The following is a 223566-nucleotide window of genomic DNA, read 5'->3' on the forward strand; positions in this document are numbered from 1 at the left end:
GCGACTTTCCCAACCAGGTCAACAACGTGCTGGGCTTCCCGTTCATCTTCCGCGGCGCGCTCGACGTGCAGGCGACGACTATCAACGAGGAAATGAAAGTCGCCGCCGCCACCGCGATCGCCGAGCTCGCGCGCGAACGTGTGCCGGAAGAGGTTGCGGCGGCCTATGGCAAGAATCACAAGTTCGGGACCGACTACATCATCCCGGCCCCCTTCGACCCGCGGCTGATCGAGGTCGTCTCCTCGGCCGTCGCCAAAGCAGCGATGGATTCGGGCGTGGCGCAGGCGCGGATCGAGGATTTCGACGCCTATCGGATGCAGCTGCGCTCGCGGCTCAACCCGACGACCTCGGTGCTCACCGGCGTCTACAACGAGGCCAAGGCGAACCCGAAGCGCATGGTCTTTGCCGAGGCCGAGGAAGAAGTCGTGCTGCGCGCCGCGATCCAGTTCCGCGATTTCGGCTATGGCAAGCCGATCCTGGTGGGGAGGACCAAAGCGGTTCTCGACAAGCTCCACCAGCTTTCGGTCAGCGATCCGGGCAGTTTCGAGATCCAGAATTCGGCCGACAGCGAGCACGTGCCCGCGATGGTCGATTATCTCTACAAGCGGCTCCAGCGGCGCGGCTATACCGAGCGCGACGTGCGCCGCATGGTTAACCAGGAGCGCAACGTCTTCGCCGCGCTGCTGGTCGCGCTGGGCCACGGCGACGGGATGATTTCGGGGCTCACCCGGACTTTCGCCCAGACGGTGCGCGAGGTGAACATGGTGCTCGACCGCAAGCCGGGCGCGCTGCCTTTCGGCATCCATATGATGATCGGCAAGAACCACACGACCTTCCTCGCCGACACGACGATGAACGAACGGCCGACTGCCGAGGAACTCGCCCATATCGCGCGGGAAACCGCCGCCGTCGCCCGTCGCATGGGCCACGAGCCGCGGGTCGCCTTTCTCTCCTATTCGACCTTCGGCAATCCGTCGGGCCAGTGGCTCGGCAATATCCGCGAGGCCGTCTCGATTCTCGACCGCGAGGATCCGGGCTTCGAATACGAGGGCGAGATGGCCCCCGATGCCGCGCTCAACCCGACGGTGATGAAGCTCTATCCCTTCAGCCGCCTGTCCGCGCCCGCCAACGTGCTGATCATGCCGGGCCTGCAATCGGCCAACCTTTCGGCCAAGATGCTGCGCGAACTGGGCGCGAACACGACCGTCGGCCCGATGCTGATCGGGATGGAGAAGCCAGTGCAGATCGCGCCGATGACCGCGCTTACCCCGGACGTGCTGACGCTCTCGGTCCTGGCGAGCGCGGGCGTCGTCGGCTGAAACGAAAAAGGGCCCGGCCGTTCGGCCGGGCCCTCTTCCAATCGATTCCGCGCGAGATCAGGCGGCGGCAGCCGGGTTCACTTCGCGCTCGGCGATCTTGTTCATGCGACGGTCGCCTTCGCGGGTTTCGTCGAGGCACTTGCCGAGGGTCGCGGCATCGTCCTTGAGGCCAAGACGATTGGCGAAGGCGGCGGCGGTGCCGTATCCGGCGACACCGTAGTGGACCATGCGCTGGTATTGCGTGATGATCGAGGCGTCGCGCACGTCCTCGTCCTCGATATCGGCATTGATCGCGTGGGCGTTGGCTTCGCGCACGAGACCTTCCATGCCCTTGCAGTGTTCGCCGGTCGGGTCGGCATCATGGCCTTCGATAAGGTTCTTGACCTTGTTCATGCCGTCTTCGATGCCTTTGACGCCATCGTCGAGCGCGGACTTGAGGTCGCTTTCGCTCGCCTTGTCACGCATCTTCTTCGTCGCTTCGAGCGACTGGCGATTGGCGCTGTAGATGTCCTGCAGTTGATCGACGTAGAGTTCGCGGAGGGTGGTGATAGCCATATGCTTGCCTTCCTTTCGATTGGTGTTCACCCAATCGACGGTCGAACCCCCGTCCGCGTTCCGAAAAATGCCGCGTTTACCGATGCTTGCGCGCTCGCTGATGGCTCAGCTGCGATGGAGCGTGAAGGCGGCGCCCGTGCCCTGTGTCACAGCCTGCGGAAACGGAAATACCACACCTCGTGGCCGAACTTATCGCGCGCCTTCTGTTCGTAGCGCGTCTCGCACCAGCCCGAGGGGCGGTTCTGCCAGCTCGAAGGGCCATCGACGACCCATTCGAAATGGTCGGTGTGACGCTGCATCACCATCAGGGCATGGCGCAGGTAGACCGCGTGGTCGGTTCCGAAACGCAGCTCGCCTCCGGGCTTCAGCTTGTCCGCGAACAGCGCGACCGGCCCGTCGTTCATCATCCGCCGCTTGGCATGGCGCGCCTTGGGCCAGGGGTCGGGATGGAGCAGGTAGATCATCGTCAGCGCACCGTCGGGCACGCGCTTCAGCACCTCGATCGCGTCGCCATGGTGGAGCCGGACATTGGCGAGCCGCTGCTCCTCGACATGGGTCAGCGCCTGCGCGACCCCGTTCAGAAACGGCTCCGCGCCGATGAAGCCATGGTTCGGCAGCAGGTCCGCGCGGTAGGCGAGGTGCTCGCCTCCGCCGAAGCCGATCTCGAAATGCAGCGGGCAATCCTCACCGAACAGGCGTTCGGCGGTCACGGGGCCGTCCTCGGGCACGGCGATCTGCGGCAGGAGGTTGTCGACGAGCCCCTGCTGGCGCGCGCGCAGCGGCTTTCCCACCGAGCGGCCGTAAAGCCGGCTGAGCGTGGTCGGGTCGCCTTCCTTGTATGCGGTCATGGCCGTTCTCTCGTCACCGGGGCGCGCTAGGGCGAGGGAGGGGCGCTTGTCCAGTCCCCTCGGCGGGGCTTGAGCCCGAAGCCACTCTGCCGCTATCGCGCCGGGCGATGAACGACCTTTTGACCAGTTTCGACGAACAGGCGCTGTGGGTGCAGTCGCTGATCGGCCTCCTGCTGCTCGCGACAGCCGCGCTGGCGGTCAATTTCCTGCTCAAGAAGGTGATCCTGCGCGCCGCCGCGCCCTTCCTCGACAAGCAGACCGACACCTCGGACAAGGCGGCCGCATGGCTGGCGACGGTCATCCCGCTGTTGATCGTCTCGCGCGGGATCGATTTCGTCCCGAATCTGCAGGAAACCGTGCGGCTGGTCATTACCAATGTCGCGCAGGGCCTGATCGTGCTTTCGATCGCTATGGCGATCGTAAAGGCGCTGACCTACGTCAACGAGGTCTACGAGCGTCGCCCGATCTCGAAGAACCGGCCGATCAAGGGCTATCTCCAGGTTCTCAAGATCGTCGTCCTGTGCGGCGCGGCGATCATCGTCATCTCGCTCCTGATCGGCGAATCCCCGCTCATCCTGCTCTCGGGTCTCGGCGCGATGGCGGCAGTGGTGCTGCTGGTTTTCAAGGACACGATCCTCAGCCTTGTCGCCAGTGTCCAGCTTTCGTCGAACGATATGCTGCGCGTTGGCGACTGGATCCAGATGCCGAGCATGAATGCCGATGGCGACGTGATCGACATCGCGCTGCACACGGTGAAGGTCCAGAATTTCGACAAGACGATCACCACGATCCCGACCCACCGGCTTATCTCGGACGCGTTCATCAACTGGCGCGGGATGAAGGACAGTGGCGGGCGGCGCATCAAGCGGGCGGTCCATCTCGATCAGAACACGATCCGCTTCCTGTCGGACGAGGAGATCGAGCGGCTGTCGCGCTTTCGCCTCATCAAGCCGTATCTCGATGCCAAACGCGCCGAGCTTGCCGAATGGAACGCGCGGACGCTCGAGGAGGGCGACGACCTCGTGAACGCGCGGCGGATCACCAATATCGGCACGCTGCGCGCCTATGCGGTCGCCTACATGAAGGACCATCCGCGTGTCAGCGACAAGGGCTTCACCCTGATGGCGCGCCAGCTTGCCCCGACGCCGCAGGGTGTGCCGCTCGAACTCTACTGCTTCGCTGCGACGACCGAATGGCCGGTCTACGAGGCGATCCAGTCGGACATCTTCGATCACATCCTCGCCATCATTCCCGAATTCGGCCTGCGGGTGTTTCAGCAGCCCTCCGGGCTGGACCTTGGCGAGGCGCTGCGCGGGCGGGCCTGAACGCCCGGACCGGGCCGATGCGAAAACACCCGGAGCGTCGCCGCCCCGGGTGCTGTCGCATTTCGAAGATTCCAGGAGGAAATCAGGCCGCTTCGACCTCTTCGCCCGGATCGCGCAGCACGTAGCCGCGGCCCCAGACGGTCTCGATGTAGTTTTCCCCGCCGCACGCGTGGCTGAGCTTCTTGCGCAGCTTGCAGATGAAGACGTCGATGATCTTAAGTTCAGGCTCGTCCATGCCGCCGTAGAGGTGGTTGAGGAACATTTCCTTGGTCAGCGTCGTGCCCTTGCGAAGCGAGAGCAGCTCGAGCATCGCGTATTCCTTGCCCGTCAGGTGGACCCGCGCGCCATCGACTTCGACCGTCTTGGCATCGAGGTTCACGGCGAGCTTGCCGGTGCGGATGATCGACTGGCTGTGGCCCTTCGACCGGCGCACCACGGCGTGGATGCGGGCGACCAGTTCCTCGCGGTGGAACGGCTTGGTCACGTAATCGTCGGCGCCGAATCCGAAGCTGCGGATCTTGCTGTCCATCTCGGCGATGCCCGAAAGGATCAGCACCGGCGTCTGCACCTTGGCGACGCGCAGCTTCTTGAGCACGTCATAGCCGTGCATATCGGGCAGGTTCAGGTCGAGCAGGATGATGTCGTAATCATACAGCTTGCCCAGATCGAGCCCTTCCTCGCCCAGGTCGGTCGAATAGACGTTGAAGCCTTCGGTCGTGAGCATGAGCTCGATCGCCTTGGCCGTGGTCGGTTCGTCCTCGATCAGAAGCACTCGCATTTCCGGTCCCCTGTTTGCCCCGCATGGCGGACATCGTGTGCATGGTAACGCCTCGGCAAGAGGTGTTGCCCTTCATTAACCACACAACATCTGAACGGAAAAGGTTAATTAAGCGTAAAGCCATGTTTTGCCGCGAGTCGCAGGTGTTGATACCTAGGCTTTTCGCGGAGCGCGCCAGGGTCAGAGCCCCGCGATTTTCTTGGCCCTGCGGCGCTCGGCGCTCGATCCTATGCCGATCGCTTCGCGGTATTTCGCCACCGTCCGCCGGGCGAGGTCGAAGCCTTCCTCCTTGAGCAGGTCGGCGAGTTTCTGGTCGGACAGGATCTTCTTCGGGTCTTCCGCCTCGCACAGCGCACGGATCCGGGCCTTGATCGCCTCGGACGAGGCACCTTCTCCGTCGCTGGAGGCGACCCCGCTGGAGAAGAAATACTTGAGCTCGAACGTGCCGCGGTCGCAGGCGAGATACTTGTTGCTGGTCACGCGGCTGACCGTGCTTTCGTGCATCTCGATCTTCTCCGCCACCTCGCGCAGAGTCAGCGGGCGCAGTTCGGAAACCCCGTGGCGAAAGAAACCGTCCTGGCGCCGCACGATCTCGGCGGCGGTTTTGAGGATCGTCTTCTGCCGCTGGTCCAATGCACGGATCAGCCAGTGCGCGTCGGCGAGCTTTTCCTTGAGCCAGCCTTGCGATTCCCGGTCAGCGGCAGAGGTGCTGATCTCTACATAATAGCTGCGATTGACGACGAGGCGCGGCAGGGTGTCCTCGTTGATCGCGATGTCCCAGCCGCCCGTGCCGTTCGCGCTCAGGATGACGTCGGGAACGACCGCATCGACACGCGAGGGCGCAAAGGCGAGGCCGGGCTTGGGATCGTAGCCGCGCAATTCGCGCAGCATGTCGGCGAAGTCCTCCTCGTCGACCTCGCACATCCGCCTGAGGCGCGCGATTTCCCCTCGGGCGAGCAGGTCGAGATTGTCGATCAGCTTCGCCATGCACGGGTCGTAGCGGTCGGCTTCGCGAGCCTGGATGGCAAGGCATTCGGCAAGGCTGCGCGCGCCGACACCCGCCGGGTCGAGCGACTGGACCAGCGCCAGCGCATCCTCGACCGCGCCCCGGTCGGCACCAAGGTCGTAGGCGATAGCATCGAGGTCGAAGCCGAGATAGCCCGCATCGTCGAGCAGTCCGATAATGTGGCGGGCGACAAAGGCCTGCCGCTCGTCCCGCGCCGCGGCTCCGACCTGCGCCAGCAGGTATTCGCCCAGCGTCGTTTCGGCCGCGCCGAGCTGTTCGAGGTCGGGGTAATCCTCGCCGCTCGCCGCGCCGGACGTCGAGAGCGCGCCGCTCCAGTCCCCGCTGTCCCCGTCTCCGGTATCGCGCTCACGGTCGAGCGCGGCGGGGTCGAGGTCGAGCGGCGCATCGCCCTCGCCCTCACCCGCCGCGATCAGACGGTCGCTGTCGAATTCCTCGCGCGGGGCGTCGTCGGGCTCGTCGCGCTCCTCGCTTGCCGTGCCGCCCGCCTCGAGCAGCGGGTTCGCCTCCAGCGCCTCGCCGATATAGGTTTCGAGTTCGAGATTGGATGCCGCCAGCAGCTTGATCGCCTGCTGCAATTGCGGCGTCATCACCAGCGATTGCGATTGCCTCAGGTCTAGCCGCGGACCCAGCGCCATGGCCTATCCCCGCTGCCGGCTCACAGCGTGAAGCTCTCGCCGAGGTAGAGCCGCCGCACGTTCTCGTCCGCGACGAGTTCCTGCGGGCTGCCCGCGAACAGCACCTGCCCCCCGTAGATGATGCAGGCGCGGTCGACGATGTCGAGCGTCTCGCGGACGTTGTGATCGGTGATCAGCACCCCGATCCCGCGGCGCTTGAGATCCTTCACCAGGTCGCGGATGTCGCTGATCGAGAGCGGGTCGATCCCGGCGAAGGGTTCGTCGAGCAGCATGATCGAAGGTTTCGCCGCGAGCGCCCGGGCGATTTCGCAGCGCCGCCGTTCGCCGCCCGACAGCGCCATCGCGGGCGCGTCGCGCAGCCGGGTGAGGCCGAATTCGCCGAGCAGGCGTTCGAGTTCGGCCTTGCGCGTCTCGCGGTCGGGTTCGACCAGTTCGAGCACCGCATTGATGTTCTGCTCGACCGTCATCCCGCGAAAGATGCTGGTTTCCTGCGGCAGGTAGCCGAGACCGAGGATCGCACGGCGATACATGGGCAGGTTGGTTACGTCTTCTCCGTCCATGAGGATGCGGCCCGAATCGGGTTTGACGAGGCCCATGATCGAATAGAAACAGGTCGTCTTGCCCGCCCCGTTCGGCCCGAGCAGGCCGAGCACCTCGCCCTTCGCCACGGTCAGCGAGATGTCGGTCAGCACCGCGCGCTTGTCGTAGCTCTTGGCGATCGAGATGACCTCGAGCCCGCGCTTGCCTTCGCCCGCTTCGTCGGCGGAAGCGCTGCCTGCGGGGGCATCGATCACGGATGACTTGTCCATGGAAGGACGCTCTAGCATTCATGACGGGGCAGGAAAGGGGCAGAATCTCGGAATTGGCAGGATTTTTGCTAGCATTGCGCGGGCGCAATCGCCTGATGGAGCTGCTGCGCTGCCTTCGTGGAACATCGCACCGGGGAAGGGTGAAGCAAATCCGGCGAAATCCGGAGGTTGCGCTGCTTCTGGTGCGTGCAGCGCAACGATGTTTCGGTTTGGTTACCGTCCTTGCAACAAGGCGACGGTTCTGTGATACTCGCACGGCAGATGGAGATTGATCGGGGATCGACCATGACCGAGACTTCGCACGATACGCATCGCCCTGCGGCCCGGATCGCGGGAAGAACGGCGCGACGGCAAGCGGAGGCCCCGCGCGACTGGCGCCGCGCGATGAGCGACCATGTCGCCTATGCGCTGCTGGTCTACACCGGCCTGCAGATCTTCATGACGGTCAAGGCGCTGAACGAAGGCGGCTCGGGCCTGCTGCCCTATGCCGCACTGGTTATCCTCGTTGCGGGCATCATCCCTGCCTGCCGCTGGTTCGAGAAGCGCTGGTCGGACCTTTCTGATGCCCAGGCGATCGATCCCGCGCACGCGGCGGCGTTCCGGCGGGATGCCTCCGCGCTCTGGCTCCTCGCGATCGGCTTGCCCGTTGCCCTGACCATCCTGATCAAGGCCGCCTTCGCCCTGTTCTGAGCGATGGCCGGACAAGCCCGGCCCTTTCGCGCGGTCCGGCTTGCTGTATGCTCCCTCTCCCGATTGTCCGGGGAAAGGTGAGTGAATTGGCGGTCCTGCGTTTCCTGACCATCCTGATTACGGCTTTGCTGGCCGCTCCGCTGGCCGCCGTCCCTTCGGTCACGACGCCCGCAGAGACGCCCGCCGCGAAGGAGCCCGCCGCTGAGATCGCGCAGGAACAGGACGCTGCCGGCGATGCACGGATTGAGGCGCGGATCGAGGGCATCTTCTCCGAACTTCCGCAATTCGGGACCGTCACCGTGACCGTGCGCGAGGGTGTCGTCACTCTGGCCGGAACCCTGCCCGATGCCGAGACCATCGCCCGCGCCGAGGCGATTGCAAGCCGGGTGTCGGGCGTCGCAACGGTCGAGAACCGCATCCGGCGCGACCTCTCGATCGAACGCAACCTGTCGATCATCGGCCAGGCGTCGCAGGTCGCCAGCGATACGCTCGCCCTCCTGCCGCTGCTGGGGATCGCGGCGATCATCGCGGCGCTGGTCGGAGGCTTCGGCTATCTGCTCGCAAGCTTTGGCTTCGTATGGGACCGAATCGCGCCCAACGCCTTCCTTGCCGAGCTCATCCGCACCGCCATCCGCTTCCTGTTCGTCGTCGGCGGCCTCGTGATCGCGCTCGATATGCTCGGCGCTGGCGCGCTGCTGGGCGCGCTGCTTGGCGGGGCGGGCGTGATCGGGATCGCTCTGGGTTTCGCCATGCGCGACACGGTCGAGAACTACGTCGCCTCACTGATGCTGAGCCTGCGCCAGCCTTTCCGTCCCAACGACCACGTGCTGATCGACGACCTCGAAGGCCGCGTGATCCGCCTCACCAGCCGGGCGACGATCCTGATGACGCTGGAAGGTAACCACCTGCGCATTCCCAATTCGCAGGTCTTCAAGGCGGTGATCCTGAATTACACGCGCAACCCGCAGCGGCGCTTCGATTTCGAGCTCGGGATAGATGCCGACGACGATCCGAGAGAGGCGATGACGCTCGGGATCGAGGTGCTTGCCGGCCTCGCCTTCGTCCTCGACACCCCGCCGCCGAGCGCGCGGATCGTCAATGTCGGCGATTCGAACATCGTGATCCAGTTCTTCGGTTGGATCGACCAGCGCGACGCGGACTGGTTCAAATCGCGAAGCCTCGCCATCGCCGCAGTCAAGGATGCGCTCGAGGAAGCCGGTTTCGCGCTGCCCGAGCCGATCTACCGCCTGCGCTTCGACGGGCGCACCGACCCCTTGCCGATCGGCCGTTCGCGCGGCGAAGGGAGGGCGCCGGAACGACCGCGCAAGGGCCGCGCGGCGCTCTCGGAGGCGCAGGACACGAAGCCCGAAAGCGAGATCAGCGAACTTGTCGAAGCCGAGCGCAGCACCGACCCGGCGCAGGAACGCGACCTGCTCGACGAACACCGCCCGGTCGAGTGATCAGCCGCCGTTCTGGGCGCGCTCGATCGCTTCCATGACGATCTTGCGGGCCTCGGCACGGGTTCCCCAATTGCCGACGCGCACCCACTTTTCGGCTTCGAGATCCTTGTAGTGCGTGAAGAAGTGCTCGATCTGCTGGAAGATGATCGAGGGCAGGTCCTTGGTCTCGCCGACATCCGAGTAATAGGGGAAGGTCGTGTCCACGGGCACGCAGACGAGCTTTTCGTCGCCGCCATGCTCGTCCTCGAGATTGAGCACGCCGATCGGGCGCGCGCTGACGACGCAGCCGGGAATGAAAGGCGAGCGCGAGATCACCAGCGCGTCGAGCGGGTCCCCGTCGGGCGAGAGCGTGTGCGGGACGAAGCCGTAATTGGCCGGATAGCGCATCGGCGTGTGCAGGATGCGGTCGACGAACAGCGCGCCCGATTCCTTGTCGAATTCGTATTTCACCGGCTCCCCGCCGGTCGGCACTTCGATGATGACATTGAGGTCGTCGGGGGGATTCTTGCCGGTCGGAATCTTGTCGATGCGCATGAATGCTGTCCTGTCCTGTCTAGCTTTGGCCGCCGGTCCCCCCTCTCTCCCGAGGCCAGCGCTGCGCGCCGATAGCCCGCTCTTCATATTGCGGCAACCGGAAGTCTCGCCTAATCGCGCCCGCAACCAAGGACATTCCTTCGATGAGCAAGAACACCCCCAAGGCCATTCGCGGCACCCAGGACATTTTCGGCGCCGAGGCCGAAGCCTTCGCCTTCGTCGTCGAGACGTTCGAGCGGGTGCGGAAACTCTACCGCTTTAGGCGCGCCGAATTCCCGGTGTTCGAGCGGACCGAGGTCTTCGCGCGCTCGTTGGGCGAGACGACCGACGTGGTGTCGAAGGAGATGTATTCGTTCGAGGACCGCGGCGGGGAATCGCTCACCCTGCGCCCCGAATTCACGGCGGGAATAGCGCGCGCCTTCCTGACCAACGGCTGGCAGCAGCACGCGCCGCTAAAGGTCGCGACCCATGGCCCCCTGTTCCGCTACGAGCGCCCGCAGAAGGGCCGCTATCGCCAGTTCCACCAGATCGACGCCGAGATCATCGGCGCGGCCGAGCCGCAGGCGGATGTCGAACTGCTCGCAATGGCCGACCAGCTCCTGAAAGAGCTCGGCATCGAGGGCGTGACGCTGCACCTCAACACGCTGGGCGATGCGGCGAGCCGCGAGGCGTGGCGTGCGGGGCTGGTCGACTATTTCGGCAAGGTCGAGGGCGAATTGTCCGAGGATTCGCAGAAGCGGCTGCACAAGAACCCGCTGCGCATCCTCGATTCCAAGGACCCGCGCGACCGCGCCTTTCTTGCCGACGCGCCGCGGATCGACGATTACCTGTCGGACGAGGCGCGCGGCTTCTTCGAGGCGGTGACGAGCGGCCTCGATGCGGCGGGCGTGAAGTGGGTGCGCGCGGAAAGCCTCGTGCGCGGGCTCGACTACTATCGCCATACCGCCTTCGAATTCATCCCCGACGAGGGTTCGGCGGCAGCTGAGGCGCTCGGCGCGCAGAGCACCGTGCTGGGGGGTGGCCGCTATGACGGCCTTATGGAGAGCCTCGGCGGCCCAGCGACTCCGGCGGTCGGCTGGGCGGCGGGGATCGAGCGGCTGGCGATGCTGGTGGCGCAAGAGGGCGAAAAGCCAGCAGACGTAATTGTGGTGGTCGAGGACGATACGCTTCTTGCCGATGCCACTGCATCGATTGGAAAGCTGCGTGCGGCAGGTTTCGCCGCGGAAATGGTGGCGACCGGCAGTGTTCGCAAGCGCTTCGATAAGGCGTCGAAAATGGGGGCAAAGAGCCTCGTTTCATTCGTTTCCGCCGAGAGTGTTAGGATCCGCGGCGAGCGTCAGGGCGAAATTGAAGCCTTGCTCGCATGAAAATCCCCCCCGAACGCCTCGACCAGATCGCCAACCGCTTCGCCGAGCTCGAAGCGCGCATGGCGTCCGGCACGCTCGAGGGTGAGGAATTCGTGCGCGCCAGCCGCGACTATGCCGAGCTCGAACCCGTCGCCAAGGCCGCGCGCGAGGTGAAGGCCATGCGCGATGAGATCGCGGGGCTTGAGGAGATGCTCGCCGACCCCGAAATGAAAGCCATGGCAGAAGAGGAACTCGCCGCCCTGCGCGAGGCCCTGCCGGCTCGCGAACGCCAGCTTGCCGTTGCGCTCCTTCCCCGCGATTCGGCGGACGCGAAACCCGCCATGCTTGAAATCCGCGCCGGGACCGGGGGCGATGAAGCGGCGCTCTTTGCGGGCGATCTTTACCGGATGTACGAACGCTTCGCCGCCGAACAGGGCTGGCGGGTCGAGCCGGTCAGCATGAATGCGGCCGAGGTCGGCGGCTTCAAGGAAATCGTCGCCAATGTCTCCGGGCAGGGCGTCTTCGCCAAGCTGAAATTCGAGAGCGGTGTCCACCGCGTCCAGCGCGTGCCCGTCACCGAAAGCGGGGGGCGCATCCACACCTCCGCGGCGACCGTCGCGGTGCTGCCGGAACCCGACGAGGTCGACGTGCAGATTGAGGACAAGGATCTCAAGATCGACATCTACCGCGCAAGCGGCGCGGGCGGGCAGCACGTCAACACGACCGATTCGGCGGTGCGCATCACCCACCTGCCGAGCGGCATCGTCGTCACCCAGCAGGACGAGCGCAGCCAGCACAAGAACCGGGCCAAGGCGATGCAGGTGCTGCGCGCGCGCCTCTATGAAAAGATGCGCGACGAAGCCGAAGGCGCGGAGGCCGAGGCGAGAAAGGCCATGGTCGGCTCGGGCGACCGGTCGGAACGCATCCGCACCTACAACTTCCCGCAAGGGCGCGTGACCGACCACCGCATCGGGCTGACGCTGCACAAGCTCGACGAGGTGCTGGCAGGGCCGGGCCTTGCCGAACTGGTCGACGCGCTGATCGCCGAGGACGAGGCGAAGCGGCTCGCGGCGTTGGCGGAGTGACGATGACCATCGCCGAGGCGCTGCGCGAGGCTGCGGCTCGGCTGGCCGCGACGAGCGACACGGCGCGGCTCGATGCCGAACTGCTGATGGCGCACGCGCTTGGCGTCACTCGCTCGCAAATGCTGCTCCGGCATATGCAGGCTCCTTCACCCTGCCCATTCGAGAGCTTAGTCGCGCGGCGTGCGGGCCATGAGCCGGTCGCCTACATCACCGGCACCTGCGAATTCTACGGGCGCGAATTCCGGGTCGGGCCGGAAGTGCTGATCCCGCGCTCCGACAGCGAGACCGTGATCGAGGCCGCGCTCGATGCGCTCGGCCGGGAAGCCGGGGCGATCGTCGATCTCGGCACCGGATCGGGTGCGCTGCTGCTCACCCTGCTGGCCGAACGGGACGGCTTCACCGGCATCGGCCTCGACCGCAGCGAGGAGGCGCTGCGCATTGCGCGGGACAATGCGCAGCATCTTGGCCTTGCAACGCGGGCGCAGTTCCAAGCGGGCGACTGGACCCGGTCCGATGCGAGCGGCGATGCGTGGTATGCCGGCCTGCCGCTCGCCGACCTCGTCATCGCCAATCCGCCCTATGTCGAGGACGACGCCGATCTCGCGCCCGACGTGCGCGATTTCGAGCCGGCGGGCGCGCTATTCGCCGGTCCCGAGGGGCTCGACGATTACCGCATCATCGTCCCCGCGCTGCCCGCGATGCTCAGGGATGGCGGCGTGGCGGTGCTCGAGATCGGGGCGACGCAGGGGGAGGCGGTGAGAGCGCTCGGCGAAGCGGCGGGATTCGCTGTCGAAATCCGCCTGGACCTTGCGAATCGCCCCCGCGCGGCGATCCTGAGTTGAGGAAAATCCCGCAAGGGCTTGGCAAACCGGCCGCGCATCGCTACCTCACGTATCAGGCAAGCGATCTGCGAAGGGCGCAAATCGCTCAGGCCGAGCTCCAAATCTCGCTTGAAACGGCCGTTAGGGCACGTCCCCGGCCTTTGGCAGCGCGGAGCGCGCGCCCCTCTGGCGGAAAAGCCATGTCGGCGGCGCATAGCAAGGGGTCTGTTGACCGTGTGTGCATCAATGCTTGCGCCAGGTCGCTGATAAGGAAAATTTCCTTGAATAACAATCGCAACAATCGCCGCCGTGGTCGCGGAAACCGCAATTCGGGCGGGGGCAACCAGCTCAACCGGATCGACAGCCGGGCGCGCGGTAATGCGCCGCAGCTGCTCGAGAAGTACAAGAAGCTGGCGCAGGACGCGCAGCACAATGGCGACCGGGTCCAGGCCGAATATTACCTGCAGTTCGCCGATCACTATTTCCGCGTGATCGCGGACAACAAGGCACGCCAGGAAGAGGCGCGGTCGAAGCGCAACGACGATCGCGGTCAGTCCGACGACGATGACGACGGCGACGACGACAACCGCCGCAGCGACGGCAATCGGGGTGAGAGCAAGCGCGGCGGCAATCGCCGTTCGCGCTCCCGCCGCGACGACACCGACAGCGAAAGCACCCCGAACGAGGGCGAGGAAGGTGTCGAGGGCGAAGCGGTCGAGCCGAAGCGCAAGTCGCGCAAGCCCCGCGGCGGCGAAGACGCCAAGGAAAGCCGCTCCCCGTCAAAGCGCAAGCCCCGATCGAAGAAGAGCGAGGACGGCGGCGAAATCGACTCCTCCGTACTCCCGCCCTCGATCGGCGCCGAGGACGCCTCTTCCGGCGGCGACGATAACCTCGAGACGGTCGACTGATCCTTTGCGCGGGCCCGGTCCGCATCGGGCTTGCCGATAATCGATGGACAATCGCGCCAAGGCATTGGTGAAATTCGCGCAGGCACGACCCGGTCTTGTCGCGTTCGCGCTCGGCCTCGTTGCCGCCACGGCCTATCCCCCGCTCCGCCTCTGGCCGGTCGGCCTCGCTTCGCTCGCCGTCCTGGTGTGGCACCTCCAGAGCGCGCCGGATTGGCGCGGAGCCGTGTGGCGCGGATACCTGTTCGGCTGGGCGCATCTGACGCTCGCCAACAACTGGATTGCGACCGCCTTCACCCATCAGGCGAAGATGCCGGAATTCCTCGGCTGGCTCGCCGTCCCGCTGCTGTGCGTCTATCTTGCGGTCTATCCCGCACTCGCGGCGCTCGCGGCGCATCTCGTGGCCCGCCGGATTGCGCCGCGCGGCTGGGGTATTGCGGTTTTCGGCACGCTGTTCGCAGCTGCATGGATCGTCACCGAATGGGTGCGAAGCTGGGCCTTCACCGGCTATCCGTGGCCGCCGCTCGGCCTGATGCTGCTCGGCCACCATGACGCGCCGGGGATTGCGCGGCTCCTGCCGTGGCTGGGCACCTATGCGCTCTCGGGTTTCACGCTCCTGCTCGCTACCTGCCTTGCAGCGACGCTGGCCTATCGTCGCTGGCTTGCGGCGGGGTTCGCCGGCGTTGCCATCCTCGCCGCGATGCTCCTTTCCCCGACGACCAGCGAGCCGCCGCGCGAGGGTATCCGCTATGCCCTGATCCAGCCGCTCATCCCGCAGAGCGAGATCAACGACGGGTCGAAGTTCGAGGAGCAGTTTCAGCGCATCGCCCGCCTCACCATGCCGGGGAACGAGGAATCGCGCCTTGTGCTCTGGCCCGAAAGCGCGATCCCCGACTATCTCGAGGACGGCTATCCGCTGCGCTATTATGCGCGAATGACCGCAGGGGCCGATCCCGAATATGCGCGCGAGCGGATCGGGCGAGTGATCGGAGCGGATTCGACGCTGCTGACGGGCGTCGTCAATCTCGATATCGGCCTGCGCGAGGACGGCAGCCTCGGCGCGGTCAGCGCGCGCAATTCGGTGCTGGCGCTGGGTGGCGATGGCGCGATCGAGGCGCATTATGCCAAGGCGCACCTCGTGCCCTACGGCGAATACCTGCCAATGGCATGGGCGCTCGAACGCCTCGGGCTTTCGCGCCTGACTGCGGGGACGATCGAATATGTCGCGGGGCCGGGGCCGCGCACGCTCGACCTCGGCGACCATGGCAGGGCGGGCATACAGATCTGCTATGAAATCGTCTTTTCCGGCGAGGTCGTCGATCCCGACAATCGCCCCGATTACATTTTCAATCCATCGAACGACGGCTGGTTCGGCGAATGGGGTCCGCCGCAACATCTCGCGCAGGCGCGAATGCGCGCGATCGAGGAGGGGCTGCCGGTGCTCCGCTCGACCACGACCGGCATAAGCGCGGTGATCGACGCGGACGGGATCGTGCGAGGACACATCGGGCGGGGCCAGGCGGGAAGGCTCGACGGGTTCGTGCCCTCGGCCAAGCCCCCGACGCTCTTTTCGCGCCTCGGAAACGCCCTGCCGCTCGGCTGGGCCGCCGTTCTGGCGCTCGCCGCGCTCGTCCTGCCGAGATTGCTTGCGCTGCGCCGCGCGCGGGGCTAGGGGCTTAGCCGCGAATGCCCGGACATAAAGATTTCCTTATATCTGCATAAGGGAACATGGGCCGGGCGACGGCTTGGACAACGAACCCCTGGGGGACTCATGCGCAGCGATTTCATCTTCACTTCCGAAAGCGTTTCCGAAGGCCATCCCGACAAGGTCTCCGACCAGATCTCGGATGCGATCGTCGATCTCATGCTCGCCAAGGATCCCGAATCCCGGGTCGCCTGCGAGACGATGACCACGACCCAGCGCGTCGTCCTGTCGGGCGAAATCCGCTGCAACCCGATGTACGACCCGACCCGCGAGGACTGGAAGTACAACAATTACTGGGCGCCCGGCGCGCGCGACGAGATCGAGGAAGCCGTGCGCCGGACCGTCGCCGAGATCGGCTATGAACAGGACGGGTTCCACTGGGAGACCCTGACCTTCGAAAACCACCTCCACGGCCAGTCCGCCCACATCGCGCAGGGCGTCGACGCGGGCGCGGAAGGTTCGAACAAGGACGAAGGCGCGGGCGACCAGGGTATCATGTTCGGCTTCGCCTGCGACGAGACCCCCGATCTCATGCCCGCGACGCTCGATTACAGCCACAAGATTCTCCAGCAGCTCGCCGAGGACCGCAAGTCGGGCGCCGCGCCCTTCCTCGAGCCCGATGCCAAGAGCCAGGTCACGCTGCGCTATGTCGACGGCAAGCCCGTCGCCTGCACCGCGGTCGTCGTCTCGACCCAGCACGCGCCGGGCTATCACGAGGGCGAAAAGGAAGCCGAGCTCAAGGCCTATGTGAAGAAGGTCGTCTCCGGCATCCTGCCCGAAGGCTTCATCTCCGATGATACGGCGTGGCACATCAACCCGACCGGCGCCTTCGAGATCGGCGGGCCGGACGGCGATGCCGGGCTCACGGGCCGCAAGATCATCGTCGACACCTATGGCGGCGCGGCTCCGCACGGGGGCGGAGCGTTCAGCGGGAAGGACCCGACCAAGGTCGACCGCAGCGCCGCCTACATCACGCGTTACCTCGCCAAGAACGTGGTCGCCGCGGGCCTCGCCTCGCGCTGCACGATCCAGATCGCCTATGCGATCGGCGTGTCCGAGCCGCTCTCGCTCTATGTGGACACCCACGGCACCTGCGCCGACGGCATCACCGACGAGGCGATCGAGAACGCGATCCGTGGCCTTGCCAAGCTCGGCGGCCTGACCCCGCGCGCGATCCGCACGCACCTTGGCCTCAACAAGCCGATCTATCGCAAGAGCGCGGCCTACGGTCATTTCGGTCGCCCGGCCGAAGGCGATCACTTCCCTTGGGAGCGAACCGACCTTGCGGACGACCTCAAGGCCGCGCTTTCCTGATTTCACCGGCGCCGCCGCCTGCTAGGGCCAATGCCCATGGTGGTGGCGCCGCAACCTTCCTCCGGACGAATTGCCGAGCTCGATGCCCTGAGGGGTGTCGCAGTGATCGGCATCGTCTGGCTGAACGTCCTTGTCTTCGCCCTGCCGAGCCAGGCTTATTACAACCCACTCGCCTGGGGCGGGGAAGGCGCCCTCGACCGGCTGGTCTGGGCGGCGAGCTTCGTCTTCGTCGAGGACAAGTTCCGCACGCTCTTCGCCATGCTGTTCGGCGCGGGCTGCCTGATCCTGTTCGACAAGGGGCGGGCACTCCGCGGCGTGGCGCTAGCCTGGCGTGCCCATTACGCGCGCATGGCGGTGCTGTTCGCCATCGGGCTCGTCCATGCGGTGCTGTTCGCGAATAACGACATCCTGCGCGCCTATGCGCTGGCGGGCTGCGCGCTGCCGTTCCTCGCCCCGCTCGCCCCGCGCGCTCTCGTGGCGGTCGCGATCGGCCTTATGACGATCCACGTCGGGTTCGGCTTCGTCGGATTCGGCGGCGCGATCCATGACTGGTTTACCGGTCGCATGGCGAGCGATGCGAGCTTCTTCGTCGAGCGCAATTACGGGACCGACCCGGCGGCGATCGCTTATATGCTCGAGCGCGGACAGGAGGCGCTGGGCGAACGGATCGGGCGGCGGGCCGAAGGCATCCCGGCGCAGCTCGGTGCGGTCGCTCTGTCGCTGCCGCTCAATCTTGCGTCCATCGCGCTCGGGATGGCGCTGTGGCGCAGTGGGATGCTGGCGGGCAAGTGGCGCCTCTTCCGGCTCCAGCGGCTCGCGGCAGCCTGTGCGCTGGGGGCGATTCCCGCGCTCTTGGCGTTGGCGTGGTTCATCGCGGTCAACGGCTTTCCCGGAGCGCTGGCTGGGGCGGGGAGTCTCGTCGTCTCGGCACCTTTCGACACGCTGCTCGGCCTCGCCTATGCCGCACTCGCCATGGCGTTTTTCACGCCCGGAGGCGCTGTCACGCGGCTGCTCACACCGGTGGGTCGGCTCTCGCTGACCAATTACCTGATGACCTCGGTGATCCTCGCGAGCATTTTCGCGCCGTGGGGTCTGGGCCTGTTCGCCGCGGTCAGCCGCGTCGAGGCGCTGGCGATCAGCTTCGTGCCGATCATTGCCATGCTCGCTTGGTCGCCGTTCTGGGCCGCGCGCTTCGGGAAAGGCCCGTTCGAGCGGCTGTGGCGGGGCGCTTCACGCCTTATTGGCTGAATCGTCGTGCTCACCCAGCAGGGGCGAGGGCCGGTCGAGTGCCAGTTCGGCGTGCGAAAAGGTAAAGGGGCTGCGCACCCCGGCCATTCCGCCGAGTTCCACCTTCATCCCGCGCGCCTCTATCTGCGGATCGGCGAAGACTTCGTCCAGTCGGTTGATCGGGCCGGCAGGCACACCTGCGGCATGGCAGGCATCGAGCAGCGCCGCTTTCGTCCATTCCGCCGTCGCCACCGCGATCTCGGCATCGAGCGCCGCCGCGTTCGCGACCCGCTCGCCATTGTGCATGAAGCGAGGATCGTCCGACCAGTCGCTCCGCCCAAGCAGGTCGGCGAGCTTGTGGAACAGCCCGTCATTGGCAGGCGCGAGGATCACGTGGCCGTCCTTCGCCGGGAACACGCCATAGGGCGCGACCTGCGCGTGGGCATTGCCCATGCGCGGTGGGTTCGCGCCGGTGGCAAATTGATAGGTCGCCTGGTTCGAGAGCAGGCCGACAGAGCAATCCATCAGGCTCATGTCGACGTGCTGGCCGCGGCCTGTCCGCTCGCGCATCAGCAGCGCCGCCTGGATGCCGTTCACCGCCCAAACGCCGGTGGCAAGATCGGATATCGAGATGCCCATCTTCACCGGCGTGCCTTCGGGCTCGCCGGTCAGCGACATGAAGCCGCTCATTCCCTGGATCACGAAATCATACCCCGCCTCGTGCGCGCGCGGGCCAGTGTGACCGAAGCCGGTGATGGAGCAGTAGACGAGCCGTTCATTCGAAGGCGCAAGCGAGACGTAGTCGAGGCCGAACTTGGCGAGGCTGCCGGTCTTGAAATTCTCGATCACCACGTCCGCGCCGAGGCACAGCTCGCGCACCTTGGCGAGATCGCGTTCGTCGCGGAAATCGGCGGTGATTCCTCGTTTCCCCCGGTTGCAGGCATGGTAATAGGCCGCCTCGCGCTGCGGCTTTCCGTCCGGTCCTGCGCGCTCGACCCAGGGCGGGCCCCATGCGCGCGTGCCGTCGCCTTCGGGGCTCTCGACCTTGATAACGTCCGCGCCGAGATCGGCGAGGATCTGCCCGGCAAACGGCCCGGCGAGCACCCGCGCCAGCTCGACCACCTTGAGCCCGGCGAGCGGGGCATTCGGATTGCGCGGGCTTTCTAGCCACATGGCTCAGGCGGTCTCCAGCGCGGTTTCGTAATGCGCCGTGGTCTTTTCCGCGACCTCTTGCGCGGTGACGCCGGGCGCGAGTTCGATCAGGCGGAACGGGCTGTTCTTGTCCGGGCGCTGGAACACGCCGAGATTGGTGATGATCATGTCGACCACACCTGCGCCCGTCAGCGGCAGGGTGCATTCGGGGATGAACTTCGGGCTTCCGTCCTTGGCGGTGTGGTCCATGACGACGATGATCTTCTTGACCCCGGCGACGAGATCCATCGCGCCTCCCATGCCCTTGATCATCTTGCCCGGGATCATCCAGTTGGCGATGTCGCCGTTCTCCGCCACTTCCATCGCGCCCAGCACGGTGAGGTCGATATGCCCGCCGCGGATCATCGAAAAGCTCGTCGCGCTGTCGAAATAGGCGCTGTGGGGCAGCTCGCTGATGGTCTGTTTCCCCGCATTGATGAGGTCCGGGTCGACCTCGTCCTCGTAGGGAAACGGCCCGATGCCGAGCATCCCGTTCTCGCTCTGCAGCGTCACCATCATCCCTTCGGGGATGTGATTGGCCACCAGCGTCGGGATGCCGATGCCGAGATTGACGTAATAGCCGTCCTCCAGCTCCTGCGCGGCGCGCGCCGCCATCTGGTCGCGGGTCCAGCCCTTGGGTTCGTCGGTCATTGTGTCGGCCTTTGTTCTGAAAGTGAAAGCGACGGGACGAGAAACCATCCGTCGCCGATCAGGAGTTCGAGGCCGAGCGCGGCCTCGGGGTTGACGAGATAAGCGTAGAGTTCGTCGAAATCCTCGCGTTCGTCGCCCGCGATCGCGACGAGGCAGGTGCGGGCGGCAAGGTCCTCGCGCCGGGTCTGCTTGCGGTCGCCGGGATAGCGCATGAGCAGGAGTGTATCGTCGCCATCGGGGTCGAGTCCGGCCTCGGCGAGCGCCTCACGAAGCGCGCCCGCATGGGCCGCCGACTGGCCGGAGATCCAGGCGATTTCGACCCCCGCCCGGCGCAGGCGCGATAGGCCGACCGACAGGTCCGGATCGGCGGAAACGTCCAGCTCGGCGGGCAGCATCCCGCCTGCTGGGTCGAGGTCGATCAGGACCGACGGCGTTTGGGCAGCGCAGGGCTTGAGCTCGGCGCTTAGCGAAGCGGGCTCAGCAAGAAGGGCAGAGTCCCGCGAGCCGTCGCTCGCTGCCATGGAGGCCGCGGCCTCGGCGAAAGCGAGGAAGTTTGCGAATGGGCCCATGGGGACATTCTCGCGCGGCCGGACGGGATCCGCGACGAGAAACAGATCGGAGGTGGCAGCCTCTGGCATGACGCTCTTAGGCGTGTCGCCCTCTATCGCGAGCGCGGGATCGCGACCGTCCATGCCGCTGCGCAGGACCGCCCCGCCAGCAACGACCGGGATTGCCGCTGCGACGCAGCCCGACAAGATGCCGACCAAGGCAACAAGGGCGGCGGGGACAAGGAGGCGGCGGAACGGCACGGACGCTCCCTCAGGCGGTTTCCCGTTCGCGTACCGTGCGGAACTCGATCTTCTTGTCGTAAGGCGCGCCGAGCACCAGCCGGTTCACGAACACGCCCGGCAGGTGGATCTGGTCGGGATCGAGCGCACCTGCAGGCACGATTTCCTCGACCTCGGCGACGCAGACCCTGCCACAGGTCGCAGCGGGCTGGTTGAAGTTACGCGCGGTCTTGCGGAAGACGAGGTTGCCTGTCTCGTCGGCCTTCCACGCCTTGACGATCGACAGGTCGGCGAAGATCCCGCGCTCGAGAATGTAGGTCGACATCACGCCGTCCGGATCGGGGAATTCCTTGTGCTCCTTGCCTTCCGCGACCTGCGTGCCGACGCCGGTTTTCGTGTAAAAACCGGGGATGCCCGCGCCGCCCGCGCGCATCCGTTCGGCGAGCGTGCCTTGCGGGCAAAACTCGACTTCGAGTTCACCGGAGAGGAACTGCCGCTCGAATTCCTTGTTCTCGCCGACATAGGAGGAGATCATCTTCCTCACCTGGCGGGTGCGCAGCAGCTTGCCGATGCCTTCGTTGTCGATCCCGGCATTGTTGCTGGCGAACGTCAGCCCGGTGACGCCGCTGTCGCGGATCGCGTCGAGCAAGCGTTCCGGGATCCCGCACAGGCCGAAGCCCCCGGCTGCGATCAGCATGTCGTTTTCAAGCACGCCCTCGAGGGCGCTGGCGGCGTCGGGGTAGAGCTTGCTCATGGATGTCCTCGATTGTGTCGGGATCGGTCTGGCGGCTGATTAAAGCCTTGTCCCGCCGCTGTCACGCGCGCCCTGCAGGAGTGTTTGGCAAGCGCGGCAAAGGCAGCGAATCATGCTGCAATGCAAAAGGATTCGCCGCGCGATGCTGCCGAAAATTCGGGCAGATGCCGCCTCCCCGTGCACATAATGTGCAAGATTTGGCACATGAGGCCCTTTGCGGGCATCATGTGGTGCGTAATTTTCATCAAACCATGCGCCATTCGCACTTGCACAAATTGCCGTTCCGGGGCATATCCAAGCTGCCTTTCAGGCATCCTCTCCCAAACTTTTCTAGCCCGGCCTTCGTGCCGGGCTTTTTTCTGTCCGCTTTCAGCAGGTCGGCGCGTGGCTCGCCGTCCGATGGACGAACCGGCGCGCCGCGCGCGCGCTTGCCCCTATTTGCAATGCGCGCGCGGCCTTCCTAGCTAGCTGCGAAAGCCCAGATGCAGCCGGAGGATCGCCCATGGTCGATGCCGAAACCGCCAATAACGCCCGCACCGCGCGACTCCAGGTCGCTCCTGCTCGTCAGGAGGAATCGGGCCAAGGCATAGCGCGTATGCCGCGCTCGGCGTTCCAGGCGCTCGGCATCACCGAGGGCGACGTGGTCGAGATTGCCGGCAAGCGTTCGACTGCCGCGATCGCCATGGCCGCCTATCCCGAGGACGAAACGCTCGACGTGGTGCGCCTCGACGGCCTCCAGCGCGGCAATGCCGAGGCGGCATCCGGCGAGCACGTCGAGATTTCCGCCGCGCGCTCGCGTCCCGCCACTCGAGTAGTGTTCGCCCCGGCCCAGCGCGAAATGCGCCTGCAGGGCCCGACCCAGGCATTGAAGCGCAATTTCTTCCGGAAGCCGCTGGTCGCCGGCGACCTCGTCGCCACGACGGGCCAACAGCCGGTCCAGAATATGCCGTCCGATGTGCGACAGCTCCTGCGCGCGCCCGCTTATGCGCTGACCCAAATTCGCCTTTCGGTCGCTTCGACCAGTCCCAAGGGCATCGTCCATATCGACGAGAACACCGAGGTGGAGCTGCGCACCGAATTCGAGGAGCCCCGCGACGCGCGCGCGGTGGTCAATTACGATGATGTCGGCGGCATGGACGACACGATCCAGCAGCTGCGCGAAATGGTCGAGCTGCCGCTGCGCTATCCCGAGCTGTTCACGCGCCTCGGTGTCGATCCGCCCAAGGGCGTGCTGCTGCATGGCCCGCCCGGCACCGGCAAGACCCGTCTCGCGCAGGCCGTTGCGAATGAAAGCGACGCGGAATTCTTCACCATCAACGGGCCGGAAATCATGGGCTCGGGCTATGGCGAATCGGAAAAGCGCCTGCGCGAAGTGTTCGAGGAAGCGAGCCGCGCCGCGCCGGCAATCGTCTTCATCGACGAAATCGATTCGATCGCGCCCAAGCGCCAGCAAGTGCCGGGCGAGGCGGAAAAGCGCCTCGTCGCCCAGCTGCTCACGCTGATGGACGGGCTCGAGGCGCGCTCAAACCTCGTCGTCATCGCCGCCACCAACCGGCCCGACGCGATCGACGAGGCGCTGCGCCGACCGGGACGCTTCGACCGCGAAATCGTCATCGGCGTGCCTGACGAGCGCGGACGGCGGGAAATCCTCTCGATCCACACCCGCGGGATGCCGCTCGAGGACGCGGTCGACTTGAAGGAACTCGCCCGCGTGACCCACGGCTTCGTCGGGGCGGATATCGCTGCTCTAGCCCGCGAGGCGGCGATCGACGCGGTGCGCCGGATCATGCCGCGATTGGACCTCGACGAGAGGACGATCCCGCCCGACGTGCTGGAAGACCTGTGCGTGACCCGCGCCGATTTCCTTTCGGCGCTGAAACGCATCCAGCCTTCGGCCATGCGCGAGGTCATGGTGCAGGTGCCGAACGTCCAGTGGTCGGACATCGGCGGCGCGAACGAGGCGATCGAGCGGCTCAAGGAAGGGATCGAGCTTCCGCTCAGAAACCCGCAAGCCTTCCGTCGGCTCGGCATTCGCCCGGCCAAGGGTTTCCTGCTCTACGGCCCGCCCGGTACCGGCAAGACCCTGCTCGCCAAGGCCGTGGCGAAAGAGGCCGAGGCCAATTTCATCTCGATGAAAAGTTCGGACCTGCTGTCCAAATGGTACGGCGAAAGCGAGCAGCAGATCGCCCGGATGTTCGCCCGCGCGCGCGCGGTGGCGCCCTGCGTCGTGTTCATCGACGAGATCGACAGCCTGGTCCCCGCCCGCGGCTCCGCGCAGGGCGAGCCGCAGGTGACGGGCCGGGTGGTCAACACGATCCTCGCCGAAATGGACGGTCTCGAGGAATTGCAGTCGGTCGTCGTGATCGGCGCGACCAACCGCCCAACGCTGGTCGACCCCGCCCTGCTGCGGCCCGGTCGGTTCGACGAACTCGTCTTCGTCAGCACCCCCGACAAGGCCGGGCGCGAGCACATCCTGCGCATTCATACGGCCAAAATGCCGCTCGCCGATGATGTCGACCTCGCCACCGTCGCGGCCGAGACCGAGCGGTTCACCGGGGCCGATCTCGAGGACGTGGTGCGCCGCGCCGGGCTCGGCGCGCTGCGCCGGGTGGGGAGCGACGTGCAGGAGGTCGTCGCCGAGGACTTCAAGGCGGCGCTCAAGGAATCGCGCGCAACGGTCACGGCGAAGATGGAAGACGAATACCGCCGGATGCAGGGCGAGCTGAAGAAGCGTGCCGCCGAGGTCCAGCCGATCGGATTCGTCGTCCCGGAAACGCTGGAACCCGTGCGCGACAAGAAGCACGGCTAGGAACCGAGGCTTAGCCGGGCAGGATGTCGACCCCGTCCCTGTCGATCGGCTCGACCCTGCGCCGCGCGATCGCTTCGGGCATTTCGTCGCGGATGAAGGCCATCATCGCCTCGCGTATCTGACAGCGAAGGTCGAAGGCGGTCCCGGCATCCTTCGCGCTCATCAGCAGGCGGACCTCGATGTAGTCGGGTGCGGTGTCGGTCACCTGCACCACCTGCACCCGCTCGTCCCACAGCGGATTGGCGGTGATGAGCTCCTCGTATTTCGCCCGCACCTTCCCGACATCCGCCATCGGGTCGAGATGGAGGAAGACCGTGCCGAGCAGCTGCGAACTGCGTCGGGTCCAGTTCTGGAATGTCTCGTCGAGGAACTTGTGGACCGGGACCACCAGCCGCCGCTCGTCCCAGATGCGCACGATGACGTAGGTCGTGCGGATGTCCTCGATCCGGCCCCATTCGCCCTCTACGATGACGACGTCGTCGATCCGGATCGGCTCGGTCAACGCCATCTGCAGCCCGCCGATCAGCGCCTTGAGCGCCGGTTGCGCCGCCGCGCCGACCGCAAGCGCGGCAAGGCCCGCCGAAGCCATCAGGGTCACGCCGATGTCGCGGATCCCGGGGATCGACAGCAGCATCAGCCCGACGGTGACGAAGATGATGGCGAAGGTCCCGATCCGGCTGAAGATCGCAAGCCGCGTGCGCCGCCTGCGCGCCTCGAGATTGTCCTCGACATCGATATCGGCGCGCAGTTCCAGCGCCTTGACCGTCGCGCGCATGATCGACAGCGCCATCCAGCCGATCAGCAGGGGCAGGACGAAGCCCGCTACCGCCTGCCACACCGTGTCGAGCACCGGCATGGTCCGCGCCGCCAGCACCAGCGCGAGGGCGACGATCGCCCAGCGGCTCGGCCGGACGAGTTCGCCGACGACGATGTTGTCGGCCTCGCTCTCGCTCGCATGGGCGACCCGGCGCAGGATACGAAAGAGAACGCCGTGAACGAGAAGCGCCACGGCGACCGCGATGCCTGCCGCCAGCGCCGCCGCGGCAACGTCGCCCCAGTCGCTCGGCAGCAGCCCGCGCATCCGGTCGATCCACGCATTCATCAGGCCGGACCCTAGAGACTAAAGCGCCGTGCGTCACGGTCAGTGTGCCGCGTCCCACGAAGCGCCGGTGCCGATCTCGACACCGAGCGGGACATCGAGCTTGACCGAAGGCAGCGCCGCCTCGGCCATGACCCGCTCGATCACTGGCGAGGCGGCGGCAACGTCGCTCTCGGGCAGTTCGAAGACCAGTTCGTCGTGGACCTGCAGCAGCATCCGCACATCCGGCAGGCCCGCATCCCTCAGCGCGGGCAGCATCCGCACCATCGCCCGCTTGATGATATCGGCGCTGGTTCCCTGGATCGGCGCGTTGATCGCCGCGCGTTCGGAACCCTGGCGCTCGGCCTGGTTTTTCGAATTGATCCGCGGGAACCACGTCTTGCGGCCGAACAGGGTCTGCGAATAGCCGCGCTCGCGCACGGTTTCCAATGTCTCGGCGATGTAGCGCTGGATGCCGGGGAAGCGCTGGAAATAGGTGTCGATCATGTCCTGCGCCTCGTCCGGATCGACTTCGAGCCGCCCGGCAAGGCCCCAGCGGCTGATTCCGTAGAGGATCGCGAAATTGATCGTCTTGGCCCGCGCGCGGGTGTCGCGGGTGACTTCGCCGAACATCTCGGTCGCGGTGCGGGCGTGGATGTCCTCGCCGTTCGCGAAAGCCTGTTTCAGCGTGTCGACATCGGCCATGTGCGCGGCGAGGCGCAGCTCGATCTGCGAATAGTCGGCCGCGAGCAGGACATTGCCTTCCTCGGGCACGAAAGCCTCGCGGATCTGCCGCCCGATCGCGGTCCTGACCGGGATGTTCTGCAGGTTGGGGTCGGTCGAGCTCAATCGCCCGGTCTGCGCACCCACGAGGCTGTAGCTCGTATGCACGCGCCCCGTCGCCGGATTGATCGCGGCCTGGAGGGCATCCGTGTAGGTCGATTTCAGCTTCGACAGCTGCCGCCATTCGAGCACCAGCCGCGCGATGGGCGCGCCTTCGGCGGCGAGCTTTTCGAGCACCGACACGTCGGTCGAATACTGCCCGCTCTTGCCCTTGCGCCCGCCCTTGTAGCCCAGCTTGTCGAACAGGATCTCGCCCAGCTGCTTGGGGCTGCCAACGGTGAATTCCTGCCCGGCGGCTTCGTGGATTTCCCCCTCGAGCCGCCCGATCTCCTTGGCGAATTCCTCCGACAGTTTCGCCAGCCGTGCGCGGTCGACCTTGATGCCCTCGCGCTCCATCCCCGCGACGACAGGAATCAGCGGTCGGTCGACCCGTTCGTAGATCCGGCTCCCGCCCTCTACCGCAAGCCGGGGCTTGAGCAGCGTGTAGAGCCGCCAAGTGATGTCCGCGTCCTCGGCCGCGTATTCGGTCGCGCGGTCGAGCGGCACCTCGCCGAAAGGGATCGCCTTCTTGCCGGTCCCGCACACGTCCTTGTAGGCGATCGCGGTGTGGGCGAGGTGGCGCTGGCACAGCTCGTCCATGCCGTGCCCGCCGCCGATCCCGTCCTCGGACCGCCCGGCATCGAGCGCGAAGCTGATGATCATCGTGTCCTCGACAGGGCTCACCGTGACACCATGGCGGGCGAGGACGTTGAGATCGTATTTGCCGTTCTGGAAGACCTTGATGACGGCCTCGTCGGCGAGAAGCCGGCCGAGCGCGGCCAGCGCCGCGTCGCGTTCGACCTGCTGCGGTTTCTCGGCGAACATATCGGCTGAGCCGTGGGCGAGCGGGACGTAGCAGGCTTCGTTCGGCCCCACCGCGAGGCTCACCCCGACCAGATCGGCCTGCATCGCATCAAGAGAAGACGTCTCGGTATCGACCGCCACGAGCCGGGCCGCACGTGCTCGTTCGATCCAGCGTTCGAGCGCATCCATCGTCTGGACCGTTTCGTAGGCGCTGCGATCCACGGCGGGCATTTCGGGCGGCGGCTGGCGATTGCCTTCCGCCGTGCCGTCCTCGCCCGCACGCTTCTCGCCTACCGGGTCGAGATTGTTCGGCCTTTCGGGGCTGCCGTGCCCATTTCCCAGCCGCCGCAGGAGTGAGGTGAAGCCGTGTTTTTCGAGGAAGGCGGCGAGCGGTTCGGGCGGCACCTTGGAGAGTTTCATCTCTTCGATCGGCTGGGGGAGGTCGCAGTCCTCCTTGAGCGTGACGAGCACCCGGCTCATCTCGGCGTCGGCGCGGCCTTCTATGAGGCGCTCCTTGAGCTTCGATTTCTTCATCTCCGGCGCGTGGTCGAGCGCGGCGGCAAGCGAGCCGTGTTCGGCGATCAGCTTGCTCGCGGTCTTTGGGCCGATGCCGTAGATGCCGGGGATGTTGTCGACGCTGTCGCCCATCAGCGCAAGCACGTCGCCGACCAGTTCCGGACCGACCCCGAATTTCGCTTCGACCTCGGGAATGTAGAGCCGCTGGCTCTTCATCGTGTCGAGCATATCGATGCGGGCTCCGTCGACTTCGCCGACGAGCTGCATCAGGTCCTTGTCGCTAGAGACGATCGTCACGTCCCAGCCCTTGCGCTGCGCTTCGCGGGAGTAGGAGGCGATGAGGTCGTCCGCTTCCAGCCCGGCTTCCTCGATGCAGGGCAGGCTGAAGGCGCGCGTCGCATCGCGTATGAGCGGGAATTGCGGGCGCAGGTCCTCTGGCGGCTCGGGCCGGTTGGCCTTGTATTCGGGGTAGATCTCGTTGCGGAAGCTCTTGGAATCCTTGTCGAGGATGACCGCGAGATGGGTCGGACCGTCGGCCGCGTCGAGATCCTCGGCGAGCTTCCACAGCATCGTGGTGTAGCCGTAGACCGCGCCCACCGGCGTGCCTTCCGGGTCGGTCAGCGGCGGGAGGCGGTGATAGGCCCGGAAAATATAGGAGGAGCCGTCGACGAGGTAGAGGTGGTTGCGCGTCTGTCCCATGCTGGCCTGCTAGCACCACGCAAAGGCGGGCGTAAGCCGCTTTGCAGAAGGGGGCGCGAGAGGCACCTTTCGCTTGCCTTGCCACATTCTCGCCATTATTGGGGGGCGAGCCGGGATAGGGGTCCGGCTTTCTCGCGGCTCTGCAAGCGCGGCTGCGTGACGTCACTCGCTGAAGAAGGAATGCAAACTCATGCGTAAGTTCGTTCTTGCTGCCGCAGTCGCCACCTCGGCACTCACCCTCGCAGCTTGCGGTGAAACCGCCGAAGCGCCCGACGGGACCGTCGATGAAATGAACGCCGACGCCGATTCGGTCGTCGAGGATGCCACTGCGACCGCCGAGGAAGGCATGGCCGATATGGAAGCGGGCGCCGAAGAGGCCGGCGAAGCGGCCGAGGAAACCGTCGAAGGCGCTGCCGGGGATGCCGCCGAAGAAGCCGATGCGGCGGGCGATGCCGCCTCGCGTATGCTCGACAAGGCGGTCGACAAGGCCATCGAAAAGGGCGAAGCCGCCGCCGACAAGGCGATGGCCGATATGTAATCTTCGCGTTCCCGCCCAAGGCGGGATGCCGGGAATACAAAAAAGGGCGGCGCCGGTCAGGCGTCGCCCTTTTTCACGTGGAACATCGCGGGAACGGTCAGCCGCCCGTGCGCGGTGCGCTGGTCCAGTTGATTCCGTCGTTATCGCGCAGCTTCGCCTTCGCATCGAAGCCGTCGTAGAGCGCCCGCGCGATCGCGGCGATCCGCCGTTCGCGGGCGAGGCGCGAGCCCTGCCCGGTGACGTAGATCGCCACCGCGATAGCGCGCCCGTCGGGATATTCGATGATGCCGATGTCGCTGGAAGTGTTGTTGAGCGAGCCGGTCTTGTGGCTCACCACCGCCTCGTCCGGCATATTGGCGACGATCCGGCGCCTGCCCGTGACTGTCCGGCTCATCGCGCCGAGCAGCACCTGGCGATGCTCGTCGGAAAGGAAATCGCCCCGATAAAGCCCCTGCAGAAGCCGCACCATCGCCTTGGGCGTGGCCGCGTCGCGTGGGTCGATATAGGCTGCCGGGTCGTATTCGCCGTCGTCGCGCACCAGCGTCGCGATGTCGCGGTCGATGCTGAATTCGTTGATCCCCTGTCGCCGGACCCATCCATTGACCTTTTCCGGCCCGCCCACCGCGGCGAGCAGCGCATCGGTCGCAGGGTTGCTCGAACGAGTGATCATGATTTCGATGAGGTCGATCGCCCGCATATGCTTCCCCTCGCGCACGGGCGCTTTGGGCGAGGAGAATTTGGCCGAGCGGATCGGGATCATCAGCGGCCATTCCGAGGTCAGCGAGAATTGGCCCTTTTCGACCATGTCGAGATAAGTGGCGGCAACCGCAATCTTGCTGGTCGAGGCCATCGGGAAAAGCTGGTCGCCCAGCACCGCGATCTGCTCTCCGGTCTGAAGGTCGAGTGCGGCCACTCCGATGCGACCCTTCGATCCGTCTGCAAGCTCCGCGATGCGCTGCTCGAAGGAGCTCTCATAGATCGCCTCGAATGTCTGCGGCGTGCGCAGCTCTGTCCCGAAGGCGTCATCGAAGCGCGAGGCGAGATCGGTGCCCTGCGCGCTGAGCGGCGCGCCGAGCAGCGCAAGCACGCCGAAAAGGATGGCAAGAAGGGAAAATCGCTGCTGTGGGGCCATGGGCTAAGTCTAGGTCCTCGTGGTTGCCGCGGGCTTAATGCCATTGTCTAGGGCGGTGCGATTCCCCGCGGCAAGGGCAAATGGCTGTCCCCTGCGGCGAATGGTGCGCCAGCCGCGACGCGGACCCGGGCGGCGCTGTTCCTTCCCTTTGCAATCCGCGGGCCGTTGGGCGGTTCCCGCGCCACCTTCGTCGAATGGACGGCGCGATCCCGGCGATGCCTCTTGACTGCGTCGCACGGCAAGGCAGTTTGCCCGTCAATCCATCTCATCACGGGGACCTTCATGACCAATATCCGTTTTCGCGCGCGCGCTGCACGCACGACTCTCGCCGCCCTGCTGGTCGGCTCGTCCACTATCGCCTTCGCCCAGAGCGCACCGATCGTTCAGCCCGGCGCGCCGGGTCAGGAAAGTCGCGACCTGTCGGCGGAAGAAGCGGTCAAGCTTGCCGGGTCGAGCTACACGCGCGCCGACGTCAAGTTCATGCAGGACATGATCGTCCACCATGCCCAGGCCGTCGAGATGGCCATGCTGGTCAAGGACCGCACCAACACCGAGGACATCGTCGCCGTTGCCGGCCGGATCGAGGCAAGCCAGGAAGACGAGATGGCCTTCATGCGCGAATGGCTCGAAGCGCGCGGCGAACCGCTCCACATGGCGATGCCGGCGGGCCACGACCACCGCGCGCACCACGCGATGATGGGCATGGCGACGCCCGAACAGATGAAGGCGCTCGCCGCCGCCGAGGGCGCGGAATTCGACCGCCAGTTCCTCACCCTGATGATCGCCCACCACGAAGGCGCGCTCGACATGGTGGACAAGCTGCTCGCCCAGCCCGGCAGCGCCGCCGACCCCGTCCTCTACCGCTTCATCGGCGATGTCGAAAACGACCAGAAAAGCGAGATCGAACGGATGGACGTCCTGCTCGCCGGCCTTTCGCCCGATCCGCGCGCCGGGCTTGCGGCAGGCTTCGACGACGCGGGCGAGGCGATCTCCAACCTGCGCCTCGTCGCCAGCCTGAGGAAGCCCGCCGGCTTCTTCAATCCCGACAACCCGGCCGACCTGCGCCCCGCCATCCCGCCTCGCGAGGATGAAGCGGAGGAGGCCGCCGAGGACGTCGCCGAAGCCGCCGAAGAAGTCGCCGCCGCCGCTGCGGAGGAGGGCGAGGACGAAACCCCGACCCGGATGGAGGACAAGGAAGAGAGCCTCACCCAGTTCGCCGAACGCTCGCCGCTGCTCGATTTCGCGAACACCGACATGGCGTTCTTTGACGACATCATGGTCGCGGGCAACTACCACGGTTTCAACATCTACCGGCTCGGCGAGGACGGCGTGCCTGCGCTCATGTCCTCGGTCGTCTGTCCCGGCGGGCAGGGCGACGTCTCGGTCGTCGGCGACATCCTCGTGATGAGCGTCGAGCAGACCCGCGGGCGGGTCGATTGCGGCCTCCAGGGGGTCGAGGGCGACGTCAGCGAGGACCGCTTCCGCGGCCTTCGCATCTTCGACATTTCCGACCTTCGCCGTCCGCGCCAGGTCGGCGGGGTGCAGACCTGCCGCGGCAGCCACACCCACTCGATCGTCAGCGCGGACGATGAAAAGATCGTCGTCTACAATTCGGGCACCTCGAGCGTGCGCGACAGCGAGGAACTTGCCCGCTGCGTCGACAACCCGGCCTCGACCCGGACCGCCTATTTCAGCATCGACATCATCGAGATCCCGCTCGCCGACCCGTCCAAAGCGCGGATCGTCAGCTCGCCCCGCGTCTTCGCCGATGACGAGACCGGCGAGATCGCGGGCCTGTGGAAAGGCGGCGAAAGCGGCGAGGGCACGCAGTACACACGCCGCACCGACCAGTGCCACGACATCACCGTCTTCCCGTCCAAGAACCTCGCCGCCGGCGCCTGTTCGGGCAACGGCATCCTCATGGACATTTCCGATCCCTATAACCCGAAGCGTATCGACGCGGTCTTCGACAAGGGCTTCGCCTACTGGCACTCGGCGACTTTCAACAATGACGGGACCAAGGTGATCTTCACCGACGAATGGGGCGGGGGCGGTCGCCCGCGCTGCCGTGCTTCGGACCCGCTCGACTGGGGCGCCGACGCGATCTACGACATCGTTGACGGCAAGCTCGAATATCGCAGCCATTACAAGATGCCCGCTCCGCAGACGGACATGGAGAACTGCGTCGCGCACAATGGCTCGATCATCCCCGTGCCGGGCCGCGACATCTTCGTGCAGTCGTGGTACCAGGGCGGTATCAGCGTGGTGGATTTCACCGACAGCGCGAACCCCAAGGAAATCGCCTTCTTCGACCGCGGCCCGATCAGCGACGAGCAGATGGTCGTCGGCGGCTACTGGTCGTCCTATTGGTACAACGGACGCATCTACGGGACCGAGATCACCCGCGGCATCGACGTCTTCGCATTGGAGCCGAGCGAGCACCTGACCGAGGCGGAAATCGCCGCGGCCGAGGCGGCGTCCTATGCCGGGGAGCGCTTCAACCCGCAGACCCAGACCGAAGTGACGTGGTCCGATGCCGCGATCAAGGCGGCCGAGGCGAGCCGCAAGGGCGGCTGACACCTGAACGGCGCGGCGCGTGAGGATCACGCGCCGCGCCGATCGGGGGCGAGAAAGGTGACAAAGGTTACACCCTGTCACCTTTGCGCTCCGCCGATTCCGCCTTTCCGTTCAGTCAGCTGAACGCGAAATGCGCGCTCCGGACAATTGGGGGTGAGCGCCGAGAATCCCCGTTAAGGGGCGCAATCTTGCTCCTCACCATGCCAAAGAGCCGCGCGCGGTCTAGCGGGCAGGGGCGGGGTAGGAAATGCAGCTCTCGGGCCGGATGCGCCCGGTTGGGTCGGCGCGTCCGGGCGCTGCAGCTCAGGCCGCCTCGATCGCCTTTTCGATCTCTTCGGTGGAGACGTTGGTGAGCGTCTTGTCGATCTCGCCGACGAGGCGCTTTTTCAACTCGGTGTGATAATGCTGGCGCATCTCGCCCAGCGTCTTGGGATCGGCGATCACAAGTATGTCGTGCAGGTCGCCGTCGATGGCCTTCGCGTTGAGCCATTCCGCCGCTGCCGCGCCGTGGGCGAGTTCGTTGAGATCGGTCCGGCCGAGCCGCTGGCCGTGATCGTCCTGGTGGCGGATCCCGGCGCTGAAATTGGTCGCGGCGAGCTTGGGATTGTCCTCCGCCGCCAGCTTGGGCTCGAAGATCTGGCCTTCGTTGCGGAACAGGGCGAAGCTTTCTCCGTCGACCACGGCGACATGGGCTTTTGCGGGTAATTTCATGGACTTTCCTCCTCTTTACCCGACCAACGCGCAGGCGCCGCGATCGTTGCGAGGAAGTCAGCCGCCCTTCACCTCGGCAATCCAGTTGTCGACCCGCTTTTCCAGCAGTGAAAGCGGGACCGACCCGCCGCCCAGCACGGTGTCGTGGAAGCCGCGAATGTCGAAATCCTCGCCCAACTCCGCCTCGGCACGGGCGCGCAATTGCTGGATGCGGATCATGCCGATCTTGTAGGAGGTCGCCTGTCCCGGCAGCACGAAATAGCGCTGCACCTCGCTGCGCGCGGCGGCTTTGGGTGTGGGGGAGTTTTCCATCGCATAGGCCACGGCCTTTTCCTCGCTCCAGCCCTTGGCGTGGATGCCGGTGTCGACCACCAGCCGGATCGCGCGCCAGATCTCGCTCGAGAGGCGGCCGAACTCGGAATAGGGATCCTGGTAGCCGCCCATCTCCTTGGCGAGCGCCTCGGCATAGAGCGCCCAGCCTTCGCCGAAGGCCGAAATGAAGCCGCCCTGCGACTGGAAGCTCGGCACGCCTTCGAGTTCCTGCGCGATCGAAACCTGCATATGGTGGCCCGGATTGCCCTCGTGATAGGCGATCGCCTCGAGCTCGGTGATGGGCATGGCGGTCATGTCGGACAGGTGCGCGTAGTAGATGCCGGGGCGCGAGCCGTCGGGCGTGCCGGGGCTGTAGTGCTGCGCGGCGCCGTCCTGTTCGCGGAAGGGTTCGACCCGGCGCACCTCAAGCTTCGCCTTAGGCAGGCGACCGAAGAATTCGGGCAGGCGCGCGGTGATCGCAGCGATGTCGGCGGCGGCGCGGTCGATATACATCTGCGCGCCTTCGTCATTGTCGGGGAAGAAGAACTGCGGGTCGGTGCGGGTGAATTCGAAGAAGTCCTGCAGGTCGCCCTCGAAGCCGACCTGGTCCATGATCGCCAGCATTTCTCCGCGGATGCGGGCGACCTCGGAGAGGCCGAGCTGGTGGATTTCCTCCGCGGAGAGGTCGGTCGTGGTCATCGCCTGGAGGCGGGCGGCGTAGAAGGCTTCGCCGTCCGGAAGGGCGCTGGCCCCGCGCGCCGTTTCGTCGGCGTTGGCACGGTCAGCTTCGAACCAGTCGATGACGCGGGCGTAGGCGGGCCGGAATTCCTCGAGCAGCGCGATGCGCGCCTCTTTGCGCAGCTCGCCCGCTCGCGCCTCGGTGATCGCGCCCGCCTCGGTAAGCGCGGCAAGGTGACGCTCCACGCCTTCCCACATGGCCGAAGGCTCGCCCTCATCGAAGGGCGCTCCGCTCGTCAGGTTCTTCGATTCAAGGATCACCGCGTCATAGGCGAAGCGCGGCGGGCGCGTTCCCGCCGCTGCGTTGCGCTGGGCGAGGGCGAGGAGCTGGTCCATTGCCCGGCCGATCCCGCCGATCCGCGCGATGAAGGCTTCCATGTCGCTTTCGGTCTCGACCGCGTGCTGCGTCAGAAGGAAGGTCGGCAGGCCCGACTGCGCCGAGCCCATCTGGTGAAGGATGTAGTCCTGCTTGCGGAACCTCCAATTGCGCTCGGCCTCTTCCAGCCGGAACCGCCACATATCCCACGAAAGCTTGCCCGCGGGCGTCAGCGCGTCGTAATCGAAAGTCGCTTCCATCTCCGCAGTCGCAGCGCGCATCCATTCGAGCTGTTCGAGTTGGGCCGCCTCGCTGAAATCGTCGATCCTGTCGTAGTCGGTCTTGAGCCCCAGCGCGGTCTGCATCATCGGGCTGAAGGCGAGCTGTTCCTCCCACTTCTCCTCGAACCATGCATTAAGGCATTCGGTCTCGCTGGCGGTGCATTCCACGCCCGGCTCCTGGGCGACCGCGTGCTGCGGCGCGGCGAACACGATTGATGCGAGCAACAGGGCTGCGAGAGTGGTCTTCATGCCGGGTATCCTTCCATCCGTCTGCATCGCTGATGCACCATTCGCGCGCCCTTAGGAAGCGGCGGCTGTCGCGAAACTGAAGCACGCGGCCCACGAAAAAGGGCCCCGGCGCGCGGTTGCGCCGGGGCCCGTCGTTCTTCGCGTCCTTGGGAGCGAGGCTTAGAAGCCCATGCCACCCATGCCGCCCATGCCGCCCATGTCGGGCATTGCGGGGGCCGCCGACTTGTCTTCCGGAACCTCGGTGATCGCCGCTTCGGTGGTGATCAGGAGGCCGGCGACCGAAGCCGCGTCCTGCAGCGCCGTGCGCACGACCTTGGTCGGGTCGATGACGCCGGCCTGGACGAGGTTTTCGTAGGTGTCGGTCGCGGCGTTGAAGCCCTGCGTCTCGTCGCCTTCGCGCAGCAGGTTGCCCGAAACGACCGCGCCGTCATGGCCGGCGTTCGCGGCGATCTGGCGCACGGGGGCGAGGATCGCGCGGCGCACGATGTCGATGCCGCGGGTCTGGTCGTCGTTCTCGCCCTTGAGCCCGTCGAGCACCTTCGAGGCGTAGAGCAGCGCGGTGCCGCCGCCCGGGACGATGCCTTCCTCGACCGCCGCGCGGGTCGCGTGGAGCGCGTCGTCGACGCGGTCCTTGCGCTCCTTCACCTCGACTTCGGACGCACCGCCGACCTTGATCACGGCAACGCCGCCGGCGAGCTTGGCAAGGCGCTCCTGGAGCTTTTCCTTGTCGTAGTCGCTGGTCGTGTTCTCGATCTGGGTCTTGATCTCGGCGACGCGCGCCTTGATGTCGTCCTCGCTGCCGGCACCGTCGACGATGGTGGTGTTGTCCTTGTCGATGGTGACGCGCTTGGCTTCACCGAGCATTCCGAGCGTGACGTTCTCGAGCTTGATGCCGAGATCTTCGCTGATCATCTCGCCCTTAGTCAGGATCGCGATGTCCTGCAGCATGGCCTTGCGGCGATCGCCGAAGCCCGGAGCCTTGACGGCTGCGACCTTGAGGCCGCCGCGCAGCTTGTTGACCACGAGCGTGGCGAGTGCCTCGCCCTCGATGTCCTCGGCGATGATGAGCAGCGGACGACCCGACTGCACCGCCGCTTCGAGGATCGGCAGCATAGACTGGAGGTTCGACAGCTTTTTCTCGTGGATGAGGATATACGGGTTATCCAGTTCCACGGTCATCTTGTCGGGGTTGGTGATGAAGTAGGGCGAGAGATACCCGCGGTCGAACTGCATCCCTTCGACGACGTCGAGCTCGAATTCGAGGCCCTTGGCTTCCTCGACGGTGATGACGCCTTCCTTGCCGACCTTTTCCATGGCCTCGGCGATCTTCTCGCCGACTTCCTTGTCGCCATTGGCCGAGATCACGCCGACCTGGGCGATTTCGGAGGAGCCGGAGACGTCCTTCGAACGCTTCTTGAGGTCTTCGGTGACCTTGGCGACGGCGAGATCGATGCCGCGCTTCAAATCCATCGGGTTCATGCCGGCGGCGACCGACTTCATACCTTCGGTCACGATCGCCTGGCCGAGCACGGTCGCGGTCGTGGTGCCGTCACCGGCGAGGTCGTTGGTCTTGCTGGCGACTTCGCGCAGCATCTGCGCGCCCATGTTCTCGAACTTGTCCTTGAGTTCGATTTCCTTGGCGACGGTGACGCCGTCCTTGGTGATGCGCGGCGCGCCGAAGCTCTTGTCGATCACGACATTGCGGCCCTTGGGGCCGAGCGTCACCTTGACCGCGTTGGCGAGCGTGTCGACGCCCTTGAGGATGCGTTCGCGAGCGTCGCGCGAGAATTTCACGTCCTTGGCAGACATTGGTGTTTCTCCTGGATTGCGTGGTTGATTGGGAAAGGGTCAGGGGCGGCCGGTCAGCCGATGATCCCCATGATGTCGCTTTCCTTCATGATCAGCAGGTCTTCGCCGTCGATCTTGACTTCGGTGCCCGACCACTTGCCGAACAGCACGCGGTCGCCGGCCTTCACATCCATCGGGATGCGGTCGCCGTCGTCGTCGCGCGCGCCGTCGCCGACGGCGATGATCTCGCCCTCGCTCGGCTTTTCCTGCGCGCTGTCGGGGATGATGATGCCGCCTGCGGTCTTCTGGTCGGCTTCGATGCGACGGACCACAACGCGGTCGTGCAGCGGACGAAATGCCATAGGTAATGACCTTTCTGCTTGGGTTGGTGTGTCTGTTGGCACTCTCCCCTCGAGAGTGCCAGCGGCGCGCATTTGGTTGCGCGCCCCTGCAGAGTCAAGCGAGGTTCATGAAAAAAATTCACGTGCGCCGCGGGGCGCCTTCCGGTTCAGGCGGGCCGCCGCGTGAGGCCCAGTTTCTCGCGCCTTCCCCAGCGCGCGATCAGCAGGATCGCGGCGCAGGCGAGGCCGCTCGCAAGGCCGACCCACACGCCCCTTTCGGCGAGCGGGGTGAAGAAGCCGAAGAACACCGCCGCGCCGAACCCGGGAACCCAGTAGCTGAAGATCGCGATCCACATCGGCACGCGCGTGTCCTGCAGCCCGCGCAGCGCTCCGGCCGCGACCGCCTGCACCCCGTCGACCAGCTGGAACGCGGCGGCGAGGACGAGGAACTGCAGCGCGAAGCCCACCAGCGTCGCGTTTTCCGGGTCTGCGGGATCGACGAAGATCATCAGCAGCGGCTCGGGGACGAGGATCATCAGGCTCGCGGTGACGCTCATGAAACCCGCGCCCAGCGCCAGCGCGACCCATCCGCTGCGCGCCATGCCGACCGGGTCGCGCGCGCCGTAGAAATAGCCCACACGGATCGTCGCCGCCTGCCCCACGCCGAAGGGCACCTGGAAGGCGAGCGCGGCGATCTGCAACGCGACTATGTGGCCGGCAAGCGCGGCCGCACCGAAACGGCCCATCAGGAAGGCCGCGGCGCTGAACACGCCCGCCTCGGCGGTGACGGTGAGGGCGATCGGCGTGCCGATCAGCACGATCGTTCGCAGCCGCGCCCAGTCGGGCCGCCAGAAGCGGTAGAAGATGTGAAACCGCGCGAGCGCCGGATTGACGAGGATCACGACGACATAGGCCGCGAGCGTCACCAGCGCGGTGATGATCGTCGCCACCGCCGCCCCGACGAGGCCGAGTTCGGGCGCGCCGAGATTGCCGAAGATGAAGGCGTAGTTGGCAAGCGCGTTGACCGGGATGCCGAAGGCGGTGATCGCGGTCGCGACGATCGGCCATCCCAGCGCCGAGACGTAGTTCCTCAGCACGCCCGCGAGCAGCATCGGCACGAGCGAGAAGATGATCACGAGGTTGTAGCTGTTGGCGAGCGCGATGATCTCTGCCTGCTGGCCCGACATCCGCATGACGGGGTCCAGCAGCAGGCACAGGCCCATGCCGATGACGCCGCTCCACACCGCGAGCCACAGCGCCATGCGGGTCGCGCGCCGCACCGGGCGGAAGGAAGGAGAGCGTGCGCCCAATGCCTCCGCAATGAGCGGCGCGACCGCGCCCGTCAGCGCGGTCATCGCCCACAGCACGAGGCCGAAGACCCCTACCGCGAGGCCCGATGCGGCGAGCTGTTCCTCGCCCAGCCGCGCGATGAAGACGACATCGACGATATAGGTCGCCATCTGCAGCAGGTTGGCGAGCGCGAGCGGCGCGGCGAGCAGGCTCGTCGCGCGCAGTTCGCCTCCCCAGCCGGGCGTTTCGAGATGAGCCATGTGCGCCATGAAGCCGGCCCGGATAGGCGCTTGCCGCGGGCGAGGAAAGGCGAAACCGTCCGGGCAAAGGAAAAGGGCGGCGCCGTCTCCGGCACCGCCCTTCCCTGATCTGCAAAAGCAGTTCGAAGCTTACTTGAGCTCGACGGTACCGCCGGCGGCTTCGATCTTGGACTTGACCTCTTCGGCTTCTTCCTTGTTGACGCCTTCCTTGAGCGGCTTCGGCGCGCCTTCGACGAGCGCCTTGGCTTCGGTAAGGCCGAGACCGGTGATGGCGCGGACTTCCTTGATCACCTGGATCTTCTTGCCACCGTCGCCGGTCAGGATGACGTCGAATTCGTCCTTCTCTTCGGCAGCAGCGGCATCGCCGCCGCCACCAGCGGCGGGGCCAGCCACGGCGACCGCAGCAGCGGCGGAAACGCCCCATTCTTCTTCCAGCGCCTTGGCGAGTTCGGCCGCCTCGAGGACGGTGAGCTTCGACAGTTCTTCAACAAGCTTGGCAATATCGGCCATGATGTTTCACTCCAAATTGTGGCGGGGCGTTCCGTTTGCCCCTGATGTTTCGTCTCTTGCGAACAGCGTCTCTCAGGCGTCTTCGGTGGCCGCATAGGCCCCGAACACACGGGCAAGCTTGTTAGCGGGCGCATTGACGACCTGGGCGATCTTCGTCGCCGGGGCGTTGATGAGGCCAACAATCGTGCCGCGCAGCTCGTCGAGGCTGGGCATCGAGGCGAGCGCCTTGACCCCGGCTTCGTCGAGCACCTGCGTGCCCATCGAACCGCCGACGATTTCGAGCTTTTCGTTCGACTTGGCGAAGTCGACGGCGGCCTTGGCGGCCGCGACCGGGTCCTCGGACCAGGCCAGCGCGGTCGGACCCGAGAGGAATTCCTCGAGCCCGACATAGTCGGTGTCCTTCAGGGCGAGCTTGGCGAGACGGTTCTTCGCAACCTTGTAGGACGCACCCGCTTCACGCATCTTGTTGCGCAGTTCGGTGGACTGAGCCACCGTCATGCCGAGGTTGCGGGTGACAACCACCACGCCGACCTCGTTGAAGACCGCGTTGAGCTCGGCGACCGCTTCGGTTTTCTGCGAACGATCCATGCCATACTCCTTCACTAGTGATCGCGCGGGAATGGCTCCCCGCACAACCGGCTCACATTGGCCCGCACCGAATGCCGGCACGGGCTTAAGGTCCGTTGACAAGGGAAGGAGGCGGCGCATTGCGCCAAAGGCCGCCAACAGAAGTGGAGGCCGGTAAATCTCGTTTCCCCGTCTAGGCTGGAAATTAAGACCGGCAAATTCCGGTCACCAACTGTCTCGGACGGATGCCCGGCGCGAAAAGACCCGCCGGACGTGGCGGGCCTTTATAGGGCGGGGCCGGATTGTCAAGCGATCACTCGACCAGCCGGTCGGCCTCTTTCTCCAGTTCGCGGGCGCGCGCGTCGAGCCGGTCGGAATGCTCCTCGAAGACCTGCGCCTCTTCCTCGGTCTGCGCCCCGGCGGCGCGGCGTTCGGCAAGATCGGCATGGTCCGAAGTCGCTTCGGCCTGTTCGTCGATGATGTCCGATCCGGTCTGCTGCGAACAGGCGCCAAGGCTGGCGGTGCAGGCGAGCGAGGCTAGGAGGGAGGGGACGGCAAGGGTCTTCATCGCATATTCCATTGGCTTACGAATGTCTTGCCGTCCCAACGGGTGCGGCCGGGGCGATGTTCCGCGCTTCAGTCCTCGCCAGTCCCGGCCGGGCTGGCATAGGTCAGCAGGTCGCCCGGCTGGCAGTCGAGCTCCCGGCAGATCGCGGCGAGGGTTGAGAACCGGATCGCCTTGGCCTTGCCGGTCTTGAGGATCGACAGGTTGGCGAGGGTCAGGCCGACGCGCTCGGCGAGCTCGGTCAGCGTCATGCGGCGTTCGTGGAGCAGGTCGTCGAGGCGGACCATGATCGCGTCTCCTTCGGTGGGGTCGGTGGCGGGCGGCATCACACGGTCCCCTCGAGATCTTCGCGCATCGCGGCGCCATGCTTGAACACGCGGGCGAGGATGAACAGCAGGACCACCATCAGGATCCCGGTGAAGTCGATCCCGGCATCGATCGTGATGTCCTGGTGTTCGAACTGGTCGGCCCATTTGGCGAGCAGCAGGCCGAGACCGGCGGCGGGCACGGCGAGCAGCTGGATCGCGAGCAGGAGCCACGCCATCAGGTTCAGCCGCCGTGCGTTGTCGGGCACGAAGGGATCGCCTTCGCCGACTGTCGCAATGATCGCGCGCAGCTTGCCGAGGAAGACGAACAGCATGGCGAGCAGGGCGAGCGCGACGAAAAGCAGGCCGATAACCGGCATCATCGGAAGGCCGGTCGCTGTCTCGCCGATTTCCGCCGCGATCTCGGCATTGATCGCGTCGCGTGCGAACAGGAGAACGGGCAGGGCGATCACCACCGCAGCGGCGCCGATCGCCACGAATATCTGCATGATCACCGCGAGGACCTGCCCTGCGAGCAGCAGGAGGTCGTTGGGTCTGTCTTTCATCATCTGTCTGCTCCCGGCGTCAGGCAAGTTCGGGCATGGGCTGGCCCGCCGGGGCGGCAAGGCTCAGGGCGACGGGCTCCGGGACGACGGTGATCGCCGTGATCGAGCCGAGCGTGAGAAGAAGCGCCGCGCAGGCGGCGAGCGAATGGGAGAGGGTGTTGGTCATATCGATCTCCTTGAAAGGGCATATCGAGTTTCGATAATTCCGATCTAGGAGCGATTCGATTTATTGTCAAACAATAATATTGAAAAGCAATATGCCGCTTATCGTTTTTCGCTGCGATCCGCCATTCCCGGCGCGCGGTGCTTCCGGCATGATGGCCGTGACGACGGCGAAATTTCCTGCTCGGCGCGCCTTGCCCTCGAGCTCGGCTTGACCGTTGCGGGGGCGCTCTTTATATCGCCGCTCGTGCCCGCTTCGAGCAAGGCCGATTCATGCGCGGGGATCGGTTCGAGGAATGGAAGCGGCGGCCACCGATATTCGCGACGCTCAGAACGGCTGCACCCGGCCTCCCGCAAGGGATGAGGCATGGTGCGGCTTCTTTTGCGTCCGCGACGGGCCTGCACCGATGACACCCGCCCGAACCGAGCGAATCACACCCGCGCGCGTCCATGCGTTCGCGCGCCGACAAAGAAGAGGCACATCTCCTCCATGGCAACCAAGGCGAAGGCTCCCACCACGGGCAAGAACCTCTCCCGCAAGGCACAGGGCACCGCGAAAAAGCGGATCCGCAAGATCTTCGGCGACATCCATGAAGTCGTCGATATGCCCAACCTGATCGAGGTCCAGCGCGAGAGCTACGAGTTCTTCCTGCGCTCCGACCCCTCGGTTGGATACGTCTCGGGCCTCGAAAAGACCCTGCGCTCCGTCTTCCCGATCCGCGACTTCGCCGGCACGGCCGAACTCGACTTCGTCCATTACGAACTCGAGGAACCCAAGTACGACACGACCGAATGTCGCCAGCGCGGCATCACCTATGCCGCGCCGATGAAGGTGACGCTGCGCCTGATCGTGTTCGAAGTCGACCAGGAGACCGAGACCCGCTCCGTCCTCGATATCAAGGAGCAGGACGTCTACATGGGCGATATGCCGCTCATGACCGAGAACGGCACCTTCATCATCAACGGCACCGAGCGCGTCATCGTCTCGCAGATGCACCGTTCGCCCGGCGTGCTGTTCGACCATGACCGCGGCAAGACCCATTCCTCGGGCAAGCTGCTGTTCGCCGCGCGGGTCATTCCCTATCGCGGGTCGTGGCTCGATTTCGAATTCGACGCCAAGGACATCGTCAACGTGCGCATCGACAGGAAGCGCAAGCTTCCGGTGACCGCGCTGCTCTATGCGCTCGGCCTCGATAGCGAGGAAATCCTCCATTATTTCTACGACACGGTGACCTGGGAGCGCGCCAAGGACGGCTGGAAGATTCCTTTCGTCGCCGAACAGTGGCGCGGGTCCAAGCCGACTTTCCCGCTGGTCGATGCGAAGACCGGCGAGGAAGTCTTCCCCGCCGGCCAGAAGATTTCCCCGCGCGCCGCGAACAAGGCGGCCAAGGACGGCCTTGCCGAACTGCTCCTCCCGACCGAGGAAATCGTCAGCCGCTACGCCGCACGCGACATGATCGACGAGGCGACGGGCCGCATCTACATCGAGGCGGGCGACGAGGTGACGCTCGAGCACATCGAGACGCTCGATGCCGCCGGGATCGACACGGTCGAACTGCTCGACATCGACGAGATCAACACCGGACCGTGGATCCGCAACACGCTCAAGGCCGACAAGGCCGAGAACCGCGACGAGGGTCTCGAGGCGATCTACAAGGTGATGCGCCCGGGCGAACCGCCGACCAAGGAAACGGCCGAAGCTCTGTTCGAGGGCCTTTTCTTCGATTCCGAACGCTATGACCTGTCGGCCGTGGGCCGGGTGAAGCTCAATATGCGCCTCGGCCTCGACGCCGAAGACACGGTGACGACCCTGCGCAAGGAAGACATCCTCGCCGTGGTCAAGGAGCTTGTCGGCCTCAAGGACGGCAAGGGCGAAGTCGACGACATCGACAACCTCGGTAACCGCCGTGTGCGTTCGGTCGGCGAACTGCTCGAAAACCAGTACCGCGTCGGCCTGCTGCGCATGGAACGCGCGGTGAAGGAGCGTATGAGCTCGGTCGACGTGTCGACCGTGATGCCGAACGACCTCATCAACGCCAAGCCGGCCGTTGCCGCGGTGCGCGAGTTCTTCGGTTCCTCGCAGCTTTCGCAGTTCATGGACCAGACCAACCCGCTTTCCGAAGTCACCCACAAGCGCCGCGTCTCGGCGCTCGGCCCGGGCGGCCTCACGCGTGAGCGCGCAGGCTTCGAAGTGCGCGACGTCCACCCGACGCACTATGGCCGCATCTGCCCGATCGAAACGCCGGAAGGCCCGAACATCGGCCTCATCAACTCGCTGGCAAGCTTTAGCCGGGTGAACAAGTACGGCTTCATCGAAACCCCCTATCGCAAGGTCGTCGACGGCAAGGTGACGAGCGAGGTGATCTACCTCTCCGCGATGGAAGAGCAGAAGCACACCGTCGCGCAGGCATCGGCCGAGCTCAATGAGGACGGCAGCTTCGTCGAGGAACTCGTCTCCGCGCGCCATGCGGGCGACAACCTGATGGCGCCGCGCGACCAGATCACGCTGATGGACGTGAGCCCCAAGCAGCTCGTCTCGGTCGCGGCTTCGCTGATTCCCTTCCTCGAGAACGACGACGCCAACCGCGCGCTGATGGGCTCGAATATGCAGCGCCAGGCGGTGCCGCTGGTCAAGGCCGAAGCGCCGTGGGTCGGCACGGGCATGGAAGAAACCGTGGCGCGCGATTCCGGCGCGGCGATCGCGGCCAAGCGCGGCGGGATCGTCGACCAGGTCGACGCGACCCGTATCGTCATCCGCGCGATCGGCGATGTCGAACCCGGCCAGTCGGGCGTCGACATCTACACGCTGCAGAAGTTCCAGCGTTCGAACCAGAATACCTGCATCAACCAGCGTCCCCTGGTGAAGGTGGGCGAGGTGATCGAGGCCGGCGACATCATCGCCGACGGCCCCTCGACCGATCTCGGCGAACTGGCGCTGGGCAAGAACAGCCTCGTCGCCTTCATGCCGTGGAACGGCTACAACTACGAGGACTCGATCCTGATCTCCGAGCGCATCGTGAAGGACGACGTGTTCACCTCGATCCACATCGAGGAATTCGAGGTCATGGCCCGCGACACCAAGCTCGGGCCGGAGGACATCACCCGCGACATCCCCAATGTCGGTGAGGAAGCGCTGCGCAACCTCGACGAGGCGGGCATCGTCTACATCGGCGCGGAAGTGCACCCGGGCGACATCCTCGTCGGCAAGATCACGCCCAAGGGCGAAAGCCCGATGACGCCGGAGGAAAAGCTCCTGCGCGCGATCTTCGGCGAAAAGGCGAGCGACGTGCGCGACACCTCGCTGCGCCTGCCGCCGGGCGTGGCCGGCACGGTGGTCGAGGTCCGGGTGTTCAACCGCCACGGGATCGAGATCGACGACCGTACCCGTGCGATCCAGAACGAGGAAATCGAACGCCTGCGCAAGGACGCGGCGGACGAGCGCAACATCCTGAACCGGGCGACCTACAACCGCTTGAAGGATATGCTGCTCGGCCAGACCGCCAGCGCGGCTCCCAAGGGCGTGAAGAAGGGCGTCGAGATCACCGAGGAGGTGCTCGAGGAAGTCGATCGCCACGAATGGTTCAAGTTCGCGGTCGCCGACGACAATCGCCAGGCGCAGATCGAAGCGGTGAAGTCGCAATACGACGAAGCCGTGGCGCTGATCGATGCCAAGTTCGAGGACCGCAAGGAAAAGCTCGAACGCGGCGACGAACTCGCCCCGGGCGTGCTCAAGATGGTCAAGGTTTTCGTCGCGGTGAAGCGCAAGCTGCAGCCGGGCGACAAGATGGCCGGTCGTCACGGGAACAAGGGTGTGATTTCGCGCATCCTGCCGGTCGAGGATATGCCGTTCCTCGAGGACGGGACTCCGGTCGACCTCGTGCTCAACCCGCTGGGCGTGCCTTCGCGCATGAACGTCGGGCAGATCTTCGAGACGCATCTCGGCTTCGCCGCGCGCGGGCTGGGGATGCAGATCAGGGACGAGCTCGAGAAGTGGCGCGCGGAGAACCCGAACGCCGAGGAAGACTATGCGAATGCCAAGCCCCCGCAGGCGGTCGTCGACCGGCTGAAGGACGTCTATGGCGAGAGCTATGTCGAGGACATCGAGAGCCGTTCGGTCGAGCAGATCGTCGAACTCGCGGGCAACCTGACCGCAGGCGTTCCGATGGGGACTCCGGTCTTCGACGGCGCGCGCGAGCCGGACGTGGCGGATATGCTGGTGAAGGCCGGGATCGATGCCTCGGGCCAGTCGGTGCTTTATGACGGACGTACGGGCGAAGCGTTCGACCGCAAGGTGACCGTGGGCATCATCTATATGCTGAAGCTCCACCACCTCGTCGACGACAAGATCCACGCGCGTTCGATCGGCCCCTACTCGCTCGTCACCCAGCAGCCGCTGGGCGGCAAGGCGCAGTTCGGCGGCCAGCGCTTCGGGGAGATGGAGGTCTGGGCGCTCCAGGCCTACGGCGCGGCCTATACCTTGCAGGAAATGCTGACGGTGAAGTCCGACGACGTGGTCGGCCGCACCAAGGTCTATGAAGCGATCGTCAAGGGCGACGACACCTTCGAGGCGGGCATTCCGGAGAGCTTCAACGTGCTCGTCAAGGAAATGCGCTCGCTGGGTCTGAATGTCGAACTGAAGTCGCTCTCGGACGACGAGGATGACGACGGCGAGATGCTGGAGGCGGCGGAGTAAGCGATGCGCTTGTTCGGCAAGGAACTCAATGAGAGCGTCACTGTCTCTCGCGCCAGAATTTTGGCGATTGCGACGGTCACGCTCCCATTCATGGGACTTCTCCTCGCCAACCACGCCGATAGCGATTGGTTGAGCATCGCCGGACTTCTCATCGCCGCGATCGGATTGTTTTTAATGGGATGTGCATTTCTCTCGATGAGCCAAAAAGATGGCGAATGGACGAAGAGCGGCACCCAAACCCCCAACGGGAACTAAGTCATGAACGAACTGACAAAATTCACCAACCAGCTCGCGAAGCCGGAAACCTTCGACCAGATCCAGATCGGCATCGCCTCGCCCGAGCGCATCCGGTCCTGGTCCTTCGGCGAGATCAAGAAGCCCGAGACGATCAACTATCGCACGTTCAAGCCCGAGCGTGATGGCCTCTTCTGTGCGCGCATCTTCGGTCCGGTTAAGGACTACGAGTGCCTGTGCGGCAAGTACAAGCGCATGAAGTACAAGGGCGTCGTCTGCGAAAAGTGCGGCGTCGAAGTGACCGTGACCAAGGTCCGCCGCGAGCGCATGGGCCACATCGAACTGGCAGCGCCCGTCGCGCATATCTGGTTCCTGAAGTCGCTGCCGAGCCGCATCGGCCTGCTGCTCGATATGCAGCTCAAGCAGCTCGAGCGTATCCTCTATTTCGAAAGCTACGTCGTGATCGAGCCGGGCCTCACCCCGCTTGAGAAGTACCAGCTTCTGACCGAGGATGAACTGCTCGAAGCGCAGGACGAATATGGCGAGGACGCGTTCAGTGCCGATATCGGCGCCGAGGCCGTCAAGACCATGCTCATGGACCTCGACCTCGAACAGGAGCGCGAGGACCTTCTCGAAGAGCTGGCCACCACCAAGTCGGCGCTCAAGCCCAAGAAGATCATCAAGCGGCTGAAGGTCGTCGAAAGCTTCATCGAATCCGGCAATCGCCCGGAATGGATGATCCTCGAGGTTATCCCGGTCATCCCGCCGGAACTGCGCCCGCTTGTCCCGCTCGACGGTGGCCGCTTCGCGACATCCGATCTCAACGATCTATACCGCCGCGTCATCAACCGCAACAACCGCCTGAAGCGCCTGATTGAACTGCGCGCGCCCGACATCATCGTGCGCAACGAAAAGCGGATGCTGCAGGAAGCGGTCGACGCGCTGTTCGACAATGGCCGCCGCGGCCGCGTCATCACCGGGGCGAACAAGCGCCCGCTGAAGTCGCTGTCCGACATGCTCAAGGGCAAGCAGGGCCGCTTCCGCCAGAACCTGCTCGGCAAGCGCGTCGACTATTCGGGCCGTTCGGTCATCGTGACCGGCCCCGAACTCAAGCTGCACCAGTGCGGCCTGCCCAAGAAGATGGCGCTCGAGCTGTTCAAGCCGTTCATCTACGCCCGCCTCGATGCCAAGGGTCTGTCGATGACCCTCAAGCAGGCGAAGAAGTGGGTCGAGAAGGAGCGCAAGGAAGTCTGGGACATCCTCGACGAGGTCATCCGCGAGCACCCGGTGCTGCTCAACCGCGCGCCGACGCTCCACCGTCTCGGCATCCAGGCATTCGAGCCTGTGCTGATCGAGGGCAAGGCGATCCAGCTTCACCCGCTGGTCTGCTCGGCCTTCAACGCGGACTTCGACGGCGACCAGATGGCGGTCCACGTGCCGCTCAGCCTCGAAGCCCAGCTCGAAGCGCGCGTGCTCATGATGAGCACCAACAACATCCTCTCGCCCGCCAACGGCAAGCCGATCATCGTGCCCTCGCAGGACATGGTGCTGGGCCTCTACTACCTGTCGATGGAGCGACAGGAGAAGACGCCTGAATTCATCGAGGAAGAGGACGGGACGAAGGTCGAGAAGCTGCCGCGCTTCTCCGACATGGCCGAAGTGCACCAGGCGCTCGAGGTCAAGTCGGTTACGCTGCACACCAAGATCATCGCCCGCGTGCCGCAGGCCGACGAGGACGGCAATGTCGTGATGAAGCGTTTCGTCACCACGCCGGGCCGGATGCTGATCGGGGAATGCCTGCCGAAGAGCCACAAGGTGCCCTTCGACATCGTCAACCGCCTGCTGACCAAGCGCGAGATCGGCGACGTCATCGACCAGGTCTATCGCCACACCGGGCAGAAAGACACGGTGCTGTTCGCCGACGCGATCATGAGCCTCGGCTTCCGTCACGCCTTCAAGGCGGGCATCAGCTTCGGCAAGGACGACATGATCATCCCCGAGGCGAAGGAGAAGCTGGTCGAGGAGACCAAGGAACTCGTCGCCGGGTACGAACAGCAGTACCAGGACGGGCTCATCACCCAGCAGGAAAAGTACAACAAGGTGATCGACGCCTGGAGCCGCTGCGGCGACCAGGTTGCCGAGGCAATGATGGAGCGGATCAAGGCCACCCCGATCGACGAGGACGGGCGCGAGGCCGAGATCAACTCGATCTACATGATGAGCCATTCGGGCGCGCGCGGCTCGCCCGCCCAGATGAAGCAGCTTGCCGGGATGCGCGGCCTCATGGCCAAGCCTTCGGGCGAGATCATCGAAAACCCGATCATCTCGAACTTCAAGGAAGGTCTCAACGTCCTTGAATACTTCAACTCGACACACGGGGCGCGCAAGGGGCTTGCCGACACCGCGCTCAAGACGGCGAACTCGGGCTACCTGACGCGTCGTCTCGTCGACGTTTCGCAGGACTGCACGATCGTCGAGACCGACTGCAAGACCGAGAACGCGCTCGAAATGCGCGCGATCGTGCAGGGCGGCTCGGTGATCGCCTCGCTCGGCGAGCGCATCCTCGGCCGCACGGTTGCCGAAGACATCGTCAACGCGGCCACCGGCGAAGTCATCGTCAAGGCCGGCACGCTGATCGACGAGCCGATGGTCAAGGACATCGAGGCCGCCGAAGTGCAGTCGGCCAAGATCCGCTCGCCACTGGTGTGCGAGGCGGAGCAGGGCGTCTGCGCGACCTGCTACGGGCGCGACCTTGCCCGCGGCACGCCGGTGAACATCGGCGAAGCCGTCGGCGTCATCGCGGCGCAGTCGATCGGCGAGCCGGGCACGCAGCTGACCATGCGGACCTTCCACATCGGCGGCGCGGCGCAGCTCAACGAGACCTCGCACCTCGAGGCGATCTCGGACGGGCGCGTCGAACTGCGCGATATGCCGACCATCACCGACAAGAAGGGCCGCATCCTCAGCCTCGCCCGCAATGGCGAGATCGCGGTGATCGACGCCGAGGGGCGCGAGCGCGAGATGCACAAGGTTCCTTACGGGACCGTGCTGCACTTCAAGCATGGCGACCAGGTCAAGGAAGGCGACCGGCTGGCGGAGTGGGATCCGTTCACCCTGCCGATCATCACCGAATATTCGGGCGTCGTGCATTACAAGGATCTCGTCGAAGGGACCACGCTCGAGGAGCAGACCGACGATGCGACCGGCATCGCCCAGCGTGTCGTGACCGAGAACCGGGCCACGGGCCGCAAGAAGAAGGAAGATCTGCGCCCGCGCCTTACCCTTCTCGGCGAAGGCCAGACCGACGACGGCGAGACCGAGGCGCAGCGCTATATGCTGGCCCCTGGCACGACGCTCTCGGTCGAGGACGGCCAGACGGTAGAGGCGGGCGACATCCTTGCCCGTGCGAGCCGCGAGGCTGCCAAGACCCGCGACATCACCGGCGGTCTGCCGCGGGTGGCGGAGCTGTTCGAGGCGCGTCTGCCCAAGGACAACGCGATCATCGCCAAGATTTCGGGCAAGATCGAATTCGTCCGCGAGTACAAGGCCAAGCGCAAGATCGCGATTGTCCCGGAGGAGGGTGATCCGGTGGAATACCTGATCCCCAAGACCAAGGTGATCGACGTGCAGGAAGGCGACTTCGTGAAGAAGGGGGACACCCTCATTTCCGGCTCGCCCAACCCGCACGACATCCTCGAGGTGCTGGGCGTCGAGGCGCTGGCCGAATATCTCGTCAACGAGATTCAGGAAGTCTATCGTCTCCAGGGCGTGAAGATCAACGACAAGCACATCGAGGTGATCGTTCGCCAGATGCTGCAGAAGGTCGAGATCACCGAAGGCGGCGACACCACGCTGCTGCCGGGCGAACAGGTCGACCTCGCCGAAATGCTCGAGATCAACGCCAAGCTTCCCAAGGGCAAGCAGCCGGCGGAAGGCAAGCCGGTCCTGCTCGGCATCACCAAGGCGTCGCTGCAGACCCGCAGCTTCATTTCGGCCGCATCCTTCCAGGAGACGACCCGCGTGCTTACCCAGGCTTCGGTCGAGGGCAAGAAGGACACGCTGATCGGCCTCAAGGAGAACGTGATCGTGGGCCGTCTCATCCCCGCCGGGACCGGCGCAGCGATGAACCGGATGCGCGTCACCGCCTCCAGCCGCGACGCGGCGCTCAAGGCGGCCTGGAAGAAGCAGCAGGAAGCGCTTGCTGCAGCGGGCGCCGTCGAGGAAGAGCCTGAAGCCGATGCGGTTCCCAGCGAGGAAGCGATGAAGGCTGCGATGGGCGGCGGTTCCCCGGAGGCTTCGGCCGAAGAATAAGCTCGGCGTTCCGGACCGCCGGGGCTGCCGGCTCGAACGAAAGACCCCGCCCGAAGCATTGCGCTTCGGGCGGGGTTTTTGTTGACCTTGTTCATTCATCCGCCGTCCAAGGGAGTGAGACAATTTGCGATTGCAAATCACTCGCAAAAATGTCAGGAGTGAGTCGATTGAGATGGAGAAAAGAGTTCATGGCCCAGCACCGCACCCCCACCGCAAGGACACAGGCCCTCATCGATCAGCTCGCCCGGCCCGTCCGGCTCGATGCGCAGGGCCCCTTTGCCGCACGCTTCATCTATTCGCTCCGGCTCATAGCGGCCCATGAACGGGTGCGGCGCGATCCCGTGCCTGAACTCACTTTGCGGCTCGGCGGGGTCGAGATCGCGGCCAAGGCGCTCGCGCTCTCGCAGGCCATTGCCGCTAGCTGGCCCGAAAACGTCCAGGTATCGCGTTTCTGCTGCTGCCACCTCACCCATGACGAGGCCACGATCGCCGCCATGCTCGAAGCGGCGGCGGGTTGCGACCGGGACGGCTTCGTTGCGAGCCTCGCGGGGCTCGTCCGTCCCGAGAGGATCGACCGCCTCTGGGACGGAACGCTGGCGCTGCTTTCCGCCGAAATGCGCGCCGCCTGACTATCCGGTCGGGTAAGAGCGCTCAATCGCTTGCCGCACGCGACACCTCGCTTTACCGCGAGCGGCATGACCACCGCCCGCTTCGCTCCCTCTCCGACCGGCCGCCTGCACGTCGGCAATATCCGCACTGCGCTCCACAACTGGATGCTGGCGAAGCGGGCCGGCGGCAGCTTCATCCTCAGGATCGACGACACCGACGCGCAGCGCAGTCGCGAGGAATTCGTCGACGCGATCCGCGAGGATCTCGCCTGGCTCGGGCTCGACTGGGACCGCGAGGAACGCCAGTCGCAACGGCTCGATCGCTATGAGGCCGCCTTCGACGCGCTAAGGGCGGCAGGGCGGATCTATCCCGCCTACGAGACGGCGCAGGAACTCGAACTGAAGCGCAAGATCCAGCTCGGCCGCGGCCTCCCCCCGGTCTATGACCGCGCGGCGTTGTCGCTGACCGATGACGAGCGCGCCGCGAAAGAAGCGGAGGGGATCGTCCCGCATTGGCGCTTCCGGCTCGATCATGACGAGCCGATTACATGGGAAGACGGCATCCGGGGGACTCAGAAATTCGACCCAGCCCTGCTGTCGGACCCGGTCATCCGCCGCGCCGACGGATCATGGCTTTATATGCTGCCGAGCACGGTGGACGATATCGACATGGGCGTGACGCAGGTCCTGCGCGGGGAGGACCATGTTTCGAATACTGCCGTTCAGATTCAGATGTTTACCGCACTTCATGCTGCAGAATTTGCTGCGCAGCATGATGCAGCAAAAAACGTTCCCGATTTCGCCCACGAAGCGCTCCTGGTGAGCAAGGAAGGCAAGCTCTCCAAGCGGCTTGGCTCGCTCGGCTGTGATGCCTTCCGCGAGCGGGGGATCGAGCCGGAGGCGATCATAGCCCTGCTCGCGCGGCTCGGCACGTCGCTTCCCGTCGAGCCTGTTGCGGACCGCGCGGCATTGATGGAAAGTTTCGACCTGACGACCTTCGGCCGTGCCCCTGCGAAGTTCGACGAGGCCGAGCTCGACCGGATCAACACCGCCATCGTCCACCAGATGCCGTTCGACGCGGTCAAGGAGCGGCTGCCCGCCGGGATGGACGAGACCGGCTGGCACGCCGTTCGCCCAAACGTGAAAACCGTGGCCGAGGCCGAGGAATGGTGGCGGCTCGTCACCGGGCCCATCGACCGGCCGGCTTTCCTCGATGAAGACCGGGCCTATCTCGCCGAGGCGGCACGGACGCTCGAATGGGGCGATGACCCTTGGGGCGCGCTGACCTCCGCGCTGAAGGAGGCGACGGGCCGCAAGGGCAAGGCACTGTTCCTGCCGCTGCGGCAGGCGCTGACCGGCATGGACCATGGCCCCGACATGGGCGAACTGCTCCCCCTCATCGGCGAGGACGAGGCGCGGGCGCGGCTTGAGCTTGCGGCGGGCGCCTAGTCCGCTCTACGGGTAGTCCAAGAAGGCTTTTCGCCGCCCTGTGCTTGACAAGGGGCCTGGCTTTTTCGGCCTCATCCGCGCCTATGACTGACCCCGACAGACGTCTGGTTTCGAGTGCGAAAGCGAAGGAGCACGGGGCGGCGATGAGGGGAGACTGGTTCTCCGGTCCAGATGCCCCCTAACCCCCATGCCGCTCCAGCTCGTCGCCCGACAGCGTCACGATATGCAGCAGGTTGGTCGCCCCCGGCGTTCCGAACGGCACGCCGGCAAGCGCGATCAGCTTCGACCCTGCCTGTCCGAATCCGTGGCGCAGGGCCATGCGGCGGCCCTTGCCGATCATTTCCTCGAAACTGCCGATGTCCTTCGTCGCCACCGCGTGCGCGCCCCATAGAAGGCCGAGCCGACGGGCGGTGCGCATCGAGGGGGTCAGGACCAGCATCGGCGTGGCGGGCCGTTCGCGCGCCACGCGGCGGGCGGTCGCGCCGGAGGAGGTGAAGACGGTGATCGCGCTGATCGGAACGGTGTCGGCGATGGTCATGCAGGCATGGGCGAGCGCATCCGACGTGGTCGCATCGGGCAGCGTCTCGAGGAAGCGCACCCTCTCCACGTAGCCTTCGTCGCGTTCGACCTGGCCCGCGATCCGGTCCATCATCGCGACCGATTCCTCGGGCCATTCGCCCGCCGCGCTTTCAGCGGAAAGCATCACCGCGTCGGCCCCGTCATAGACCGCGTTCGCCACGTCGGAGACTTCCGCGCGTGTCGGCATCGGGCTCTCGATCATCGATTCGAGCATCTGCGTCGCGACGATCACCGGCTTGCCCGCGACCCGGCTCGCGTTGACGATGCGTTTCTGCAGCGGGGGAACTTCGAAGGGTTCGAGTTCGACCCCGAGATCGCCGCGCGCGACCATGATGCCGTCGGACAGCTCGATGATCTCGGAAAGCCGCTTCACCGCCTGCGGCTTCTCGATCTTGGCGCACAGCGCGCCCCCGCGGCCCATCAGCTTGCGCGCCTCGGCGATGTCCTCGGGTCGCTGGACAAAGGAGAGCGCGACCCAGTCCGCCCCTTGCTCCATCGCGAAGGCCAGGTCCTTGCGATCCTTTTCGGTCAGCGCCGGGATCGGCACCTCGGCATCGGGCACGTTGACGCCCTTGCGGTCGGAGATGACCCCGCCGACTTCGGCCGAGCAGCGGATCTCGTTCTCGTCCGCCTCGCGCACGACGAGGCGGATCTTGCCGTCGTTGATGAGCAGGCGCTGGCCGCGTTCGAGGATCCCGAAAAGTTCGGGGTGGGGCAGGCACACCCGGCTCGCATCGCCCGGCGTCGGGTCGCGGTCGAGCGTGAAATGGCTGCCGTGCCGGATCACCGCTTCGCCGCCCTTGAAAGTGCCGACCCGCAGTTTCGGGCCCTGTAGGTCGGCGAGGATCGCGATGGGCCGCGTGAATTCCTTTTCCAGCGCGCGGATCGCCCGGATCGCTTTCGCGTGGTCGTCGTGACTGCCGTGGCTCATGTTGAGGCGGAAGGCATCGGCCCCGGAGCGGAACAGGCGGCGGAGCATTTCGGGCGAACGGCTCGCCGGGCCGATCGTCGCCAGAATCTTGACCTTGCGACCGCGCGGGTCGATCCTTGCCTGATCGCGTTTCGCCATGGGGCACGCCTATGGCACAGCAGTTTTGCAACTCAAGGAAAAGCCACGATGAGCGACGAAATCGACCCGCTGGACGCACTCGACGACGCGGCGGCGGCCGCCGCCTTTCGCCGGCTGGTGCGGCACCTGCGCCACCGCCACGACGCGCAGAACATCGAATTGATGGGGCTTGCGGGCTTCTGCCGCAATTGCCTTGCCGACTGGATCCGCGATGCGGGGTTCGACGGCGACAAGGCGGCCGCGCGCGAACTCATCCACGGAATGCCGATGGACGAATGGAAGGCGACCCGGCAGAGCGAGGCGACGCCCGAACAGATCGCCGCAATGCAGGCGAGCGTGGCGAAGAACGCGCCCGACACGCGCTAGGCGAATTATCCCCGCCCTTTCTCCCGACTTGTGGAAAGCGGCCTTTGCGCGCCTGATTGGCTTTGCCTATCCGGTGGCCTGAAACGATTCTCACCCGAACCGGAGACCTCACGAAAATGGCCGAAGCCACCGACGACCGCCTGCGCCTGCTGATCGAGCGCATCGAACGCCTCGAGGAAGAGAAGAAGGGCATCGCCGACGACATCCGCGATGTCTATGCCGAGGCAAAGGCGGTCGGTTACGACACCAAGATCATGCGCCAGATCATTCGCCTGCGGAAGATGAAGCCGGACGACCGCTCCGAACAGGAGACGATCCTCGAAACCTACAAGGCCGCGCTCGGCATGGGTTGATCTTTCGTCGGGTCGATGCGTGCGGGTCGTCGCTGGGCGGCCCCGCCCGGTCGGCCCCGGCGGAACACCAGCGCGGAGCGCCTCATTGATCCTGCAAACCGCAAAGGAAAGGCAGGATCATGACCCAGCAACAGCAAGGCAGCAGCCAGGCGACCTTCATCGAACCCATCGCCGAGGAACCGGACCTTCCCGGCCACGAAAGCGCGCTCGAGCGCAAGCCCGAATGGCAGCCGCGTTATCCCGGCTCCGGGCGGATGAAGGACAAGGTAGCGATCGTCACCGGCGGTGACAGCGGCATCGGGCGGGCGACCGCGGTGCTCTTCGCGCGCGAAGGCGCGGACATCGCAATCTCCTATCTCGAGGAACACGACGACGCGACAAAGACGAAAGAGCTGTGCGAGGCGGAAGGGGCCGAGGTGCTCACGATCGCGGGCGATCTCGGCGCGCCGGGCGAGGCGCAGAAACTGGTCGATGCGGTGATGGAACGCTTCAGCAGGATCGACAGCGTCATCCAGATCGCGGGTGAGCAGCATCCCGACTACGACGTGACCGACATCACGCCCGAACAATTGCAGCGCACCTTCCAGTCGAACATCTTTTCCATGTTCTACGTTGCGCAGGCCGCCCGTCCGCATCTCAAGGAGGGCGCCACCATCGTCAATTGCACCAGCGTGACGATGTACAAGGGCGCGCCGATCCTGCTCGACTATTCGGCGACGAAGGGCGCGATCACGGCCTTCACCCGCTCGCTTTCCGGCAACCTCGTCGATGACGGCATTCGCGTGAACGCGGTCGCGCCGGGGCCGATCTGGACCCCGCTCAACCCCTGCGGCGGGATGCCGGAAGAGGAGATGGACGACTGGGGCACTGGCGTGCCCATGGGCCGCCCGGGCGAGCCGAACGAGGTCGCGCCCGCCTTCCTGTTCCTCGCCTGCGAGGATTCCTCCTACATGAGCGGACAAGTGCTCCACCCCAATGGCGGAAGCGTGGTGAGCGGCTGACTTGTGGGGCTTCGTGTATTGTGCGAATAACACACACGCCCCAGCCACAAGGAGACAGGATTCATGCCAGGCGAATGGAAGGACGCGCGCGGCGTCATTGTCACGACCACCCCGACGATCGAGGGCAAGCCGATCCAGGATTACAAGGGCATCGTCGTGGGCGAGGTGATCGTCGGCGCGAACCTGTTCCGCGACCTCTTCGCCAATATCCGCGACATCGTCGGCGGGCGTTCGGGCAGCTACGAGCGCATCCTGCAGCAGGCGCGCGACGAAGCGATCGAGGAACTGCAGGCCGAGGCGGCGAGCCGCGGCGCGAATGCCGTGGTCGGGATCGATCTCGATTACGAGGTGATCGGCGACACCGGCTCCATGCTGATGGTGAGCGCGAGCGGGACCGCGGTGAAGGTCTGACCCTTCAGCCCCCCGGCGCGAGCGAGAGCGCGAGCAGCGCCATGCCGACCGCAAAGCCGTTATGCGCCGCGTGGAGCAGGATCGACCAAGCGAGTCCGCACTGCACGCGGACATAGCCTGCCATCGTCCCGAGCACGAATTGCGGGACCAGCAGCGGCAGCAGGATGACGAGCGCGCCTTCCTCGTAATTGACGAGGTGGACCAGCGCGAAGGCGATGGCGCTGGCCCAGAAGAACCAGCCGAAACGGCGTTCGAACATCGGCAGCCGCGGGGCTTTTCGCAGCAGCACAAGCAGCGCGATCGCGAGGACGAGACAGGCGAAGGCCGCGATCGGCCCGGCGAGGCCCTCTCCCGGTCCGGACAGGACGAGCACGCCGACCCCCGCCGCGACCCACAGCAGCGCTACAATCGTTCCCGGTCGGCCCGACAGCCAGCTGCGGAACGCGACTTCCTCCAGCACCGGGGCTATGACCACGAACAGCAGGATTGTCCCCGCATTCAGCTCCAGCGTCGAATTGAGGTTCTGGGGAAATGCGATGCCCGCCGCTTCGGCGGAAATCAGCGCGAGACCGAAGGCGAGGATGAAGGCAAGGTCGAGCAGGTAGAGCCGCCCCACGATCCGCGCCGAAACGGCGGCGCTTGCAAACCGCTCGGGCAGCGCCGGACGCCGCAGGAACGCGAACAGCCGCGCCCATTGCCCACGCAGGCTAGGCGCGAGGATCTCGCCCGCGCGGCCACTTGTGATTTCACCCGTCATGCGGCTAATGGGCCCCCAGAACTCAACACCCGCTCATTCAACACCCGCTGATGAAGAGTCCCCATGGCAGGCCATTCCAAATTCAAGAACATCATGCACCGCAAGGGTGCACAGGACAAGAAACGTTCCAATCTGTTTTCAAAGCTTTCGCGTGAAATCACCGTGGCCGCTAAGATGGGCGCGCCCGATCCCGACATGAACCCGCGCCTGCGCCTTGCGGTGAACAACGCCAAGGCGCAGTCCATGCCCAAGGACAATATCCAGCGCGCGATCGACAAGGCATCGGGCGGGGACGACGAGAATTACGAGGAAGTGCGCTACGAAGGCTACGGCCCCGGCGGCAGTGCGATCATCGTAGAGGCGCTGACCGACAACCGCAACCGCACCGCGACCAACGTGCGCACCTGCTTCGCCAAGAACGGCGGCAATCTCGGCACCGAAGGCTCGGTCCAGCACGGCTTCGAACGGCTCGGCCTCATTGAATACCCCGCTTCGGCAGGCGACGAGGAGAAGGTGCTCGAAGCGGCGATGGAGGCGGGCGCGCTCGATATCGAGAGCGGCGAAGACGGGCACACGATCTGGACCGCGGCGGACGACCTCCACCAGGTCGCGGGCGACCTCGAAAAGGCGCTGGGCGAGGCGGAGAACGTCAAGCTCGCGTGGAAGCCCAACATCACGGTGCAGCTCGACGAGGGCCATGCCGGCACGCTGTTGAAGCTGATCGACGCTCTCGACGATGATGACGACGTGCAGACCGTGTGGGGCAATTACGAGATACCCGACGAGGTGATGGAGAAGCTCGGGGCGTGAGCCGCCTCGAGTGGCTCTTCGCGCTCGCGCTCGGGGCCGCCTTCCTGACGGCTTTCCTGTGGCGGGTCGGCTTGCGCTTCGGACTCGAATGACGGCGGGGCGGGCGTGATCATCCTCGGCCTCGATCCCTCGCTGTCCTGCACCGGGTGGGGCGTGATCCGCAGCGACGGCGCGCGGCTCGTCCACGTGGCGAACGGGCAGGTGCCGAGCGACAGCGCCGCGCCGATGGCCGAACGCCTCGCCGCCCTACAGTGCGCTATCGCCGCCGTGATCGCCGAGCACCGGCCCGACCGCGCGGCCTGCGAGGAGGTCTTCGTCAACAAGAACCCGCAATCGACATTGAAGCTCGCGCAGGCCCGCGGCGCGGTGCTCGCGGCGTGCGGGGCAGCTGGCCTGACGGTGCGCGAACACGCGGCGCGCCGGGTCAAGCAGTCGGTCGTGGGCACGGGCGGGGCGGACAAGGCACAGGTCCAGGCGATGCTGGGGGTGCTGCTGCCCGGTGCGGCGATCGCCGGGGCCGATGCGGCGGATGCGCTCGCGGTCGCCATTGCCGACGCGCACGCAAGATGAGGAGAGAGGAATGACGGTCGAGATTTACGGCATCCCCAATTGCGACACGGTCAAGAAGGCGCGGAAATGGCTCGACGCGCAGGGGATCGACTACACCTTCCATGACTTCAAGAAGGAAGGAGCGGACCCTGCCAAGGTCGAGGCGTGGATCGCAGCCAAGGGCCGGGACACCGTGGTCAACCGGCGTGGGACGACTTTCCGCAAGCTCTCGGACGATGACAAGGCGCTTGCCGAAGACAGTCACACGGCGGTCACCTTGCTCGTCCAGCATCCGAGCATGATCAAGCGCCCCGTCGTGGAACACGCAGGCGGCATCCTCATCGGTTTCAAGGAAGACGAATGGTCGCAAAGCCTCTCCTGACGCTCGGGCTTGCCGCGCTGGCCCTGCTCGCCCCGGCTGCCCACGCGGCTCCGGGCGAAGACATCCTGATCGTCGCCCACCGCGGCGCATCCGGCGAAAGGCCCGAGCACACGCTCGCCGCCTACGAGCGCGCGATCGATCAGGGGGCGGACTATATCGAGCCCGATCTCGTCGTGACGAAGGATCTTGTCCTCGTCGCCCGTCACGAAACGGAGCTGTCCGACACCACCGACGTCGCCAGCCGCCGCGAATTCGAGGATCGCCGGCGCACCAAGGACATCGAGGGCCGCCGCGTCACCGGGTGGTTCGCGGAGGATTTCACCCTCGCCGAATTGCGCACGCTTCGCGTCAAGGAGCGAATGCCGACCGTGCGGCCCGGCAACACCGCCTTCAACGGGCTCTACCAGATCCCAACCTTCGCCGAGATCGTCCAGCTCGTTCGCGCCAAGGAGGCCGAGACGGGCCGCAAGGTCGGGCTATATCCAGAGCTTAAGCACCCGACCCTTCTTCTCGAACAGGAGGGCGTCGACGTCGTCGACCTGCTCGTGCGCGAACTGCGCCAGTTCGGGCTGGACGGTGCGGATGCGCGCGTGTTCGTCCAGATCTTCGAGGTCGGCCCGCTGCAAAGGCTCGACAAGCTGGTCGATGTGCCGCTTATCCTCCTCATCTCTTCCGAAGGGGGCCCCTATGACGAACCGACCATGCGTTGGGGCGAGATCATGACCCCGACCGGCCTTGCCGAGGTCGCGACCTTTGCCGACGGGATCGGACCCTTCATGGGCCACGTGCTGAATTCCGACGGGACGCCCACCGCGCTGGTCGCCGATGCCCATGCGGCGGGGCTGGAAGTTCACCCCTGGACCCTGCGCCGCGAGAATGTCTTCCTGCCCGTCTCGGCCCGCCGCGACGGAGGCGAGGCGACCATAGGCTGCTACGATGCGGTGTGGGATGCGCTGGTGAAGGCCGAGGTCGACGGCGTCTTCACCGATAACCCCGCCGATCTCGTCGCGCTCGCTGAGGGCGACCGTTCGGCGGCGTGTTCGCGCTGAGGCTTCAGCCATTGCGCCGCGCGGCGAGGATATAGTTCAGCGCCTCGTTGTCGGACAGGTGAAGCCCCTTGCCCGCGCCCCACGCAATCCCGCGCCGCTCGGTTACCTCTAGCCCGACCTCTTCGAGCAGTTCCAGCAGCTCCTCGGGCGTGACGAAATCGCTCCATTTATGCGTGCCGCGCGGGACATAGCCGACCGCCTCCGCCGCCCCGACCAGCAGGACGCGCGAGGCGGCGGTGCGGTTGGGGGTGGATAGGACGAGCAGCCCGCCCGGCGCGAGGCGCTGGGTCACGTCGAACAGGAAAGCGCGCTTGTCCGCGACGTGCTCGATTACCTCGAGGCAGGTGACGAGGTCGAAGGTGCCGATGTCGAGCTCCGCCACCTCGCCTGCCATGTAGCGGATGTCGAGCCCTGCGCCTTCGGCATGGGCGCTCGCCGCCGCGACATTCTCCGCCGCGGCATCCACCCCGGTAACGTCCGCGCCCAGCCGCGCGAGCGGTTCGCACACCAGCCCCGCGCCGCAGCCGATGTCGAGCGCCGCCTTGCCAGCGAGCGGCTTCGCGCTGCCTGCCGCGCCCGGCCAGTGCGAATCCATCGCCTGTCGGATGAACTTGAGGCGCACCGGGTTGACCTCGTGGAGCGAGGCCATCGGCCCCTTCGCGTCCCACCAATCGCGCGCAAGCTTTGCGAAGTGTTCCGCTTCCTCGGGTCGGATGGTGGTGCTTGCGCCGCGTGTCGCCATGTCGTTTGCCTTTCCTCGGGCGCTTGCTTAACAGCGCCCCGACGAACCTGCCAGCAGGAGCATGATTACCGTGGCTGACGCGCCCCCGCATTCGAAGCCGACCGCCCATCCGGCGCAGCGCATCGTGATGAAGTTCGGCGGCACGTCGATGGCCGGGACCGAGCGGATCCGACGGGTGGCCGGGCTTGTCCGGGCGCAGGCAGCGGGACACGGTTCGGGCCGCAACGAAGTCGCCGTTGTGGTCAGCGCCATGGCGGGGGAGACCGATCGGCTGGTCAATTTCTGTCGCGAGGCGAACCCGCTCTACGACCCGGCGGAATACGACGTGGTGGTAGCGAGCGGGGAACAGGTGACGAGCGGCCTGCTCGCGCTCACGCTGCAATCGCTGGGCGAGAAGGCGCGCAGCTGGCTCGGCTGGCAGTTGCCGGTGAAGACCGTCGGCGCCCATGCCAAGGCGCGGGTCGAGACGATCGAGGCGCCCGAGATGCTGGAGGCGCTCGAACGCGGCGAGATCGCGGTCATTCCCGGCTTCCAGGGGGTGAGCGAAGAGGGCCGGATTACGACGATGGGTCGGGGCGGCTCGGACACCTCGGCGGTCGCGGTCGCCGCGGCGGTGGGCGCGGACCGCTGCGACATCTACACCGACGTCGACGGCGTCTACACGACCGACCCGCGCATCGTCGCCAAGGCGCGCAAGCTGAAGGCGGTGACCTACGAGGAAATGCTCGAACTCGCGAGCGTCGGGGCGAAGGTACTCCAGACCCGCAGCGTCGGGCTCGCGATGAAGGAAGGTGTGCGGATCCAGGTGCTCTCAAGCTTCATCGGCGACGACGCGCCGCCCGCGGACGACCTGCCCGGCACTCTGATCGTGTCGGACGAGGAAATGGATGAATTGGTGGAGAAGGGCCTGATGGAACGCCAGCTTGTGACGGGAATCGCGCATGACAAGAACGAGGCCAAGGTGATCCTCACCCGCGTGCCCGACACGCCCGGCGCGGTCGCGAACATCTTCGAGCCGCTCGCCGAAGCAAGCATCAATGTCGACATGATCATCCAGAACGTCGGGCGCGACAAGGGCGAGACCGACGTGACCTTCACCGTGCCCCAGGCCGATCTCGCCCGCGCGCAGGCCCTGCTCGAGGATCGGCGCGGAGAAATCGGCTTCAACCGCATCATCACCGACAGCAAGATCGCCAAGATCAGTGTCGTCGGGGTCGGCATGAAGAGCCATGCCGGGGTCGCCAGCACGATGTTCCGCGCCCTGTCGGATCGGGGCATCAACATCCAGGCGATTTCCACGTCGGAGATCAAGGTGAGCGTGATGATCGACGAGGACGAGACCGAACTCGCCGTGCGCGTGCTGCACACCGCCTACGGCCTCGACGCTGACGACTGACTGACAGGACTGGGGCGGCGACCTGCCGTTCGGCAGCCTCGGACTGACCCGTATAAGGAAGGGCACTAACTCCTTCTTAACAAGGTTGGATCGATCACGGCGGCTCATTCGTTGGAGTCGCATAGAATGGCCTTGAAAGCCCATCTCGAACCCTCGCGCCCGGTGGGCAATACCGGGGAGAGCGAAAGCAAGCGGAGCCAGCCGCGCAGGTCCCTTCGCCTGGAAACAAGCGGCGTCGTCCCCGGCGGGCTCGAGGCCAATGTCACGATCCACAACCTGTCGGCGGCCGGGCTCCTTCTCGAAACCGATCTTGACCTTGCCGAGGGCGATTCGCTGGCCATCGACCTGCCGGAGAGTGGGCCTGTCGATGCCGTCATCGTCTGGCAGAGCAATCGCCTGTTCGGTTGCGCTTTCGAAGAAACGCTTCCGCGCGCGGCGCTGGCCGCGGCGCAATTGCGCGGGATGGATCCGCGCATCGACCTGCCTGACGCGACCGGCGCCGTTCCAGGCGCGCTTCCTCTTTCGCAAGGTGAACCTTTCGGTATGAGGCTCAACCGCCTGCGCCGCGAACGCGGGCTGACCCTGGCCGAAGTCGCCGCGGTGCTTGGCGTCAGCAAGCCGACCGTCTGGGCATGGGAGAAGGGCAAGGCGAAACCGCTGCCCGAACGGCTCGATGCGATCGCGGCGGCACTGGGTGTGCCGAGCGAGGAACTTTCCGCACAGCCCGAGCGCGATGCGGGGCTCGCGGTGGTTCAGGAATGTCGCTTACGTATTGCCTCGGCATTCGGGACTTTGCCCCGGAATATCCGCATCATGATCGAACTCGACGGTGCCTCCTAGCGTATCCTACCTATTGGATTCACATCCGCTCCGCGAAATTATGGTAAACGAAATTACTGACTGATTCGTTTTTTAGTTCAGTTAGTTAACCTCTGCCGCCCGGGCGGGTGGCGGGCGTGAAGTCCTTGCGGGAAAAAGGGGAAAGCCCGCAAGCAAAATGTAAGTTTTCCATTACGCAACTTCGCGGTTGTGGGTCGCAAAAAAGCCGGGGGCAATCGGCATGATAGAAAACTGGAGCGACGCGGAAGGTCGCAGTCTGCATGGCCTTCTCGAAGAGGCGGCGGGCGATATTGTTATCAAGCTCGATGCCAGGGGGTTCATCGTCCATGCGTCGGCCAACGCCGCCGATCTCGGCTTCGATCCGGCCGAACTCCTGCTGATGCCGCATATCTGCGAGCTTGCCGACCCGGAGCATATCCAGGCGGTCGACCGCTTCGCCAGCCAGGTGCTGGCGGGAGAGGCGGGCAACAGCTCGTTCGAATTCCCCGTGAGCCTTTGCAGCGAGAAGGATACCTGCCCTTCCGCCGGACAATGCGCCTATGGCGGACACCAGCGCTGGTATCGGCTGACCCTGCGCCCGCTGCACGCCGAGGGCGGGGCGATCCTCGGCGCGATCGGCCTGATGCGTTCGGTCCAGCACCTGCGCACGCTCGAAAGCGAACTTCACGCCCGCGCGACGACCGATGCGCTCACAGGGCTCGCCAATCGCCGCGCCTTCACCGCGAGCCTTGCGCGCTGCATCGAACAACCGCGCGATCGCGCCCGTTCCGGCAAGCCGGCCATTCTTGCCCTCTTTGCGATCGACCGGATGCGCGCGATCTTCATGCAATACGGGCAGGACACGCTCGATGAATTCCTGTGGGGCTTCGCCAAATTCCTCGAGACGATGGTGCGCCCCGGCGACGTGCTAGGCCAGCTCGATGCCGAACGCTTCGGCGTGATCCTGCCCGGGACGACCCAGCGCGAGGCGCAGGACTGGGCCGAGGACGTGCTGCGCACTTTCGCCGCGCTCGCGCTTCCTTCGTCCGCGCGGATGCCCCATGTCGCGGCGAGCGCGGGCCTTGCCGCAGTCGAACATTCGGTCGACCTCACGCTCCGACAGGCCGAGCTCGGGCTCGTCATCGCGCGGGCGGCGGGCGGGATGCAAGTCGGGCGCGCGCTCGATCACCGTCGTGCCCCCGCCCGGTCGACGGAAGCGATGGAACTCGGTGCCAATCGGACGTTTGGAGTTGCCGCGAGCGGGCGCTAAGCGTCCTTTCCATGGCACATATTGCAACGATTCTGCTGCTCGGCTCGGGCGAACTCGGCCGCGAATTCACCATTTCGGCCAAGCGGCTCGGCGCGAAGGTGATCGCCTGCGACGCCTATGAAGGCGCGCCTGCGATGCAGGTCGCCGACGCCTGCGAAGTCTTCCCCATGCTCGACGGCGAAAAGCTGCGCGCGGCGGCCGAGAAGCACCGGCCCGACCTGATCGTGCCCGAGATCGAGGCCATCCGCACCGAAATCCTGGCCGATCTCGAGAAAGAAGGCTTCAACGTCGTCCCCTCGGCCCGGGCCGCGCAGCTTACCATGAACCGCGACGCGATCCGCGACCTTGCCGCAGGCGAGCTCGGCCTTGTCACCTCGCGCTATCGCTACGCCACCACGATGGAGGAGGTCGAGGCGGCCGCCGTGCACGCCGGCTTTCCCTGCGTGATGAAGCCGGTCATGTCCTCCTCGGGCAAGGGCCAGAGCAAGGTCGAAAGCGCAGCGGGCCTGCAGGAAGCCTGGGACTATGCCTGCGCCAATATGCGCGGCGACCGTGCGCGGGTGATCGTCGAGGAATTCATCGCCTTCGATTACGAGATCACGCTGCTCACGGTTCGTCACGGGGGCGGCATCAGCTTCTGCCCGCCCATCGGCCACCGGCAGGAGCGCGGCGACTACCGCGAGAGCTGGCAGCCCGCGGCGATGAGCGCCCGGGCGCTCGCCGATGCGCAGGCGATGGCCGAAAGGATCGTGATGGCGCTCGAGGGCGGTGGCCGGGGCTGGGGGCTCTATGGAGTCGAATTCTTCGTGAGGGGGGATGAGGTGATCTTCTCCGAATTGTCGCCGCGCCCGCACGATACCGGGATGGTGACGCTGGCCTCGCAGGACCTGACCGAATTCGACCTCCATGCCCGCGCTATCCTTGGCCTGCCCGTCCCGGCCGCGATCGCTGCGCGTCCGGCCGCCTCGGCGGTCATCCTCGCCGATCGCGACAGCGAGGATTTCGCCTTCGAAGGGATCGAGGAGGCGCTGGCGGTGGACGAAAGCGCCGATGTGCGGATCTTCGGCAAGCCCACGACCCGGCCCTTTCGACGGATGGGAGTCGCGCTCGCCCGCGGCGAGGACACCGACAGGGCGCGCGCGCTTGCCGAAAGCGCCACCCGCAGAGTGCGGATTGCCTATCGCGGCGGACCTGCCTAAGCGCGCTTCCCATGACGACCCATTCAAAGACCGGCCATCCCAAGACCACCGCGCTGATGCGGCGCGGAACCGAATTCCTCGGCTGCGAGACCGCGATCATGTGCGGTGCGATGAGCTGGGTGTCCGAGCGCAATCTCGTATCGGCCATTTCGAACGCCGGCGGCTTTGGCGTGATCGCCTGCGGTGCGATGACGCCCGACCTGCTCGATGGCGAGATCGCGGCGACGAAGGCGCTCACCGACCGGCCTTTCGGTGTCAATCTCATCACCATGCATCCCGACCTGTTCGACCTCATCGCGGTGTGCGAGAAACACGCCGTGACCCACGTGGTCCTCGCAGGCGGCATCCCGCCCAAGGGCAGCGTCGAGGCGATCAAGGGTGGGGCGAACCCTGCCAAGGTGATCTGCTTCGCGCCGACGCTGGCGCTCGCGAAGAAGCTGCTGCGCTCAGGTGCCGATGCGCTGGTGATCGAGGGCATGGAAGCGGGCGGCCATATCGGCCCCGTTTCGACCAGCGTATTGGCGCAGGAAATGCTTCCGGAATTGTCCGAGGAGCACGTCGTCTTCGTCGCCGGCGGCATTGGGCGCGGACAGGCGATCGCGGGCTATCTCGAAATGGGCGCGGCGGGGGTCCAGCTCGGCACGCGCTTCGCCTGCGCCAGCGAAAGCATCGCGCATCCCGATTTCAAGAAGGCGTTCTTTCGCGCCTCGGCCCGCGATGCGATCGCCAGCGTGCAGGTCGACCCGCGCCTACCCGTCATTCCGGTGCGCGCGCTGCGCAACAAGGGGACCGAGGAATTCACCGCAAAGCAGCGCGAGATCGCGGGCACGCTCGACCGCGGCGAAATCGCCATGGCCGAGGCGCAGTTGCAGGTCGAACACTACTGGGCCGGCGCTCTGCGCCGCGCAGTGATCGACGGGGATGTCGAAAACGGCTCGCTCATGGCGGGTCAGTCGGTCGGCATGGTCAAGGCCGAGGAACCGGTCGCCGACATCATCGCCCAGCTGATGGACGAATGCGAAGAGGCGCTGACTCGCCGCAAGGCGTGATGCGATCCGCGCGATGGAGGGCTCGTTGATCCTGACGCTTTCCTGCGCCGACCGGCCCGGCGTCACTGCAAGGGTCACGGCCTTCCTGTTCGAGCGCGGCTGCAACATCCTCGAAGCGCAGCAATTCAACGATCGCTCCGGCTCGGCGGCGGGCGACCGTTTCTTCATGCGCGTCGCCTTCGATCCCGACGGCACGACGGTGGGCCAGCTGGAAGCGGACTTCGCAGGCTTCGCGCAGGAGCACGCGATGGACTGGAAAATGGTCCGGCAGGATCGCCCCTGTCGGGTCATCATCATGGTCAGCAAGTTCGATCACTGCCTGGTCGACCTGCTCTACCGATGGCGCGCGGGTGAGCTTGCGATCGAGCCCGTCGCCATCGTGTCGAACCACCCGCGCGAGGTCGCCATACGAAGCGATATCGGGGATATCCCGTTTCACTACCTGCCCGTCACGCCCGAGACAAAGGCCGGGCAGGAGGATGCCGTGCGGGCGCTGGCCGCTCAGAATCGTGCGGACCTCGTCGTGCTCGCAAGGTATATGCAGATCTTCTCCGACGCGCAGGCAGCGCATTTCGCGGGGCGCTGCATCAATATCCACCACAGCTTCCTGCCCGGCTTCAAGGGCGCGCGCCCCTACCATCAGGCCCACGAACGCGGGGTCAAGATCATCGGTGCGACAGCGCATTTCGTGACCGGCGATCTCGACGAGGGCCCGATCATCCATCAAGACGTCGAGCGCATCACCCATGCCGACACCCCGTCCGATCTCGTTCGCAAGGGGCGCGACATCGAGCGCCGCGTGCTGGCCGAGGCGGTCCGCCTGTTCGTCGAGGAGCGGGTGCTTATCAACGGCAATCGCACGGTCGTATTCCGACCCTGAAACTATCAAGCGGGCGCATCTTCGAAGAGAGCGGGGTGGTTCGGTCAGTTAAGATATGTCATAAGACTATCGCCGATGACCCGGACTTCTCTTGCTGTCACGCTGCTTCTCACCATCGCGATCACCGCGGGCCTGACGGCGCTCGCCTCGCTTGGCGGGGGCTTCGCTTCGAGCGCGGGGAGAAGCGCGGGCGACGATCTCACCGTGCCGATCCTCATCCACCTTGCGACCGCGCTCGCCGCAGCGTTGCTCGGGCCTTTCATTCTTCTTCGGCGCAAGGGAGATGGGCGGCACAAGGCGCTGGGGCGGACCTGGGCGGGGCTGATGCTGGTAACGGCCGGCACCAGCATCTTCATCCGCTCGCCCGGGGCAGGGATCGCGGGGACCGGGTTCTCCTTCATCCACCTCTTCACCGTCTGGACGCTCGCCGCGCTGCCCGTAGCGGTATGGGGCGCACGCAGCGGCAATATCCGACTCCACCGGGGCGGCATGATCGGGCTCTATGTCGGCCTGCTGGTCGCGGGCGGTTTTACCCTTATCCCCGGCAGGCTGCTCGGCGGGTTGGTCTTCGGCTGGTAGTTCCGAAGGCTTACCGCACTCCGGGCAGGATCCGCAGGTTGCGCGGGATGCACGGACGTCCGTTGAGCGGCGCGTCATAGGCGGATGCGACCGGGGGCAACTGGCCGTTGTTCCAGTAAGTGCTCCAATATCCGCGCCCATTGTTCGCAAGGAAGGGACAATAGATGCCCCGGGGGACTGTGACCGGCGGATTGTAACGCTCGCGCCGGTCGCGCAACCGGGCAATCGCGGTGCGTTTTCTCTCTAGGCACACCGAGCTGTAGCCTTTGAACTTTCCGTCGCGATCATGGACGGCGCACAGCTCGTAATCCCCGTCGCAAAGCGATTGTGCGCCCGCCGGCAAGGCGAGCGCGAGCCCTGCGGCCATGGCAGGCAGGACGTAGGCCAGAAAGCGCATGATGATCTCCCCATTCGCACGAGTGGGAAGCGTAATCGGGCTTTTCTGGCCTCTTCCTGAACCTTGCGGTCCGCCGCGGTTCAGGCGCGAAGCCCGTTCGCCCTAGCGCTGCGCGACGGTCTTGCCGCGTTCGCGTTCCATCTCCCGGTCCTCGTTCGCGCGGTGGATGACATAGGCGCGGATCGCCTCGATCTCCTCCTCGCTCATCGAGTCCGCGAAACCGGCCATGCCGTTGTCCTTGAGCAGGCCGTCATGCACCACGGCCTTCCACGCCCGCCGGTCGCCGAGCGAGCCCGAGCGCCTGAGGTCCGGCAGCACGGTCGAGCCGACGGCGGCCGGAGCATGGCAGACTGCGCAATAGCGGCCGTATTTCGCCTGGCCGAGCGCGATGGTTTCGGCCGAAGCGCGGCTGGGCGGCGGGTCGAGCGGCAGTTCGGCGAGTTCGGGTTCGGGCGGCAGTTTTCCGTCCGCACCGAGCTTGAACACCAGCAGCCGCGAAATGTTGCGCACCGGGGCCTTCTGCTCGATCAGCGCGCCGTCGACCGACAGCGCATAGGCTCCGCCCCATCCGGCGAGCACGGCGACATATTGTTCGCCGTCGACGGTGTAGGTGATAGGCGGCGCGACGACCCCGGTCTGGGCTGGAAAGCTCCATAGCTTTTCGCCGCTCGCCGCATCATAAGCGTTGAATTCGCTCCCCGCTGTCCCCTGGAAGACGAGCCCGCCGCCGGTCGCGAGCAGGCCGCCGTTCCACGGCCCCGGATGCTCGACCGTCCAGCGCGGTTCCTGCTTCACAGGATCCCAGGCGACCAGCATTCCCTTGAGCGTGCCCGCGACTTCGCGGCGAATGCCCATGCCGGGCGGCAGGTCGCCCGCGCCGAGCGTGAATCCGACGTTGAAGCCGCGCGCGCGGTCGGGCTTCCAGTTCGCCTCGGGCGCATACATCATGCCCGCTTCGAAAGCCGGGATGTAAACGAGGTTCTCGGCGGGGTGATAGGCCATCGGATGCCAGTTGTGACCGCCCAGCGCGCCCGGCAGCACGAGCGCGGGCTTGCCGGTCTTGTCGATGCGGGTTTCCGGGTTCTCGATCGGACGGCCCGTCTCGGGGTCGATGCCTTTCGCCCAGTTGAGCGAGACATAGGGCTCGGCGCTGATGAATTCGCCGGTCTTGCGGTCGATGACGTAGAAGAAGCCGTTCTTGGGCGCCTGCATCAGCACCTGCCGCATTTCGCCGCCCATTTCCATGTCGGCAAGGACGATGTGCTGGGTCGCGGTGAAGTCCCACGTCTCGCCCGGCGTCGTCTGGTAATGCCAGACATATTCGCCGGTGTCGGGCCGGATCGCGACAATGCTGGAGAGGTAGAGGTTGTCGCCCTCGCCCGTCCCATCCTCGCCCGGCGAACGATAGGCGCGGTTCCATGGGCTCCCGTTGCCGACGCCGATATAGAGCAGGTCGAGATCGGGGTCGTAGGCCATCGAATCCCACACCGTGCCCCCGCCGCCGATCGCGTCGGAGGAGCCGAGCACGTCCATGTTCCAGGTTTCGGCGGCCTTCTTGAGGTGCGCCGGAGCGTCCTCTCCGTCGTCTCCGCCGGGCACGGTGTAGAAGCGCCACAGCTCCTCGCCGTCCTTCGCGTCATAGGCTGCGACATAGCCGCGCACGCCGAATTCGGCGCCGCCGTTGCCGATGATGACCTTGCCGTCGATCACACGCGGCGCGCCGGTGATGGTGTAGCTCTTCGACTGGTCTACCGTGAACTTTTCCCATTTCACCTCGCCCGTCTCGCGGTCGAGCGCGACCAGCCGCCCGTCGAGCGTGCCGAGGTAGAGCGTGTCGCCCCAGGCGGCGAGCCCGCGATTGACCACGTCGCAGCAAGCCTTGACCGCGGTCTCGCCCGGCACTTGCGGATCATAGTGCCACAGCGCTTCGCCAGTCGCCGCGTCGAAGGCGAAGACCTTGCTCCATGCGCTCGTCACGTAGAGCTTGCCGTCGATCACCAGCGGGGTCGCTTCCTGCCCGCGCGCGGTGTCCATGTCCGCGAACCAGGCAAGACCGAGATCGGCGACATTCCCGGTGTTGACCGCGTCGAGCGGCGAGAAGCGCTGTTCGGAATAGGTCCGCCCGTGGGTGATCCAGTTCGCGCTATCGCCGTCCGCGCCTGTCAGCATCGCGGCGGTGATGCCGCTTTCGCCCGCCACGGCATCACTGAAAATCCCGTCGCATCCCCCAAGCGCCAGCGCGCCGAGCAGCGCCATCGGCGCCGCGACCCATCGCATCGTCTTCATTGATTTCACTCTCCCATTTGCAACCCATCTTGCCGCGCAATCAGGCGGTTGTCCATCGCCCGCTTGCGTGCCACTTGTTGCGCCGGGCGGGCCAAGGAGAGACGATCATGTGCGACGAGGCGAAACTGGGCGAATGGGCGAAGCAGGCGATCAGCCGGCGGCGGTTCGGGGCGTTGACGGGCGCGGCTGCGGTCGCGGCCTGCTCGCCGGGCGAGATCGGTGGCGCAGCCGAGCCCGCTGCCGCCGCGCTCACCGAAAGCGGCGTCACCTTCGAAACCGCCGACGGCACGATGGACGCTTTTTTCGTCCACCCCAGCGAGGGCAGGCACCCCGGCGTGATCTTCTGGCCCGACATCGCTTCCTTGCGCGAATCCAAGCGCAACATGGCGCGGCGTCTCGCGGGCGAGGGCTACGCCGTGCTCGTCCTCAATCCCTATTACCGCGACGTTGCGGGCGAGCAGTTCGCCGATTTCGCGGCTTTCATCGACGAAGGCGGCTTCGGCAAGGTCAAGCCGTGGCGTGAAAAGCTCGATGCCGAAGCGATCGGGCGCGATGCGGCGGCCGCGGTGGCCTGGCTCGACCAGCAGGCGGCCGTCGACACGGGCAAGGGCATCGGCACGCAGGGCTATTGCATGGGCGGTCCCTTCACGATCTGGAGCGCGGCGGCGGTGCCTGGCCGCATCAAGGCGGCGGCGAGCTTCCACGGCGGCGGTCTCGTGCGCGAGGACGATTCCATGAGCCCGCACAGGATGCTCGACGATGTCGAGGCGCGGCTCCTGATTGCAATCGCTGAAGACGACCACGAAAAGGATCCGAGCGCCAAGTTGCTTTTCGCCAAGGCGGCCGGCCTCGCCGCGGTCCCGGCCAAGATCGAGGTCTACGAAGGCGACCACGGTTGGACCGTCCCCGACAGCCCGGCCTATGTCGAGCCCGCCGCGGAAAAGGCGTATGCCGACCTCCTCGAACTGTACGCAAAAGCGCTCTGAGGGGTCCCGTCGCATCCTTACAAGGTCCGTGGGCGCTCCCTGATTAGTCTCGCCCCTGCGGCAATCGCGGACAGGAGGCATACGGGACATGGGCAGGATAGCGCGCGCAATCGGATACCTCGGTCTGGCATGCGCCTTCGCCGGGACTGCGGCAGCGGCGCAGGACGGGGCGGCGCAGACCGAGCCGGATGCACGGGGCAAGGCGATCATTGCCGATTACAAGGCGCTGAGCGTCGCCCGGGCGATCGACGATCGCTGCATGGTGCTCGACTTCGCCAATCGCCGCCTGCTCGAAAACGCGATGATCGGGCACATGATGGACCTGCCGGGCATTGCTGGGACCTCCCCGGTTGAGATGGGAGCCGAGGCCTATTACGCGAACATCTCCGCCATCACCGAAAAGCACGCGAAGCCGATGCGCGAAGTGGCCGCGAACATTCCCTGCGCCAAAGCGGACCAGGCGCTTGCCGAAGCCAAGCTCTTCCTTGCCGCCGACATCATCGCCCATCAGCAGATATCCAGGGACGCCTTTGCCGAGATGGCGGACGAGCAGGAAAAGTCCCTGTTCGCGCAGCTCGTCCGGGCCGTGCAGGGCTCGCTCGCCCAGGCGCCCGAGGGCACGCTCGAGCGCTATGTCGGCGGGCGGATGCGGACCATCGACGCCCAAGGAAAGGATGCGGCGGGCCACGCGCTCTGGTCGCTGCGCCAGTTCGAGACGGCGCGTCTGTTCGGCATCAAGGGCCACGACCTGCGTTGGGACGAGGCGCAGCGCGGCTGGGTCCTGTGGGATATGCAGAGGCGCGCCAAGGTCCCGTCCTACGTCTTCGATGCGCCCGTGCGCGTGCCGCTCTTCGAAAGCGAGGGCGAGGGCTGGGAGCGCAAGACCTTTGCCAACCGCGAGGCGCTGCTCCTGCCGCGCAAGGGCGGGCCTTCCATGGAATTCGTCGCTTTCCCGACCGAGGCCGGCATGGACCTCTCCGGGGCAGAAGCGCTGGTCGGGGTGGGTTCGGGCCAGATGGACATGGCTTTGTTCCTTCCCGTCATCGACTGGACCGAGGGCAGGGCCAAGGCCCTGTCGCGCGAGTGCCCGGCCTCGGCGCACTGCTTCCGCTTCGATTTCAAGGTGACGAATGCGATGGAAAAACGGGTGCGCGAGAACCGGGATGTCTACAGCGCCCAATTCGCGCTGCTCGCTTCTTCCGCCCGTTCTATCGAGAGCATCGCCAAGCTGAAGAAAGCCGCAAGGCTGGGGACCAAGCGGCTTTACAGCCCGTCGCTGCGCGACATGTTCCCCAATGCGTCGCGGGGCGAATAGCGCGCAGCCGGCGCCTCAGGTCGCCTGCTGGTCGCTGCGCACGTTGTCGAGCCCGAAGCGGCCCTGCTTGCGATAGCGCACCATCCACTTGTCGAGGAACAGGCCGAGCGGCCTGGGCTCGATCCCGAGATCGGCATAGGTGCGATGTTCGCCGCTCACGGTGCTGCCGGGCTTGAGCAAGGTCCACTGGTCCTTGCTCATCGGTGTGCCGGGCAGGCTGGCGAACAGGCTCGACAGGGAATCCGACATCGCGACGAAGCGTCGCTTGCGTCCCTGCGCGGCGGCGATGCGGCGGTTGATCTCCATCATCGTCAGCCGCTCCGGCCCGCCCAGTTCGTAGACGTGCCCGCCATGCGTCTCGGGGTGCTCGAGCGCGACGGCGATGGCTTCGGCGACATCGTCGACATAGGTTAGTTGCAGCTCGGCCTCGGGACCGAACACGGGAAGGACGGGCATAAGCTGGATCAGCTGGCCGAACATATTGAGGAAGTTGTCGTCCTTGCCGAAAACGATCGAGGGCCTGAGGATGGTGGCTTCGGGGAATTCCTCGCGCACGCGCTCCTCGCCGATCGCCTTGCCGCGCGCATAGGTGGTGGGTGAAGAGGCATCGACGCCGATCGCGCTCACATGGACGAAGGCGCGCGCGCCGTTCTGCCTGGCGATGCGGGCCATGGTTCCGGGCGCTTCGCCCATCAGTTTCTCGAGATCGCCGCTGAACGCGCCGACCAGGTTCACGACATGGGTCGCTCCGTGGAGGGCGGCGGCGACCGATTCCTCGTTAGTGATATCGCAGCGCGCGAACTGCAACTGGCCGAGATTGGCGAGCGGCTTCAGCGAATGGCTGTGTTCGGGATGGCGGCTGGCGATGCGCAGGCGCGCGCCGCGTTCGAGCAGGCTTTGCGCCACGTAATTCCCGATAAAGCCACTTCCGCCGAATACGGTGACGAGCGAATCGAACAAGGGAGAGGTTCTGGTCATGGTCGCGCTTGTGCTTGGCTTTACCTTGGGTCGGTTTTGGGTGTTGGATTTGGCAACGCGCCATGCGTCAATCCGGTCCGCGGAGCAAGGGGCGAGACGGAAGGGGAAGCCTAGTGAGCTTGTCGTTGACAGGACGACCTCCCACTCGCTATTGGCGCCCCCTACCAAGCGCGGAGGCGATATGGCTTCGCTTCTGATGTGTGCCCAGATGGCGGAATTGGTAGACGCACCGTCTTCAGGTGGCGGCGGGGGCAACCCCGTGGAGGTTCGAGTCCTCTTCTGGGCACCATTTATCTGCCAGTATCCGCGACGCTCTAGTCTGAGCCCGAAGTTTCTACCAGCTAGGGGTAGAGCCTTGGCCCGTTTTGGTGCCCATCGCTGGGCGTGATGGGAACAACCGTATCGGGCGCATGCCCCGATATGAAATGCCGCTTGATCCTGCGCCCATCTCGACCGGGGTCCTGTTCCTGAGGCTCGAGTGAGGCCGGAAGTGGTTGTAGTCTTGCCGCCAGGCTTTCAGCTCCTGGCGGGCATGGGCGCGGCTGGTGGAGATCGTCTCGTTCAAGAGTTCGTCACGCAGGCGTGCGTTGGAAGCGAAGCTGGCCAAAGGCCAACCTCTCGATGAACCCGTTTTGATACGGCTTCCCCGGTGCGATGTAGTGCCACTCGACGTTGCGATCCTTGCTCCAGCGCAGGATCGCCATGCTGGTGAGTTCGGTGCCGTTATCGCTGACGATCGTGTGGGGCCGTGCCATCCGCTCGAAGACAGCCGCATCAAGCTCACGGCCGACCCTTGCGCCGGAGATCGACGTATCGGCGATCAGGCGCACGCACTCCCGGCTGTAGTCATCGACCACGGCAAAGATCCGGAACCTGCGCCCGCAAGCGAAGGCATCAGATACGGATTCGTAGCGAAGCGGAGAAGGGCGCGCAGCGCCCAACTCGAGACTCCAGCGCTGGTTCGGCCCCTGAGGCACCGTCATCGGCGCTCTTCTGCCCAAAGCCCGCTTGCGCCCGCCACGGCGGCGCACCTGCAGCCGCTCCTCGCGATAGAGCCGCCGGAACTTCTCGTGGTTCATGGTCCATCCTTCCCGGCATAGGAGCCAGTGGAGCCGCCGATAGCCGAACCGGCGTCGCTGGCTGGCCAGTTCCCTGATACGCTCGCGCGCCTTGGCATCGTCGGGCCGACGACTGACATAGCGCACCATCGTCCGGTCCACGCCCAGCACCGCGCAGGCACGGCGTTGGCTCACCTCGAATACTTCCTGGAGATGAGCCACAGCCTGCCGCCTGGCGCCGGGCGTCAGAACTAATGGGATGACCCGCCCTGTCCTTCCACGCACATTCAGCGGACTGAGAAGGAGGTAAATATGAGCATTCGCAACCAACCAAGAGACGCAGCCGTTTTCGGTATCGACATCGGCAAGACAGTTTTTCACGTGGTCGGCCTCGATGCTGCCCACGCACCGATCCAGAAGGCGACGTTCAGACGAGAGACCTTGCTGCAGTTCTTCGAGCGTGCATCGCCGGTTCTGGTCGGGATGGAAGCATGTCCGGGCTCGCAGTGGCTGGCTCGCAAGCTGCAGGCCATGGGGCATACGGTCCGGATGGTGCCGGCGCAGTTCGTGAAGCCCTTTGTGAAGTCGAACAAGAACGACATCATTGATGCAGAGGCCATCGCAGAAGCCGTGGCAAGGCCGACGATGCGCTTCGTTGAGATCAGGACTCCGGAGCAGATCGACCTGCAAGCACTCCACCGAGTGCGAGGCCGGATGATCGCTCATCGAACGAGGCTGATCAGCCAGATGCGCGCTTTCTGTCTCGAGTATGGCATCGCGATCCACCAGGGCGCGGGCAAGTTCAAAGCCGAGATACCACGCGTGCTGTCGGATGAGACCAACGAGCTCACCGCTTCGATGCGCCGCATCCTGACAGAGGTACACGGCGAGATGATGGAACTTGAGCAGCGCATCGCAACGATAAACCGCGAGATCGAAGACATCGCAGCGCGCAGTGATACCGCACGCCGTCTGATGACTGTGCCAGGCATCGGCCCCCTGGCCTCGACCGCGCTACTGGCGGCGGCAGGTTCCGGGCGCCAGTTCGCCAAAGCTCGAGATCTCGCTGCCTCCTGCTCCAGCTGACGCAGCCGTCCGGCGTCCGACACTTCCGGTCCGCCATACTTCGACTTCCATTTATAATAAGTCGCCGAGCTGATCCCTTGACGGCGACGAACATCCGCCGTCGGCATCCCAGCTTTCTGCTCCTTCAAAACAGCGATGATCTGCTCCTCGCTGAACCTGCTCCGCTTCATTCGTCCGTCTCCTCCTCAGAGCCGGACTCTACTCACCTTTGGAGGAAATCTAGGGGCTCAGACCAGCGAGCCCCATGGGTTCAGCCCCCATGGTCACGTTCTCGTGCGCGGTCCGGCTATAAGGTGCCGAAGCGAGGGCTCTGAAGGAGGCAACAGGACAGCGGCCTGGTGCTATTTACCGCGCGGGGGCGATCTGTCGTGTGCCATGGTGCGCAGCGGAAAGGCCTTGAAATGGGATCGCGACTGGAGCGATCACACTTACTGAGCGAGTCTCCCTATGGTGCAGGAATGGGAGATTTGGTCGTGCGCCAATCACGCTATCAAGGTCCATGGAGAGAACGCAGCGATCTTTGCCGCCATGCGCTCCGATGAACTGATGGAGGAAGGCGACCTCGCCGCTGCCAAGTTTTTCAGGCGGATCGTGACTGCCATCAATCGTCTATCGGAAGGTTCGATGGGCCGCGTGCATTGAGCCAAAGGCGATATTTGTGCTGATTGCGAACTGTCTGTTGAGGGGACCTGAGTAGCTCCAAGCGGACGTTCAGCTATCGACTTCAGATCTGTCAAAGCCTATGATCATAGCCTGCTGACACGATTGCAACTTATCTAGCGATGGCCTCAAGATATCGCGTCATCGCCTCAAACCCCTCGGCGGTCAGTGCGAGGAGCCTCCGCCTTTGATCATTGGGGTCGGGCTTTGATTGAATCAGTCCATAATTTTCTAGGACCTTCAGCCACCTTAGCGCAGTCGTGTTTGGAGCACCTGAGCCGATGCAAGCGCTCTTGACCGTGACTTCTTCACTGCGCGATTGATGGATGAACATATCCAACAATATGTCCCACGCTGGCTCGCCAAACAGGGCGTCATCGAATTCCTCGGCGCGCTTTCTGCGGTCCTTATAAGCTCTCTCGGCCGCTTCGACGGCAGTCTCAATGCGCCGGAGTCCGGGTGCAGTAGGTTTGGGGCCCAGAATGTCGAACCCGCTGGCAGCCCGGATCTCGTTCAAAACAGCCTCCGCTTTATCGAGTGTGACTGCCAAGTCCTTAATGCTTTTACGTTCCATGAGGCGACCCTTCCACCTATTGAAGCACTAGCAGTTCAGATACTCCATCACTTGTATGGATACCCCTTCAGAAATTCATAAGCCGAGCCAATCTCATGCAAATTGTGCAAAAGGGCTTGCATGCCAATTGACCCAAGCGCCGTGAGATACACTTTGGCGTCGGGGCGTCGAATCTTTGGAGTTCATATGTCACCCACCCCTCGGAGCGAACCGCTGTGCGCAGATATGGAGGCCATACGCGGCAGGCTGCGTGAAGAGCTCCGGCTGTTGGACAAACTCGGTTACACCATGGCAGCAGCCTATCTTTCCCAGGCTGTGGATGCTCTGGAGGAAGAGTGGTTTGAACGCCGAGCCCCTGTCACTGATAGGAACAAGAACGGTCAGTCATAATCATTTCCGACGCGCTCGTATAAAACTATATCCAGCAACACCCGATCTTGCTTTGAGAGAATAACAATTCCGACACGCGGAAATTTGCGGACAGTATTGCGAGGTAGTGAGGTCGGCTTTCCCGTTCCGTTTCGAGGCTCCACGCAGCGCCAAACTGCTGCGCCACTAATGTTGTTTCAATCAACCCTATCGACCGATTACAGCCACTCTCCGCTGGCCTCAGATCGGTTTGAACCTTCGGAGATGGAGCTGGCGCGGGCCCATAGATAGTTTTCCGTAAGGTGGTTCTACGAGATCCCAAACCCATCGTGGTTGATAACGTTGGTTAACACCACGTCACACCGAGGGGCTCGAAAGATGGATCTTGAACTCGAAGGCCAATCCAAAAAACTGTCGCTTCACTATGTCGATCTGGACACACGCGCGCGAGCGCAATTCGCGACGCTTGCGATGGAGATTGGCCACCATTGCGAACTCTATGATAGCCTGAATGAGCTATATGCCTATCCCCCGGAGCACGGTCTGATCGTTATGAGAGACGCGCCGAACGATGCTGGGGGGATTTTGAGCGCACTTGCAAGACTGGAGAAGGCCGGCATCTGGCTTCCGGTCATTGCCGTCGGAGATGCGCCGTCACCTCACAAGATCGTCGATGCCATCAAGGCGGGCGCTCTCGATTATCTGAGCTTGCCATTGGAAGGGAGTCGCCTTGAGCGCTGCCTGGTCCGGACAGCGGATGAGGCCAAGCGGACCTCGAGCTTGCGCCGCAGAAAGATCGAGGTCCAAGAGCTAATTGATCGACTTTCGACGCGCGAAGCTGAGGTTCTCGATCTTCTGGCTTGTGGCCACAGCAACAAGCTTATCGCGCGCGAACTCGGCATTAGCCCGCGGACGGTCGAAATCCACCGAGCGAATATGATGAGCAAACTCGGCGCGAGGCATGCAGCAAGCGCCGTGCGAATCAAGCTCGAATCAGAGCAGGTCCAACTCGCGTCGCTGTAAGGCTGATCTTCAATGGATCGTGTGGCTGACGGGCGCATTCAGGATGCGCGCGTCAGCCATATCCTCGCGGTCGTAAAGCCGCTGCAGCAGATAGGCGACGTGTCCTACGGCAACCCAATCCTCTTCGAATTCGAAGACGGATTTAAGGTCGCTAAGAATCTTGATGTTCTGGCTGTCCATGTCATGATTATACGCCAGATCGGATGCAAATTTCATACGTGATAATGCGCATGTAGAAAACTTGCACGTTGATGGCAGCTCAGTGGGGCACGTTATAACCCGCGATCAACACGAAACACGGAACGGCTACATTCTCTCTGGAACATCAGCCTCCGTCAGTATGGCGATGAATCTCGAGCGACCTTGGATGCTGATGAGTATCCCACCAATTCAATAAATGCCGCCGCCTTAGCCAACTGATCGCCCACGAGATCGAAGCCGGGCCTATTCGCTCTCGCCTACCGCCAGCATGTTTGCAATGGCCTCGCGCAGCGCAGCGGCCTTGTAGGGCTTCCTGAGAATCCGCAGGTCGTTTCGTTCCTCGAGCCCGAGGCTGTCGAAAGCAAAAGCCGGATATCCGGATGTAAACAGCACCTTCAACTGCGGATCGATCTCTCTGGCTTCTTCGGCAAGCTCCTGTCCGTTCATGCCGCCCGGCATAATCACGTCGGTGAACATCAGGTCGAAAGTGTCGCTGCCCCGGATCGCGTCCAGCGCCTCGGGCGCGTTCGCCGCCGAGGTGACGTCGTAGCCCATGCGCTCCAGCAGCTTTTCGACATGGGCACGGACCATCGGCTGATCCTCGACCACGAGAATGCGCTTGCCTTGAAAGGTCTCGTCCATCGCGGCGGAGGCAGGTGCAGCATCGTCGTTCTGCTCCCCTCCGACGCGGCGCAGGTAAAGGTTGACCGCGGTCCCGCGTCCCGGCTCACTGTAGATCGTCACATGCCCACGCGATTGCTTCGCGAAGCCATACACGGTGCTCAACCCCAGCCCGCTGCCCTTGCCGACCTCCTTGGTAGAAAAGAACGGCTCGAACGCGCGCGCAAGCACCTCGGGCGGCATCCCTTCGCCGTTGTCGGTGACCGACAGCACAACATAATCGTCGGGCTCTAGTTCAGAAGGAAACGGCTCCATATCATCCGAGATCGTCTGGTTCTCGCAGCTCAGGACGATGTCGCCGCCTTGCGGCATCGCATCACGCGCATTGAACGCGAGGTTCACCACGGCCTGTTCGAGCGCGTTAGCATCGGCGGCGACGCGCCACGTGCTCTCCGGAACTTTCAGTTCGACCGTGATCGACTCCGGCAGGCCCGATTGCAACAATCGCAGGGTCCTCGGCAGCAATTCTCGCAGGTCGACCGATTGAACCGCAATTTGCGACTGCCGGGAAAAGGCGAGCAGGCGCTCCGTCAAGGTTGCTGCGCTCTCGGATGCCTTCGAAATGAAATCGACCGATTCCTTCTGGTCTTCGTCAAGCGCGGTCTCTTCGAGGTAGTCCGCATTGCCCTGGATGATCATCAGCTGGTTGTTGAAATCGTGTGCTATGCCGCCAGTCAGCTGACCGACCGCCTCGAGCGCGCGCGAGCGCGAGAAGCCCTCAACCTGCCTCTTCTGCCTGCTAATGTTCTGAACGTTACCGAGCATGCGATGGACGCGGCCATCCGGACGCCTGAAAATGGCACCCTTCATCTGCACGTCTATCTCGTGACCGTCGTCCCCGACAACCCGGAAAGCCGCTTCCCAATTTCTCGCCTCGGACTTCAGAGCCGCATGAAAGGACCGCTTCAAGCGTTCGCGGTCATCGGGGACCACCCGCTGAAACCACTGCGTCTGATGCGCCTCACAAGCAGGGATGGAAACTCCAAGCTTGCTGGGCCAGTCTTCGCTCACCCACATGACGTCCTTCTCGAGATCATGATCCCAAAGCACGTCGCTGACGGTGTCGGCGATGACCCGAAAGCGCTCCTCGGATTCGCGAAGCGCGTTCATCGTCTTCAGGCGTTCCGAGATATCTACTGCGGACCCCACGAGGCGTTGCGGTTTACCCGATGCGTCTCGCAATATGTAGGCGCGAACCAAAGCGCGTGCCTGTGAGCCGTCGGCTCGCTCAACGTCGTATTCGAGCGAGAGCGTGTTCTCGTCTGATCGCAGCGTAGCCCAGATCGCTTTCTCGATCCTTTCGCGCTCCTCTTGCGTTACCTGGAAGGTATCGCTCCCGTCGAACCGCAAGTGATTGGGCGGGGGATGCCCGAACACCCGCTGAAATGCATCATTGGCCCAGAACTCGAGCGTTTCAATATTCCAGTCGAAGATGACCTCTTGCGTGGCCTTCGCCGCGAGCTCGAACCGCTGCTTTTGTAGTTCGGCATCCTGTTTCGCTTGATCGAGCTGATCTTCCGCTCTCTTGCGCTCGGTGATGTCACGGGTGACGCCGATGTAGCAATCAAGCGCGCCGTCCGGGGCGAAGATCGGAGTAATCGTGAGATCGTTCCAGAAGGCCTCACCCGACTTGCGGTAATTTAGGATCTCGCCGGCAAATTCGACATGGTCGCGAAGCGCATCCGAGATCGCCCGGATGGTGTCTGGATCGGTCTCGGGTCCCTGCAGAATGTGGCAGGTCGTCCCTATGAAATCGGAGTCCTCGTATCCCGTGATCTCGCAAAAGGCCCGGTTGCAAAAAATGATCCTGCGATCGGGGCCGGCAATCAGGACGCCTTGAGAAATCTGTCCGATCGCTTCTGCGAAGATGGTGTCTTTCATTGGTTTGCGGAGCAGCACTTCGGTCTCGGGGTTTGCGGGCTCTCAGCTCTGGATCAGCTCGTTCGAAAGGTTACAAAAGCCTTCGCAGAAAACTGCCACTGGGACAATGTCACTTTTCCGCCAGAAACCCTGAATTTCTCCGCTTTTGCTACAGTCATGCCGTGAGGTGCGTGCGCGTAGTCCGATCGATAGCCGGTCACGAAAAAGGATCAGATGCAATTGGCTTCAAGAGTTCAGATTCAGCAATAAAGGTCCCGATCTAGAATTCCGGAAATCCTACGCCACGCACAGCAAATGGCCTCCGCAGACGGACGACTGCGGAGGCCATGGGACAGCCGATGTACGTCAGAGATGCGACCCGAACTCAACTCATCGGCAACGTTCATATTACAGACTAATCAGGGCGCGCGATGTCGTGAAATTACTCTAAGGCGCAAGGGTTGCTGTGCATAGAAATCTGTTAAAGCAGGACCCATCCGACGACCATCTGCTTGGGGAGTATGCGTTTCGGGGCCGGTTATCCAGCATGCCTGAAGGGTATTGACGTCGTCCGCGTGCAATGGGGGCGTTGCAGGAGATAATACGGTTAATACCTTAATCCAATGATTTTAAGTTCGAAGATGATCGCAATTTACGCATTTTACCCCGCCAACATCCTCGAATTCAGCACTTCTCTTAATACAAGTATTCACAGCCGCAATCATCGATCCTCCGGTGGACGCCCGCAAAAACCCCTCGCCTTTGAGGCCATGATCTGATTGTGCTTTGCACGCCGTATGCTCCATTCCGTGCATTGGACGGAGAGTTTCGATGCACCCTCGCAGCCTGTTTTCGGTGGCGGAGCACCTGGAGCGGTTGAGGAAGGACGGCGATCCGCTGGAGGTTTTGGCTGAGACGATCGAGTTCGAACGTTTCCGCCCCATCCTGATCCGGGGTCTTGGTTATAGCGTGGCGCCAAGGCGGCCGACGGCCCTTTGACCCGGCGGCTATGTTCAAGGTGCTTCTGGTTCAAACGCAGCATAATCTGTCGGATGCGCGCATGGATCCTTCGGCAAGCTCAGGAGAGCGTTCATGATCAGAGATCGGCTGTCATGGATGCGCTTCTTCGGCTTTGATCTGGGCGGCGCGATGCCGGACGAGAACACCATCCGCCACTATCGCAACCGGCTCACCGAGAGCGGGGTGCTGGAGGCGCTGATGCAGGCCTTCGAGCAGCAACTGCGCGAGGCGGGATACTTGGCAATGGGCGGTCAGATCGTCGATGCAACGCTGGTGCCCGCGCCCAAGCAGCGTAACACCGAGGAAGATAAGGCCGGGATCAAGGCGGGCAAGTCGGCCAAACAGATCTGGCGCGGCAAGCCGAACAAGGCGCACCAAAAGGATGTCGACGCGCGCTGGACCATCAAGATCGGTGGCAAAGTTCGCTATCGTCCTGACGGCACGCCGCTGCCACAGATCGCAACGCCGGTGTTCGGCTACAAGTCGCATATCAGCATCGACCGGCGCTATGGGTTCATCCGCAAGGCAGCGGTGACCTCGGCAGCCGATAGCGACGGACGGCAGTTGCGCCGGGTGATCGACACCGCCAACACCGCCGGCGATGTGTGGGCCGACAGCGCCTATCGCAGCAGCAAGAACGAGGCATGGCTCAAGGCTGACGTGCTCCCCTGATTGTTACCATTCAGAGGTAGAGTCTCGCTTCTTCTGCACTGCTACCCTACGTCGGACCACTCAGGTCTAGAGTTTTCCGCCTTGTGGTCTGAGCCCGAAGTTTCTACCAGCAAGGGGTAGAGCCTTGGGCCGTTTTGATGCCCATCGCTGGGCGTGATGGGGACAACCGCATCGGGCGCATGCCCCCGATACGGTTTGCCGCTTGATCCTGCACCCATCTCGGCCGGGGTCCTGTTCCCGAGGCTCGAGTAGGGCCGGAAGTGGTTGTAGTCGTGCCGCCAGACTTCCAGTTCCTGGCGGGTATGCGCAAGGCTGGTGAGGATCGTCTCGTTCAAGAACTCGTCGCGAAGGCGTGCGTTAAGGCTCTCGATGAACCCATTTGGAGAGCTTGTCCGGCGCGATGTAGTGCCAATCAACGTTGCGATCCTTGCTCCAGCGAAGGATCGCAATGCTGCTAAGTTCGGCTCCGCGATATGAAAGCCTATTATCCAGATCAAGTGCAAGCTCAGATGATCAGGGCACCCATTTCAAGTGGGCGCATACCTTGGTTCGCTGATGCCGCTGGCAGGCACAGGAACATATTTCATTCCAGGAATTGATTCAATTTCCAGGCAGAAAAGAAATGTCGAACCGGCTTAGGTCACGTGGTCGCAGCTACAATTGGAGCCAAGCCGCAAATCCTAGAAGCGCCGAGCCAAGTACGATTACAATTAGCAGATCCACCTCCCACCAGGCACCTCGGTGCGCAGCCTCTGACTTGATTCCGAGCTTCGCCAGAACCCACGAGCGCAGGAATGCAATGACATTTCTCATGACGGTCCGCAATTGCTTCATCCTGGATGAAATTGCCATACTTCATCGCAAGCAGTGTCTTCAGGCCACGGGAGCGTGTGGCAGGAGCTCGCCGATGCAGGAAGCGGAGTGGCTATTGGCGAGGCTCGTGAGCGTCGCGGTTAGCCAAATGTCCGGGTTGATGCCAGCGAGTTTGCAGTTCCATGAGCGTGGCGATCACGGCCCATTTGTTCCAGCCCTCGTCCGAACCGGCGAACAGAGCGTTCTTGCGGCTGAGGGCAAGCGGGCGGATGGCATGTTCGACGGTGTTGGTGCCGCTAGCGCCGCGGTCTCCCGCAACCACGAAATCTTCTGATGACGCACAGAAGCCACGTTCTCTTAACGAAAAATTAGGGATAAAGGCTTACGCCTTCTTCTCATAGCGCTACGGCTTTTCCCGAATGACATTGATCACTCCGGGTTAGCCGAGCGCTTGCTCGGCGCTATGACACCGAGGGATTTGTTGGCTTGGTTCTCCCTTCTGGCGAACGTGAGGGTCTTGTGAAATATCCTGAGGTTCACACGTAGCCGGGTCCCTTACAAAGCCGAGAGCGATGCGAAGAATGCAAGCAGCAGGCTTTGTCACAGTATTAAGCTCAAATCATCCTGGTGGGTGGATCTTCTGAGCAAAAAAGAGCACCCCGGCAACGAGTGCCGGGGTGTTCGTCTATCAGCCCGCGAGGGGCGAAATCAACTTAGTCTGATCAAGCTCATTTGTGATACACGCGTTGCAGTAACGCAGCGTTCCTTTCCGATAAGGAATTCGACGTAGCCGGAGCCGTTCGGATGCAATGACCTGGAACCTACCGCGGGGCCTTGGTCAAGCGCTGCCGCTTGCGACGACCAAAGATGAGTTGTTGTCATCCGGACTGCCAATGCTCGCTCCCGGAGCAGGCTGGCCAAAGAGAAAACCTTGGGCCGCGTCGCATCCAAAGATACGGAGAAAGGCTGCCTGCTTTTCGTTCTCAACTCCTTCGGCGACGACTTCCAGCTCCATCGCGCGAGCCAGATTGATGACAGCGCGCACGATCGCCGCATCATGGGGGTCGTCTGTGATGTCGGCTATAAAACCTTTGTCGATCTTCAGCTTCGTAATGGGTAGCGACTTCAGATGGGTGAGCGAGGCATACCCGGTGCCGAAGTCGTCCAACGCGATGCCGACACCTGCGCTTCGTAGAACGGTGAGGGTTTCAGCGCAGCGCTCGGCTCCTCGCCCGAGCAAGACGCCTTCTGTAACCTCGATCTCAAGCCAAGATGGATCAACGTCTGCGCGCTGCGCCGCACTCAGAACTCGCTCGGCATAATCCCGACGCAGCAGCTCGGCTGCTGAGACGTTGATCGCCACCCGCCTACAGGGAGTGCCCTCTCGTCGCCATTGTAATATCTGTTCGAGCACACGGCGCCGCATCTCGTCCCCGATCCGTGTCGCCAATTCGACGCTCTCGAACGCATGCTCGACCGCAGAGGGCGGCATCAGCTTTTTCCCGACGCTGAGCCTGAGGAGTGCTTCGTAGCCAAGCACTGCCCCGCTCGAAAGCGATACCTGCGGTTGAAAATAAGGAACAACAAACTTGCTCCCAATGGCGAGCTTTGCAAGATCTAGGTGGGCCACACGACGTTCTATGCCTTCCTGGAGTTCACCCGAGAAGAATGCATAGCCGCCTCGTCCTGCTTCTTTTGCGCGATACATTGCTAAATCTGCATTGCGCAGCAAAATGTCGAGGTCAGGCTCTTCGGGCTCGGTTACAACAACGCCGATGCTCGCACTGCAATCCAATTGCCGCCCTTCATAGTCGAAAGGTTCCTTCAAGAGATCACCGATCTCATGGAGGCGAATTTCGCGAGCAGTTTGTGCCCTTCCGCACGCCCCTGCAAAGACGAACTCATCGCCGCCGAGGCGAGCGACAAGTGCATCACTCCCTAGCGCCCTTTCGAGCCGCTGCGATGCCTCTTTGATCAGGGCATCGCCGACAGCATGACCCAGCGTGTCGTTGACCAGCTTTAGATTGTCGAGATCGACCAAGCCGACCATAACAGCGGAACTCTGTTTCTTCGCCTTCGCGAATAGGCACGGAGCCTGCGAGCGAAGCCCATCGATATTGAGCAGGCCGGTAGCTTGATCGTGCGTCGCATTCCAAAGCAAATGTCGCTCAGCGCTGCGCCGTTCGGTCACATCCTGACAAAGCCCGCGCACGCCAATGATCTCGCCACTGGGGTTGCGTTCCGGATGGCCATATCCCCAGACTGTCCGGGCATGATCCCCATCCACGATAATGCGAAATTCATAGGACGTGCTTTCGCCAAACTGCATGATCTTCGTGAAGGTAGCGATCACCGACCTGACATCATCGGGATCGATCGTCGGAACAATCTCCTGCCAAGGGAAGACCGGTCGCGCCGGGTTCATGCCAAACATGGCGAGCATCTCTTGAGAGAATTCGAAGAGGCCGGTGGTTGCGTCCCACGTCCAGCCGCCGAGCTTCGCGAGCCTATGCGCTTCTTCCAAATCCCTTGCACGCTTCTCCAACTCTTGCATCGTGCGTCGGCGATCGGTGATGTCGCGCTGGACTGAAACCCAGTGCGTAAACCAACCCGTCTCATCGGCGAGCGGACGCACGCTAAGCTCCACCCAGAAAGGCGTTCCATCCTTGCGGTAGTTGAGCACCTCTTCCCGAAATGGTGTCCAGGTCTCGAGCTTCCTCCTGATACGATCGAGAGACGCGCGGTCGGTGCCCTTGCCTTGGCAAAGCCGTGGAGATTGACCCAGAACCTCGTTGAGGGAATAGCCTGTCATTCGGCAATATCCCTCGTTAGCATAGACGATGCGAGGATGCGGGCCGTCCAAAGGTTCGGCTTCGGTAATGACGATGGCATCATCGGCTGCGCTAAGAACGGCTGCTAGAAGCCTGGTGTCCAGGAGGTCGAGCGGGAGAGCGCGTTGCCCCTTAATTCTCCCGCGCACGTTCATGACCCGTTTACCTCGTCTCTTGAGTGTGTCTGCACCTAGCCTGTGAGACGCTATTCGAGCGAGAGGATCAAAGCAGTTACCGGACGCTAGGTAATTTCCAGATGAATCAGGCTCAAGCACACCATAGTTTCATCATCGGATGAGTGAGCAAGCTCCGAGCGTCTTCGTGAAATGGAATGGTGAGACCCCCCGCTGTCAGTATCTGGGATATGGATCTGACCCTTACTGTCGGCTTGCGTTTGTCAGGCTTCGTTTGCCCAGCAGAGCTGGAGAAATTGGCATACGCTGCTAAGCTCTACGGCGCTGAAGCAGCGATATCGGGTTTGGGGCCAGTTGTGTCGATATGAAAACGAATAAAGTCTACATCGTTGATGACGATCCCGTGGTTAGGCGGCACCTCAAAAAGTTATGCGATCACGCATCGTTTTTCGCGATAACCTTCAGTTGTGGGAATGACTTCCTTCAATCGCTCAGTGAACTAGAGCCTGGCGTGATTTTGCTCGACATGAGAATGCCTGACATGAGCGGTCTCGAGGTGCTTGAGGCGATGGAAGGTGAGACGCGAGCATTTCCGACCCTGATATTTACCTCACATGCGGATATCTCTCTTGCTGTTCAGGCGGTTCGTTCGGGTGCGTTAGACTTCATGGAAAAGAGCACGCCTGCAACGGAGATTATCGAGCGGATCGAAGGAGCGTTTGACACTGCGAGCGAATGGGAGCGGAGGCGCGATGCCGCTGCTCAGGCATCAGCCGCAATTGCGAAACTCACGCCGCGTGAGAAGGAAGTGGCCGAGCTCATGTCGCATGGTTTCTCGAGTAAGCATATTGCCCGGCAACTCGATCTTAGCCCACGAACCGTTGAAGCTAATCGGGCTCGGATTCTCAAGCGTCTAAAGGTCGCAAGCTCGGCCGAAGCGATACGAATTTTTCTGGTCGCCGAATTAGCTGATATTTGATAGGAAACGCTAATCGGTTCATTCGTAAGGGGAATGCGCGAAGAGGATTGAGGGATCTGCAGCGTCCGATGTCGCTCTTCTTCGTGGTGATTGGGGCATGGAGCGCTGCAGCAAGGTGTCGCTTGTTTGAGCGTTTCGCCTGCTTGAAGGGGCAGTAAAAGTATGCCAGCGTCTACACAGCGTCGCCTTGGCGTCGAGCGGAGCGAGGAGGGGCTTGAGCTGTCGCTCGATGAGATTGTTCGGCACGCGTTTCAACGCTTCCGGCCAGATGCCATAGTGGTAACGCGGCCCGACGACACGGGAGAACAGCGGGCCGTCAGCTATTTTCACTGCATCGATCAAGCAAACGCGGCCACGCAATTGGCCGATCACGCTGCGTCGGTCGCCGAAATTGCTGCACGAAGCGACCAGTCAATAAGGGGCCGGGTCGAGGCTGGTGCCGCACGATCCGGGTTACCAGAGCGGCCCCTTAATGATGTAAATCCGCCATTCTATATGGCTATGCCGATCAAGAGCGCCTCAACAGGTATACTGGGCGTCTTTTGCGTCCTTTCCAGTAAGCGGCAGCGTTGGTCGCAACAGCGGCTTGACGAACTCGAATTCTTTGTGCGTGCCTGTTCAAACTGCATTGATTTGAACAATATTATAGATAAATCAGAAAAAATCACCGATGACAATCCCGATATTTATCGTAAGCTTATAATAGCAGAGAGAAAATTTAATGATTTAGCCCGCAATGTGCCTGGCGCGATATTCGAATATATTATGCGCCCTGGTGTGCCAGATAGAATCGAGTTCATGTCTCCGGGTTGTTTTGACATTTGGGGATATACGTCGGAGGAAATCGAATTTGATCCGACGTTGCTCTGGCAAGCCGTCTTTGACGAGGACCTGCCGGATATGCAGGCCTCCGTCCAGCGTTCCGCCGAGGAGCTTACACGTTGGCAGCATCGCTGGCGCATCCGCACGAAATCTGGGTTGATCAAGTGGCTGCAGTCCTATGGCACGCCATTCCGGCTGGATGACGGGGGAACCTGTTGGAACACCCTGATCCTTGATGTCAGCGTGGAGCAGAATGCGCAGCTCGCCCTCGCGGAAAACACCCGGCTTATACACGAGGCGCAGAAAATTCATTCGATCGGGCGGGTTGCGGGTGGGGTCGCCCATGACTTTAATAACATCCTAGCGGTCATTAGCGGCAATGCCGAAAGCATAGATACCGACAAGCTCTCGCGAGAGGATCGCGAAGCAGTGAAAGAGATTGTTTTAGCATCTAATCGGGGCGCTGAATTGACAAAGCAGCTGCTCGGCTTCGCGCGGCGTTCCGAACTGAAGCCGAAAGCTCTCAATCTCAGCAGCGTGATATCAAGTATCGGGAGTATGCTTCGGCGTGTCTTGCCGGCGAATATTTCGTTAGAAACGGCGCTCACGGCCGGCCTATGGACCGCTAATATTGATCGTGGCTTACTCGAAAACGCGCTACTTAATCTCGTCATCAATGCGCGCGACGCTATGCCGGAAGGAGGGGCGCTCACCATTGAAACTGCAAACGTTCGCATTTCAGATGACTATGTTGAAGCGCGCCAGGAGGAGATACCTCCGGGTCGCTACGTTATGGTGGCTGTGACCGACACCGGCACCGGGATCGCAGAGGAACTGCTTCCACAGCTGTTCGAGCCTTTTGTAACGACCAAGGGTCCTAATGAGGGCACCGGGCTCGGCCTAGCGATGGTCGACGGCTTCGTGCGACAATCTGGAGGCGCCGCACGCATCTATTCCGAACTGGGCCATGGGACTTCGGTGAAGCTCTATTTCCCCGCCACATCCGATATGCCGCATGAAGAGTCGCAGTCGAATCGGAAAGCTTCCGGATCGGCCAGTGCGGCCGTCCGTATTCTCCTCGTTGAAGACCAAGAAGCGGTCCGCCGGATCGTCGAGAAAATGCTCAGTTCGGCGGGATACACTGTCGTCGCTGTCGGTCGCGCCGATGAAGCTTGGGACGTTTTTGAGAAGGCTCCTAGCGAGTTCGACGTCGTCGTCACCGACATCGTAATGCCTGGCAAGCTCCAAGGTCCTCAACTTGTTAAGGCTATACGCGCGATCCGAAGAGACATCCCGGCTCTGTTCATGTCGGGATATCCGCACGAGGCAAATGTGCATGGCAACGGGGTGCGCGACACCGACATTTCGCTCATGAAACCGATCAGGCGCGGCGAACTGCTGACCGCTGTTGATCGCCTTGTGCGTTTGATCTGAAGGGCAGGCATGGATGAGCCCGTCGAACTCGAACTCTTACGGTTCGCCTGTCAAGCGAACCGTAGCGGTGCATGGCGCTTCGAAATTTCCGAGGACCGAGTCACCTGGACTCCGGTGCTTTATGAACTTTTCGGGTTGGACGAGGGCCAAGAGATCAATTTCGATCTCGCAATGTCCTTTTTTGCGTCAGAAAGTCGCAAGCGATTGGTTGCATCCGTCGAAGAATGTGTTCGCACTGGGAAAAGCTACAATGAGGTGCTCGCGGTCCGGGACACGACTGGCAAGCCCTTCTGGGCAAGGGCGCTGGGATTTCCCGAAACGGGTGCGGACGGCACGATCGTAGCGTTGCGCGGCGCGTTCCAGGATATTTCGGAGGAGCGTGAAGCCACAACGGCGCTGAAAGACGCGGAAAGCAACCTTGCCTCGGTTCTCGAACTGATGCCGGACGGCTTCTTCGTGGTCAACGAGGACTGGGAATTCACCTTTCTCAATTCTGCCTCCGAAGCGATGCTTCAGCGCGTCCCTCGCGATCTGATTGGGCAGAACCTCTGGAAGGAATTTCCCGAAGCGCGTGGATCACAGTTCGAGGAAGTCTATCGCCGCACCATGGATACCGGTGTTTCGGAGCTGTTCACCGAATATTTTGGGCCGCTCAAGACATGGTTTCGGGTCGCGACCCACCGAACGCTTAACGGAATGGCCGCTCACTTTCGCGACGTCACTGAGGAATTCGCGCAGCGGGAAAAAGAACAGAAGACCGAGAGACTGGCCTTGCTCGGCCAGCTGGCGGGCGGAGTGAGTCATGATTTCAACAATCTCATGTCCGTAATACTTGGCAATCTCGAAATGCTGCCCCTAGTCCAAGATGAGGGCGAACGCGCTACCCTGATAGAAGAAGCGGTTGAAGCTATCGAGCGTGGGCGCACACTTAACGAGAGTCTTCTGGCTTTCGCCGGGCGTTCGAGCCTTGAGCCTACGAAGGCGAATCTTTCGGCCTTCCTCGACCGAATCAGGCCGATGATCGAGCGAACGCTTCCCTCGCGGATCGCCCTAAGGTTCCGCGTTGATGACAATGTGCCATCTGTCGAGCTGGACGAAGCGATGGCCGAAAGCTGTCTTTTGAACCTCGTGCTCAACGCGCGTGATGCTATCGCGGGAACGGGAGTGATCGAGATCTCGCTCTCGAAAGTTGCCCGGGGCGGCAAAGATTGGGCACGGGTTGCGGTATCTGACACCGGCTGCGGGATTCCTGAAGATCTCCGTGAGCGGATTTTTGAGCCATTTTTCACCACCAAGAGCAAGGCCCTGGGCTCGGGGCTCGGCCTTGCCCGGGTAAAAGGTTTCGTCGAACAGGTCGGCGGGCTCGTGACAATGCAAAGCGAGACGGACCGCGGGTCGGTTTTTGCGATGCACTTTCCCGTCGAGACGTCTGTCGAGACAGGGACGGGAGACAGGCCCGGGGCGCTGAAAGGCGCTCCTATCGCGCTTGTCGTCGACGACGATCCGGCGGTGGCGAAAGTGACAGCTAGAATGTTCACATCCCTCGGACTCTTCACACTGACCGCCTGCGATCCGGAGCACGCAAGGGTCACGCTCAAGGAGCGCGATGATATCGCGGTGCTCATAACCGACGTGATTATGCCAAGGCTCAGCGGGGTCGAATTGGCGAGGGAGGCGAGGCGCTTAAACCCCGCGATCGAAGTCGTCTTCATATCGGGTTATCCGGAAGAGGACCTTATGGTCGACGGGGTCGGCCGCTCTGTGTATTTGCAAAAGCCGGCGAGACGGTGGGAGGCCGAGGCGATCGTGAAGGACTTCGGCCTGAGTCATTAGGGTGCGCATTCTCCGCGCGCGACACAAGTGATCTTCGAGAAATCGACTTCGCGGTAGCTGCGATGGTATGTCTTGCGGCGATTGGGTGTCGGAGCCTTCGATCATCCCACGTCCCTGGGGGAAAAGCGTTCAGAGCTCGACTAAGAGGAATGCGACGACGCTGATGTGAGGGGCTGTAGTCTCGTTTCAGGGCGGTGAAGCCATGCGACAGTAGCGCACCTCAAGCCCAAACAACTCCTGGCATCGACCCGGTTAATCAAGGTTAGCGTATTTCTACGCATTCACCTTACGCTATAATCTTCTTACCGCTTAACAATAATGAACGCGAGGTTAGGAGCTCGTCGGTCAATCTAGGAATAAACGCTTTCGTATCGCCGAAAAATCACAAAATTGCCAAATCACTTAATAGATTTTTCGGATGAAGTAATATATCATCGGAAGAGGTCGTGATGAAGTATGAGAGCTTAGATGATCTTACTGCAGCGATTCAATCTGCGAATGCAGTTAAAATTGATGTAACAATATTAAGTGAAGATCAATGCAAGGCTCGTAAGGCCGAATCGCCATGTGAGGGCGATAGGTCCATAGATGAAATTGCAAAAAAGATTTATCGTGCTCGACGAAAAAGGGACGTGATTTTTGAAGATTACTCGATTTTTGGGGAGCCAGCATGGGACATATTGCTAGACTTATTTGTCAATAATTCGGTCGGTCGAAGTGTCTCAGTTAAGAGCGCCTCGCTTGGATCGGCAGCTCCAGACACGACTGCACTGCGTTGGTTGAGGGTCTTGGAGCGATCCGGGTTGATTCATTTTACTCAGGATCAGTCAGATGGAAGGCGTAAACTGATTAGCCTGACCCAAGAGGGTGACCAACAAATGCGCCGTTACCTGCTGGCTGTCGCGAGCTGACTCCGTTACGTAGCGCCGGCACTCACTGTGGTAGCCAGAAGATGACCGTTGCTGCGATGCAGATGGCAGATATGAACGCCTCGGCGCAGCGGTCGGAACGAGTGTGGATGCGCCGCCAGTCCTTAAGTTTGCCGAAGATATTCTCGATTTTGCTACGATTGCTGTAGAGGGCCATGTCGTGCGGCAGGGGCGCTTTTCGGTTCTCCATGGATGAGAGTCAGGCGGTGATTGCGCGCTCGGCAAAGGTGTGAACTGACCAGTCGGCATCATAGCTGCGGTCGGCGAGCAACGCCGTGGCATTGGTGCAGGCATCCATCATCAACGCCGCTCCTTTTGTAGTCGCTCATCTGCCCTTTGCTGTGCAGCATGATCAATTATCGTCCCTTGCCATCGCAGAGTGCGTGGGGCTAAAGGTTCAAGCTGCCCTCGGTGCACCCGATACGTTTGATTAGGTGCCCTTTTTTCAGGCTTGCCTCCCCGTGCGCCTTGAGATGAGTGGTCTCGAGCATCAGCCGGTTGGGCTTCCACCCTTGTCGGCGAGGTTCGTGAATATCCATTTTCACACGCCTAGGCGGCTCCAGCGGATAAACATATTGTAGACCGTTTTGTGCGGGCCACAACCTGCCGGTGCATCGCGCCAGCGCAAGCCGTTCCTGATCATGAAAATGATGTCGCTAACGACCCGCCGATCATTCATATGCGGGATGCCGTAAAATAGAGGAACATCGGGCTAAACCCGCCCCATCTGCGCCTCGCTCAACAACCACGGCTCGGACATCGGTAGCACACCTCCTCGGTGCCGTTATTGAAGCGGGAGGCATGAGGAGCACTGTCAAGCCATCGCCGCCAGCGCAACGATTTCATGGGGCCTGATCCTACTTAGAAGCGATCCATCGCTATGTGGCGAAAAGCCGAATGGTGATTTCGTGATGCTCGGATATTCATCTATCAGCGATTAGAGCCCGGCATAGTGCCCACCGCTTGCTAACCTTGGACCGCCCGGGTCTGGAATCTTACGCCTTGATGAGGTCGGTGAGCTGATCTTTCCGTCCAAAATGCGTAAATCCACCTAAGCGGGGTCATACTGTTTTGACCGAGGTCTATCTTTCATAGTGACCGAATGACGCGGTCCTTTCCCGGTATCGCCTTGTTCGCCATGGCTTTCCTGCCTGTCGCAGGAGCCGGGGCGGAGCCGGGAGATGCGCGGCGAAGCGAAGCGGGCGGGAATTCCAAACCCCCGCCGGCAAGTGCGACCGCCTCTGCCCGGGTTCTTCCGGGCGAGCGGCTGAACTGGTCCTCGGCCCCGCCCGGAAGGCCCTATACGCATGAGACTTCGGGTCGCGCCGATGTGTCTCATTCCAGAGTTGCGCGCCGGCCCACCGGGGCGGCGAGGGAAGGGAGGTGACATTCTATGTCGATTTCGCATGATGGCCTGAACAACGCGCCGTTTGTCGAGGGGGGCGTTGGCGACAATGACGAACTCGACGAAGCGTTTGATTCGCATGACGAAACATCGGTCCAGCAGGCTGCGGCGAGCCCCGATCGCCGTGCGGACCGGCGCGTGGTGTCCGCCTTCCGCCCCGGCTGCGTGCTCGCCGAGGGTCGCATGCTGCTCGGCATCATCCGCAACCTGTCGGCGGGCGGGGTGATGATTGAGCTCGACGAGCCTCTCGAGCCGGGCACGCGGGTGCGCTATTTCTGGGACGAGACCAACGTCATCGACGCCGTCGTCGCGTGGAGCGAAGGCCGCCGCCACGGGCTCGACAATGCCGAGGCCGCGCGCCCCTTCGACAATCCCTTCCCCTACCGCTCGGTCCGCGTCCCCTGCGCCATGCGCGCCGAGATCTGGGCGCAGGGCAACCGCCACTTCGCCACGCTCGAGAACCTGTCGCTGGGCGGCATGCGGGTGAGCGGCTTTCGCGCCCCGCGCGGCGCGCTGCTCACCGTGCGGCTCGGCGCGGTCGAGCTGGCGGGGGCGAGCGTGCGCTGGTCGCGCGACGGCGAGACCGGCATCCGCTTCGCCAAGCCGCTCACCCGCGACGAGCTTTCACGCATCCTTAGCGGCATGGGCGCTGGCGATAGGGAGGAATCGGAGGTCAACGCGGACGACATAGGCTAGCCGCCGTTATCCTCGTTCCCTGACTCGAAGTCGAGCGATCACCGCACAACGTCTCATTTCCTTGATCCTGCGCCGCGCACTACGAGGCGTATTCAGGAAACCCGTCCTACAGGAACCCGGACACGAGCCTCGCAGCGGGGCGCAGGGCCGGTCAGAAGTCGCTCCAGTCCTCCTCGATGCCGGGTGCATCTGCTGTCACCTGAAGTGCAAGATTGCCTAAAGCGCGTGGTGTCGGCCGCCGTCGCTGGACGTGATGCTTCACTGTTGTCACGCGACGCGCCTCCGTTGCATCGAGATCGACTCCGGCGGGTGATGGATCGACTTCGAAGGCATTGACAGTTGAGTGGAGCTTGTCGGCCTCATGCGCGAGCGAGCTTGCGGCAGCGGTGCATTCCTCGGCCATGGCGGCATTCTGTTGGGTCGATTGGTCCAGCTCGCCCACCGCCGTATCAATCTGCGAGAGGCTCTCGGCCTGCTCTTCTGTCGAGCTGGCGATCGCTTCGATTGAACCGGTCAGTTCAGATACGGCCTCTGCAATGAGGTCAAAAGCCTTTCCGGTGCGCTCGACCAGAGCGACTCCAGAAGAGACCTGCGTGCTAGTGCCGGTGATCAGGGACTTGACCTCCTCAGCCGCCGATGAGCAGCGCTGGGCCAGTGCGCGCACCTCGCTTGCGACAACCGCGAAGCCCTTGCCGCTCTCTCCGGCGCGTGCCGCTTCGACCCCGGCATTCAAGGCAAGTAGGTTGGTTTGAAAGGCAATCGCATCGATAACCCCGATAATATTGGTGATTTCCTCGCTTGATTGCTCAATCTGTCCCATCGCCTCGCCTGCTTCCGCGACGATCTTTGCACCTTCGGCAGCCCTAGCGTTTGTTTCTCTGATGGTTCCGCGCGCTTTGCTTGCAGTCTTGCGAGTCTCGCGCACCCGTGTGGCGACCTGCGTAACGGCCGCAGCCGTCTCCTCCAGATTGGCTGCTTGCTGTTCGGTTCTGCGTGCCAGGTCATCTGAAGCCGTCTGGATCTCGCTTGATCCGGTCGTGATCGTGCCGACACCGTCGATTACGGCGGCGACCGTCTTATGGAGCGCGGCAACGGTTGAATTGAAATCCTTCGCGACCTTGGCGTATTCTGAAGGTAGATTGACCGGATCGATGTTGAGCTTGCCGGTCGCCATCTTCGACAAGGCTTCCCCAAGGACTTCGTTGAGCGAGCTGACCTTGTTGTTGATGTCCAAGAAATAGGAAGACAGCGCGATGTCCACGTCCAGTAGCGAGACCTTCACAAGTGCTGCAACTCGGCGGGCCTCGGCGCGCTTCCAAGGCAAAAGAGACTTCCAACCTGGCGCAATCATCTGTGTGACCAGATCATCGAGAATGCGCGCATAGCTTCCGACATACCATTTTGGCTCGAGGCCAATGCGTGCATGAACGCTGCCGATATGATCGGATCGCTTCAGGAACGTGTCATCAAGCCCGTCGGTAAAAGCGCTTTGCCAATGACGCGCCTGAGCCTTGCGGGCTCGCTCCATCGAGCCGGGATCGGTGAACTTGGCTGCGAGATCGCCGCGTCCGGCTACCTCCCGATAGAACCCATCAAGCGCACCTTCCATGGCGCGCGCGATACTGCGACTGACGCTTTGATATACCGGATCCTTGGCTTTTAGTCCATAATAATCAAGACGTTCGGTTAGTTCTGACGTATTCATTGGATGATGCTCCAGTGGCCTCAATGTGCCGGATCTGGTGCAACGCCCCTGCGCTGGAAAGAATCATCGTTACCCTTACGAACTCGAAGTCCGCAGGCCATTCTGGCATCTGCAGACATTCTGTTTATTCAGTACCTAAAACTTCCGTCCTTTGCGGTTAGGGCTGCACGATCCAATCAGAAAAGTAGCATCCTGAGCCTAAGCCAAAGCCCTCGTTGCCATCCGGGGAATCCCAGATTCAATATTCATCGAGGATCGCCCGCTCCTAGCGCAGCGCTGGTGGTTTGAGCCAAGCACGGTGCCCGCATTCTTCGTCGCGCTATAGATTTCGATGGAGCGGCTACGAATTGGTCAGGCGATACTGAGCGAGGCCCTCGCGTTCGCTGGATGCAAAAACGCCACCTCGCAGGTAAAGATCGAACGTCTTGAGTGGGATAGGTGCATGGAAGAAATATCCCTGCGCGTAATCGCAGTTCATACTCATCAACCAAGAGAGGTGTCGCTCATTCTCCACGCCTTCTGCAATCGTATTGATGCCGAGCCCTTTCGCCAGCTTAAGGACGGCACCTGGGATCGTTTCTCCGGCGTCCTTTGGCTGGATGCAAGCGATCAGGGATTTGTCGACCTTGACATAGTCTGCCGGCAAGCACGTCAGATGTGTAAGGGAGGCATGACCGACACCGAAGTTGTCGAGCATGATCCTGAACCCGAGATCGCTCAGTCGGCGGATATTGTTCTCAACGGTCTCGGCGCCGCGTTCGAACAGCGCAGTTTCCAGTATTTCGAGCGCAAACATGTCTGCACGAAGCTCATGCTTCTCGACAGCCGCTATGATCCGCTCGCAGAACTTCGAGCTTCTCAGGTCTGCTGCTGAGAGGTTCAGCGTCACCACCGGATAGTCGATCCCGTCGTGGTGCCATTGCTTCACCATGCCGAACACCTGACTGAAGACCGCGTGTTCCAGGCGAGGAGCGAGCTGGAATTCATCTATTACATCGATGAACTCACCTGCTGCGAGCGGCCCTGGTGTGCCATCGTCCCAACGAACAAGGCTTTCCGCGAACGTCACCGCGCCGGTCTCGAGCAATAGAATGGGCTGAAGATAGACCTTGATCTGGTCTTCATCGAATGCGCGCTCGAGTTCCTCGGCCATAGCATGCTTGCGCGACACTTCTTCCTGCATGGCAGGATCGTAGAAGCGGTAGCATCCCTTGCCGGCACGCTTGGCTTCGCCCAGCGCCAGGTCGGCGCACTTCATGAGCTCGTCTGACGAACCTTCATTGTCGGGAAAGATAGTGATGCCGATGCTTGTGCCCACCGAGACTTCGCCCTCGCGCAGCATGATCGGTCGACAGACAGCGTCGATGATGCGCTCTGCAGTGGCGGAAGCCTGTCCCGGACAGTCCAGTTTTCTCAGGATCACGGCGAACTCGTCTCCGCCTAAGCGCGCCACGGTTTCACACTCGCGCAGCAACGCAGCTACCCTTTTGCCAACCTCGACGAGCACCCGATCGCCTGCAGGGTGCCCATATTTGTCATTGACGTTCTTGAAGCGGTCGAGATCAAGCATCATTACGGCAGCGCACCGATCGGCCCCGGTCTGGGCATCGATAAGGTGTGGCAGCCGCTCGTCGAACCCTGGTCGGTTGGGAAGCCTGATCAAGGTATCGCTGACTGCCATTTCGGCCATGACCGGGTTTTTTCTCGCTCAGCTGCCGGTTGGTCTCCAACAGCCGTTCAATGAGTGGTCGGAAGATGAACAAGGCTTCGAGAATTAGGCCATAAACTCATAAACGGCCTTAAGGTTTGATGCCCTTCGTGATTCACGCTCCTGATTGCATGGGAGCTTTGGATGACGCGGCGGCGGTACGAACTGACAGATTAGGAAAGGTCGATTAACGAGCCACCTGCTGCCGAACAAGCCGCGGGGTGTTCCCCGGGTTGATGACCCGCGCGTGCTGAACAGCATTCTCTGGCGGTTCCGCACTGGCTCACCGTGGCCCGAGATTCCCGAGCGCTATGGCCCTTCGACGACCTGCTACAACCGGTGCGTCCGCTGGCGCAAGGCCGGGGTGTGGGACCGGCTGCTCGCTGCGGTTTCCGCTGCCTTCGAAGGCGAGAGCGTGATGATCGACTCCACCTGTGTCCGCGTCCACCAGCACGGTGCGACGGGTAAAAAGGGGGATCTGAAGATCGCGGCATGGGACGTTCCCGAGGCGGCTTCACGAGCAAGATCCATGCCCTCGTTGATGCTGACGGTCGTCCCTTTGCCCTGCGACTGACTGGCGGGCAGGTCCACGATAGTTAGGAAGCCGAGGCGCTTCTGGAGGCGATGCCGGAGGGAGCGACCCTCCTCGGTGCAAGGAATATGACAGCAACGCCATCCGTGAAACTGCCGGTGCCAAGAACGCCTAGGCCAACATCCCATTGCGGTCCAACCGCAAGCGACGGTTCGCCTTCTCAGGCTGGCTCTACCGGCAGCGCAATCTCGTCGAACGCTTCTTCAACCGTATCAAACACTTCTGGGGTATCGCCACGCGCTACGATAAGTGCCCCGAAAACTACCTCGCCGCCGTCAAACTCATCTGCACCCGTATCCAATGCGCCGCGTAATGAGTCTACGGGCTAGTCTCTTCGTCGCCTTGTCGCAGCATTCGCTCGCGCCGGGGATTTCCGTCTCGGATCACTCCGAATGACTTTCATCAACAAACCTCCCGCGCCTCGCCGGTTCGCCCTGCGTCCCAATGGTGAAGGACAGGGCAAGCCTAACGCGATTTTAAGCCCTCCCGGTCAATTGCAGTTCGCACCACAAGAGCGACGGACCGATGAACGCACCTTTCGAAGCAACAAGTGCAATCGCCCCAGAAGCGGCGCGAGAGCCTACGCCCGACCATCAGGTCGCGGTCATCGGCCTCGGCTATATCGGCCTGCCAACCGCAGCGGTGTTGGCTAGCCACGGCTGGAGCGTGTGTGGGGTCGACGTTTCCGAAAGGGTCGTGGAAACGGTCAACGCAGGCGGTGTCCACATCGAGGAGCGCGATCTCGACGGCCTCGTGCGCCGCGCGGCCAGGGCGCAGCTGCTTGTCGCTTCAACCGAAGTGCCGACCGCCCACTTCTACATGATCGCAGTCCCGACCCCGCTCGGCCCCGACAACGCACCCGACATCTCCTGTGTTGAGGCGGCAGCCCGCGCGATCGCGCCTCGCCTCCTGCCGGGTGCCTGCATCATCTTGGAGAGCACCTCGCCGGTCGGCACGACAGAGCGCGTGGCCGACATCATCGCCAAGGCCCGCCCCGATCTGGCCGTGCCGCGCTTCGGCGACAAGGATGGCGGCGACATCGCGCTTGCCTATTGCCCGGAGCGCGTCCTGCCGGGAAAGATCGTGACCGAGCTGGTCTATAACGACCGGGTTATCGGCGGGATCACAACGTCCTGTGCAGCGCGGGCGGCGGCGCTCTATCACAGCTTCGTCAAGGGCGACTGCCTCTTGACCAATGCCCGCATCGCGGAGACGGTCAAGCTGGTCGAGAACAGCTTTCGCGACGTCAACATTGCTTTCGCCAACGAACTCTCGATGATCGCCGATGCGATGGAGATCGACGTGTGGGAGGTGATCCGCCTCGCCAATCGGCATCCGCGCGTGCACATCCTCCAGCCCGGCCCCGGCGTCGGCGGGCACTGCATCGCGGTCGACCCGTGGTTCCTCGTCGCCGCCGCGCCGGACACTGCCCGCATGGTGCGCACCGCGCGAGAGGTCAACGACAACAAGGTCGTGCATAGCGAGAACCGCATCCGTGCCATGCTCGAGGCCGCGCCGGGCGGCAAGGTCGCCCTGTTGGGCCTGGCCTTCAAGCCCGACATCGACGATTTCCGCGAAAGCCCCGCCCTGAAAATCGCCGCGACCCTCGCACGCGACGAGGGGGACCGGATCCTCGTCGTCGAACCCTTCACCAACGACCTTCCGGAAGAGCTCACTGGGACGGGCGCGCAACTTGCCACACTTGACGAAGCAATCAGGGAAGCGGAAATCGTCGTCGTGCTCGTCGACCACACTGCATTCAAGCACCTCTCGACCGCAGACCTTGCCGGGCGGATGGTGCTCGACACCAGGGGGATGCTCGCGCGATGAGCGCGCAAGGCGTTCGCCCCCGCATTCTGGTGACCTTCGGGACGCGGCCGGAGGCGATCAAGATGGCCCCTGTGGTCAATGCGCTGCGGGAATGCGGGCGCTTCGACGTGCGGGTGGTTGTCACGGCGCAGCACCGCGAGATGCTTGACTCGGTGCTGGAGGTCTTCGGGATCGTACCTGATCTCGATCTCGACATCATGCAGCAGGGGCAGACCCTTGACGAACTGGCCGCGCGGATCGTGACCCGCTTCGGCGCGGCGCTCGATGCCGAACGGCCCGACCGCGTGCTTGTCCACGGCGACACTCTGACGACGATGATGGCGACGCTCGCGTGCTATTTCCGCCGCATCCCCGTCGGCCATGTCGAAGCGGGCCTGCGGAGCGGGGACATTTACGCGCCGTGGCCCGAAGAGGTGAATCGCAAGGTCACTGGCGCCGTTGCTGATCTGCATTTCGCACCGACGCAAGCTGCTGCTGCCGCGCTTCTTGCAGAGAATGTTCCGCAAGAAGCTATACATGTAACGGGCAACACTGTGATTGATGCGCTTCTGGCAGCGCGGGCCAGGCTACGGGCCAATCCGGAACTTGCTCCTGAGATCCGATCGCTCTCCGGCCGCTTTGCTGGCCGGAAAATCATCGCCGTCACGGCACATAGGCGAGAAAATTTTGGCTATGGTATGCGCGAAATCGCAGCTGCGTTACGCTCCCTATCGGCGCGCGAGGATGTGGGGATCATCTACCCGCTCCATCCCAATCCCAACGTGGGAGATGTCATGAAGTCGGCGCTTTATGGCATAGAGAATATCGCGCTCATCGACCCGCTCGATTACCTCAGCTTTGTCGCGATGATTGAAGCGAGCGACATCGTGCTGACCGACTCTGGAGGTGTGCAGGAAGAGGCGCCCAGCCTTGGCAAACCGGTTCTCGTATTGCGCGATACAACCGAGAGGCCGGAAGGCATTGCGGCAGGGACGGCAAAACTGGTGGGCGCGCACAGCGACAGGATAGTCGCCGAAACCACCAATTTGATCGAGGATCGCTCCGCTTGGGAGCAGATGGCCAAAGCTTGCAATCCGTATGGGGATGGAACGGCAAGCCGCCGTATCGCGAGGATTATCGGGCAGACTTGTCGGCAGTAATGTCCGCAGAGCCAATTTGGGCTGTGCCCAGGGCATCCTGCGAAGTGGAGATAAACCAGCGCCGTAAAATAGTAATCAATGACCTGTTCCCCTGAAATGTGACCCTTTGCCGGTAGAGTCCGACGCCAAGTGCCTTGCTACCCAACCTTGGACCGCTCGGGTCTGGATTTTTCCGCCTTGCTCAGGTTCGCTGGGCTGGTTTCACCGGCTGAGGTTGCCAGCATGATCGGTGGGATATTTCCGATCGTGCTATGCAGCCGCTCTTCGTTACAGTGTCTACGCCAGGTCTCCAGCTTTTCGGAAGCATCTTGCAAGTTCAGGGACCAGTGCGCATTCAGGCACTTTAGGTTCACGTGCCAACCGTCGCGGCGAAGGATGTAATAGACCCTCCGGTAGCCGTAGCGGACGTGCGTCTCGCAGATCTCCCTGATGCGCTTCTTCAGAAAGGCCGGATCGGTGCGGCGGGACTGGTAGTGATAGGTCGAACGATCGAACTGCAAAGCCGAACATACCCTGCGGATCGTCACCTGCCAGTCCTGCCGAACCGCGTCGATAATCTCGCGCTTGCAATCCGGCCTCAGAGCTTTGTCTACGCTTCGCCGTCTTCGACTCCGTTTGATGACATCCTGCAGCATCTCTCGATCGAGCGTCCGGCGACATCTTCTTGACTCGGCTGTTCTCGTCCTCCAGCTCCCGCAGCCGCCGCATCTCGGACGGCAGCTCCGCGTATTTCTTCTTCCAGTTGAAGTAGGTTGCCTGGCTGATACCCGCCTTGTGGCAGATCTCAGCGACCGGAGTTCGTTCCTCGCCCTGCTTGATGACGAACGCCTTTTGAGCGTCCGTGAACTTCGATGTCTTCACGCCAAACCTCCTCGCCCAGCCAAGGAAATCTACGGCTGAAAACTCTACCGGCAAATGGTCCAGTTTTCAGGTGGGAGATTAACGAATCTGGGTGGCCATGCTTTCGTGGGATGTTATGGTTAGCCGATGAATGTCTCCGGCTTGATCTATCCCGTGATCCTCTGCGGCGGAGGCGGCACGCGCCTATGGCCAGCCAGTAAACACGTCCGTCCCAAGCCTTTCCTGCCTCTTCTCGGAGAGGAAACCCTATTCGAAGCCGCGCAGAAGCGTGTCGTGGGAGATAGGCGCTTCGCCGCCCCGATGATCGTTGCGGGTGCGACCCATCGGGAATTGATCGCAAGCCAGGCGTGCGCCGTGCAGCGGCTCGTGATCGAGCCTGTCGCGAAGAACACTGCCCCCGCCATCGCCCTCGCCGCCGCCCTGCTGCAGCCTGAGGACGTGATGCTTGTCTGTCCGAGCGACCACCACATTTCCGATGACGGTGCTTTTCGCGAAGCCGCTGCGACTGCGGCAAATCTAGCCCATCAGGACTGGCTGGTCTCCTTCGGCATCGCCGCCACCTATCCCGAAACAGGCTACGGCTACATTCAACGAGGCGAGCCGCTCGAGGGCGGTTTCCGAATAGCTCGCTTCGTCGAAAAGCCCGATTTGGCAACGGCACAAGCCTATGTCGAAACCGGCGAATACTGCTGGAACGGGGGTATTTTTGCGTTTCGGGCTGGATTCCTGCTCGACGAACTGGCGCGGCATAGGCCGCAGATGCACGATCTCGTGCGTCAGGCAGTCGAACGGGGCGAGGAAGAAGGCAGGGGTTTTCGCCCCGATCATGAAAGCTTCGCGGCCATAGACGGCGAGTCGATCGACTACGCGCTCATGGAGAATACAGATCGCGCAGCGATGGTGCGTGCCGACATGGGCTGGTCCGACATCGGCAATTGGGCCGCGCTGTCCGATGCGCTCGCGGCACAGCCAAAGTTCTGCGATTCGGACGGCAATGTTGTGCGTGGACATGCCGATTTCGACAGCTGCCGCAGGGTTCTGGCGATGTCCGACGGGCCGAGGATTTCCGCCGTCGGGCTGGAAGACGTCTGCGTCATAGTGTCGGATGGAGAGGTTCTGGTTACGACACGCGAAGGGGCGCAACGTGTCGGCAAGCTCCCCGGTGCCGTCAACCAGCAGACGCCGACGAGGGGGCCTTGCCGATAATGAATACGGCGGTTCGCCAACTCCAGACCCGGATGGTGGAGAAGGTTTGGGGCCGCAAGCAGTTGCCCGAACCCTTCGCCGCCCCGGCTGGCACGCGCATAGGCGAGATTTGGTTCGAGCCGCCTCCTGAACTGCCAAATCTGCTGATCAAGTACCTGTTTACCTCGGAGAAACTTTCGGTTCAGGTTCATCCGTCCGATGCCGATGCCTTGCCGGACGAGGCTGGTAAGGAGGAATGCTGGCTCGTCCTGGAAGCCGAGCCTGGTGCGCGCCTCGCGATCGGTTTTCGCGACACCCTTGCACCCGAACGAATCGAGGCGGCCGCGCGCGACGGCTCCATCGAGGGCTTGCTCGAATGGCATGACGCGCGGGCCGGCGATATCTTCTACCTGCCAGCGGGCACCGTCCACGCGATCGGACCTGGCTTGGCGCTCGTCGAGGTTCAGCAGGCGAGCGACACCACCTTTCGGCTCTACGACTACGGTCGCCCGCGCGAGCTTCACCTCGACCGGGCCCTCGCGGTGGCTATGGGCAGCCCCTATCCGGCCGAACACCGCGGCACCGTCGCCGAGCGCGGTGTGCGGTTGATTGACGGCCCTTTTTTCCGATTAGATCGAATTGAGGGTAAGCCCTCAGATGAAGTGGCGAGCATCTACGATGGCCCGCTGTTTGCCCTACCCCTCGAAGGCCGGATCCATGGAATAGGTGGAGACGCGAGAGCAGGGCCGGGCGAGTGCCTTTACGCGCCCACTCTCAGCGCCCTCAGTTTCGCTGAAGCCACGGTGAGCTTGCTGGTCCGCCCGACTTGAGCAGTTGAGATTTGCGCACGATAGCTACTTCGGAGTTTCCATTGAAGCGCAAATTCTATTCGCTCGTGGGTCAGCCCGGCCAGAGAATGCCGTGGAAGCATTCCCGGGCCGGGCGCTTCCTTAACCCTCGTGCTTGAGGAGCCTGGGTTCGAGCGTCGACCCGTCGCTCTTCACGATGATCCAGTTGTCTCCCCTTCTCATGAAGACGCGGCCATATCCGTTACGCTTTCTCTTAAGGTCCGGGCGCGGGATTTCGTAGCCGGCTTCTTCAAGTTGACGTGCTTTCCTGATCATCGGATGCTCTTCAAGCCTTAAGAGCTTGCGGGCGTCGTCTTTCACTTTGAAGGGGAAAGACTTTTTTCGCCCGCCTGCAGATTCTCTCGGCAGCCAGCTGATGAGCGAGAGCGCTCGAGTAAAGCCCGGGCGAAGGTGAGTGGGAAGGGCGCCGACCAAATCTACGTATGCGGCCCGATCGCGAAGATCTTCAAAGTCCTTGCCGCTTTGCTCGGTGCAAATGCGGTAGACGTCGACGATGGTGGGTTCGGCTGGGATGCTCATTTGTTTCTCCTTCGTTCCTGATTTGAGCTCTGCAAATGTAGCAGCTGACATCAGGCCTGCAACTAAAAAAGCATGAAAATCAATTGCTTGAGCCGATACGTTTCGTCCGGCCAGGCACTAGTCCTTCCCGCGGCAGAGCGAAGCTTTCAGGCGCGGACAAGGGTGAGCTAAATTTGGGGTTCAGCGATCGTTCGAGCGCACTCGAGATTCGCAGGAATCAAAAAAATGTCGGTGCGATCTAAGTCACGTATATCCAGATTGATCTGCCGGAGACGAAGGTGCATGTCCCACATCGCGTGGGCGGACCACGAGCTGCCAAGGATAGGGCGGCGAGCTCGGGCAAGGCGTTTCGACCGACAGCCTCTAGCGAGACCACCCGTATGACGCGCGACGGGGCGGGCCATGGCCGGCCGAGCGTGTTTGACAACGTTGGTCTGAGCGCGCCTACAAAAGAATCGGGCAGTGCGGTGGGGGCACTTAGCCTGGTTCGAGGGGGTGGGCCTGGCGCATGCTTGACCAGGCACGGACGCTGCAGCTTAATTTCGGGCGTGCAAACCGCCGAAATTGCGCCCGAAGGCCATTGCGCCCGCGAAATTATTTACTGCGCAGCGCCTGATAAAAGAAATATAAATCAAAGTCTATAAATTATTTCCATCTTATACTATATATAGAAAATAAAAAGTCACTATGAAACAGATGAAAAAGTATGCGATTGAGTTGGATATTCAATCATCCTGATCAATATCTATGGCGCGCCTATTTTGCTCGGAGCGCAATTCGCGAAGTGTTTGGGAAACCTGATTGGTGAGCATCGTCTGATATCGGCCCACCAGAAGATGATCGATCAGCTTGAGTGGTGACGCTCCCCCAGACCGTTGGACTTCAATGTCGTTGTATATATCGCCACTGAGGCCTGCTTCCGCTTTCAATATATGGCTTTCCGATTGGGCAAGCCGGCGCTCCCGCCAGAAAAGAACTGCCAATCTCTCGACAAGAGCTTTCTCGGTCCTCGTCACAGGCACATGCTCTTCCATCAAGTCATCTAGAAGGGAGCTAAAGAGTTCTTCGTCTTCAGGAAATGCCACCGCCTTTTGGCTAAGTACGCCATGTCGTGTCGCGTTCCGGCTGCTCACGAGCCGACCTTCGGGTGTTTTGGGGCCCGTGCTGCGTTGCGCATTGCGTCGGTTGGCTTCTTTTTGTCGGTCGCTGGTCATCGTCAGGCTCATAAGGATCGCGATTCGTGATTGCACCCTTCGGCGATCAGAAGTCGCGCCTTGTCCACTGGGATAATCGATTTCCAAACGAACCCAATTCGATGTTCGCCTCGGCTCGTGCTTGCCTGCAACCGGTTGCAAGTTCTGGCTCGAAAAGGAGCCCCGAGCCCCGCGCCTATCAGTATCAAGGCGCGCCTCGAACCTGCCCCTTGCTCTGGCACCCGCAGCGCGCCAGAGAGGCGTTCAAAGGGAGAATGCCAAATGAGCCAGTTGTCGGGGCCGCTCGCCGGCCTTAAAGTTATCGAATTCAGCGGGATCGGACCGGGGCCGCACGTCGCCATGCTGCTCGCCGACCTCGGTGCCGAGGTGGTGAAGATCGAGCGGCCGGGCAGCGCGGTCTCGAACCCCGTGGTCGAACGCGCCCGCCACCGCGTCGCGGTCGATCTCAAGAGCGACGAGGGCAAGGCTTTCTGCCGCGACGCCGCCGCGCGGGCTGACGTGCTGATCGAGGGCTTCCGCCCCGGCGTGATGGAGCGGCTGAGGCTCGGACCCGAAGAGCTGCTCGCCGCCAATGAGCGCCTCGTCTATGCGCGGATGACCGGCTGGGGGCAGGACGGCCCGCTCGCCCATGCCGCCGGGCACGACATCAATTACATCGCACTGACCGGCGCGCTTTCCGCAGTGGGCAAGCCGGGCGAGCCGCCGATCCCGCCGCAGAACCTCGTCGGCGATTTCGGCGGCGGCTCGATGTATTGCGCTTTCGGCATCGTCGCCGCGCTCTACGAACGCGAGAAGTCGGGCAAGGGGCAGGTGGTCGATGCCGCGATCGTAGATGGGGCGACCAGCCTGATGAGCTTCTTCTTCGGCGTGCGCGGGCGGCCTTTCGTGACGACCGAGCGCGGCAAGGGGATGCTCGGCGGGGCCGCACATTTCTACCGCTGCTTCACCTGCGCCGACGGCAAGGAGATCTCGCTGGGCTCGATCGAACCGCAGTTCTACGCCGAGATGCTCGCCAGGGCGGGCGCTCCGGCGGAGCTTGCCGAAGGCCAGATGGACGTCTCCAGATGGGAGGAGAACGCCGAGAAGCTCGCCGCGCTCTTCAGGACGAAGACCCGCGACGAGTGGTGCGAACTGCTCGAAGGGTCGGACGCCTGTTTCGCCCCCGTGCTCGACATCGATGAGGCGCGCGAGCACCCGCACATGAAGGCGCGCGGCACTTTCGTCGAACATGACGGCGAATGGCACACCGCCCCCGCGCCGCGCTTCAGTCGGACGCCGGGCGCGGTCCGCTCGAGCGCCGAGGACGGCGCGGACGTGGTCGCGCGCTGGAAGGCCGGCAACTGATGGCGGGCAAGTATTTCGACGAGTGGCAGGTGGGGATGCGCATCGAGCACCCGATCCGCCGCACGGTGACCGAGACCGACAACCTCCTGTTCTCGACCATGACTCACAACCCGCAGCCGCTCCACCTCGACGCCGAGGCGGCGAAGGCGAGCGGGTTCGGGCAGATCCTCGTCAATTCGACTTTCACCTTCAGCCTGCTGGTCGGCCTGTCGGTGGGCGAGACGACATTGGGCACGCTGGTCGCCAATCTCGGCTTCACCGATGTCGTGACGCCCAAGCCGGTCTTCATCGGCGACACGCTCCATGCCGTGACCGAGGTCAAGGAGCTGCGCGAGAGCAAGTCGCGGCCCGATGCGGGGATCGTCACCTTCGTCCACGAAATGCTCAACCAGCGCGGAGAGACCGTTTGCCGCTGCGAGCGCACCGCGTTGCTACAGCGCACCCCTTCGGAGAACTGAGCGCGCTCCTATTCCGTGGTGGGGCCACCTTGGCGTTCCGATGGCGGATCGCCGCCCAGCGCCTGCCACAGCAGCACCCGCGCACGCCGCGCCCGCCCGATCGCCGCTGCCGCGCGCTCGCCGCTCGCATCGGCGGCGCGGCGCGCTTCGAGCACGGTGAGGAAATCGGCCAGCCCCGCGCGGTAGCGCGCATCGGCCAGCTGCGCCGCGCGTTCCAGCCTGTCGCGTTCCTCGACCGCCTGCGCGGCTTCGGCCGTGCTCGCCGCGATCAGGCCATAGCCCGTCTCCGCTTCGCCCAGCGCCCGGAAGACCGCGCCGCGGTAGGCCGCGAAGGCGGCGCGCTTGCCCGCAGCGGCGGTGTCGATCTCGGCCTCGATCCGCCCGAAATCGAGCAGCGGCCCGGCCACGCCCGCGGTGAGGTTGCCGACGATCGAATTGCTGTCGAACAGGTCTTCCGGATCGAAGGCGAGCAGGCCGATCACTCCCGACAGCGTGAAGCGCGGGAAGCGCGCGCGCGAGGCGGCGGCGAGGTCGGCATCGCTTGCGGCGAGTGCGGCCGCCGCGGCGAGCACGTCGGGCCGGTTGGCGAGCAGTTCGGACGGCAGCGCCGCCGGGGCCTGCGGCAGGTCGGCGCTGGGTTCGGGCAGGGCGAGCGCGGCGCGGACGCGCGCCGCGTCCACGCCGGTCAGGCTCACCAATTGCCCGACGATCCGCACCTTTTCGCTTTCGAGCGCGGCGAGGCGCGAGCGCGAGGCGCTCGCCTGCGCCTCGGCCCGGACCCGGTCGAAACCGGGAGCCAGCCCCGCTTCCTCGCGCGTTGCGGCGAGCGCGGCGAGGCGCTGCGCCGCCGCCTCGTCGGCCTCGATCGCGGCGCGACGGGCATCGAGCGTGCGCCAGTCGATGACGTTCGCTGCGATCTCGGCGAGGAGCGCGTTGCGCACTGCCGCGGCCTCCGCGCTCGCCGCATCGACCCGCGCGATCGCGGCGCGCTCGGAAGCGCGCAGCTGGCCGAAGATGTCGGGGTCCCAGCTCGCCGAGACATTCGCGCCGTATTGCGTGAGATTGCGCGGAATGAGCCCGCTGGCACCCGCCTCGCCGAACTGGGCGGGGTTGATCCGCTGTTCGCGGATGCTCGCATCGGCGGTGACGTTGGGCAGGCGCTCGGCCCCGGCGCGAGCGGCCCGCCCGCGCGCGGCATCGAGGCGTGCGAGTGCCTCCGCAAGGGTCGGCGCGTTCTCCAGCGCTGTCCCTGCAAGCGCGGCGAACGCCGGGTCTTCGCGCGGGAGCAGGCTCTCAAGCGAGGCGCTTTCGGCGCTTTCGGGCGCGTAGAAGAAGGAGCCAGGCAGCGCGGGCGGCGGGGTCGCGACCTCGGGCGCGGGTTTGAGGCCGCAGGCCGCGAGCGCCAGCGGGAGCGCGAGTGCGAGGATCGCGCGGGGCGAGCGGCACGGTATCATTCCTGCTCGCCCGCGCCGTGTTCGCCCGTCGCCGGGATGAAGGCGTCGACCTGCTGGCCGACCCGGAAGGCATCGCTCTCGCGCGCCTCTGCCGGAAGTGCATAAATCAGTTGGAGCACGCGCACGTCGACCCGCTCGGCGGCGCTGTTGGTGAGCTGGCGCTTGGGGACGACCTGCGGCTCGGCGCGCACGAATTCGGCGCGCACGCGGATTTCCGCCGCCCCGCGCGGGGAGATCATCGCGGGCGCGCCGATCTCGACCCGCGCCGCCTCGTTCTCGTCGATGTCGACGCGGACATGGAGCGGGTCGGTCTGGCCCATCTGGATGAAGGGCACGCTGCTGCCCCCGCCCTGCGTCGCGACGAATTCGCCGGGACGCACGTTGACCGCGAGGATCTCGCCCGCGATCGGCGCGCGCACGGTCAGGCGGTCGAGGTCGGTGCGCACGCTCGCAGCGCGCGCCTCGGCCGCCGCCAGGCGCGCGCGGGCGAGGTTGAGGCGGCTGGTCGCGGCGGCTTCCTCGCCCTCGGCGCGGATCACCTCGGCGCGGCTGACCGCTGCGGGGTCTTCTATCGCCTCGTAAAGCGCGAGCTGTTCGCGCGCGGTCGCCCGCGCGGCGCGCGCCTCGGCGATGGCGGCGCGCGCTTCGCGGATCGCCGCCTCGGCCTCGGCGAGCTGGGCGCGGGCGGCGCGTGGGTCGACCGCGAACAGCACGTCGCCCGCCGCGACCCGGTCGCCCGGCACGACATTCACTCGCGTCACCAGGCCCGACAACGCCGAGCCGATGTCGATGATCTCGCTCGCCGGCTCGACCAGCCCCGTGCCCGCGACGCGCGGCCCCTCGGCCAGTTCGTCCGCCGGCTTGGGCGGCTGTTCGGCGGGCTCGGCCGTGCGGCGGTCGGGCAGGGTCGTGGCGATGTAGGCGACGCCAAGCAGCATCCCGACCAGCGCGAGCAAGGGCAGGACCTGCCGGGAAAAGCTGAGGTTAGCGGGAAGAAGGGCCATGCGATCCTCTGGCGTGAAAGAAAGGGGCGGGGGTGTTCATTCGTCCTCCGGCATCTCGGTCCCGTCATGGGTCACGCGCCCGTCCTCGAGCACGAGGATGCGGTCCGCGAGGTCGAAGATGCGGTTGTCGTGGGTGACGATGATGCAGGCGCGGTCCGGAGCGACGGCGACTTCGCGCAAGAGATCCATCACCCGCCGGCCCGAACGCGCGTCGAGCGCGGCGGTCGGCTCGTCGCACACCACGAGGCGCGGTTCGTGGACCAGCGCGCGGGCGATCGCGACGCGCTGCTGCTGGCCGCCCGAAAGCTGGCTCGGCAGCTTGCCGGCCTGGTCGGCGATGCCCAGTTTCTCGAGCAGGACCATGGCCCGCTCGCGCGCTTCGGCGAGGCCCATGCCGCCCGCGATCAGCGGCACGGCGGCATTCGCGGCGACGTCGATCGAGGGGATGAGGTTGTACTGCTGGAAGATGAAGCCGATGTTCTTCAGCCGGAAATTGACGAGGTCGGTGTCGGACAGGGCATAGATGTCGGTCCCGAACACGCGCACCTCGCCCTCGGTCGGCCACAGGATGCCGCACATGATCGAAATCAGCGTCGTCTTGCCCGACCCGCTTTCGCCCACGACGTAGGTGAGCTCGCCCGAGCGGATGTCGGTGTCGATCCCGTGAAGGACGCGGATGGTGGTCTGCCCGGCCTCGAAATCGCGCACGATCCCGCGCGCGCTGATCGCCGCTTCGCGCGTTTCGGCTGAGGTGGCGGCGGATGCGCTCACCGGAACACCGCCGCCGGTTCGGTCCTGAGCACGCTGCGCAGGCCGACCCAGCCGGTCAGCGCGAGGATCAGCACCACCGCGACAAGGCTGATGAGCGGGATCTGCCAGGGGATGTAGAAGCCCTTGAAGGTCGGATTGCCCGAAAAGCCCCAGATGAAAAGCACCGTGCCGACCACGCCCAGCGCATAGCCGATCGATCCCACCATCGCCGCCTGCGCCGCGACCATCGTCACGATCTTGCCATTGGTCACGCCGATCGCTTTCAGCGCGCCGAACTGCTTGATGTTGTCGCGGATGAAGAGGCTGAAGGTCAGTCCGACGATCGCCACCCCGACGATGAAGCCGAGCGCCACGGTGATCCCGAAATTGAGCGGGATGCCGGTGTTCTCGATGATGAAGTCGATGCCGTTCTGCGCGAATTGCGGCCGGGTGAGCGCTTTCAGCCCGGTCTGCTGCTCGATCCGCGCGGCGACCGCTTCCGCCGTTTCTCCCTCGCTCGCCCCGGCCAGCACGAAGGACAGGCGATTGCGCGTGCCCGGCACGTAATTCAGCGCCCGGCTGTAGGTGGTGTAGAGCGTCACCTGGCTGGTGAAGGAGGGGATCGCATCGGTCACGCCGCGGATCACCGCCCGCTGGTCGTTCAATTCGAGCCGTGCCCCGATCGCATCCTCGCCCGGCGCGAAGAGGTTGAACACGCCGAAATCGTCGATCAGCACCGTGTCCGGCCGGTAGAGGATGCGCTTGTCGCCGACGACCAGCCTTTCGGGCAGGCCGATCAGGGTCGCATCGTCCACCCCGATGATCTCCACCCCTTCGAGGTCGCCCGTGCTCGTGCGGACCGAGGCGGGTGCGCGCAGATGCGGCACGGCCCATTCGACGCCTTCGACCGAGCGCACCTCGTCGAGCGCGGTCGAAGGCATGGCGTAGTTCACCTCGGTCGTCCTGCTGACTGGGTCCATCACCCAGATCTCCGCCTCGGGCGCATTGTAGACCCCGCTCGCCCCGCGCTCGATCAGGTTGACGAAGATCGTCAGCTGCTGGGTGATGAGCAGGGTCGAAAAGGCGATCCCGAACAGCAGGCCATAGAATTTCTGGGCATCGCCGGTCAGCATTCGGATGGCGATCCAGAGCATGGGAGGAACCTTCTGTCCGGTGGTGACTTGTATGGCCGGGCGATTCGGGCCATTATTGAACGGTGTCGTTTAACTGAACGGAGCCGTTCATCTTGTCAACCGCCCCTCGGCCCTCATCAAGGAGAGCCGGTCGCCCGGCCGACCGGGCGAAGCGCGCAGCGATTCTCGAGGCGGCCACCCGCAGTTTCTTCGATCACGGTTTCGCCGCGACTTCGATCGAACAGGTCGCCGCCGATGCGGGCGTCTCCAAGGTCACGGTCTACAACCATTTCGGCGACAAGCGCTCGCTCTTCGCCGCTTCGGTCGACCGCGAATGCGACAAGATGCGCGGCCATTTCTCGATTTCGCAGGCGGGGGAGGGGACGATCCGCGAACGGCTGAGAACGATCGGCGAGGCGATGGTCGCCTTCCTCGCGCGGCCCGAGATGATCCGCTTCGAACACCGCATCGCCGCCGAGACCGAAAGCGATCCCGACCTTGGCCGGGCCTTCCTCGAGGCCGGACCGTGGCGGATGAAGACGGAGTTCGCCGCGTTTCTCGAACACGCCGCCGAGGCTGGCGAACTCCTCATCGCGGACCCGGCGATCGCTGCCGAACAGTTCGTCTCGATGTGCAAGGGCATGGGCGATCTCGACCGCCGTTTCGGCGCGCGCCCGGACCCACAGGAAAGTCTCCAGCGGATCGAGCGCGCGGTCGATGTCTTTCTCGCTGCCTATTCGCCCGAGGAAAGCGCCTCGCTCTGATCGGAAAAACGCAAGCTGGACCGCGTAGATACGCACGGTGCCCCGTGGCACGCATTATCTTGCCATTCATTCGCGCGGACCTACATTGGCGGGGCAGAAAGGAATCCAGACGATGGCCGACCAGAACGATCCCAACCAGCAGCCCCCCGGCGGGCCGAACCCCTGGGTCAAGCAATTGATGATCTGGGGCGGGATCTTCCTCGCCCTGCTTCTGGTCGTGTCGCTGTTCGGCAATGCCGGGCAGCCTTCGGGCACGCAGATCCGCTATTCCGAATTCCGTGAGGCGGTGGTCGAAGGCGAGGTCAAGGAAGTCCAGCTCGGCGACGACATGATCACCGGCACGCTGCGCAACAACGAGACATTCCAGACCGTCCCCGTTCCCAATGACAGCGAGATCACCCGCCTGCTCGAAGAGAACGGCGTCGAATTCTCGGGCAAGCCGCGCGAGGGGCAGAACGTGCTGCTGCTACTGCTGATCCAGTCGCTGCCTTTCATCCTCATTCTCGGCATCGCCTTCTTCGCTCTTCGCCAGATGCAGAAGGGCGGCGGCGGTGGCGCGATGGGATTCGGCAAGTCCAAGGCCAAGATGCTGACAGAACGTTCGGGCCGCGTCACGTTCGACGATGTCGCCGGCATCGACGAGGCGCGCGAGGAACTGCAGGAGATCGTCGAATTCCTGAAGGATCCTCAGCGTTTCTCCAAGCTCGGCGGCCAGATCCCCAAGGGCGCGCTGCTGGTCGGCTCGCCCGGCACGGGCAAGACGCTGCTCGCGCGCGCGATCGCGGGCGAGGCGGGTGTGCCCTTCTTCACCATTTCGGGTTCGGACTTCGTCGAGATGTTCGTCGGCGTCGGCGCGAGCCGCGTGCGCGATATGTTCGAACAGGCCAAGAAGAACGCGCCGTGCATCGTCTTCATCGACGAAATCGACGCGGTCGGCCGTTCGCGCGGCCACGGGCTCGGCAATTCGAACGACGAGCGCGAGCAGACGCTCAACCAGCTGCTCGTCGAAATGGACGGCTTCGAGGCCAACGAAGGCATCATCATCATCGCCGCCACCAACCGTCCCGACGTGCTCGACCCGGCGCTGCTGCGTCCGGGCCGCTTCGACCGCCAGGTCGTGGTCCCGATCCCCGACATCGACGGGCGCGAGAAGATCCTCGGCGTCCACATGAAGAAGGTGCCGCTCGCTCCCGACGTGAACCCGCGCACGATCGCGCGCGGCACGCCGGGCTTCTCGGGCGCGGACCTTGCGAACCTCGTCAACGAGGCGGCCCTGCTCGCTGCGCGCCGCAACAAGCGGCTGGTCGCGATGCAGGAATTCGAGGACGCCAAGGACAAGGTCATGATGGGCGCGGAACGCCGCTCCATGGTGATGACCGACGACGAGAAGAAGATGACCGCCTATCACGAGGCGGGGCACGCGATCGTTTCGGTCCACGAACCGGCTTCCGACCCGATCCACAAGGCGACAATCATCCCGCGCGGTCGCGCGCTGGGCATGGTGATGCGCCTGCCGGAGCGCGACAGCTATTCCTACCATCGCGACAAGATGCACGCGAACCTGTCGGTCGCGATGGGCGGGCGTGTGGCGGAGGAGATCATCTTCGGCCACGACAAGGTCTCCTCGGGTGCCTCGTCCGACATCCAGTACGCGACCGATCTTGCGCGCAACATGGTCACCAAGTGGGGGATGAGCGACAAGCTCGGCCCGCTCCAGTATGAGAGCAGCCAGGAGGGCTATCTCGGCATGGGCCAGACCCAGCGCACCATGGCGGGCGCGGAGACGAACAAGCTGATCGATGCCGAGATCAAGTCTCTTGTCGAAGGTGCGCACAAGCGGGCGACCGACATCCTCAAGACGCACGAGGACCAGCTCCACCTGCTCGCCCAGGCGATGCTCGAATACGAAACGCTGACCGGCGACGAAATCAAGACCCTGCTCGACACCGGCAAGATCGACCGTCCGAATGAGCCGCGCGGCCCGGCCTTCACACGCCCGCCGCACGGCTCGGCCATTCCAAAGGCGGGCAAGCGTTTCGGCGGCAAGGGTGCCGAGGACACCGGCGGCCCGGAACCGCAGGGCGCCTGAGCCTGCCTCAAGCCGATACACGAAAGGGCGTTCGGACAGGGTCCGGACGCCCTTTTGCCATCGGCCCGATCAGAATCCGCCGAGCAGCAGCAGCGCCTGCAGGAACAGCAGTAAAACGATCAGCATGAAGACCTGCAGCGCAAAGAACCGCCACAGGGTCGAGAAGCGCGAGAGGCCGTAGCTATAGCGTAAATGCTTGTAGAGATGGAGCGGCGCGGCGATCGCAAACAGGCCGAAGGTCCAGCCGAGTGATAATCCCGCCGCGTTGAGCAGCGACAGGGTGATGAACAGCAAGGACATGAAGGCGAGCGAATAGGTCACGAAGATCGCGTGGTCATACGCCTTGAAGCGGCGCCGCCATGCGAACATGAGCCAGACGAAGGGTATTGAGAGTGGGATCAGCAGCCAGCTGAACTTGTAGCCGTTCGCCTGCAACTTGTAGAGCATCAGCCCCGGGTTCTCGCGCCACTTCTTGACGAGGCCCTGGTCGAATTCCTCGATCCCCGTGACGTTCATCCTGAGATTGCGTAGGTCGATTTCGCCTTGCGCGTCCCCGGTCCCCGCAGCCGCCTCCGTTTCGGCTGCGCTTTCGGAAGGCTTGTCACCGAGGAAGGATTCGATCACTTCCACTTCGCGTTGGCGGTGCGCTCTGAGGGGGTCGTTTTCGTCGAGCGAGGCGATTTCTGCGCGCATCTTCTCGACCTGCGCTTCGCTGTCCGTTCGGATACGCTCGGCAGTCCCGCCGAAATCGAGGTTGGTCGGGGTGGAAAGCCCCACCATCTGAAACACCGCGAACATGGCGAAGACGCTGAACAGGAACATCGACATGGGGCTGACGAAGCTGGCCCGTTCGCCTTCGATGTAGCGGCGGGTCAGCCTGCCCGGCTTGAAGGCGAGTAGCGGCAGGGTGCGCGACAGCTTGCCGTCGATATGAAGGACGCCGTGGACAAGGTCATGCCCGATCGCGGTGAGAGTGCGGTGAAGATGCGCCTTCTGGCCGCAATTCGGGCAGTAATTGCCGGTGAAGACGGTTCCGCAATTGGCGCAGGTGACGGTCTGGGCGGGATCGCCGGATATCCGCCCCCGCGCAGGCTCCACCGCCCCTCCGACCAGCGCGCCTTCGACGACGCCCCCAAGTCCTTCCGTCACCTCGTTCATCGCCTGGCCCCGTTTCGAGATGGAACGTCGCGCGGACCTGCGAGGCCCGCTTTCGGGCGACTATAGAGCGCGCGTCGGCGATGCCAAACCCGCGCGACCGGCGGACCATTATTTCTCGGCGAGCTTGCGCTCGATCGCCGCCCACAGGTGCGCGAAGGCGCGCGCGGCGGGCGAGCGGGGGGCGAAGGCCCCGACGGGCTTGCGCTCGACCGCGCATTGCTCGATCGCGCTGGCGAGCGGGACGACGGGCCAGTTCGGATTGGCCTCGCGCGCCTGCTTGTGCAGCGAACGGCGCAGGTCGAGCATGGAAAGCACCGGCAGGATCGGCGGGTGTCCCTTGCCCGAGCCGCGCACTTCCTCGACCACGAGATCGAACGCGCGCGCGGAAAGCGGCGAGGGCGGAAGGGGCACGATCACCAGGTCGGCGGCGCGCATGACCTGCGAACTCACCTCGTTGAGCACTGGCGGGCAATCGAACACGATCCGGTCGTATTCCTTCGACAGCGTCTGGGTGAGCTTGGCGAGGCGCTTCTTCTTGCCGAGCGTGTCGAACTGTCGCCCGAGCGTGCGGATGCTTTCATCGGCGGGGAGCAGGTCGAGGTTCTTGATCCCGGTCTTCTGGATGAGCTTGGCCGGATTGCGCTCGGCGGCGAAGACCGTGTCGGCGGTGCGTTTCTTCTTGGGGTCGACACCAAGCAGGAAACCCGACCCGTTCGAGGCGTCGAGATCCCACAAAAGCGTGCGCCGCCGCGAGATCTGCGCCGCGCACCAGGCGAGGTTGACCGCGAAGGTCGTCTTTCCGACGCCGCCCTTGACGGAATAGATCGCGATCGTCGCCATGCGGCCGCCTTGCTCCCTGTCGCCTCGCTTCTATTGTTACGTTTCGATTACAGGCAATTTCGTCGCACCTTCGCTGCGCAAAGGCAAGCCGCTCCCGGTGCAGTCAGAATGTTGTCACCCTGCGCAAGATCATGCGCCAAAGAAAAAGGCCGCCACAAGGGCGGCCTTTCACCTGTCTCTATCCGCTACGAAAGCGGTTCAGCCGTCGTAATCGGCTCCGATCGAGGTCGAGCGGGTCGGCGCCGACGCTGTGATCCGCAGCGCCTCGGCCGACTGGCTGAGCGAGCCGATTTCGTCGGCATCGTCCTCGTCGTCGGGCAGGATCTTCTGCAGGCCGACGATGAGCGATTCCTCAAGATCCTTGGGTCGGATGGTCTGTTCGGCGATTTCGCGCAGGGCGACGACCGGGTTCTTGTCGCGGTCGCGGTCGATCGTCAGCTCGCTGCCGCCGGAGATTTCGCGCGCACGCTGGGCGGCGAGCAGGACGAGGTCGAAGCGGTTCGGAACCTTGTCGACGCAATCTTCAACGGTAACGCGTGCCATGGGCGTGTCTCTTTATTGTCCGGGACTTCAGGAAAGCTTGCGAGCTAGGCGCAGCGCCGCTTCCTGTCAAGGATACGCGCCCCGGCCCGGCCGGCGCTATTCGTAGCCGTAATCCGAATAGTCGCGGGTGTTGGGCGAGGTGAACTTGGTGATCTCGCTCTGGAAATGGAGCGGGACGTTGCCGGTCGAGCCGTGGCGCTGCTTGGCGACGATCAGGGTCGCCTTGCCGACCAGCTCCTCGTGCTTTTCCTCCCATGCCCGATACTTCTCGCGCACTTCTTCGGAGGAGGAGCCGTCGGGCGTGTCCGGTTTCACCAGCAAGTGGTAATAATCCGAGCGGTAGATGAACCAGACCATGTCGGCGTCCTGTTCGATCGAGCCCGATTCCCTGAGGTCGGAGAGCATAGGGCGCTTGTCGTCGCGCTGCTCGACCGCGCGGGAAAGCTGCGAGAGCGCGATCACCGGGACCGACAATTCCTTGGCCAGCGTCTTGAGCCCGCGGCTGATCTCGGAAATCTCGTTCACGCGGTTGTCGTTCGCGCGGCCCGATCCCTGCAGCAGCTGGAGATAGTCGACCACGATGAGGCCGATGTCGTGCTTGCGTTTCATTCGCCGCGCGCGGTTGCGCAGGGCGGCGATGGTCAGCGCGGGCGTGTCGTCGATATAGAGCGGCAGCTCGGCAAGCCGCTGGCTGGCGAAGGAAAGCTGCTGGAACTCCTCGCGCGTCAGCTTGCCGCTGCGCAGCGATTCGGAGGAAATCTCGGCCTGTTCGGCGAGAATGCGGGTGGCGAGCTGGTCCGCGCTCATTTCGAGGCTGAAGAAGGCGACCGGCGCGCCGTAGTTGAACTCGCCCCCTTCGGACAGCCAGCGCAGGTGTTCCTCGGCGCAGTTGAAGGCGATGTTGGTGGCAAGCGAGGTCTTGCCCATGCCCGGCCGGCCGGCAAGGATGACGAGGTCGGAATTGTGAAGCCCCGAGGTCTTCGAATCGATCGTGTCGATGCCGGTCGTCTTACCCGACAGCCCGCCGCCCGAATTGAGTGCGGCCTCCGCCATCTTGAGCGCGGTCATCGAGGCTTCGCGGAAACTCGACACCGTGCTGCCCGTCTCGGCCCCTTCGGCGACCTTGAACAGGTCGGCTTCGGCCTGGGCGATGCGCTCCATCGGGCCGATCTCCTCGGAGGTGTCGAGCGCGCCTTCGACGAGCCAGCGCCCGACCGTCACCAGTTCGCGCAATAGGGCGAGGTCATAGATCTGCTGGGCCAGTTCGCGCGTGGCGAGCAGGCCCGCCCCGTTCGCGGTGAGCTGCGCGAGATAGGTCGTCCCGCCCAGTTCCTTCAAAGCCTCGTCGGCCTCGAAATAGGGCCGCAGCGTCACCGGCGAGGCGGTCGCGTTGCGATCGATCACCTTGAGAATGCGCTCGTAGATGCGCTGGTGGAGCGGCTCGAAGAAATGCTCGGGCCGAATCGGCACCTGCAGTTCCTCGATCACCTTGTTGTCGATCAGCACCGCGCCGAGAAAGGCCGCCTCCGCTTCGAGATTGGACGGCAGGCGGCGCGGTTCGGCGGAATCGTCCGAGGTGACGAGGGCGAGCTTTTCGGGTTCGGGCATGGGCTATCAATGCGCCCGCTTGGCAGCTCCTGGCAAGGCTCGCGCGGGCAATATATTTTTCGCGAGGGTGCCGGGCGCTGTGGATAGCGGGGATGGCGAATCGAAGTGCTTGAATAACCTCCCCGCGATCTGCGAAGGCATTTCGTCATGGTCAGTCCGCCGCCCGATTCTAGCGTGCCGCCTGCGCCGGGCTCATCCCCGGACGCGCACCGAATCGCACATATTTCGCTCGACGAGGAAACGATCCTGTGGCGCAATGCCGATGTCGAACAGGAACGGCGCGTCGCGATCTACGACCTGATCGAGGAAAACAGCTTCAAGCCGGTGCGCAGCGCCGAGCGCGGGGCGAAGGGGCCCTACCGCCTCCATCTCTCGGTGCGCGACGGGCGGCTGGCGATGGACATCGCCGATGAAGCCGAGCAGCCGCTCGAAACGCTGCTCATCGGACTTGCGAGGTTCCGCCGCCCGATCCGCGAATATTTCGCGATCTGCGACAGCTATTACCAGGCGATCCGCAAGGCGACCCCGGCCGAGATCGAGACGATCGACATGGCGCGGCGCGGCATTCACAACAATGCGGCCGAACTGCTGCTCGAACGGCTCGAGGGCAAGGTCGAGACCGATTTTCCCACCGCGCGGCGGCTGTTCACGCTGATCTGCGTCCTCCACATCAAGGGCTGAAGGCATGGCGAAGGCCCGGCTGACGAATGCCCGTCGCCGCAAGCTCGGCGCGGGTGGGCGTATCATCCGCCTGATGTGGCAGGGCTTTGCGCTGCTGGTGCTCGCGACGATCCTCTATTCGGGCTGGCTGTGGGTCGATATGCGAGGCTGGCGTCCGGCGGAGGAGCTCTATCCGGAACAAGGTGCGGTGATCGCGAGCGGGACATCGGGCACGCGTTTCGAGACGCTGAAGGCTTTGGGCGCGCAATTCGTCTATCTCGAACTCGCGTCAAGCGATGCGGTCCCCGATCCGGGCCTTGCCGCGCGGATGGATGCCGCGCGCGCGGCAGGGCTCAAGGTCGGGCTCGCCTTTCCCTTCGATCTGTGCGCGCGCGCGGACCCGCAGAGCGCGCGTTTCACCCGTATGGTGCCGCGCGACGACGATCTTTTGCCGCCCGCGCTGATCCTGCGGATCGGACGGATCCCGTGCACTCCGCCGGTGAGCGAGGCGGCGGTCGAGAGCGAACTGATGACGCTGGTCAACCAGATCGAGATGCACGCCGGGCGCCCCGTGATCCTCAAGCTCGGCCCCGCCTTCGAGCAGAAGTACCGCACCGCCGCGACGATGGAGCGTGACCTGTGGCTGATGCGCGACCGGGCCGAGCCGGACTATGCCGGGCGGCCCTGGCTGCTATGGAGCGCGAATGGCAGCCTCATGACCGAGGCTTCGGAGGATCCTGTCGAATGGGTGGTGGTGCAGAAGTGACCCTTGGAGAGGCGCAGCGGGCCGAACTCATCGAGGCCGCGCGCTCGGCCGCGCGCCATGCCTATGCACCCTATTCCGACTACAGCGTCGGCGCGGCGCTGCTGTTCGAGGACGGGGCGGTCATCACCGGCTGCAATGTCGAGAACGCGAGCTATGGCCTTGCGCTGTGCGCCGAGACGGTCGCGGTGGCGAAGGCGCTGGGCGAGGGACGGCGCGGCGGGCTGGTCGCGGTCGCGGTGACCGGGCCGACCGACAAGGGAGACGGCGCTCCGATCACGCCGTGCGGGCGCTGCCGCCAGGTGCTCAACGAGATCGCGCAGCTCGGCGCGACCGACCCGCTGGTGCTGTGTGTCGGGACCGAGCGGACCGAGAGCGTGTCGCTGTCCGACCTACTCCCGCGCGCTTTCGGCCCGGCGAACCTTGCCTGAAGCCGACTAGTTGCCGAGCAGGTCGCCGAGCGCCCCGCCGATATTGCCGAGCGGGTTCCTGCGAAAAGCGCGCTCCTCGCGGCCGATATAGGCGAAAATCCCGTCGAGCGCCTGCTCGCTCACCGAGCGGTTGATGCCCTCGCGGTCCAGTCCGGCGTCGCGGATGAAGGAATGCCTTTCTGCGAGCCCGTCGAACTCGTCATAGACCCCGGTGGCGCCGAGGGCGTCGTCCACCAGCGGTTCGAGCTTGGCCGATAGCGCGTCGTTCGACGAACGGCGCAGGTATTGCGTGCCGCCGTCGCTTTCCGACACGATCCCCGGCGCGTCGGACCAAGATAACCCGTCGATCGCGTCGCGGAAGATCGGCTTGGCCTCGCCCGCGGCGGTCCCGGCGGCGTCGTTGATCCTCCGCGTGATCCCGCCGAGCACGCCGAGCCGGTCACCCGCCTGCATGATCCGGCCGAGCAGGCCCGAGGATGCCCTGCCGACGATGGGAAGGCCGATGCGGACCTCCTCGTCCTCGTAGAATGCGCCGGGCCGCGCGAGCTTGTCGAGCGCGTTGTCGGTCGCCCGCCCCAGGATCGAGGAAAGGCCGAGCCCCTGCGCCCTCGCGCGGCCCGGCGCGAAGGCCCCCGCAACCCCGCAGGCGGCGAGCCCTGCGATGAATACTCTGCGGTCCGCGTGGAAGCCGCGCTTCGCCAAGGCTCGATGATCTTTCATTGCTGCAAACTCCCCCCTCCACTTTCGCGTGACCTTATCACACGATCAGCGAGGGGAAAGGCTCAGCGCGTTTCGATCCACTCGACCAGTGCCGCGAGGCAGTCGCGTGCCAGCAGCTTGCACCGCTCCGGCGACCAACCCTGTTCGGGCTCCGGGAAGTCGGCGAGATCCTTGTAGGGCATTTCCAGCGTCATCGCGCAGGCGCCGAAGCGTTCGGCGACCTGGTTGGTGCTCATCGACAGGTTGCCCTTGCCCGGCTGCGCCTTGGGATAGCCGAGCTTCGTCTGGAAATCGGGCGTGCGGCGGTCGAGGATGCGCTGGTAGCGGTAGAAGCCTTCGCCCTGTTCGTCGGTCCACGAAGGGATGCCCTCGAACCCGGCGAGGAACACGGCCGGAATCGCCTCATCGCCGTGCACGTCCATTGCGAAATCGACGCCGGTCTCGTCCATCCGGCCAAGGATCGCGAGCACCTCGGGCGATTTCTCCGCGCTGGGCGATGCCCATTCGCGGTTGAGATTCGTGCCGACCGCGTTGGTCCTCAGGTGCCCCCGGCGCGAGCCGTCGGGGTTGCAGTTCGGCACGATATGGAGGCGGCAGTGCTTGCGCAGCGCGCGCGCGACGGGGTCGGCCGGGTCGGTCAGGCATTCGAGCGCGCCTTCCATCCACCATTCGGCCTGTGTCTCGCCCGGGTGCTGGCGGGCATAGAGCCAGACCTGCATCTCCCCTTCGCCCATTTCGAGAAGGTCGAGCGGCTGGCCGTCGAGCGTCTTGCCGAGCCGGACGAGCTCCACCCCCTCGCTCGCCGCGGCCTCGGAGACGAGATCGTTGTGCCGCTCCATCGAATAAGGCGCGAAATAGGCGAACCAGGCGATGTTCGAGGCGGGCGTGTAGCGGATCGTCAGCGTGCCGTTCTCCGCGTCCTTGTCGAAGCTGCTCGCCGCGCGCGCCCAGTATTCGCGGTCTTCCGAAACGCAGGCGTCGTAATCGGGCCAGCCGCCCGGATAGGCGCTGTCGTTGAGGCCGGTGAGCTTGAGCTCGACCTCCTCGCCCGCCGCGCCGGTCACGCGGAAATGGAACCACTGCGCGAACTCGGACCGGTGGTCCTTGCGAATGGCGAGGCGCGCGGTGCAGCCGTCGATGGAGAGGACTTCGATATTGCCGCTGTCGAAAGCGGCATCGATGGCGATCTGGGTCATTCGGTTCCTTCGAGGTCGGCCACGTCGATCGTGACGGTCTCGCCATTGCCACCGGGAAATTCGCGGAACAAGGCCGCTGCCAGGGTGCGGGCGGCAGCGCCGGTCTCGCTGTAGGGCGAATTCATCGAGGTTTCGAGATTCGCGCGCCCTTCCCACAGGCTCTCGCCCGCCGGGCCGAGGATTCGCACGGCAAGCTGGGTCACGACGCGCGGGCCGCTGTTGCCGCCGCCGCCGAGATTGATCCCGACGCCGACGCCGACGCCCGAGCCGAAGGTCCCGGTCTGCCCGCCGACCCCGACATTGACCGGCGAGCGCCGACCGCCCGCGCTCGCGATCGGCTCGCGGCTGGTGCGGATCGTCGCGGTCTGGCCCGCCGTGCCGGGCTGGGTCGCAATTGTGTAGCCGAGCTGCTTCAGTTCCGCGGCGACTGCGGATTCGAACGCGGCGCGTGCCGTCTTGTTCGACATTTCCTCGGGAAAGACGATCGCGATGCCGCCTTCGCCGAGTTCGGCCGCGCGCTGCTGGGCGACGAAGCGGGTCACTTCGACCGGGCCGGTATAGGTGCTGGTGCAGGCGCCGAGGGCCAGCGCGGGGAGCGCCGCTGCGAGCAGCGCGCGAAGGGGTGGGGTGATGGGCATGGGGCTTCCTTTCTCTCCGCCCCCGTTATAGCCGCCATGCCCCGACGCGCCACAAGGCTTTCGCAGGAGCGAAATTCATGGTTTGCGAACGTCGCCGTGCTATGGCGCGCGGCGATGGACCAGAAAGCGACTCCTGTGCTGGTGACCGGCGGTGCCGGCTATATCGGCAGCCACGCCGTGCTCGCACTAAAGGACGCGGGCTGGCGGGTGAGCGTGATCGACAATCTATCGACCGGCTTTCGTTTCGCCGTGCCCGACGGCGTGCCGTTCTACGAAGGGGATATCGAGGACGCGGGCCTCGTTGCCCGCATCTTCGCCGAACAGGGTATGGACGAGGGAGGCGGAGCGATCATGCACTTCGCCGGCTCGATCGTGGTGCCGGAAAGCGTTTCCGACCCGCTCAAGTATTACCACAACAACACGGCCAAGAGCCGCGCGCTGATCGAATCAGCGGTGCGCGCGGGCGTGGGGCATTTCATCTTTTCCTCGACCGCCGCGACCTATGGCGTACCCGAGGTCTCGCCGGTCTCCGAGGACTGCCCGCGCGCGCCGATCAATCCCTATGGCTGGTCGAAGCTGATGACCGAGCAGATGCTCGCCGACACCGCCGCCGCCCATGCGATGAATTATTGCGCGCTCAGGTATTTCAACGTCGCCGGGGCCGATCCCGAGGGGCGCAGCGGGCAATCGACCGCCGGGGCGACCCATCTCATCAAGGTCGCGGTCGAGGCCGCACTGGGCAAGCGCGACCATGTCAGCGTCTTCGGGACCGATTACGCGACGCCCGACGGAACGGGAGTGCGCGACTACATCCACGTGAGCGACCTTGCCGCCGCCCATGTCCTGGCGCTCGAGGCGCTCATCCAGGCGCCGGGCCGCTCGATGACGATGAACTGCGGCTACGGGCGCGGCTTTTCGGTGCTGGAAGTGCTCGACGCGCTCGACCGGCTGACCAATGCGCCGATCGAAAGGCGTTTCGCCGAGCGCCGCGCGGGCGATCCCGACTCGCTCGTTTCGGACCCGTCGCGCATCCGCGCCACACTTCCGTGGACACCGCGCTTCGACGACCTCGAGACGATCATCGCCCACGCGCTCGCATGGGAGCGCAGACTCGGTGAAATTCGCGCTGGCGAGGGCGCCGAGGCGTGACACATGGTTGACGGCGCGCCCCCTTGGCGCTAACGGGCCGATCAAGGAATGAGCGCGCCGGGATGCGTCTCGGCGCTTTTTGTTTGGAAAGACACGACGATGAAGATCCGCAACAGCCTCAAGTCGCTGAAGAAGCGCCACCGCGATTGCCGCGTCATCCGGCGCCGCGGTCGCACCTACGTCATCAACAAGACGAACCGCCGGTTCAAGGCCCGCCAGGGCTGATCCGGCCTGGACGCCGGTCCGTGCATCGCGGTCCGGAAGGGTTCAAGCGGCCCGCCTCCCACCGGAGTGCGGGCCGCTCGCCGTTTGGGGACTGTCATGAGCAATAATGACCGCGCCGCCGTGTTCGACGTGGGCCGGGTGCTGTTCCAGTGGCAGCTGCGCGCCCTTTTCGAAAAGCTGATCGACGATTCGCAGCAGCTCGACTGGTTCCTTGCGAATGTCGTGACGGAGGAATGGCATTTCCAGCACGATCGCGGCGCGCCGCTGGCCGAGATGCTGCCTGCGCGCATGGCCCAGTTTCCAGAACACGCCCTGCTTATCGCCGCCTACGCAGCGCGTTTCAACGAAACCGTGCCCGGCGAGATCGAAGGGGTTCACGACATCGTCCGCCGTCTCGCGGACCGGGATGTGCCGCTCTACTGCCTGACCAATTTCGGGGACGAGCTGTTCGCCCGCTTCCGCCCGGAGCAGCCGATCTTCGACCTGTTCGAGGACATCATCGTGTCCGGCACGGAGCGCATCGCAAAGCCCGATCCGCGCATCTACGAAATCGTCGAGCGCCGCAGCGGGCGCGAGGGTGCGGCGCTGTTCTTCACCGACGACAATCCGGCCAATGTCGCCGCCGCCAAGGCGCGCGGCTGGGATGCGCACCTGTTCACCGATGCGGCATCGCTCGAGGCGCAGCTGGCAGGATCCGGCCTGCTGTAACGAAAGCGGCCCCCGGACCGCGCGCCGGTTGGGGGCAGGGCGCGCGCCGGGGGCCGGAAAGTCGCCCGCGCTGGAGAGGCGCGCGGACGGGGGGATCAGGGTTGGCTCAGTTGCCGTTGCACTTGGCGAGCTTGTCCGCCTCGAGCTCCTTGCCGCGCGCGGTGAAGGCGGTGATCTCGCCGAATTCGCGGTTCAGGTCGCGGCAGACGTTGATCGGACGCGAAGTGCCCTTGTTGGCGACGCAGATGTCGCCCTTGCAGGCCCAGGCGACACCGCCGGCGACCGCACGCTCGTCGGCGGCGGGCTGGGCGAGGCGGGCGATGTAGTAGGGGCCATCCTTCGCCTCGGCCGGGGCGGGAGCGGCGGCGACGCCGAAGACCGCGGCGGTGTAGGCGAGGGCGGCGACGAAGATCGACAGGCGATTGGTGCGGGAGAGGGTCATTGTCGGGGTCCTTTGGCTGACGGGATCATCGTTTATTGTGCGATGCAACGTTTCGATTCGAAACTCATTGCATAACCCCCACTAGCTCACTAGATTTCAAGTTGCAACTCGAAACCTAAATTTATTTTCGCCTCGGAGCCGTCCCGGAAATTTGCCAGAACCGCGATTGCGGGTAGAGTGCGCGGCGCTATCCAAGAACAGGCATGAGAGGAATGGACATGGGCGACGTAAGAGAGCCGCTGCGCGATCTGATCGAATGCGGCCTGCCGCAGGCGCTCGAAGTGATGGGCGAGCGCTGGTCCTTCATGATCCTGCGCGCCAGCTTCAACGGCCTCAAGCATTTCGAGGAGTTCCTGAGCGAACTCGGCATCGCCCGTAACATCCTGTCAAATCGCCTCGCCAAGCTGGTCGAGCACGGCATCCTGCGCCGCGAACCGTGCGAGGACGACCGGCGCAAGATCGAATATCGCCTGACCGACAAGGGCTTCGACCTGCTGCCCGCGATGATCGCGCTGCGCCAGTGGGGACAGAAATACGGCAACGAGCCGGTCAAGGAGGACCCCGTCCTCGTCGATGCTCGCGACCGCCTGCCGATCGGCCCGGTCTCGATCCTTGCCCATGACGGGCGCATCCTGAACCATCAGGATCTCTGGCTGACCCGCCGCGTCGACCTCGGCAAGCGGCCTGACGGAACTCGCGCCGAAGCGGGCGCGGGACTGGGCCGCGGCGACGTTGCCGATCTCGAAGCCGCGAGAAAAGCCGCCGCCGGGTGATTCGCCCCGGCTCGCAAGGGTCACTATCGAAAACGGGTGAGACATGAGCCGGGTCGCCGCGGCGGACGTCTACGACATCCTGCGCCGCACCTTCGGCTTTTCGGGCTTTCGCGGGCAGCAGGAAGCGGTCGTCACTCGCGTACTCGCGGGGCAGCCGACGCTCGCCCTGATGCCGACGGGGGCGGGCAAGTCGCTCTGCTACCAGCTCCCGGCGCTCGCGCTCGAAGGCACGGCGGTGGTGATCTCGCCCCTTATCGCGCTGATGCACGACCAGATCCGCGCCGCCGAGGCGCTGGGCATCCGCGCGGCCTCGATGACCTCCGCCGACACCGACAACGCCGCCACCGCCGAGGCGCTGCGCCGTGGCGAACTCGATTTGCTCTACATCGCCCCCGAACGCGCGACCACGCCCGGTTTCGAGGGGTTGCTTGCGCAGGCCAGGCTGTCGCTCTTCGCGATCGACGAGGCGCATTGCGTGTCCGAATGGGGGCACGATTTCCGGCCCGACTACCGGATGCTGCGCCCCCTGCTGGATCGCTTTGCCGATGTCCCGCGCCTTGCCCTGACCGCGACCGCGGACGAGGTCACGCGCGCCGACGTGCTGCGCCAGCTCGGCATTCCCGAGGAGGGGCTGGTGGTGGCGGGATTCGACCGGCCCAACATCCGCTATGCCATCCACCCGCGCGGCAATACCGGCCAGCAGGTCGCCGATTTCATCAAGCGCACGAACGGGGCGGGGATCGTCTACGCGAACAGCCGCGCCGCGACTGAGCAGATCGCGCAGCACATTGCGAAAACGGGCCGCCCGACCGGCTTCTACCATGCCGGCCTTTCGCCCGAACGCCGCGCAGCTGTGCAGGCCGAATTCGTCGCTTCGGAGGACATGGTGATGGTCGCGACCATTGCTTTCGGCATGGGGATCGACAAGCCCGACGTGCGCTTCGTCGTCCATGCCGGCCTGCCCAAGTCGATCGAAGCCTATTACCAGGAAACGGGACGCGCGGGGCGCGATGGGGACCCGGCCGAGGCCGCGTTGTTCTGGAGTCCCAATGATTTCGCCAAGGCCCGCCAGCGCCTGGCCGAGGTCGAGGAACACCGCCTCGCCGCCGAACGCGCACGGCTCGATGCGCTCGCCGGGCTGGTCGAGACGCCGGGCTGCCGCCGCGCGATCCTGTTGCGGCATTTCGGCGAGAACCCGCCCGCGACTTGCGGCAATTGCGACAATTGCGAGAATCCCCCAAAAGTCGTCGACGCGACAGAGCTTGCGCGCAAGCTCCTCTCGGCGGTCTATCGCACCGGGCAGAGCTTCGGCATGGGGCACATCGAGAAGGTCCTCCTCGGCCGCGAGGACGACCGCGTGCGCCAGCGCGGGCACGACCACCTTTCCGTCTATGGCATAGTCGGCGAGGAAGAAGCACCGCTGCTGCGCCCACTGATGCGCAGCCTAACCGCGCACGGGATGCTGACGACGACCGAGCATGGCGGGCTTGCGCTGGGGCCTTCGGCGCGCGCTGTGCTTAAGGGCGAGCGTCCGGTCGCCATCGCCGAGCCGCCCGCGAAGAAGCGCCGCCGGGCGAGGACGCAGGCGGCGAACCCCGTCGGCGACCCGCTGTTCGAGGCGCTGCGCGCGAAACGCAAGGAACTGGCGAGCGAACGCGGCGTACCCGCCTATGTCATCTTCCACGACAGCGTCCTGCGCGACATGGCGACGCACAAGCCCGAGACGCTCGGCGAACTGGGCGAATTGCAGGGTGTCGGCGCGAAGAAGCTCGAGACTTACGGGGCCGATTTCATCGCCGTGATCCGCGAAAGCTTCCGCGCCTGACGCTTCAGCGCCGCACGGTCTGGCGGTAGTCGATCCTGATCCGTACCCAGGATCCCACCTGCGAGCGCCCGCCCACGATCGCGGGACGCACGCGGAATTGCCACGTCGCCGCCAGTACCGCGCGCCCGATCCGGGAGCCGGCCGGGCTTTCGCCGAGCAGTTCGCAATCCTCGACCCGGAAATCGGGCACGGTGCGGCACACGATCAATGCGCTCGACGGGGCCGTGGCGGTCGAGAGATAGCCCGCGAGTTCCTGCCGCGTCGGCTCGCGATACCAGCGCGCGGCGTACATCGGCTCGCCATTGGGCGCGGTCCCGACGCGTTCGCTGTCGTTCGCGGAGCGGGGCGGGCCGGTATCGACAGGGCCGTAGTTCCGGCCCGGCCGGATCACCGCCTTCGGCTTCGAAGGCTTGGGCGGGGGCTCGACCGGGGCGGGCGCAGGGGATGGCGCAGGAAGTGGGGCGACGGGCAGCGGCTGCGGGGGCGGAACGTCGGGCATCTCGAGCGGTGCCGGCTCGGCTCGCTCCGGTTCGGGAGGACGAGGGACCGGCTCGAACTCGGCCTGCTCGGTCTCCGACTCCTCCCCGGCGGGAGCAGTCTCCTCCGCCGACACGTTGCGCGCCTCGAAGGTCACGGCTGCGGGTGCATCGGGCTCCCCCTCGACCACGTTCCACCCGAGCGTCAACAGGAGCGCGATCACGACCAGTTCGGCACAGATCGTGGCCGCAATTCCCGCCATGCGCCGGCGCAGTGCGCCATCGTCGGCAGCGCCGCTCGGAGCGGCCACAGGGAAAGGAGCGACAGGTGATTCGGGCAAGGGTGGCTCGGCCGGAAAGGGGGCGGCGCGCGCGCTAGCAGGAAATCCGTCGGTCGGCACGCTTTCGCTGCTCTCTCACTCCGCCGCTTCGAGCAGCTCGACCGTCTCGCGCGTCGGCGGGAGCGCGTCGTCGGGACGGTAGCTCGCCCCCAGCTTCTTCGCGAGGTCGCGGGTGAGCAGCGCGTTAAGGGCATTGCCGAGATTGGGATGGCGCCTGCCCAGCTTGCGCAGTGCGTCCGCGTCCCATTCGACATATCGCACGCCCTCGGGCGCGACCGTGGTGGCGGTGGTCTTGCGCTTGAGCACGAAGGCGATTTCGCCGACGAAATTGCCTTCGGGCAGGCGGAACAGGCGTTCGCCCTTCTGGACCGAAATGATGCCCTCGAAGACGTAGAACAATGCGCCGGACGGCTCCGCCTCGCGGGTCAGCACCGTGCCCTCGGGGTCTTCCGCCACGCGCCAGTGCGCCAGCTTGAGGATGCGCCGGAACTGGCCCGGCGTAAGCGTCTCGAAAGCGTCGAACAGGCGCTTTTCGTCCTCCGACAGGCGGAAGGTCGTGCGCTCGAGCAGGACCTGGGCGAGCACGTAGCAATTGGCGAAGATCATCAGGACGCTCGTGACGATCGCGTCCCACAGCGGCGGGTCGAGCGCGAAATAGTAGTAGGCGATGTATATCACCGTCGAGACGATAATCAGCGAGCGAAGCGGCAGCTCGTCGCGGATGAAGAATGCGAACAGCATCAGCGCGGCGGCGATCTGGATCAGCCAGGCGGGGTCGAAGGTGATGGTGAGGGGGTCCGGGTGCTATCTGGTGCCGATGAACTGGCGATAGCTCAAAGCCTCGGCGATGTGGACTCTTCCCACGCCTTCGCTGCCCGCAAGGTCGGCGATCGTGCGCGCTACCCGCAACATCCGCGTATAGGCGCGTGCGGACAGCCGCAGCTTCTCCGCCGCCTGCATCAACAGCGCGCGCCCCGGCTCGTCCGGCGCACCGAAGCGTTCGAGCTTTTCGCCGTCGAGTTCGGCATTGGACCGCACCCCGCGCTCCTTCTGAACCTCGCGCGCGGCGGCGACACGGGCGGCGACGGCGGCGCTGTCCTCGGTCGGGGGCGGCAAGGCGAGATCCATCGCCGATACCGCGGCAACATGGACGTGGAGGTCGATCCGGTCCAGCAGCGGCCCCGACAGGCGCGCCTGGTATTCGCTCGCGCACCGGGGACCGCGGGCGCAGACATGGCCCGGTTCGCCTGCATGGCCGCAGCGGCAGGGGTTCATCGCCGCGACCAGTTGGACCCGTGCGGGAAAGGTCACGTGGGCATTCGCGCGCGCGACGTCGACCTGCCCGGTCTCGAGCGGCTGGCGCAGCGAATCGAGCACGGCGCGCTGAAACTCGGGCAATTCGTCAAGGAACAGCACACCCAGATGGGCGAGGCTGACCTCGCCGGGCCGGACTTTCAATCCGCCGCCCGTCAGCGCCGCCATGCTGGCCGAATGGTGCGGTGCGCGGAACGGGCGCGCGCGGCTGATGCGTCCGGCTTCCAATGCGCCCGCGACCGATTGCACCATCGACACCTCGAGCGCCTCGACCGGGGTGAGTTCGGGCAGGATGCCGGGCAGGCATGAAGCGAGCAGGCTCTTGCCCGATCCGGGCGGACCGACCATCAGCAGGTTGTGGCCCCCGGCCGCCGCAATCTCGAGCGCGCGCTTGGCGGTTTCCTGCCCCTTGACCTGCGCGAGGTCGGGCGCGGGTGGTGCCTCGGCGATCCCGCCGCGTTCGGGTTCGGGCAGTACGGTCGAGCCCTTGAGGTGGGCAAGTAGGCTCGACAGGTCCTTCGGCGCAAGCACGGGGATGCCGCTCGCCCAGCGCGCCTCGGGGCCCTGTTCGGCGGGGCAGATGAGCCCGGCTTCCGCCTCGCTCGCATGGAGAGCCGCGACGAGCACGCCGGGGCTCGCGACAATCCGCCCGTCCAGCGCGAGTTCTCCGACCGCGATCCAGTCGCCCAGTTGCTCGGCATCGGTCACGCCCATCGCGGCAAGCAGGGCCAACGCGATCGGCAGGTCGTAATGCGATCCGTCTTTGGGCAGGTCAGCGGGAGAGAGGTTGATTGTGATGCGTTTCGGCGGCAGCGACAGGCCCATTGCCGAAAGCGCCGCCTGCACCCGCTCGCGGCTCTCGCTCACCGCCTTGTCGGCGAGCCCGACGATCGCGAATCGCGGCAGGCCCGATGCGACCTGGCATTGCACCTCGACCGCCCGCGCCTCGAGCCCGAGATAGGCGACCGTCCTGACCAACGCGACCACGGGTACCCCTCCCGGAAAGACCCACAATTAACCGCAATACTGGAAAATTAAGAGGAACTTGTCGAGCGCCTAAGGGATGCCCGCCGGAATTGGCGAAAGCATAATCCTTTGGGAAATCGCAGCACGGCGGCGCGCATCTTCCGCGTGCCATGCAAAAGCTTGCCGCTCTCCTGCTCGCTCTCGTCGCGCTCGTCTTCACACCCGGTGCGGCTTCGGCGCAATCGATTGCACCCTTGCCCGAGGGGCGCCCGATCATTGGCGGGGTGCGCACGGTTCTGGTCGAGCGCTGGATCGAGGAATGGGATCCCGTCCTACAGCGCTGGGTCCGGGTGAGCGAGGACAGTGAGGGTGTCGCCGCGAGCGGTCCCATCGGCACGCGCCTGCCGGTCGGATGGAGCGTGACCGAGACCCGGCAGGAACTTGCCGCCGCGCGCCATGCCCGCCCGGACCGTCGCGCGCAGGGTTGGCAGGGCCCGAGGGCGGCGGCACCGCGATATGGGCCTTTCCGGGTGATCGACGAAAGCCGCGCCGCGCTGATCGGATCGACCGATGCGGCGACCCCGGGGCAGTTCGATGCCATGTTGCGCGATTTTCCCGGACTTGCGGTGCTGGAACTGGTCGAGGCTCCCGGCACCAGCAACGACATCGCCAATCTCGCGCTCGGCCGGAAAATCCGCGCCGCCGGGCTCGCCACCCATGTTCCGCCGGGCGGCTCGGTGCGTTCGGGGGCAGTCGAGTTGTTCCTGGCGGGCGAGCGCCGCACGATCGCACCGGGCGCGCGCTTCGCGGTCCACAGCTGGCTCGACCAACGCGGCCGCGAGGCGGACGATTTCGCCGCAGATGATCCGGCGCATCTCATGTATATCGATTACTACGTCGAAATGGGGATGGACGAACAGCGCGCGTGGGCCTTTTACGCGATGACCAATTCGGTCCCCCATTCAAGCGCGCTCTGGCTGCGCGCCGAGGAGATGCGGGGCTGGATTGCTCCTGCACGCGACAAGCCTGGGCGGATGGGCGCGCACCGCATCGCGCGAGCCGACCAGGCGCTTTCGTTCGCCGAGAGCGCGCTTGCCTTGCCGCGGGTGGAACTTGACGGGCCGGTGTCGCTGGCTCTCCTCGACGAGGATGCGATCCCCGCCGCTCCCGCGCCGCGCATCCTCTACGCCGACGTGACCGCGATCGCGCTGGCCCGAGGGCAGGTGGAGTTGCGCGAGATTTGAAGTGCGGCGCTTGGAGTAAACGCGTGCGGACTTGACTCGCATCGCGCCATCCCATAGTGGCGCGCGCCTGTTGATGTTGCGGCGGGGCCTGTCTCCCGCAGCCGCGACCGGAACGAAACGGACCGGGCTGCGCTCTGATTGCGAGCCCGGCCGGCCAGTATATCGAGGACGACATGAAGCGGACTTTCCAGCCCAGCAATCTCGTGCGCAAGCGCCGCCACGGCTTCTTCGCGCGCAAGGCAACTCCCGGTGGCCGCAAGGTCCTGCGCCTGCGTCGCCGTCGCGGCCGCAAGAAGCTGTCGGCGTAACTTTCTGGCGCCCTCAGGCGCCGGGCGCGGGCCATCCGGCCCGCTTGGCTTTCGCGGCATAGGCCGCGGCGGGCAGTCGCCCTTGCGGGCTCCCTCCGGGAGCCCGTTTGCGTTACCGGCGGGCTTTTCATGATCTCCGTCCTCACCCGCCGCGCCGATTTCCTCGCCGCCAATCGCGGCCTGCGCAATGCGAAGGCGGGCTTCGTCCTCCTCACCCGGCCCAATGGCGGGGAGGGGATGCGCTACGGCATCACGGTGACGAAGAAGATCGGCAATGCCGTCGTGCGCAACCGGATGAAGCGGCGTTTTCGCGAGCTCCTGCGCGCCGCTCTGCCCGAACACGGGCTCGCCGATCACGATCATGTCCTGATCGGGCGCAGCGGAGGGGTCGAGCGCGACTTCCAGCTGATGCAGGGCGAACTCCTCGATGCGCTCGAGCGGGCCCGCGCCGGCCGTTCCGATCCCGGACGCGGTCGTCGTCCCCGGCGCGGGAGCCGCAGCGGCAAGAAGGTGTGAGGCGCGCCCTGCTGGACCGCGCGGGCAGGCCGTTCTAGGCTCTCCCATCCCGACCCATCGGCGCCAGCGGAGCGGTTCGCCCATGAAGCACGTCCTCATCCTGATCGCCCGGGCATGGCAGCTCGGCCCTTCGCGCCTGCTGCCGCCGACCTGCCGCTATGCGCCGTCATGCAGCGAATACGCGATTGAGGCGCTCACAAGATATGGCGCGCTCAAGGGTGGATGGATGGCGATTAAGCGGCTAATGCGCTGCCACCCTTGGGGTGGGCACGGCTACGACCCCGTTCCCTGAGGACTGCTCCGGTCGATCGCCGCCGGGCACCACGAACGCAAAGCCATTTCGGATAAGACCACCTTGGACACTCGCAATCTCGTCATCGCCGCGGCGCTTTCCTTCCTGCTGATTGTGGGATGGGATTACGGTATGCGCTTCTTCTATCCCGAAGCCTCCATCAGCGAAGCGGTGACCCCCGAGGGCGATGCGCCCGCCGCGTCCGCGGTCGAAAGCTCGGCGGCGGGCGATCTCGCCGATGCCGCCCCGGCCGCGACCGCTTCCGCCGCCGGACAGGCGCAGATGAGCGGCCCGGTCGACCTGTCCGCCGCGCTCGCAAGCCAGACGCGCGTTGCGATCGATGCGCCGCGCGTGGCCGGCTCGATCAACCTCGTCGGCGCGCGGATCGACGACATCGTGCTCAAGGACCACCGTGAGACGGTCGACAAGGACTCCGGCCCGGTCCGCCTGTTCGCGCCCGATCGCACAGACAGGCAGTATTTCGCGGAATTCGGCTTCGTCACCGGCGATGGGAAACTGCCTGCCGACACGCTCTGGCAGGCGAGCGGTGAGCGGCTCACGCCCGAAACGCCGGTCACGCTGACGCATCAGGGTGCGGACGGGCTGACCTACCGGATCGAGCTTGCGATCGATGAGAACTACATGATCACCGCGCGCCAGAGCGTTTCCAATACTGGCGAGAGTGGCGCGATCGTGCGGCCCTTCGCGCTCATCAAGCGCACCAGCACGACCGCGACCGCCGACGAATTCCTCGTCCATTCCGGCCCCGTCGGCGTGTTCGGCGGGACGCTGTTCGACGGCAACAACTACGAGGAGCTCGCCGAGCTCGGGCGCGACACGCCTGCGGGCAATCCCGCATGGCTCGGCTTCACCGACCGGTACTGGCTCTCCGCGCTGATCCCCGGAGACGAAGCGGATGTCGGGCGGGCGGGCTTCTATTCTCTCGGCGATGAATTGTTCAGCACCGAACTGCGCTATGAGGCGCAGCCCGTGCCCGCTGGGCAGACGCTGACGCAGCAGACGCGCCTGTTCGTCGGCGCGAAGGAGAGCGACCTGCTCGATTCCTATGCCGACAATCTCGGGATCGACAATTTCGGCCTCGCGATTTCGTGGGGCTGGTTCCAGGTGCTCGAGAAGCCGCTGCTCTGGCTGTTGCGGACGCTCAACTCGGCGGTAGGCAATTTCGGCCTTGCGATCATCCTGATGACCGTGGTGGTGCGCGGCGTGCTGTTCCCGATCGCGCAGAAGCAGTTCGCCAGCATGGCCGCGATGAAGGCGGTGCAGCCCAAGATGAAGGCGATCCAGGAACGCTTCAAGGACGACAAGCAGCGCCAGCAGCAGGAGATCATGAAGCTCTACAAGGAGGAGAAGGTCAATCCGCTCGCCGGGTGCCTGCCGCTCCTCATCCAGATCCCGATCTTCTTCGCGCTCTACAAGGTGCTGATCCTCGCGATCGATATGCGGCACGAGCCTTTCGTGCTGTGGATCCGCGACCTGTCCGCGCCCGACCCGGCGCACGTGCTCAACCTGTTCGGTCTGCTTCCTTTCGAAGTCGTCGGCTTCCTCGCGATCGGTCCGCTGGCGATCCTGCTCGGCATCACGATGTGGCTCACCTTCCGCCTCAATCCGTCCGCTATGGACCCGATGCAGCAGCAGATCTTCAACATCATGCCGTGGATCCTGATGTTCGTCATGGCACCGTTCGCCGCGGGCCTGCTGCTTTACTGGGTGACTTCGAACATCCTCACGCTCGCCCAGCAGACCTATCTCTATTCGCGCCATCCGCAGCTGCGCGCACAGGCGGAAAAGGACAAGGCGGAGATGGCGAAGAAGAAGGCGGACGAGGGCAAGGACACGAAGAAGGGCAAGGCGTGAGCGACCTCGACGAGCGCGAGCGGCAGGCCCGGGAGGCCGCCGCCTCGCGCCTTTTCTCGGGCCGGGTCGAATTCCTGCTGTCCGCCCCGCAGCTCAAGTTCCTGCCCGATCCGACCGTCCCGGAGATCGCCTTTTGCGGACGCTCGAACGTCGGCAAGTCCTCGCTGCTCAACGCCTTGACCGGGCGCAAGGCGATCGCCCGCGCCTCGGTCACGCCGGGCCGCACGCAGGAACTTAACTTCTTCGAGGTGGGCGAGCCGACGCTGTTCCGGCTCGTCGATATGCCCGGCTACGGCTTCGCCAAGGCGCCGGTGAAGGTCGTCGAACGCTGGAAGAATCTCGTGAAGAGCTACCTGAGGGGGCGACAGGTGCTGGCGCGCAATCTCGTGCTGGTCGACAGCCGCCATGGCCTCAAGGACGTCGACCGCGAGATGATGAAGATGCTCGACGACGCGGCGGTGGGATACCGCATCGTACTGACCAAGACCGACAAGGTGAAGGCGAGCGACCTCGAACGCGTTGCGTCCCAGGTCGCGGAGGAAGCGCGCAAGCACCCCGCGGCCTTTCCCGAGCTTCACCTCACCAGCGCCGAAAAGGGCATGGGGATCGCAGCCCTGCGCGCCGCCGTGGTGGCCGATGCCCTGGGCGAGGAATGGTCTTCCGGCTGATCCGCGGGGATGGCCGTTGCAACCGCGCTTTCGATTTCGACGCGACCTCGATAAGGTGCCGGCCTCATTGAAACGGCAAGTGCTCCCATGGCCGACATTCGACCGACATACGAGATCGCAGCGCCCAGCATCCGGCCCTACGTGCAGACGCTGTGGCCCGGCGCGCTGGCGATGCCGTTCGATGCGCGCGACGAGGAAGGCCGCAAGGTCAACCTCGCCGACGATCACCTTTCGGGACGCCACCTGCTGCTCGCTTTCCTCGGCGACCCGGACAGCGAAATCGCGATGACCCTCCTGCGGTCGCTGGCCGGGCTCGAAGATCGCTTCGATGCCGTCCACGCGACTGCGCTCGCGTTCAGCGCATCGACCGATGCAACGCGAAACAAGCGGATGAAGCGCGCAGCCGGATTTCCCTGGCCTGTCGCGGGCGATCCGTCCGGCGGGTTTTTCGCATCCTATGGCCTGCACAAGGGCCACGACCGCACCACGCGGCTCGTGCTGGTCACCCCCTATCGGCAGATCCGCGCCTGGTTCGACCTCGAAGGGGATACGGGCCCCACGCTGGAGACGATCATGAATCTGATGGAAAATGCGCAGGCGAACGAGGAGCTGCGCTGGAGCCCTCCGCACGCACCGGTTCTCGTGGTGCCCAATGTCCTTTCCCCGGAGGAATGCGGCAGGCTGGTGGAATCGGTGGAAACGGACACGCCTTTCCTCGTCCGGCAACCGCAACCGGGGGAGGTCGCCGGCAATTACCGGATACCGGTCTACGACCACTACCGTCAGGACCGGATCGACCTGATCATCAAGGACAGGAACACGCTGGCCTTTCTCGACGAAAGGATCTTCGGCCGTGTCACGCCCATGATCAAGAAGGCGTTCGCCTTCGACGTGACCCGCCGCGAGGATCTCCACATCGCGCGCTATGTCGGCAAGCGCGACGGCATTGCGATCGGGCACCGCGACAACATGGAGCCGGGGGTCGCCCATCGGCGGTTTGCCCTGTCGATCAGCCTCAACGACGAATACGAAGGTGGCGGGATCGTGTTCAGGGAGTTCAGCCCGAGGGCGTATCGGGTTCCGGCAGGCACGGCGATGGTCTTCTCTTCGTCCCTGCTGCACGAGGTGGAGGAGACCACGTCAGGCGTTCGCTACAACCTCATCTCGCACTTTTTCAGCTGACCCGCGCTATTTCGCGAAGAGCTGGGCGCGATCCGCGAAAGCCTTGAACTCGAGTGCATTGCCCGCCGGGTCGCGCAGGAACATCGTCGCCTGTTCGCCCGGCTGGCCCTTGAACCGAATGGTCGGCTCGATCACGAACTCGCAGCCCGCGTCCCGCAGCCTTTTGGCCAGCGCCTCCCAGTCCGCCATTTCCAACACCAGCCCGAAATGCGGCACCGGCACGCCGTGGCCGTCGACATGGTTGCTCGCCCGGTCGCCCGCTTCGCCCGGTGCGAGGTGGGCGACGATCTGGTGGCCGTGGAAATCGAAATCGACCCATTCGTCGCACGAGCGCCCCTCGGCGCAGCCCATCACGCCGCCATAGAAAGCGCGGGCTGCGGCAAGGTCGTCGACCGGGAAGGCGAGGTGAAATAGGGCCATGGCCATGAATTTGCACTCCACAAGGTTGGCGCTCCCCTAACCCGTTCAGCCTCGACAGCCCAAGCCTGAATACCTAACTGCTCCATGCGGCAGCCGCACGAGGTTCGCAGATGCGGCGCCTGCAAGGTGGAGCAGGAGAGGCCCATGAAGCTCATCATCGGCAACAAGAACTATTCGAGCTGGTCGCTGCGCGGCTGGCTCGCGGCGAAGCAGTCGGGGCTCCATTTCGAGGAGATCACCGTGCCGATCATGGGCGAGGAATGGGACCGGCTCAAGCACGACATGGGTGAGATGCAGCCTTCCAGCGGCAAGGTCCCGATCCTGTGGGACGGCGAAGCGGTGATCTGGGACAGCCTCGCGATCATGGAATACCTTGCCGACAAGGTCGGGCGCGAGCGGTTTTGGCCCAAGGACGACGCGGCGCGCGGCATGGCCCGGTCGATGGTGGCGGAAATGCACTCCTCCTATCTCGCCCTGCGACGGGAGCTGCCCATGAATATCCGCAAGCGCATCCAACTGGGCGACATGACCGAGGAAGCGCGCCGCGATATCGTGCGCATTCTCGGCCTGTGGGCGGAGGCGCGCGCGCGTCACGGCAAGGGCGGGCCGTTCCTGTTCGGCACGTTCGGCGCTGCTGACATCTTCTACGCGCCGGTCGTCTCGCGCTTCATCACCTATGGAATCTCCGTTCCCGGATTCGCGCAGGGTTATATGCAGGCGGTGTGGGAACACGACTGGACGCAAAGCTGGATAGAGGCGGCAGAGAACGAGCAATGGGTCATCGAGCAATACGAAACCGTCGGCTGAGCGCGGCGGCGCTGCTGTGGCTGGCCCTGCTGGCGAGCGCGCTTGTCCCGACGAGCGCGCAGGCCTGGGGCTTCTACGCGCACAGGAAGACCGCCGAAATCGCCGAAGCGAATGTCTCGCCCGAGACGCGCGCCAAGATCCGCCGCCTGATGCGTTCCGAAAAGCTGGTCGGCACGCCCGGCTGCCCGCTATCGACCATCGAGGATGCGAGCGTATGGCCCGATTGCATAAGGCGCGATTACTGGCGCTGGGGCTACACCGCCGCGTGGCATTACCGCACCGCGCCGATCTGCGAGGCCTATGACGCGCGCCGGAACTGCCCCGGCGGCTCCTGCGTCACCGGTCAGATCGAGCGCGCGCACCGCGTGCTCGCCGACGAAAGCCTGCCCGACAACGTCCGGCTGGAAGCGCTCGCCTTCATGGTCCATTTCACGGGCGACGTGCATATGCCGCTCCATTCGGGCGACAAGGACGACCGCGGCGGGAACGACCGCAAGGCCGATTACGGGATCAAGCCGGGCCTGAATCTGCACCGGATCTGGGACGGCCCGCTCGCTGAGCGCGCAATCAGCGATCCCGCCGACCCGGTCGTGAGGCGCTATTCCGCCGCCGAGCGCGCCGAGCTGGGCGGTGGCACTCCCGCCGACTGGGGCCGCGAGAGCTGGCAGATCAGCCGAAGCTTCGTCTATCCGACCGCGTTCGACACGGAAAACGTGTGCGAGACCGATTTGCCGATGGAAACGAAGCTGACGCAGGATGACATCGTCCGCGGCGTGCCGATTGCCAAGCGGCGGGTGCAGCAGGCGGGCATCCGCATCGCCGAGCTGCTCGAAAGCGCCTTCGCGCCCGGTGCGCTGCCGCTGCCCGCGCGCCGCTAGAGCAGGCGCTCGGTATCGTAGCGGCTCCCGTCCTTGCGGAAATAGCCTTCGGGGCCGAAGGTCATGTCGATGTCGGGGTAGACCCCCCTGTCTCTCGCCGCATCGCCCGCGCTGACGGCGACATAGACGAAGGGCTCGCCCGAGCGGTTCTGCAGGTGGTGCCCGTTGGCCTCGCCCGCCGGCCAGGCGAGCACGTCGCCCGCGCGCACGGGCGTCTCGCCCCCGTCATCGACCAGCACCGCCTCGCCCGAAACCGCGACCAGCAGTTCATCGACGTCGCTGTGCCAGTGCCGCTGCGAGGACCATGCCCCCGGCTCGAGCACGACATGGCTCGCTCCCATGTGCGTGAGCCCGGCAATCCCCGTGAGCCGCCGGTATCGTCGCCCCGCGACCTGCGCGTCGTAAGGCGCGGGATAGCCCGTCGCATTGGTCTGTTCGATCGCCTCCAGATCGAGCTTGGGCATCGGCGCATTCTCCTGCTAGCGAGGCGAGCATGAGCCGAACTCTCGACCTTGCCAAGCGCCTGATCGCGGCGCCCAGCGTGACCCCCGCGACCGGCGCGGTGTTCGATGAACTCGAAGCGATGCTGGAACCACTGGGCTTTGCCGTTCACCGTTTTACGCGCGGGCAGGGTGCGGACGGCAGCGACGAAGCGCCGGTGGAGAACCTCTTCGCCATTCGCAGCGGGCCGGAAGGCTCGGCCCATTTCGCCTTCGCAGGCCATCTCGACGTGGTCCCGCCCGGAGACGGCTGGGCGAGCGCGCCGTTCGAGCCGACCGTCATGGGCGAACTGCTCCACGGACGCGGCGCGGTCGACATGAAAAGCGCGATCGCCGCCATGGTGACGGCGGTTGGCGACGTCCCGCGCGAGGCGGGGACGATCAGTTTCCTGATAACGGGAGACGAGGAAGGCCCCGCGCTCCACGGGACGCGCGCGCTGATCGACTACATGAACGCCGAAGGCATAAGGCCCGATCTGTGCCTCGTCGGCGAGCCGACCAGCGTCAACCGCTTGGGCGACATGATGAAGATCGGGCGGCGCGGATCGGTCAACATCTGGCTGACGGTCGAGGGCACGCAGGGGCACGTGGCCTATCCGCACATGGCCGACAACCCCATCCCCAAACTGGTGGCGATGCTGGCCGAACTCGACGCGCTGGTGCTCGACAAGGGAACCGACTGGTTCCAGCCATCCAATCTCGAGATCACCGAGATCGAGGTCGGCAACCGCGCGCACAATGTCATTCCCGCCGCCGCCAAGGCGCGCATCTCGATCCGCTTCAACGACCTGCATTCGGGCGCGAGCCTGTCCGAACGCATCGGCGCCATTGCCGAAAAGCACGGCGGGAGCGCGCTGCCGATCATCTCGGGCGAACCTTTCCTGACCGAGCCGGGCGCGTTTTCGCGGCTGGTGGCAGAGGCGATCGAGGCCGAGACCGGAATCGCGCCCGAGCAATCGACCACCGGCGGCACGTCCGATGCGCGCTTCCTTCGCGCGGTGTGCCCGGTGATCGAATTCGGCCTGTGCAACGCGACCATGCACAAGCGCGACGAGGCGGTGGCCATAGCCGACCTCGATGCGCTAGCGCGTATCTATGCGCGCATCGCCGAAGGGGCGCTGGCGCTCGACATGAAGCAGGGGGCCTGACGCTTCGCATGAAAACATGGTTCGCAATACCGCTGTGGCAGCGCGTGATCGGCGCGCTCGTGCTCGGCATCCTCGTGGGTTTCCTGTGGGGGCCGGGGGCGGAAAGCATCAAGATCATCGGCGACATCTTCATCGCCTTCATCAAGATGCTCGTCGTGCCGCTGATCTTCTTCAGCCTCGTTGCGGGTGTCGCGAGCATCGGGGACCTGAGGAAGCTCGGCAGCGTCGGCTGGCGGGCGCTGCTGCTGTTCATCGCCACCGGCCAGATCGCGGTCTGGCTCGGCCTTGCGATCGGCACGCTGCTCGCACCCGGCTCCGGCATCGACGGGCGCAGCATGGCGCTCGATCCGGCCGCCCTCGAAAAGGCGCAGGACCGCCAGCAGAACGCCCAGAGCTTTTCCGAGATGATTCTCGAAACCGTGCCGTCGAGCCCGGTGCAGGTCATGGCGGACGTCAACGTGCTGCCGCTGATCGTCTTCTCGCTTCTCATCGGGATCGGCATCCTGATGGCAAAGGAGGAGGGCGAACCGGTCCTCAAGATCTTCGAAAGCGGGAGCGTCGTCATGCAGAAGGTGACGATGATCGTGATGGAACTGACCCCCTTCGGCGTCTTCGCGCTGATGGCGTGGGTCGCGGGCACGCTGGGCCTCGACGCGCTCCAGGCGCTCGGCTTCCTCGTCGCGCTCAACTATCTCGGCTGCCTGCTCATCATCTTCGTGATCTATGCCGGCATGATAAAGCTGATCGCGCGGCTGCCCGTGGTCGATTTCTTCCGCGGCATCGCCGATGCCATCGCGGTGAGCTATTCGACCGCGAGTTCCAACGCGACGCTTCCCGTGACCCTGCGCTGTGCCGAGCGCAATCTCGGCGTATCGAATTCGGTGGCGAGCTTCATCATCGCGCTGGGCGCGACGATCAACATGAACGGGACCGCGATGTATCTGGGTCTAGCGACCCTGTTCGGCGCGCAGGCCTTCGGCGTGGACCTGTCCTGGGCGGACTATTTCACGATCTCGATCCTCGGCACGCTTGGCGCGATCGGTGCGGCGGGGATTCCAGGGGCGGGTCTCATCATGATGGTGCTGGTGTTCGGCGCGGTCGGCGTGCCGCTGGAAACGATCGCGCTGGTCGCGGGCGTCGACCGGATCATGGACATGATGCGCACCACCACCAATGTCAGCGGCGACGCGGCGGTGGCGACCACCGTGGCGAGCCTGACGGGCGAGCTCGACCGGGCCGAGATGATCAGCGCGGACGACGTATAGTCTCGCCCTCGTTGACCACGATCCTCTCGCCCGCCTTGCCCGGCCCGGCAAGTTCGAGCGGTTCGAACGCGCCGAGGTGACACTGGGCGTTGGGATTGCCGCCGAAGCGGTCCTGCAGCGTGATCGCCATGCCCGAACAGATCTGCTCGCGCCCGAAACCCGCGCTCTGCGTGAAGCCCGAGACCAGCACTCCCTCGCAGGGCAGTTGCAGGCGGTTGAGGTAGAACTGCCCGTCGTTCATGAAAACGATGCTTTCCTCGTCATTGACCACGTAGAAAGTGTTGGCGGTCTGCAGGCAGCGGCGCGGCTCGGCCTCGGCTCGCACAAAGACGCTCGACTCGTCGGGCCAGATGCGGGCATTGGCGACCTTGCCTTCAATTGAGGGAGCGCCTTGCGATCCGCTCATGCAGCCGGTCAGGAAAGCGACCAGCGCGAACGCCGCGCCATGAAGGAGAAGCCTTTCGTTACCCGTCACCCTCCTGCTCCCTTGCCGACTTCACGCGTCTGGCAATCGTCCGACAAGAGTGAATGGCCGGTGAAGCGAAGGCTTTATTCGCCTTCGTCTTCCTCGACATACTCCACCGGCACGAACTGTCCGAGGCCGCAGCCCGCGCCGCGCTGGACGCCGCCGCCGATCTGCTGGAGCGTGTAGATGATCTCCGCGCTGCACAGCCGGGTGATTTCGGTGTCGTAGGTGAAGGCTTCCCAGAGGCCGAGCTGCGGGCAGGAATTGGGCAGCACGTTGCGGTAGACCTTGCCGCCGCGCATCTCGAAATCGATCACGTCGTCGCTGCGTACCGGGGTCTGGCGGATCTGGGCGAGCGGGATGCAGTTCTGGGCTTTGCCGACCACGCGCACCGGCGGGTCGTAGGCGGTCGGGTCGTCGGAACGCTCCCCATCGTCGACCGGCGCGCAGGCCGCGGCGAGCGCGAAAAGGGGTAGGGCGCTAAATATCAGGGCTCTTTTCATGGTCCTCTCCAAAGGCGCGGCCCGACTCGCCCCCCAATCAGGCTCGCGCTCTCCTATTCTTTCCCTGTTTCGGGTCTTCTAGCACTTTCTTGCGGTAGCTGCACAGGTCCGCGACTGTGCAGCGCCAGCATTCCGGCGTGCGCGCCTTGCAGACATAGCGCCCGTGCAGGATCAGCCAGTGATGCGCGTGGAGGCGAAAGGGTCGCGGCACGCGCTTCTCGAGCTTCGCCTCGACCTGGTCGGGCGTCTTTCCCTTGGCGAGACCGGTGCGATTGCCCACACGGAATATATGCGTGTCGACCGCGAAGGTTTCCTGCCCGAACCAGCAATTGAGCACGACATTGGCGGTCTTGCGCCCGACACCGGGGAGCTTCACCAGTTCCTCGCGCGTGTCCGGCACCTCGCCTGCGTATTCGTCGACCAGCAATTGCGAGAGCGCGATGACGTTCTTCGCCTTGGAATTGAACAGGCCGATGGTCCTGATGTGCTCGGTCAGCCCTTCGAGCCCTAGGTCGAGCATCTCCTGCGGCGTTTTCACCTTCTCGAACAGCGCACGGGTCGCCTTGTTCACCCCGACATCGGTCGCCTGTGCGGACAGGGCGACCGCGACGACGAGCTGGTAAGCGTTGCCGTATTCGAGCTCGGTCTCGGGCGCGGGGTTGTCCTCGGCGAGGCGGCGGAAGAATTCGAAGATCCGGTCTTTCGTCACGGCATCGCCCCGTCCTTGCCGCGCGCTTCTTCTTCGCGGTAAGCCTGCATTGCGTCGGAAAATGCCGCCGCGATAATCCCGGTCGGCATGGCGACCAGCCCGATCCCGCCCATCGCGACGAGCGCGGCCAGCACCTTTCCGAGCGGTGTCACCGGCGAGACGTCGCCATAGCCCACCGTCGTCAGCGTGATGATCGACCACCACATCGCGCGCGGGATCGATCCGAATGCCTCTGGTTGGACCTTGCCTTCGGCCCAGTAGAGCGCGGTCGCCCCGCCAAGCAGCAGCACAAGCGCAAGCGCGCCGGTGACGTAGAGGTCATAGCGCCGGTCCACGATCGCCGAACCCAAAGCCTTCAATGCCATCGAGAATTTCCCGAACTTGAGCAGCGCGGCAAGCCGGAACAGGCGCAGCAGGCGCAGGATCGGCGCGCCTGCGAGGATGAAGGGGATCAGCGTGATTACCACCACCACGAGATCGATGAGGGCGAAGAACGAACGCGCCCATTCGCTCCGCTTGGCCCAGTCGCTTTCCGGCCCGGGGCGCTCGGCGACCGCCCACAGGCGCGCGCAGTATTCGGCGAGGAACAGCACGCCGAAGCCGAATTCCGCCCACAGGATCGCGCTCCTGTTTTCGCTCGCGAAGGCGCGTTCCGTGCCGACGATCGCGACCGCGACCGAGGCGAGGATCGCGAGCACGACCAGCCGATTCGTAAGCGTCAGCTTGCCGTCGGTCCGGGCCGAGGCGAACAGCTCGTTGTAGGCTCTCGAACGCAGGGTCACAGGCCGAGCACGTCTTCCATCCGGTAGCGCCCCGGCTCGCGGCCGATCAGCCACAGCGCGCCCTTGACCGCGCCGCGCGCGAAGATCGCGCGGTCCTCGGCCGAATGGGCGAGGGTGATGCGTTCCTGCTCGCCCGCGAAAATGACGCTGTGCTCACCCGCCACGGTCCCGCCGCGCAGGGTGGCGAAACCGATCGCGCCCTCGCGCCTTTCGCCGGTGAAGCCGTGCCGCCCGCTGTCCATCGCGTCCGACAGCGCGACGCCGCGCGCCTCGGCTGCGGCCTCGCCGAGCAGCTTGGCCGTGCCCGAAGGCGCATCGACCTTCATTCTGTGGTGCATTTCCAGCACTTCGATGTCCCATTCCGGCCCGAGCCGCGCCGCCGCTTCGCGCACGAGGTGCGCGAGCAGGGTGATGCCGAGGGACGTGTTGCCGGTCTGGAGCACGGGGATAGCCTTGGCCGCCTCGCCGATGAGGGCGAAATGCTCCTCTTCGAGGCCCGTCGTTCCGACTAGGATCGGGATGCCCGCTGCCTTGGCCGCTTCGAGACTGGCCGCAAGACCGTCCGGCGCGGAGAAATCGACGGCCACTTCGCACTGGCCGAGCAGCGGGACAGGGTCCCCGCCAAGATCGACCCCGACGCAGAATTCGTGGCCCGCCTCCTCGATCGCCGCCGCGATCGCCTGGCCCATCCGGCCCTTGTGCCCGATCACGGCAAATCGCCGCGTGTCCTCGCTCATTGCATTCGCTCCGCCCCTTGTGGTCAAAGGCCTTCATGGCAAAGTTCGAGCGCATCGTCATCCTCACAGGAGCCGGCATTTCCGCCGAAAGCGGGATCGACACCTTCCGCGACGCGGGCGGGCTGTGGGAGCGGCACCGGGTCGAGGATGTCGCAACGCCCGAAGGCTTCGCGCGCAATCCCGATCTCGTGCTCGGCTTCTACGATGCGCGGCGCGCGGCGCTGGAATCGGTCGAGCCAAACGCCGCGCACCGCGCGCTCGCCCGGCTCGAAGCGGAGTTTACGGGCGATCTCCTGCTCGTCACGCAGAATGTCGACAACCTTCACGAGCGCGGCGGGTCGAAGGACGTGCTGCATATGCACGGCGAGCTTTCGAGCGCGCTGTGCACCTCGTGCGAGATGCGCTCGCCGCTCGATGTGCCCCTGCTGGATCGGCCGAAATGCCCCGTCTGCCAGGCGCCGACTCTGCGCCCGGACGTCGTTTGGTTCGGCGAAATGCCCTATAGGATGGAGCGGATCTACGAGGCGCTCGGCACCTGCGACCTGTTCGTCAGCATCGGGACGAGCGGGGCCGTCTATCCGGCGGCGGGCTTTGTGCAGGAGGCGCTGATGAACGGCGCGCGCACGCTTGAGCTCAATCTGGAGCCCTCCGAAGGCAGCCGATTCTTCACCGAATCGCGCCACGGCCGCGCGGGCGAGATCGTGCCGCAATGGGTCGAGGAGGTGCTGGAGGGCTGATCCGGTGTTCAGGGCCGTTCGAGGACGAGGCAGGCTCCCTTGTCACCCGCTTCGCATGCCTCACTGGCCCGTTTGCGCATGGAAACCGGGTCAGAATCGTAGATGTCGCAGACATCCTTCTCGCCGCGGATGCAGGCATGCAAGAAGAAGCGAGCCGCCCTTGCATCATTGCGGGGCCCACCATGCCGACCCAGGTGCAGCGCGGCGAGTTGCGTGCAGCCCTGCGGGGCCGAGCCGCGGCAAGCGAGGGTGAGCGCACCCTCGGCTCCTGCCAGGTCAGTCGGACCGCCCTTGCCGGTCAAAAGCGCTCGCCCGAAATGGAAGCAGGCGCGCGCCGATATGGGATTGCTGTCCTCGCCGCTCTTGCAGACGGTCTTTCCCAGTCGACGAACCAGCGCAAAGTCCGCAGGGCCGCCTTTGGCATTGTGCGCCAATTGCATCAGTATGCCGCAGCCGTCGACGGAACCCAGCCGGCAGGCCCTCGTCGCCGTGCTGCGCGCGGCGCTGTCGCTCTGCGGGCCACCGCGGCCCTTGAGATGCATGACGACCAGTTCGCGGCAGGCCCGCGCGTCTTCAGCATCGCAGGCCTGCTGGTGCAGGCGCCGCGCGGCGGCGTAATCACCATTGCGTTCGGCGTCGAGCGCGCGCTCGTAAGTCTCGCCGGAGGTCTGCGCGCAGAGCGGCGCGGCAAGGATCGCAAGGGCGAGGGCGGCGAGGCGCATTGCTGCACGAGACATGGCACCCGCCTTTAGCGAACAGCCAGCGGGGCACGGTGTAAGGATACGACAGCTACTGCCGCAGGTCGATCGCCCAGATCCCGGCGGCAAGGCACAGGCTCGCGAAGGCCATGGCGGCGGCGATCAGTTTCATGTTCGAGGTGCGGATCGGTGCGGCATCGTGGGAATCCATGCGTTTCTGCACTGCCGACGCGTTGCGTTGGGCGCTCCAGAACACGAACACGCCGATGGCTATGAATAATGTCGCGATGGCCTTCGCCACCCAAGCCGGTTCGAGCTTTCCAAACAGGGCGTTGAAGCCGAGCCCGATCCCGACTGCGGCAAGGCCCGTGCGCATCCAGCCCGCGAAAGTGCGCTCGTTCGCCATGAGCGTGCGGTCCTCGGCCCAGTCGGTCCGGTCCTCCGCCAGTTCGTTCTTGTCCTGCTCGTCGGCCATCTTAAGGTTCTGCCCGCTGCGGTGCGGCAAATGAAAAAGGCCGGCGCTCGGGCCGACCTTTCATGCTTTCGCAGACGATCCCCTTACGATCGCGCCCGGGTCGGCTCTCCGCCGCCCTTGAACTTTTCTTCAGGCTTCGGGCGATGATCGTCGGGTGTTTTCTTCTTCATCTTCTGCCATTGCGAAAAACCGAAGACCGCGCCGGCGCTGAGGATCAAGATATTGAGAAGGGTCATGAATTCATCCTTTCGTTCAATATGGACAACGAAAGGATTACTTGCCGGTTCCATTCACCGGCGCTCCTACGACAGGGCGAGCGCGAGCTGCGTCAGGCCGCGCAGCAGCCCTTGCAGCCCGGATCCTTGGCGATCCTGAGGCTGCGCATGGCGGGCGCCATGCCGTCGAGCAGGTGGAGCGTGCCCCATTGCGGCTGTCCGAATACGCTCACCCCGGCGAGCAGGACCCGCACCGCCTGCATCGCCGCGAAGCTTCCGGTCCAGCCTGCCATCGCGCCCAGCATCCCGTCCTCGGCGCAGGTGTCGCAATCCTCGGCATCGAAGGCATCGCCGACGAAGCAGCGATAGCACGGCTGGTCCGAAAGATGCCCGGCGAAGGCGCCGACCTGACCCTGGAACCGCCCGACCGCCGCCGAGAGCAGCGGCACGCCCGCCGCAACGCAAGCGTCCGAAACAGCGAGGCGGGTTGCGAAATTGTCGGTCCCGTCGAGCACGAGATCGGCTCTTTCGACGAGTGCGCGCGCATTGTCCGGCGTCACCCTTGCGTCGGAAATCTCGACCTCGAGCGCATCGTCGAAATTGGCGAGCCAGCGCCGCGCGCTCGTCGCCTTGCCGTGGCCGACATCGCGGGTGGTGAAGATCGTCTGGCGCTGCAGGTTCGAGACATCGACCACGTCGTCATCGACGAGAGTGAAGCGTCCGATCCCGCTCGCGGCGAGATATTGCAGCGCGGGCGAACCGATCCCGCCGAGGCCCATGACGGCGACGTGCTTGCGGGAAAGCGCGACCTGCCCCGCACCGCCGATCTCGGGCAGGACGATGTGGCGCGCGAAGCGGTCGAGGCGGGCCGGGGAAAGGCTCATGGAAAGCCTGTTGGCATCCTGTGCAACGGTTGTCGACAGAGCTGTGGACAGCCCTGTCGATCACGTGTCGATGCATGGTGGACCGCGCCTGTCGACAGGCCCGCCCAAAGCCGGTGGAAAATGTGTGCGAATTAACTTTCCAGCTGGCGCAGCAGGCTGCGCACGTCGCCGTCCATGTCGGCATCGCGTTGGCGCAGGTCCTCGATCAGGCGAACCGCGTGGATGACCGTCGAGTGGTCGCGCCCGCCGAACTTGCGCCCGATCTCCGGGTAGCTGCGCGGCGTCAGCACCTTCGAGAGGTACATCGCCACCTGCCGCGGACGGACCACGGCGCGGGCGCGCCGCTTCGAACTCATCTCGGCCCGGTCGATCCGGTAGAACTGGCACACCGTGCGCTGGATCTCGTCGATCGTGATCCGGCGGCGATTGGCCGAGAGGATGTCGGTGAGCTGTTCCTCGGCCAGCTGAAGCGAGACTTCCTGCCCGGTCAGCTGGGCATAGGCGATCAGCTTGTTCAATCCGCCGACCAGTTCGCGGACATTGCGGGTGATCGTGCGGGCGAGGAAATCGATCACGTCCTCGGGCACGGACAGCGGAGCGAAGCGCGAGAGCTTGGATTCGAGGATCTTCTTGCGAAGCTCGATATCGGCCGCCTGGATGTCGGCGACGAGGCCCATCGACAGGCGCGAGAGCAGACGCGGTTCGACCCCGTCCAATGCCTGCGGGGCGCGGTCCGCGGCGAAGACCAGTCGCTTACCCTCGGCCAGCAGCGCGTCGATCGTGTAGAGCAGCTCTTCCTGCGCGCTCGCCTTGCCGATTATGAACTGGATGTCGTCAACCAGCAGCAGGTCGAAGCTGCGCAGGCGTCCCTTGAACTCGATCATCTGGTTGGCTTTGAGCGCCTGGACGAATTCGACCATGAAACGCTCGGCCGAGCAGTAGAAAATCCGCGCGCGCGGGTGTGCCTGGAGATAGGCGTGGCCGATAGCGTGGAGCAGGTGCGTCTTGCCCTGCCCGGTCGCGGCCTTGAGATAGAGCGGGGAGAACTGTGGCTTCTCGCTCGCCGCCATGCGCTGCGCGGCATTGCAGGCGAGCACGTTGGCTTCCCCGGTCACGAAGGCGGCGAAGGTCAGCGAGGGATCGAGCCCGACCGAGCCGGTGAAACCCGCATCGCCGATCGTGCCCGCCGCGACCGCGATCGAGCTGGCCCCGTCGTTGGCCGCCCGGCGCGAATCGTCGAGCTGGAGCTCGGGCAGCTGGCGGCGCCCCGGATGGACCTGGATGCGCACCTGGCGCACTTCGCTGCGCGCGATCTTCCAGGCGAGCTGGAGCCGGTCGCGGAACCGGTCATTGACCCAGTTCGCGGCGAATTCGGTCGGCAGGAAAAGATCGAGCGTGCCGGTTTCCTTGTCGATGCCGCCGAGCTGGATCGGGCGGATCCACTGGCTGTGCAACTGATGGCCGAGATCCTTGCGCAGCCCCTGGCTGATATCGGCCCAGTCTGCGGCGAGGTTCACGGCTTCGGCATCTTCCATAAGATCATCGTCGGTGGAGCGGCGCGTGACCCGCGCCTTGTCTATTCTATGCACCATCACATCCCCAATTCGTCCTCGCACCCGGAAAGCAGGGCCCGGGCGGCACACCTTCTTTTCGACAGGCAATATCCGTCCAGTCCCGGGAATCGCGGTTCCTCGGGATGCCCCCTGTCGATCGGATTTTAAGAACCCGGACTGTCCCGCCCCGGGTGAGCAACGAATAAAGAACCGTTCGCCCGCCAAGGCAAGAAGGCTCGTTTAAAAAAAGTGAAATAATCCTGTTGACTCGGCGCAAGCCCGCAGCCTTCCGTTCAAGTGCCTGTTTTGCTTTGCGAAGCGATTTCCGGCCCCTGCGAATCGTAGGGATTCCTTGCATTTTGCGCGCGGCTCGCGGTCGCATTTGTCGCACGAAAAAAGGGCTGCGCCCGACAAGCGCAGCCCCATCTGAAAAGCTCGGTCTCAATTACCCGCAAGACGGGTAGAATCACCTATCGATCCGCGCCTGATGATTCGCCCCAGAAGGCGTCGCAAGCGCCTCGGTCAGAGAGCCGAGACGCGCTTCGACAGGCGCGACATCTTGCGCGCGACAGTGTTCTTGTGAAGCACGCCGCGGGCGACGCCGCGCTGCATTTCGGGCTGGGCCGCCTTGAGCGCATTGGCCGCCGCGTCCTTGTCGCCGGATTCGATCGCGGTCTCGACCTTCTTGATGAAGCTGCGGATGCGGCTCATGCGGGCGGTGTTGATTTCCGCGCGGCGATTATTGCGGCGGATGCGCTTACGGGCTTGCGGCGTGTTGGCCATGTCGTCTCGTCTGTCTCGCGTTTGTGTCGGCGTGGCCGGTCGCGGCCATGCGGATGGTTCGATGCTCGGTCAAAGGGTCGGTCGGCGGCACGGGGACGCACCGGTCCCGTCGCCGGAAAGCGCGCCACATAGGGCGAAGGGGGCGCAAGGTCAACGATTCCCTTGCTTCGTGCCCCGTGAACCAAGTCAGCGCTGGCATTTCGGGCAGAACCACGTGCTCCGCCCGCCCTGTGCAAAGCGGCGGATCGTACCGCCATCCACCCGCGGGCAGGCTTCGCCAGTGCGGCCATAAACATCGAAGCGAGTCGCGAAATAGCCCAGTTCCCCGTCGGGCGCTGCATAGTCGCGCAAGGTCGAGCCGCCGTCGCGGATCGAGGCTTCGAGCACCTCCTTTATCGCAGGGACGAGCCGGGCGAGCTGGGGCTTCGTCACCTTGCCGCCGGCTTTCCTCGGATGGATGCGCGCGCGCCACAGCGCTTCGCAGACATAGATGTTGCCGAGCCCGGCCACGATCCGCTGGTCGAGCAGGCACAGCTTGATCGCCTGCTTGCGTCCGGAAAGCGCGACCTTGAGGTGCTCCGGTCTCAGGTCCGGGCCGAGAGGTTCCGGGCCCATTGCGGCGAATTGCGGCCATTCCCCCAATGCGTCCGTCGCGAGGAGATCGACCGAGCCAAAACGCCGCGGGTCGCACAGGGCGAAGCGGTGCTCCTTGGTCTCGAGCACCAGATGGTCGTGGATGTCGGGTGCGGCCGGATCGATGCGCCAGCGCCCGCTCATCCCGAGATGGAAGACCAGCGTGCGCGCCCGGTCGGTATGTATGAGCCCGTATTTCGCGCGTCGGCCCATCTGCGTGACCCGAGCGCCTGTCATTACCTGCACCAGATCGGCCGGGAAGGGACGCCTGAGGTCGGGCCGGTTCACCGTCACGCGCGTGATCCGTTCGCCTTCGAGAAAGCGGGCGAGGCCGCGCACGGTGGTTTCGACTTCGGGCAGTTCGGGCATCTTGGCGCTTGTGATCGGGCGGCCTGCAGGCCGCAGGAAAGGGATGCCCGCTTTCGCCCCGCGAGCGCGCGAATACAAGGTCTTTGCCCGGCGCGCTTTTCACCCTAAGGCATGGCCATGAACGACAAAGCCTCTTCCAGCCCCGAAACCGTCTCCTTCGGTTACGAGGACGTGACGCCGGAGGAAAAGACCCGCCGCGTCGGCGCGGTCTTCACCAGCGTCGCGCAGAAATACGACGTGATGAACGACGCCATGTCGGCGGGGATGCATCGGCTGTGGAAGGATCGCTTCGTCAAGCGGGTGAAGCCGCAGCCGGGCGAGCAGGTGCTCGACATGGCGGGGGGCACGGGCGACATCGCCTTTCGCATGGTCGCGCGTGGGGCGCACGTGACGGTCGCCGACATCAACCAGGAAATGCTCGACGTCGGGGCGGAGCGCGCGGTCGAGCGCGGCGGAAGCGAGGACGAGGGCAGCCTCGTTTTCACCCGGCAGAATGCCGAGGAAGTCGATTTCGCAAGCAACAGCTTCGATGCCTACACCATCGCCTTCGGCATCAGGAACGTCACTCATATCGATCGCGCGCTGGCCGAGGCGCACCGCGTGCTGAGGCCCGGTGGGCGGTTCTTCTGTCTCGAGTTTTCGACCGTCGAATGGTCCGGGCTTAAAGAAGCCTACGACATCTATTCCGACCAGCTTCTGCCGCGCATGGGACAGGTGATCGCGGGGGATGCCGATTCCTATCGCTACCTCGTCGAATCGATCCGCAAGTTCCCGCGCATGGCCGAGTTCGAAAGGATGATCGCTGAGGCCGGCTTCGTGAACACCAAGGTCGAGCCGATCATGGGCGGGCTCGTCGCGATCCATTCGGGCTGGAAGGTCTGATCCGCACGCCCTTGGGGAACCCATCGCCGCTTCGAGCGCAATGAGCTGACATGACCGCGCCCGCTATTCATCTTCTGCGCCTCGCCAACTGGGGTACGACGCTCGCCCGTCGCCGTGCGCTGGTCGGGATCGAGGAGGATCCGAACGCGCCCACCGCGCTGCGGCGGCTGGTGAAGCTCGCCCGTCTAGCGACTTTCACCAGCGCCAGGGGACCGCGCGATTACGCCGGGGCGTTCCGCGCGATCGGGCCGGCGGCGATCAAGCTCGGGCAGAGCCTTGCGACGCGGCCCGATCTCGTCGGCGAGGAAGCGGCGCACAACCTCCTCAGCCTGCAGGACAACCTCCCGCCCGTTCCCTTCGAGAAAATCCGCGAGCAGATCGAGGCGAGTTTCGAGCAGCCGCTCGAGGCGCTTTTCGCCGAGGTCGATCCCGTGCCGGTCGGAGCTGCCTCGATCGCGCAGGTCCACAAGGGGGTGACGAGCGACGGGCGGAAGGTCGCGATCAAGGTGCTGCGCCCCGGCATCCGGCAGAAATTCGCGCGCGACATCCAGACTTACGAATGGGCCGCCGCCCATGTCGAGGCGATGGGCGGGGAAGCCAGCCGCCTGCGCCCGCGCCTGACCATCGCCAATTTCAAGCGCTGGTCGAATTCCGAACTCGACTTGCGCCGCGAGGCCGCCTCGGCTTCCGAACTTGCCGAGCAGATGGCGGGCGTTGGCGGCTACCGCATTCCCGAAATCGACTGGGACCGCACCAATGGCCGCGTCCTCACCATCGAGTGGATCGACGGGGTCAAGATTTCCAATGTCGAGGCGCTGAAGGAGCGCGGCCACGATCTGCCCGCGATCGCCGAAAGGCTCGTCATCAGTTTCCTGACCCAGGCGATCAGCGCGGGCTTCTTCCACGCCGATATGCACCAGGGCAACCTGTTCGTCGAGGACGACGGCACCATCGTCGCGATCGATTTCGGGATCATGGGCCGGATCGACCGGCGCGCGCGGCAATGGCTGGCCGAGATCCTCTATGGCCTGACGACAGGCGATTACCAGCGAGTAGCCGAAATCCATTTCGAGGCGCAATATGTGCCCTCCTACCACTCGGTCGGCGAATTCGCGACGGCTCTGCGCGCGGTCGGAGAGCCGATGCGCGGCAAGCCGGTGAAGGAGCTTTCGGTCGGCCAGATGCTCGACGGGCTGTTCGCGATCACCCGCGATTTCGATATGCAGACCCAGCCGCACCTCCTGCTTCTGCAGAAGACCATGGTGATGGTCGAAGGGATCGCGACCCAGCTCAATCCCGACATCAATATGTGGGACACCGCCGCGCCCTATGTCCGATCGTGGATCAGGGACGAGTTGGGGCCGGAAGCAGCGCTGGCGGATCGGCTGAAAGAGGACACCGAGACACTTCTGCGCTTGCCCGGGCTTATCCGCCGGCTCGAGGAGAAATTCCCGCCTAAGGGCGGTGCGCCCGAACCGCCGCCGCTGCCCGACATCCCGCTCATCACCGATCGCCGCGAGCGCGAAGGCGGGTCGCTGCTGGGATACCTGTTCGCCGGCGCTCTTGGCGCAGGCGCGATGTGGGCGCTTCTGGCTGCGGGACTGTTCGGCTGAGGGGTCTCAGTCCCCGCGCTCGGCGAAAGCGCCACTCGGCAGGATGCGGCTCGCGACGAGGATCAGGATCACCGTCACCGCCTCTACCCCCATCGGCATGACCCAGTTCACGTAGAAGCCATCGGTAATGAGGCTGTAGGCCCGGGCAAGGAAAGTCAGGCCGAAGATCGCACCTGCGACCAGCAAGGCATCGCCGCGCCGCTTCCACGCGCCGACAATCAGGCACGCCCCCGCGACGACGAAATAGGCGAAGAAATCTCCCCGCAGGCTCGACATCCCCTGCGCACCGCGCGGGACGAGGCCGAAGCTGCCGCCCATCGCCGCGGGATCGAACAGGAATGACCCGCCGATGATCATGAAGACCAGCCCCGCAAGGAACAAGGCGGCGCGCAGCAATGTGACGGTCATGGCGATTTTCCCTTCCGCTATGCCGTGCTTATGGCGCGGTTGCGCGGCCCGTCTCAAGCCGTTTTGCGCGCGCCGTCCCCGGCTCTATAAGTGAAACCTTAACCATGCCGGGCGCAAGGCAACCGCTGGCCCTTGGCGGCGAAGGGCCGGAACGCTAGGTGAAACGCGCGCGAGGCGGCGGGGCTGTTCCCCCGTCCAGAGGAGATGCATGACGCGATGAGCGGCGCTGGGCCGAAAATCCTGCTGGTCGTGGGCGGCGGTATCGCGGCCTACAAGTCGTTGGAGCTCGTCCGCCTCATCCGCAAGGGCGGGGGCGATGTCACCTGCGTCGTGACCAAGGGCGGTCAGCAGTTCGTCACGCCCATGTCGCTTGCCGCGCTTTCGGAAAACCAGGTCTACACCAGCCTGTTCGATCTCAAGAACGAGGTCGAGATGGGGCATATCCAGCTATCGCGCGAGGCGGACCTCGTCGTCGTCTGCCCCGCCACCGCCGACTTAATCGCCAAGATGGCGAGCGGGATCGCCGATGATCTCGCCACCACGCTGATCCTCGCCACCGACAAGCCGGTGATGGCGGTCCCGGCGATGAACGTGAAGATGTGGGAGCACGAAGCGACCCAGCGCAATCTCGAATGGCTGCGGCAGGCGGGCGTCACCGTGCTCCACCCGGACGAGGGCGCGATGGCTTGCGGTGAATTCGGCTATGGTCGCCTGCCCGAACCGCACGCGATCTGGCGAGAGATCGCGGCGCATTTCGGGATAGAGATCGAGGAACCGGCCCCGGCGCCAATCCCCGCTGCCAACGACAGCGCGCCTGTCGACGAGGAAGACAGCGACGGCGATGTCGGCCGCGGGCTCGGCGGATTGCTTTCGCGGATCATCCCGCGCTCCACCGCCAAGCGGACGCACGAGGAGATCGAGGCCGAATACGCCGACTTCGAAGGAGACTTCGAACAGGGATCCGAAGGCGAGGAGGGCCGCGAGGGCGAGGAGCTTCCCCCCGAGGAAGAGACCCCCGAGTTCAAGCCCGATCTCGGTGGCCCGCTGCTGGCGAAGAAGGGTGCTGCGTCCTCCGCCCCTCCGATCGATCCCGAGGCGCTCAATCACGAATTCGACCAGCGCAAGGCTCCGCCCGAACGGCTCGAACCTGCCGCGCTCGAAAGCGCCGATGCCGAGGCGCCTGGCTTCGAGGTCGATGCCTCCTACCGACCGCTCAAGGGCCGTCACGTGCTCGTTACCGCCGGTCCGACCTGGGAAGCGATCGACCCGGTGCGCTATATTGCCAACCGCTCTAGCGGGAAGCAGGGCTTCGCCATTGCCGCCGCCGCCGCCGCGCTGGGAGCCAAAGTGACGCTGGTCGCGGGGCCAGTCTCGCTCCGCACGCCCGAAGGCGTTACCCGCGTCGACGTCGAATCGGCCGAGGACATGGCGAAGGCGGTGAAGAAGGCTCTGCCCGCCGATGCCGCAGTGATGGTCGCTGCGGTCGCCGACTGGCGGCCCAAGGAATATCGCGGTGAGAAAATCAAGAAGCGCGGTTCGGCCCCGCCGGCGCTTATTCTGACCGAGAATCCCGACATCCTCACCAATCTCGCAGGCGGCAAGGACCGGCCCGAACTCGTGATCGGCTTCGCTGCCGAAACCGACAAGGTGGTCGAGAACGCCCGACAGAAGAGGAAACGCAAGGCGGCGGACTGGATCATCGCCAACGACGTGTCGGGAGACGTGATGGGCGGTGACGACAACCTCGTCCACATCGTCAGCGAAGACGGGGTCGAGACTCTCGAACAGATGCCCAAGCGCGATGTCGCCATGGCGCTCGTCGAGCGCATCGCCGCCAGCCTCAAGGCCGAAGCCGCCGAATGAGCGCGGGCGACACGGTTCCGGTCGAATTGAAGCGCCTGCCGCACGGCGAGGGGCTGGACCTGCCCGCCTACGCGACGCCGGGCGCAGCGGGGATGGACGTGGTTTCGGCCGAGGACGTGACGATCGCGCCGGGCGCGCGCCATCCGGTCGCGACCGGCCTCGCGCTCGCCATTCCTGCGGGATACGAAATCCAGGTGCGTCCGCGCTCGGGCCTAGCGTTCAAGCACGGGATCACCGTGCCCAACACGCCGGGGACGATCGATTCGGATTATCGCGGAGAATTGAAGATTCTTCTCATCAACCACGGGACCGAGCCGTTCGCGATCGCACGGGGCGACCGCGTGGCGCAGCTGGTGCTGGCACCGGTCGTGCAGGCCGCCTGGCGCGAGGTCGAGGAACTCGACGCGACCGAGCGCGGCGAGGGCGGCTTCGGCTCGACCGGCGGGCACGCGAAGCTTTAGCGAGCGCAGGCAAAAGAGCAAAAGAAAAGGCGGCGCCGATCCCATGGCGCCGCCTCCCTCCCATCCTGTGGGGCCGGGTCCGACCCGGCTCAGTCGATTTCCTTGACCTTCTTGCTGTCGTCGTCGCGGATCGTGATCCGCAGCGTCTCGCCAGAATTGCCGGGGAAATCGGTGAAGATCGCCTCGACGAGGTTGGGCACGAGAGTCTGCAGCCGGTTCGTGCGCGAAACCGCCTGGGCCTGCCCTTCGAACAGGCGTTCGCCGGTCGCGGTCGAATCGATCTTGATGTCGATGCCGCTGGTGTAGACGGTGTAACTGCGCACCTGGGGGCCGGCGAGCCACGGATCGTAGAAGCCGAAGCCCCAACCGCGATTGAAGCCGCCCCAGCCGCCCCAGCCGCCCCACGCGCCCCACGGCCCGAAGGCCGGGCCGGCGCCGATATTGGACGTCCGCACGCGTTCGCGCCCGTTGTCGACATCATAGTCGAAGCGCACCAGCAATGTCGCCTCTGCAGGCGAGTCGGCGCGGGTGTAGCCGAGTTCGGAGAGCTCCTCGGCGACGAGATCGGCATACATCGCGAATTCGAGACCGCCGGCGAGTTTCGGGTCTTCCGCGACCACGGCAAAGCTTTCCCCCTGCGGTGCGGGAAGCTGCGCCGCGAAGCGCGACACGTCGGCCTTGAAGGGTGTGGCGCAGGCCGCGAGGCTGCCGGCGAGGGCGAGCGCGAGGCCGATGCGGACCGTGGCCGTGTAAGAGCGTCTGGTCTGGTTCATGTTAGAATGTTTCATGGCATACCTTTTGCGAGTTCACCAGTGCCTTCACGCCTCGCCCGGCAGATCGCCATGCCCTCTCGTTCCCCGGATGGGAGAGCTTTCGTTTCAGGGGCATGGCGGCCCGCCTGTTCCCGGCGGCTCGTCCGACAGCCACGTTTCGATCCTGCGACCTGACCGGCGCGCGGATGCAGCACCGTCATGCCGTCCTTATACGCACCGGGCCTGAACCCTCATTGAACGCATACAAGCCCCGCTTCGTCGGAAAAGGTCATAATTTCAGGGTTTTCTACCGGTTTCAGCCGCGCACGAGCCCAAGTGCGCGATAGGCTGCGTCAAGAGTCGGCGCGCCGCGTTCGCGCGCTTGCGCGGCACCGCGCGCGAGGATCGCATCGAGCGCTTCCTCGTCGGCCTTGAGTTCCCGGAAACGGGCATTGATCGGGCTGAGCGTCTCCACCAGCACTTCGCCAAGCTTCGGCTTGAACGCGCCGAAACCCTCGCCGCCGTGCTCGGCCAGCACCTCGGCGCTGCTCATGCCCGTGAGCGCACCGTAGATCCCGACGAGGTTCCTCGCCTCGGCCCGGCCTTCGAGCCCGGCCTCTTCGGACGGCAGGGGTTCGGGATCGGTCTTGGCCTTCTTGACCTTCTTCATGATCGTGTCGGCGTCGTCGACGAGATTGATCCGGCTCATGTCGGACGGGTCGGACTTGCTCATCTTGGCCGAGCCGTCGCGCAGCGACATGATCCGCGCGGCGGCGGGCGGGATGTAGGGCTCGGGCAGGGTGAAGAGCGGCGCGTCCTCGGGGCAGAAATCATTGTTGAACTTCTGCGCGATGTCGCGGGCAAGCTCGAGATGCTGTTTCTGGTCTTCGCCCACCGGAACGTGCGTCGCCTGGTAGAGCAGCACGTCGGCGGCCTGCAGGACGGGATAGGTGAACAGCGCGACCGACTGGCCCTCGCGGTTCTTGCCCGCCTTGTCCTTCCACTGGGTCATGCGGTTGAGCCAGCCCATCCGCGCCGTGCCGTTCAAAAGCCATTGCAGCTCGGCATGGGCGGGAACCTGGGCCTGGTTGAACAGCACGGTCTTGGCCGGGTCGACCCCGCAGGCGACGAGGGTCGCGACCATTTCGCGCGTCGCCTCGGTGAGTTCGGCGGGCGAGTGCGGCATGGAAAGCGCGTGGAGGTCGGCGAGGAAGATGAAGCATTCCCCGCCCGCCGCGACGGCTTCGTCCTGCAGCTTCACGTAATTGACGATGGCGCCGAGGTAATTGCCGAGATGGGGCTTTCCGGTGGGCTGGATGCCGGAGACGACTCGCATTGTCATTTCGCTTTCTTCGTTAGGGCGGCGATGCGCCGGCGGTCGATCGCGCCGACCGCGAAGGCGATGCCGAAATAGACGACCGCAGCCGCGCCGACGAGCGCGAGCAGGGCCGCGAGCCGCGCCAGCACGCCGGCGGCGAACCAGTCGGTTAGCAGGTCGCGTGCGTAGAACAAGGCGGCACCCATTGCCGCGGCGGCGATAATCTGCCGACCGATCCGCAAGAGGAGCACGCCTGGCACGCGGTAAAACCCGCGCCGTGCAAGCACGACCAGCAGGAATCCGACGTTGATCCATGCCCCGATGACGCTGGCGAGCGCGACACCGACCACACCGAGCGTTTCGAGCACGATGAAGGTGAAGGCGATGAACACGCCGAGCGCGATGAAGGCCGCCACCACCGGCGTCTTCGTGTCCGCGCGCGCGTAGAAATTCGGAACGAGAACCTTCACCAGCACATAGGCCGGAAGGCCCAGCACCAGCATCGCGAGCACCTCGCCCGTGACCGCCGCATCGGCAAGATCGAACCGCCCGCCTTGGAAGATCATCGTGACGAAAGGCTCCGCACAGATCGCCAGCGCCACCGCCGCCGGGATGGTGAGCAGCATGGCCAGCTCGATCGCGTCCGACTGGATCCGGTCCGCGCCTTCGCGGTTGTCACTGCCGACGAATTTCGACAGCGTCGGCAGGATCGCGGTCGACAGTGCGATGCCGATGATGCCCAGCGGCAACTGGTTCAGCCGGTCGGCGTAATTCATGTAGCTCACCGCGCCGTCCTCGAGCTGGTTGAGGAAATAGAGCTGGACCAGCGTGTTGATCTGGTAGGCTCCTCCCCCGATCGCTGCGGGCAGGGCGATGATCGCGAGCCGTTTTACCTCGGGCGTGATTCGCGGCCACATCAGCTTTGGACGGAATCCTTCGACCCGCGTCCAGTAATAGAGCCAGGCGAGTTGCATCATGCCCGCCCCGGTCACCGCCCAGGCTATGGCGTAGGCCGTTTCGGCGACGCTCGCCCCGGTCGCATCCATCCACCGCTCGCCCATGAGCAGCGCGGCGATGAGGACGAGGTTAAGGATGATCGGAAAGCTCGCGCCGGGCGCGAATCGCGAGACCGAATTGAGCATTCCCGTGAACAGTGTCACGAGGCTGACGAGGATGATGTAGGGGAACATGATCCGCGCGAAATCGACCGCGAGCGGGTAGGTTTCGGGATCGACCGGCTTTTCCGACAGCACCCAGATCACGCCGGGCATGGCGATTTCGAACACCGCCACCAGCGCGATCAGCACCGGCAGGAAGACGCTCAGCACATCGGCGGAGAAGCTGCGCGCGTCCTCCAGCCCCTCCTGCGGGTCGTCCTTGCCGTGGAGGCGCTTGGAAAACATCGGCACGAAGGCGGCCGAGAACGCGCCCTCGGCGAACAGGCGGCGGAAGACATTGGGGATGATGAAAGCCTGGAACCAGGCATCGGTGACCGCATTCGCGCCGAGCACGCGCGAGAAGATCATCTCGCGCGCCATCCCGGCAACGCGGCTTGCAAGGGTCAGCGACCCGATCGTGCCGACATTCCTGAGCAGGCTCATGGGAACGAGGTCCGCCTTGCCGCCCGCCGCGGGGTGCGGGTCAGGCGTCGCCGCCCGGCGCCGGCGCCGCGCCTTCGGCCTGCTGCTGGCGGCGCGCGTTCAGCTGTTGGACATAGAGCCCGTTGAAATCGATCGGGTCGACCACCAGCGGCGGGAAGCCCGCGTCGCGCACCGCGTCGGCGACCACTCGGCGGGCGAACGGGAAGAGCAGGCGCGGCGCTTCGGCATAAAGGAAGGCGTGGCCCTGATCCTCGGGGATGTTGCGCATCCCGACAAGGCCGCAATAGGCGAGCTCGACGAGGTAGAAATTGCCCTTCTCTCCGCTCGCGGTGATGTTGATCTTGAGCGTGACCTCGTGGACTTCCTGCCCGACCGGCTCTGCGCCGATGTTGAACTGGACGTCGATCTTGGGCTGGCCCTGCCATTGGTAGACATCGGGCGCGTTCGGATTCTCGACCGACAGGTCTTTGATATATTGCGTGATGATCGCGGCCGCCGGCTGGTTGTCCGCGCCGTTCGCGCCCTGCTGGTTGTCGAGATTGGTGAGAACGTCGCCTTCTTCGGCCATGGGAATCGTCTTTCGAATAGGATATGATCTGAATGCGGGCGCCCATCGGGCTTGCGGCGCGCGCGTAGCACCGGTGCAGCAAGCCCGCAACCTGACGCGGGCAAGATGCGCGTGGCATGGTGCAAGGACGCGGCAGGCGCCCGGAAGGAGCGATATCGCACCAGACGCAGCGAAAATGCGGCAATTTGCAACCCATCGGGCGTTGGCGAATTGTAATTGATGCCTATTTCAGGCACGACAGGGGTTCATGCGTTGTTGCACGGGAGGAGTGCCGCAACCACAAATCGAGATCGGGTTCCATTCTGATGGTAGAAATCGTCATCCTCGCCATGATCGCCGCCTTTCTCGGGCTGCGGCTCTATTCCGTGCTCGGGCGCCGGGCCGAACATGAAGAGGAGTCGATCCCGCAGCGCTTCGAGCCGGGCAAGGACGACGACCGGCGCGCCGCCCAGCAGCCGCAATATGCGCCGGCCGCGCCGCAGCGCGTGATTGAGATGGACGGCGTCATGCCCGCGGTCGAGCGCGGCATCCGCGAAATCGCGCAGGCCGACAGCCGCTTCGACCTCGCCCAATTCCTCGAAGGGGCGAAGGGCGCGTATGAAATGGTGCTCGAAGCCTTCTGGAGCGGCGACCGCGAAACCCTGCGCGAACTGTGCGATGATGACGTTTACGAAGGCTTCGTCGCCGCGATCGATGCGCGCGAAGAAGCGGGCGAGACGCTCGAGAACAAGCTCATCCGGATCGAGGAAACGCGCATTCATTCCGCCTCGCTCGACGGCGGTCGCGGTGGTCGCACGGCGCGTATCGCGGTGCTGTTCGTGGCCGATATCGCGGCGGTGACCTATGACAAGGATGGCAATGTGATCGCCGGCTCGCTCGACGATGCGATCGAAAGCCGCGACGTGTGGACCTTCAGCCGCAATGTCGCCTCGCGCGATCCGAACTGGCTGCTCGACGAAACAGACGAGGGTTGAACAAAGCCCGGTCGCGCGCTCCTGCCGCGCGCGTGCGCCGGGGCAGGGAAGGGCAATGCGCTCACTACCCTCACTTGCATTCCTGCTGATGCTGGCCGGATGCGCTGCTGTTCCCAGTGGCGTTGCGCCCCGGGCTTCCTTGCCAACGGCTGCCACCAGCGCCGCACTCGCCGGTGTCGCGCGCGGACCCGCGCTCGGCGCGCTCGGCCTGACGCAGGCCAACGCGGCCGCCGCACTTGCCTCGTTCCGCGAATCCTGCCCGAAACTGCTGGCGCGCGAGGATGCGAGCGGCCTGTCCGCGCCTGCCGATTGGCGCGCTTCCTGCGCTGCAGCCGGGCGCTGGCCCTTCGCCGATGCCCGCTCCTTTTTCGCCACCTTCTTCGAACCCGTCCGCGTCGGCTCGGGCGAAGCCTTCGCGACGGGCTACTACGAGCCCGAAATCCTCGCCAGCCGCACGCGCCGGCCCGGTTTCGAAGTGCCGGTCTATGCCATGCCCCCCGACCTCGAGCGCGATTGGCCGGACAGCGTGCCGCCCGCCGAGCGCGAGGGCCGCCCGCCGCTCGGCCGGCGCGATGCAAGCGGCGCTTTCGTTCCCTATTACAGCCGCGCCGAGATCGAGGACGGCGCGCTTGCGGGCCGCGCCCCGGTGATCGCCTGGGCGGCCGACCCGATCGAGTTCTTCTTCCTCCAGATTCAGGGCTCGGGCCGCCTGCGCACGCCCGAGGGTGAGGTGATCCGCATCGGCTATGCCGGGCAGAACGGGCGCGCCTACACTTCGATCGGCGCGCTGATGCGCGAGCGCGGCCTGCTGGGCGAGGGGCCGGGGCGATACCCCGGCTCGATGCAGGGCATCATGGCCTACCTGCGGGAGAACCCGGCGCAAGGCCGTGCGCTGATGCGCGAGAACGAAAGCTGGGTCTTCTTCCGCGAACTGACCGGCGACGGCCCGATCGGCGCGCTCGGCGTGCCGGTGCGCCCTCGAGCTTCCGTCGCCGCCGATCCGCGTTTCGTGCCCTTGGGCGCGCCGGTCTGGCTCGACCTCGACCGCGACGAGGCCGACGGGCTGTGGATCGCGCAGGACACCGGCGGCGCGATCAAGGGAGCGAACCGCTTCGACACCTTCTGGGGCGCGGGCGAAGCAGCGCGCGCCACCGCCGGCACCATGAGCGGACGGGGCGAGGCGCTGGTGCTGCTGCCCAAGCCCGCGGCCCTGCGGCTGGAGCGCGGGCGATGAGCGCCCCGCGCGGCCTTTCGCCCGAGGAGCGTGCGGCGTGGGCGCGGCTGGCCGAAAGCGTTACCCCGCTCCCCGGGCGCGTCCCTCCTCCGGTCAAGCAGCCCGGACCGACGCGGCCCGGCAAGCAAGCGCGACCTGCTGCGGCGAAAAGCCCGCCCGCAAAGCCCCGCCCGCAGCCTTCGCCGCGAGCCCCCGCCCCGCGCCCGCGCTTTTCCTCCGAACTCGATTCGCACTGGAACCGACGGCTGAAGGCGGGCCGCGTGACGCCCGATCTCACGCTCGACCTTCACGGCCACACGCTCGACACCGCCCATTCGCGGATCATGGACGGGCTCGACCAGGCGCGCGCGATGGGGGCGCGGGTGGTGCTGGTCGTCGCCGGGCGCGAGCGGCCGGTCGATCCCGCCGACCGGATGGAGCGGCGCGGCGCGATCCGGGCGAAGCTGCTCGACTGGCTCGCCGCGAGCCGCCATGCCGACAGCGTCGCCGCCGTGCGCCGCGCCCACATCCGTCACGGCGGCGAAGGGGCGCTCTACCTCGTCCTGAAACGCGCGCGTTGAGCAAGGCTTAGCTTCCGCTGGCGCGGTTGCCCCTACTGGACAGGCAGACGACCGCTTGCCATGGTCGGACCACCGAAGAACAGGGGGAAATCAGTGAAGATCAAGCTTTTCGCCGCGCTTGCGGCTGCGTCTCTTGGCGTCTGCGGTGCCCTTCTGGGCGCACCGGAAGGCGCCGCGCAGACCGAGGCCGAGCCGTGGAACGCATTGTCGATCGACGACATCACGACCGTTTCGACACGCACGCTCACCAAGAGGGTGCTCGAACAGTCGAGCATTGCCGAACTGCGTGAAGCCGCCGAGAGGGGCGATGCCCGCGCGGCCTATTTCCTGGGCTATGCCTACAAGCGCGGGCTCGGCGGGGTCGAAGTCGACCTGGAGCGCGGTTACGGACTGGCCGAGCGGTCCTGCCAGCAGGGCGACCGGCGCGGCTGCGTCTCGCTCGCCTATACCTTGTTCAACGGCGACGGGGTGGCCGAGGACGTTCCGCGCGCACTCGCCCTGTTCGAGACCGGCTGCCGCGAAGGGATCGCCTTCGCCTGTGTCTCGCTCGCCTCGATCCACCAGAACGGCACTAACGGCGTGGCCAAGGACGCGGCGCGCGCCGAGCGGTTCTACCGCGAAGGCTGCGTCGGCAATTACGGCCTGTCGTGCCGCTATGCCGGCGAGGGCTTTCGCACCGGTCGCGCCGGGCCGCAGAATTACGAGGCGGCCCATACATTCTTCGCGCAGGGATGCAGGCTGGAGGATTCTGTCTCGTGCTTCTACGCGGCGCGCACGCTCCAGCAGAGCCGTCCGCGCAGCGATGCCTCGATCTATCCAACCGTGCGCGAGTTCTACGCGACCGGCTGCGAGAAAAAGGTCGCCGCGGCCTGCTTCAATCTCGGCGCGATCTACAACGAAGGGCGCAACGGCCAGGCGCGCGATACCGTCAAGGCCGTTCCGTGGATGGAGAGGGCCTGCGACCTCGGCTACGACAACGGTTGCTACAATCTCGGCTCCTGGCTGATCGACGGGCGCGCCGGACGCAGGGACGTGCGCCGCGCGATCGAACTGCTCGGCCCCCTTTGCCTGCGGGACGAGGATCCCGACATCCAGGCGTGCAACAATGCCGGGACCGCCGCCTATCGCGGCTCGGGGCTGGCTGCACCCGATTACGACACGGCGCGCATCTACTACGAGCAAGCCTGCTACATGGGCGCGCTGGTCGCTTCGTGCCGGACCCTGTCGGATATGTTCCGCGACCGCCAGATCGCGCCTGCCTTCGCGGGCGAACGGCAATGGCTCGATGCGCAATTGTGCTTCAAGGCGGCCGAAGGCGATTACTGCGATGCGCGCACGGCCCAGCACAAGGTCTACCGCCTGGCTCGCAGGGGGTCCTTTGGCGAAGCGCAGATCGCATCGGCGAACCTGTGCGCTGCGGGCGACGGGCTCGGCTGCAAGTTCCAGGAGGTCCTGCTCGCCTGCAAGAACAAGCCGGACAAGCGCAGCGTGTGCCGCAAGATCTTCAGCTGAAGCGTCAGGAGAGGGCGGCGCGCACTGGTGCGCGTCGCCCGCCCCGGCTCATCCGAACAGCCAGACGTGCATCATCCGGCCCGGCATGAGGAAGGCGACGAGGCCGGGGATCGTCAGCGCGCCTAGGAACAGCATGAGCACTTCCTTGCGGTGGGTCTTCATGTCGCCCCGGCGGGCGGCGGCCACCAGCTTCCACGAGGCGATCAGCGTCAGCGGCACGAAGAGCTGGATCGGGCTGAGATGGATGCTGCCGTGGCCCTGCCCGATCATGGTGGCGGCGAGCGCGGTTGTCACCATCAGGCCCACCCATACCCGGCCGAGCGCCTTGTGCAGCGCGTCTCCCTTGCGGGCCAGCACCAGCCACCCGCCGAGCGGGATCGCGGGCAGCACGGTCGCCACATGGACAAGGATCGCCAGCTCTCGAATGTTCGGATGGTAGGGCGCGATGCCGCCGAGGCCACGGACGAGTGCGACAAGGGCGGCTGCGGTCATTCCCACGGCGACAAGCGCTACCAGAGCGCGCAGGCTCGGCGACAGGTCGAAGCCCCCTGGAGTGTCGCGGTCGGCCGGGGCGAGGGGAAGGGCGAGTTCGGGCATGGTTGGGCTCCCTTTCGAATTGCGATGCCGACGAAGGGAGGGATGCCCGAAGCCCCTTCACGGGCAATCGCGCCTGCGCGATCGGGAGCGATCCTGCGTGAACGGGCCTTGTGAAAGCGCGGCTTTGGGCGGTTTGCCACTTTACGAAGCGCGAACGGGCAAGGTATTTTGCGGAGCATGGTGGAATTCTCCGTCTCTCCCGGCGACACCACGCGCGTCTCCCGCGCCCCGCTTTTGCGGCGCCTGGCGATCGACCTTGCCGTGATGACGGTTGTGGGGCTGTTCCTCGCCGTGATCGGGCCGTTCGGCAGCATCGAGATGCCGCTCGCATGGCGGCTGGTGACGTGGCTGGGCTTCGCCTATGCAGGCTATGCGATCTACAGGCCGATGGGTTTGCTCGTCGACCGGGCCGAAGCCGCGCTCGACCTGCCGCGCCCGGCGCTGTGGTTCGTCGCCACGCTCGCAGCGACGGTTCCCATGGCCGTGCTGGTGTGGGTCGCCGGGAGCCTGCCCCCGCCGATTCCGGTGCCGGGGCTCGAGCAGGCGCTTGTTCACTATCTCTATGTCTTCGTGATCGGCGGAGGCATCGTGCTGCTGTTCCACGCGCTGCGCGGCCGCCGCGGCGTGGAGGAGGATCCCGGCGCACTGCCGGGCGAGCGGCTCGGCCTGACGATTGCCGACCAGGATCCGCTCCATGCCATGGAGCCTGCCCTTGCGCGCGGCAATCCCCTGCTCGAGCAGCTTCCGGCCGAACTGGGCAGCGAGGTGATCGCGCTCGAAATGGAGGATCATTACGTTCGCGTCCACACCGCGCTGGGGTCCGATCTCGTGCTGATGCGGATGCGCGATGCGGTCGCTCACCTGTCGGCATCGGACGGCAGGCAGGTCCATCGCAGCTGGTGGGTCGCGCGGGGCGCGGTCGAGGACGTGAAGCGCGAGGGACGCAATGTCCGTCTCGTCCTGCCGCGCGGGCTCGAGGCTCCGGTCGCCCGCGCGCAGGTCGCCGAGCTGCGCGACGCGGGCTGGTTCTAGCGGATATGAAAAGGCCCCCGGGGGTCAATCCCCCGGGGGCCCTCTCGAGCTCTCGCGCGCGGCGTCAGCCGTGGTAGCGGGCGTAGGTCACGTCGAAGCGGTCGGCGTTCATCACCTTGGTCCAGGCCGCCACGAAATCGCGCACGAAAGCCGCCTCGTTGCCCATCTCGGCATAGTGTTCGGCCTGTGCGCGCAGCTGCGAGTTCGAACCGAAGACGAGGTCGGCCCGCGTCGCGCGCCAGCGTTCCTTGCCGGTCTTGCGGTCGGTGCCGACATATTCCTCGTCGCCGCTGTCCTCCACCGGGGCCCACTTCGTCCCCATGTCGAGCAGGTTGACGAAGAAATCGGGCGTCAGCGCGCCGGGATTGTCGGTCAGCACGCCGTGCTTGCGATTGCCGCTCACCGCGCCCAGCGCCCGCATCCCGCCGACCAGCACCGTCATCTCGGGAATGGACAGGCCGAGCAGGTGTGCCTTGTCGATCAGCATATCCTCGGTCTTCACGTCCGCCTTGCTGCGCAGGTAATTGCGGAAGCCGTCGGCAAAGGGTTCGAGCGGCTCGAAGCTTGCCGCATCGGTGTGCTCCTCGCCCGCATCGCCGCGTCCGCCGGTGAAGGGCACGGTGATGTCGAACCCGGCATCCTTCGCGGCCTTTTCCACGGCAGCCGAGCCCGCGAGCACGATCGCATCGGCCATGCTCATGTCGCCGCGCAGTTCGTCGAGCTTGGCGAGGACCTTCGCCAATTCATCGGGATCGTTGGCCGCCCAGTCCTTCTGCGGGGCGAGCCGGACTCGCGCACCATTGGCGCCGCCGCGGTGGTCGGAACAGCGATAGGTCGAGGCCGAGGCCCAGGCCGCCTTCACCAGTTCACTGACCGTCAGGCCGCTGTCGAGCACCTTGGCCTTGAACGTGGCGACGTCGCCATCGGACGGGGCCTTTCCGGCGGGGACGGGGTCCTGCCAGATCAGGTCCTCCTCCGGAACTTCCGGGCCGAGATAGCGGACCTTGGGTCCCATATCGCGGTGGCACAGCTTGAACCAGGCGCGGGCGAAGGCATCGTCGAGAGCCGCCTGGTCATCGAGGAAGCGCTCCGAGATCTTGCGATATTCCGGGTCGCGCTTCAGCGCCATGTCGGCGGTGGTCATGATCGTCGGGACCTTCTTCGACGGATCGCGCGCGTCGGGCGCCATGTCCGCCTCTTCGGGGTCGATCGGGGTCCATTGCCAAGCGCCTGCGGGCGATTTCACCAGCTCGTATTCGTATTTGAACAGCAGCCGGAAATAGTCGTTGCCCCACTGGGTCGGGTTGGGCGTCCACGGCCCTTCGATGCCGGAGGTCGTGATGTGGCCGCGATCGATCTCGTCCTGGTCGTTGAGCCAGCCGAAGCCCATCAGGTGCAGGTCCTCGCCCTCCGGCGCGCGGCCGAAGGTGTCGGAAGGCTCCGCCCCGTGGCACTTGCCGAAAGCGTGGCCCCCGGCGGTGAGCGCGACGGTTTCCTCGTCGTTCATCGCCATGCGGGCGAAAGTCTCGCGCATATCGCGCGCCATGCCCTCGGGGTCGTGCGGATCGCCGCCCGGTCCTTCGGGATTGACGTAGATGAGACCCATCTGGATCGCGGCCAATGGGTTTTCGAGCGCCTTACCTTCCTTGGGCTGGATGCGGGTGGCGACGCCTTCGTTCACCCACTGCTCTTCCGTGCCCCAATAGGTGCTTTCGGGCTCGAACACGTCCTTGCGTCCGCCGCCGAAGCCGAAGACGGGGCCGCCCATGCTCTCGATCGCGACATTGCCGGCGAGGATCATGAGATCGGCCCAGCTGATGTGCTTGCCGTACTTGCGCTTGACCGGCCACAGCAGGCGGCGCGCCTTGTCGAGATTGCCGTTGTCGGGCCAGGAATTGAGCGGGGCGAAGCGTTGCTGGCCGGACCCCGCACCGCCGCGCCCGTCGCCGGTGCGATAGGTTCCCGCAGCGTGCCAGGCCATGCGGATGAAGAAGGGGCCGTAATGCCCGTAATCGGCCGGCCACCAGTCCTGGCTGTCGGTCATCAGAGCGTGGAGATCCCGCTTAAGCGCCTCGTAGTCGAGCGCATTGAAGGCTTCCGCATAATCGAAATCCTCGCCCGCCGGGTTCGCGCTCCGGCCGCCTTCGGTCAGGATGTCGAGCTGCAATGCCTCGGGCCACCAGTCGCGGTTGGTCCGGCCGAGCAGCGAACGCATCGCATTGCCGTGGACCGGGCAGCCGCCCATTTCACCTGTCTTCGCGTCCATGATCGTCCTCCTCTCTCCTTTGTCCGGTTGCCCGGAGACTCGGGCCTATCCGGTTTTCATGGCGAGAGGATGATGCAGGACGGGGTGATCTGTCCAATCGATTAAGATACGGAGTTTGATCGATGCGGGCGATCGTGCTCTCTCGCGTGGATGAGAGCGGGCAAAGGTCAAGAAAGCAAACGGGCTCCCGAACGGGAGCCCGCAAGCGCGGAGTCGGAGCCGAAGGCGCAGACGTGCAAAGCACACCTGCACGCGCGCCCGCAGCGATGCGGCCGCAAGGCCGCGTGAGCGAGGAGCCGGGCCGCGGACGCGACCCGGTCTCGGACAACTACGCGGCCTGCGCGATCTCCTCGACCGGCTCGTTGCGGATGAGATAGTCGAACGCGCCGAGACCCGCGGTCGCGCCGGTGCCCATCGCGACGACGATCTGCTTGTCCTTGATCACGGTCGCATCGCCCGCGGCATAGATGCCCGGCAGGTTGGTCGCGCCGTGTTCGTCGACGACGATCTCGCCGTATTTCGACAGCTCGATCCCCGTATCCCTGAGCCATTCGGTGTTCGGCACGAGACCGATCTGGACGAACACGCCTTCGAGCTCGATGGTGCGTTCCTCGCCGCTCTCGCGGTCCTTGAGCACGAGGCCGTTCACGCGGCTCCCGTCGCCGGTGATCTCGGTCGTCTGGCCGTTCACGATGATCTCGACATTGTCCATCGAGCGCAGCTTCTTCTGCAGCACCTCGTCGGCGCGCAGCTTGGTGTCGAATTCGATCAGGGTGACGTGGCCGACGATGTTGGCGAGGTCGATCGCCGCCTCGACGCCGGAATTGCCTCCGCCGATCACCGCGATGCGCTTGCCCTTGAACAGCGGGCCGTCGCAGTGGGGGCAGTAGGCCACGCCCTTGTTGCGATATTCGGCTTCGCCCGGAACGCCCAGGTTGCGCCAGCGAGCACCCGTCGCGAGGATCAGCGCGCGGCCTTTCAGCACTGCGCCGTTCGACAGTTCGAGCTCGTGCATCCCGCCCTTTTCGGCAGCCGGACGCAAGGCCGTCGCATTGGCGAGGTCCATCACGTTGATGTCGTATTCGCCGACCTGCGCGCGCAGGTTGTCGGTAAGCTTGGGCCCTTCGGTGTAGGTCGTGCCCGGCAGGTTCTCGATGCCGAGCGTATCCATCAGCTGTCCGCCGAAGCGTTCGGCCGCGATGCCGGTGCGAAAGCCCTTGCGCGCGGTGTAGACCGCCGCCGCCGCGCCCGCCGGGCCGCCGCCGACGATCAGCACTTCGAACGGGTCCTTCGCCGACAGCTTGGCCGCAGCCTTGGCATCGGCGCCGCTGTCGACCTTCGACAGGATTTCGGCCAGCTCCATCTTGCCGTTGTAGAAGACCTCGCCGTTGAGGAAGGTCGCCGGAACCGCGAGGATGTCGCGTTCTTCGACCTCGTCCTTGAAGGTGCCGCCTTCGATGAGCGTCGCGGTGACGTTCGGGTTTTCCAGCGCCATCAGGGTCAGCGCCTGCACGACATCAGGGCAGTTGTGGCAGGTGAGCGAGAAGAACATCTCGAAATCGAAGCTGCCTTCGAGCGAGCGCACCTGCTCGACTAGGTCGGCATCGACCTTGGGCGGGTGGCCGCCTGCCCACAGCAGGGCGAGCACCAGCGAGGTGAATTCGTGCCCCATCGGAAGGCCCGCAAAGCGCACCGCTGAGTCGTGATTGTCGGCGCGGCGGATCAGGAAGCTCGGCACACGGCCTTCGGTCCCGTCGAAACGCGCGGTGACTAGGTCGTGCAGCGCGGCGATCTCTTCCAGCAGCTCGCGGGTCTGGGTGCTCTTGGCATCGTCGCCCAGCGTCGCGACCAGCTCGATCGGCTGGCGCAGGTTCTGGAGATACTGCCCGAGCTGGGCCTTCATGTTCTGGTCGAGCATGGTGTCTTGCCTTTCGCTGCCACGGCTTGACGCAGCCTCGCGGCTGGCGCGCGCCCGTGTCAATACTGCGCTGCTAATGTGAAATTACCTGCCCCCTCGTGCCTTTCCTTGAGCCGGATCAAATCGCGGCCACCCCTGTGTGCAAGGGGCAGGGCAGGCATGGGACCGGAAGACCGTCCGCCCCGTAGGGAGGGAGGGTGTGGAGGCAGCTGGCCTCCCGGTCCCTTCTGCGACCCGAGGGCCACTTCCCTTATGCGGAAGCTTCTCGGGCTTTCGGTCACGGCACCCCGCCGGAGGGGGGAGTAGCGGGCGCGCCGTGCCGGATGCGTGCCGGGCGTTATGCCCGGCGAAAAATCGTCAGATCTTGCCGACGAGGTCGAGCGAGGGAGCCAGCGTGTCGCTGCCTTCTTCCCACGCCGCCGGGCAGACCTGGCCCGGGTTTTCGCGGACATACTGCGCGGCCTTGATCTTGCGGACGAGCTCGTTCGCGTTGCGGCCGACGCCTTCGCAGGTGATTTCCATGATCTGGATCACGCCATCGGGATCGACGACGAAGGTCGCGCGGTCGGCAAGGCCCATTTCCTCACGAAGCACGCCGAACTGCTTCGACAGCGTGTGGAGCTGGTCGCCGAGGAAGGCGAACTGGAGCTTGCCGATCTTTTCGGAGGTGTCGTGCCACGCCTTGTGGCTGAAATGCGTGTCGGTCGAGACGGCGAAGACTTCGACGCCCATCTTCTGGAGCATATCGTACTTTTCGCCGAGGTCTTCCAGCTCGGTCGGGCAGACGAAGGTGAAGTCGGCCGGGTAGAAGAAGAACACGGCCCACTTGCCCGCAATGTCCTCGTTGGTGACGTCGAAGAAGTCCTTGCCGGTCTGGAAGGCGGTCGCCTTGAAGGGCTGGATGGTCGAACCGATGATACCCATTGCTGTTTTCCTCATTATGCGTGGTTGAGAGGTGGTCTGAAACTTGCCTGCCCCACATAGGGCCTGTTGCGTTGCACAAAAGCGGGAATGTGCGATTGCAACAATCGATTTTTTCAATCGTCAGAACGGGAACCGACGACGAGAGTTCCGATTGGCAGGCCACCTCTTTCGGCGCTAGGCAGGTGAGGCTTCGCTTATGGACGGGGGGCTTGTGACAGCCACGGCACGGGAGATCGAAAGCAATGCCGACTGGCTGCCGCACCGGATCGATCCGGTGGCGCGGCGTGTCGAATTCCTGCGAATACCGCCTTCGGCCTATGGCGAACCGGGCTTTCTTGCCGATTTCAGACCCGCCGCTGCGGACGGGGTGGCAAGCCTCGCGTTCGAGGAGGTCGCGGCGCTCGATCCCGTAACCGGCCCGCTCCATTTCGTATTCCACACTGCCTTTTGTCGCAGCACCCTGCTTGCGCGGGCGCTCAATATCGAGGGCGTGAGCATCGGGCTCGCCGAGCCGGGGATCATCGCAAGCCTTGCCAATTTCATGGGGTCCGGCGGACAGGAAGGCGCCGAACTCACGCGGGCCGTGCTGCGCCTTCTCGCGCGCAGGCGGGCGGGCGGCGAAGCGGTGTTCGTCAAGCCGACGAACCATGCGAACCGCCTGATTCCCCTCCTGCTCGACGCTGCCCCCTCCTCGCGCGCGATCCTGATGACGAACGGGCTCGAGCCCTTCCTCGGCAGCATCGCGCGCAGGGGGCTGATGGGACGCCGCTGGGGCCGCTCCCTGTTCCTCGAACTGCAAGCCTACGCCCCGGTCGATTTCGGACTCGACAGGCGCGAGATGTTCCTTGCAACCGATATGCAGGTGGCAGGCATGGCATGGGTGATGGGGCAGAACCACTTCGCCTCCCTGCTTTCCGGACCGCAGGGCGGCAGGCTGGCGGTGCTCGATGGCGACCGGTTCAATGCGGAGCGCGCACGCACACTCGGCGCGGTGCTCGGATTCGCAGGTCTCGCCGCGCCGCCCGAGGCGATCGCGGCCGCCGCTGACGGGCCGGCCTTTGCGACTCACGCCAAGCTTGGCCAAGCGTTTTCCGGCCCGCAGGACACCGCCCATGCAAGTAAGAGGGACGGGACGGACGAGATCGGGCAGGTCGCCCACTGGGTCTCCCTTATCGCCGCCCAGATGGGGCCGGGCGTCCCGCTTGCCCAGACACTGTTCTAGCCCAGCCGCATCATCCCGCGCCGCGCGACGGTGACGAAAGTGGCGAGGAGCGACAGGGCATAGAGGCCGGTGAGAAGGTCGAGCGGCTGCGGCCCGGCGAGATAGCCGAGATGGGCCAGCATTCCCCACCCGCCCAGAACCGCGAAGGCGAGCAGCGCGGTGAGCGAATTGGCCTCGGTCGTGACCGCGGCCATCAGTTCGTCGGACAATTTCCAGGAGCGCCATGCGAACACCGCCCCGCCCAGCAGCCCGACAAGCGCGGACGCGAGGGCGAGCGGCGCGGGGACCGGGCCGGGCGCGGCCAGCGCCAGGGCCACCAGCGCCGCGCCCCACAGCGCCATGGCGATGCACGAATTGACCAGCACGGTGCGCATCTCGGCGAGTTCGCCTGCGTCCTCGACATTGAGATAGCGCGCGCCCGCCTTCGGATTGAGCGTGCCGATCAGCGTCATCAGGGCGATCATGACGTAAAGTCCGCCGCCGATCAGCGCGATCTCGGCCGAGGTCGACAGGCCGCCGACCCACCTGCCGTCGGCGAAGGAGCCGAGTGCGAAGGCCGTGGCGAACCCGAAGACACCGCCGAACATCGCCGGGACCGCGACCTTGCGCCAGAATGCCTTGCCTCCGGGCTGTTTCGCATCACTCATCATCACTCGGCTCCCAATGGTCGATGAACAGGTCGGGCACGCTCACTGCGAACAGCTTGGCCATGCGCAGGGCGAGCGGCAGCGAAGGGTCGTACTTGTCGGTCTCGACCGCGTTGATCGTCTGGCGCGACACGCCGAGCCGCCGGGCGAGTTCGCCCTGGCTCCACCCGCGCGCCTCGCGGTGCTGTTTCAGGCGGTTTTCCAAAGCGCGTCCCTCGGCCTCGCGGCGAATCGCCGCCTGACAAGAGCTCTTTACTGTAAAGAGCTCTTGTCAGTCAAGAGTCCTTGTCAGGCGCGCTATTCGGCTCCGGACCCGTCACCCGCCTGCGGATCGGACGGATCGCGCGGGGCCCACCACGGGCGGCGGTATTCCGGCTGGAGGTCGGCGGGCAACACGCCGTCGAGAAGCAGGTTGGCGATCACCGGTCCGTCGTTGGTCATGGTGATCCACAGGAAGTGGTCGAATTCGCCGTATTCGACCCCGCGCGAGGCCGAGACCCCGCCGGTCGAGGCGAGCGTGATGCGATGCTGGTGCGGCACGCCGGGCGTTTCCTCGTAGTTGTAGACGTGCTCGTGCCCCGACAGGAAAGTGTAGGGACGGCGGCCGAGCATCGCTTCGACCTTGCCCCATTCGCTCGGGCTGCGCGTGTGTTTCGGCCAGGGCCCCGTCGCGGGAACATCCTCGCCCTCTTCGGGCCGCACGAAGGTCTCCAGCCAGAACGGGCGGTGCATGAACAGGAAGGTCCAGCGCGCGTCCTCGTTCGCATCCAGCGTCTTCTCAAGCCAGGCGAGCTGCTTCGCCTGTTCCGCGGCCCAGTCCCCGCCGCGCTCGCCGTAGCCTTCGAGCCCCTCGCGGTCGAACAGCGCGGAATTGAGCACGACGAAAAGCGCGCCCTTATAGGTGAAGCTGTACCACGATGCGCCGAGCCGTTCGGCCCAGACCTCGGCCATGACCTCGTTTGAATAGTCGTGGTTGCCCGGCACGTAGAAGAACGGCGAATCGAGCGTGCCGATCATGCGGTCGATCTCGTCCCATTCGCGTTTCAGCTGGCGGCGGTCCTCGGTGTAGCCCTCGATAAGATCGCCGACGCTGACGACGAAGGCGGGCTGGACGAGGTCGATCTTGTCCATCGCGTCCTGCCACACGCCGGGGCGGTGGCCGCCGGTGCGGTCGGAAACGACGACGAAATGGAAGCGCGCCTCGGCGTCGAGCGCCTCGAGGCTGGTCCACGGCAGCGCCGCGCTCTCCGCGCCGCGAGCCTCGTCGGGAATCTCGGCCTCGATCCGCGGGTTGACGCGCGAGGGCTCCTGTTCCGGCGGGGTTTCCTCCGGCTGTGCCTGGCCGGCAGTCGGGGCGTGGTGCGGATGCGCCGCCAGCGGCGCGCCGGCGAGTGCAAGGACGAGGGGAAGCGCGAGGCGGATCATGGACAAGTCTCCCTTTTCACGGAACGCCGTGCTGGGCGAATGTTACCGCCGCGCTACGGCGAGCGGGAGCGGGTTCATCTGTGCTACCGCTACGCTACTTGAGGGTGTTCCTGTCGCGCTACCGCTTAGGCTGCGTGAGCGCGTTCTTTTTTGCGCTACCGCTTACGCTACTTGAGCGCGTTTTTTTGCGCTACCGCTTACGCTACTTGAGCGCGGTGCAGCATCTTGTGGTCCGCCAGCACCAGCGCCATCATCGCCGCCACCACCGGCGCGCCGCGGATGCCCACGCAGGGGTCGTGGCGGCCCTTGGTGACGACCTCGACCGGCTCGCCGTCCGAATTGATCGAGGGCACGGGCGTGAGGATCGAGGAGGTCGGCTTGAACGCCACCCGGCACACCACCGGTTGCCCGGTCGAAATGCCCCCCGCCGTGCCGCCCGCGTGGTTGCTTGCGAAGACCGGCTTGCCGTCGGGGCCGGGGCTCATCGCGTCGGCGTTCTCGACCCCGGTCAGCCGCGCCGCTTCGAAGCCGTCGCCAATCTCCACCCCCTTGACCGCGTTGATGCTCATCATGGCGCTCGCAATGTCTGCGTCGAGCTTGGCATAGACCGGCGCGCCCCAGCCCGCCGGGACGCCGAGAGCGACGCATTCGACCACCGCGCCGAGCGATGAGCCGTCCTTCCGCGCCTTCTCGATTTTCTCCTCCCAGCGGACCGCGGCCCAGCTGTCCGGGCAGAAGAAGGGATTTTTCGTGATCTGGTCGTAATCGATCGCCTCGCGCTCGATCGCATCGCCGCCCAGTTCGCAGACATAGGCGTGGATCGTCACCTCGGGGATGATCGCCCGCGCGACCGCTCCGGCCGCGACCCGCGCCGCCGTCTCGCGCGCCGACGAGCGCCCGCCGCCGCGATAGTCGCGGTGGCCGTATTTCGCGTCATAGGCATAGTCGGCATGGCCCGGACGATAGCTGCGTGCGATCTCGGAATAGTCCTTGGATCGCTGGTCGGTGTTCTCGATCATCAGCGAGATCGGCGTGCCGGTGGTCTTTTCCTCGAACACCCCCGACAGGATGCGGACCTGGTCGGCCTCGCGCCGCTGGGTGGTGAAGCGGCTCTGCCCCGGACGGCGCGCGTCGAGATAGGGCTGGATGTCCTTCTCGCGCAAGCTCAGGCCCGGTGGGCAGCCGTCCACCACCGCGCCCAGCGCCGGCCCGTGGCTTTCCCCCCATGTCGAAAAGCGCAGCACGCGCCCGAAAGTGTTGAAGCTCATACACGCCCAGCCTTAGCGGATTCGGGCGCCGAGTCGAGATTATGGCGGCATTCGGGCGCCCGGAGACGTGGAGGCGGCGTGGCGGCGATGCGGCAACAGGCTGTGCGCCGACGATAACGCACGCGCGGCGCTGGCAATCGGGCGCGGCTTGGTGCAGGAACAAACCATGATTGCAAAGCTTAAGGGCCGCCTCGACGAAACCGGCGAGGACTGGGCGATCGTCGACGTCGGCGGCGTCGGCTATCTCGTCCATTGCTCGGCCCGCACGCTCTCCGTCCTGGGCGAGGTGGGCGAGGCGTGCACGGTCCACACCGACCTGCAGGTGAGCGAGAACGACATACGCCTGCTCGGTTTCGCCGAGGCGAGCGAGCGCGACTGGTTTCGCCTGCTCACCGGCGTTCAGGGGGTGGGCAGCAAGGTCGGCCTCGCGATCCTTTCGGCTCTGTCGACCGGCGAGTTGCGCGATGCCTGCGCGGCAGGCGACGCGGCGAGCGTGGCGCGCGCGAACGGGGTGGGGCCCAAGCTCGCCGGGCGGATCGTCAACGAGCTGAAGGAAAAAGCGGGCGCGCTTCCGGGCGGTTCGGTGGCTGGTGCAGGAGCGGCGAAGGTCGCCCCGGCGGGCTCGGCGAGCGCGGATGCGGTGAGCGCGCTCGAAAATCTCGGCTTCAAGCCCGCCGTCGCCGCGCAGGCCGTCGCCCGCGCGCAGGCCGAACTGGGCGAGGATGCGAGCGAGAGCGAGCTCATACGCGTGGCGCTGAAACGGGCGGCGGGGTGATGCAAAGGCGGCGGGCCTCATGCCGTTGCGGTGCCTTGTCCGTGACCTGCGCGGGCACGCCCTCGCGCGTATCGGTCTGCCACTGCCTCGCCTGCCAGAAACGCACCGGATCGGCCTTTTCGGTGCAGGCGCGCTGGCCCGCCGACAAGGTCACCTTCGCCGGAGAGAGCCGCGTATGGGCGCGAACCGCCGACAGCGGCGGGACCGTGCTCTATCATTTCTGCCCGGAATGCGGTTCGACCGTCTGGTATGTCACGGAATCGGCGGACGATAGCGTCGCGGTCCCGGTCGGCCTGTTCACGGACCCCGCCTTTCCCGCGCCCACCCGCTCGGTCTACGAAGCGCGGCGGCACGAATGGGTGGAGATCGCAGGCGAGGTCGAACATCATGACTGAGCGATGCCCGCAATGGAGAACACACGCATGAGGATTGCACTGATCGCCCTCCTGGCCGTGGCAGCCCCCGCCGCCGCGCAGGATATGAGCGCGTTCAAGACCGGGCCGGTGCTCGAGGAATTCGGTCCGCACGCTCCCGTCCCCGGTGTCGACCAATTGCCCGCCGATGCAGAGTTTCAGGTCGCCTTCGACGTCAGCGAGGCGGCCGGCGAAAGCGGGCCCAATCGCGGCTTCATGGCGGCGGCGCGCTTCCTCAACATGCATGTCGCAAGCGGCGTGCCGGAGGAAAACATCCGCCTCGTCGTGGTGGTCCACGGCAAGGCTTCGCTCGAACTGCTGAGCGCGGACGACAACCCCTCGCGCGCGCTCGTCGAGGCGCTGCTCGCCGAGGACGTGCGCTTCGTGTTGTGCGGCCAGAGCGCGGTCGCCTACGGCATTGCGTCGGAAGACCTCATCCCCGGCGTCGAGATGTCGCTTTCGGCGATGACGGCCCACGCGGTGCTGCAGCAGCGCGGCTATACGGTGAACCCGTTTTGATGGATTGGGATTCCCTGCGGCTGCGGCTGGCGCTGGTCAGCGACGGTGAACCAGATCGCTCACCCAAACGCTATGCGCCCTATCCAGTCTGGGCCTGGGCGCGTGCCGCCGGGGCCACGAGCCATGCGGCTTTTCCTTTGGCCCTCGTCTTTGCGATCCTCGGCTGGCCAGCAATGGCCGTGACCGCTTTCGCCTTCTGGTTCGTGGTCTTCCTGCCAATTCCGCGCTACGGGTTGACGCCTCTCACCCCCGAAATCATCGGCGGCCTGCTCGGTTCACGCTATTGCCCGGCCTGCGGTCAGTCGATCTTCGACCGCGCTCCGCCCACCGGCTACATGGCCGATCACGCCCGCGGGACTTGGTGGCCGCATCGCCGCTGCGCCAATTGCGGGCATGACCTGAAGGTGCGGACAAGTGACTGATCCTGCCCCCCTCCATTCCCCCGCGCCGCAGCCCGGCGACCCGGACGCCGCGCTGCGCCCCAAATCGCTCGGCGAGTTCATCGGGCAGGAGGCCGCGCGCGATAACCTGCGGGTCTTCATCGAGAGCGCCAAGGGCCGGGGGGAGGCGATGGACCATACGCTCTTCTTCGGTCCGCCCGGCCTCGGCAAGACCACGCTCGCGCAGATCGTTGCGGGCGAGCTCGGGGTCGGTTTCCGCGCGACCTCCGGCCCCGTCATCGCCAAGGCGGGCGACCTTGCCGCGCTGCTCACCAATCTCGAACCGCACGACGTCCTCTTCATCGACGAGATCCACCGGCTCAATCCGGTGGTCGAGGAAGTGCTCTATCCCGCGATGGAGGACCGCGCGCTCGACATCATCATCGGCGAGGGGCCCTCGGCGCGCTCCGTCAGGATCGACCTGCCGCCCTTTACCCTGATCGGCGCGACCACGCGGCAAGGGCTGCTGACGACGCCGCTGCGCGACCGTTTCGGGATTCCCGTCAGGCTCAATTTCTACACCCACGACGAGCTCGACCTCGTCGTCACGCGCGGGGCGCGATTGCTCGGCCTTGCCATCGAGCCCGAGGGCGCGCGCGAGATCGCCCGCCGAAGCCGCGGGACGCCGAGGGTCGCCGGGCGGCTGCTGCGGCGCGTGCGCGACTTCGCCCATGTCGCGCAGCAAGGCACGGTGACGAAGGCGATGGCCGACGACGCGCTCACCCGGCTGGAGATCGATCGGCTCGGGCTCGACGCGATGGACCGGCGCTATCTCACCATGATCGCGACCACCTACAAGGGCGGCCCTGTGGGGGTGGAGACGCTCGCCGCAGGACTGGCGGAGCCGCGCGACACGGTCGAGGAAGTGGTCGAGCCCTATCTCATTCAGCTCGGCCTGCTCGCCCGCACCGCGCGCGGGCGGGTGCTCAACGATGCGGGCTGGGAGCATCTCGGCCTGACACCGCCGGGGCGGCCTGCGCACGGCCAGATCGGGATGTTCGGCGAGGACGACTGACCGGGCGCCGGGCAGGGCTGCGTTAACCATCTCGCCGCCCTGCAGCTAATCTCTGCCCGGCTTTCGGTGCCGGAATGGGACAGCCACTCGCAAAAGCCGTGATTTCCGCGCGTTTCCAGCCATTCTGGGTTTGCAGGGGTGGTTAACGGCGTTGCCCTCGCAGCGCTTTCGCCATCACACAGGCAAGGCGCAAACCGTGCCGGAGCAGGCTCGCTGCCCGGACGGATGCGTCGATGAATGCATTTTGTAAGGTGGGTCCATGTCGCTCAAACTGGCAGCAGCAAAGCTCTCCGCAACCGCCGCGGGCGTCGCCCTGATGACCGGCGGCGCGCTGCAGGTCGCCCAGCAGGGCGGCGCGGTGCGCACGGCCGAGCCGATGACGACCGAGGATCCCGACTACACCACCGACCTCGACGGGCGGCTGGTTCAGACCGCGCGCGACGGCAAGTACATCAAGACCGCGCCGCAGATCGCCGAGCCGAAATACATCAAGACCCGCGAGCGCATCATTCCCGAGCCGGAGCTGCGGCGCCGCCGCATCGTCGAGCGCACGATCGAGTGCCAGCCCTATGCCGGCGCGCCCGGCATGGCGACGAGCGCACCGCAGGGCGCTGTGCAGGCCTATTTCGATCCCGAGGAATGCCCCCCGATCCAGCAGGTCGCCTATGCGCCCGCGCCGCTGCCCCCGCTCCCGCCGATCGGCGGCGGCGGTGCAGCGCCCGCGATCATCGGCGGCGGGCTGGGCGGTTTCGGCGGCGGTTTCGGCGGAGGGTTTTTCGGCGGCTTCTTCGGCGGCGGCGGGGGCGGATCGTCCTCGGGCGATGTCTCGGTGTCGACCACCACCTCGACCAGCGGCGGGTCGACTTCGGGCGATGTCAGTTCTTCGGGCGATGTCAGCTCGACTTCGGGCGGCACGACCTCGAACGGGGGCACGAGCGGGGTCGTGATCGACATCGACATCGACAATTCGACCTCGACCACCTCGTCCTCGGGCACGGTCACCTCGACCTCGTCGACGGGCTCGATCTCGTCCTCGACCGGCCAGGTCTCGACCAGCACCTCGACCGGGGCCGTTTCCTCGAGCACCGGGGCGGTGTCGAGCACGTCCTCGTCGTCCTCGGGCAATGTATCCTCGAGCACGGGTGCGGTTTCGAGCAGTTCGACCAGTTCGTCGGGCAATGTGTCCTCGAGCACGGGAGCGGTTTCGAGCAGCTCCACCAGTTCGTCCGGCAACGTATCGAGCAGCAGCGGCGCGGTTTCATCGAGCACGGGCACCGTGTCCTCGAGCACCGGGGCAGTGTCCTCCAGCACGGGTTCGGTTTCGAGCTCGTCCGGTTCCGTCTCTTCGAGCACGGGGTCGGTCTCGTCCTCGTCCGGCAATGTCTCGAGTTCCTCGGGCAACGTCTCCAGCTCTTCGGGTAATGTGTCGAGCTCTTCCGGCAACGTCTCCAGCTCTTCCGGCAACGTGTCGAGCTCGACCGGCGGGGTTTCGAGCAGTTCGGGCAATGTCTCGAGTTCCTCCTCGAGCTCCAGTTCGTCCTCCTCCTCCTCTTCCTCGAGTTCGTCGTCCTCCTCCAGCTCCTCTGGCGGTGCGTCCAGCGGTGGGTCGAGCGGGCATCCCGGGACCAGCACGGGCGGCTCCAGCGGCGGCTCGGGTTCGTCCTCGTCCTCTTCGTCCTCGTCCTCGTCCTCGTCGTCTTCCTCGAGTTCGGGTGGGGCGACCAGCGGGGGCAGCACGTCGGGCGATCTCACGAGCAGCACCAGCTCCTCGTCGTCTTCCTCGTCTTCGAGTTCGTCGTCCTCTTCGGGCTCGAGCACGGGCGGATCGACCACCAGCGGCGGGTCGAGTTCTTCCTCGTCCAGCTCCTCCTCGAGCTCCTCGAGTTCGTCCTCGTCGTCGAGTTCGTCGGGCGGGACCAGCAGCGGGGTCGAAGTGCCCGCGCCGCCGATGGTCGGCCTGTTCGGGCTCGCCGCGGCTGCCGTGCTTCGCCGGCGCAAGAAGACAGACAAGCGGGAAAAGGCCGCAGCCTGACGGTCGGGCGCGGCGCAGCTGGCCTATTCGGGCCGGACGATCTCTCCGTCAGCCTGCTGCCACGCAAGGATGCCGCCTGCGAGATGCGCCGCCGGTTCGCCGGTGTGCGCCGCCAGCCGCTCCGCCGCGATGCCCGAGCGGCGTCCCGAGCGGCAATAGAGCACCACCACTTCGTCTTCCGACAACGCAAGCGCGGCCGGGTCGAAGCGATCGAGCGCGATATGTTCGGCCCCCGGGATGATCCCTTCGGCCACTTCGGCATCGGTGCGCACGTCGATCAGGCGCACGGCGCCGGTCCCGAGTCGCGCGCGCAATTCTGCCGGGGCAAGGTCGATGACCGGGGATACCGGCGCGGCGATGCCTTCCTGCGCGGAGGCGAGTTCGAAACCGAAAGGCGTTGCCGGAGCGCGCTTTTCCTCGCCGCTTTCGTCCGAAGGCGCACAGGCCGCCAGGGCGACAAGGGGCAGGAAAAGCGCGGTTCGCATGGTGATCTCCGGTTTCTCGTGGCTCCTCAGGCCGCCAGCTTGCGCAGCACGTAGTGGAGGATGCCGCCGTTGCGATAATACTCCATTTCGTTCGCCGTATCGATACGGCAGAGCGCGGTGAAAGTGAATTTCGTCCCGTCCTTGCGGGTGACTTCGATTTCCACGTCCTGCGCGGGGGTGAGGTCGGCAAGACCCTTGATCGAGAAAGTGTCCTCGGCGGTGAGGCCGAGCGTCTCGCGCGTGTCGCCGTCCTTGAACTGGAGCGGCAGCACGCCCATGCCGACGAGGTTCGAGCGGTGGATGCGCTCGAAGCTTTCGACGATCACCGCGCGCACGCCCAGCAGGATCGTGCCCTTGGCCGCCCAGTCGCGCGAAGAGCCGGTGCCGTATTCCTTGCCCGCGACGACGACGAGCGGCGTGCCGTCCGCCTTGTGCTTCATCGCGGCGTCGTAGATCGGCATCTTCTCGCCGTTATAGGTGGTGTAACCGCCCTCGACTCCGGGGACCATCTCGTTGCGGATGCGGATGTTGGCGAAGGTGCCGCGCATCATCACTTCGTGGTTGCCGCGGCGCGAGCCGTAGGAGTTGAAGTCCTTCTTCTGCACCTGGTTCGAGATCAGGTAGGAGCCCGCCGGGCTGTCTTCCTTGATCGACCCTGCGGGCGAGATGTGGTCGGTGGTCACGCTGTCGCCGAGGATCGCGAGCGGCTTTGCATCCACGATGTCGGTGACCGGCGCCGGGGTCATGTCCATCCCGTCGAAATAGGGCGGGTTGGCGACATAGGTGGACCCGGCGCGCCACTTGTAGGTGTCTGACGGTTCGACCGTGATCGCCTGCCAGTGCTCGTCGCCGTCATAGACGTTGGCGTAGCGCGCCTCGAACATCGAACGGTCGATATTGGCCGCACGGTGTTCGGCGATCTCGGCATTGGTCGGCCACAGGTCGGCGAGCATCACGTCCTTGCCGTCCTTGTCCGTGCCGATCGGGGTTTCGGTGATGTCCTCGGTCACCGTGCCCTTGAGCGCATAGGCGACGACCAGCGGCGGCGAGGCGAGGAAGTTGGCGCGCACGTCGGGCGAAACGCGACCTTCGAAATTGCGATTACCCGAAAGGACCGATGCCGCGACAATGTCGTTTTCGTTGATCGCATTGGAAATCGGCGGGGCGAGCGGGCCGGAATTGCCGATGCAGGTGGTGCAGCCATAGCCGACGAGGTCGAAGCCGATCGCGTCGAGATGCTCCTGCAGGCCGGACTTCACGAGGTAGTCGGTGACCACCTGCGATCCCGGCGCGAGGCTGGTCTTGACCCACGGCTTGGGCTTGAGCCCGCGCTCGTTCGCCTTCTTGGCGACGAGGCCGGCGGCGATCAGCACGTCCGGGTTCGAGGTGTTGGTGCAGCTGGTGATGGCGGCAATCACCACGTCGCCGTCGCCGATGTCGTGGTTCGCGCCCTCGACGCCCACGCGCAGCGGCTTGTCCTTCTTGTAGATCGACTTGAGGTCGCGGTTGAACAGCTCGTCCACCTCGGGGAGGATGACCTTGTCCTGCGGGCGCTTGGGGCCTGCAAGGCTGGGGACGACGCTGGCCATGTCGAGTTCGAGCGTCTTGGTGAAGACCGGCTCGGCCTCGGGGTCGAACCACATCCCCTGCTCCTTCGAATAGGCTTCGACGAGCGCGATGGTCTCTTCCGAGCGACCGGTGAGGCGCAGGTAGTCGATGGTCGCCTCGTCGATGCCGAAGAAGCCGCAGGTCGCGCCGTATTCGGGGGCCATGTTGGCGATGGTCGCGCGGTCGGCGAGCGTGAGGTTGGCGACGCCCGGCCCGTAGAATTCGACGAAGCGGCCGACGACGCCGACTTCGCGCAGCATCTGCACGCAGGTCAGCACGAGGTCGGTCGCGGTGACGCCCTCGGCCATGCGGCCTTCGAGCTTGAAGCCGACGACTTCGGGGATCAGCATCGAAATCGGCTGGCCGAGCATCGCGGCCTCGGCCTCGATCCCGCCAACGCCCCAGCCGAGCACGCCGAGACCGTTGATCATCGTGGTGTGGCTGTCCGTGCCGACGCAGGTGTCGGGATAGGCGACCATCTGCCCGTCCGGCCCTTCGGACGACCACACGCCCTTGGCGATGTGTTCGAGGTTCACCTGGTGGCAGATGCCCGTGCCGGGAGGCACGGCGGAGAAGTTCTCGAAGCTCTTCGAACCCCACTTGAGGAAGTCGTAGCGTTCCGCATTGCGCTCGTATTCGAGCGCCATGTTGTGTTCCATCGCCTTGGGATGGCCGAATTCGTCGACCATGACCGAGTGGTCGATCACGAGGTTGACGGGAACCTGCGGATTGATCTTGGCGGTGTCGCCGCCCAGCTTCTTGATCGCATCGCGCATCGCGGCGAGGTCGACCACGCAGGGCACGCCGGTGAAGTCCTGCAGCAGCACGCGTGCGGGGCGATACTGGATTTCCGAGCCGGTCTTGGGATCCTTCTGCCAGTCGATGATCGCCTGGATATCGTCCTCGCCGACGGTAAAGCCCCCGTCCTCGAAACGCAGCATATTCTCGAGCAAGACCTTCATCGAGATCGGCAGGCGCGACACGTCGCCCAGCTTCTCCGCCGCCTTGGCGAGCGAGTAATAGGCGTAGTCCTTGCCGCCCACGGTGAGCGTCGAGCGGGTGCCCAGCGTGTCCTTGCCGGTATCGGTCATGATCGTGTCCCATCCTTCTGGCTGTGGCCCTTTTGCGCCGCGGCTCAAAAGGGGTCCGGGCGCGTTCGGCCCGGATGAATTTCTCGTGCGCGCAATTGCTGGACTGCGGGCCTAAGGTCAAGGGCGCGCGGGGGTGCGAAGGGCCGGAATCAGACGTTTGTCGGATCGGTTGAAGGGTTGGCGGCGGGATCGTTCGGGGCCGACGGCGGCGCGCGGCGGGTGACGAGCCAGCAGCCCGCCACGATCAGCCCCGCGCCGGCGAGCGTCGGCAGGGTCACCGCCTCGCGGAAGAACAGCCAGCCGAACAGGCTCGCCCACAGGAACCCGGAATATTCGATGGGCACGAGCGCCTGCGCCTCCTCGCGCGCATAGGCCCAGGCGATCGCCATCGATCCCGCGACCGTCAGCACGCCAGCCGCCGCGATCCCGCCCATGACCTCCAGCCCCGGCGTTTCCCATGCGAACGGCGCGAAGACGAGCAGGACCAGCCCGCCGATGCCCGAATGGAAGGTCGCGATCTCGACCGGGCCGGCGAGCTGGCTCTGGCGGCGGATGACGATGAAGCCGTAGGCATAGAGCACGGCGGAAAAGGCGAGGGCTGCAAGGCCATAGGCGGCGTCCGCGTCGAATTCGCCTTCGCCGATCCGCCCGCCGACGATCACCAGCGTGCCCGCAAGGCCCAGCAGGCTCGCAGCAATCGCCTCGCGCCTTATCTTCTCGCCGAGCAGGAGGTGCGCGAAATAGAGCGCGAGCAGCGGGGCGATGAAGGACAGCGCGATCGCCTCGGCCAGCGGCAGCTTGGTCAACGCATAGAAGAAGGACAGCGCCATGAAGGCCGAGATGATCCCGCGTTCGAGATGCAGCTTGAGCAGAGTGCCCCGCGGCCATGACGGCCCTCGCGCCAGCCAGAAGGGCGCGATCAGCGCCGCTCCGATGAAGGAGCGCAGCATGGTCGCGGTGTAGGCCCCGGTGACGAGCGCGGACCCTTTCATGAAGGCGTCCATCAGCGCGAGAAATCCCACGCCCGCGAAAGCGGCGGCGAAGGGCGCGAGGCGTTTCGGATCGGGCGGCGCGGCGGACATGGCTCGCCCGGACTAATATGACCGCGTGCCCGCGTCACGCTCGTTTCCCCGGCAGGCGCTGCTGCCAAGGGGGCGATTCAGCCCAGCGAAAGCCATCCCCATTGATAGGGGGGCGAGAGCGGGGGTATATTGATCCGCACAACAACAAGAACCGCGTGTGAAACGCGGTGCAGGACGGTGGAACGAGCCATGAAATATCGCGTGAACCTGCTGGCGGGCGGCCTCGCCGCGCTGGCGCTCGGCCTTGTCGCTGGGACGGGCGGGGCGGCCGCGCAGGAGCGCCCGGCGGAGAATCTCCTTCCCGAAGAGCCAGAGCAGGCAAGCGAAGCGGACGCGAGTTTCGACGAAGCCTTCCCGCGCATGATCTCCGACCCCGTGGTGCAGGGCGATCTCGAGCCGCCCGGCCCGCTGGTGCAGCCCTGGAGCATCGCCCATGCGGAAAAACTCGCCGTCTTCATCGAAGGGATCGCCGCCGAGGGGCTCGACCCGCGCGACTATGATCTGCAGGCTCTCAGGACCGCGCTCGCTTCGGGCCCGTCGCAGGAGCTCGACGAAATAGCCTCGCGCAATTTCGTCTGGCTGGTCGAGGACCTGCGTGACGGGCGCACCCCGATGGAGGCGCGCAAGCAGTGGTTCGTGTTCGATCCCGACCGCGACCGCTACCGCACCGGCGACCTGCTCGAAAAGGCGCTGGAGACGGGCGACATCGCGGGCACGCTCGAAAGCCTCAATCCGACCTATCCGGACTATGCCCGCCTGCGCGACGAACTCGCCGCGACCCCGCAAGAGGACGCCGAACGCCGCAAGCTGATCCGTGCCAACATGGACCGCTGGCGCTGGCTGCCGCGCGATCTCGGCCAGCTTTACCTCATCACCAATGTCCCCGAATACCAGCTTCGCCTGACGGTCGGGGACAAGGCGCTGAAGACCTACCGCACCATCGTCGGCAAGCCGGGCCGCACCGCGACGCCGCAACTGGCCGAAATGGTCGAGGGCGTGGTGTTCAACCCGACCTGGACCGTGCCGCAGAGCATCGTAAAGGGCGAGGGGCTGGGCGCGCGCGTGCTGGCGAATCCCGCCTGGGCGCGGGCCAAGGGCTACAAGGCGACGAAGGGCGCGAACGGCTATATCTCGGTCGTGCAGCAGCCCGGGCCGACCAATTCGCTGGGTCGGGTGAAGCTGGAAATGCCGAACCCGCACGCGATCTTCTTCCACGACACGCCCTCGCGCCACCTCTTCGCGCAAGACGAGCGCGCGCTGTCGCACGGCTGCATCCGCACCGAGCGCGCGCTGGAGCTCGGTATGACGCTGGCGATCCTCGGCAAGGGCGCGACCCGCGACGAGGCGGTGGAGATCTCGACCTCGGGCGAATACACGAAGGTGGAGATCGACCGGAAGATCCCGGCCTACATCACCTATTTCACCTACGGCACGAACGTCGACGGCGAGATGACCGAGTTCGAGGACATCTACGGGCGCGACGCCCCGGTGCTGGCGAGCCTCGACCAGCCGCGCGTGCGCGACCGCAGCAATGTCATCGACGACGAGGTGATCGTGATCGAGAACGACCCGAGGGACGAGGGCTAGTCGGGCAATTCGTCCAGCATCGCGATGACCTGCCGCCGGTAGAACCACGCCGCAGGCAGGACGAAGGAGTCCAGCACCAGCGCGTGTTCCCACAGCAGCGGCTCGCCCGAAACCCACGGCACGCTCCACATGAAGCGGCTCACCACGGCAGCTGCGCCCGCGCCGGTCGCCATGGAGATGGCGAGCCCTTTGGGCGTGCGGATACGCTCGCCCAGCAGCAACGCCACGGGCAAGCCGAAGATGACGAGATAGAAGGCGGTCACGAAGGCTCCTGCGATCGAACCGACCGCAACCGCGAAGCCTCCCACCACGAGGAAGGACAGCATTCCGTCCAGCGACAGCGAGAAAAACTCCCCGGCTGCCATGGCGGCAAGGAGATAGAACAGCATCAGGCAGGCCGTGCCGATCGCGCCCGCGATGATGCTCGTCGGGACGATGGCGGAGGCGGTCGCGGTCAGGCGGCTTACCGGTGCGCCGAAGCCCGCGCGGTAGCGCATTGCCTCAGAAAGCGCCGGTGACGTAGCGCTGGAGGTCGCTCGGCTGCGTCGGGCGCAGCGGTTCGAGGTTGGCGGAGCGGAGGCTCCCGTCCTCCTGCAGGCCGAGGCTGTCGGCGAACAGCAGGCGCCCGCCCGACAGGTTCATCAGCGCGATGCGGAACTGTTCCTCGCCCATGGCGAAGCAGCCGTTCGAGCGCCCGAGCCTGCCCCAGCGGTCGATATGCGAAGGTTCGGCATAGTCGGCGCGGTGCATCACGATGTAGCGGCGGAGCGCGTTGTCGTTCGTCTCGTCCAGCCCGCCGAGGCGAACGGAAGTGCCGTACTTGCCCTTGTACCATTCCCACGTGACATAGGCTCCGCGACTGGTCGCGTTCGAACCTTCGACATTGGAATAGCGGTTGAGCACGCCGTCATGTTCGGGATCGGACCCCTGACCGTGGCTGACGTGGTAGGAATGGACTTCTTGGCGGTCGAGATTGACGAAATGGAACCGGCGCTCGGCCGAATGGACGCCGTAATCGGCGATGCCGACGATGTCGCGTTTCCAGATCGCATCGCCCGCGCGTTCGAGTTCGCGCCGGGCGATGGCGAAGAGCGCGCGGTCGCGCGCGGAGCCCTTGATCGGTTGGGCGGCGAGGCGGGCGGCGGGCGAGGCGAGCAGCGCCCCGCCGACCAGCGCGCCCTTGATGAGAGTGCGACGCTTCATATCCTCGCAACATATAGCGCGAAGCTTGCCCGGATGTGAGCATTTAATTGCGGTTCGCCGCAGATAGGGGGCATTCCGTAGGTCAGTGGCTCCGTTTCATCGACGGGGCGCGGGCGCGGCGCGCGTTCTCGTCGGCCATGGCGAGCATCGAGCGGGCGTGGCGGCGGGCGACTTCGCGCTGGTCCTCGCCATAGCCGCCGCCGAGCGCCGAGGCGACCGGAAGGCCGCGTGCCCTAGCTTGCGACACCACGAAACGGTCGCGCCGTTCGAGCCCCGTATCGGTCAGCGCGAGCCGCCCGAGCTTGTCGTCGACATGGGGATCGACGCCCGCCTGGTAGAGCACGAGGTCGGGCGCGAATTCGTCCATGATGCGCGGCAGGTGCGCTTCGAGCGCCTCCATGTAACCATCGTCGTCCAGCCCGTCGGGCAGCGGCACGTCGCAGTTCGAGCGGGCCTTGCGCACCGGGAAGTTCTTCTCGGCATGAAGCGAAAGGGTGAAGATGTCGTCGCGCAGCGCGGTGAGGCTCGCGGTGCCGTCGCCCTGGTGGACGTCGAGATCGACGATCAGGATGCGGCGCGCGCTGCCTTCCGCGATCAGGCGATTGGAGGCGACCGCGAGGTCATTGAACACGCAATAGCCCGCGCCCGTATTCGCCAGCGCATGGTGGCTCCCCGCCGCGCTGTTGGCGGCGTAGCCGTGGGTCATGGCGAGGTGCGCTGCGAGCCATGTCCCGCCATTGGTGTGCCGGACCCGGTCGCGGATCCGCTCGGTCACGGGAAAGCCGATGCGCCGTTCCTTCTCTCGGGGCACGGAGACGGTGAAGACTTCCTCGACATAGTGCGGGTCGTGCACCGCCTCGAGCCATTCGCGGGGGGCGGGATCAGGGGCGTGCTCGGTGATGGGGGCGCCGCTCGCGCGCAGTTCCTCCATCACGAGGTAATACTTGTCGAACTTGAACGTCCCGCGTTCGGGACGCGGAGCCATGTAATCGGCGTGATGGACGACGTGCAGCATTGGACTGGGAGCATCAACCCGGATCAAACGGGCGCGCCGGCCAGCCGTTCCAGTTCGGCGAAGATCTCTGCCTCGCTGCGGCTCGCGGCGTTGCGCCAGGTGGTCGCGGTGTCCGGGTTCACAAGCGTTCCGTCCGCCGTCAGGACCAGCAGGTTGGGCGTCCCAGGCAATTCTTCGAGGCCGAAGCTTCGTGCGATGGCAAGGTTATGCCCGTCGCCGGTCTGCGGCATTCCGATATTGACGAAGACCAGTTCATATTCACGCTCTACCAACTCCGCGATGCGCGGGCTTTCGAGCCACCCGGCGAGCGCGCGGCTGTCGTGGCACCAGTTCGCGCCCATGACCAGCAGCACGCGCTTGCCCGACATGGCTGCGCTGGCGAGCGCGGCGTGGACATCGCCCATCGCGTTGTCGGAGACGGCATAGGAGCGCGCTTCGGGATAGGTCGGCGCTGCCGGAACGCTTGCACAGGCGGCAAGCGCGAGGGCCGCGAAAAGCGCAACAGGGAGGCGGATCACCCGCGCTGGTCCTCGAGTCTCAATTGTCCGATGCGCAGCACCTCGACCTTGGCATCGCGGATGCGCAGGCGGTTCACCGCCAGCCGCGCGACGGCGACGGTTCCGATGGCGACCGCACCCACGGCGACCGCGCCGACCGCAAAAGCGCCCAGCGCAGCGCCGATCGCGCGCGTCCGGGAAAGGGCGGGGCCGCGCGCCACGCTACTCGGCGGCTTCCGGCGTTTGCTCGGCCGCGTGCGGGTCGAAGGCGACGGCCTCGCCCGCTTCGATCGCGGCGGCCTTTTCCTCCACGAGGCGCACGATATGGTCGAGCATATCCTCGTCGTCGATCGCGTGCGCCTTGACGCCGGAGAGGTAGACCATGTGCTTGCCATTGCCGCCGCCGGTTAGGCCGATATCGGTTTCGCGCGCTTCGCCGGGTCCGTTGACGACGCAGCCGAGCACCGAAAGGCTCATCGGCGTCTTGATATGTTCGAGCCGCTTTTCGAGCGTCTCGACCGTGCGGATCACGTCGAAGCCCTGGCGCGAGCAGGACGGGCAGGAGACGACGCGCACGCCGCGGGTGCGCAGGCCGAGGGCCTTGAGCATCTCGTAGCCGACCTTGACCTCTTCCTCGGGCTCGGCAGAAAGCGAGACGCGGATCGTATCGCCGATGCCCGCCCACAGCAGCGAGCCGATGCCGATCGAGGATTTCACCGTCCCGCCGATCAGCCCGCCCGCCTCGGTGATGCCGAGATGCAGCGGGCAATCGACCGTCTCGGCCAGCCCGTGATAGGCCGCGACCGCGAGGAAGACGTCGGAGGCCTTCACCGCGACCTTGAATTCGTGGAAGTCGTGGTCCTGCAGCAGCTTGATGTGGTCCAATGCGCTTTCGATCAGCGCCTCGGGGCAGGGCTCACCGTATTTTTCGAGCAGGTCCTTCTCGAGCGATCCCGCGTTCACCCCGATGCGGATCGCGCAGCCGTTCGCCTTGGCCGCGCGGACCACTTCGGCGACGCGGTCGGCCGAGCCGATATTTCCGGGATTGATACGCAGACAGGCCGCGCCCGCATCGGCGGCTTCCAATGCGCGCTTGTAGTGGAAATGGATGTCGGCAACGACCGGGATATGCGCCGCGCGGGTGATCTGGCGGAAGGCGCGGGTCGATTCCTCGGTCGGGCAGGAGACGCGGATGATGTCGCAGCCGACATCCTCGCAGCGGCGGATCTGGTCGATCGTCGCCTTCACGTCCTCGGTCGGGGTGTTGGTCATGGTCTGCACCGTGATCGGCGCATCGCCGCCCACGGGCACGTTGCCCACCATGATCTGCCGGCATTCACGCCGCTCGATATCGCGCCAGGGTCTCACAGACATGGCCGTAGATATAATCACGCGAGCGTTTCGGGGCAATGACATCTCTATTGGTGTCAGACCTCCCGCCCCGCCTCCCCACCAGGCCACCATAGCCTGATGGTATTATTGGTGGCCGGGTGGGGAGGCGGGGCGGGAGGTCAGCGTCGCGCGATAGCGCGACCGAACCGAAGACTCCGGGGGCGGGGGGTAAGCGTCGCGCGAGAGCGCGACCGCCATCAAGAACTCATCCGCTTGACACCCGGCCCGCCGCGCGCTTGCCTTCCCGCGAAAGGGAGAGACACCATGCTTCAGGGATCGACGACCGAATTGCGCAGCGAGCGCGCCAGCCTGCTGATGCGGGCGGTGGTGTGGCTGATGAAACGGCGAAAGCCCGTCTTCCCGCACAGCCCCGAAGGCTTCCGCGAAAAGCTCGCCCAGCGCGAGCCACCGCAGGACGCGCCGATGCCGGCGAAGTTCGAAAAGCGTTTCATCGTCGAGCGGCGCACCGTCGAGGGGCAGGAGGTCGTCACGCTCCACCCGAAATCCGGCCCCGGCGAATGGCATATGCTCTATTTCCACGGCGGCGGCTTCGTCCTGCCGATGTTCGACGTGCACTGGCCGCTCGCCGCGAAGCTGGTCGAGACCTGCGGCCTGTCGATCACACTGCCGCTCTATAATGTCGTCCCCGAAAGCCCGGCGAGCGTGCAGGACGCGCTCGCCGATGCCTGTTTCGCGCAGCTTGCCGAGGTCCACGACCCGGCGAAGGTCGTGCTCTGCGGCGACAGCGCGGGCGGGCACATGGCGCTCACCCTCGCGCTGCGGCTGGCGCGTGCTGGGGGCAAGCAGCCCGGCAGGCTCGCGCTGTTCGCGCCGTGGCTCGACCTCACCATGCGCGACGAGGCGATGCGCGCGGTCGAGCCGCATGACGCGATGCTCAAGATCGGTACGCTGCGCGCGACGGGCGCAATCTATGCAGGCGAGCGCGACCCGGCGAGCCCGGAATGCAGCCCGCTCCACACGTCGAAGGAAGACCTCGCCCAGCTTCCGCCGACCCGCATCTGGACTGGGCGGCACGACCTGTTCATCGTCGATTCGCGCACTTTCGCGAGCAAGCTGCGCGATGCAGGGGTGGATGCGAAGCTCTACGAATACGAGGCGGCGCCGCACGTCTTCATGGCGATCACGCCGACGCGTGAGGCGAAGGACGTCTTCGCGCTGATGAAGGACTTCCTGCGCGGCTAGACCGGGTAGCTCACGCCCGTCATCCGCTCGCTCATCTCCCACAGCCGCGCGGCGCTTTCACCGTCGAGCGCATAGGAGCGCACGCCGCGATCCTCGGCCTCGTCGTCGACCGGGGCCACGCCGCAGTCCTCGCAATAGACCCCGCCGCGGCCCGCCACCTCTTCGCTGGTCGCCGCCCACACGCTCGTCGCAGCGCCCTGCGGAATGGTCTTCCACTGGAAGTTCGCATCGCTCGCCTGCACCCGCTCCATCAGCGCCTTGGCCATTTCCGGCGTGAGGTGGCGGCCGAGATTGGTGTCGATCCCGCCCGGGTGGACGGCGTAGGAGTGGATGCCCTGCCCGGCGTAGCGTTTCTCCAGCTCCACGGTGAAGAGCACGTTCGCGGTCTTGGACTGGCCGTAGCTTGCCCAGGGATTGTAGTCGCGCCGCTCGAAATGCGGGTCGTCGAGGTCGACGCCGCCCATGTGGTGCGCGCGGCTGGAGAGGTTGACGATCCGCTTCGCCTCGCCCGCCATGACGAGCGGCATCAGCCCCGCGGTAAGCGCGAAATGGCCGAGATGGTTGGTCCCGAACTGGCGCTCGAACCCGTCCTTGGTGTGCTCGAAGGGGGTCGCCATGACCCCGGCATTGTTGATGAGGAAGTCGATCTTTTCCAGCCGCCCGCGCGCTTCCTCGGTGCAGGCGGCGAGGCTCGCTAGGTCGCCGAGGTCGCAGATGATCGTCTCGACGGTTTCGCTGCCCGTCTCGGAACGGATCGCCTTGGCGGCTTCGTCCAGCTTCACCTGGTCCCGCCCGGCCAGCACCAGGTGCGCGCCTTTTGCCGCGAGCGCGCGGCCCGTCTCCTGCCCGAGCCCCGAATTGCCGCCCGTCACGAAGGCGGTGAGGCCGGAAAGGTCCTTGCCCTCCAGAACCTCGTCGGTGGTCGTCTGCTTGCCGTAAGCCATCGCGCTCTCTCCCTTTATCGCCTTGGCGTGATGCCCGCTTTCGGGCTAGGCGTTCAACTCATGAAAAAGGCCATGCTTGCAGCGCTCGCCGCGCTTTTCGCCCTGACCGCCCCTTCCGCTGCCGAGGAGGCCGCAATGCCCGCCGACCAGCCGAAATGGTCGATCGCGATCCACGGCGGGGCGGGGACGCTCGATCCGGACCGGATGACGCCCGAACGCCGCGCCGCCTATGAAGCCGCGCTGCAGGAAGCGCTCGATGCCGGGGCGAAGGTGCTTGCCAGTGGCGGCAGCGCGATGGAGGCGGTGAAGGCCGCGATCATTCCGATGGAGAATTCGCCGCTGTTCAATGCGGGCAAGGGCGCGGTGTTCACGTGGGAGGGCCGCAACGAACTCGACGCCTCGATCATGGACGGGCGCGATCGCAGCGCCGGCGCGGTGACGGGGGTTACGACCATAAAGAACCCGATCCTGCTCGCCGACGCGGTCCGCACCGAAAGCGAACACGTCTTCCTGATGGGCGAGGGGGCGGAACAATTTGCGGCGACGCAGGGGATCGAGACCGCGCCGCCCGAATATTTCGCGACCGAGGCGCGGCGCGAGGCGCTCGAGCGGATGAAGGCCGAGGCTCTGTCCGCGCTTGACGTGGATACCAAGTTCGGGACCGTGGGCGCAGTGGCGCTCGACATGGAGGGCAACCTCGCCGCGGGCACCTCGACCGGGGGCATGACGGGAAAGCGCTGGGGCCGGATCGGCGATGCGCCGGTGATCGGCGCGGGGACCTATGCGGACAATCGGAGCTGCGCGGTGTCGGCGACGGGGTGGGGCGAGTATTTCATCCGGGTCGGGGTGGCGCAGGAGATCTGCACGCGACTGCGTATCTCGTCCGTAGAAGGAAAGCCGGACCGAGGCTGGAGCGTTCATTATCCCGGTGTCGAAAACTGGACAACTGACGACTACGCCGAGTTCGACGCGCAGATGACTGCCGATGCCGTCATGGCCGAGGTCAAGCAACTCGGCGGCGATGGCGGGGTGATCCTCGTGACGCCTGAGGGCCACGCGCTGTTCAGCTTCAACACCACCGGCATGTATCGCGGCCGCGCCGACAGCAGCGGGATGCGCGAGGTCGCGATCTTCGGCGGCGACGTGGAGGCGGGCGCGTCGAACACGCCGGATCACTGAGGCGTCAGAAGGGCAGGATACTCTCGCCGCGCTCGGCGAAATCCTCGATCACCTCGCCCACGCTCGCCAGCGCGGCTTCGCTGGCGGGGTCCATCCCGTCATGCGTCTCGCGCGCCCGGTAATAGGCCGCGAAGGTGATCGGCGGGTGTTCGCGCGGGCGGGCGAAGCCGATGTCGACGTAGAGCGAGCCCATGCCCGGCCAGATCGACGTGCCGGTCTTGTCGCCCGCAACCCACTTCTCCGGCAGGCCCGCGCGCACCCGGCGGCGGCCCGTGGGCGTGTCGATCATCCATTGCCTCAGCAGCGCCTCGGAAGGCTCCGGCAGCACCTCGCCGTAAAGCAGCTTCGCCACCGTGCGCGCCATCGCGGCGGGAGTCGTCGTGTCGCGATATTCGGTGACGGGCTGGTTGTTCAGCTCCGGCTCGGTCCGGTCGAGGCGGCTGACATCGTCCCCGATGCTGCGCCAGAAGGCGGTGAGCGCCGCCGGGCCGCCGAGTTCGCGCAGCAGCACGTTCGCGGCGGTGTTGTCCGAATATTTCTGCGTGTATTCCGCGAGTTCAAGGAGGGTCGCGCCCTCGGCCAGCCGCTTTTTGGTAAAGGGCGAGACGTGCATCAGGTCACCCCTTCCCCAAGTCACGCGGCGCGAGGCGTCGATCTCTCCCGCAGCGTCCAGCGCCAGCACCATGGCGGCGAGCGACAGCTTGAACGAAGAGCAGTGCCCGAAGCGGCGGTCACGGTTGAGGCCGAGCGACACGCCCGTTGCCGTGTCGAAAATCTCGACGCCCAGCGTCCCGCCCGCCTTGGCCTCGATGATGCGCAAGGTCGCCTGCATCCGCCCGAGCGGGCTCTGGTCTGGCGGGACGCAGGCGGCAAGGCCCAGCGCCGCGCTTCCGGCGATGAATCCGCGTCGGTTTATGGTCACAGGCGGCGCTCCATGCACAGGCTGAACTCGTCGGGCACATAGTCCCCGAAGCCGCTGCTTTCGGCGAAACCGTGGCTTTCGTAAAGCCTCAAGGCAGGCTCGAACGGAGCGGTCCGCCCGGTTTCGAGCCCGAGCCAGGTGAGCCCGCGCGCCCGTGCCTCGGCGATGAGGTGTTCGAGCAGCGCGCGCCCCGCTCCCTTGCCGCGATAGTCCGGCGCGGCGCGCATGGATTTCAATTCCCCGCGCCCTTCGCCCAGCTCCTTGAGCGCCCCGACCGCGGCGAGCCGCTCGCCGTCCCGCACCGCGTAGAAGGTGACATCCGGTGCGCGCAGCTTTTCGACCGGCAGCGCGTGGACCTTGCAGGCGGGCGACCAGGCGTACATTTCATCGAGGTGCAGCCGCAGCAGGGCGAGCACGTCCGCGCTCGTCAGGTCGTCTTGTGCGATGGCGTAGCGGATCACGAGAACTTGTCCGCCTTGCGCTTGCCGAAGCGCATATCGGCTTCGAGCTTGGCGCGGAGCTGGGCGTAGAACGCCTCGAGGAAGGCGCGCTCGTCGCCCGCGCCGGGGTCCCAGCCGATCTTGCGGCAGATCGCGGCGTGAACCGCCGAGAGCGCCTCGGGCTGGTTTTCGCGCAGGATGCGCTCCAGCGTCTGCAATTCCCGCTCGCCGTAAACCGACAGCTCCTCCTCGCCGAAATCGTAGCGCACGCCGGTGAGATCGCTCGTGCCCTCCGCCGCTGCCGCGCCCTGCGTCGACAGCGCCTCGGCGAGCTTGGTGCGCGGGGCTTCGACCACCCATGTCCCCGCGATCACGTCGCCCGCGCGCAGGGCGTCCTTGTTGAAGAAGGGGAAGGCCATGAAGATCCCGAACCATATTAGCCCAGCGATCCCCGCATTGCCCTGTTCGCCCGACGGCGCGAGCAGCAGGAAGATGAAGGGCATGAACAATTCGATGTCGCGGATGAGATTGCGCGCGATGACCGCTTCGGGCGTGAGCCTGCCGCCGCCTCTTGCCGCCACGCGGATGCCGACCGCGCGCTTGCCCGGCGTCGCCCCACGAGGGGACAGTTCGAAGGCGAGGAAATAGCCGTAGCGCGCGACGAAGATCAGCAGGATCGCAAGGATGATGACGAATTCGCCCGCTGCCGAAATCGCTCCACTCGCCGGGTCGAAATCCTCGTCCAGCACGGCCCAGAACAGCAGCGAGAACAGCAGCTGGACAAGGAAGATCCCCATGATGACGATGATGAAGTCGATCACCAGCGCGCCCACCCGGCTCCCGCGCGAAGCGACTGTGACGGGCAGGGCCAGCCCCTCGGGCGTGACCATGGTGCGGCGGCGCTTGGCCTCGGGATCGGGGCGCAGGCCCGCGTTGGCGGAAGCGGGGGCGGAGGTGGTGGCGCTGGCGGCGCTCATGCCTCGCTCTCCGCCAGCGTGCGGGGGCGGTAGAGGTAGAAATAGGACAGCCAGAAGGCGAGGAAGATGCCCCCGATAGCGAAACGCCCCTCGGTGCTGCCGACCAGCTGGCGCGGGAAGGCTTCGAGGAAGGCCGCGACGATCATCATGACGACGACGCCCACCATCACCACCGCCGCGCGCCGCCCGCTGGCCGCCGCGGCGGCAAGGATCGTGCGGCTCCCCGGAAAGGCCATCGAGCGCCCGATATGCAGCCCGGCCGCGCCGGCGAGCAGGATGCCGAACAGCTCGGTCGTGCCGTGGACCGAAAGCCACGCGGCCATCTCGATCCCCAGCCCCGCATCCGCGAACAGCCACAGGAAAGCGCCCAGCATCGCGGTGTTGTGGACCAGCAGCATCAGCGAGGGAATACCGAAAGCGAAACCCAGCGCGAAGGCGAGGATGCACACGCCCGCGTTGTTGCTGAAAAGCATGGCGGCGAACGTGGACAGCCCCCCGCTCCCGTCCTCCACCCCGAGCGTATCGGCGAGCGCCTCGCGGCTCGCGCCCGGGCGGCGGCTGTCGGCGAGGCCGGTGGGTACGAGGCGGTAGAACCATTCGGAATCCTCGGCCACCAGCAGCCAGCCGACGATCGTGCCGGTGACCATCACGAACAGCGCGATGCACACGTCGAGCCAGATCTCGCGCACGGCCCGGCTCCAGCCGCCGAACAGGAATTCGCGCAGCCACGCGAAGAAGCCCTTGCGCGGGCCGTAGACCTGGAACCACGCGCGCTGGACGAGGCTTTCGAGATAGCGCAGCGTCGCCGCATCGAGGCTCGTCTCGCGCGCGACCGAAAGCGAGGAAGCGGCGGTGCGGTAGAGCGTCGGCAGGGCGAGCAGGTCCTCGTCGTCGACCCGCTTGAGCCCGCCTTTCTCCATCCGTGCGACGATCGCTTCGAGCCTGCGCCAGTCGCCTTCGCGTTCGAGCCGGAAGCGGTCCGAACGCAGCGTCGCGCTGGCGATGTCGGCGGGCGGCTCGATCTCCTTGCGGGCGAACCATGATCCAAGAGCTGGCGCCTTCATCCGATCGCCTCGCTGTTCCGGATCGCCCAGTAGCGGTCGATGAGATCGAAAGTGATCGCCTCCCACGGCGCCTCGATCACGTCGACGCCCATCCGGCGCAGCCGCTGCAGGACGAGGCTGCGCTGGCGGGCGAGCGTATCGGCGGTGACCGAGCGGGCGAGGGTCGCGATATCGCCGGGCTCTTCCTCGATGAAGCTTTCCAGTTCGCTGTCGGCGAAGGTGACGAACAGGACGAGATGCTTCTTCACGAGGCGCGAAATGCTCTCGACCATCAGTTCGGCGGCGGTCGGATCGGTGAAATCGGAAAACAGCACGACCAGCGAACGGCGCTGCAGCTTGGCCGTAAGCGTGGCGAGGGCGAGGGTGAAATTGGGCTCGACCGGCTCGTAATCGAGCGAGGCGGCGGCGGCCTGCAGCCTGGGAAAGCCGCGCGTGTCGTTGACGAAAGGCGTCATCACGCGGGGGCTGCGGGCGAAGCCGAACAGGGCGGTGCGGTCGCCGCCCTTCAATGCGACATAGGCGCAGGTGAGCGCGGCCGAAACGGCGCGGTCGATGCGGGGCAGGCCGTCGACCGGCTCGCACATGGCCTGCCCGCAATCGAAGGCGAAGACGATCTGGTTGTTGCGCTCGCTTTCGTTCTCGCGGGCATAGAGGTGGTTGTGGCGCGCGCTCGCCTTCCAGTCGATCCGGCGGCGGTCCATGCCGGGCTCGTATTCGGAAAGCGCCTCGAACTGCGTGCCCTCGCCGCGGATGCGCCGCGCGATGAGGCCGGTGCGTTCGTCGCGCAGGAAGGTCTGCAATTCCTTCGAGCGCACCGGGGAAAGGTCGGGCCAGATGCGGATTTCGGTTTCGAGCGGCTGCGACACCTGCCGCGCGCCGAGGCCCAATGGGCCGGTCCAGCGCAGCCAGAGCCGGGTGACGCCGCCCGTCCCGCGCCGTTCGGGCAAGAGTTCGACCGCGCCCGAGAACACGCCCGCCTGCTCGCCCGGCACAAGGCGCAGCTCGGCACGCCCGGCAAGGCCGAGCCGGGGGTCGAATTCGAGCGCCGCCTCGGGCCGGCCCGCGCCTTGGCGCAGGAGCGCGTGGACTTCAACGACGCAGGGCCGGCCGACCTCGGTATCGGCCGGGGCATTGACTTCGCGCCGCTCGCAGCGCCCTGCGACAAGCCCGTCGAGCACCACCAGCACGACCAGCGCGATGGCGGCGGCGGGGGCGACCACCCAGGCTTGCGGCGAGGCGGCCGCGATCAGCAGGGCGAGCGGGGCCAGACCCGCGATCGCCCACGCCGCGCGGGCCGTGGGCACGATCGGCAGGGCCGGGAGCCAGCCGAACAGGCGGGCGAAGAGGGCGCGCAGGCGGCTCATGGTCTCGTCATGGGCCCTCAGCGCGGGGCCTCGGTGCTTTCGACCAGTTCGGCGACCAGCGCCTCCATCTCGCGGCCTTCGATCTCGGCGGCGGGGGAGAGTGTCAGGCGGTGGCGCAGGACGGGCACGGCGAGCGCCTTGACGTCGTCGGGGATGACATAGGCCCGGCCCTGCAGCGCGGCGCGGGCGCGCGCGGCGTGGGCAAGCATGACCGCCGCGCGCGGCGAGGCGCCGACCGACAGTTCCGCATTCTCGCGCGTCGCGCGCACCAGCCGCACGACATAGCGGGTGATGTCCTCGGCCACGGTGACATGGTCGAGCGCGCTGGAAAGCTCGGCCAGCCGCGTCGGGTCGGCGACCGGCGATACTCCGAGATCGGCGGGCCGCTGCGGACCCTGCCGCTTGCCGTAATCGGTGACGATCCGCGCTTCCTCGGCCTCGTCCGGATAGGGCACGAGCAGCTTGAACAGGAAGCGGTCGAGCTGCGCTTCGGGCAGGGGGTAGACGCCCTGGTTCTCGATCGGGTTCTGGGTCGCGACCACCATGAAATGATCGGGCAGGCCGTGCGTCTCCCCGTCGAGCGTCACGCGGCGTTCCTGCATCGCCTCGAGCAGGGCGGCCTGCGTCTTGGGCGGGGTGCGGTTGATCTCGTCGGCGAGCAGGAGGTCGCAGAAGATCGGCCCGCGCGTGAGGGTGAAGGTGCTGGTCTGGAAATTGAAAAGGTTGGAGCCGAGAATGTCGCCCGGCAAGAGGTCGGGCGTGAACTGGATGCGCCCGAAATCGAGGCCCAGGGCGGTGGCGAAGCTCTGCGCGAGGAAGGTCTTGGCCGTGCCCGGCGGCCCTTCGAGCAGGACGTGGCCCTGGGCCACCAGCGCTTCGAGCAGGCGGTCCACCATCTCGTCCTGCCCGACGATCGCCTTGGCGACTTCGGCGCGGATCGCATCGGCGAGGGTCCGCAGTTCCTCGAGTGTCATGCTCATGTCTTCAGTTTCCTCAGCAATTCGTCGAGCGCCTTGGCGGCGCGCAGAATGTCGTCGGGGGCCTCGGCGCTTCGCAGCGCCTCGGCCCGGGTGGAAAAGGGCGCCTCGTCCGGCAGGCGCCGGGCGAGCGCGGCGTCGATCGCCGCATCGTCGGGACGCTTGAGGGCGAGCAGGCGCGCGATGCGGCGCTGCGCGAGCGCGGCGTAGGGCGCTGCGAGCAGCCGCATCCGCTTCGCCCGCAGGATGAGCCCTGCGCCGTTCCTGACCAGCCGCTCCTTGCCGAAGCCGATTTCCGGCGCGCTCGCCGCAGCCGCGCCGAAGCGCATGAAGGCGCGCCAGCCGACCACGATCAGCGCGGCGATCAGGCACAGGGTCGCGGCGAGGAAAGGCGGCCGGAAGGCGAGGGTGAGAAGGTTCTGCGTTCCGCCGAAGCCATTCAGCGTGAGGTCGAACACCACCCGCGTGTCCTCGCCGTATCCTGCCTCGCGCACCAGCTGCAGCGCCACCGCCGCGCGGGCCGGGTCGGCAAGGCCCCAGTTGTTGACGAGGTCGGGCTCGGCCACGACCACGGTCCAGTGCGCGTTCTCGTAGAAGTCGCTGCCTTCCTCGCCCAGCACGTTGAAGGCGAGCATCCGCCCGTCGCCATCGCTGACGAGCGGTTCGAGCGTGTCCTTGGCAAGGACGAACTTGGTGGTCTTCGCCGGAAGGTCGCCCGCTATGCCGAAACCTTCGAAGGAAGCGGCCCCGCCGCTTTCACCCTCGCCCTCCTCCGGCCGGTCGAGCGCGGTGTCGAAGGTGTAGGGCGCAGGAAGGTCGTTGGTCCAGGTCGTCTCGGTCGCGAGGCCGAGCCTGACCCAGCCTTCCCTGAACAATTCGCGGATTTCCGCCGGCGCGCGGTCGGGGACGGTGCGCGCCTGCCATTTCGGCAGCAGGACAAGCGTCGGCCCCTGGTATTGCCGCGCCTCGAGCAGCGCGCCGATCTCTTCCGGGTCGGCGTAAGGCGAAGGCGCGATGACGAGGAGGTCGGGCGTCTCGAGATCGCTCGGCGAGCGCGAGACCTCGACCTCGTGGCCCGCGCCTTCAATCAGGCGGACCAGCCCGGCATAGCCGTTCAGGCCGACCGAGGCGGCATGGGCCGCGCCGTCGTTCTCGCGGTCGCCGCCGGTGTCGCCCGCCGAGATGAACCAGAGCAGGGCGAGGAAGGCGAGGAAGCCGACCGCCAGCACGGCGAAGACCGTCGCCTTGCCGAAAGGCGAGGACGCGCGGCCCGTCATGTCGGGCGCCGCGATGGCGGGGCCGCTCATGGCGCGGAAATCCGCTGGAGCGCGAAGTCGGCATAGGCCGCGCGGGCGGCTTCCCAGTCGGCCCTGTCGAGCGCGCGCAGCGCGAAGAGGCTGCGCTCCACCCGTTCGGCCACGGCGGCGAAGGCGGTGCGCGCTGCATCGGGCAGGGCGGGCAGGGAGGCGAGTTCGCGCGCGGTCGAGGAAGGTTCGACCCAGTCAGGCCGCGCGGCGGCGATCTGGCCGACGCTGCGCAGCAGGAGGAGGTGCGTCGCCTCGTCATAGCGCCCCTCGGCGGCGAGCCGGTCGGCATCCTCGAGCAGGGCGAGGCTCTCGCTCTCCTCGGGCCGCCAGTCGGGTGCGCCCGCTTCGGGCGGCGCGCCTTTCGCGGCGCGCGGCGCGCGGGCGAGCGGGCCGTAAAGCCGGGCGAGGAAGAACACCGCCAGCGCCGCCGCGAGGATCGCCGCGATCCACCAGAAATCGACCACCAGCCGCGCGACCGGCTGGATGATCATGCCGAGGAAATCGAACAACGCCTCGATCGCGCGGCTGAACCACGTCGGCTCGGGTTCGGGAAGGTCGGGAATCTCGACCGGCGCGAACTGGATATCCTCGCCCGCGCGCAGCGCTTCCCAGCCTTCCGGCGGGATGTCGGCAGAGGCGGCGGGCGCGCTCGCGTCGGCCGGGTTCTCTTGCGAAAGGGGGACCGTCTGCGCCGCGCTCGTCATGCCGGAAGGATTGGTGGCACGGCCAAGTTACCAAGGCAACAATTGTTGCCCTGACTTTTTCTCAAGGGCCGCTCAGCCCCGCTTGCGGGCCTGCGAATAGGTGCCGAGAATACGCAATTCCTTGGAAAAATAGGCACATTCTTCCAACGCGCGATCGACCGCGGGATCGCCGGGCGCGCCGTGGATGTCGGCATAGAACATGGTTGCCGAAAAGCTCGCGCCCTTCTGGTAGGATTCCAGCTTGGTCATGTTGACGCCGTTCGTGGCGAAGCCGCCCAGCGTCTTGTAGAGCGCGGCGGGGATGTTGCGGACCTCGAAGACGAAAGTGGTGATCGCCTCGGCGCCCGCGAAATCCGCCGGGTCGAGCGGCTGTGCGGCGAGCACGACGAAGCGGGTGGTGTTGTCGGCGCTGTCCTCGACGCGGCTTTCGATGATGTCGAGCCCGTAGAGCTCGGCCGCGATGGCGGGCGCAATGGCGGCGATTTTCGGATCGTCCTTCTCCGCGACGAAGGCCGCCGCCCCCGCGGTGTCGGCGTGCGAGAGCGGCACGATGCCGCGCTCGCGCAGGAACAGGCGCGACTGGCCCAATGCCTGCGGATGCGAATAGGCCGCCTCGAACGGGCCTTTGCCCTTCGCCATCAGCGCGTGGTGGATCTCCATGAAATATTCGCCGACGATCGAAAGCCCGCTTTCGGGCAGCAGGAAATGGATGTCGGCGACGCGTCCGTGCTGCGAATTCTCGATCGGGATGATCGCCTGTCCCGCGCGTCCGTCCCGCACGGCTTCGAGCGCGTCCTCGAAGCTGAAGCAGGGCAGCGGCAGCGCGTCGGGGCGCGCTTCCATCGCGGCGCGGTGCGAATTGGCGCCGGGCGAGCCCTGAAACGCGATGGCGCGCGCGGGATCAGCCTCGGCCGCTTCGCGCAGGGCATCGACAAGGGCTAGGGCGGGGCCGGGAAAAGAACGCATGATGCAAAGCGTGCTAGCCCCCCTTGACAGGCCCCACAAGCCTGCTTGCAAAACCTGCAAGAAATGATGTCGCCATGGGCCTTGCGCGGGGGAGAGGGCGACAGTAAGGGACGCGCGCAATGGCACAAGACAACAACACCAAAACGGGCGCGGATGCGGCTTCGGGTAGCACCGAATCGGCTTCGGGCGACCTTTTCAACACCGCGGCGGGCTGGGTCCTGTTCGCCGGTATCGTGGGCCTCGGTCTCAGCGTGCTGAGCGACAGGTATTTCCACGGCTATGATCCCAAGGATCTGCCGACCGAGGAAATGGGCTACATCGTCGAAGGCGTCGAGGAAGAGGGCGAGGCCGATGCCGGCCCGACTCTGGCGCAGGTACTCCTCGATGCCGACCCCGAAGCGGGGGCCAAGGTCTTCGCCAAGTGCCAGTCCTGCCACAATGTGGAAGCGGGCGGCCCGAACGGCGTCGGCCCGAATCTCCACGGCGTCATGGGCAAGCCGATCGCGTCGAACGCCCCGGGCTTCAACTATTCCAGCGCGCTCAAGGACAAGGGCGGCGAATGGACGTGGGAGAACATGAGCGAATGGCTCGCTTCCCCGCGCAATTTCGCGCCCGGCACGTCGATGAGCTTCGCCGGTCTCGGCAGCATCGAGGACCGTGCCAATGTCATGGCCTACCTCGCGGCGAACGGCGGTGCGCCGCCCAAGCCCGAGCCCGAGGCTCCGGCGGCGGACGAGGCCGCTCCGGCTGAAGAGGGCGCGGAAGAAGGCGCGGAAGCCGAGGCTCCGGCGGAAACCGCCGAAGGCTGATTTCCGCCAGCATCGAATTGAGAAGGGGGGCGCGGGTTTCCGCGCCCCTTTTCGTTTGCGCCCCGTTCTTGAGCGGCTCAGTCCTCGTCGCGGCCCTTGAACCCCTGCGCGACGACATACCATTCGGACGAGCCCTTGCGGCTGGCGGGCGGCTTGGCGTGCTTGACCGTGCGGAAATGCTGCTTGAGCAGGGCGAGCAGGTCCGCGTCGGTCCCCCCGGCGAGCACCTTGGCGACGAAGGCCCCGCCTTTCTCCAGCGTCTGACAAGCGAACCACGCGCCCGCTTCGACCAGCGCCATGGTGCGCAGGTGGTCGGTCTGCTTGTGCCCGACCGTGTTCGCCGCCATGTCCGACAGGACGAGGTCCGGCGGCCCGCCCAGCGCCTCTTCGAGCGCCTTGGGGGCGGCATCGTCCATGAAATCCGTCTGCAGGATGGTGACACCCTCGATTTCCTCGACCGGCAACAGGTCGATGCCGACGACCTCGGCCCTGGGCGCCTTCTTGCGGACCACCTGCGCCCAGCCGCCCGGCGCGATGCCGAGGTCGACGACGCGTTTCACGCCATTGAGGAGCGAAAAGCGATCGTCGAGCTCGATCAGCTTGTAGGCCGCGCGGCTGCGATAGCCGTCGGCCTTGGCCTTCTGGACATAGGGGTCGTTCAGCTGCCGCTCGAGCCAGCGCGTCGAGGACGGCTTGCGCCCGCGCGCGGTCTTCACACGGCGGTCGGGATCGCGGCCGGAGCGGCTCACTTTGCCGGTCTTTCGGCCGGTCTTTCGGCGGGTCTTTCGCCGCGCAGCTTCTTCAGCGCGCGTTCGCCCTGCCGGTCGGCGGCCATCATGCTGCGCAAGATGCCCTCGCGGATGCCCCGGTCGGCGACGCCAAGCCGGGCGGCGGGCCACAGGTCGAGGATCGTCTCGAGGATCGCGCAGCCCGCCACCACAAGGTCCGCGCGGTCATTGCCGATGCACGGCAGGGTGGAACGCTGTGCCGGGCTCATCCCCGACAGGCGGGTGGAGATCGCGCGCATATCGTCCGAATTGACGATCAGCCCGTCGACCGCCTTGCGATCGTAATGCGGCAGTCCGAGGTGGAGGCTGGCGAGAGTCGTCACCGTCCCGCTGGTGCCGAGCAGGCGGATATTGGCCTCGCGCGGGGCATCGCCGATGCGGTCTGCGAAATCGGCGAAGCTTTCGCGCACCAGTCGGCGCATCTCCTCGTAGCGTTCGCGCCGCGCGGCGCGCCCCGCCTCGCATTCGAGCCCATCGTCCTGCCCGACCGTGTCGGTCAGCGAGACGACCCCCCAGGGGACCGATTGCCAGTCGAGGATGCGCGGGACCCGGCGTCCCTCGGCATCGCCCGCTTCGAGCAGGACGAGCTCGGTCGAGCCGCCGCCGATGTCGAAGATCATCGCCGGGCCTTCGCCCGCTTCGAGCAGGATGTGGCAGCCCAGCACGGCCAGCCGGGCCTCTTCCTCGGCGCTGATGATGTCGAGCGCGATGCCGGTTTCGCGCCGCACCCGCTCGATGAATTCCTCGCCATTGGCCGCCCGGCGGCACGCCTCGGTCGCGACCGAGCGGGCGAGGCGGACATTGCGGCGCCTGAGCTTGTCGGCGCAGATCGAAAGCGCCGCAAGCGCGCGGTCCATCGCCGCGTCCGACAGGCGGCCCGTGGTCGCCAGCCCCTCGCCCAGTTTCACCACGCGGCTGAAGGCGTCGATCACGGTGAAGTCCCGGCCCGACGGGCGGGCGATCAGAAGGCGGCAATTGTTCGTGCCGAGATCGAGCGCGGCATAGGCTTCGCCGCGAAAGCCCGAACCGCGCACCGAGCCCTGTTCGACGCGGGCGGGACGCGCTCCGGCAGCGGTGTCCTGCCGCCCCCTGGCAGCGCAAGTGTGCCTGCGGCTGTCCCGGTGGTTGCGCTGTGTGCGTTCCGGCGCGCCGCGATCCCGCGAGGGGCGCTCGGAGCGTTCGTCTGGCTGGAAGGAGCGGGCGTAGCGTGGATCGGCTACTGTGCCGGACTGGGCGCCCCTTTTATTACCAGCTCTCCTGTCGTCGTCCGGCGGCACGGTATCCGCCATGGTCTTGATCTTCTTCTTGTCTCACCCGCACGTCAATCGGCTGCGGGCACCTGCTACCAGAGCTAAACCATGTCGCGCGGGAGGGCAAGCGAGGGGGCTTGCGCGCCGATGCGGGAGGGACCATCTGCCCCCTTGACCTCGCGCGCGGGCAAAACTAGGGAGCGCGCTCGTTCGCGGCCCCCCGTGTGGCCGGCCCGCGCGATGATGCCCCGTCGTCTAATGGTAAGACTACGGACTCTGACTCCGTCAATTGAGGTTCGAATCCTCACGGGGCATCCATTCCCCCCTACCGAACCGTCATTGGTCGCCCGCGATGTTGCGGCGGATGAGGCGCGTCGTCTCGGCCGCCTTCTCGAGATGCGGTAGGTGGCCTGCGCCCGCGATCACGTGCAGGTCGCAGGCGTCTCCCAGCGCCCCGTCGGCGGGAGGGGGGATGATGCGGTCGGCCTCGCCCCAGATCGCCAGCGCCGGCGCGGCGGGTGGGCGAGGTGCGTCCTCCGCGATTTCTCCGGCGACTTCGCCCAGCCGGGCGAGCGCTTCGGCGACCCCGTCGAGACGCTTGGTGCGCAACACGTCCTCGACCATGTCCCGCGAGATGGAATCGGCATCGGCGACCAGCCGGGTCAGCACCTCGCGCAGCTCGCGCTTACGCCGCGCGGCGGCGAAATCGGCGATGTAGCCGCGGTCGAGCGCCGCGCCGGGCAGAAGCGGCGCGATCAGCGTGAGAGAGCGCGTCTCATCAGAGGCCGCGACCCGATCCGCCACCGCCCCGCCGAAGGAGTGCCCGACGAGATGGGCCGCGCCGAACCCTTCGGCCGTGATGAACGCGCGCACCAGCGCCGCCATGTCCTCGATGCTCCCGCCGCCGGGAAGCGCCTTGTCCGAGCCGCCGTGCCCCGGCAGGTCGAGCGCGATCACGCGATAGTCGCTCGCAAGATCCTCGCTCACGAACATCCAGTTGCCGCTGTCGCCGCCATAGCCGTGGAGCAGCAGCACGACCTCCTCGCCCGCGCCCGCCTCGGCATAGCGCAGCGAAAGCCCGTCCACCTCGGCGGTGCGGTAGGCGGGAGTGGCGCCGCCTTCCTCCGCATCCTCGGCATCGGATTCGACCGCCTCGAAGGAGGCGACGAAGGCATCGACCGCTGCGCCGTCCGTGCCCGCTTCGCCCATCACCGCGATCAGCGCGCCGCAGGGCAGGGTCTCGCCTTCCTCCGCCACCAGCCGCAGCAGCGTGCCCGCCTGCTTGGCCTCCAGCGTGTTGAGCAGTTTCGACGTCTCGATGTCGGCGATCTCCGCGCCCTCGGTCACGGCGTCGCCCTCGGCAAGGTGCCACGAGGCGAGCGTGCCTTCCTCCATCGACAGGCCCCACTTGGGCATGGTGAGCGCGACGAGCTCTGTCATCGGCGTCACTCCGCCGGGACCGCTTCGCCCAGCGTTGCCCTGACGGCGGCGGCGATGCGGTCGGTCGAGGGCAGGTAGGCGGCTTCGAGATTGGGCGCGAAGGGGACGGGCGTGTGCGGCGGCGTGACCATCGCGACAGGCGCTTTCAGATGCGCAAAGCCCTTGCTGGCGACCAGCGCGGCGATGTCGGCGGCCATGCCGCAGCGGGGCGAGCTTTCATCGACGATGACCAGCCGCCCGGTGCGCTCGACGCTTTCGAGGATCGCCTCCTCGTCCAGGGGCGAGGTCGTACGCGGGTCGATCAGTTCGACCTCGATTCCGTCCTTGTCGAGTTCGTCCGCCACCGCCTTGGCGCGGGGGACCATGGCGGAGAAGGCGACGACGGTCACATCGTCACCCTCGGTCACGAATTCGGCCTCGCCGAAGGGGATGGTGTAAGGCTCGTCCGGCACTTCGGCCTGCGTGTCGTAGAGTGCCTTGTGTTCGAGAAAGATCACCGGATCGTCGTCGCGGATCGCCTGGATCAGCAGTCCCTTCGCGTCATAGGCGTTGGACGGCATCACCACCTTGAGCCCCGGGATATGCGTGAAGATCGGGTGGAGCGCCTGCGAATGCTGGGCCGCCGCGCTCATCCCTGCCCCGATCATCGAGCGGATGACGAGCGGCGTCCTCGCCTTGCCGCCGAACATATACCGGAACTTCGCTGCCTGGTTGAAGATCTGGTCGAAGCACACGCCGACGAAGTCGACGAACATGAGTTCCGCGACCGGACGCAGCCCGGTCGAAGCCGCCCCTGCCGCCGCGCCCATGATCGCGCTTTCGGTGATGGGCGTATCGATCACGCGCGTGCGGCCGTATTTCCCGACCAGCCCCTTGGTCACGCCGAGCACGCCGCCATAGGCATCGTCCTCGCCGCTGCCGCCCGCGCCGCCGGCGACGTCCTCTCCCATGACGATGACATTTTCATCGCGCGCCATTTCGGAATCGAGCGCTTCGTTGATCGCTTGGCGATAGGTCTTGCGGGGCATTGCTTGGCTCGCCTTTTCAGTAGGAAACGTAGACGTCGGTGAGGAGCTCGTCCTCGGCCGGAACGGGGGCGGCTTCGGCGGCATCGATGGCTGCGGCGATAGCCTCGGCGCATTCGCGGTCGACCGCGTCGAGGTCGGCAGGCTCGAGGCGCCCTTCGGACGTCACGCGTTCGCGGAACAGGCGCAGCGGATCGTCGGCGCGCACGCGCTCCAATTCCTCCTTGCTGCGATAGGCTTGCGCGTCGCCGATGAAATGGCCGTGCTGCCTCATGCAGGTGACTTCGATCGCGCTCGGGCCGCCGCCGGTGCGGGCGCGTTCGATCGCCTCGCGCGCGGCCTCGAACACGGCGAAGAAATCGCGCCCGTCGACGGTCGTGGCCGGCATCCCGAAGCCCGCCGCGCGGCCCGCGATGCTGTCCGCTCCGACCGCGTAATCGACCCCCGTGCCTTCGCCATAGCCGTTGTTCTCGAACACGAAGATGGCCGGAAGGCCGAGCACGACGGCGAGGTTCATCGCCTCGAAGGTGGTGCCCTGGTTGGACCCGCCGTCGCCGGTGAAGGACACCGCGACATGGGGCAGGCCCTTGGTCTTGAGAGTGAGCGCCGCGCCAACGACCAGAGGCGGGTTGCCGCCCACGATCGCGTTCGCGCCCAGCATTCCCTTGTCGAGATCGGCAATGTGCATCGAGCCGCCCTTGCCGCGGCACAGCCCGCCCTCGCGCCCGAAGATCTCCTTCATCATGCCCGTGACGTCGCAGCCCTTGGCGATGCAGTGGCCGTGGCCACGGTGGGTCGAGCCGATATAATCCTCGTCCGACAGGTGCAGGCACACGCCGACCGCGCTCGCCTCCTGCCCGGCGTAGAGGTGGACGAAGCCGGGGATGCGGCCCTGTTCGAACTGGGCCTGCACGTTGTCCTCGAAATCGCGGATGAGCCGCATCCGGCGATAGGCTTCGATCAGGGTCGGTCGGTCGAGTTGCATCCCTTTTGATCCCTTCTTTGACCGCAAAACTTTATACAGGCATATCTAAAAATGGAAGTCTTGTCGGTGGGGCTTTGCAATCGCATGGTTTCACGGATCGGCGCGGGGCTGAATGCCCGATTTTGGGAGCGGGGCGGTGGCGAGCGGACACGGCGAGAGCGGCTGGGAGCGCGTTTGCGCAGCTGCCGACATTCCGTCCTCGCGCCCGCTCGCCGTGGAGATCGCAGGCCGCGCGATGTTGCTGTGCCGGGCGGGGGGCGAGGTCTTCGCGGTGGACGCGCGCTGTCCCCATGCCGGCCAATCGCTCGCCGGAGGGCGCGTGCGGGGCGGGGCGATCGCCTGCCCGCACCATGGCGCGCGCTTTCGCCTGTCGGACGGCGCGGCGATTGCCGGGCCGACGAAGCGGGCGCTCGGCTGCCACGCGGTGCGCCTCGAAGGCGGCGAGGTGTGGGTGCGCCCCTGAGGCTTGCAAGATTCATACAGCAATGTAAAAAGGTGCGCGGAGAGGTTCGAAATGCCCCAGCGTTCGCCCAAGGCCCCGCAGCCGACGCTTACCGAAATGCTCGCGCGCGAGAAGCGCCCCGTGCCTGCCGTGCTCGCCGAAAGGGGCGAGGCCGAAGTGCCGGTGCGCCCAATCGACCGGCGGCGCTATTTCGATGCCGACTTCGCCGCGCTCGAGAACGCGCGGCTATGGCCGAAGACGTGGCAGATGGCCTGCCGGGTGGAGGACATTCCCGAGGTCGGCGACTACGTGCTCTACGAAATCGCCGACATCTCGCTGATCGTGGTCCGCTCGGCGCCGGGCACGATCAAGGCCTTCTTCAACGCCTGCCTCCACCGCGGCCGGGCGCTGCGCGACTGCGACGGCACGGCGGAGGAATTTCGCTGCCCCTTCCACGGCTTCACATGGGCGCTGGACGGGTCGTGCAAGCGGCTCGTCAACGAATGGGATTTCGAGCACGTCGACAAGGCCGATTTCGCCCTGCCCGAAGCCCGCGTCGCGACCTGGGGCGGCTTCGTCTTCGTTTGCCCCGACGGATGCGAGGAGAGCCTCGAGGAGTTCCTCGGCCCCGTCGCCGCGGCCTACGAGACGCGCGGCTGGTCGCTCGCCGAGCGGGTCAAGGTGGTCCACGTCCAGAAGATCAACCGCTGCAACTGGAAGATCGCGCTGGAAGCCTTCATCGAGAGCTTCCACGTCACCGAAACCCATTCGAGCGCGGCGCCTTATCTCGGCGATGCCAACACGCAATACGACGTGTGGGAAGGCAGCGCGCACACCCGCATGATAAGCCCGCGCGGGCTCGCCAGTCCGAACATCGAGCCGCTCACCGACGAGCAGGTCTACCGCGAGGGGATGCGCCCCGCGCTGGGCGATGCGGCGGACACGCTGGCGCTGCCCGACACCGCCGAAACCGCGCGCGAGGCGATCGGCGCGGCGCGGCGCAAGGCGCTGGCGGAGCAGGGCGTGCCCTATGCGGAAGAGGCGACCGACTGCGAGCTGATCGACACGATCCAGTACCACGTCTTCCCCAACCTCGTGTGCTGGGCGGGCTGGGGGAGCTACCTCGTCTACCGCTTCCGCCCCTTGGGCACGGACCCCGACATGAGCGTCATGGACATCATGTTCGTCGCGCCCGGCGGCGATCCGGCGAACGTGCCCGAACCGCAGGTCGTCGGACCCGATGCGAGCCTTCACGAAGCGCCGCAACTGGGCGGTTACTGCGCCGTGTTCGACGAGGATTCGGCCAATCTCGCCGCGCTCCAGCGGGGCCTCAAGACGATGCGCACGAAAGGCCCGGTCACGGGCGACTACCAGGAAGCGCGCATCCGCCATTTCCATGCACAGCTGGACAAGAGCCTTGGCAACGCCTGAGGACATCGCCCGCCCCGGCGAGCCGAAACCGCGCGCGGCGGGCTTCATGCGCGCGCCGTGGCTCGCTTACGAGGCGATGCGCGAGGAGGCCGGGCCGCTCTGGAGAGAACCCGAAACCGGCGTGGTCTTCGTGCTCGACTATGCCCTCGCCGAAGAGGTGATGCGCCATCACCAGCGCTTCTCCAGCTTCGCCGACCGCGCGGCGATGCGAAAGGGCGGCCTCCCGCCCGAGGTGCTGGAGATCAAGGCGCAGGGCTGGCCGCTCGCGCTCACCATGGTCCAGAACGACGGGCCCAGCCACGACGATTATCGCAAGCTCGTCGGCCCTTTCTTCCTGCCGCGCCGCCTCAAGCTGATGGAGCCCTTCGTCGCCGGGCGGATCGGGGAATTGCTGGATGCAATCGACGCGAAGGGCGGCAAGAGCGATTTCTTCCCCGATTTCGCGGTCCCGCTGCCGGTCTCGGTGATCGGCGAATATCTCGGGATGCGGCATCTCGGCGACGAGACGGTGAAACGCTGGTCCGATGCCTTCGCCGACGAGATCGGCTTCCTCACCAGCGACACCCGCGCCATCGAGATCGCGCGGCTCACGCTCGAATGCCACAAGGCGATGGTCGCGCTGTGCGACGAGCGGCGCGGGGGAGAGGGCTCGGACATCATCACCGCGCTCGCCAATGCGACGAAGCCCGACGGCGAACCGCTCGACAATTCGGAGCTGCTCTCGATCCTCACGCAGCTGATGGTGGCGGGGAACGAGACGACCACCTCCACGCTCGGCTTCGCCCTCCTGCGCCTTGCGCGCGATCCGGCGCTGTTCGCGCGGCTCAAGGCGGAGCCGGACAAGATCGCGCCGTTCCTCGAGGAAGTGCTGCGCCTCGACAGCCCGATCCAGGGGCAGTTCCGCAAGGCGGTGGGCGACCAGCAGCTGGGCGGGCACATGATCCCCGACGGGACCATGCTCCACGTCCGCTTCGCCGCGGCCAATCGCGACGAACAGGTCTGGGGCGAGGGCGCGGGCGAGGTGCGACTGGACCGCAAGCCGCCGAAACCGCACATGGCGTTCGGCAACGGCATCCATTTCTGCGTCGGCGCGGCGCTCTCGCGGCTGGAAATGCGCCTCGCGCTCGCCGAAATCCTCTCGCGTTACAGCGCTGTCCGGCTTGCCGCGCCTGAGGAAGACCTTCCCTTCCGCACGAATTTCCACCAACGGGGCATGACATCCCTGCCCCTGGAATTCGAGCGATGACCAAGAACGACGACACCGAAAACCGCCATATTTCCAACCTGCCCGACCCGGCGGCGCTGACTTCGGGCGAATTCAACCGCTCGCGCCGCACGCGGCTGAAGATCCTCGATGCGGGCGTCGCGGTGCTGGCGCGCGACGGCTACAAGAAGCTGTCGACCACCGGCGTCGCCAAGGAGGCCGGGATCACGCGTGCGGCCATGCTCTACCATTTCGGATCGCGCGCCGAGCTGATCGAGGCGATCATCCGCCACGTCACCCGCCGCCGGATCGATATGTATACCGACGCGATGGAGGGCCTGCCGCACGATGGGGACTTCCTCGAACGCGCGGTCGACATCGCGTGGGAGCAGCTCCAGACGCCCGAATTCGCCGCCTATACCGAGCTCGCGCTCGCCTCGCGCACGGATGAGGAACTGCGCAGCCACATGGAGCCCGCGCTCGCCGCCTTCGACCGCTCGCGGCGCGAGGCGGCGCAGGGCCTGTTCCCGCGCTATCTTTCGGATTCGGTCGAGTTCGACCTTCGCCGCGACATCGTGCGCTTCCTGCTCGAAGGGGTCGCGCAGCAGGACGGCATCACCTTCAATGCCGAGGAGCGCAAGGGCGCGCTGCTGCGCTTTCTCAAGCTGCTGATCGGCACCGAAGAGGGCGTCGCCCTGCTGCGCAAGGCGGTCGGTGCGGGGCAAGAGGACGACGCCGCTTGAAAGCCGAGGCCGGGTTTCTCGAGGCTCGGCCATGGCCCGCGCAAAGGCTCGCGTGGACCGCGCTCGCGATCCTCGCGCTCGCCAATATCCTGTCCTATCTCGACCGGATCGTGATCAACCTGCTGGTCGAGCCGATCCAGCGCGACCTTGCGATCAGCGACACCCAGTTCGGCCTGCTCCAAGGTGTCGCCTTCGGCCTGTTCTACACCGCCATGGCGCTGCCGATCGGGCGGCTCGTCGACAATGGCCCGAGGAAGCCGGTCATCGCGATCGGGGTCGCGGTGTTCAGCCTGTTCACCCTCGCATCGGGCCTCGCGCGCAATTTCGGGCAGATGTTCGCCGCGCGGATCGGAGTGGGCGCGGGCGAGGCGAGCGTCGTGCCGACCGCCTATTCGATCATCTCCGATATGTTCCCGCCCGAACGGCTGGGCCGGGCGATGAGCGTCTTCACCATGACCGCCTTCGTCGGCATCGGCCTCGCCTATATCGCGGGCGGTGTGGCGATCGCGGTGGTCGCGGCGTGGGACGCGCCGGGCTTTCTCGGCGAGCTCGCCCCGTGGCGGCGCACCTTCCTGCTGGTCGCGGCGCCCGGCCTGCTGGTCGCGGTGCTGCTGATGCTGGTGCTGAAGGAGCCCGCAAGGCGCGGCGGCGAGGGGCGGGCGAAAGTCCCCATGCGCGAGGTCGCGGCGCATCTTCGCGGGCAGAGCCGCGCGCTGGCGTTCGTCTTTGCCGGTTTCAGCATGATCACGCTGTCGGGCTATGCCTCGACCGTGTGGACCCCGGCGCTGTTCATCCGCGCCTATGGCTGGTCGGCGGGCGAGATCGGGGTCGCCTATGGCGCGCTTTACCTCGTGCTCGGCCCGGCGGGCGCGCTGCTTGCGGGCTGGCTGTGCGACCGCATGACCGCAGCGGGCGCGCGCGATGCGCCGCTCAAGGTCGCGGCGTGGGGCTATCTCGGCACCGGCCTGTTCGGCGGGCTCGCTCCGCTCATGCCGACGGGCGAGCTGGCGCTGGCGGTTTTCGCGCCCGCCATGCTGATGTCGACCATGCCCTATCCCATGGCCGGGACCGCGATCCAGCTGGTGACGCCGAACCGGATGCGCGGACAGGTGAGCGCGCTTTATATGCTCGTCATCAACCTCGTCGGGCTGGGTGCGGGGCCGCTGGTGGTGGGCGCGTTCAACGACGCGCTGTTCACCGGGCCGGAGGGCGTGCGCTACTCGCTCGCCTGGGTGAACGCGGTCTGCGCGCCGCTCGCCTTCGCGCTGCTGTGGGCGGGGCTGCGGCCCTATCGGGAACTTCGGAGGGAGGCATGAAGCTCGAAGGCAGGATCGCGCTGGTGACGGGCGCGGCGGGAGGCATCGGGGCGGCGGTGGCGCGGGCTTTCGCGGCCGAGGGCGCGCGGGTGATCTGCGCCGATGTCGCGCGCGAGGCGGCCTTCGCGCTGGCGGAGGAACTGGGCGAGGGGGCCGAAGCCGCGGTTCTCGACGTTGCGAAGCGCGCGGACTGGGATCGGCTGGCGGCGGAAATCGAGGGGCGGCACGGCCGGCTCGACGTGCTGGTGAACAATGCCGGGATTTCCGGCATGGGCGATCTCGACAGCATCGACACGGAATTCTGGGAGCGGTTCCAGCGGACCAATGCCGACAGCATCTTCCATTCGGTGCAGGCGATGGCCCCGCTGCTGCGCGCCTCGGAGCACGCCTCGGTGGTGAATGTCGGCTCGCTCCTCGCGCTGCGCCCCAATGCGGCGCTGCCCGCCTACAGCGCCGCCAAGGCTTCGCTGCGCGCGCAGACGAAAGCCTATGCGCTGCACTTTGCGCAAAGGGGCGAATATATCCGCGTCAACGCGGTCCATCCGGGATCGACCCTGACGCCGATGATGGAAGCCAATCTCGGCGATACGGACGAGGAGCGCGAGGCGAACTACGCCCGCCGCGTCGCGGTCCACCCGCTGGGCGCGGCGACGGGGCGGATCGTGCTGCCCGAGGACGTGGCGAAGGCCGTGCTGTTCCTCGCCTGCGAAGACTCGGCCTTCATCACCGGCATCGACCTGCCCGTTGATGGCGGCGCGAGCCTTTAAAGCGACACCCGCCGCGTCTGCCCGCCGTCGACGATGAGGTTCACCCCCGTGATCCACGAGGCGCGTTTGCTGAGCAGGAACACGCCCGCATCCGCGACCTCCTCCGCCGTGCCGAGCCGGCCGAAGGGGATCTCCGCCACGGTCGCTTCGTAATAGTCGGGATAATTGACCTTGTGCTTCTCCCAGTTCCCGCCGGGAAAGGTTGTCGCGCCGGGCGAGATGCAGTTCACCCGCACCCCCTTCTTGCCGAGCACCTGGCTGATCTGCTTGGCGTAGACGATCAGCCCCGCCTTCATCACGTTGTAGGGCTGGACGAAGGGATAGGTCTCCAGCCCCGCGGTCGAGGACACGAACAGGACCGACCCGCCGTCCTTGGCGAGATGGTCCTCCAGCGCCTCGAGCCCGCGCACCGCGCCCATCAGGTCGACTTCGAAATTGGCGCGCCATTTCGCGTCGCCGCCCGCGCCGCCTCCGCCCGATACATTGTGGACGAAGGCATCGCACCCGCCGAGCCAGTGCGCGGCTTCGGCGAGCCATGCGCGGTAGGCGTCCGCATCGCCCACATCGACCGCCGCGCCTTTCACGTGGAAGCCGCGCGCACCCCACGCCTTCTCGCATTCCGCCACCGCCTCGGCATCGCGCGCGCAGAAGGCGAGATCCGCGCCCGCCTCGAGCAGCTTTTCCGCGATCCGGTTGCCGATCCCGCGCGTCGCCCCGGTGACGATCGCCTTCGCGCCTTCCATTTCGAGATCCATCGGCTGTCTCCTAAGTCGCTCTTGTATAGTGGGGCCGGTCTTCCGGCAGCGGCGGCAGGCCGTCTTCCAGCGGCACGCGCAGCGCGTTCAATTGCAGCGAGATCGTGAGAAAATTGCCCGAGAGCCAGACGAGATCGACCAGCTGGTCGGGCGCGTAGTGCTCGGCGACCCGCGCCCAAACGCCTTCGGAAATCGTCCAGTCGCGCATCATGTCGTCGACCGCCGCGACCACCGCCGCCTCGCCCGGCGTCCAGTGCGGACTGTCCGCCCCGACGCACAGCGCCTCGAAATCGGCATCCTCGAACCCGCCGCGCCGCGCGACGATCGAATGCATTCCCCACTCATAGGCGCACCGCGCGTTCCACCCGACCCGCAGGATCGCGATCTCGCGCTCGCGGAAGGGCAGGGCGTTGTGCAGCAGGATATGCTCGCCATAGGGCAGCCACTTGAGCAGCGTGTCCGGCGAATGGGCGAGCGTGCGGTGGAGCTTGTAAGGCCAGGCCGCGATCACCTCGGCGAGGCTTTCGGGAATCGCGTCGTCCGCCAAGGGGGGCAGGCCGGCCTTGCTCATGCGCTTTCTCCTTCCCGCAAGGGCTCGCGGCAGACCCACTTGAGGCACCGGGCGAGCAGTTCGCGGTATTCGGGCACGTCCCACGCCCCGCGCTCGACATGGGGATAGAAGGGCGTGCGATGCGGCGCGTCGTAATGCCCGCGCGCGTGGCCGGGGGTGAAATAGAGCACCTCGCCAGAGCCCAGCCTGCGGCGATAGAGCACCGCCTGCTGCGTGCGCGGCCACTCGTCCCGCAGGAAGCCGGGCGCGGCCCCGCCGAAATCGGCATGGAGCAGCACTTCGATGCCGTCGGTGTAATCCGACAGGTAAAGCTCGTCCTCGACCGTGAACGGCCCGATCCCTTCGGTGAGCGGGTCCGCCACCGGACCGGGCCGCACCTCGTAGGGGCCGATGGGGGGATGCGCCTGGAAGGACGAACCCAGCGTCTCGAGGAAATCGCCCGCGAGCGCGCGGCCCGATACGCCGTCCTCGCCCCAGACGAGCAGCGAATTGGTCGCGTGCAGCGCCAGCCAGCGCCCGCCGCCTTCGACGAATCGCCGCAACCGCCGGGCGGCTTGCGGCGAGGGTTCGACATTGCAGGTGTAGCTGATGAGCGCAGTCTCGGGCGCGCCATCGAATTCCTCGAAACTCGAGGACACGGCGACCCGGTTGCACGGGTCTTCGCCCAGCGCGCGCAGCAGCTCCATCCGCACGAAATCGAAATCATGGGCCATGCCGCCGACCACCAGTCGCACGTCACGTCTCCCTGGGCGCCTTTCGCCGCAGCGCTCTTCGCCTGCCTGTGTCCTCTCCATAGTGCCAATCTTGACTTTTCTTACTGGACTGTCAAAAAGTTTGTGTGCGCCGGAACCCCCGATGCCGTAGCGGCAGAGGGGGAAAGGCGACGGGGAGAGGAAAAAATGAGCAAAACCAGAACGCGATTCCGTGCGGGCCTTGCCGTGGGGGCGGCCCCCTTTGTCCTGGGCCTGTTCGTGCCCGCTGTCAGCCACGCGCAGGACGTGTCGGGCGATGCCCCGCAGGCGACCTCGGACGAGGGGCTGCGCCAGATCGTCGTCACCGCCCAGCGCCGCGCCGAGGCGCAGCAGGACGTGCCGATCGCGATCACCGCCTTCGACCAGGCCGAAGTCGAACGTTTCAACGCGCGCGACATTTCCGAACTGGCGGGGCAGGTTCCCAACCTCGTGCTCACCGAAGTCTCGATCGGGCCGAGCCTCGCGCAGGTCTCGATCCGCGGGGTGAACTCGCAGGACCCGGAAAAGAGCTTCGATCCGGCGGTCGGCACTTTCCTTGACGGGATCTATCTCGGCACTTCGGCCTTCAACCTGCTCGACACTTTCGACCTTGAACGCATCGAGGTGCTGCGCGGGCCGCAGGGCACGCTGTTCGGTCGCAACACCACCGGCGGCGCGCTCAACGCCACCCGCCGCCGCCCGACCGGCGAATTCGGCGCGCGCGGGGTCGTCACCATCGGCAATTTCGACACGCTCGATTTCCGGGGCGAGATCAACACCCCGCTGATCGGCGACACCGTGTCGATGCTGGTGCGCGGGCAGTATCTCACCGACGACGGTTTCTTCGAAAACCCGGCAGGCGGCTCGCGCGGGGCGCGCGACCGCTGGAACGTCGGCGCGGTGCTGCGGATCGACACGCCGGGGGTCGCGACCTTCGACATCATCTACGACCATGCCGAGGACAATTCGGACCTCACCCCTTACGTGCCGCGCGGCATTTCGGGCGTCGAGCCGCTGCCGATCGACCTCATCCAGACGACCTTCCCGGTCCCGGCGACGGTCACGCCCGCTTTCGGCCCGGACCCGCTCTGCCTGATCCAGAATATCTGCGACAATCCGCAGAACCCGGTTTCGACCTCGACCGACCCGCATTTCCTCGACGCGCGGCTCGACGCGCTGACGGTGACGGGCGACATCTACCTGTCGGACACGCTGACCCTGTCGACCGTGTTCGGGATGCGCGATTCGCGCGAGGCGGTCTACATCGACTTCGACGGGTCGAGCGCGACCGCCTTCAACGTGGTGCGCGAACAGGATTACAGCCAGTACAGCGGCGAAATCCGGCTCGCGAGCAGCTTTGACGGCCCCGTCAATTTCGTCGCGGGCGCGTTCCACTTCCATTCGGAATACAGCCTCAGGCAGGCGATCAAGCTCGACCTGTCGCTGGTCGGCGCGCCGGTTCCGCCGGGCTTCCTCTTCGTGAACGGTGCGGGGGACGAGGACGACCACGAATCGACCACCACCGCGATCTTCGCGCAGGCCGACTGGGCGATGACCGACACGCTCACCCTGACGCTGGGCGGGCGCGCGACCTGGGATGAAAAGCGCATCCAGACGCGCTTCTACGATCCCGGCCTGCCGCCGACCGCGCCCTACCAGATCACCGACGGCATCCCTGAAGGCCGCCCGCTGACCGATGCGGGCGGGGCGAGCGAGGACTGGTTCGAATTCACGCCCAAGGTCATGCTGACCTGGGAGCCGAACGCGGACGTGCTCACCTACGCCTCGTTCACGCGCGGCTACAACGCGGGCGGCTTCAGCGCGCGCGCCGGGACCGTGCGCGACGTGACGACGCCGTTCAACCCGGAGATCATCGACGCCTTTGAGATCGGCGGGAAACTCGACCTGCTCGAGCGCAAGCTGCGCATCAACGCGGCGCTGTTCTGGAACGAATACAAGGACAAGCAGGAAGAGGCGATCGAGCCCGGCCCGCCGCCGACCTTCACCTCGACCACGGTGCGCAACGTCGCCGAGGCGCGCATCCGCGGGGTGGAACTCGAAGTCAGCGCGCTGCCGTTCGAGGGGCTGAGGATCGATGCCTCGCTCGGCTATCTCGATGCCGAGTATACCGATTACGAAGCCTTCATCGCGCCTTCGACCTATGTTTCGACCCCGCCGCAGCCGCCCGGCACGCTGATCCTTGCGGACCTCTCGACGCTGGAGCTGCGCAACGCGCCCGAATGGACCGGCAGCATCGGCGCGACCTACACCGCCGATCTCGGCTTCGGCGAACTGCAATTGAACGGGCAGGGGCGCTATGTCGGCGAGCGGTTCCAGGAATTCTTCAACTCGCCGCGCGGCCTTGTCGAAGGGCTGTGGCGGGTGGATTCCTCGGCGACGATCAGTTTCGGCGGGCCGGACCAGGACCGCTTCCGCGTCACCGCCTTCGTCGAGAACCTGTTCGACGAGCAGATCAATTTCGGCCTCACCAATTCGATCGTCGATTTCGGGACGCTGTCGCCGCCCCGGCTCTACGGGGTCGAATTCGGCTTCGGCTTCTGACGGGGCGCATTTCCTTCCGACCGCCGTGACGCATGGATCTCTCCATCACGGACGAACTGGGGCTCCGCGCTCACGCGGGGCCCCTTTTTTGTGCCTGTAGGAGAGTGCGCGCGCGGTTGGATCGGCGCAGGGCGGCTCCAACAAAAAATTGTCCTTTTGCGCCATACCGCGCGGCTTACGCGAACTAAGGAGCCGCCGCGGGGCGCCGCCGCTTGCCGGGGGGCGGGCTTGGCCCTAGTGGCAGCGCAATGACCGACAAGCCCACCGAACGCGACCTCAAGGATCGCCGCTTCTACCGCGCCGGCGAGGAAAGCCGCTTCGCCGACGAGAACCCCGACCGCACCCCGCAGACCGAGCACCCGGCCTACAAGCTCGCCTTCCGCGACACCGACTTCCTGCTGCGCGACGAGCTGCGGCCCGTGCGCTTTCAGCTGGAGCTGCTCAAGCCCGAGATGCTGCTCGACGAAGCGCGGGTGGGATCGACGCTGGTGATGTACGGCTCGGCCCGCATCCCCTCGCCCCCGCAGGTCGAGGCGCGGCTGGAGGCGGCCGAGAACGGCGACGAGTTCGAAAAGAAGGTGGCCCAGCGCCTCGCCGAGAAGGCGAAGTATTACGACGAGGCATACCGCCTCGCCCGGCTGGTGTCGGAAAAGGCGATCATCGAGGACGGGCTCAGGCAGTTCGTGGTGACGACCGGCGGGGGCCCCTCGATCATGGAAGCGGGCAATCGCGGCGCTAGCGATGCGGGAAGCGAATCGATCGGGCTCAATATCGTGTTGCCGCACGAACAGGCGCCGAACAGCTTCGTGACGCCCTATCTCTCGTTCCAGTTCCACTACTTCGCGTTGAGGAAGATGCACTTCCTGCTGCGCGCCCGCGCGGTCGCCGTGTTCCCCGGCGGGTTCGGGACGTTCGACGAGTTCTTCGAGCTTTTGACGCTGGTGCAGACCGGCAAGATGAAGCCGATCCCGATCCTCCTGTTCGGCCACGATTTCTGGACCCGCGTAATCGACTTCGAGGCGCTCGCCGAAGAAGGCACGATCTCGAAGCGCGACCTCGACCTGTTCCACTGGTGCGAGACGGCCGAGGACGCGTGGGAT

At 65.4% G+C, this 223566-nt stretch carries 212 protein-coding genes, 2 tRNA genes and 5 pseudogenes (2 of these 219 only partly in view); 104 read left to right on the plus strand and 115 right to left on the minus strand.

The window, feature by feature from the left end:
* Positions 1-1319, plus strand: partial view of an NADP-dependent malic enzyme gene (locus tag G9473_RS14425; protein ID WP_291134219.1) — the 3' portion only. 955 nt of this gene lie to the left of the window's left edge; only the last 1319 of its 2274 coding nucleotides appear in the window; its start codon lies beyond the left edge, outside the window; its stop codon occupies positions 1317-1319.
* A 57-nt stretch (positions 1320-1376) separates the two neighbouring features.
* On the opposite strand, the gene G9473_RS14430 is transcribed toward G9473_RS14425, so the two are convergent.
* Entirely contained in the window at positions 1377-1874 is a 498-nt protein-coding gene (locus tag G9473_RS14430; RefSeq protein ID WP_291134222.1) for a ferritin-like domain-containing protein, read from the minus strand.
* Positions 1875-2020: 146 nt separating this feature from the next.
* Positions 2021-2722, minus strand: a complete 702-nt coding sequence (locus tag G9473_RS14435) for a tRNA (guanosine(46)-N(7))-methyltransferase TrmB (protein WP_291134225.1) — start codon at positions 2720-2722, stop codon at positions 2021-2023.
* A 107-nt stretch (positions 2723-2829) separates the two neighbouring features.
* On the opposite strand from G9473_RS14435, the gene G9473_RS14440 reads away from it, so the two are divergent.
* A complete protein-coding gene (locus tag G9473_RS14440; protein WP_291134228.1) occupies positions 2830-4047 on the plus strand; it encodes a mechanosensitive ion channel domain-containing protein in 1218 nt (405 codons plus the stop codon).
* A gap of 82 nt (positions 4048-4129) precedes the next feature.
* Here the strand turns inward: G9473_RS14440 and ctrA are convergent, their stop codons facing one another.
* From ctrA to lptB, 3 genes are all read right to left on the minus strand, one after another.
* Positions 4130-4825, minus strand: a complete 696-nt coding sequence (gene ctrA / locus G9473_RS14445; protein WP_291134230.1) for a response regulator transcription factor CtrA — start codon at positions 4823-4825, stop codon at positions 4130-4132.
* A 180-nt stretch (positions 4826-5005) separates the two neighbouring features.
* Positions 5006-6487: an RNA polymerase factor sigma-54 gene (rpoN, locus tag G9473_RS14450; RefSeq protein ID WP_291134232.1), complete on the minus strand. Its 1482-nt coding sequence runs from the start codon at positions 6485-6487 to the stop codon at positions 5006-5008.
* A 20-nt stretch (positions 6488-6507) separates the two neighbouring features.
* Complete coding sequence (lptB, locus tag G9473_RS14455) at positions 6508-7296, minus strand: LPS export ABC transporter ATP-binding protein (protein ID WP_291134236.1); 789 nt, start codon at positions 7294-7296, stop codon at positions 6508-6510.
* A gap of 285 nt (positions 7297-7581) precedes the next feature.
* Between lptB and G9473_RS14460 the strand changes: the two genes are divergently transcribed.
* Positions 7582-7986: a hypothetical protein gene (locus G9473_RS14460; RefSeq protein ID WP_291134239.1), complete on the plus strand. Its 405-nt coding sequence runs from the start codon at positions 7582-7584 to the stop codon at positions 7984-7986.
* Between the two features lie 77 nt (positions 7987-8063).
* Positions 8064-9446, plus strand: a complete 1383-nt coding sequence (locus G9473_RS14465; protein ID WP_291134241.1) for a mechanosensitive ion channel domain-containing protein — start codon at positions 8064-8066, stop codon at positions 9444-9446.
* Here the strand turns inward: G9473_RS14465 and ppa are convergent, their stop codons facing one another.
* A complete protein-coding gene (gene ppa / locus G9473_RS14470; RefSeq protein WP_291134243.1) occupies positions 9447-9980 on the minus strand; it encodes an inorganic diphosphatase in 534 nt (177 codons plus the stop codon). It lies immediately after the preceding gene.
* Between the two features lie 143 nt (positions 9981-10123).
* On the opposite strand from ppa, the gene hisS reads away from it, so the two are divergent.
* The 7 genes from hisS to G9473_RS14505 all read left to right on the plus strand — a co-directional run bounded on the left by hisS (position 10124) and on the right by G9473_RS14505 (position 18404).
* Complete coding sequence (hisS, locus tag G9473_RS14475) at positions 10124-11347, plus strand: histidine--tRNA ligase (RefSeq protein ID WP_291134246.1); 1224 nt, start codon at positions 10124-10126, stop codon at positions 11345-11347.
* Positions 11344-12411, plus strand: coding sequence for a peptide chain release factor 1 (prfA, locus tag G9473_RS14480; RefSeq protein WP_291134249.1), 1068 nt, complete (start codon positions 11344-11346; stop codon positions 12409-12411). Before hisS ends, prfA begins: the two co-directional genes overlap by 4 nt.
* 2 nt (positions 12412-12413) lie before the next feature.
* Complete coding sequence (prmC, locus tag G9473_RS14485; protein ID WP_291134251.1) at positions 12414-13253, plus strand: peptide chain release factor N(5)-glutamine methyltransferase; 840 nt, start codon at positions 12414-12416, stop codon at positions 13251-13253.
* A 260-nt stretch (positions 13254-13513) separates the two neighbouring features.
* The gene (locus G9473_RS14490; protein ID WP_291134254.1) at positions 13514-14140 is read left to right on the plus strand and encodes a DUF4167 domain-containing protein; all 627 of its coding nucleotides are present in this window, start codon (positions 13514-13516) and stop codon (positions 14138-14140) included.
* 43 nt (positions 14141-14183) lie between these two features.
* Positions 14184-15809: an apolipoprotein N-acyltransferase gene (gene lnt / locus G9473_RS14495; RefSeq protein WP_291134256.1), complete on the plus strand. Its 1626-nt coding sequence runs from the start codon at positions 14184-14186 to the stop codon at positions 15807-15809.
* Between the two features lie 99 nt (positions 15810-15908).
* Entirely contained in the window at positions 15909-17156 is a 1248-nt protein-coding gene (gene metK / locus G9473_RS14500) for a methionine adenosyltransferase (protein WP_291134259.1), read from the plus strand.
* 36 nt (positions 17157-17192) lie between these two features.
* Positions 17193-18404: a DUF418 domain-containing protein gene (locus G9473_RS14505; protein ID WP_291134262.1), complete on the plus strand. Its 1212-nt coding sequence runs from the start codon at positions 17193-17195 to the stop codon at positions 18402-18404.
* Here the strand turns inward: G9473_RS14505 and G9473_RS14510 are convergent.
* From G9473_RS14510 to G9473_RS14525, 4 genes are read right to left on the minus strand one after another with little or no spacing between them, the layout of a single operon-like run.
* Positions 18387-19556: a CaiB/BaiF CoA-transferase family protein gene (locus tag G9473_RS14510; RefSeq protein ID WP_291134264.1), complete on the minus strand. Its 1170-nt coding sequence runs from the start codon at positions 19554-19556 to the stop codon at positions 18387-18389. The genes G9473_RS14505 and G9473_RS14510 overlap by 18 nt on opposite strands.
* A 3-nt stretch (positions 19557-19559) precedes the next feature.
* Positions 19560-20225 carry a CoA transferase subunit B gene (locus G9473_RS14515; protein WP_291134266.1) on the minus strand — a complete coding sequence of 222 codons (666 nt, stop codon included), beginning with the start codon at positions 20223-20225 and terminating at the stop codon, positions 19560-19562.
* A complete protein-coding gene (locus G9473_RS14520) occupies positions 20222-20992 on the minus strand; it encodes a hypothetical protein (RefSeq protein WP_291134269.1) in 771 nt (256 codons plus the stop codon). Before G9473_RS14520 ends, G9473_RS14515 begins: the two co-directional genes overlap by 4 nt.
* A gap of 52 nt (positions 20993-21044) precedes the next feature.
* Positions 21045-21767 (minus strand): CoA transferase subunit A, encoded by a 723-nt coding sequence (locus G9473_RS14525; protein WP_291134272.1) that lies wholly within the window; start codon positions 21765-21767, stop codon positions 21045-21047.
* Between the two features lie 502 nt (positions 21768-22269).
* Here G9473_RS14525 and G9473_RS14530 point away from each other — a divergent pair.
* On the plus strand, positions 22270-24576 hold the full coding sequence (locus G9473_RS14530) for a CDC48 family AAA ATPase (protein WP_291134275.1): 2307 nt from the start codon (positions 22270-22272) through the stop codon (positions 24574-24576).
* Between the two features lie 10 nt (positions 24577-24586).
* Here the strand turns inward: G9473_RS14530 and G9473_RS14535 are convergent, their stop codons facing one another.
* Together G9473_RS14535 and polA are read right to left on the minus strand one after the other, a co-directional pair.
* Entirely contained in the window at positions 24587-25678 is a 1092-nt protein-coding gene (locus G9473_RS14535) for a mechanosensitive ion channel family protein (protein ID WP_367159109.1), read from the minus strand.
* Between the two features lie 39 nt (positions 25679-25717).
* Entirely contained in the window at positions 25718-28555 is a 2838-nt protein-coding gene (gene polA, locus G9473_RS14540) for a DNA polymerase I (protein ID WP_291134277.1), read from the minus strand.
* A gap of 190 nt (positions 28556-28745) precedes the next feature.
* Here polA and G9473_RS14545 point away from each other — a divergent pair, with 190 nt between their 5' ends.
* Positions 28746-29093: a hypothetical protein gene (locus G9473_RS14545; protein WP_291134279.1), complete on the plus strand. Its 348-nt coding sequence runs from the start codon at positions 28746-28748 to the stop codon at positions 29091-29093.
* 97 nt (positions 29094-29190) lie between these two features.
* Here G9473_RS14545 and G9473_RS14550 read toward each other — a convergent pair whose 3' ends face one another.
* A complete protein-coding gene (locus tag G9473_RS14550; RefSeq protein WP_291134280.1) occupies positions 29191-30225 on the minus strand; it encodes a serine hydrolase in 1035 nt (344 codons plus the stop codon).
* Between the two features lie 282 nt (positions 30226-30507).
* On the opposite strand from G9473_RS14550, the gene G9473_RS14555 reads away from it, so the two are divergent.
* The gene (locus tag G9473_RS14555) at positions 30508-32802 is read left to right on the plus strand and encodes a DUF305 domain-containing protein (protein ID WP_291134282.1); all 2295 of its coding nucleotides are present in this window, start codon (positions 30508-30510) and stop codon (positions 32800-32802) included.
* A 303-nt stretch (positions 32803-33105) separates the two neighbouring features.
* On the opposite strand, the gene G9473_RS14560 is transcribed toward G9473_RS14555, so the two are convergent.
* The 11 genes from G9473_RS14560 to G9473_RS14610 form a co-directional block, all read right to left on the minus strand.
* A complete protein-coding gene (locus G9473_RS14560) occupies positions 33106-33513 on the minus strand; it encodes a host attachment protein (RefSeq protein ID WP_291134285.1) in 408 nt (135 codons plus the stop codon).
* Between the two features lie 57 nt (positions 33514-33570).
* The gene (locus G9473_RS14565) at positions 33571-35409 is read right to left on the minus strand and encodes a DUF885 family protein (protein ID WP_291134288.1); all 1839 of its coding nucleotides are present in this window, start codon (positions 35407-35409) and stop codon (positions 33571-33573) included.
* A 159-nt stretch (positions 35410-35568) separates the two neighbouring features.
* The gene (gene groL / locus G9473_RS14570) at positions 35569-37218 is read right to left on the minus strand and encodes a chaperonin GroEL (RefSeq protein WP_291134290.1); all 1650 of its coding nucleotides are present in this window, start codon (positions 37216-37218) and stop codon (positions 35569-35571) included.
* Between the two features lie 53 nt (positions 37219-37271).
* Positions 37272-37559: a co-chaperone GroES gene (groES, locus tag G9473_RS14575; protein ID WP_034906569.1), complete on the minus strand. Its 288-nt coding sequence runs from the start codon at positions 37557-37559 to the stop codon at positions 37272-37274.
* A 146-nt stretch (positions 37560-37705) separates the two neighbouring features.
* On the minus strand, positions 37706-39097 hold the full coding sequence (locus tag G9473_RS14580) for an MATE family efflux transporter (RefSeq protein WP_291134295.1): 1392 nt from the start codon (positions 39095-39097) through the stop codon (positions 37706-37708).
* Positions 39098-39217: 120 nt separating this feature from the next.
* A complete protein-coding gene (rplL, locus tag G9473_RS14585) occupies positions 39218-39598 on the minus strand; it encodes a 50S ribosomal protein L7/L12 (protein ID WP_291134297.1) in 381 nt (126 codons plus the stop codon).
* A 72-nt stretch (positions 39599-39670) separates the two neighbouring features.
* Positions 39671-40186, minus strand: coding sequence for a 50S ribosomal protein L10 (rplJ, locus tag G9473_RS14590; protein ID WP_291134300.1), 516 nt, complete (start codon positions 40184-40186; stop codon positions 39671-39673).
* 292 nt (positions 40187-40478) lie between these two features.
* Positions 40479-40733, minus strand: coding sequence for a hypothetical protein (locus G9473_RS14595; protein WP_291134302.1), 255 nt, complete (start codon positions 40731-40733; stop codon positions 40479-40481).
* A gap of 68 nt (positions 40734-40801) precedes the next feature.
* Entirely contained in the window at positions 40802-41056 is a 255-nt protein-coding gene (locus tag G9473_RS14600; protein ID WP_291134304.1) for a helix-turn-helix transcriptional regulator, read from the minus strand.
* On the minus strand, positions 41056-41604 hold the full coding sequence (locus G9473_RS14605) for a DUF2975 domain-containing protein (RefSeq protein ID WP_291134305.1): 549 nt from the start codon (positions 41602-41604) through the stop codon (positions 41056-41058). The genes G9473_RS14600 and G9473_RS14605 overlap by 1 nt, the downstream gene beginning before the upstream one ends.
* A 16-nt stretch (positions 41605-41620) precedes the next feature.
* Positions 41621-41767: a hypothetical protein gene (locus G9473_RS14610; protein ID WP_291134308.1), complete on the minus strand. Its 147-nt coding sequence runs from the start codon at positions 41765-41767 to the stop codon at positions 41621-41623.
* Positions 41768-42253: 486 nt separating this feature from the next.
* Here G9473_RS14610 and rpoB point away from each other — a divergent pair, with 486 nt between their 5' ends.
* From rpoB to gltX, 5 genes are all read left to right on the plus strand, one after another.
* Positions 42254-46456 carry a DNA-directed RNA polymerase subunit beta gene (rpoB, locus tag G9473_RS14615; protein ID WP_291134310.1) on the plus strand — a complete coding sequence of 1401 codons (4203 nt, stop codon included), beginning with the start codon at positions 42254-42256 and terminating at the stop codon, positions 46454-46456.
* Between the two features lie 3 nt (positions 46457-46459).
* Positions 46460-46711, plus strand: a complete 252-nt coding sequence (locus G9473_RS14620) for a hypothetical protein (protein ID WP_291134312.1) — start codon at positions 46460-46462, stop codon at positions 46709-46711.
* 3 nt (positions 46712-46714) lie between these two features.
* Positions 46715-51001 (plus strand): DNA-directed RNA polymerase subunit beta', encoded by a 4287-nt coding sequence (rpoC, locus tag G9473_RS14625; protein WP_291134313.1) that lies wholly within the window; start codon positions 46715-46717, stop codon positions 50999-51001.
* Between the two features lie 188 nt (positions 51002-51189).
* Complete coding sequence (locus G9473_RS14630; protein WP_291134314.1) at positions 51190-51630, plus strand: DNA-directed RNA polymerase subunit beta'; 441 nt, start codon at positions 51190-51192, stop codon at positions 51628-51630.
* A gap of 66 nt (positions 51631-51696) precedes the next feature.
* Positions 51697-53058, plus strand: a complete 1362-nt coding sequence (gene gltX, locus G9473_RS14635) for a glutamate--tRNA ligase (protein ID WP_291134316.1) — start codon at positions 51697-51699, stop codon at positions 53056-53058.
* 178 nt (positions 53059-53236) lie between these two features.
* Here gltX and pyk read toward each other — a convergent pair whose 3' ends face one another.
* Positions 53237-54706 carry a pyruvate kinase gene (pyk, locus tag G9473_RS14640; RefSeq protein WP_291134317.1) on the minus strand — a complete coding sequence of 490 codons (1470 nt, stop codon included), beginning with the start codon at positions 54704-54706 and terminating at the stop codon, positions 53237-53239.
* A 48-nt stretch (positions 54707-54754) separates the two neighbouring features.
* Here pyk and G9473_RS14645 point away from each other — a divergent pair, with 48 nt between their 5' ends.
* The 4 genes from G9473_RS14645 to G9473_RS14660 all read left to right on the plus strand — a co-directional run bounded on the left by G9473_RS14645 (position 54755) and on the right by G9473_RS14660 (position 56837).
* Positions 54755-55072, plus strand: a complete 318-nt coding sequence (locus tag G9473_RS14645; RefSeq protein WP_291134319.1) for a DUF1244 domain-containing protein — start codon at positions 54755-54757, stop codon at positions 55070-55072.
* A gap of 116 nt (positions 55073-55188) precedes the next feature.
* On the plus strand, positions 55189-55425 hold the full coding sequence (locus G9473_RS14650; RefSeq protein ID WP_034906602.1) for a DUF2312 domain-containing protein: 237 nt from the start codon (positions 55189-55191) through the stop codon (positions 55423-55425).
* 119 nt (positions 55426-55544) lie between these two features.
* A complete protein-coding gene (locus tag G9473_RS14655) occupies positions 55545-56426 on the plus strand; it encodes an SDR family oxidoreductase (RefSeq protein WP_291134323.1) in 882 nt (293 codons plus the stop codon).
* Between the two features lie 63 nt (positions 56427-56489).
* The gene (locus tag G9473_RS14660) at positions 56490-56837 is read left to right on the plus strand and encodes a heavy metal-binding domain-containing protein (RefSeq protein WP_291134326.1); all 348 of its coding nucleotides are present in this window, start codon (positions 56490-56492) and stop codon (positions 56835-56837) included.
* Between the two features lie 4 nt (positions 56838-56841).
* On the opposite strand, the gene G9473_RS14665 is transcribed toward G9473_RS14660, so the two are convergent.
* Positions 56842-57594 carry a CPBP family glutamic-type intramembrane protease gene (locus G9473_RS14665; protein WP_291134328.1) on the minus strand — a complete coding sequence of 251 codons (753 nt, stop codon included), beginning with the start codon at positions 57592-57594 and terminating at the stop codon, positions 56842-56844.
* Positions 57595-57657: 63 nt separating this feature from the next.
* Here G9473_RS14665 and G9473_RS14670 point away from each other — a divergent pair, with 63 nt between their 5' ends.
* The 4 genes from G9473_RS14670 to G9473_RS14685 all read left to right on the plus strand — a co-directional run bounded on the left by G9473_RS14670 (position 57658) and on the right by G9473_RS14685 (position 60384).
* Entirely contained in the window at positions 57658-58404 is a 747-nt protein-coding gene (locus G9473_RS14670; RefSeq protein WP_291134330.1) for a YebC/PmpR family DNA-binding transcriptional regulator, read from the plus strand.
* 105 nt (positions 58405-58509) lie between these two features.
* Positions 58510-58974, plus strand: a complete 465-nt coding sequence (ruvC, locus tag G9473_RS14675; RefSeq protein WP_291134333.1) for a crossover junction endodeoxyribonuclease RuvC — start codon at positions 58510-58512, stop codon at positions 58972-58974.
* Between the two features lie 10 nt (positions 58975-58984).
* On the plus strand, positions 58985-59335 hold the full coding sequence (locus tag G9473_RS14680) for an ArsC family reductase (RefSeq protein ID WP_291134336.1): 351 nt from the start codon (positions 58985-58987) through the stop codon (positions 59333-59335).
* On the plus strand, positions 59314-60384 hold the full coding sequence (locus G9473_RS14685) for a glycerophosphodiester phosphodiesterase family protein (RefSeq protein WP_291134338.1): 1071 nt from the start codon (positions 59314-59316) through the stop codon (positions 60382-60384). Before G9473_RS14680 ends, G9473_RS14685 begins: the two co-directional genes overlap by 22 nt.
* 4 nt (positions 60385-60388) lie before the next feature.
* Here G9473_RS14685 and ubiG read toward each other — a convergent pair whose 3' ends face one another.
* The gene (gene ubiG, locus G9473_RS14690; protein ID WP_291134341.1) at positions 60389-61126 is read right to left on the minus strand and encodes a bifunctional 2-polyprenyl-6-hydroxyphenol methylase/3-demethylubiquinol 3-O-methyltransferase UbiG; all 738 of its coding nucleotides are present in this window, start codon (positions 61124-61126) and stop codon (positions 60389-60391) included.
* A gap of 127 nt (positions 61127-61253) precedes the next feature.
* Between ubiG and G9473_RS14695 the strand changes: the two genes are divergently transcribed.
* The 7 genes from G9473_RS14695 (at position 61254) to G9473_RS14725 (ending at position 68318) form a co-directional block, all read left to right on the plus strand.
* Positions 61254-62522 (plus strand): aspartate kinase, encoded by a 1269-nt coding sequence (locus G9473_RS14695; protein WP_291138515.1) that lies wholly within the window; start codon positions 61254-61256, stop codon positions 62520-62522.
* 126 nt (positions 62523-62648) lie between these two features.
* A complete protein-coding gene (locus tag G9473_RS14700) occupies positions 62649-63362 on the plus strand; it encodes a helix-turn-helix domain-containing protein (RefSeq protein WP_291134344.1) in 714 nt (237 codons plus the stop codon).
* Between the two features lie 220 nt (positions 63363-63582).
* On the plus strand, positions 63583-64611 hold the full coding sequence (locus G9473_RS14705) for a sensor domain-containing diguanylate cyclase (protein WP_291134347.1): 1029 nt from the start codon (positions 63583-63585) through the stop codon (positions 64609-64611).
* A gap of 11 nt (positions 64612-64622) precedes the next feature.
* Positions 64623-65810 carry a formate-dependent phosphoribosylglycinamide formyltransferase gene (purT, locus tag G9473_RS14710; protein ID WP_291134349.1) on the plus strand — a complete coding sequence of 396 codons (1188 nt, stop codon included), beginning with the start codon at positions 64623-64625 and terminating at the stop codon, positions 65808-65810.
* 11 nt (positions 65811-65821) lie between these two features.
* Positions 65822-66859 (plus strand): nitronate monooxygenase family protein, encoded by a 1038-nt coding sequence (locus tag G9473_RS14715; protein ID WP_291134352.1) that lies wholly within the window; start codon positions 65822-65824, stop codon positions 66857-66859.
* Positions 66860-66872: 13 nt separating this feature from the next.
* Positions 66873-67739: a formyltetrahydrofolate deformylase gene (purU, locus tag G9473_RS14720; protein WP_291134354.1), complete on the plus strand. Its 867-nt coding sequence runs from the start codon at positions 66873-66875 to the stop codon at positions 67737-67739.
* A 75-nt stretch (positions 67740-67814) separates the two neighbouring features.
* Complete coding sequence (locus G9473_RS14725; protein ID WP_291134357.1) at positions 67815-68318, plus strand: DUF2306 domain-containing protein; 504 nt, start codon at positions 67815-67817, stop codon at positions 68316-68318.
* A gap of 10 nt (positions 68319-68328) precedes the next feature.
* On the opposite strand, the gene G9473_RS14730 is transcribed toward G9473_RS14725, so the two are convergent.
* Together G9473_RS14730 and G9473_RS14735 are read right to left on the minus strand one after the other, a co-directional pair.
* Positions 68329-68715, minus strand: coding sequence for a hypothetical protein (locus tag G9473_RS14730; RefSeq protein ID WP_291134360.1), 387 nt, complete (start codon positions 68713-68715; stop codon positions 68329-68331).
* Positions 68716-68817: 102 nt separating this feature from the next.
* Positions 68818-71001, minus strand: a complete 2184-nt coding sequence (locus tag G9473_RS14735) for a PQQ-dependent dehydrogenase, methanol/ethanol family (protein WP_291134362.1) — start codon at positions 70999-71001, stop codon at positions 68818-68820.
* A gap of 107 nt (positions 71002-71108) precedes the next feature.
* Between G9473_RS14735 and G9473_RS14740 the strand changes: the two genes are divergently transcribed.
* Positions 71109-71987, plus strand: a complete 879-nt coding sequence (locus G9473_RS14740; RefSeq protein WP_291134364.1) for a dienelactone hydrolase family protein — start codon at positions 71109-71111, stop codon at positions 71985-71987.
* Between the two features lie 88 nt (positions 71988-72075).
* Complete coding sequence (locus G9473_RS14745) at positions 72076-73302, plus strand: hypothetical protein (protein ID WP_291134366.1); 1227 nt, start codon at positions 72076-72078, stop codon at positions 73300-73302.
* Between the two features lie 15 nt (positions 73303-73317).
* On the opposite strand, the gene G9473_RS14750 is transcribed toward G9473_RS14745, so the two are convergent.
* Positions 73318-74280, minus strand: coding sequence for a complex I NDUFA9 subunit family protein (locus tag G9473_RS14750; protein WP_291134369.1), 963 nt, complete (start codon positions 74278-74280; stop codon positions 73318-73320).
* 202 nt (positions 74281-74482) lie between these two features.
* On the opposite strand from G9473_RS14750, the gene G9473_RS14755 reads away from it, so the two are divergent.
* Positions 74483-74569: transfer RNA gene (locus tag G9473_RS14755), tRNA-Leu, on the plus strand.
* 45 nt (positions 74570-74614) lie between these two features.
* On the opposite strand, the pseudogene G9473_RS14760 reads toward G9473_RS14755, so the two are convergent.
* Positions 74615-75590, minus strand: a pseudogene (locus G9473_RS14760) (IS3 family transposase); the annotation flags it as partial.
* A gap of 60 nt (positions 75591-75650) precedes the next feature.
* On the opposite strand from G9473_RS14760, the gene G9473_RS14765 reads away from it, so the two are divergent.
* Positions 75651-76424 (plus strand): IS110 family transposase, encoded by a 774-nt coding sequence (locus G9473_RS14765; RefSeq protein WP_291134372.1) that lies wholly within the window; start codon positions 75651-75653, stop codon positions 76422-76424.
* Here G9473_RS14765 and G9473_RS14770 read toward each other — a convergent pair.
* Positions 76388-76594: pseudogene (locus G9473_RS14770) on the minus strand (transposase); the annotation flags it as partial. The gene G9473_RS14765 and the pseudogene G9473_RS14770 sit on opposite strands and share 37 nt — an antisense overlap.
* 277 nt (positions 76595-76871) lie before the next feature.
* Between G9473_RS14770 and G9473_RS14775 the strand changes: the two are divergent.
* Entirely contained in the window at positions 76872-77066 is a 195-nt protein-coding gene (locus G9473_RS14775; protein ID WP_291134375.1) for a hypothetical protein, read from the plus strand.
* A gap of 130 nt (positions 77067-77196) precedes the next feature.
* Here G9473_RS14775 and G9473_RS14780 read toward each other — a convergent pair whose 3' ends face one another.
* The gene (locus G9473_RS14780) at positions 77197-77658 is read right to left on the minus strand and encodes a MarR family winged helix-turn-helix transcriptional regulator (protein WP_291134377.1); all 462 of its coding nucleotides are present in this window, start codon (positions 77656-77658) and stop codon (positions 77197-77199) included.
* Positions 77659-78405: 747 nt separating this feature from the next.
* Here G9473_RS14780 and G9473_RS14785 point away from each other — a divergent pair.
* The gene (locus G9473_RS14785; protein ID WP_291134378.1) at positions 78406-79050 is read left to right on the plus strand and encodes a LuxR C-terminal-related transcriptional regulator; all 645 of its coding nucleotides are present in this window, start codon (positions 78406-78408) and stop codon (positions 79048-79050) included.
* A gap of 9 nt (positions 79051-79059) precedes the next feature.
* Here the strand turns inward: G9473_RS14785 and G9473_RS14790 are convergent, their stop codons facing one another.
* The gene (locus G9473_RS14790) at positions 79060-79230 is read right to left on the minus strand and encodes a hypothetical protein (protein ID WP_291134381.1); all 171 of its coding nucleotides are present in this window, start codon (positions 79228-79230) and stop codon (positions 79060-79062) included.
* A gap of 264 nt (positions 79231-79494) precedes the next feature.
* Positions 79495-81813: a PAS domain S-box protein gene (locus G9473_RS14795; protein ID WP_291134383.1), complete on the minus strand. Its 2319-nt coding sequence runs from the start codon at positions 81811-81813 to the stop codon at positions 79495-79497.
* Between the two features lie 988 nt (positions 81814-82801).
* On the opposite strand from G9473_RS14795, the gene G9473_RS16040 reads away from it, so the two are divergent.
* Positions 82802-82888 (plus strand): hypothetical protein, encoded by an 87-nt coding sequence (locus tag G9473_RS16040; protein WP_367159823.1) that lies wholly within the window; start codon positions 82802-82804, stop codon positions 82886-82888.
* On the plus strand, positions 82885-83484 hold the full coding sequence (locus G9473_RS14800) for a transposase (protein WP_291134384.1): 600 nt from the start codon (positions 82885-82887) through the stop codon (positions 83482-83484). Before G9473_RS16040 ends, G9473_RS14800 begins: the two co-directional genes overlap by 4 nt.
* Before the next feature lie 41 nt (positions 83485-83525).
* On the opposite strand, the gene G9473_RS16045 is transcribed toward G9473_RS14800, so the two are convergent.
* The 3 genes and pseudogenes from G9473_RS16045 to G9473_RS14810 form a co-directional block, all read right to left on the minus strand.
* Positions 83526-83987 carry a transposase gene (locus tag G9473_RS16045; protein ID WP_367159110.1) on the minus strand — a complete coding sequence of 154 codons (462 nt, stop codon included), beginning with the start codon at positions 83985-83987 and terminating at the stop codon, positions 83526-83528.
* 370 nt (positions 83988-84357) lie between these two features.
* Positions 84358-84589: pseudogene (locus tag G9473_RS14805) on the minus strand (transposase domain-containing protein); the annotation flags it as partial.
* A gap of 546 nt (positions 84590-85135) precedes the next feature.
* Positions 85136-87283: a GGDEF domain-containing phosphodiesterase gene (locus G9473_RS14810; protein ID WP_291134386.1), complete on the minus strand. Its 2148-nt coding sequence runs from the start codon at positions 87281-87283 to the stop codon at positions 85136-85138.
* Between the two features lie 343 nt (positions 87284-87626).
* On the opposite strand from G9473_RS14810, the gene G9473_RS14815 reads away from it, so the two are divergent.
* The 4 genes from G9473_RS14815 to G9473_RS14830 all read left to right on the plus strand — a co-directional run bounded on the left by G9473_RS14815 (position 87627) and on the right by G9473_RS14830 (position 93241).
* Positions 87627-88241, plus strand: a complete 615-nt coding sequence (locus G9473_RS14815; protein WP_291134388.1) for a response regulator — start codon at positions 87627-87629, stop codon at positions 88239-88241.
* 162 nt (positions 88242-88403) lie between these two features.
* Positions 88404-90497: a PAS domain-containing hybrid sensor histidine kinase/response regulator gene (locus G9473_RS14820; protein ID WP_291134390.1), complete on the plus strand. Its 2094-nt coding sequence runs from the start codon at positions 88404-88406 to the stop codon at positions 90495-90497.
* Between the two features lie 9 nt (positions 90498-90506).
* A complete protein-coding gene (locus G9473_RS14825; protein ID WP_291134393.1) occupies positions 90507-92330 on the plus strand; it encodes an ATP-binding protein in 1824 nt (607 codons plus the stop codon).
* A gap of 449 nt (positions 92331-92779) precedes the next feature.
* On the plus strand, positions 92780-93241 hold the full coding sequence (locus G9473_RS14830) for a MarR family transcriptional regulator (protein ID WP_291134396.1): 462 nt from the start codon (positions 92780-92782) through the stop codon (positions 93239-93241).
* A 22-nt stretch (positions 93242-93263) separates the two neighbouring features.
* Here the strand turns inward: G9473_RS14830 and G9473_RS14835 are convergent, their stop codons facing one another.
* Positions 93264-93449: a transposase gene (locus tag G9473_RS14835; protein WP_291134399.1), complete on the minus strand. Its 186-nt coding sequence runs from the start codon at positions 93447-93449 to the stop codon at positions 93264-93266.
* Between the two features lie 351 nt (positions 93450-93800).
* Entirely contained in the window at positions 93801-93938 is a 138-nt protein-coding gene (locus tag G9473_RS16050; RefSeq protein WP_367159111.1) for a transposase, read from the minus strand.
* A gap of 714 nt (positions 93939-94652) precedes the next feature.
* Between G9473_RS16050 and G9473_RS14840 the strand changes: the two genes are divergently transcribed.
* On the plus strand, positions 94653-95360 hold the full coding sequence (locus G9473_RS14840) for a PilZ domain-containing protein (protein WP_291134401.1): 708 nt from the start codon (positions 94653-94655) through the stop codon (positions 95358-95360).
* Positions 95361-95511: 151 nt separating this feature from the next.
* Here G9473_RS14840 and G9473_RS14845 read toward each other — a convergent pair whose 3' ends face one another.
* Positions 95512-97065: a globin-coupled sensor protein gene (locus tag G9473_RS14845; RefSeq protein WP_291134403.1), complete on the minus strand. Its 1554-nt coding sequence runs from the start codon at positions 97063-97065 to the stop codon at positions 95512-95514.
* A gap of 340 nt (positions 97066-97405) precedes the next feature.
* A complete protein-coding gene (locus G9473_RS14850) occupies positions 97406-98755 on the minus strand; it encodes an EAL domain-containing protein (protein ID WP_291134406.1) in 1350 nt (449 codons plus the stop codon).
* 204 nt (positions 98756-98959) lie between these two features.
* On the opposite strand from G9473_RS14850, the pseudogene G9473_RS14855 reads away from it, so the two are divergent.
* From G9473_RS14855 to wecB, 3 genes and pseudogenes are all read left to right on the plus strand, one after another.
* Positions 98960-99678: pseudogene (locus G9473_RS14855) on the plus strand (IS5 family transposase).
* 212 nt (positions 99679-99890) lie between these two features.
* Entirely contained in the window at positions 99891-101195 is a 1305-nt protein-coding gene (wecC, locus tag G9473_RS14860) for a UDP-N-acetyl-D-mannosamine dehydrogenase (RefSeq protein ID WP_291134409.1), read from the plus strand.
* Positions 101192-102334 carry a non-hydrolyzing UDP-N-acetylglucosamine 2-epimerase gene (gene wecB / locus G9473_RS14865; RefSeq protein ID WP_291134411.1) on the plus strand — a complete coding sequence of 381 codons (1143 nt, stop codon included), beginning with the start codon at positions 101192-101194 and terminating at the stop codon, positions 102332-102334. The genes wecC and wecB overlap by 4 nt, the downstream gene beginning before the upstream one ends.
* A 137-nt stretch (positions 102335-102471) precedes the next feature.
* Here the strand turns inward: wecB and G9473_RS14875 are convergent.
* Positions 102472-103195, minus strand: a pseudogene (locus tag G9473_RS14875) (transposase).
* A 126-nt stretch (positions 103196-103321) separates the two neighbouring features.
* On the opposite strand from G9473_RS14875, the gene G9473_RS14880 reads away from it, so the two are divergent.
* Together G9473_RS14880 and G9473_RS14885 are read left to right on the plus strand one after the other, a co-directional pair.
* Positions 103322-104401, plus strand: a complete 1080-nt coding sequence (locus G9473_RS14880; protein ID WP_291134413.1) for a mannose-1-phosphate guanylyltransferase — start codon at positions 103322-103324, stop codon at positions 104399-104401.
* Positions 104401-105210 carry a class I mannose-6-phosphate isomerase gene (locus tag G9473_RS14885; RefSeq protein ID WP_291134416.1) on the plus strand — a complete coding sequence of 270 codons (810 nt, stop codon included), beginning with the start codon at positions 104401-104403 and terminating at the stop codon, positions 105208-105210. Before G9473_RS14880 ends, G9473_RS14885 begins: the two co-directional genes overlap by 1 nt.
* A gap of 120 nt (positions 105211-105330) precedes the next feature.
* Here G9473_RS14885 and G9473_RS14890 read toward each other — a convergent pair whose 3' ends face one another.
* Complete coding sequence (locus G9473_RS14890; protein WP_291134418.1) at positions 105331-105768, minus strand: hypothetical protein; 438 nt, start codon at positions 105766-105768, stop codon at positions 105331-105333.
* A 725-nt stretch (positions 105769-106493) separates the two neighbouring features.
* Positions 106494-106994, minus strand: a complete 501-nt coding sequence (locus G9473_RS14895) for a hypothetical protein (protein ID WP_291134421.1) — start codon at positions 106992-106994, stop codon at positions 106494-106496.
* A 249-nt stretch (positions 106995-107243) separates the two neighbouring features.
* Between G9473_RS14895 and G9473_RS14900 the strand changes: the two genes are divergently transcribed.
* Both G9473_RS14900 and G9473_RS14905 read left to right on the plus strand, forming a co-directional pair.
* A complete protein-coding gene (locus tag G9473_RS14900) occupies positions 107244-108326 on the plus strand; it encodes a CaiB/BaiF CoA-transferase family protein (RefSeq protein ID WP_291134423.1) in 1083 nt (360 codons plus the stop codon).
* Complete coding sequence (locus G9473_RS14905; protein WP_291134425.1) at positions 108326-108784, plus strand: MaoC family dehydratase; 459 nt, start codon at positions 108326-108328, stop codon at positions 108782-108784. The genes G9473_RS14900 and G9473_RS14905 overlap by 1 nt, the downstream gene beginning before the upstream one ends.
* 8 nt (positions 108785-108792) lie before the next feature.
* Here the strand turns inward: G9473_RS14905 and G9473_RS14910 are convergent, their stop codons facing one another.
* Genes G9473_RS14910 through G9473_RS14925 form a run of 4 tightly spaced genes read right to left on the minus strand, consistent with a single transcriptional unit; the run spans position 108793 to position 113146 of the window.
* Entirely contained in the window at positions 108793-110238 is a 1446-nt protein-coding gene (locus tag G9473_RS14910; protein ID WP_291134427.1) for an efflux transporter outer membrane subunit, read from the minus strand.
* Positions 110235-111242 (minus strand): efflux RND transporter periplasmic adaptor subunit, encoded by a 1008-nt coding sequence (locus G9473_RS14915; RefSeq protein ID WP_291134428.1) that lies wholly within the window; start codon positions 111240-111242, stop codon positions 110235-110237. Before G9473_RS14915 ends, G9473_RS14910 begins: the two co-directional genes overlap by 4 nt.
* 36 nt (positions 111243-111278) lie before the next feature.
* Positions 111279-112013, minus strand: a complete 735-nt coding sequence (locus G9473_RS14920) for an ABC transporter ATP-binding protein (protein ID WP_291134431.1) — start codon at positions 112011-112013, stop codon at positions 111279-111281.
* A complete protein-coding gene (locus G9473_RS14925; protein WP_291134432.1) occupies positions 112010-113146 on the minus strand; it encodes an FtsX-like permease family protein in 1137 nt (378 codons plus the stop codon). The genes G9473_RS14920 and G9473_RS14925 overlap by 4 nt, the downstream gene beginning before the upstream one ends.
* Before the next feature lie 92 nt (positions 113147-113238).
* Here G9473_RS14925 and G9473_RS14930 point away from each other — a divergent pair, with 92 nt between their 5' ends.
* Both G9473_RS14930 and ftsH read left to right on the plus strand, forming a co-directional pair.
* A complete protein-coding gene (locus G9473_RS14930; protein WP_291134434.1) occupies positions 113239-113889 on the plus strand; it encodes a TetR/AcrR family transcriptional regulator in 651 nt (216 codons plus the stop codon).
* 112 nt (positions 113890-114001) lie between these two features.
* On the plus strand, positions 114002-115978 hold the full coding sequence (gene ftsH, locus G9473_RS14935) for an ATP-dependent zinc metalloprotease FtsH (protein WP_291134437.1): 1977 nt from the start codon (positions 114002-114004) through the stop codon (positions 115976-115978).
* 69 nt (positions 115979-116047) lie between these two features.
* Here ftsH and G9473_RS14940 read toward each other — a convergent pair whose 3' ends face one another.
* The 4 genes from G9473_RS14940 to G9473_RS14955 form a co-directional block, all read right to left on the minus strand.
* Entirely contained in the window at positions 116048-117136 is a 1089-nt protein-coding gene (locus G9473_RS14940) for a DUF3667 domain-containing protein (RefSeq protein ID WP_291134440.1), read from the minus strand.
* Between the two features lie 108 nt (positions 117137-117244).
* Positions 117245-117976 carry a ParA family protein gene (locus G9473_RS14945; protein WP_291134441.1) on the minus strand — a complete coding sequence of 244 codons (732 nt, stop codon included), beginning with the start codon at positions 117974-117976 and terminating at the stop codon, positions 117245-117247.
* A 198-nt stretch (positions 117977-118174) separates the two neighbouring features.
* On the minus strand, positions 118175-118519 hold the full coding sequence (gene rpoZ, locus G9473_RS14950) for a DNA-directed RNA polymerase subunit omega (protein ID WP_291134443.1): 345 nt from the start codon (positions 118517-118519) through the stop codon (positions 118175-118177).
* A gap of 96 nt (positions 118520-118615) precedes the next feature.
* Positions 118616-120127, minus strand: coding sequence for a replicative DNA helicase (locus tag G9473_RS14955; RefSeq protein ID WP_291134445.1), 1512 nt, complete (start codon positions 120125-120127; stop codon positions 118616-118618).
* A 147-nt stretch (positions 120128-120274) separates the two neighbouring features.
* Here G9473_RS14955 and G9473_RS14960 point away from each other — a divergent pair, with 147 nt between their 5' ends.
* From G9473_RS14960 to G9473_RS14970, 3 genes are read left to right on the plus strand one after another with little or no spacing between them, the layout of a single operon-like run.
* On the plus strand, positions 120275-120808 hold the full coding sequence (locus G9473_RS14960) for a UPF0262 family protein (RefSeq protein WP_291134446.1): 534 nt from the start codon (positions 120275-120277) through the stop codon (positions 120806-120808).
* 4 nt (positions 120809-120812) lie between these two features.
* A complete protein-coding gene (locus G9473_RS14965) occupies positions 120813-121553 on the plus strand; it encodes a glycoside hydrolase family 25 protein (protein WP_291134448.1) in 741 nt (246 codons plus the stop codon).
* Complete coding sequence (locus G9473_RS14970; protein WP_291134449.1) at positions 121532-121981, plus strand: cytidine deaminase; 450 nt, start codon at positions 121532-121534, stop codon at positions 121979-121981. The genes G9473_RS14965 and G9473_RS14970 overlap by 22 nt, the downstream gene beginning before the upstream one ends.
* Positions 121982-121987: 6 nt before the next feature.
* Here the strand turns inward: G9473_RS14970 and G9473_RS14975 are convergent, their stop codons facing one another.
* From G9473_RS14975 to G9473_RS14985, 3 genes are all read right to left on the minus strand, one after another.
* A complete protein-coding gene (locus tag G9473_RS14975; RefSeq protein ID WP_291134451.1) occupies positions 121988-122701 on the minus strand; it encodes a DUF4197 domain-containing protein in 714 nt (237 codons plus the stop codon).
* Between the two features lie 62 nt (positions 122702-122763).
* Positions 122764-123897, minus strand: coding sequence for a M14-type cytosolic carboxypeptidase (locus tag G9473_RS14980; protein ID WP_291134452.1), 1134 nt, complete (start codon positions 123895-123897; stop codon positions 122764-122766).
* The gene (locus tag G9473_RS14985; protein WP_291134454.1) at positions 123894-124535 is read right to left on the minus strand and encodes a hypothetical protein; all 642 of its coding nucleotides are present in this window, start codon (positions 124533-124535) and stop codon (positions 123894-123896) included. Before G9473_RS14985 ends, G9473_RS14980 begins: the two co-directional genes overlap by 4 nt.
* A 114-nt stretch (positions 124536-124649) precedes the next feature.
* Between G9473_RS14985 and galE the strand changes: the two genes are divergently transcribed.
* The 3 genes from galE to G9473_RS15000 all read left to right on the plus strand — a co-directional run bounded on the left by galE (position 124650) and on the right by G9473_RS15000 (position 126617).
* Positions 124650-125684 (plus strand): UDP-glucose 4-epimerase GalE, encoded by a 1035-nt coding sequence (gene galE / locus G9473_RS14990; protein WP_291134455.1) that lies wholly within the window; start codon positions 124650-124652, stop codon positions 125682-125684.
* 99 nt (positions 125685-125783) lie between these two features.
* A complete protein-coding gene (gene ykgO, locus G9473_RS14995) occupies positions 125784-125909 on the plus strand; it encodes a type B 50S ribosomal protein L36 (RefSeq protein ID WP_034905333.1) in 126 nt (41 codons plus the stop codon).
* A gap of 96 nt (positions 125910-126005) precedes the next feature.
* Complete coding sequence (locus G9473_RS15000) at positions 126006-126617, plus strand: HAD-IA family hydrolase (protein ID WP_291134459.1); 612 nt, start codon at positions 126006-126008, stop codon at positions 126615-126617.
* 106 nt (positions 126618-126723) lie between these two features.
* Here the strand turns inward: G9473_RS15000 and G9473_RS15005 are convergent, their stop codons facing one another.
* Positions 126724-127059 carry a hypothetical protein gene (locus tag G9473_RS15005; protein WP_291134461.1) on the minus strand — a complete coding sequence of 112 codons (336 nt, stop codon included), beginning with the start codon at positions 127057-127059 and terminating at the stop codon, positions 126724-126726.
* Between the two features lie 218 nt (positions 127060-127277).
* Between G9473_RS15005 and G9473_RS15010 the strand changes: the two genes are divergently transcribed.
* A complete protein-coding gene (locus G9473_RS15010; protein WP_291134462.1) occupies positions 127278-127832 on the plus strand; it encodes a helix-turn-helix domain-containing protein in 555 nt (184 codons plus the stop codon).
* A 43-nt stretch (positions 127833-127875) separates the two neighbouring features.
* Positions 127876-129657 carry a DNA helicase RecQ gene (gene recQ / locus G9473_RS15015; protein WP_291134464.1) on the plus strand — a complete coding sequence of 594 codons (1782 nt, stop codon included), beginning with the start codon at positions 127876-127878 and terminating at the stop codon, positions 129655-129657.
* A 4-nt stretch (positions 129658-129661) separates the two neighbouring features.
* On the opposite strand, the gene G9473_RS15020 is transcribed toward recQ, so the two are convergent.
* From G9473_RS15020 to G9473_RS15030, 3 genes are all read right to left on the minus strand, one after another.
* Entirely contained in the window at positions 129662-130444 is a 783-nt protein-coding gene (locus tag G9473_RS15020; protein WP_291134465.1) for a hypothetical protein, read from the minus strand.
* A 105-nt stretch (positions 130445-130549) separates the two neighbouring features.
* The gene (locus G9473_RS15025) at positions 130550-131215 is read right to left on the minus strand and encodes a Crp/Fnr family transcriptional regulator (protein ID WP_291134466.1); all 666 of its coding nucleotides are present in this window, start codon (positions 131213-131215) and stop codon (positions 130550-130552) included.
* Positions 131216-131278: 63 nt separating this feature from the next.
* On the minus strand, positions 131279-132775 hold the full coding sequence (locus tag G9473_RS15030) for a YifB family Mg chelatase-like AAA ATPase (protein ID WP_291134469.1): 1497 nt from the start codon (positions 132773-132775) through the stop codon (positions 131279-131281).
* 149 nt (positions 132776-132924) lie between these two features.
* On the opposite strand from G9473_RS15030, the gene G9473_RS15035 reads away from it, so the two are divergent.
* The 7 genes from G9473_RS15035 to G9473_RS15065 all read left to right on the plus strand — a co-directional run bounded on the left by G9473_RS15035 (position 132925) and on the right by G9473_RS15065 (position 138839).
* On the plus strand, positions 132925-133998 hold the full coding sequence (locus G9473_RS15035) for a hypothetical protein (protein WP_291134470.1): 1074 nt from the start codon (positions 132925-132927) through the stop codon (positions 133996-133998).
* A 173-nt stretch (positions 133999-134171) separates the two neighbouring features.
* Positions 134172-134306, plus strand: coding sequence for a 50S ribosomal protein L34 (gene rpmH, locus G9473_RS15040; protein WP_034905346.1), 135 nt, complete (start codon positions 134172-134174; stop codon positions 134304-134306).
* Positions 134307-134435: 129 nt separating this feature from the next.
* The gene (rnpA, locus tag G9473_RS15045) at positions 134436-134822 is read left to right on the plus strand and encodes a ribonuclease P protein component (RefSeq protein ID WP_291134474.1); all 387 of its coding nucleotides are present in this window, start codon (positions 134436-134438) and stop codon (positions 134820-134822) included.
* Positions 134823-134904: 82 nt separating this feature from the next.
* A complete protein-coding gene (yidD, locus tag G9473_RS15050) occupies positions 134905-135114 on the plus strand; it encodes a membrane protein insertion efficiency factor YidD (RefSeq protein ID WP_291134477.1) in 210 nt (69 codons plus the stop codon).
* Positions 135115-135177: 63 nt separating this feature from the next.
* The gene (gene yidC, locus G9473_RS15055) at positions 135178-136989 is read left to right on the plus strand and encodes a membrane protein insertase YidC (protein ID WP_291134479.1); all 1812 of its coding nucleotides are present in this window, start codon (positions 135178-135180) and stop codon (positions 136987-136989) included.
* Complete coding sequence (gene yihA, locus G9473_RS15060) at positions 136986-137657, plus strand: ribosome biogenesis GTP-binding protein YihA/YsxC (RefSeq protein WP_291134482.1); 672 nt, start codon at positions 136986-136988, stop codon at positions 137655-137657. Before yidC ends, yihA begins: the two co-directional genes overlap by 4 nt.
* 87 nt (positions 137658-137744) lie before the next feature.
* Complete coding sequence (locus G9473_RS15065) at positions 137745-138839, plus strand: redoxin domain-containing protein (protein ID WP_291134485.1); 1095 nt, start codon at positions 137745-137747, stop codon at positions 138837-138839.
* Positions 138840-138845: 6 nt separating this feature from the next.
* Here G9473_RS15065 and G9473_RS15070 read toward each other — a convergent pair whose 3' ends face one another.
* The gene (locus tag G9473_RS15070; protein ID WP_291134486.1) at positions 138846-139265 is read right to left on the minus strand and encodes a VOC family protein; all 420 of its coding nucleotides are present in this window, start codon (positions 139263-139265) and stop codon (positions 138846-138848) included.
* A 138-nt stretch (positions 139266-139403) separates the two neighbouring features.
* Here G9473_RS15070 and G9473_RS15075 point away from each other — a divergent pair, with 138 nt between their 5' ends.
* On the plus strand, positions 139404-140066 hold the full coding sequence (locus tag G9473_RS15075) for a glutathione S-transferase family protein (RefSeq protein ID WP_291134487.1): 663 nt from the start codon (positions 139404-139406) through the stop codon (positions 140064-140066).
* Positions 140033-140944 (plus strand): S1/P1 nuclease, encoded by a 912-nt coding sequence (locus G9473_RS15080; protein ID WP_291134488.1) that lies wholly within the window; start codon positions 140033-140035, stop codon positions 140942-140944. Before G9473_RS15075 ends, G9473_RS15080 begins: the two co-directional genes overlap by 34 nt.
* Here G9473_RS15080 and G9473_RS15085 read toward each other — a convergent pair.
* Positions 140941-141408 carry a cupin domain-containing protein gene (locus G9473_RS15085; protein ID WP_291134490.1) on the minus strand — a complete coding sequence of 156 codons (468 nt, stop codon included), beginning with the start codon at positions 141406-141408 and terminating at the stop codon, positions 140941-140943. The two genes, G9473_RS15080 and G9473_RS15085, sit on opposite strands and share 4 nt — an antisense overlap.
* A gap of 29 nt (positions 141409-141437) precedes the next feature.
* On the opposite strand from G9473_RS15085, the gene dapE reads away from it, so the two are divergent.
* Both dapE and G9473_RS15095 read left to right on the plus strand, forming a co-directional pair.
* Complete coding sequence (gene dapE, locus G9473_RS15090; RefSeq protein WP_291134491.1) at positions 141438-142592, plus strand: succinyl-diaminopimelate desuccinylase; 1155 nt, start codon at positions 141438-141440, stop codon at positions 142590-142592.
* An 8-nt stretch (positions 142593-142600) separates the two neighbouring features.
* Positions 142601-143857 carry a dicarboxylate/amino acid:cation symporter gene (locus tag G9473_RS15095; protein WP_291134493.1) on the plus strand — a complete coding sequence of 419 codons (1257 nt, stop codon included), beginning with the start codon at positions 142601-142603 and terminating at the stop codon, positions 143855-143857.
* On the opposite strand, the gene G9473_RS15100 is transcribed toward G9473_RS15095, so the two are convergent.
* From G9473_RS15100 to dapB, 5 genes are all read right to left on the minus strand, one after another.
* Positions 143838-144332, minus strand: coding sequence for a hypothetical protein (locus G9473_RS15100; RefSeq protein ID WP_291134495.1), 495 nt, complete (start codon positions 144330-144332; stop codon positions 143838-143840). The genes G9473_RS15095 and G9473_RS15100 overlap by 20 nt on opposite strands.
* A 74-nt stretch (positions 144333-144406) precedes the next feature.
* The gene (locus G9473_RS15105; protein ID WP_291134497.1) at positions 144407-144826 is read right to left on the minus strand and encodes a hypothetical protein; all 420 of its coding nucleotides are present in this window, start codon (positions 144824-144826) and stop codon (positions 144407-144409) included.
* Between the two features lie 37 nt (positions 144827-144863).
* Positions 144864-145535 (minus strand): endonuclease III, encoded by a 672-nt coding sequence (gene nth / locus G9473_RS15110; RefSeq protein WP_291134499.1) that lies wholly within the window; start codon positions 145533-145535, stop codon positions 144864-144866.
* Positions 145532-146317 (minus strand): potassium channel family protein, encoded by a 786-nt coding sequence (locus tag G9473_RS15115; protein WP_291134501.1) that lies wholly within the window; start codon positions 146315-146317, stop codon positions 145532-145534. Before G9473_RS15115 ends, nth begins: the two co-directional genes overlap by 4 nt.
* Positions 146314-147054, minus strand: a complete 741-nt coding sequence (gene dapB, locus G9473_RS15120; protein WP_291134503.1) for a 4-hydroxy-tetrahydrodipicolinate reductase — start codon at positions 147052-147054, stop codon at positions 146314-146316. Before dapB ends, G9473_RS15115 begins: the two co-directional genes overlap by 4 nt.
* A gap of 35 nt (positions 147055-147089) precedes the next feature.
* On the opposite strand from dapB, the gene G9473_RS15125 reads away from it, so the two are divergent.
* Positions 147090-147791 carry an NAD-dependent deacylase gene (locus tag G9473_RS15125; protein ID WP_291134505.1) on the plus strand — a complete coding sequence of 234 codons (702 nt, stop codon included), beginning with the start codon at positions 147090-147092 and terminating at the stop codon, positions 147789-147791.
* An 8-nt stretch (positions 147792-147799) separates the two neighbouring features.
* Here G9473_RS15125 and G9473_RS15130 read toward each other — a convergent pair whose 3' ends face one another.
* The 7 genes from G9473_RS15130 to mutM all read right to left on the minus strand — a co-directional run bounded on the left by G9473_RS15130 (position 147800) and on the right by mutM (position 153401).
* Positions 147800-148528, minus strand: coding sequence for a tetratricopeptide repeat protein (locus G9473_RS15130; protein ID WP_291134506.1), 729 nt, complete (start codon positions 148526-148528; stop codon positions 147800-147802).
* Between the two features lie 52 nt (positions 148529-148580).
* A complete protein-coding gene (locus G9473_RS15135) occupies positions 148581-148964 on the minus strand; it encodes a DUF202 domain-containing protein (RefSeq protein ID WP_291134509.1) in 384 nt (127 codons plus the stop codon).
* A gap of 83 nt (positions 148965-149047) precedes the next feature.
* Positions 149048-149200 carry a hypothetical protein gene (locus G9473_RS15140; RefSeq protein WP_291134511.1) on the minus strand — a complete coding sequence of 51 codons (153 nt, stop codon included), beginning with the start codon at positions 149198-149200 and terminating at the stop codon, positions 149048-149050.
* A gap of 92 nt (positions 149201-149292) precedes the next feature.
* On the minus strand, positions 149293-150063 hold the full coding sequence (locus G9473_RS15145) for a HesA/MoeB/ThiF family protein (RefSeq protein WP_291134513.1): 771 nt from the start codon (positions 150061-150063) through the stop codon (positions 149293-149295).
* A 131-nt stretch (positions 150064-150194) separates the two neighbouring features.
* On the minus strand, positions 150195-151655 hold the full coding sequence (dnaA, locus tag G9473_RS15150) for a chromosomal replication initiator protein DnaA (RefSeq protein WP_291134515.1): 1461 nt from the start codon (positions 151653-151655) through the stop codon (positions 150195-150197).
* A gap of 483 nt (positions 151656-152138) precedes the next feature.
* Positions 152139-152399: a 30S ribosomal protein S20 gene (gene rpsT / locus G9473_RS15155; RefSeq protein WP_291134516.1), complete on the minus strand. Its 261-nt coding sequence runs from the start codon at positions 152397-152399 to the stop codon at positions 152139-152141.
* Between the two features lie 186 nt (positions 152400-152585).
* Complete coding sequence (gene mutM / locus G9473_RS15160) at positions 152586-153401, minus strand: bifunctional DNA-formamidopyrimidine glycosylase/DNA-(apurinic or apyrimidinic site) lyase (protein WP_291134517.1); 816 nt, start codon at positions 153399-153401, stop codon at positions 152586-152588.
* Positions 153402-153512: 111 nt separating this feature from the next.
* Between mutM and G9473_RS15165 the strand changes: the two genes are divergently transcribed.
* Together G9473_RS15165 and ubiB are read left to right on the plus strand one after the other, a co-directional pair.
* Positions 153513-154283, plus strand: a complete 771-nt coding sequence (locus G9473_RS15165; RefSeq protein WP_291134518.1) for a class I SAM-dependent methyltransferase — start codon at positions 153513-153515, stop codon at positions 154281-154283.
* A 50-nt stretch (positions 154284-154333) separates the two neighbouring features.
* Positions 154334-155896 (plus strand): 2-polyprenylphenol 6-hydroxylase, encoded by a 1563-nt coding sequence (ubiB, locus tag G9473_RS15170; protein ID WP_291134520.1) that lies wholly within the window; start codon positions 154334-154336, stop codon positions 155894-155896.
* A 6-nt stretch (positions 155897-155902) separates the two neighbouring features.
* Here ubiB and G9473_RS15175 read toward each other — a convergent pair whose 3' ends face one another.
* Positions 155903-156304 carry a DUF4345 family protein gene (locus G9473_RS15175; RefSeq protein ID WP_291134522.1) on the minus strand — a complete coding sequence of 134 codons (402 nt, stop codon included), beginning with the start codon at positions 156302-156304 and terminating at the stop codon, positions 155903-155905.
* Between the two features lie 216 nt (positions 156305-156520).
* On the opposite strand from G9473_RS15175, the gene G9473_RS15180 reads away from it, so the two are divergent.
* Complete coding sequence (locus G9473_RS15180) at positions 156521-158167, plus strand: phosphopantothenate--cysteine ligase family flavoprotein (protein WP_291134524.1); 1647 nt, start codon at positions 156521-156523, stop codon at positions 158165-158167.
* The gene (gene dut / locus G9473_RS15185; RefSeq protein ID WP_291134525.1) at positions 158164-158628 is read left to right on the plus strand and encodes a dUTP diphosphatase; all 465 of its coding nucleotides are present in this window, start codon (positions 158164-158166) and stop codon (positions 158626-158628) included. The genes G9473_RS15180 and dut overlap by 4 nt, the downstream gene beginning before the upstream one ends.
* Positions 158629-158717: 89 nt before the next feature.
* On the opposite strand, the gene G9473_RS15190 is transcribed toward dut, so the two are convergent.
* The 4 genes from G9473_RS15190 to secB all read right to left on the minus strand — a co-directional run bounded on the left by G9473_RS15190 (position 158718) and on the right by secB (position 162867).
* Positions 158718-159401, minus strand: coding sequence for a DUF4136 domain-containing protein (locus G9473_RS15190; protein ID WP_291134526.1), 684 nt, complete (start codon positions 159399-159401; stop codon positions 158718-158720).
* Between the two features lie 295 nt (positions 159402-159696).
* Positions 159697-160716, minus strand: a complete 1020-nt coding sequence (gene trpS / locus G9473_RS15195; RefSeq protein WP_291138520.1) for a tryptophan--tRNA ligase — start codon at positions 160714-160716, stop codon at positions 159697-159699.
* Between the two features lie 2 nt (positions 160717-160718).
* Positions 160719-162299 (minus strand): murein biosynthesis integral membrane protein MurJ, encoded by a 1581-nt coding sequence (murJ, locus tag G9473_RS15200; RefSeq protein WP_291134528.1) that lies wholly within the window; start codon positions 162297-162299, stop codon positions 160719-160721.
* Between the two features lie 40 nt (positions 162300-162339).
* A complete protein-coding gene (gene secB, locus G9473_RS15205) occupies positions 162340-162867 on the minus strand; it encodes a protein-export chaperone SecB (RefSeq protein WP_291134530.1) in 528 nt (175 codons plus the stop codon).
* Between the two features lie 302 nt (positions 162868-163169).
* Between secB and G9473_RS15210 the strand changes: the two genes are divergently transcribed.
* From G9473_RS15210 to G9473_RS15225, 4 genes are all read left to right on the plus strand, one after another.
* The gene (locus tag G9473_RS15210; RefSeq protein WP_291138523.1) at positions 163170-163841 is read left to right on the plus strand and encodes a Tim44/TimA family putative adaptor protein; all 672 of its coding nucleotides are present in this window, start codon (positions 163170-163172) and stop codon (positions 163839-163841) included.
* 55 nt (positions 163842-163896) lie between these two features.
* On the plus strand, positions 163897-165075 hold the full coding sequence (locus G9473_RS15215) for a murein transglycosylase A (protein WP_291134532.1): 1179 nt from the start codon (positions 163897-163899) through the stop codon (positions 165073-165075).
* Complete coding sequence (locus tag G9473_RS15220; RefSeq protein ID WP_291134534.1) at positions 165072-165635, plus strand: Smr/MutS family protein; 564 nt, start codon at positions 165072-165074, stop codon at positions 165633-165635. The genes G9473_RS15215 and G9473_RS15220 overlap by 4 nt, the downstream gene beginning before the upstream one ends.
* Before the next feature lie 93 nt (positions 165636-165728).
* Positions 165729-167147, plus strand: coding sequence for a tetratricopeptide repeat protein (locus tag G9473_RS15225; protein WP_291134536.1), 1419 nt, complete (start codon positions 165729-165731; stop codon positions 167145-167147).
* Between the two features lie 48 nt (positions 167148-167195).
* Here the strand turns inward: G9473_RS15225 and G9473_RS15230 are convergent, their stop codons facing one another.
* Positions 167196-167744, minus strand: coding sequence for a hypothetical protein (locus tag G9473_RS15230; RefSeq protein ID WP_291134537.1), 549 nt, complete (start codon positions 167742-167744; stop codon positions 167196-167198).
* Between the two features lie 177 nt (positions 167745-167921).
* On the opposite strand from G9473_RS15230, the gene G9473_RS15235 reads away from it, so the two are divergent.
* Entirely contained in the window at positions 167922-168776 is an 855-nt protein-coding gene (locus G9473_RS15235; protein ID WP_291134539.1) for a LytTR family DNA-binding domain-containing protein, read from the plus strand.
* Positions 168777-168840: 64 nt separating this feature from the next.
* On the opposite strand, the gene katG is transcribed toward G9473_RS15235, so the two are convergent.
* The 3 genes from katG to ahpC all read right to left on the minus strand — a co-directional run bounded on the left by katG (position 168841) and on the right by ahpC (position 173884).
* Positions 168841-171042 carry a catalase/peroxidase HPI gene (gene katG, locus G9473_RS15240; protein ID WP_291134540.1) on the minus strand — a complete coding sequence of 734 codons (2202 nt, stop codon included), beginning with the start codon at positions 171040-171042 and terminating at the stop codon, positions 168841-168843.
* A gap of 328 nt (positions 171043-171370) precedes the next feature.
* The gene (gene ahpF, locus G9473_RS15245) at positions 171371-172960 is read right to left on the minus strand and encodes an alkyl hydroperoxide reductase subunit F (RefSeq protein ID WP_291134541.1); all 1590 of its coding nucleotides are present in this window, start codon (positions 172958-172960) and stop codon (positions 171371-171373) included.
* 357 nt (positions 172961-173317) lie between these two features.
* Positions 173318-173884: an alkyl hydroperoxide reductase subunit C gene (gene ahpC / locus G9473_RS15250; protein ID WP_291134542.1), complete on the minus strand. Its 567-nt coding sequence runs from the start codon at positions 173882-173884 to the stop codon at positions 173318-173320.
* A gap of 211 nt (positions 173885-174095) precedes the next feature.
* On the opposite strand from ahpC, the gene G9473_RS15255 reads away from it, so the two are divergent.
* Positions 174096-175106 carry a hypothetical protein gene (locus G9473_RS15255; RefSeq protein WP_291134543.1) on the plus strand — a complete coding sequence of 337 codons (1011 nt, stop codon included), beginning with the start codon at positions 174096-174098 and terminating at the stop codon, positions 175104-175106.
* Here the strand turns inward: G9473_RS15255 and G9473_RS15260 are convergent.
* From G9473_RS15260 to aroC, 4 genes are all read right to left on the minus strand, one after another.
* Positions 175103-175756 (minus strand): hypothetical protein, encoded by a 654-nt coding sequence (locus G9473_RS15260; protein WP_291134545.1) that lies wholly within the window; start codon positions 175754-175756, stop codon positions 175103-175105. The genes G9473_RS15255 and G9473_RS15260 overlap by 4 nt on opposite strands.
* Positions 175746-175958: a helix-turn-helix transcriptional regulator gene (locus G9473_RS15265; protein WP_291134547.1), complete on the minus strand. Its 213-nt coding sequence runs from the start codon at positions 175956-175958 to the stop codon at positions 175746-175748. The genes G9473_RS15260 and G9473_RS15265 overlap by 11 nt, the downstream gene beginning before the upstream one ends.
* Before the next feature lie 92 nt (positions 175959-176050).
* Complete coding sequence (locus tag G9473_RS15270; protein WP_291134549.1) at positions 176051-177178, minus strand: metallophosphoesterase; 1128 nt, start codon at positions 177176-177178, stop codon at positions 176051-176053.
* Positions 177179-177375: 197 nt separating this feature from the next.
* A complete protein-coding gene (aroC, locus tag G9473_RS15275; protein WP_291134551.1) occupies positions 177376-178446 on the minus strand; it encodes a chorismate synthase in 1071 nt (356 codons plus the stop codon).
* Between the two features lie 166 nt (positions 178447-178612).
* Here aroC and ruvA point away from each other — a divergent pair, with 166 nt between their 5' ends.
* Genes ruvA through ruvB form a run of 5 tightly spaced genes read left to right on the plus strand, consistent with a single transcriptional unit; the run spans position 178613 to position 181608 of the window.
* Positions 178613-179221: a Holliday junction branch migration protein RuvA gene (ruvA, locus tag G9473_RS15280; protein WP_291134553.1), complete on the plus strand. Its 609-nt coding sequence runs from the start codon at positions 178613-178615 to the stop codon at positions 179219-179221.
* A 41-nt stretch (positions 179222-179262) separates the two neighbouring features.
* Positions 179263-179616 carry a GFA family protein gene (locus tag G9473_RS15285; protein WP_291138526.1) on the plus strand — a complete coding sequence of 118 codons (354 nt, stop codon included), beginning with the start codon at positions 179263-179265 and terminating at the stop codon, positions 179614-179616.
* Positions 179617-179643: 27 nt separating this feature from the next.
* Positions 179644-180153, plus strand: a complete 510-nt coding sequence (locus tag G9473_RS15290; RefSeq protein ID WP_291134555.1) for a DsrE family protein — start codon at positions 179644-179646, stop codon at positions 180151-180153.
* On the plus strand, positions 180153-180575 hold the full coding sequence (locus G9473_RS15295; protein WP_291134556.1) for a hypothetical protein: 423 nt from the start codon (positions 180153-180155) through the stop codon (positions 180573-180575). Before G9473_RS15290 ends, G9473_RS15295 begins: the two co-directional genes overlap by 1 nt.
* Positions 180568-181608 (plus strand): Holliday junction branch migration DNA helicase RuvB, encoded by a 1041-nt coding sequence (gene ruvB / locus G9473_RS15300; RefSeq protein WP_291134558.1) that lies wholly within the window; start codon positions 180568-180570, stop codon positions 181606-181608. The genes G9473_RS15295 and ruvB overlap by 8 nt, the downstream gene beginning before the upstream one ends.
* A 663-nt stretch (positions 181609-182271) precedes the next feature.
* Here the strand turns inward: ruvB and G9473_RS15305 are convergent.
* The 4 genes from G9473_RS15305 to G9473_RS15320 form a co-directional block, all read right to left on the minus strand.
* A complete protein-coding gene (locus G9473_RS15305) occupies positions 182272-183606 on the minus strand; it encodes a hypothetical protein (protein WP_291134560.1) in 1335 nt (444 codons plus the stop codon).
* Between the two features lie 57 nt (positions 183607-183663).
* On the minus strand, positions 183664-184125 hold the full coding sequence (locus G9473_RS15310) for a rhodanese-like domain-containing protein (protein WP_291134562.1): 462 nt from the start codon (positions 184123-184125) through the stop codon (positions 183664-183666).
* A 26-nt stretch (positions 184126-184151) separates the two neighbouring features.
* Positions 184152-186824 carry an aconitate hydratase AcnA gene (gene acnA / locus G9473_RS15315; protein WP_291134564.1) on the minus strand — a complete coding sequence of 891 codons (2673 nt, stop codon included), beginning with the start codon at positions 186822-186824 and terminating at the stop codon, positions 184152-184154.
* A 149-nt stretch (positions 186825-186973) separates the two neighbouring features.
* Positions 186974-187906: a DMT family transporter gene (locus G9473_RS15320; protein ID WP_291134566.1), complete on the minus strand. Its 933-nt coding sequence runs from the start codon at positions 187904-187906 to the stop codon at positions 186974-186976.
* A 189-nt stretch (positions 187907-188095) separates the two neighbouring features.
* Here G9473_RS15320 and G9473_RS15325 point away from each other — a divergent pair, with 189 nt between their 5' ends.
* On the plus strand, positions 188096-189493 hold the full coding sequence (locus G9473_RS15325; protein WP_291134567.1) for a L,D-transpeptidase family protein: 1398 nt from the start codon (positions 188096-188098) through the stop codon (positions 189491-189493).
* Here G9473_RS15325 and G9473_RS15330 read toward each other — a convergent pair.
* The 6 genes from G9473_RS15330 to ispG form a co-directional block, all read right to left on the minus strand.
* Positions 189490-189990 (minus strand): hypothetical protein, encoded by a 501-nt coding sequence (locus G9473_RS15330; RefSeq protein WP_291134569.1) that lies wholly within the window; start codon positions 189988-189990, stop codon positions 189490-189492. The genes G9473_RS15325 and G9473_RS15330 overlap by 4 nt on opposite strands.
* A gap of 4 nt (positions 189991-189994) precedes the next feature.
* Positions 189995-190696 carry a murein L,D-transpeptidase catalytic domain-containing protein gene (locus G9473_RS15335; RefSeq protein ID WP_291134571.1) on the minus strand — a complete coding sequence of 234 codons (702 nt, stop codon included), beginning with the start codon at positions 190694-190696 and terminating at the stop codon, positions 189995-189997.
* Between the two features lie 82 nt (positions 190697-190778).
* Positions 190779-191711 carry a histone deacetylase gene (locus G9473_RS15340; protein WP_291134573.1) on the minus strand — a complete coding sequence of 311 codons (933 nt, stop codon included), beginning with the start codon at positions 191709-191711 and terminating at the stop codon, positions 190779-190781.
* A gap of 23 nt (positions 191712-191734) precedes the next feature.
* Positions 191735-192229: a thioredoxin family protein gene (locus tag G9473_RS15345; protein WP_291134575.1), complete on the minus strand. Its 495-nt coding sequence runs from the start codon at positions 192227-192229 to the stop codon at positions 191735-191737.
* Positions 192226-192429: a hypothetical protein gene (locus G9473_RS15350; RefSeq protein ID WP_291134577.1), complete on the minus strand. Its 204-nt coding sequence runs from the start codon at positions 192427-192429 to the stop codon at positions 192226-192228. Before G9473_RS15350 ends, G9473_RS15345 begins: the two co-directional genes overlap by 4 nt.
* A 1-nt stretch (position 192430) precedes the next feature.
* A complete protein-coding gene (gene ispG, locus G9473_RS15355; RefSeq protein ID WP_291134579.1) occupies positions 192431-193582 on the minus strand; it encodes a flavodoxin-dependent (E)-4-hydroxy-3-methylbut-2-enyl-diphosphate synthase in 1152 nt (383 codons plus the stop codon).
* 282 nt (positions 193583-193864) lie between these two features.
* Between ispG and G9473_RS15360 the strand changes: the two genes are divergently transcribed.
* Entirely contained in the window at positions 193865-194803 is a 939-nt protein-coding gene (locus G9473_RS15360) for an alpha/beta hydrolase (RefSeq protein ID WP_291134581.1), read from the plus strand.
* On the opposite strand, the gene G9473_RS15365 is transcribed toward G9473_RS15360, so the two are convergent.
* On the minus strand, positions 194800-195747 hold the full coding sequence (locus tag G9473_RS15365) for an SDR family NAD(P)-dependent oxidoreductase (RefSeq protein ID WP_291134583.1): 948 nt from the start codon (positions 195745-195747) through the stop codon (positions 194800-194802). The genes G9473_RS15360 and G9473_RS15365 overlap by 4 nt on opposite strands.
* 60 nt (positions 195748-195807) lie before the next feature.
* On the opposite strand from G9473_RS15365, the gene G9473_RS15370 reads away from it, so the two are divergent.
* The gene (locus G9473_RS15370) at positions 195808-196926 is read left to right on the plus strand and encodes an isoaspartyl peptidase/L-asparaginase family protein (RefSeq protein WP_291134585.1); all 1119 of its coding nucleotides are present in this window, start codon (positions 195808-195810) and stop codon (positions 196924-196926) included.
* 4 nt (positions 196927-196930) lie between these two features.
* On the opposite strand, the gene bla is transcribed toward G9473_RS15370, so the two are convergent.
* The 9 genes from bla to G9473_RS15415 form a co-directional block, all read right to left on the minus strand.
* Positions 196931-197848 carry a class A beta-lactamase gene (bla, locus tag G9473_RS15375; RefSeq protein WP_291134587.1) on the minus strand — a complete coding sequence of 306 codons (918 nt, stop codon included), beginning with the start codon at positions 197846-197848 and terminating at the stop codon, positions 196931-196933.
* Complete coding sequence (locus tag G9473_RS15380; protein WP_291134589.1) at positions 197845-198309, minus strand: GNAT family N-acetyltransferase; 465 nt, start codon at positions 198307-198309, stop codon at positions 197845-197847. The genes bla and G9473_RS15380 overlap by 4 nt, the downstream gene beginning before the upstream one ends.
* Complete coding sequence (locus G9473_RS15385; RefSeq protein WP_291138529.1) at positions 198306-199178, minus strand: RDD family protein; 873 nt, start codon at positions 199176-199178, stop codon at positions 198306-198308. Before G9473_RS15385 ends, G9473_RS15380 begins: the two co-directional genes overlap by 4 nt.
* Before the next feature lie 83 nt (positions 199179-199261).
* On the minus strand, positions 199262-200329 hold the full coding sequence (locus G9473_RS15390) for a stage II sporulation protein M (RefSeq protein ID WP_291134590.1): 1068 nt from the start codon (positions 200327-200329) through the stop codon (positions 199262-199264).
* The gene (locus G9473_RS15395; protein WP_291134592.1) at positions 200326-201693 is read right to left on the minus strand and encodes a DUF58 domain-containing protein; all 1368 of its coding nucleotides are present in this window, start codon (positions 201691-201693) and stop codon (positions 200326-200328) included. The genes G9473_RS15390 and G9473_RS15395 overlap by 4 nt, the downstream gene beginning before the upstream one ends.
* A 17-nt stretch (positions 201694-201710) precedes the next feature.
* Positions 201711-202673, minus strand: coding sequence for a MoxR family ATPase (locus G9473_RS15400; RefSeq protein ID WP_291134594.1), 963 nt, complete (start codon positions 202671-202673; stop codon positions 201711-201713).
* Positions 202670-203977: a DUF4350 domain-containing protein gene (locus G9473_RS15405; RefSeq protein ID WP_291134596.1), complete on the minus strand. Its 1308-nt coding sequence runs from the start codon at positions 203975-203977 to the stop codon at positions 202670-202672. The genes G9473_RS15400 and G9473_RS15405 overlap by 4 nt, the downstream gene beginning before the upstream one ends.
* Positions 203974-204681 (minus strand): hypothetical protein, encoded by a 708-nt coding sequence (locus G9473_RS15410; protein WP_291134598.1) that lies wholly within the window; start codon positions 204679-204681, stop codon positions 203974-203976. The genes G9473_RS15405 and G9473_RS15410 overlap by 4 nt, the downstream gene beginning before the upstream one ends.
* A gap of 72 nt (positions 204682-204753) precedes the next feature.
* Positions 204754-205647, minus strand: coding sequence for a prephenate dehydratase (locus tag G9473_RS15415; protein ID WP_291134599.1), 894 nt, complete (start codon positions 205645-205647; stop codon positions 204754-204756).
* A gap of 119 nt (positions 205648-205766) precedes the next feature.
* Here G9473_RS15415 and G9473_RS15420 point away from each other — a divergent pair, with 119 nt between their 5' ends.
* Positions 205767-206456: a cytochrome c family protein gene (locus G9473_RS15420; protein WP_291134601.1), complete on the plus strand. Its 690-nt coding sequence runs from the start codon at positions 205767-205769 to the stop codon at positions 206454-206456.
* Positions 206457-206533: 77 nt separating this feature from the next.
* Here G9473_RS15420 and G9473_RS15425 read toward each other — a convergent pair whose 3' ends face one another.
* Together G9473_RS15425 and G9473_RS15430 are read right to left on the minus strand one after the other, a co-directional pair.
* Entirely contained in the window at positions 206534-207205 is a 672-nt protein-coding gene (locus tag G9473_RS15425) for an RlmE family RNA methyltransferase (RefSeq protein ID WP_291134603.1), read from the minus strand.
* Complete coding sequence (locus G9473_RS15430; RefSeq protein WP_291134605.1) at positions 207202-208533, minus strand: Ppx/GppA phosphatase family protein; 1332 nt, start codon at positions 208531-208533, stop codon at positions 207202-207204. Before G9473_RS15430 ends, G9473_RS15425 begins: the two co-directional genes overlap by 4 nt.
* Positions 208534-208738: 205 nt before the next feature.
* Here G9473_RS15430 and G9473_RS15435 point away from each other — a divergent pair.
* Positions 208739-208812: transfer RNA gene (locus tag G9473_RS15435), tRNA-Gln, on the plus strand.
* 18 nt (positions 208813-208830) lie between these two features.
* Here G9473_RS15435 and G9473_RS15440 read toward each other — a convergent pair.
* From G9473_RS15440 to G9473_RS15450, 3 genes are read right to left on the minus strand one after another with little or no spacing between them, the layout of a single operon-like run.
* The gene (locus G9473_RS15440) at positions 208831-209934 is read right to left on the minus strand and encodes an acetoin dehydrogenase dihydrolipoyllysine-residue acetyltransferase subunit (RefSeq protein WP_291134607.1); all 1104 of its coding nucleotides are present in this window, start codon (positions 209932-209934) and stop codon (positions 208831-208833) included.
* 5 nt (positions 209935-209939) lie between these two features.
* Positions 209940-210962 (minus strand): alpha-ketoacid dehydrogenase subunit beta, encoded by a 1023-nt coding sequence (locus G9473_RS15445; RefSeq protein ID WP_291134609.1) that lies wholly within the window; start codon positions 210960-210962, stop codon positions 209940-209942.
* 16 nt (positions 210963-210978) lie between these two features.
* Positions 210979-211944: a thiamine pyrophosphate-dependent dehydrogenase E1 component subunit alpha gene (locus G9473_RS15450; protein ID WP_291134611.1), complete on the minus strand. Its 966-nt coding sequence runs from the start codon at positions 211942-211944 to the stop codon at positions 210979-210981.
* A 112-nt stretch (positions 211945-212056) separates the two neighbouring features.
* On the opposite strand from G9473_RS15450, the gene G9473_RS15455 reads away from it, so the two are divergent.
* The 6 genes from G9473_RS15455 to G9473_RS15480 are packed head-to-tail and all read left to right on the plus strand — an operon-like array spanning position 212057 to position 217847.
* Positions 212057-212407, plus strand: a complete 351-nt coding sequence (locus G9473_RS15455; protein WP_291134613.1) for a Rieske 2Fe-2S domain-containing protein — start codon at positions 212057-212059, stop codon at positions 212405-212407.
* 51 nt (positions 212408-212458) lie between these two features.
* Complete coding sequence (locus G9473_RS15460) at positions 212459-213817, plus strand: aromatic ring-hydroxylating dioxygenase subunit alpha (RefSeq protein WP_291134615.1); 1359 nt, start codon at positions 212459-212461, stop codon at positions 213815-213817.
* Positions 213804-215063 (plus strand): cytochrome P450, encoded by a 1260-nt coding sequence (locus G9473_RS15465; RefSeq protein ID WP_291134617.1) that lies wholly within the window; start codon positions 213804-213806, stop codon positions 215061-215063. Before G9473_RS15460 ends, G9473_RS15465 begins: the two co-directional genes overlap by 14 nt.
* Complete coding sequence (locus G9473_RS15470) at positions 215060-215764, plus strand: TetR/AcrR family transcriptional regulator (protein ID WP_291134619.1); 705 nt, start codon at positions 215060-215062, stop codon at positions 215762-215764. The genes G9473_RS15465 and G9473_RS15470 overlap by 4 nt, the downstream gene beginning before the upstream one ends.
* Complete coding sequence (locus tag G9473_RS15475) at positions 215761-217080, plus strand: MFS transporter (protein WP_291134621.1); 1320 nt, start codon at positions 215761-215763, stop codon at positions 217078-217080. Before G9473_RS15470 ends, G9473_RS15475 begins: the two co-directional genes overlap by 4 nt.
* Complete coding sequence (locus G9473_RS15480; RefSeq protein WP_291134623.1) at positions 217077-217847, plus strand: SDR family oxidoreductase; 771 nt, start codon at positions 217077-217079, stop codon at positions 217845-217847. Before G9473_RS15475 ends, G9473_RS15480 begins: the two co-directional genes overlap by 4 nt.
* Here G9473_RS15480 and G9473_RS15485 read toward each other — a convergent pair.
* From G9473_RS15485 to G9473_RS15495, 3 genes are read right to left on the minus strand one after another with little or no spacing between them, the layout of a single operon-like run.
* Positions 217844-218602 (minus strand): SDR family NAD(P)-dependent oxidoreductase, encoded by a 759-nt coding sequence (locus tag G9473_RS15485; RefSeq protein ID WP_291134624.1) that lies wholly within the window; start codon positions 218600-218602, stop codon positions 217844-217846. The two genes, G9473_RS15480 and G9473_RS15485, sit on opposite strands and share 4 nt — an antisense overlap.
* 10 nt (positions 218603-218612) lie before the next feature.
* Complete coding sequence (locus G9473_RS15490; protein ID WP_291134625.1) at positions 218613-219173, minus strand: carboxymuconolactone decarboxylase family protein; 561 nt, start codon at positions 219171-219173, stop codon at positions 218613-218615.
* Positions 219170-219907: a ThuA domain-containing protein gene (locus G9473_RS15495; RefSeq protein ID WP_291134626.1), complete on the minus strand. Its 738-nt coding sequence runs from the start codon at positions 219905-219907 to the stop codon at positions 219170-219172. The genes G9473_RS15490 and G9473_RS15495 overlap by 4 nt, the downstream gene beginning before the upstream one ends.
* Positions 219908-220072: 165 nt before the next feature.
* Between G9473_RS15495 and G9473_RS15500 the strand changes: the two genes are divergently transcribed.
* Together G9473_RS15500 and G9473_RS15505 are read left to right on the plus strand one after the other, a co-directional pair.
* Entirely contained in the window at positions 220073-222466 is a 2394-nt protein-coding gene (locus G9473_RS15500) for a TonB-dependent receptor (RefSeq protein ID WP_291134627.1), read from the plus strand.
* 248 nt (positions 222467-222714) lie between these two features.
* Positions 222715-223566, plus strand: the 5' portion of a protein-coding gene (locus tag G9473_RS15505) for an LOG family protein (RefSeq protein ID WP_291134629.1). It continues 33 nt past the right edge of the window; only the first 852 of its 885 coding nucleotides appear in the window; its start codon is at positions 222715-222717; its stop codon lies off the right edge, out of view.

This window comes from Erythrobacter sp. (genome assembly GCF_011765465.1).
Lineage (GTDB): Bacteria > Pseudomonadota > Alphaproteobacteria > Sphingomonadales > Sphingomonadaceae > Erythrobacter.

What these genes read in the sequence shown, in the direction of transcription:
- G9473_RS14430 (WP_291134222.1), bottom strand. Translation starts at nt 1,874, where the DNA reads ATGGCTATCACCACCCTCCGCGAACTCTACGTCGATCAACTGCAGGAC.
- G9473_RS14435 (WP_291134225.1), bottom strand. Translation starts at nt 2,722, where the DNA reads ATGACCGCATACAAGGAAGGCGACCCGACCACGCTCAGCCGGCTTTAC.
- G9473_RS14440 (WP_291134228.1), top strand. Translation starts at nt 2,830, where the DNA reads ATGAACGACCTTTTGACCAGTTTCGACGAACAGGCGCTGTGGGTGCAG.
- ctrA (WP_291134230.1), bottom strand. Translation starts at nt 4,825, where the DNA reads ATGCGAGTGCTTCTGATCGAGGACGAACCGACCACGGCCAAGGCGATC.
- rpoN (WP_291134232.1), bottom strand. Translation starts at nt 6,487, where the DNA reads ATGGCGCTGGGTCCGCGGCTAGACCTGAGGCAATCGCAATCGCTGGTG.
- lptB (WP_291134236.1), bottom strand. Translation starts at nt 7,296, where the DNA reads ATGGACAAGTCATCCGTGATCGATGCCCCCGCAGGCAGCGCTTCCGCC.
- G9473_RS14460 (WP_291134239.1), top strand. Translation starts at nt 7,582, where the DNA reads ATGACCGAGACTTCGCACGATACGCATCGCCCTGCGGCCCGGATCGCG.
- ppa (WP_291134243.1), bottom strand. Translation starts at nt 9,980, where the DNA reads ATGCGCATCGACAAGATTCCGACCGGCAAGAATCCCCCCGACGACCTC.
- hisS (WP_291134246.1), top strand. Translation starts at nt 10,124, where the DNA reads ATGAGCAAGAACACCCCCAAGGCCATTCGCGGCACCCAGGACATTTTC.
- prfA (WP_291134249.1), top strand. Translation starts at nt 11,344, where the DNA reads ATGAAAATCCCCCCCGAACGCCTCGACCAGATCGCCAACCGCTTCGCC.
- prmC (WP_291134251.1), top strand. Translation starts at nt 12,414, where the DNA reads ATGACCATCGCCGAGGCGCTGCGCGAGGCTGCGGCTCGGCTGGCCGCG.
- lnt (WP_291134256.1), top strand. Translation starts at nt 14,184, where the DNA reads ATGGACAATCGCGCCAAGGCATTGGTGAAATTCGCGCAGGCACGACCC.
- metK (WP_291134259.1), top strand. Translation starts at nt 15,909, where the DNA reads ATGCGCAGCGATTTCATCTTCACTTCCGAAAGCGTTTCCGAAGGCCAT.
- G9473_RS14505 (WP_291134262.1), top strand. Translation starts at nt 17,193, where the DNA reads ATGGTGGTGGCGCCGCAACCTTCCTCCGGACGAATTGCCGAGCTCGAT.
- G9473_RS14510 (WP_291134264.1), bottom strand. Translation starts at nt 19,556, where the DNA reads ATGTGGCTAGAAAGCCCGCGCAATCCGAATGCCCCGCTCGCCGGGCTC.
- G9473_RS14515 (WP_291134266.1), bottom strand. Translation starts at nt 20,225, where the DNA reads ATGACCGACGAACCCAAGGGCTGGACCCGCGACCAGATGGCGGCGCGC.
- G9473_RS14525 (WP_291134272.1), bottom strand. Translation starts at nt 21,767, where the DNA reads ATGAGCAAGCTCTACCCCGACGCCGCCAGCGCCCTCGAGGGCGTGCTT.
- G9473_RS14530 (WP_291134275.1), top strand. Translation starts at nt 22,270, where the DNA reads ATGGTCGATGCCGAAACCGCCAATAACGCCCGCACCGCGCGACTCCAG.
- G9473_RS14535 (WP_367159109.1), bottom strand. Translation starts at nt 25,678, where the DNA reads ATGAATGCGTGGATCGACCGGATGCGCGGGCTGCTGCCGAGCGACTGG.
- polA (WP_291134277.1), bottom strand. Translation starts at nt 28,555, where the DNA reads ATGGGACAGACGCGCAACCACCTCTACCTCGTCGACGGCTCCTCCTAT.
- G9473_RS14545 (WP_291134279.1), top strand. Translation starts at nt 28,746, where the DNA reads ATGCGTAAGTTCGTTCTTGCTGCCGCAGTCGCCACCTCGGCACTCACC.
- G9473_RS14550 (WP_291134280.1), bottom strand. Translation starts at nt 30,225, where the DNA reads ATGGCCCCACAGCAGCGATTTTCCCTTCTTGCCATCCTTTTCGGCGTG.
- G9473_RS14555 (WP_291134282.1), top strand. Translation starts at nt 30,508, where the DNA reads ATGACCAATATCCGTTTTCGCGCGCGCGCTGCACGCACGACTCTCGCC.
- G9473_RS14560 (WP_291134285.1), bottom strand. Translation starts at nt 33,513, where the DNA reads ATGAAATTACCCGCAAAAGCCCATGTCGCCGTGGTCGACGGAGAAAGC.
- G9473_RS14565 (WP_291134288.1), bottom strand. Translation starts at nt 35,409, where the DNA reads ATGAAGACCACTCTCGCAGCCCTGTTGCTCGCATCAATCGTGTTCGCC.
- groL (WP_291134290.1), bottom strand. Translation starts at nt 37,218, where the DNA reads ATGTCTGCCAAGGACGTGAAATTCTCGCGCGACGCTCGCGAACGCATC.
- groES (WP_034906569.1), bottom strand. Translation starts at nt 37,559, where the DNA reads ATGGCATTTCGTCCGCTGCACGACCGCGTTGTGGTCCGTCGCATCGAA.
- G9473_RS14580 (WP_291134295.1), bottom strand. Translation starts at nt 39,097, where the DNA reads ATGGCGCACATGGCTCATCTCGAAACGCCCGGCTGGGGAGGCGAACTG.
- rplL (WP_291134297.1), bottom strand. Translation starts at nt 39,598, where the DNA reads ATGGCCGATATTGCCAAGCTTGTTGAAGAACTGTCGAAGCTCACCGTC.
- rplJ (WP_291134300.1), bottom strand. Translation starts at nt 40,186, where the DNA reads ATGGATCGTTCGCAGAAAACCGAAGCGGTCGCCGAGCTCAACGCGGTC.
- G9473_RS14595 (WP_291134302.1), bottom strand. Translation starts at nt 40,733, where the DNA reads ATGAAGACCCTTGCCGTCCCCTCCCTCCTAGCCTCGCTCGCCTGCACC.
- G9473_RS14600 (WP_291134304.1), bottom strand. Translation starts at nt 41,056, where the DNA reads ATGCCGCCCGCCACCGACCCCACCGAAGGAGACGCGATCATGGTCCGC.
- G9473_RS14605 (WP_291134305.1), bottom strand. Translation starts at nt 41,604, where the DNA reads ATGATGAAAGACAGACCCAACGACCTCCTGCTGCTCGCAGGGCAGGTC.
- G9473_RS14610 (WP_291134308.1), bottom strand. Translation starts at nt 41,767, where the DNA reads ATGACCAACACCCTCTCCCATTCGCTCGCCGCCTGCGCGGCGCTTCTT.
- rpoB (WP_291134310.1), top strand. Translation starts at nt 42,254, where the DNA reads ATGGCAACCAAGGCGAAGGCTCCCACCACGGGCAAGAACCTCTCCCGC.
- G9473_RS14620 (WP_291134312.1), top strand. Translation starts at nt 46,460, where the DNA reads ATGCGCTTGTTCGGCAAGGAACTCAATGAGAGCGTCACTGTCTCTCGC.
- rpoC (WP_291134313.1), top strand. Translation starts at nt 46,715, where the DNA reads ATGAACGAACTGACAAAATTCACCAACCAGCTCGCGAAGCCGGAAACC.
- G9473_RS14630 (WP_291134314.1), top strand. Translation starts at nt 51,190, where the DNA reads ATGGCCCAGCACCGCACCCCCACCGCAAGGACACAGGCCCTCATCGAT.
- gltX (WP_291134316.1), top strand. Translation starts at nt 51,697, where the DNA reads ATGACCACCGCCCGCTTCGCTCCCTCTCCGACCGGCCGCCTGCACGTC.
- pyk (WP_291134317.1), bottom strand. Translation starts at nt 54,706, where the DNA reads ATGGCGAAACGCGATCAGGCAAGGATCGACCCGCGCGGTCGCAAGGTC.
- G9473_RS14645 (WP_291134319.1), top strand. Translation starts at nt 54,755, where the DNA reads ATGAGCGACGAAATCGACCCGCTGGACGCACTCGACGACGCGGCGGCG.
- G9473_RS14650 (WP_034906602.1), top strand. Translation starts at nt 55,189, where the DNA reads ATGGCCGAAGCCACCGACGACCGCCTGCGCCTGCTGATCGAGCGCATC.
- G9473_RS14655 (WP_291134323.1), top strand. Translation starts at nt 55,545, where the DNA reads ATGACCCAGCAACAGCAAGGCAGCAGCCAGGCGACCTTCATCGAACCC.
- G9473_RS14660 (WP_291134326.1), top strand. Translation starts at nt 56,490, where the DNA reads ATGCCAGGCGAATGGAAGGACGCGCGCGGCGTCATTGTCACGACCACC.
- G9473_RS14665 (WP_291134328.1), bottom strand. Translation starts at nt 57,594, where the DNA reads ATGACGGGTGAAATCACAAGTGGCCGCGCGGGCGAGATCCTCGCGCCT.
- G9473_RS14670 (WP_291134330.1), top strand. Translation starts at nt 57,658, where the DNA reads ATGGCAGGCCATTCCAAATTCAAGAACATCATGCACCGCAAGGGTGCA.
- G9473_RS14680 (WP_291134336.1), top strand. Translation starts at nt 58,985, where the DNA reads ATGACGGTCGAGATTTACGGCATCCCCAATTGCGACACGGTCAAGAAG.
- G9473_RS14685 (WP_291134338.1), top strand. Translation starts at nt 59,314, where the DNA reads ATGGTCGCAAAGCCTCTCCTGACGCTCGGGCTTGCCGCGCTGGCCCTG.
- ubiG (WP_291134341.1), bottom strand. Translation starts at nt 61,126, where the DNA reads ATGGCGACACGCGGCGCAAGCACCACCATCCGACCCGAGGAAGCGGAA.
- G9473_RS14695 (WP_291138515.1), top strand. Translation starts at nt 61,254, where the DNA reads ATGAAGTTCGGCGGCACGTCGATGGCCGGGACCGAGCGGATCCGACGG.
- G9473_RS14700 (WP_291134344.1), top strand. Translation starts at nt 62,649, where the DNA reads ATGGCCTTGAAAGCCCATCTCGAACCCTCGCGCCCGGTGGGCAATACC.
- G9473_RS14705 (WP_291134347.1), top strand. Translation starts at nt 63,583, where the DNA reads ATGATAGAAAACTGGAGCGACGCGGAAGGTCGCAGTCTGCATGGCCTT.
- purT (WP_291134349.1), top strand. Translation starts at nt 64,623, where the DNA reads ATGGCACATATTGCAACGATTCTGCTGCTCGGCTCGGGCGAACTCGGC.
- G9473_RS14715 (WP_291134352.1), top strand. Translation starts at nt 65,822, where the DNA reads ATGACGACCCATTCAAAGACCGGCCATCCCAAGACCACCGCGCTGATG.
- purU (WP_291134354.1), top strand. Translation starts at nt 66,873, where the DNA reads ATGGAGGGCTCGTTGATCCTGACGCTTTCCTGCGCCGACCGGCCCGGC.
- G9473_RS14725 (WP_291134357.1), top strand. Translation starts at nt 67,815, where the DNA reads ATGACCCGGACTTCTCTTGCTGTCACGCTGCTTCTCACCATCGCGATC.
- G9473_RS14730 (WP_291134360.1), bottom strand. Translation starts at nt 68,715, where the DNA reads ATGCGCTTTCTGGCCTACGTCCTGCCTGCCATGGCCGCAGGGCTCGCG.
- G9473_RS14735 (WP_291134362.1), bottom strand. Translation starts at nt 71,001, where the DNA reads ATGAAGACGATGCGATGGGTCGCGGCGCCGATGGCGCTGCTCGGCGCG.
- G9473_RS14740 (WP_291134364.1), top strand. Translation starts at nt 71,109, where the DNA reads ATGTGCGACGAGGCGAAACTGGGCGAATGGGCGAAGCAGGCGATCAGC.
- G9473_RS14745 (WP_291134366.1), top strand. Translation starts at nt 72,076, where the DNA reads ATGGGCAGGATAGCGCGCGCAATCGGATACCTCGGTCTGGCATGCGCC.
- G9473_RS14750 (WP_291134369.1), bottom strand. Translation starts at nt 74,280, where the DNA reads ATGACCAGAACCTCTCCCTTGTTCGATTCGCTCGTCACCGTATTCGGC.
- G9473_RS14765 (WP_291134372.1), top strand. Translation starts at nt 75,651, where the DNA reads ATGAGCATTCGCAACCAACCAAGAGACGCAGCCGTTTTCGGTATCGAC.
- G9473_RS14775 (WP_291134375.1), top strand. Translation starts at nt 76,872, where the DNA reads ATGGTGCAGGAATGGGAGATTTGGTCGTGCGCCAATCACGCTATCAAG.
- G9473_RS14780 (WP_291134377.1), bottom strand. Translation starts at nt 77,658, where the DNA reads ATGGAACGTAAAAGCATTAAGGACTTGGCAGTCACACTCGATAAAGCG.
- G9473_RS14785 (WP_291134378.1), top strand. Translation starts at nt 78,406, where the DNA reads ATGGATCTTGAACTCGAAGGCCAATCCAAAAAACTGTCGCTTCACTAT.
- G9473_RS14790 (WP_291134381.1), bottom strand. Translation starts at nt 79,230, where the DNA reads ATGGACAGCCAGAACATCAAGATTCTTAGCGACCTTAAATCCGTCTTC.
- G9473_RS14795 (WP_291134383.1), bottom strand. Translation starts at nt 81,813, where the DNA reads ATGAAAGACACCATCTTCGCAGAAGCGATCGGACAGATTTCTCAAGGC.
- G9473_RS16040 (WP_367159823.1), top strand. Translation starts at nt 82,802, where the DNA reads ATGTTCAAGGTGCTTCTGGTTCAAACGCAGCATAATCTGTCGGATGCG.
- G9473_RS14800 (WP_291134384.1), top strand. Translation starts at nt 82,885, where the DNA reads ATGATCAGAGATCGGCTGTCATGGATGCGCTTCTTCGGCTTTGATCTG.
- G9473_RS14810 (WP_291134386.1), bottom strand. Translation starts at nt 87,283, where the DNA reads ATGAACGTGCGCGGGAGAATTAAGGGGCAACGCGCTCTCCCGCTCGAC.
- G9473_RS14815 (WP_291134388.1), top strand. Translation starts at nt 87,627, where the DNA reads ATGAAAACGAATAAAGTCTACATCGTTGATGACGATCCCGTGGTTAGG.
- G9473_RS14820 (WP_291134390.1), top strand. Translation starts at nt 88,404, where the DNA reads ATGCCAGCGTCTACACAGCGTCGCCTTGGCGTCGAGCGGAGCGAGGAG.
- G9473_RS14825 (WP_291134393.1), top strand. Translation starts at nt 90,507, where the DNA reads ATGGATGAGCCCGTCGAACTCGAACTCTTACGGTTCGCCTGTCAAGCG.
- G9473_RS14830 (WP_291134396.1), top strand. Translation starts at nt 92,780, where the DNA reads ATGAAGTATGAGAGCTTAGATGATCTTACTGCAGCGATTCAATCTGCG.
- G9473_RS14835 (WP_291134399.1), bottom strand. Translation starts at nt 93,449, where the DNA reads ATGGAGAACCGAAAAGCGCCCCTGCCGCACGACATGGCCCTCTACAGC.
- G9473_RS16050 (WP_367159111.1), bottom strand. Translation starts at nt 93,938, where the DNA reads ATGAATGATCGGCGGGTCGTTAGCGACATCATTTTCATGATCAGGAAC.
- G9473_RS14840 (WP_291134401.1), top strand. Translation starts at nt 94,653, where the DNA reads ATGTCGATTTCGCATGATGGCCTGAACAACGCGCCGTTTGTCGAGGGG.
- G9473_RS14845 (WP_291134403.1), bottom strand. Translation starts at nt 97,065, where the DNA reads ATGAATACGTCAGAACTAACCGAACGTCTTGATTATTATGGACTAAAA.
- G9473_RS14850 (WP_291134406.1), bottom strand. Translation starts at nt 98,755, where the DNA reads ATGGCCGAAATGGCAGTCAGCGATACCTTGATCAGGCTTCCCAACCGA.
- wecC (WP_291134409.1), top strand. Translation starts at nt 99,891, where the DNA reads ATGAACGCACCTTTCGAAGCAACAAGTGCAATCGCCCCAGAAGCGGCG.
- wecB (WP_291134411.1), top strand. Translation starts at nt 101,192, where the DNA reads ATGAGCGCGCAAGGCGTTCGCCCCCGCATTCTGGTGACCTTCGGGACG.
- G9473_RS14880 (WP_291134413.1), top strand. Translation starts at nt 103,322, where the DNA reads ATGAATGTCTCCGGCTTGATCTATCCCGTGATCCTCTGCGGCGGAGGC.
- G9473_RS14885 (WP_291134416.1), top strand. Translation starts at nt 104,401, where the DNA reads ATGAATACGGCGGTTCGCCAACTCCAGACCCGGATGGTGGAGAAGGTT.
- G9473_RS14890 (WP_291134418.1), bottom strand. Translation starts at nt 105,768, where the DNA reads ATGAGCATCCCAGCCGAACCCACCATCGTCGACGTCTACCGCATTTGC.
- G9473_RS14895 (WP_291134421.1), bottom strand. Translation starts at nt 106,994, where the DNA reads ATGAGCCTGACGATGACCAGCGACCGACAAAAAGAAGCCAACCGACGC.
- G9473_RS14900 (WP_291134423.1), top strand. Translation starts at nt 107,244, where the DNA reads ATGAGCCAGTTGTCGGGGCCGCTCGCCGGCCTTAAAGTTATCGAATTC.
- G9473_RS14905 (WP_291134425.1), top strand. Translation starts at nt 108,326, where the DNA reads ATGGCGGGCAAGTATTTCGACGAGTGGCAGGTGGGGATGCGCATCGAG.
- G9473_RS14910 (WP_291134427.1), bottom strand. Translation starts at nt 110,238, where the DNA reads ATGATACCGTGCCGCTCGCCCCGCGCGATCCTCGCACTCGCGCTCCCG.
- G9473_RS14915 (WP_291134428.1), bottom strand. Translation starts at nt 111,242, where the DNA reads ATGGCCCTTCTTCCCGCTAACCTCAGCTTTTCCCGGCAGGTCCTGCCC.
- G9473_RS14925 (WP_291134432.1), bottom strand. Translation starts at nt 113,146, where the DNA reads ATGCTCTGGATCGCCATCCGAATGCTGACCGGCGATGCCCAGAAATTC.
- ftsH (WP_291134437.1), top strand. Translation starts at nt 114,002, where the DNA reads ATGGCCGACCAGAACGATCCCAACCAGCAGCCCCCCGGCGGGCCGAAC.
- G9473_RS14940 (WP_291134440.1), bottom strand. Translation starts at nt 117,136, where the DNA reads ATGAACGAGGTGACGGAAGGACTTGGGGGCGTCGTCGAAGGCGCGCTG.
- G9473_RS14945 (WP_291134441.1), bottom strand. Translation starts at nt 117,976, where the DNA reads ATGGCGACGATCGCGATCTATTCCGTCAAGGGCGGCGTCGGAAAGACG.
- rpoZ (WP_291134443.1), bottom strand. Translation starts at nt 118,519, where the DNA reads ATGGCACGCGTTACCGTTGAAGATTGCGTCGACAAGGTTCCGAACCGC.
- G9473_RS14955 (WP_291134445.1), bottom strand. Translation starts at nt 120,127, where the DNA reads ATGCCCGAACCCGAAAAGCTCGCCCTCGTCACCTCGGACGATTCCGCC.
- G9473_RS14960 (WP_291134446.1), top strand. Translation starts at nt 120,275, where the DNA reads ATGGTCAGTCCGCCGCCCGATTCTAGCGTGCCGCCTGCGCCGGGCTCA.
- G9473_RS14965 (WP_291134448.1), top strand. Translation starts at nt 120,813, where the DNA reads ATGGCGAAGGCCCGGCTGACGAATGCCCGTCGCCGCAAGCTCGGCGCG.
- G9473_RS14970 (WP_291134449.1), top strand. Translation starts at nt 121,532, where the DNA reads ATGGGTGGTGGTGCAGAAGTGACCCTTGGAGAGGCGCAGCGGGCCGAA.
- G9473_RS14975 (WP_291134451.1), bottom strand. Translation starts at nt 122,701, where the DNA reads ATGAAAGATCATCGAGCCTTGGCGAAGCGCGGCTTCCACGCGGACCGC.
- G9473_RS14980 (WP_291134452.1), bottom strand. Translation starts at nt 123,897, where the DNA reads ATGACCCAGATCGCCATCGATGCCGCTTTCGACAGCGGCAATATCGAA.
- G9473_RS14985 (WP_291134454.1), bottom strand. Translation starts at nt 124,535, where the DNA reads ATGCCCATCACCCCACCCCTTCGCGCGCTGCTCGCAGCGGCGCTCCCC.
- galE (WP_291134455.1), top strand. Translation starts at nt 124,650, where the DNA reads ATGGACCAGAAAGCGACTCCTGTGCTGGTGACCGGCGGTGCCGGCTAT.
- ykgO (WP_034905333.1), top strand. Translation starts at nt 125,784, where the DNA reads ATGAAGATCCGCAACAGCCTCAAGTCGCTGAAGAAGCGCCACCGCGAT.
- G9473_RS15000 (WP_291134459.1), top strand. Translation starts at nt 126,006, where the DNA reads ATGAGCAATAATGACCGCGCCGCCGTGTTCGACGTGGGCCGGGTGCTG.
- G9473_RS15005 (WP_291134461.1), bottom strand. Translation starts at nt 127,059, where the DNA reads ATGACCCTCTCCCGCACCAATCGCCTGTCGATCTTCGTCGCCGCCCTC.
- G9473_RS15010 (WP_291134462.1), top strand. Translation starts at nt 127,278, where the DNA reads ATGGGCGACGTAAGAGAGCCGCTGCGCGATCTGATCGAATGCGGCCTG.
- recQ (WP_291134464.1), top strand. Translation starts at nt 127,876, where the DNA reads ATGAGCCGGGTCGCCGCGGCGGACGTCTACGACATCCTGCGCCGCACC.
- G9473_RS15025 (WP_291134466.1), bottom strand. Translation starts at nt 131,215, where the DNA reads ATGCTGTTCGCATTCTTCATCCGCGACGAGCTGCCGCTTCGCTCGCTG.
- G9473_RS15035 (WP_291134470.1), top strand. Translation starts at nt 132,925, where the DNA reads ATGCAAAAGCTTGCCGCTCTCCTGCTCGCTCTCGTCGCGCTCGTCTTC.
- rpmH (WP_034905346.1), top strand. Translation starts at nt 134,172, where the DNA reads ATGAAGCGGACTTTCCAGCCCAGCAATCTCGTGCGCAAGCGCCGCCAC.
- rnpA (WP_291134474.1), top strand. Translation starts at nt 134,436, where the DNA reads ATGATCTCCGTCCTCACCCGCCGCGCCGATTTCCTCGCCGCCAATCGC.
- yidD (WP_291134477.1), top strand. Translation starts at nt 134,905, where the DNA reads ATGAAGCACGTCCTCATCCTGATCGCCCGGGCATGGCAGCTCGGCCCT.
- G9473_RS15065 (WP_291134485.1), top strand. Translation starts at nt 137,745, where the DNA reads ATGGCCGACATTCGACCGACATACGAGATCGCAGCGCCCAGCATCCGG.
- G9473_RS15070 (WP_291134486.1), bottom strand. Translation starts at nt 139,265, where the DNA reads ATGGCCATGGCCCTATTTCACCTCGCCTTCCCGGTCGACGACCTTGCC.
- G9473_RS15075 (WP_291134487.1), top strand. Translation starts at nt 139,404, where the DNA reads ATGAAGCTCATCATCGGCAACAAGAACTATTCGAGCTGGTCGCTGCGC.
- G9473_RS15080 (WP_291134488.1), top strand. Translation starts at nt 140,033, where the DNA reads ATGGGTCATCGAGCAATACGAAACCGTCGGCTGAGCGCGGCGGCGCTG.
- G9473_RS15085 (WP_291134490.1), bottom strand. Translation starts at nt 141,408, where the DNA reads ATGCCCAAGCTCGATCTGGAGGCGATCGAACAGACCAATGCGACGGGC.
- dapE (WP_291134491.1), top strand. Translation starts at nt 141,438, where the DNA reads ATGAGCCGAACTCTCGACCTTGCCAAGCGCCTGATCGCGGCGCCCAGC.
- G9473_RS15095 (WP_291134493.1), top strand. Translation starts at nt 142,601, where the DNA reads ATGAAAACATGGTTCGCAATACCGCTGTGGCAGCGCGTGATCGGCGCG.
- G9473_RS15105 (WP_291134497.1), bottom strand. Translation starts at nt 144,826, where the DNA reads ATGAAAAGAGCCCTGATATTTAGCGCCCTACCCCTTTTCGCGCTCGCC.
- dapB (WP_291134503.1), bottom strand. Translation starts at nt 147,054, where the DNA reads ATGAGCGAGGACACGCGGCGATTTGCCGTGATCGGGCACAAGGGCCGG.
- G9473_RS15125 (WP_291134505.1), top strand. Translation starts at nt 147,090, where the DNA reads ATGGCAAAGTTCGAGCGCATCGTCATCCTCACAGGAGCCGGCATTTCC.
- G9473_RS15130 (WP_291134506.1), bottom strand. Translation starts at nt 148,528, where the DNA reads ATGTCTCGTGCAGCAATGCGCCTCGCCGCCCTCGCCCTTGCGATCCTT.
- G9473_RS15135 (WP_291134509.1), bottom strand. Translation starts at nt 148,964, where the DNA reads ATGGCCGACGAGCAGGACAAGAACGAACTGGCGGAGGACCGGACCGAC.
- G9473_RS15140 (WP_291134511.1), bottom strand. Translation starts at nt 149,200, where the DNA reads ATGACCCTTCTCAATATCTTGATCCTCAGCGCCGGCGCGGTCTTCGGT.
- G9473_RS15145 (WP_291134513.1), bottom strand. Translation starts at nt 150,063, where the DNA reads ATGAGCCTTTCCCCGGCCCGCCTCGACCGCTTCGCGCGCCACATCGTC.
- dnaA (WP_291134515.1), bottom strand. Translation starts at nt 151,655, where the DNA reads ATGGTGCATAGAATAGACAAGGCGCGGGTCACGCGCCGCTCCACCGAC.
- rpsT (WP_291134516.1), bottom strand. Translation starts at nt 152,399, where the DNA reads ATGGCCAACACGCCGCAAGCCCGTAAGCGCATCCGCCGCAATAATCGC.
- mutM (WP_291134517.1), bottom strand. Translation starts at nt 153,401, where the DNA reads ATGCCCGAACTGCCCGAAGTCGAAACCACCGTGCGCGGCCTCGCCCGC.
- G9473_RS15165 (WP_291134518.1), top strand. Translation starts at nt 153,513, where the DNA reads ATGGCCATGAACGACAAAGCCTCTTCCAGCCCCGAAACCGTCTCCTTC.
- ubiB (WP_291134520.1), top strand. Translation starts at nt 154,334, where the DNA reads ATGACCGCGCCCGCTATTCATCTTCTGCGCCTCGCCAACTGGGGTACG.
- G9473_RS15175 (WP_291134522.1), bottom strand. Translation starts at nt 156,304, where the DNA reads ATGACCGTCACATTGCTGCGCGCCGCCTTGTTCCTTGCGGGGCTGGTC.
- G9473_RS15180 (WP_291134524.1), top strand. Translation starts at nt 156,521, where the DNA reads ATGAGCGGCGCTGGGCCGAAAATCCTGCTGGTCGTGGGCGGCGGTATC.
- dut (WP_291134525.1), top strand. Translation starts at nt 158,164, where the DNA reads ATGAGCGCGGGCGACACGGTTCCGGTCGAATTGAAGCGCCTGCCGCAC.
- G9473_RS15190 (WP_291134526.1), bottom strand. Translation starts at nt 159,401, where the DNA reads ATGAACCAGACCAGACGCTCTTACACGGCCACGGTCCGCATCGGCCTC.
- trpS (WP_291138520.1), bottom strand. Translation starts at nt 160,716, where the DNA reads ATGCGAGTCGTCTCCGGCATCCAGCCCACCGGAAAGCCCCATCTCGGC.
- murJ (WP_291134528.1), bottom strand. Translation starts at nt 162,299, where the DNA reads ATGAGCCTGCTCAGGAATGTCGGCACGATCGGGTCGCTGACCCTTGCA.
- secB (WP_291134530.1), bottom strand. Translation starts at nt 162,867, where the DNA reads ATGGCCGAAGAAGGCGACGTTCTCACCAATCTCGACAACCAGCAGGGC.
- G9473_RS15215 (WP_291134532.1), top strand. Translation starts at nt 163,897, where the DNA reads ATGCGCTCACTACCCTCACTTGCATTCCTGCTGATGCTGGCCGGATGC.
- G9473_RS15220 (WP_291134534.1), top strand. Translation starts at nt 165,072, where the DNA reads ATGAGCGCCCCGCGCGGCCTTTCGCCCGAGGAGCGTGCGGCGTGGGCG.
- G9473_RS15230 (WP_291134537.1), bottom strand. Translation starts at nt 167,744, where the DNA reads ATGCCCGAACTCGCCCTTCCCCTCGCCCCGGCCGACCGCGACACTCCA.
- G9473_RS15235 (WP_291134539.1), top strand. Translation starts at nt 167,922, where the DNA reads ATGGTGGAATTCTCCGTCTCTCCCGGCGACACCACGCGCGTCTCCCGC.
- katG (WP_291134540.1), bottom strand. Translation starts at nt 171,042, where the DNA reads ATGGACGCGAAGACAGGTGAAATGGGCGGCTGCCCGGTCCACGGCAAT.
- ahpF (WP_291134541.1), bottom strand. Translation starts at nt 172,960, where the DNA reads ATGCTCGACCAGAACATGAAGGCCCAGCTCGGGCAGTATCTCCAGAAC.
- ahpC (WP_291134542.1), bottom strand. Translation starts at nt 173,884, where the DNA reads ATGGGTATCATCGGTTCGACCATCCAGCCCTTCAAGGCGACCGCCTTC.
- G9473_RS15260 (WP_291134545.1), bottom strand. Translation starts at nt 175,756, where the DNA reads ATGATGAGTGATGCGAAACAGCCCGGAGGCAAGGCATTCTGGCGCAAG.
- G9473_RS15270 (WP_291134549.1), bottom strand. Translation starts at nt 177,178, where the DNA reads ATGATCCGCCTCGCGCTTCCCCTCGTCCTTGCACTCGCCGGCGCGCCG.
- aroC (WP_291134551.1), bottom strand. Translation starts at nt 178,446, where the DNA reads ATGAGCTTCAACACTTTCGGGCGCGTGCTGCGCTTTTCGACATGGGGG.
- ruvA (WP_291134553.1), top strand. Translation starts at nt 178,613, where the DNA reads ATGATTGCAAAGCTTAAGGGCCGCCTCGACGAAACCGGCGAGGACTGG.
- G9473_RS15290 (WP_291134555.1), top strand. Translation starts at nt 179,644, where the DNA reads ATGAGGATTGCACTGATCGCCCTCCTGGCCGTGGCAGCCCCCGCCGCC.
- G9473_RS15295 (WP_291134556.1), top strand. Translation starts at nt 180,153, where the DNA reads ATGGATTGGGATTCCCTGCGGCTGCGGCTGGCGCTGGTCAGCGACGGT.
- G9473_RS15310 (WP_291134562.1), bottom strand. Translation starts at nt 184,125, where the DNA reads ATGCGAACCGCGCTTTTCCTGCCCCTTGTCGCCCTGGCGGCCTGTGCG.
- acnA (WP_291134564.1), bottom strand. Translation starts at nt 186,824, where the DNA reads ATGACCGATACCGGCAAGGACACGCTGGGCACCCGCTCGACGCTCACC.
- G9473_RS15320 (WP_291134566.1), bottom strand. Translation starts at nt 187,906, where the DNA reads ATGTCCGCCGCGCCGCCCGATCCGAAACGCCTCGCGCCCTTCGCCGCC.
- G9473_RS15325 (WP_291134567.1), top strand. Translation starts at nt 188,096, where the DNA reads ATGAAATATCGCGTGAACCTGCTGGCGGGCGGCCTCGCCGCGCTGGCG.
- G9473_RS15330 (WP_291134569.1), bottom strand. Translation starts at nt 189,990, where the DNA reads ATGCGCTACCGCGCGGGCTTCGGCGCACCGGTAAGCCGCCTGACCGCG.
- G9473_RS15335 (WP_291134571.1), bottom strand. Translation starts at nt 190,696, where the DNA reads ATGAAGCGTCGCACTCTCATCAAGGGCGCGCTGGTCGGCGGGGCGCTG.
- G9473_RS15340 (WP_291134573.1), bottom strand. Translation starts at nt 191,711, where the DNA reads ATGCTGCACGTCGTCCATCACGCCGATTACATGGCTCCGCGTCCCGAA.
- ispG (WP_291134579.1), bottom strand. Translation starts at nt 193,582, where the DNA reads ATGTCTGTGAGACCCTGGCGCGATATCGAGCGGCGTGAATGCCGGCAG.
- G9473_RS15360 (WP_291134581.1), top strand. Translation starts at nt 193,865, where the DNA reads ATGCTTCAGGGATCGACGACCGAATTGCGCAGCGAGCGCGCCAGCCTG.
- G9473_RS15365 (WP_291134583.1), bottom strand. Translation starts at nt 195,747, where the DNA reads ATGGCTTACGGCAAGCAGACGACCACCGACGAGGTTCTGGAGGGCAAG.
- G9473_RS15370 (WP_291134585.1), top strand. Translation starts at nt 195,808, where the DNA reads ATGAAAAAGGCCATGCTTGCAGCGCTCGCCGCGCTTTTCGCCCTGACC.
- G9473_RS15385 (WP_291138529.1), bottom strand. Translation starts at nt 199,178, where the DNA reads ATGGTCACGCCCGAGGGGCTGGCCCTGCCCGTCACAGTCGCTTCGCGC.
- G9473_RS15390 (WP_291134590.1), bottom strand. Translation starts at nt 200,329, where the DNA reads ATGAAGGCGCCAGCTCTTGGATCATGGTTCGCCCGCAAGGAGATCGAG.
- G9473_RS15395 (WP_291134592.1), bottom strand. Translation starts at nt 201,693, where the DNA reads ATGAGCCGCCTGCGCGCCCTCTTCGCCCGCCTGTTCGGCTGGCTCCCG.
- G9473_RS15400 (WP_291134594.1), bottom strand. Translation starts at nt 202,673, where the DNA reads ATGAGCATGACACTCGAGGAACTGCGGACCCTCGCCGATGCGATCCGC.
- G9473_RS15405 (WP_291134596.1), bottom strand. Translation starts at nt 203,977, where the DNA reads ATGAGCGGCCCCGCCATCGCGGCGCCCGACATGACGGGCCGCGCGTCC.
- G9473_RS15410 (WP_291134598.1), bottom strand. Translation starts at nt 204,681, where the DNA reads ATGACGAGCGCGGCGCAGACGGTCCCCCTTTCGCAAGAGAACCCGGCC.
- G9473_RS15415 (WP_291134599.1), bottom strand. Translation starts at nt 205,647, where the DNA reads ATGCGTTCTTTTCCCGGCCCCGCCCTAGCCCTTGTCGATGCCCTGCGC.
- G9473_RS15420 (WP_291134601.1), top strand. Translation starts at nt 205,767, where the DNA reads ATGGCACAAGACAACAACACCAAAACGGGCGCGGATGCGGCTTCGGGT.
- G9473_RS15430 (WP_291134605.1), bottom strand. Translation starts at nt 208,533, where the DNA reads ATGGCGGATACCGTGCCGCCGGACGACGACAGGAGAGCTGGTAATAAA.
- G9473_RS15440 (WP_291134607.1), bottom strand. Translation starts at nt 209,934, where the DNA reads ATGACAGAGCTCGTCGCGCTCACCATGCCCAAGTGGGGCCTGTCGATG.
- G9473_RS15445 (WP_291134609.1), bottom strand. Translation starts at nt 210,962, where the DNA reads ATGCCCCGCAAGACCTATCGCCAAGCGATCAACGAAGCGCTCGATTCC.
- G9473_RS15450 (WP_291134611.1), bottom strand. Translation starts at nt 211,944, where the DNA reads ATGCAACTCGACCGACCGACCCTGATCGAAGCCTATCGCCGGATGCGG.
- G9473_RS15455 (WP_291134613.1), top strand. Translation starts at nt 212,057, where the DNA reads ATGCCCGATTTTGGGAGCGGGGCGGTGGCGAGCGGACACGGCGAGAGC.
- G9473_RS15460 (WP_291134615.1), top strand. Translation starts at nt 212,459, where the DNA reads ATGCCCCAGCGTTCGCCCAAGGCCCCGCAGCCGACGCTTACCGAAATG.
- G9473_RS15470 (WP_291134619.1), top strand. Translation starts at nt 215,060, where the DNA reads ATGACCAAGAACGACGACACCGAAAACCGCCATATTTCCAACCTGCCC.
- G9473_RS15480 (WP_291134623.1), top strand. Translation starts at nt 217,077, where the DNA reads ATGAAGCTCGAAGGCAGGATCGCGCTGGTGACGGGCGCGGCGGGAGGC.
- G9473_RS15485 (WP_291134624.1), bottom strand. Translation starts at nt 218,602, where the DNA reads ATGGATCTCGAAATGGAAGGCGCGAAGGCGATCGTCACCGGGGCGACG.
- G9473_RS15490 (WP_291134625.1), bottom strand. Translation starts at nt 219,173, where the DNA reads ATGAGCAAGGCCGGCCTGCCCCCCTTGGCGGACGACGCGATTCCCGAA.
- G9473_RS15500 (WP_291134627.1), top strand. Translation starts at nt 220,073, where the DNA reads ATGAGCAAAACCAGAACGCGATTCCGTGCGGGCCTTGCCGTGGGGGCG.